This window comes from Pseudomonas bharatica (assembly GCF_048586865.1).
GTDB classification, from domain to species: domain Bacteria; phylum Pseudomonadota; class Gammaproteobacteria; order Pseudomonadales; family Pseudomonadaceae; genus Aquipseudomonas; species Aquipseudomonas bharatica.
On record NZ_JBMAWR010000003.1, the window covers coordinates 56,172 to 286,857 of the forward strand.

Below are 230,686 nucleotides of genomic sequence, written 5' to 3' on the forward strand. Positions count from 1 at the left end.
TTTTCCAATGGCGGGAAATCCAGGGTGTTGCGGTTCAGCCAGGTCAGCATCGGGTTCCGTCGCGTGTGTCGGGGCAGGGGAGGGCGCCCAGCATGACCCGAAAAAGCCCCGGCGGACAACCCGTTGCCTGGCGCGTGTGGTGCGCTTGGATGATGGCCGTCTGCCTTGTGCGCAACTTAATATCGGGGCAGTTGTCCCAACCATGCAAAAACCCCGCATAAGCCTTTGTCACAAAAGAAAATGCGTGCTCAAATTGTTGTATTGGAATTTGCTCCTGTCATGGCTCGTTCCGCCGAGTGCAATGGCGATGGATCGACAGTAATGTTAAAAGTAGTGATTTGTTGACCGGGCCCCTCGGTCAATCACGGTTGGACGCGCATCCGCGCAGGAATAGACCCGTTTTGAAGAAAAACACAGCAACACCCAGCCCCCAGCCGCTCTGGCGCCAGCAGTTGCACTACAGGCTCAAGGAAGGTGCCCTGATTGCCATGGGCGCCCTGTGCCTCTATCTGTGGATGGCATTGCTGAGCTACGACCAGGCCGACCCGGGCTTCAGCCACACCAGCAATGTCGAACAGGTGCAGAACGCTGCCGGCCGCGCGGGTGCCTTCTTCGCCGACGTCCTGTTCATGGTGCTCGGCTATTTCGCCTACATCTTCCCCTTGCTGCTGGCAATCAAGACCTGGCAGATCTTTCGCGAACGCCACCAGCCGTGGCAGTGGAGCGGCTGGTTGTTCTCGTGGCGGCTGATCGGCCTGGTGTTCCTGGTCCTTTCCGGCGCGGCCCTGGCCCATATCCATTTCCATTCTGCACCGAGCCTGCCGGCCTCGGCCGGCGGCGCACTGGGCGAGAGCCTTGGCGACCTGGCGAAGAACGCCCTGAACGTGCAGGGCAGTACCCTGATGTTCATCGCGCTGTTCCTCTTCGGCCTGACCGTATTCACCGATCTGTCGTGGTTCAAGGTGATGGACATCACCGGCAAGATCACCCTCGACCTCTTCGAACTGATCCAGGGCGCCGCCAGCCGCTGGTGGAGCGCGCGCAACGAGCGCAAGCAACTGGTCGCGCAACTGCGCGAAGTCGACGAGCAGGTCAATGAAGTGGTGGCCCCGGTGGTGCCGGACCGCCGCGAGCAGGCCAAGGCCCGCGAGCGCATCATCGAGCGTGACCAGGCGTTGGCCAGGCATGTCGCCGAGCGCGAGGAAAAGACCCCGCCGGTGATCATGCCCGCGCCGGCCAAGGCCCCCGAACCGAGCAAGCGCGTGCAGAAAGAGAAGCAGGTGCCGCTGTTCGTCGACAGCGCCGTCGAAGGCACGCTGCCGCCGATCTCGATTCTCGACCCGGCCGAGCAGAAGAAGGTCAACTACTCTCCCGAATCCCTGGCGGGTGTCGGCCAGTTGCTGGAAATCAAGCTGAAGGAGTTCGGCGTCGAGGTCTCGGTGGACTCGATCCACCCGGGCCCGGTGATCACCCGCTACGAAATCCAGCCGGCCGCCGGCGTCAAGGTCAGCCGCATCGCCAACCTGGCCAAGGACCTGGCACGCTCCCTGGCGGTGACCAGTGTGCGCGTGGTCGAGGTGATTCCCGGCAAGACCACCGTGGGCATCGAGATTCCCAACGAAGACCGGCAGATCGTGCGCTTCTCCGAAGTGCTGTCGTCGCCGCAGTACGACGAGGCCAAGTCGCCGGTTACCCTGGCCCTCGGTCATGACATCGGCGGCAAGCCGGTGATTACCGACCTGGCCAAGATGCCGCACCTGCTGGTAGCCGGTACCACCGGTTCCGGCAAGTCGGTGGGCGTGAACGCCATGATCCTGTCGATCCTGTTCAAGTCCAGCCCGCAGGACGCCAAGCTGATCATGATCGACCCGAAGATGCTCGAACTGTCGATCTACGAAGGCATCCCGCACTTGTTGTGCCCGGTGGTCACCGACATGAAGGACGCCGCCAACGCCCTGCGCTGGAGCGTCGCGGAGATGGAGCGGCGCTACAAGCTGATGGCGGCCATGGGCGTGCGCAACCTCGCGGGCTTCAACCGCAAGATCAAGGACGCCGAGGAAGCCGGCGAGCCGATCTACGACCCGATGTTCCGTCGCGAAAGCATGGACGACGTGCCGCCGACCCTGGGTACCCTGCCGACCATCGTGGTAGTGGTGGACGAGTTCGCCGACATGATGATGATCGTCGGCAAGAAGGTCGAGGAACTCATCGCCCGTATCGCCCAGAAGGCCCGGGCCGCGGGTATCCACCTGATCCTGGCCACACAGCGCCCGTCGGTGGACGTCATCACCGGCCTGATCAAGGCCAACATTCCGACGCGCATGGCGTTCCAGGTATCGAGCAAGATCGACTCGCGGACCATCATCGACCAGGGCGGTGCCGAGCAACTGCTCGGTCACGGTGACATGCTCTACATGCCGCCCGGCACCAGCCTGCCGATCCGTGTCCATGGCGCTTTCGTCTCCGACGACGAGGTGCACCGGGTGGTCGAGGCATGGAAACTGCGGGGCGCACCGGACTACAACGACGACATCCTCAATGGCGTCGAGGAAGCCGGCAGTGGCTTCGAGGGTGGCGGTGGCGGCGAGGGTGGTGAAGATGCCGAGACCGACGCGCTTTACGATGAAGCCGTGCAGTTCGTCCTGGAAAGCCGCCGTGCCTCCATCTCCGCGGTACAGCGCAAGCTGAAGATCGGCTACAACCGCGCCGCGCGGATGATCGAGGCGATGGAAATGGCCGGTGTGGTCACTCCGATGAATACCAATGGATCACGTGAAGTCATCGCGCCGGGGCAGGCGCGGGACTGATCCCTCTTCAATGGCGGTGGGCGAAGACGCCCGCCGCTTCATTCATTCAGCAACGAGGATTGCCATGCGCCTGATTCGCATGATGTTGGTTTCCGCTTTGAGCCTGTCCAGTGCCTCGGTGTTCGCCGCCGAAGCCGACGTGGCGCGCCTGAGCCAGTTGCTCGAGCGCTCGACGACCATCAGCGCCAACTTCTCTCAACTGGCACTGGATTCCAGTGGTACCCAGTTGCAGGAAACCAAGGGGCAGATGGCGGTCAAGCGCCCGGGTCTGTTCTACTGGCACACCGACGCGCCGCAGGAGCAGGTGGTGGTGTCCGACGGCAAGAACGTCACCCTGTGGGACCCGGACCTGGAGCAGGCGACCATCAAGAAGCTTGACCAGCGCCTGACCCAGACCCCGGCGCTGCTGCTGTCCGGCGATATCTCGAAGATCGGTCAGAGCTATGACATCACTTCGAAAGAGCAGGGCGAGGTGATGGACTTCGTTCTGCGTCCCAAGACCAAGGACACCCTGTTCGACTCCCTGCGCCTGTCCTTCCGCGGTGGCCTGATCAACGACATGCAGTTGATCGACAGCGTTGGCCAGCGCACCAACATCATGTTCACCGGGGTCAAGGCCAACGAGTCGATCCCGGCGAGCAAGTTCGAGTTCGTCGTGCCCAAGGGCGCGGACGTGATCAAAGAGTAAGAGGTCGCCTAGCCGTCCATGGACCTGTTTCGCAGTGAACCGGTTGCCCAGCCCCTGGCCGCGCGCATGCGCCCGGCCAGCCTGGACGAATACGTCGGCCAGCAGCACCTGCTGGCCCGTGGCAAGCCGCTGCGCGAGGCCCTGGAACAGGGCGCGCTGCATTCGATGATCTTCTGGGGCCCGCCCGGGGTCGGCAAGACCACCCTGGCGCGGCTGCTGGCGCAGTTCTGCGATGCGCACTTCGAGACGGTTTCGGCGGTACTGGCCGGGGTCAAGGAAATCCGCCAGGCGGTGGAAGTCGCCAAGCAGCAGGCGGCCCAGTACGGACGGCGGACCATCCTTTTCGTCGACGAAGTGCACCGCTTCAACAAATCCCAGCAGGATGCCTTCCTGCCCTATGTGGAAGACGGCACGCTGATCTTCATCGGTGCCACTACCGAGAACCCGTCCTTCGAGCTGAACAACGCGCTGCTCTCGCGAGCCCGGGTCTACGTACTCAAGAGCCTCGACGAAGAAGCCCTGCGCCGCCTGGTGCAGCGCGCACTCACCGAGGAGCGCGGCCTGGGCAAGCGTAACCTGAGCCTTTCCGACGAGGCTTTCAGCATGCTCCTGGCCGCTGCCGATGGCGATGGCCGGCGCATGCTCAATTTCCTCGAGAACGCCTCGGACCTGGCCGAAGACGGCGGCGAGATCGGTGCCGAGCTCCTGCAAAGCCTGCTCGGCGATACCCGTCGCCGTTTCGACAAGGGTGGCGAAGCCTTCTACGACCAGATTTCCGCGTTGCACAAATCCATCCGCGGCTCCAATCCCGACGCCGCGCTGTACTGGTTCGCGCGCATGCTCGACGGCGGTTGCGACCCGTTGTACCTGGCTCGCCGCGTGGTGCGCATGGCCAGCGAGGATATCGGCAATGCCGACCCGCGCGCCCTGAGCCTGTGCCTGTCGGCCTGGGACGTGCAGGAGCGCCTTGGCAGCCCCGAAGGTGAACTGGCGGTGGCCCAGGCCATCACCTACCTGGCCTGCGCGCCGAAGAGCAATGCCGTGTACATGGGCTTCAAGGCTGCGTTGCGCGAAGCTGCGGAACACGGTTCGCTGGAGGTCCCGCTGCACTTGCGCAACGCGCCGACCAAGCTGATGAAGCAGTTGGGCTACGGCGAGGAGTATCGCTACGCCCACGACGAGCCGGGCGCCTATGCCGCCGGTGAAGACTATTTCCCCGAAGACCTCGAGCCGCGCCAGTACTACCAGCCGGTGCCCCGCGGCCTGGAACTGAAGATCGGTGAAAAGCTCCGGCAACTGGCCGAGCTCGACCGCAACAGCCCCCGGCAACGGAGAAAACCGTGATCGCCCTTGTCGCCGCCGTCAGCGCCGGAGGGATCGCCGGTACCCTGTTGCGCTTTGCCACCGGCAATTGGGTCGCCGCCCACTGGCCTCGCCACTTTTATCTCGGTACGCTGGCCGTCAATCTGGTCGGCTGCCTGCTGATCGGCCTGCTCTACGGACTGTTCCTGCATCGGCCGTACGTGCCGGTCGAACTGCGTGGCGGCCTGATCGTCGGTTTCCTCGGCGGCCTGACCACGTTTTCATCCTTTTCACTGGATACCGTGCGCCTGCTCGAAAGCGGGCAGGCGCCGCTGGCTTTCGGTTATGCCGCAGCCAGCGTGCTGGGCGGCCTGCTCGCAACCTGGGCCGGCCTGGCGCTGACCCGAATCTGAACCAACACCACACATAACGAGAGAACGATATGCTCGATTCCAAACTGTTACGCGGCCAACTTCAGGAAGTGGCGGACCGCCTGGCCTCCCGTGGCTTCAGCCTGGATGTCGCGCGCATCGAATCCCTGGAAGAGCGCCGCAAGACGGTGCAGACCCGTACCGAGCAGTTGCAGGCCGAGCGCAACGCGCGCTCGAAGTCGATCGGCATGGCCAAGGCCAAGGGCGAGGACATCGCACCGCTGATGGCCGACGTCGAGCGCATGGCCAGCGAGCTGGCCGCCGGCAAGGTCGAACTGGACCAGATCCAGTCCGAGCTGGACCAGATCCTGCTGACCATTCCCAACCTGCCGGATGCCAGCGTTCCGCTCGGCGAGGATGAAGACGGCAACGTCGAAGTCCGTCGCTGGGGCACCCCGCGCCAGTTCGACTTCCAGATCCAGGACCACGTGGCCCTCGGCGAGCGTAACGGCTGGCTCGACTTCGAAACCGCCGCCAAGCTCTCCGGCGCGCGCTTCGCCCTGTTGCGCGGGCCGATTGCCCGCCTGCACCGCGCCCTGGCCCAGTTCATGATCAACCTGCACATCAACGAGCACGGTTACGAAGAGGCCTACACCCCGTACCTGGTCCAGGCCCCGGCGCTGCAAGGCACCGGCCAGTTGCCGAAGTTCGAGGAAGACCTGTTCAAGATCAGCCGCGAAGGCGAGGCCGATTTCTACCTGATCCCGACCGCCGAGGTGTCGCTGACCAACATCGTTGCCAACGAGATCGTCGACGCCAAGGACCTGCCGATCAAATTCGTCGCCCACACCCCGTGCTTCCGTAGCGAAGCCGGCGCGTCGGGCCGCGATACCCGCGGCATGATTCGCCAGCACCAGTTCGACAAGGTCGAGATGGTCCAGGTGGTCGAGCCGTCGAAATCCATGGAAGCCCTGGAAAGCCTCACCGCCAACGCCGAGCGCGTCCTGCAGGCGCTGGAACTGCCGTACCGCGTGCTGGCCCTGTGCACCGGCGACATGGGCTTCAGCGCCACCAAGACCTACGACCTGGAAGTCTGGGTGCCGAGCCAGGACAAGTACCGCGAGATCTCCTCGTGCTCCAACTGCGGCGACTTCCAGGCCCGCCGCATGCAGGCGCGCTGGCGCAACCCGGAAACCGGCAAGCCGGAACTGGTCCATACCCTCAACGGTTCGGGCCTGGCGGTAGGCCGGACCCTGGTCGCGGTGCTGGAGAACTACCAGCAGGCCGACGGCACCATCCGTGTACCGGAAGTCCTCAAGCCCTACATGGGCGGCATCGAGGTCATCGGCTAAATGGAATTCCTGCCGCTGTTCCACAATTTGCGCGGCAGCCAGGTCCTGGTGGTGGGTGGCGGCGAGATTGCCTTGCGCAAATCCCGCCTGCTGGCCGATGCCGGAGCACGGCTGCGCGTGGTCGCCCCGGCGATCGAAGGGCAACTGGCCGAGTTGGCCCGGCACAGTGGTGGCCAGCTTCTGGAGCGTGGCTATCAGGAACAGGACCTGGACGATTGCCAACTGGTCATCGCCGCCACCGATGACCAGGCGCTCAATGCCCAGGTTTCGGCAGATGCGCGCAAGCGCTGCGTGCCGGTCAATGTAGTGGATGCCCCCGCGCTGTGCTCGGTGATCTTCCCTGCCATCGTCGATCGTTCGCCGCTGGTGGTCGCGGTTTCCAGCGGCGGCGATGCCCCGGTGCTGGCGCGGTTGATTCGTGCCCGCCTGGAAACCTGGATCCCCGCCGCCTACGGCGAACTGGCCGGGCTGGCCGCGCGTTTCCGCGACCGGGTCAAGCAGTTGTACCCCGACGTCAACCAGCGTCGGGGTTTCTGGGAAGAGGTGTTCCAGGGCCCGATCGCCGAGCGCCAGCTGGCCGGGCAGGGCGCCGAAGCCGAGCGCCTGTTGCAGGCCAAGGTCGAGGGCAAGCCGGAGCAGACGGCGGGCGAGGTGTACCTGGTCGGTGCCGGTCCGGGTGATCCGGATCTGTTGACCTTCCGCGCCTTGCGCCTGATGCAGCAGGCTGACGTGGTGCTGTATGACCGTCTTGTCGCGCCCGCAATCATCGAAATGTGCCGGCGTGATGCCGAGCGCATTTATGTCGGCAAGCGCCGCGCTGATCATTCGGTACCCCAGGAACAGATCAACCAGCTGTTGGTGGACCTGGCTCGCCAGGGCAAGCGGGTGCTGCGGCTCAAGGGTGGAGACCCGTTCATCTTCGGGCGTGGCGGGGAAGAGATCGAGGAACTGGCGGAGCAGGGCATACCGTTCCAGGTGGTGCCCGGTATCACCGCGGCAAGCGGTTGCTCGGCCTACGCCGGAATCCCGCTGACCCACCGTGACTACGCGCAGTCGGTACGCTTCGTCACCGGTCACCTGAAGGATGGCACCAGCAACCTGCCGTGGAACGATCTGGTGGCGCCAGCGCAGACCCTGGTGTTCTACATGGGCTTGGTGGGTTTGCCGACCATCTGTTCCGAATTGATCCGCCATGGTCGCGCCGCCGACACCCCGGCAGCGCTGGTCCAGCAAGGCACTACCAAGAACCAGCGGGTGTTTACCGGCACCCTGGCCGACCTGCCGCAACTGGTGGCAGAGCATGAGGTTCATGCGCCGACCCTGGTGATCGTGGGTGAGGTGGTGCAACTGCGCGACAAGCTGGCCTGGTTCGAAGGCGCCCAGTAAAACCTTTCAGGTGGGCTCGGACCCTGTGGGAGCGGGTTCACCCGCGATTACGTTAGTGAATTCACTACTGTAATCGCGGGTGAACCCGCTCCCACATTGATTATGGTGGCCTTTAGAGCCCGGTTTTCTTCCAGATCCCCCGCCCAACCAGCCGTTCCCGATCATGCGCCTGGCCAAAGTCCTGCTTCGGCCCCTTGGGCACGATGCCGTTCGGGTTGATGGTCTTGTGACTGGCGTAATAGTGGTGCTGGATATGCTCCATATCCACTGTCTGCGCCACTCCCGGCCATTGGTACAGCTCGCGCAGCCAGTTGCTCAGGTTCGGGTAGTCGGCAATCCGCCGCAGGTTGCACTTGAAGTGCCCGTAGTACACCGCATCGAAGCGCACGATGGTGGTGAACAGGCGGATATCGGCTTCGGTCAGGTATTCCCCGGCCAGGTAACGCTGCCGATCCAGTAGCTGCTCCAAGGTATCCAGTTCGGCGAACAGCGCATCGAACGCCTCCTCATACGCCTTCTGCGACGTGGCGAAGCCCGCCCGGTAGACACCGTTGTTCACTGCCGGATAGATGCGCTCGTTCAAGGCATCGATCTTTGCCCGCAGCGGCTCCGGGTACAGGTCCAGGCGATTGCCGGTCAAGCCGTCGAAGGCGCTGTTGAAGATACGGATGATCTGCGACGACTCGTTGTTGACGATGCGCTGCTCCTGCCTGTCCCACAGCACCGGTACGGTGACGCGCCCGGTGTAGTGCGGGTCGTCGCGGGTGTAGCGCTGGTGCAGGTAGTCGAAGCCGTCGAGCTTGTCGCCGGTGGAGCCCAGGCCCTTGTCGAAGGTCCAGCCATGCTCGCCCATCAGCCAACTGACCACGGACACGTCGATCAGGCTCTCCAGGCCCTTGAGCTTGCGATAGATCAGGGTGCGGTGGGCCCAGGGGCAGGCCAGCGATACATACAGGTGATAGCGTCCGGCTTCGGCCGCTGGCAAGTCATTGCGGCGCTGCGCGTTTTCGCGCTCGAAAGCGCCGTCCTTGCTGCTTTGGTACCACTGGTCATGCCAGCGTCCGTCGATCAACAGGCCCATGGTGAAGGCTCCTTGGCAATTCGTTTTGAAATTGGAAGCCATTCTAAGGGCTCAAGTTCGAACGAATAGCGCAAAGATCCCGCCTGTTTGATCGATGGAGTCGATGGATTGTCTCAGGCCAGACGTGCAGCCCAGTATTCGCGGGCCTTGGCGAAGGCGTCGGCCTGGCTGTGCCCAAGGCCTCGCAGCGCCAGGGCCATGGTCGCGACTACCGCCATCTCGCCATAGCTGTCAGGGGACTCGCCGGACCAGACGCTCAACAGGTGCGAAGGCTCCAGGCTTGCCGGCTTCACATGCCGTTGCGCCGACATCTGCGGCCATTCCTCATCCCAGTCCGCACCCTCGGCGGTGCCGTAGAGATGGCTGGTCGCGTCCGGGTTGACCTCGATCTCGCCGCCATCGCCCTTGATCACGATGGCGCGATCGCCCAGCAAACGGCTGGCCTCGCGGTGCACCGCCTGGTAGCCGGGGTGGAAGATGCTCTGCAGGCCGCAGCGGGCGCCCAGCGGATTGAGCACCCGGGCCAGGGAGTGGATCGGCGAGCGCAGGCCGAGGGTGTTGCGCAGGTCGATCATCCGTTGCAGGCGCGGCGCCCAGTCCTGCAGCGGGAAGAAGGCCAGGTTGTGCCGGTCCAGCGCTGTCCTGACTTCGCCCCAGTTGCGGCACAAGGGGATGTCCAGCAGGCCCAGTACCTGCTCGGTATACAGGCGCCCGGCGGTGTGCGCGCCGCCGCCGTGCATCAGGATGCGCACGCCATTGCCCGCCAGGCAGCGCGTCGCCAGCAGGTACCAGGGCAGGTGGCGCTTCTTCCCGGCGTAGCTCGGCCAGTCGATGTCCACGGCGATCGCCGGGGCATCCAGGCGCGCACGCAAGGCCTCGGTAAAACCGGCCAGTTCCTCGGGGCTTTCTTCCTTGTGCCGCAGCAGCATCAGGAAGGCGCCAAGCTGGGTTTCTTCGACCTCGCCGTCGAGGAGCATGCCCATCGCCTCGCGGGCTTCCTCGCGGGTCAGGCCGCGGGCTCCGCGCTTGCCCTTGCCGAGGATGCGGACGAATTCGGCGAAAGGGTGTTCGGCCGGGGTTTCGGTAACGAGGGGACGTGGCTCGGTCATATGCAATTGGTCGGCTTGGGCAGGCCCGCCAGCTTGGCGGCAAGTTTGGCGGGAGTACCGTTGAACAGGCGGTTAAGGTGCAGGCTGTTGCCTTTGTCCGCGCCCAGCTTGAGCGCGGTGTACTTGATCAGCGGCCGGGTCGCCGGCGACAGCTCGAACTCCCGGTAGAACTGGCGCAGCAGCTCCAGCACTTCCCAGTGATCGGCACTCAGCTCGATGGACTCGCGCTCGGCCAGGGCCCGGGCGACATCCTCGGACCAGTCACCCAGTTCCACCAAGTAACCGTCCTTGTCGAGGGCGATATCACGGCCGTTGACATGCAGGATGCTCATAGCCAGCTGTTGACCTTGTCGTAGTTCAGGGACAGTTCGACGAATGCCGGATAATCCACGGCCGTGGCGACGGTGTCGGTGATGGCGCGGGCCTCGAGGTCTTCCGCAAGGGCATACAGGCGCGGGCCGAGCGTGGTCAGCCCGGCTACCGTTACGCTGCCGGGATTCAACGCGTACACCGCATCGCCACAGAGCAGCAGGCCGTCGTGCGGGCCGAGCAGGCGCAGGCAACTGGCCAGGCGGTTGTCGCCGAACGGCGAGCGGGAAATGACATGCAGGGTGCTCATCAGAGGGTTACCACCTGGTCGAAACGGTCGATCAAGGCCGCAAGGCCGGCGTCATCCAGCACCTGCACCGGCAGGCCCAGGCCATCGGGGTCCAGGCCGCGCTCGGCCAGGCTGGTGGCGGCAACGAACAGGTCCTCGACGCCGAACATCGGCAGGGCCTGAAGATTGGCTGCGAGGTTCTTCTGCTGCAGCAGCGCCGGTTGCTGGTTGGGCGCGAGCTGGAACACGCCGTCATCGAGGAACAGCATGCCCAGGGGAAGATCGAAGGCGCCGCCGGCCAGCGCGATATCCAGCGCTTCGCGCGCGGACGGGCCGCTCCACGGCGCCTGGCGGCTGATGATCAGCAGGGACTTGGCCATTTCAATCGCCTCCGAAGCAGACCAGGCGGTCCGCGCTTTGTGCGGCTTCATGCAACTGGCCGAGGCCGGACAGTTCCCACGGTACCGGCAGGTTGGCAGCCGGGCGCTGATAGCGATTGGCTTCCTCGTCGTTCAGCACACCGCGGCGCAGGGCGGCGGCGATGCACACCACCGCATCGAGCTGGTGGGCCGTGACGAACTCGCGCCAGTGCGCCGGCACGTCGTTTTCATCCTGGGGCGTGACCACGTTGGCCGAGGCGCTGTGCACACCGTCCTGGTAGAAGAACAGGCGCACGATCTCATGACCGCCGGCAAGAGCCGCCTGGGCGAACAGCAAGGCGCGGCGCGAGGAGGGCGCGTGGCCGGGGGAAAAAACCGCGATGACGAACTTCATGGCAGGCCCTGTGGGAAAAACACCCGGCATGATAAAGCAAAAAGCCCGCAGCAGGCTGCGGGCTTGTCCGATGCACGACCCGGATCAGGCCTCGCGCCTGGCCTCGGGCAGGAACCAGTTCAGCACCAGGGCACAGATGCCACCGGTGGCCACGCCCGATTCCAGCACGTTGCGCAGGGCCGAAGGCATATGGGCGAGGAACTCCGGCACCTGGGCCACGCCCAGGCCGAGGGCCAGGGACACAGCGATGATCAGCAGGGCCCGGCGGTCCAGGCTGATGCTGGCAAGGATGTTGATCCCGGAAGCGGCGACGGCGCCGAACATGACCATGGCCGCGCCGCCCAGCACCGGCTCGGGCACGGCCTGGATCACCCCGGCCACCGCCGGGAACAGGCCCAGCACGACCAGCATCAGGGCGATCCATACGCCAATATGGCGGCTGGCGATGCCGGTCAGCTGAATCACCCCATTGTTCTGCGCGAAGATCGAGCTGGGGAAGGTGTTGAACACCCCGGCCAGCAGCGAGTTGGCCCCGTTGACCAGTACCCCGCCCTTGATCCGCTGCATCCACAGCGGGCCTTCCACCGGCTGGCGCGACACCTTGCTGGTGGCGGTGACGTCGCCGATGGCCTCCAGCGAGGTGACCAGGTAGATCACCAGCATCGGAATGAACAACGACCAGGAGAAGCCCAGCCCGAAATGCAGCGGTACCGGCACCTGGAACAGCGCCGCTTCATGCATGCCGGTGAAATCCAGGCGGCCCAGGTACCCGGCCAGGGCATAGCCCACGGCGAGGGCAATGACGATGGCGCAACTGCGCATCCACACCAGCGGGATGCGGTTGAGCACCACGATGATCGCCAGCACCACGCCGGACAGCAGCAGGTTCTCGCCGTTGGCGAAGGTGCCGTTGCCCATGGCGGCGAAACCGCCGCCCATGCTGATCAGGCCGACCTTGATCAGGGTCAGGCCGATCATCAGCACGACGATGCCGGTCACCAGCGGGGTAATCAGGCGCTTGACGAACGGCAGGATGCGCGAAATGCCCATTTCCACGAACGATCCGGCGATGACCACGCCAAAGATCGCCGCCATCACCGCCTCCACCGGCGTACCCTGCTTGACCATCAGCGCACCGCCGGCGATCAGCGGGCCGACGAAGTTGAAGCTGGTGCCCTGGACGATCAGCAGCCCGGCGCCGAACGGCCCGAAGCGGCGGCACTGGACGAAGGTGGCGATGCCGGAGATTACCAGGGACATCGACACGATCAGGTTGGTATCGCGGGCGGAAACGCCCAGGGCCTGGCAGATCAGCAGGCCCGGGGTCACGATCGGCACGATGATCGCCAGCAAATGCTGGAGCGCGGCCAGCAGGCCGATCACCAGGCGCGGCCGGTCTTCCAGGCCGAGGACCAGTTCATTGGCCTGTGCCGGGCCTTGTTCGATTGAGCTCATGGAAAGGATGCCCCGGAAAAAAAGGAGCGCATTCTACGGGGGCACGAAGGTTTGCGGTAGCCTGTCTTAGGGGCGATTCGCGGAACTTGTGGGAGCGGGTTCACCCGCGATTGCGATGGTGAATTCACTACTGTAATCGCGGGTGAACCCGCTCCCACAAGGCCCGCGGTGCTGTTGCACTATTTATGCCCTCGACAAGCCGCCTCCAGCACCCGCGGCCCCGGCCCTTCCAACCCGAGCCTGTCCTCCGGGTTGCGCAACGGACAATCCTCCAGCGACAGGCAGCCACAGCCAATGCAGTCATCCAGGCTGTCGCGCAATGCTTCCAGCGTCCGTATCCGCGCATTCAGGTCTTCGCGCCAGGCCGTGGACATTTCCCCCCACTGCGCCGCCGTCAGCTTGCTGTTCGGCGGATAGCGGCCAAAGGCATTCTTGATCTCCTCCAACGGAATCCCGGTGCGCTGGGCCACCTTGATCACCGCGATGGTCCGCAGCACCAGCGCCGGAAAACGCCGTTGGTTGCCGGCATTGCGGGTACTGGCGATCAGCCCCTTGGCCTCGTAGAAGTGCAAGGTCGACACCGGCACCCCGGCGCGGCGCGCCACTTCGCCGACGCTGAGCAGGCGCGTCCCGTCCACCGCGTTTTTCCCCGCCATACCTGTTGACCTCAAGTAAAGTTGAGGTTTTATAGTCCGGCCCCGTCGTTCCTGCAAGTGCAGGAATCATCATCGATCAGCGGGGCGGAGCATGGGCAAAAGGCTGCTGTTGGGGGGAGGGGCGCTGGCGCTGGGTGTGCTGGTGTTGGTAGTGGGCATGCCACGGACACCGCCGGCGCAGGCCAGCGGTGCATGGCCGACAACCAAGGTGGCGTTGGCCAGGGTTACGTCGATGCCGGCGCCACGGCAGCGTTTCGCGGTGGGCGAGCTGGAAGCCGTGGATCAGGTGCGGCTGGCCGCCGAGAGCGCCGGCCGGGTGACGCGCATTGCCTTCGACTCGGGCCAGACGGTCAAGGCCGGGCAGTTGCTGGTCCAGCTCAATGATGCCCCGGAGCAAGCTGAGCGCCTGCGCCTGCGGGCACAGTTGCGCAATGCCGAATCATTGCTGGAGAGGACGCGCAAGCTGCGTGCCTCCAGTGTCACCACCCAGGAGCAACTGGACAACGCCAGCGCCGCTGCCGACATGGCCAGGGGCGAGTTGCAACAGGTTGAAGCGCGGATTGCGCAGAAAGCTATCGTCGCGCCATTCGCCGGCAAGCTCGGGATCCGCCGGGTGCATCAGGGCCAGTACCTCAATGCGGGCGACGCGGTTGCCAACCTGGTCGAGCCAAACCGGCTGCGGGTGAATTTCTCCCTGAACGAACAGGCGGTCGCCGAACTGAGTACCGGACAGGCCGTGCAACTGGGCATCGATGCCCTGGCGGACCGGAGCTTCCCGGCGCGGATCAGCGCCATCGACCCCATGATCAGTTCCACGCGCCTGGTCCAGGTGCAGGCCACCCTGGTCAACCCGGACAGCCAGCTGCAACCCGGCATGTACGCCCGGGTGCGTGTGGACGCCCAACAGCCGGCCAGTGTCTTGTCGCTGCCGGAAACCGCCGTCACCTACACCGCCTACGGCCAGACCGTGTTCGTCGTGCGGCAGGTCGAGGGCGGCCTGCAGGTTGCGCGGGTCGGCGTGACCACCGGCGAACGCTGGCAGGGCCGGGTGGAAATCACCTCTGGCCTGGCCGAAGGCGAGCAGGTGGTGGTTTCCGGCCAGCTCAAGCTCAGCGATGGCATGGCGGTGGAACCCGTGGCCGGCAACAGCCTGGATGAAGGAGGCCGGCCGTGAGATTCACCGACCTGTTCGTCCGCCGTCCGGTGCTGGCCTTGGTGGTCAGTGCGCTGATCACCCTGATGGGCCTGTTCGCCCTCGGCAAGTTGCCGATCCGCCAATACCCGCTGCTGGAAAGCTCGACCATCACCATCACCACCGAGTACCCCGGCGCATCTGCCGAGTTGATGCAGGGCTTCGTCACCCAGCCGATCACTCAGGCGGTGTCCTCGGTGGAGGGCATCGACTACCTGGCGTCCTCGTCGGTGCAGGGTCGCAGCACCATCACCCTGCGCATGACCCTCAACCGCGATCCGACCCAGGCCCTGACCCAAGCCATGGCCAAGGTCAACCAGGTGCGCTATCGCCTGCCGGAAAAGGCCTACGATCCGGTGGTCGAGCTGTCGGCGGGGGACTCCACCGCGGTGGCCTATGTCGGGTTCTCCAGCGAGACCCTGTCGATCCCCGAATTGAGCGATTACCTGTCGCGGGTGGTCGAGCCACAGTTCTCGGGGATCGACGGCGTGGTCAAGGTGCAGACCTTCGGCGGCCAGAACCTGGCCATGCGCCTGTGGCTGGACAGCGAGCGCATGGCCGGGCGCGGGGTCACCGCCAGCGACGTGGCCGAGGCGGTGCGGCGCAACAACTACCAGGCCACCCCGGGCCAGGTGCGCGGGCAATATGTGCTGGCGGATATCCGCGTCGACACCGACCTGACCAGCGTCGAGGCCTTTCGCGACCTGATCGTGCGCAACGACGGCCGCGACCTCGTGCGCCTGCGTGACATCGGCAGCGTCGAGCTGAGCGCGGCCATGACCCAGACCAGCGCCACCATGGACGGCAAGCCCGCGGTGCACCTGGGCCTGTTCCCCACGCCCTCGGGCAACCCGCTTGTAATCGTCGACGGCATCCGCAAGCTCCTGCCACAGATCCAGCAGACCCTGCCGCCAGGGGTGAAGGTGGCGTTGGCCTACGAGACTGCACGCTTTATCGATGCGTCGATCAAGGAAGTGCTGCACACCTTGCTCGAAGCGATGCTGATCGTGGTCGCGGTGATCTGGCTGTGCCTGGGTTCGCTGCGCAGCGTGGCGATACCGGTGCTGGCGATTCCCCTGTCGATGCTCGGCGCCGCCGCATTGATGCTGTTTTTCGGCTTCAGTCTCAACCTGCTCACCCTGCTGGCGATGGTCCTGGCCATCGGCCTGGTGGTGGACGATGCCATCGTGGTGGTGGAGAACGTCCATCGTCATATAGAAGAAGGGCAGACGCCGGTGGCTGCGGCGCTGGCGGGCGCCCGGGAGATCGCCGGGCCGGTGGTGGCCATGACCCTGACCCTGGCGGCGGTGTACGCGCCCATCGGTTTGATGGGCGGTCTCACCGGCACGCTGTTTCGTGAATTTGCCCTGACGTTGGCCGGTGCAGTGATCATCTCCGGAATCGTTGCCCTGACCTTGTCGCCGGTGATGAGCTCGTTGCTGCTCAAGCCCGGCCAGCAGGAGGGACCGATGGCCCGACTGGCGGAGAAGGTGTTCGGGGGCCTGGCCGGAGGGTATGGCCGTTTGCTGGAGCAATCGCTGGCGCGACGCTGGATCAGCGGCGGAATCGCCGTGCTGGTCTGCCTGAGCCTGCCCTGGCTGTACCTGCAGGCGCAGCGCGAGCTGGCGCCGCCGGAGGACCAGGCGGCGGTACTGGCCGCGATCAAGGCGCCACAATATGCCAGCCTGGAATACGCCGAGCATTTCAATGCCAGGCTGGACCGGGTGATGAAGGCCATCCCGGAAACCACTGATACCTGGATCATCAATGGCACCGACGGCCCGGCCAGCAGTTTCGGCGGCATCAACCTGAGTGCCTGGGGTGACCGCCAGCGTTCGGCGGCGCAGGTCCAGGCCGAACTGCAACAGGCCGTGGGCGAGGTCGAAGGCAGCAGTATCTTCGCCTTCCAGGTGGCCTCGCTGCCGGGTTCCAGTGGTGGCCTGCCGGTGCAGATGGTGCTGCGCAGCGCCCAGGACTACCCGCTGCTGTACCAGACCATGGAAGGGCTCAAGCAGCGCGCGCGGGAAAGCGGCCTGTTCGTCGTGGTGGACAGCGACCTGGACTACAACAACCCGCTGGTCAGCCTGAATGTCGACCGGGCCAAGGCCGCCAGCCTCGGCATCGGCATGCAGGCCATCGGCGATTCGCTGGCGGTGCTGGTGGGCGAGCAGTACATCAATCGCTTCGCCCTGTACGGCCGCTCCTACGACGTGATCCCGCAGAGCATCCAGGACCAGCGCCTGACCCCGCAGGCCCTGGCCCGCCAGTATGTGCGGGCGGATGACGGGCAATTGCTGCCGCTGTCCAGCGTGGTGCACATGGACATCGGCGTGGCGCCGAACCGCCTGCTGCAATTCGATCAGCAGAATGCCAGCACCTTGCAGGCGATTCCCGCGCCGGGTGTTTCCCAAGGCCAGGCGGTGGCCTTCCTCGAACAACTGGCCAGCGAGCTGCCGCCAGGCTTCAGCCATGACTGGCAATCGGAGTCGCGGCAATACGTGCAGGAAGGACTGGCGCTGATGTGGGCCTTCCTCGCCGCGTTGGTGGTGATCTACCTGGTGCTCGCCGCCCAGTACGAAAGCCTGGTGGACCCGCTGATCATCCTGGTCACCGTGCCGCTGTCGATTTGCGGTGCGCTGCTGCCGCTGGCGATGGGCTGGGCGACCCTGAACATCTACACGCAGATTGGCCTGGTGACCCTGATCGGCCTGATCAGCAAGCACGGGATCCTGATGGTGGCGTTCGCCAACGAGATCCAGGTGCGCGACAACCTGGGCCGTGGCGAGGCGATCATCCGCGCCGCGCAGGTCCGCCTGCGCCCGGTGCTGATGACCACGGCGGCGATGACCTTCGGCGTGGTACCGCTGTTGTTCGCCAGCGGGGCCGGGGCCAACAGCCGTTTCGGCCTGGGGGTGGTAATCGTCTGCGGCATGCTGGTGGGCACGCTGTTCACCCTGTTTGTGCTGCCGACCCTTTATTCATGGCTGGCCCGGGATCACCGGGTCGAAAGTGCACGCAAGCAACAGCTGGCCGATGCCCAACGCGTGCTGGGGAGCTGAGGAATGTCCATGAAGTCTTTTGGTGTGTTGGCTGGGGCGTTGATCCTGGGTGCTTGTAGTGTCGGGCCGCAGTACCGGCAGCCGGATGTGGCGCCGATCGCCTTGGTCAGTCCGCAGGCCGGGGAGTTCGCTGCGACCGGGGCGCAGTCGCAGGCGAACTGGTGGGGCTTTTTCGACGACCCGCAACTGTCGCGCCTGATCGAGCGGGCCCTGGTACAGAACAACGATGTGCGCCAGGCCCACGCCAATCTGCTGCTGGCCCGCGCCGGACTCGACGAGCAGGACCTCAAGCGCTATCCGCAGGTCACCAGCGAGGCCGGTTACCTGCGCAGTCTTGAACAGCGCGCGGTGGACGGCGCGGCGCCCCAGCGCAGCCTGGCCGAGTCGTGGCGGGCGGGGCTGGATCTGCAATGGGAACTGGACCTGTTCGGCCGCCTCGATCACCTCAGTCGTGCCGCGCAAGCGCGGGTCGAGGCGTCCCGGGCAGACCTCGAGCAGGTGCAGTTGAGCATCGCCGCGGAGGTGGCGCGAGCCTGGTTCCAGGCCCAGGGACAACGACGGCAACTGGTGCTGGCCCATGACGAGGTGCGTAGCTGGGGCGAGACGGTGCGCATGGTCGAGGCGCAGCTGGCGGCGGGCAGCGGTCTGCCCGAAGACCGGGAAAGTGCGCGGAGCAACCTGCTGCGGGCCGAGGCATCGATCGCACCCTTGAGCAGTGCTTTGCAGCGCAGCCTGTACCGGCTGGACGTGTTATGCGGACAGCGTCCTGGCCGTCTTGCGCTGGCGTTGGGTGCGGCGCCACCGCTGCCTTTGGCCCGGCAACTGCCGCTGGGCGATGTCGACCGGCTGATCCGCAAGCGCCCGGATGTGGTGCGCGCCGAGCGCTTGCTGGCGGCTCGGGTCGAGGACGTCGGCGCGGCGACGGCGGATCTTTATCCGCGCTTGAACCTGGGAGGCTTTATCGGCTTCTTCGCCTTGCGCGACGGCGATCTCGGCAGTGCCTCGCGGGCCTTCGAACTGGCCCCCGGGCTGACCTGGCCGGCGCTGGACCTGGGCAGTGTGCGGGCCCGCCTCAGGGCGGCGCAGGCGCGCTCGGAGGGCGAGGGCGCGCGCTTCGAGCAGGTGCTGCTGGTGGCGGTGGAAGAAGTGGAGGGCGCCGTGGTCGAACTGACCGAGCAGCAGCGGCATCTGCAGGAGCTGGTGAAGTCGGCCGTGCATGACGAGGCGGCGTTCGCCATCGCCAGCCGGCGTTATGACGCCGGCGGCGGGAGCTATCAGGCGGTGCTGGAGAGTCAGCGCGAGCTGTTGCGCACAAGGCAGGCGATTGCGGGGGCGGAAACGGCGTCTTATCTGAATGCGGTGGGGTTGTACAAGGCGTTGGCCTGGCGGGCCTCATCGCCGGCAACGCCGGCTCCCACAGAGATGGCGTCGAACACTGGTCCTGTGGCAGGTGAATAACCTTGTGGGAGCCGGCGTTGCCGGCGATGGGGCCCGAAAGAACAACAAAAAACCAAGCGGGTTCCCCGATGCCTCTGGCAAACTCCTGTTACACAAGGCAGCCAAGAGCCCCCTGATGATCGATATCCATAACGTCACCGCTTTCCAGCAGCATACCCGAGTCCTGGAAGGTTTCTCCCTGCATATCGGCGAAGGCGAGAAGGTCGCCATCCTCGGCCCCAACGGCGCCGGCAAGAGCACCCTGCTCAAGCTGATCACCCGCGAGCTGTACCCGGTGGAGCGCGAGGGCAGCCACCTGCGCCTGTTCGGCAGCGACACCGTCAATCTCTGGGCCCTGCGCAGCCGCATCGGTTTCGTCTCCCAGGACCTGCAGGACGACTACACCCCCTACACCCAGGCGCTGGACGTGGTGGTCTCCGGCTTCTTCGGTTCCATCGGCGCCCACGGCCATCTGCAGCCCAGCGCCGAGCAACTGGAGAACGCCCGCCAATTGCTGGCCGTGGTAGAGATGTCCGGCCATGAACAGACCATGTTCCAGCGCCTGTCCACCGGCCAGCGTCGCCGCCTGCTGCTGGCCCGTGCCCTGGTCCACCAGCCGAGTGCACTGATCCTCGACGAGCCGGCCAACGGCCTGGACATGGGCGCCAGCCTGGGCATGCTCAAGCTGATGCGGCGCTTCTGCGGTGCCGAGCACGCGATGATCATCACCACCCACCATATCGACGAGATCATTCCGGAGATCGAGCGGGTGGTCCTGCTGGACAAGGGCCGCATCGTCGCCGACGGGCCCAAGGCCGACGTGCTCACCAGCGAACGCCTGTCCGCCCTTTACCAGACCGACCTGCGCCTGACCGAGCAGGATGGCTGGTACCGTTGCTGGCACGGTTGACGGTATCTAGGGGTGTGCCGATGCATGCAGCGCCAGGCCCTGGCCGCCGGCGTATTGGGGTTTAAGGTGCCCCTGATCGTCCAGTAGCCACGCATCCATGATTTCCCGCACCACCGGCCCGGCCACCCGGCCGCCGGCCTCGCCGTTCTCGATCATCACCGCCACTACCACGCTGGGATGATCGGCAGGCGCGAAACCGACGAACAGGGCGTTGTCGCGGTGCCGCTCCAGAGTCTTGTTGCGGTTGTAGCGTTCGCCCTGCTTGATCGCCACCACCTGGGCCGTGCCGCTCTTGCCGGCGATGCGGTATTGCGCTCCGGCGGCGGCGGCGCGGGCGATGCCGCGGGGGTCGTGCATGACCATCTGCATGCCCTGGTTGACCTGGTCCCAGGCATGGCTGTCGTGCAGCACGATGTCCGGCATGGGATTGGGGTCGACCGGCGCCGTGTCGCCGACTTCGAGCGCCAGGTGCGGCCGGTGCCACTTGCCCTTGCTGGCCAGCAGGCTGGTGGCCTGGGCCAGCTGTAGCGGCGTGACCTGCATATAGCCCTGGCCGATGCCAAGGATCAGCGTTTCCCCCGGGAACCAGGCCTGGCGGCGAGTGGCGCGTTTCCATTGCTGCGAGGGCATCAGGCCCGGTGCTTCCTCGAACATGTCCAGCGAGACCTTCTCGCCGAGGCCGAAGCGGGCCATGTAGTCGTGCAGGCGATCGATGCCGAGCTTGTGCGCCAGGTCGTAGAAGTAGGTGTCGTTGGAACGCATGATCGCCGTGTACATGTCCACCCAGCCATCGCCGCTGCGGTTCCAGTTGCGGTACTTGTGGTCGTAGTTGGGCAGCTCGTAATAGCCCGGGTCGAACACGCGGCTGCCCGGGGTGGTCACGCCGCTGTCGAGGCCGGCGATGGCGACCTCCGGCTTGACCGTCGATCCGGGTGCATACAGCCCGCGCAGCACGCGGTTGAACAGTGGCCGGTCGATGGAGTCGCGCAGGGCAGCGTACTGCTTGAAGCTGATGCCCTTGACGAACAGGTTGGGGTCGAAGCTCGGGTTGCTGACCATCGCCAGCACGTCGCCGTTGCCGGGGTCGAGTACTACCACCGCGCCCCGGCGGTCGCCCAGGGCGTGCTCGGCGGCCAGCTGCAAATGCGCGTCGAGGCTGAGGGTGATGTTCTTTCCGGGGACCGGGTCCTTATGGTTGAGCACCCGCATCACCCGGCCCTGAGCGTTGGTCTCGACTTCTTCATAGCCAACCTGGCCATGCAGCTCGTTCTCGTAGAAGCGCTCGATCCCGGTCTTGCCGATCGATTGCGTACCGCGGTACTGGGTGCTGTCGAGGACCTTGGCTTCCTTCTCGTTGATCCGTCCGACATAGCCCACGGAGTGCGCGAAATGCTCGGCCAGGGGATATTCGCGGATGAACTGCGGCTCCACCTCAAGCCCCGGCAGGCGAAACTGGTTTACCGCGATAAGGGCGATCTGCTCTTCAGTCAGGCCGACCATCAGGGTGACCGGCTCGAAAGGCTTGCGGCCGCGGCGCAGGTCCTTGTCGAACTGGCGGCGGTCGTCTTCGCCGAGGTTCAGGACCTGCGCCAGGGTGTCCAGGGTCTTCGCCGAATCGCCGGCGCGCTCGCGGGTCATGGTCAGGTCGAAGCTGGGCTTGTTGTCGGCCAGGACCACGCCGTTGCGGTCATAGATCAGCCCGCGCTCGGGCGGGATGGGCAGGATATGGACGCGGTTGTTCTCCGACACGGCGGTCTGCTGGTCGTGCTGAAGCACCTGCAGGACATAGAGGCGGCCCACGAGTACGGCGACCAGGGCCAGGACCAGGATGGCGCAGGCTACCAGCCGGCGGTTGACCAGATGCTGTTCCTTTTCGTGGTCCTTGAGGGGGATCGGTTGTGGCATGGGCGTGTATCGGGCAGCGGGCCGGCGATGCTACGCGTTGCCAGGACGTCCAGGGGTGAATATGAACACTTGTTCATGTGGATTCATGAAGAGGGGTGTTGTCTGATCTGGCCTTATCGCCGGCCAGCTCCCTGTGGGAGCTGGCTTGCCAGCGATAAGGCCATCAGCAATAACCCAGGTTGGTTGTTCAGAGCAGCGAAAGCGGATAACTCACGATCACCCGATGCTCATCGAACTCATTGCTGCTGAAGTCCCGCCGCAAGGTCGAGCTGCGCCACCTCAGCGTCAGGTCGCGCAGCGCACCGCTCTGGACGGTGTAGGCCAGCTCCGTCTCGCGCCCCCACTCCTTGCCATCCTTCACGCTACCGACCTGCACCTGATCCCCACTGATATAGCGCGTCATGAACTGCAGCCCCGGCAATCCATCAACCGCGAAATCATGGTCATAGCGCACCTGCCAGGAGCGCTCATGGGCATTGTCATAGCTGGAGTTGTAGCTGTCGTTGGCCAGGCTGGTGCCCGCCGTGCCATTGACCCGCATCCAGCCGGTGTCGCCACTGACCTTTTGCAGGCCCAGGTAGAAGGTGTGCCCGCCCGTGCGCGCCGAGAGCAGCAGCGAGGCGGTGCGGTTGTCCATGTCGCCGGCCAGCGAGCGGCCGCTGTCCTTGCCGGTGAAGTAGCCCAGGTTGGCGCCCAGGGTCCAGGTGCCCATGGTCTGGCGATGGGTCAGGTTGTAGTACTGCTGCTGGTAGATGTCGCGCAGGTCCGAATGCCAAACACCGATCAGGGTCGCCTTGTCGTTGAACAGGTATTCGGCACCGACGATATCCAGGCGATCCGAGGTGGCGCCGGGGCGGCCGGACATGAACATGTCGTCCATGCTCGCGTCGTTGCGCGGGCTGTTGCCACGGAAACGCGCGCCATAGAGGGTCAGGTCGGTTATTTCCCGGGAGGTGACCTGGGCGCCCTGGAAGGTCTGGGGCAGCGAGCGGCCGTCGTCCGAGCGCAGCACCGGAAGCATCGGCGACCACTCGCCGACCTTCAGTTCGGTCGCTGAAATCCGTGCTTTCCCGGCAACCGCGAGACGCCCGAAATCATCCGCCGGACGACCGTCGTCATGCACCGGCAGCAGTTGCGTGTTGGCCGTGCCGCGACCACCGTCCAGCTTGACCGAATACAGCCCCAGCACATCCAGGCCGAAGCCTACCGTGCCCTCGGTGAACCCCGAGCGGGCATCGAGGATGAAGCTCTGGGTCCATTCCTCGGCCTTGCCTTGCGGGTACGCCGGATCGACGAAGTTGCGATTGATATAGAAGTTGCGCAGTGTCAGGCCTGCCTTGGCGTCTTCGACGAAACCGGCGGCCTGGGCAGTGCCGGCGCCGAACAGCAGGCAGGCGCAGGCCGCCGGGAGACGGCGTGGGAAGCAAAGGATATTCATTGTTGTTGTTCCTTTCTTGCGGGCGAGTAAAACCACGCAGCCGCCCGGAGGCTGCGTGGCAGAAGGTGGAAGGTCAGGCGAACAGGGCGATGATGGCCGGCACGCTGAGCACGGCGGTGTAGTACCCCATGAACTGCACGCCGATGTTGAAGCCGATGAAACGCTGCAGGAAGCCCCCCAGCAGGCCGATGGTAAGGATCACCAGCAGGCCCAGCAGGCCACCTTCCCACAGGCCGATGACCAGGATCAGGCCGACGAAGGTGGCGATTACCGCCTCGTGGCTGATGCGCCGCGACACGAACGAAGCCGCGCGGTGGGCGAAGTTCATCGAGAACGGGTAGGCGATCAGGATAGCGATCACCACCGCGAGCATGCCGAAGGCAAGGAACTCACCGGCGCTGAGCAGGTTGTGCAGGTTGTTCACCTGGCCGGTGGCGCTGTCCACGGTAAAGCGCGGCGGGGCGTTGAACAGCGGCGCGGCCGGGCCGGCGGCCACCGGGCTCAGGGGCAGGCCGAAGGCGATCAGCGGGATCAGCGCCTCGGCGATATAGGTGGACTCGGTCACCCCGTTGCGCACGCTGATCACCGAGGTCAGGCGGTGGTAGGCGTGCTTGATTCGCGCACCGACCACTTCACCAAGGATCACCGTCATCGCCACCGGGCTGAATACGAAGGTGGCGCTGGACACCGTGGCGGTGGCCAGGGTCCAGCCGGACTGGCGGCGGTCGAGGACCTTCAGCGGGTTGGGGAACCAGCCGCCCCAGCTTTTCACGTCCGGCGACAGGGAGAAAGTCCGCGGTTCGCTGCGCTTCATCCGCGCCCGTTCGGCCGGGGCAAGCATGGCGAACAAGGCGGCGATCAGCGGGCCGATGGCGATGCCGAGGAAGTAGCTGACGCTGAGCTTGACCCCATGCTGGCCGGTGAAGGTCTGCAGGGCGATGATCACCAGCACGAAGGGCAGCAGTGCCAGGACCGAGGCCCAGCGGCCGGCCGAGAACCAGGCGATGGTCGTCGCGGCGGCGAGGAACACCCAGGGCGCCGCCTGCTTGATCCCGTCGCCAAACGGTGCCAGCAGCACGGCGAACAGCACTGCCAGCGGCACGGCCACCAGTGCGGCGATCACCGCCCCGGAGATCATCTTGCGCAGGGCGATATGTGGCACGCCGAGGTTGCGCAGGAAGTTCGCCTCGCGCATCAGCGGTGTGGCCATGGTGTCGCCGGGGATACCGAGCAGGGCAGTGGGCACGGCGTGAGTCATGTGCTTGGCCACGGCGCCGGCGAGGAAGAAGGTGAAGACTCCGGCGGCAGGAACGCCGAGCAGTACCACCAGCAGGGTCAGCGGGGCCAGGGTGGTGGTCTCGTCGCTACCGGAGATCAGGCCGATGGCGGAAAACACCACGGCACCGATCACGCCCATCAGGGCGGCCATCAGGATCTGGTCGAACAGGGCTTCCATCAGGCGGTACCTCCCTTCAGGGCTGCAGGGGCGGTGACGGTGCGGGTCGGGCTGGCCGGTTCGGCTTCATCGAACAACTGCTCCAGGCCCAGCTCGCGCAGCTCGGCGCGGACTTCCGGCGGCAGCTCGGAGAGTTGGCCGATACCGCCGTATTCGCTGCGCAGCTCTTCGATCACCTGCTGGCGCCACGCCGGGTCGGCGACGTGTTCCACCACATGGCGCTTGGGCTTGAACAGGCAGGCGCTAACGCCACCGCCCAGCAGCGAGCCGAGGATGCCGAGGAGCATGGCGTAGGCGCGGGCCATCTGGGCGGACTCGACCCAGCCGGTCAGCAGGTGCTCGGCGAGGAAGAAGATGCCCAGGCTGCACGCGGCGCCGATGGCGATGGAAGCGACCAGGTGGCGGCTGTCCACGGTGTCGCCCCAGACTTCGTAGAGGTTGTCGTCAGCCATGGTCCACCTCCGTGGGGCGGGGGTGCAGGCGGCATTCAAGTGTCATCGGAATTCTCCTGCCCTTGCGGGCTTGTTGTTTTTGTTCGGGAGCCAGGATCGGGTTCAGCGGTGTTCTGCGCTCCTTGCCGCCAGGGCCCTGCCTGCGCGGGAGCGGTTGGCGATGCCCAGCTCCGCGCTGATCCAGGTGCCGACCCGGGCCACTGCGTCCAGGTCCACGCCGGTCTCGAAACCCATGCCATGCAGCAGGTAGAGCACGTCCTCGGTCGCCACGTTGCCGCTGGCGCCAGGTGAGTAGGGGCAGCCGCCGAGGCCGGCGACCGAGCTGTCGAAGGTGCGTACTCCCTGCGACAGCGCGGCGTGGACATTGGCGATGGCCATGCCCCAGGTGTCATGGAAATGCCCGGCCAGGGCTTCGACCGGCAGCTCGCGGGCGCAGTGCTCGATCAGGCGGGCGGTCTCGTCCGGGCGTCCTGCGCCGATGGTGTCGCCCAGGCTGATCTCGTAGCAGCCCAGTGCATGCAGGCGGCGCGCTACCGCTGCTACGGCGTCTGGCGCCACTGCACCGCTGAACGGGCAGCCGAGCACGCAGGATACATAGCCGCGCACCCGGACACCCGCAGCTTTGGCAGCTTGCAGCACCGGGGTGAAGCGCTCGAAGCTCTCATCGATGGAGCAATTGATGTTGTTGCGCGAAAACGCCTCGGAGGCGGCGGCGAACACCGCCACCTCCCGGCAACCGGCGCGCAGCGCGGCGTCCAAACCCTGGCCGTTGGGCACCAGGGCCGAATAGTTGACCCCGTCGTCCTCCGGCAGACGCTGGAACAGCGCCTCGCTGTCGGCCATCTGCGGTACCCAGCGCGGCGACACGAAGGCGCCGCCCTCGATATGCCGCAGGCCGGTGGCTGCTAGCTTGCCGATCAGGGCCAGGCGGGTGTCCACCGACAGATGCCGTGGCTCGTTCTGCAAACCGTCCCGCGGGCCTACCTCGAAGATCCTGACCTGCATGGTCATTCGCCGCGCTTCTGTTTCAGCAGCTCGACGGCGCGGTCGGCGCGCACGTCGTGGTCCTGCACCAGTTGCCGGGCGACCCAGTCCACCTCGTCGCCACGGGCGCCAGCCACTACGGCGATGTTGCGCGCGTGCAGGGCCATATGGCCGCGCTGGATGCCTTCGGTGGCGAGGGCGCGCATGGCCCCGAGGTTCTGCGCCAGGCCTACGGCCACGGCGATTTCCGCGAGGTCCTGGGCGGTCTTGACGCCGAGGATGCGCAGCGACAGTTGTGCCAGCGGATGGGTCTTGGTCGCGCCGCCGACCAGGCCAACCGGCATCGGCATTTCCAGGGTGCCGACCAGATGGCCGTTGCCGTCCTTTTCCCAGGTGGTCAGCGAACCGTAGTGGCCGCTGCGGCAGGCGTAGGCGTGGGCACCCGCTTCGACGGCGCGCCAGTCGTTGCCGGTGGCGACGATCAGCGGGTCGATGCCGTTCATGATGCCTTTGTTATGGGTCGCGGCGCGGTAGGGATCGACGGCGGCGAAGGAGTAGGCATCGAGAATGCCCTCGATCACCGCTTCGCCGCTGAACTCAGCGGACTTCAGTTGCTCCGGGGTGATCCGCACCTGGGCCCGGGCCAGGCGCAGGTCGGCCAGGTTGGAGAGGATGCGCAGGCGCACCTTGCCGCCGGTGATCTCCTCCATCAGCGGCGCCACGGCCTCGGCCATGGTGTTGACCGTGTTGGCGCCCATGGCGTCGCGCACATCGACGATCAGGTGGGCCACCAGCATCGGGCCGCGCGGGGTGTCGGCGAAGGTGTGCACCTCGATATCGCGGCAGCCGCCGCCGAGGCGGTTGAGCAACTGGTCCTTGCGGTTGGCCAGCTCGATGATCTCGTCCTTGCGCCGCAGCAGGCTCAGGCGCGCATTGAGCGGATCGGCGACGCCGACGATCTGTACCTGGGCGCGCATCAGCGGTGCGCTGCTGGAGGTCACGAAACCGCCGTTGGCCCGGGCCAGCTTGGCCATGTAGGAGGCGGCGGCAACGATCGAAGGCTCTTCCACCACCAGCGGCACCAGCACATCGCGGCCATTGACCTGGAAGTTGCTGGCCACGGAGAAGGGCAGTTCGAACTTGCCGATGACGTTTTCGATCATGCCGTTGGCGATCTCCATCGGCAGGGCACCGGCGTCGGCCAGCAGGGCGACGTCATCGCCGCCCAGGCCGAGCAGGCGGCCGATATGGTCGAGGCGGGCAGCGGGGGATAGATTACGGAAATCGGGCAGGCGGGAGTCGAGGCTCATGGGGGCTCCTGTGGAGTCATTGTTGTTGGGGCGACGGCTTGAGCGCGGCGCCGGCGTGGTGCTAAATGTGCAGCCACTGTGCCCTTGGATAAAGGTACAGTTTTGCCCAACAGTACCCAGACTGTACCCATGACAGCCCAGGAGCGTGCCGATGGTCCGTGTCACCCTTGCCCAGCAGGTCGCCGATTCGGTGGAGCAGCAGATCCGTGCCGGGGTGCTCAAGGCCGGTGACCGCCTGCCATCGCTGCGCGAATACATGCGCCTGCACGGGCACTCGAAGAACACCGTGATCACCGCCTACGAGATCCTTGCCTCCAAGGGCCTGGTGGAGGCGCGGCACGGGCAGGGCTTCTTCGTCGGCGTGTTGGTGCAGGCTGCCGAGGCGGACGAAACGCCGCCCTATACCCGGGCCATGGACACCATCTGGATGATGCGCCAGCAGTTCGTGCGCGAGCCGGGGGTGGCGCCGCTGGGCGAGGGTTTTGCGCCGGTGGCCTGGCTGCAGGACATGCGCCTGGACAAATTCACCCGCCAGGTGATGCGCAGCGGGGCCGGCAACCTGTTCCGCTACGGCAATCGCCTGGGCAACCCGGCGTTGCGCCAGAGCCTGGTGCGCAAGCTGGCCAGCTACGCGATCAGCGCTACGCCGCGGCAGATCGTCACCACCCATGGTGCCAACCATGCGCTGGACCTGATCATCCGCCGCTTCGTGGTGCCGGGGGATGCGGTACTGGTGGAGAACCCCGGTTACTACCCGTTGTTCGGCAAGTTACAGATGCAGGGCGCGCGGATGCTCAGTGTCCCGCGCCTGCCCGACGGGCCGGACATGGATGCCCTTGAAGCGCTGTTGCAGCGGGAGCGGCCGCGGTTGTTCTTCGTCCAGTCGGTCTGTCACAACCCCACCGGCTCGGATATCTCGCCGGCCAAGGCCCATCGCTTGCTGCAACTGGCCGAGCGGCACGACCTGTTGCTGGTGGAGGATGATGCCCTGGCCGACTTCAAGCCCAGCTCCGCGCTCAAGGTCGCGGCGCTGGACCAACTGCGCCGTTCGCTGTACATCGGCAGTTTCTCCAAGTCGGTCTCGGCGGCGTTGCGGGTGGGGTATATCGCTGGCAGCAAGGACATCATCGATGAGCTGGCGGATCTGCAGATGATGCTGCACACCAGTTGCTCGGAGCTGTGCGAACGTACGGCGGACGTGATTCTTGGCGAAGGGCATTTTCTGCGGCACCTGATGCGTTTGCAGGACCGGGTGCGCGAGGCTACCGAGGGCGGTTTGCAGGTGCTGGATGAACTGGGGGCGCAGGTGTTCTGCCGGCCGCAGCAGAGCCTGTACCTATGGGCGCGATTTCCGGGGATCGAGGATTCGGCGCAACTGACCCGGGAGGTGCAGGGCAGGGGCGTGATGCTGGCGCCAGGTGCGATCTTCCAGATGGATCAGAAGGGGGTTACGCCGTGGACGCGGTTGAATGTGGCGTATTTACGGGAGGCGGTGTTTGCGGAGTGCATTCGGGGGTGGAAGGAGCAGGTCTGAAGTACGGCACGGACCTTGTGGGAGCTGGCTTGTCGGACCGCCGAACCGCAGCGATTGCAGTAGTGAATTCACAACCGCAATTTCGCAAATCCAGGATCGTCTGTTCACAGACATGAAAAAGCCCGCCGAAGCGGGCTTTCTCGTTACATCACCTGGATCAGTCGTCCGAGCTCATGATGCCGAACAGTTGCAGCAGGCTGACGAACAGGTTGTAGATCGATACATACAGGCTGATGGTCGCCATGATGTAGTTGCGCTCGCCGCCGTGAATGATCTGGCTGGTCTGGAAGAGGATGCAGACCGACGAGAACAGTACGAAGCCAGCGCTGATCGCCAGTTGCAGGCCGCTGATCTGGAAGAAGAAGCTCGCGACCACGGCACCCAGCAGGACGAAGAAGCCGGCAGTGATGAAGCCGCTGAGGAAGCTCATGTCCTTGCGGGTGATCAGCACGTAGGCCGACAGGCCACCGAACACCAGTGCGGTCATGGCGAAGGCCGAGCTGACGACTTCGGCACCACCGGCCATGCCCAGGTAGCGGTTGAGGATCGGGCCAAGCAGGAAGCCCATGAAACCGGTCAGGGCGAAGGTGGAAACCAGGCCCCAGGCCGAGTCACGCAGCTTGGCGGTGAGGAAGAACAGGCCGTAGAACCCGATCAGTACCACGAAAATGTTCGGGTAGCCGACGCGCATCTGCTGTGCGACATAGGCCATGACGGCGCTGAAAGCCAGGGTGAGGGCCAGCAGACCATAGGTGTTGCGCAGGACCTTGCTGACTTCCTGCTGTTCGGCCTGCAGGCCGTGATTGACGGCATAATCCTGTTCGCGCATGGCGACACTCCTGTGGGGTTTGAAACGTTGAGTTGCAAAGATCATATCAGACCCTTGGAAACAGGCCATGTAGAGAGTTTGACAGCTTGTTTCATTTCGGTATGATGGCGCCCGCATGACAGAGTGGAAGCGTGGCCGAGTGGTTTAAGGCAACGGTCTTGAAAACCGTCGATGGGCAACTATCCTAGAGTTCGAATCTCTACGCTTCCGCCATATTTCTATTAAAGCCCTGATTTTTCAGGGCTTTTGCGTTTATAGGGCAGTGAACAATAGTTTTGGCAGAAAGCATATGTTCAGGCCGCTTCCTGTCCCGGGATACTCAACCGCTTCCCCAGCGCACTCAGCGCCTTCTCCACCGCCTCCATCCTGCTCATCGATACCAGATTGGAGCGTGGGACATGATGACTGGCGGCGCACGATGGTAGGTGTATACTTTGGCAAATTTTGTCAAAGACAGGCAAAACCATGAGCACCATGAACATTTCTCTGCCAGACGCTCTCAAGTCATTCGTCGATGAGCAGGTCAGCCAGCGCGGCTACAGCACCAGCAGCGAGTATGTTCGGGAACTGATTCGAAAGGATCAGGACCGTCAGCATCTGCGCGGCTTGCTTCTGGCCGGGGCAGAGTCGGTCCCGGCGGCCCCCGTGACTGACGACTACTTTGAGTCCCTGCGCGCCAGGGTTCGCAAGAGGCGTGGATGAAGGCAAAGCCAGTTATTCCGCGATCGGCTGCCATCCAGGATGCAGAGTCCGCTGTCGATTACTACCTGGAGCAGCAGGCCGAGCAAGCTGCACTTGGCTTCATTGGCGCTCTTAAAAGTGTTTATGACCACATTGGTCGTCATCCGGCTTCTGGGATGCCTCGCTATGCGCACGAGCTGGACTTGCCAGGATTGCTTCACTGGCCATTAAAGGGATATCCGTATTTGGTGTTCTATGTTGAGCGCAGCGACCACGTCGATGTCTGGCGCGTTTTACATAGCGCAAGGGATATCCCCGAATGGCTGGTAGACTGCATCGCACATTAGTTTCCTGAAAAGCAGAACCAAGATGGTCAAGCGATTAAAGAACCTTCAAAGCAGCCTAACCCCCAGACACCGCCTCTGGGCCGGAATCTCCCTGGTCGCAGCCGCACTCTCCGGCGGCGCCCTGGCCAGCTCCGAAACCAGCCTCGCCTCCCTGATCGCCCCTGCAGCCACCTTCCTCGCTCACACCATCCTCCCAGCCGCCAGCTGACGCCCCGTCAGCGCGCACAACGCCCCAATACCGTGCGTTACTAGCGCGTCCACGCCGTCTCCATCCCCCAGAACCCCCGCAAAACCCATCCTCCAACCACTTGGCACGCCTCTGGCATTACTTCCCTCCGTGCGGGAGTAGCGCGAGCTAGATTGCACCACAACCTGAAAATAGGTCGGCTAGGGTTCCGGTCCGCTTGTGCGGGCGTCTGGACCGAGAGCCGACGACCTCCAGTTCGAGGTTACACGGCGGGATAAAAGCCCGGGAGACAGACCACTCACTGCAATGAGTGTCGTGCTGCTCCCTGGTCAGTCCACCGTCAACCGCCGTCAACTGGAGTCACTTCATGCGAAAGTCCCTGCTTTCTGCCTTCCTCGCCGCCGGCCTGGCCCTGTCCGCGAGCCCCGCCTCCAACGCTGCAGCGAAGACCGATTTCGATATCTGCTGGACCATCTACGCCGGCTGGATGCCGTGGGAGTACGCCGCCGCCGAAGGCATCGTCGACAAGTGGGCGAGCAAGTACGGCATCCATATCAAGCTCACCCAGGTCAACGACTACGTCGAGTCGATCAACCAGTACACCGCCGGCCAGTTCGACGGCTGCTCGATGACCAACATGGACGCCCTGACCATCCCCGCCGCCGGCGGCGTCGACAGTACCGCGCTGATCGTCGGCGACTTCTCCAACGGCAATGACGGTGTGGTCCTGAAAGGCACCGGCAAGACGGTGAACGACCTCAAGGGCATGGACGTCAACCTGGTCGAGCTGTCCGTCTCGCATTACCTGTTGGCCCGCGCCCTGGACAGCGCCGGCCTGCGCGAGAAGGACCTGAAGGTGATCAACACCTCCGACGCCGATATCGCCGCCGCCTTCAATACCCCCGACGTGCAGGCGGTCACCACCTGGAACCCGATGCTCGAAGAAGTGCGCAGCAAGCCCGGCGTGACCCAGGTCTTCGACTCCAGCCGCATTCCCGGCGAGATCCTTGACCTGATGGTGGTCAACACCCAGACCCTCAAGGACAACCCGGCGCTGGGCAAGGCGCTGACCGGCGCCTGGTACGAGGTGATGGACCTGATCGCCGGCGACTCCCCGCAGCGCACCAAGGCCCTGGAGCATATGGCCAAGGCCTCCGGCACCGACCTCGCCGGTTTCGAGCGCCAGCTTTCCACCACCTACCTGTTCGATACGCCCAAGGCGGCGCTGACCTTCGTCAGCAGCGCGGAGCTGCCCAGAACCATGGACAAGGTCGCCAGCTTCTCCTTCGACCACGGCCTGCTGGGCGAGGGCGCCAAGGACAGCAAGGCGGTGGGCATGAGCTTTGCCAACGAGGTGATCGTCGGCAACCGCGACAACCTCAAGCTGCGTTTCGACCCGACCTACGTACGCATGGCCGTCGACGGTTCGCTGTAAGCGAGGAATGAACATGCGCCTGATCAATCGCCATCCCGATCGTCCGTCGCGGCTGCTGCTGATGCTGTTGCCGTTCGTGCTGGTACTCTGTGCCTATTTCCTCGGCTCGGCGCAGCGCCTGGCGGACAATCCCAACGACAAGCTGCTGCCCGGCGCGGCCCAGATGGGCGCGGCGGTGGAACGCATGGCGCTGGTCGAGGACAAGCGCAGCGGCAACTACCTGCTCTGGCAGGACACCGCTTCCAGCCTGCAGCGCCTTGGCGTCGGCCTGGCCATCAGCGCCGTGATCGGCCTGTGCCTGGGCATCGCCTCGGGCACCTTGCCGTTGTTCGGCGCAACGCTTTCGCCGTTGCTGGTGGTGCTGTCGATGATTCCGCCGCTGGCGATCCTGCCGATCCTGTTCATTGTCTTCGGCCTGGGCGAGCTGTCCAAGGTGATGCTGATCGTCATCGGCATCACCCCGGTCCTGGCCCGTGACCTGGAACAGCGTGCCCGCGAGATTCCCGTCGAATTGCTGATCAAGGCGCAGACCCTGGGCGCCAGTTCCTGGACCCTGATCCTGCGGGTGGTGCTGCCGCAACTGCTGCCGCGCCTGCTGATCTCCTTGCGCCTGGTGCTGGGGTCGGCCTGGCTGTTCCTGATCGCGGCGGAAGCCATCGCTTCCGAGGATGGCCTGGGCTACCGGATCTTCCTGGTCCGGCGCTACCTGGCGATGGATGTGATCCTGCCCTACGTGGTGTGGATCACCGCGCTCGCCTGGCTCACCGACTGGCTGCTCAAGGCCCTGACCCGCCGTGCGTTTCCCTGGTACGAGGGGGCACGGGCATGAGCTTTATCCAGGTAAGGAATGTCTGGCAGGAATATGACCAGCACGTGGTACTCGAAGGCCTGAACCTGAGCATTGCCGAAGGCGAGTTCTGCACCATGGTCGGTGCTTCGGGCTGCGGTAAATCCACCTTCCTGCGCCTGCTGCTGGGCCAGGAACGACCGAGCCGCGGGCAGATCCTGCTCGATGGCCAGCCTCTGGTTGCCGAGCCTGATCCGGCCCGGGGCGTGGTGTTCCAGCGTTATTCGGTGTTTCCGCACCTGAGCGTGCTGGACAACGTCGCCCTTGGCCTTGAGTTGCCCCGGGCGAAGCTGCTGGGCCGCCTGTTCGGCAGCGCCAGGCGCGAAGCCCGGGAGCAGGCCGCCGCCTTGCTGCACAAGGTCGGCCTCGGCCACGCCCTCGACAAATACGCCAGCCAGCTCTCCGGCGGCATGCAGCAGCGCCTGGCGATCGCCCAGGCGCTGATCATGAAGCCCAGGGTGCTGCTGCTCGACGAACCCTTCGGCGCCCTCGACCCGGGAATCCGCAAGGACATGCATGCCTTGCTCCTTGAGCTGTGGCGCGAAACCGGGGTGACCGTGTTCATGGTCACCCACGACCTGAGCGAAGGCTTCAGCCTCGGCAGCCGCCTGCTGGTCTTCGACAAGGTGCGCCACGACCCGCATGCGCCGGCGGCGTTCGGCTCGCGGGTCACCTACGACCTGCCGCTCAACGACAAGCGCCTCGCGGCCCGGGCCGACGCGTTGCCCGAGCTTCTTCAATCGTACGCAAGAGGTTAACCATGACCGACAACACTGTATTCGCCGAAGACTTCCTGCCCGGAGGCGGCCACCTGTCCTTCGTCCTCAAGCGCGGCCAGCAGGTGCGCTTCACCGACCTGGAAGGCGGCGCCAACGTCAGCCTGATGCTGTTCAACGCCCATGAAAAAAGCGAACGCTTGAACCTGCCGGACAGCCTCAAGTGCCAGCACACCGCCAGGCTCACCAGCGGGCATTGCCTGTATTCGGACATGGGCCGCGTCCTGGCGGCGATCACCCGCGATACCTGCGGCTGGAGCGACAGCATCGGCGGTGTGCTGAACGCCGAGGAAGTCCGGGAAAAATATGGCACCGGGCGCTATCAGGAACTGCGCAACCGCTTCCACCGCAACGGCACCGACAACCTGCTGGTGGAAATGGGCAAGTGGGGCCTGGAGCTGTCCGACCTGACCATGCCCCTCAACCTGTTCAGCCGCGTGGACGTGGGCGCCGACGGCAGCCTGCATTTCGTCGAGGACAACTCCCGGCCGGGCGATGCCATCGAACTGTATGCGCCGATGGACACCCTGTTCATCGTTACCGCCCTGCAGCACCCGATGGACCCGTCCGCGCAATACGCCCCCAGGCCGGTACAACTGACCTTTGCCCGCGCCGACGAAAGCGTCGCCGAGCACTGCCGCACCTCGCGCCCGGAAAACGAGCGCGGCTTCCTCAACACCCAACGCCTGTTCGCCTGAGGACCCGTCATGACGTCATCCCTGCAAGCCGACACCGCGATCTACCGCGCCACCATCCCGGCCGGCGAGCCCTGGCTCACCGAAGTGAAGGCCGGCCAGACCCTGCGCATTCTCGACCTGGAAGGCAACCAGGCCATCGACACCCTGTTCTACAGCGTCGCCAACCCCCGCGAGCGCTACGACGTGCAACGCACCCTGCGGCGCCAGGGCAATGTCTACCTGGGCGTTGGCAGCGTGCTGTATTCCAACCTGGGGCGGCCGATGCTGACCATCGTCGAGGACAACTGCGGCCGCCACGACACCCTCGGCGGCGCCTGCGCCCAGGAAAGCAACACCGTGCGCTACGCCCTCGACAAGCGCCATATGCACAGCTGCCGCGACAATTACCTGCGCGCCTGCTGCCACGACGGCCGCCTGGGCAAGCGCGATATCAGCCCGAACATCAACTTCTTCATGAATGTCCCGGTCACTCCCGAAGGTGGCCTGACCTTCGAGGACGGCATCTCCGCTGCCGGCAAGTACGTGCAGCTCAAGGCCGAGATGGACGTGATGGTGCTGATCTCCAACTGCCCGCAACTGAACAACCCCTGCAACGGCTACAACCCGACCCCGGCGGAGCTGCTGATATGGAACTGAAAGCCTTTTTGCACAAGGTCCGGCTGTGCTTCTTCAGCGCCTGCCAGGCCCGTTTCGGCCAGTTGAATGCCGACAGGCATCCCTGATCTGCCGTCCGGGGACGACCCCGAGACCTCCAAACAACTGCGGGACGGCCCGCACCCCTCCGGGGACGTTGTCATGTTCGAAACACTGCTGATCGCCAACCGTGGCGCCATTGCCTGTCGCATCCTGCGCACCCTGCGCGAGCTGAAGGTCCGCGGCGTCGCGGTCTACTCCGAAGCCGATCTCGCCAGCCGCCACCTCGTCGAGGCCGACCAGGCCATCAGCCTGGGGCAGGGCGCTGCGGCCGGTACCTATCTCGCCGTGGACAAGATCCTCGCCGCCGCCAAAGAGAGCGGGGCGCAGGCCATCCATCCCGGCTATGGCTTTCTCTCCGAAAACGCCGCGTTCGCCGAAGCCTGCGAGGCTGCCGGGCTGGTCTTCGTCGGCCCGACGCCGGAGCAACTGCGCCTGTTCGGCCTCAAGCACACCGCCCGTGATCTTGCCCGCCAGCAAGGCCTGCCGCTGCTGGAAGGCACCGGTCTGCTCGACAGCCTCGCCGACGCCTGGCGCGCCGCCGAAGCGGTCGGCTACCCGGTAATGCTGAAAAGCACGGCAGGCGGTGGCGGCATCGGTATGCGCGTATGCCGCTCGGCGGCGGAGCTGGAAGAGGCCTTCGAGGCGGTCAAGCGCCTGGGCCAGAACAACTTCAGCGATGCCGGGGTGTTCATCGAAAAATACATCGAGCGCGCCCGCCATCTTGAAGTGCAGGTGTTTGGCGATGGCGCCGGCGAGGTCATTGCGCTCGGCGTGCGCGACTGCTCGGTGCAGCGGCGCAACCAGAAAGTGCTGGAGGAAACCCCGGCGCCGAACCTGCCCGAAGGCATGGCCGAAGCCCTGTGCGACGCCGCGATCCGCTTGGCTCGCGCCGTGAAGTACCGCAGCGCCGGCACCGTCGAGTTCGTCTTCGACAGCGATGCGCAACGCTTCTACTTCCTTGAGGTGAACACCCGTCTCCAGGTAGAGCATGGTGTGACCGAGCAGGTCTGGGGCGTGGACCTGGTGCGCTGGATGATCGAACTGGCGGCCGGCGATCTGCCGCCGCTGCATCAGCTGGCCGCGGGCCTGGAACCCGTGGGCCATGCGGTGCAGGCGCGGTTGTATGCGGAGGATCCGGGCAAGGATTTCCAGCCCAGCCCCGGCCTGCTCACCGCCGTCGGCTTCCCCGAGGCGGACGGCAAGGCGCTGCGGATCGACACCTGGGTCAGTGCCGGCTGTGAAATCCCGCCGTACTTCGACCCGATGATCGCCAAGGTGATCGTCTGGGCCGACGACCGCGAGCAGGCGCGGGAGCAACTGCATCGTGCCCTCGGCGACAGCCAGGTCTACGGCGTCGAAACCAACCGCGACTACCTGCGCCAGATTCTCCAGGACACGCCCTTCGCCAGCGGCCAGCCCTGGACCCGCTGCCTCGAAGGCCTGGCCTACCGCGCCGCCACCGTCGAAGTGCTCGGCGGCGGCACCCAGACCAGCGTGCAGGATTACCCCGGGCGCCTGGGCTACTGGGCCGTCGGCGTGCCCCCGTCCGGCCCGATGGACAGCCGCGCCCTGCGCCTGGGCAACCAATTGCTGGGCAACCCGGAAGGTGCAGCGGGGCTGGAAGTGACCATGAGTGGTCCGACCTTGCGCTTCAATACCGATGCGGTGATCGCCGTGACCGGTGCGGTGATCCCGCTGACCCTGGACGGCCAGGCGATCGCCATGAACACCAGCGTGCTGGTCAAGGCCGGCAGTACGCTGGCCCTGGGCACCATTGCCGGTGCTGGCGCCCGGGCGTATCTGTGCGTGCGTGGCGGTATCCAGGTGCCGGAATACCTGGGTAGCCGCAGTACCTTCATGCTCGGCCAGTTCGGCGGCCATGGCGGTCGTGCGTTGCGGGCCGGGGATGTGCTGCACCTGGAGTGCTTGAGCGACAGATCGGCAGGTGCCTCGCTGCCCGGGCAAGCGGCGCTGGCCGCCACCCGGCAGGTCCGGGTTATCTATGGCCCGCATGGCGCTCCGGAATACTTCAGTGAAAACTACATCCGCACCTTCTTCGCCACCGACTGGGAAGTGCACTTCAACTCCAGCCGTACCGGCGTGCGCCTGATCGGCCCGAAACCGGAATGGGTCCGTGCCGATGGCGGCGAGGCCGGGCTGCATCCATCGAACATCCACGACAACCCCTATGCCATCGGCGCGGTGGACTTCACCGGCGACATGCCGGTGATCCTCGGCCCGGATGGCCCGAGCCTGGGCGGTTTCGTCTGCCCGGTAACGGTGATCGAGGCCGATCTCTGGCAGCTTGGCCAGCTCAAGGCGGGGGACAAGGTGCGCTTCGTTCCCGTGTCCCTGGAACAGGCACGGCGACTGGCTTGTGCAGAGCTGCTGGCCGAAACGGCCGAGCCCGTCGGCGAAGAGCAATGGCTGTCGCCCATCGTTCTTGATCTCGGCGTGGACGATACCCGCCTGGTCGCGCGGTTGGCGGGGGATACCCACCTGCTGCTGGAAATCGGCGCTGCCGAGCTGGACCTGGTCCTGCGCTTCCGTGGCCACGCCTTGATGCAGGCGCTGGAAGCCAGGGCCCTGGCTGGCGTGATCGACCTGACCCCGGGCATCCGCTCGTTGCAGGTCCATTACCAGCCGGAAAGCCTACCGCTTGGTCAGCTGCTGGAAATCGTGGCCGGTGAATGGCAGGCGGTGTGCGCCGCCAGGGACCTGCAAGTGCCGTCGCGCATCGTCCACCTGCCACTGTCCTGGGACGACCCGGCCTGCCAGCTGGCCATCGAGAAATACATGACCACCGTGCGCAAGGACGCGCCCTGGTGTCCGAGCAACCTGGAATTCATCCGCCGTATCAACGACCTGCCGAACCTCGACGAGGTGCAGCGCACGGTGTTCGACGCCAGCTACCTGGTCATGGGCCTGGGCGACGTCTATCTCGGCGCGCCGGTGGCTACGCCGCTGGACCCGCGGCATCGCCTGGTCACCACCAAGTACAACCCGGCGCGCACCTGGACCGCGGAAAACTCGGTGGGTATCGGCGGCGCCTATATGTGCGTGTACGGCATGGAAGGGCCGGGTGGTTACCAGTTCGTCGGGCGCACCTTGCAGATGTGGAACCGCTACCGCGAGGTCGCGGCCTTCGATGGCAAGCCGTGGCTGCTGCGCTTTTTCGACCAGATCCGCTTCTACCCGGTCAGTGCCGGGGAGCTGGAGCGCATTCGCCGGGACTTTCCGCTGGGGCGTTTCGATCTGGCGATCGAACCTGGCCAGTTGTGTCTGGCGGACTACCAGCAGTTCCTGGCCGAGGAAGCATCGGGCATCCAGGCGTTCCGTGACCAGCAGCAGGCGGCGTTCGCCGCCGAGCGGCAGCGCTGGATCGACAGTGGTCAAGCGCATTTCGAATCCACCGAGGCCGTGGCCGAAGCGGGCGAGGAAGCGCCGTTGCCTGCGGGGCAGATCGGTGTGGAAAGCGCTATCGCCGGCAATCTCTGGCAGGTGCAGGTCGCGGTCGGTCAGCGGGTTGCGGCAGGGGACGCGCTGGTGGTGCTGGAGTCGATGAAGATGGAGATCCCGCTGCTGGCGCCCTGTGCGGGTGTGGTACGGGAAGTGCGGGTCGAGCCGGGTTCGGCGGTGCGTGCGGGGCAACGGGTGGTGGTACTGCAAGGAGGTGAAGCATGAAGGTGAATCTGCAACTGGACGCGCTGCGCCAGGCGTATGGCGCTGGTGAACATTCTCCGCGGGACCTGATCCTGGCCCTGCGCGAGCGGGCGGCGCAGCTGAATCCGCGCTTCAACATGTTCATTCATCTGTTGAGCGCGGAAGAACTGGAACCCTATCTGGCAGCGCTGGACGGCGCTTCGCTGGAGAGCCTGCCGCTGTACGGCGTGCCCTTCGCGATCAAGGACAATATCGACCTCGCCGGCATCCCGACCACGGCGGCCTGCCCGGCATTCGCCTACGTGCCGGAGCGCTCGGCCACGGTGGTGGAGCAGTTGATCAAACTGGGCGCGGTGCCGCTGGGCAAGACCAACCTGGATCAGTTCGCCACCGGGCTCAACGGAACGCGCTCGCCTTATGGCGCCTGTATCAACAGCGTGCTGGAAAACTATCCCTCGGGTGGTTCGAGCGCCGGCTCGCCGCTGACCGTGGCGTTGGGGCTGACCAGCTTTGCCCTCGGCACCGACACCGCCGGTTCCGGCCGGGTCCCGGCAGCGCTGAACAACCTGGTTGGACTCAAGGCCAGCAAAGGGTTGATCTCCACCGCTGGCGTGGTCCCGGCCTGCCGTACCCTGGATTGCGTGACCACCTTTACGGCCACCGCCCCGGAGGCCAGCCAACTGCTGCAACTGCTGGCGGTGCAGGACCCGCATGACGAATACAGCCGGGCCAACGCCGGGTGGAACCTGGGCAGCGCCTTTGGCCGCGTGGGCAGGTTTCGCTTCGGCGTGCCACGGCAGCAAGACCTCGAATTCTTCGGTTGCCAGGAAGGCCCGGCGCTGTTCGCAGCAGCGGTGGAGCGCTTGCAGGCGCTGGGCGGCGAGGCGGTGACCCTGGATCTTTCTCCGTTCCTTGAGGCAGCCCGGTTGCTGTACGAAGGCCCGTGGGTCGCCGAGCGCTACAGCGTGGTCGGCGAGCTGGCGCGCAACCAGCCTGAAGCGGTGTTGCCGGTCATCCACGCGGTGCTGGCCAAGGCGCCGCAGGTGAGTGGCGTCGATACCTTCCGGGCCCAGTACCGTTTGCAGCAGCTCAAGGCCGAATGCGACCGGCTGCTGGCCGGGCTGGAGTGTGTGCTTACCCCGACCATCGGCCGTCCGGTGACCCTGGCCGAACTGGCCGAGGAGCCGGTGCTGCGCAATGCCGAGCTGGGTTACTACACCAACTTCATGAACCTGCTGGACTACGCGGCGGTTGCGCTGCCCAGCGGGTTCATGGGCAACGGGTTGCCGTGGGGAGTGACCCTGTTCGGTCGGGCGTTTACCGATCAGTACCTGCTCAGTCTGGCCAGTGCTTATCAAGGCCTTGAAGTGCCGGCCCGCGAGGCGCGCAATGACCGCGTTAGCGTGGTGGTCTGTGGTGCTCACCTGGAAGGACTGGCGCTCAACTGGCAGTTGCAGCAGCGCGGCGCGACGCTGGTCGAGGCAACCCGCAGCTCGCCGAACTACCGGCTGTATGCCTTGGCGGGCGGGCCGGTGCAGCGCCCGGGTATGGTGCGGGTTGCCCATGATGGTGTGGCGATTGCGCTGGAGGTCTGGCAGATGCCTAGCGCGGCGCTGGGCGCCTTTCTCGCCGAGATCCCGGCGCCGCTGGGGCTGGGCAAGGTCGAACTGGAAGATGGGCGCTGGGAGACTGGCTTCGTCTGTGATGCCTACGGGCTGGAGGGCGCGCAGGATATCAGCGAGTGGGGCGGCTGGCGCGCCTGGTTGAACTCGTAGTCAACATGCTGTAAGCGCCGCGAACCCTGAGGGCCGGCAAGGGCAATGATGTTGCCGGACCTGGCCAAATCGCTGGCAAGCCAGCTCCCACAGTGTCCGCGGTGGACTCTGATTCCAGGGTTGGCTCAAAACCTCGTGGGAGCTGGTCTTGCCAGCGATGAGGCCGGCTTGAGCAACAATGTTGTCAGGTCGGGCCCAATCGCTGGCAAGCCAGCTTCCACGGGGTTCGCGGCGCGCTCACCTAGAACGCTATCTCATAACTGACAATCACCCTATTCTCATCCACCCCATCCTGCAGATTCGACCGCGCCGTTGCATTGCGCCACCTCAGCCCGAGGTTCTTTAACGGCCCGCTCTGGATTACATAGGCCAGGTCCGTGGTGCGCTCCCATTCGTGTCCATCCTCGCCGGCAGCGCGCAATAACGCGGCCTTGCGGGTCGACACATGGCTGACATCGACGTCATCGCCCTTTACGTAGCGCAGGGTAAAGGTCAGGCCTGGAACACCCAGCGTTGCGAAGTCGAAGTCATAGCGCGCATGCCAGGCCCGTTCGTCCTGCAGGGAAAAGGTGTACGCCTGCTGCTCGCTGAACAGGTAGGTATCGGTGCCGCCAAGATAGGCATAAGCCGTATTCCCGGCGACCTTCTGGTACCCGCCGCTGAACCGGTGCCCACCCAGCTGGTAGCCGAAGTTGCTGCTGATCACCTGGTTGTCCACTTCGCCAATCCGTGCGGCCCCGGTTTCCCGTGCGGTGAAGTGGCGGATCTCGGTGAACGCCTTGCCGGGCCCCAGTGGCAGCGAGTATTTCAACCCGAGGTAGGTGCGCCGGTAGAAGTCCTCCAGCTCGCTGGCATGGGCGCTCAGGGTCAGGTCGGCAAGCGGCTGGTAATCGACGCCGCCATAGGTGTAGCTGTCACTGTGGATCGCCGTGGACCAGGCACCCACCTGGGCCATGGTGGTCAGCGCTTCCGAGTCCGCCGAGTCCCGCTGCTTGACCTTGTCGACCCGGCCGAGATGGAGGGAGAGGGCGTCAAAATCCCGGGAGATCAGTTGCCCGCCATTGAAGTACTGCGGCAGCAGCCGGCTGTTGTTCGAGGCGATCAGCGGCAGCAGCGGATTCAGCCCGCCATAGCGCAACTCGCTCTTGGCGAAGCGCAGCTTGGCGGTCACGAGCATCTTCGAATAATCATCCTCGGCCCGACCTTCGGCATTGCGCGGCAGCAATCCGGTGCCCGAGCGATCCGGGCTGGAATCCAGCTTTAGCCCGAGCATGCCGATGGCATCTACACCGAAGCCCACGGGTCCCGGAGTAAAGCCTGATTGCCAGTTGAGAATAAAGCCCTGCGCCCATTCCTCTCGTTTGGACTGGCTGGGAAACCCATCGCGGAAATCCCGGCTGAAGTAGAAGTTGCGCAGTTCCAGCTTGCCCTTGCTGTCGGCCAGAAAATCCGCCGAAGCCTGCGGGGCGAGCAGGGTGAAACCCAGGCCGGCGCCCACGGCGCAAGCCCACCAGAAGGTGCTTGTTGTCATTGTTATTTACCTGCGAGAGCGGTGCGGGCCGAGGCTCGGCCCGACGACCAGGGGTTCAGTCTTTTGCCGGGTTCTTCACGAACACCGCGATCAGCACGATGCAGCCAAGGATCAACGGCACGATGGCGAGCATGCCCATGTAGCTGATCCCGGTCAGGTCGTTGACGAAGCCGACCATGGCCGGGGAGACGATGCCGCTCAGTTGCGCGAGGGAGTTGATCGCCGCCGTGCCGGTGGCGATGCCCAGCCCGGAGAAGGTGGATTGGGGAATGGTCCAGAACACCGGGATGGCGATGAAGGTGCCGGCCGTCGCCAACACCAGTGCCAGCATCAGCGCTAGCGGATTGCCGGAGAAACCGCAGGCGAGGAGATAACCGATGGCCGAGGCGACCATGCACCAGAGCAGGTAGCTCTTGCGATCGCCGGTCTTGTCCGAGCGCCGGGTCACCACCAGCATGCCGATGCAGGCAACGATATAGGGCGAGGAACTGAGCAGCCCGACCATCAGCAGGTCATGTACCCCGGACAGCTGGATCAGGTTGGGCATCCAGAAGTTCAGGCCGTAGCTGGCGCTCTTGATCACGAAGTAGATCAGCGCGAACACGCCCACCTCCCAGGTCAGCAGCACCCGCCAGATCGAGCCGTGGCCGTTGCTGTCCGGCTTGCGGTCGGCCTTGAGGTTTTCCTTCAACTGGTGCTTCTGCTCCGGGCTCAGCCATTTGGCCGAATCGATATCCTTGTCCAGCTTCCACAGCACCGCCAGGCCGAGCAGCACGCAGGGCAGGCCGGACAACAGGAACAGCCAATGCCAGCCGGCCAGGCCAAGCAGGCCGTCCATCTTGCCCAGGATCAGCCCGGCGGCCGGCGAGCCGACCGCACCGGCCAGGGGCACGGCGAGGAACCACAGGCCGTTGATCCGCGCCAGGTAGCGCTTGGGAAACCAGCAGGCCAGGTAGAACAGGATCGCCGGGCCGAAACCGGCCTCCATCACCCCGATCAGGAACCGCAGGAAGTACAGGGTGTACTGGGTATAGGCAAACACCAGCGCGGCAGTCGCCAGCCCCCAGGAAATCATGATCCGGCAGATCCACGCCGGCGCCCCGTACTTCTTCAGGCCCCAACTGCTGGGGACTTCGAACAGCACGTAGCCGATGAAGAACATGCTTGCCGCCAGGCCATAGGCGGCATCGCTCAGGCCCAGCTCGGCCTGCATCTGGGTCTTGGCGAAGCTGATATTGATGCGGTCGAAATAGGAAAACAGGAAGCAGATGATCGCCAGCGGCATGATCCGCCAGGCCACCCGGCGGTACAGCAGCAGTTCGTCGAGGCGTGCAGAGGCGCGTGGAAGGTCCAGCGCCGTCGAGGACGTGGTCATGGTGTTCTCCATTCTTGTAATTGTGCGGAGAGTGTTTGCCGCCTTCGAGGGCGGCTTCGGGTCAGGCGATGCGGATCAGGCTCCGCTTGTGGATCTGTGCACGCTCCACATAATCATGGGCGTTGCGGTGGAAGCTGCGGATGCTTTCGTCGGTGAGTTCCCGCACCACCTTGGCCGGTACGCCGAGGATCAGCGAATTGTCGGGGTAGACCTTGCCCTCGGGGACCACGGAGCCGGCGCCGACCAGGCAATTCCTGCCGATCACCGCGCCATTGAGGATCACCGACTGGATTCCGATCAGGCTGCCGTCGCCGATCTGGCAACCGTGCAGCATCACCTGGTGGCCGATGGTCACGTCGTTGCCGACCCGCAGCGGGAAGCCTGGATCGGTATGCAGCACCGCACCTTCCTGGACATTGCTGCCGGCACCGATCTCGATCAGTTCGTTGTCGCCGCGCAGCACCGCCTGGGGCCAGACACTGGCGCCCTGGCCGAGGGCCACCTTGCCGATCACCGTGGCGTCCTCGGCCACGTACACGCTGTCGTGCAATTCCGGCCGCTGGCCGTCGTATTCGTAGATCGCCATCTTGCAGTCCTCTTCCTATTGTTCGCTGCGCAGCACGCCGGCATCGCGCAGGCGGGCGATTTCGTCGTCGCTGTAGCCGAGGCCGCGCATCACCCCGAGGGTGTCCTCGCCGATCCGCGCGATGGGGCGGCGTGGCCCCAGGCGTTCGCCATCGAGGGAAAACGGCAGCAGCGGCATTTCCGTATGGCTGCCGTCCTCGAGTTCCAGCCGGGCCAGGCCGCCGCTGTGGATCAGGTGCTCGTCGTCGAACAGCTCTTCCGGGCGCCGAATGGGCGCGAAGGGAATGCCGTTGGCTTCCAGTTGCGCTGCCAGTTGCCGGGCATCCAGGGTGGCGAAGATTTCCGCGAGATGGGCCAGCAGGCGCGGGCGTTGCAGGACCCGGTCGTTGTTGCTCGCCAGGGTTGGGTCGTTCATCAGGTCGTGCTGGCCGAGCAGGGTGCACAGGGTGCGCCACTGGCCGTCGCCGGTGGCGGCGACGAACATCTGCTCGCCGCCGGCAAAGCCGAACACGTCGTAGATGGCCCAGGCGCTGATGCGATTGGGCATCGGCGCCGCCGCTTCGCCGGTGACCACGTATTGCTGCATGTGCTGGGCGGCCAGCAGCACGCAGTTCTCGTACAGTGCGCTCTGCACTTCGCGGCCCTGGCCGCTGCGCTGGCGCTCGAACAGCGCGGCGAGCACGGCGATGGCGCCGAACATGCCGCCCATGATGTCGTTGACCGAACTGCCGGCGCGCAGCGGTCGTCCCACCGGCCCGGTCATGTAGGCCAGGCCGGCCATCATCTGCACCACCTCGTCGAGGGCCAGGCGCTTGTCGTAGGGGCCGGCCAGGAAACCCTTGTGGGTAGCATAGATCAGCCGCGGATTGCGCTGTTTCAGCGCCGCGTAGCCAAAGCCGAGGGCGTCCATGCGCCCGGGCTTGAAGTTCTCGATGAACACATCGGCGCTGTCCAGCAGCTTGAGCACGGCGTCGCGGCCTTCGGGCGTCTCGACATCCACCGCCAGGCTCTGCTTGTTGCGGTTGAAGGTACGGAAGAAGCCGGCGCCGGCGCCGAGCAGTCGGCGGGTGCCGTCGCCCTTGAGCGGCTCGACCTTGATCACTTCGGCGCCGAGATCGGCGAGGATCATCCCGCAGGTGGGGCCCATGACCATATGGGACATTTCCACGACGCGAACGCCGTCGAGTGGCAACTGTTGCATGGGTTTTTCCTCAGGCAGCGGGGGCGACGAAGTGCTTCGGCAGGCCGGCGCGGGCGATGTAGCCGTACAGCGGCTCGCCGGGCAGGGCGCGGGCCAGCAGCTCGCGGCTGGCAATCAGGCCCTGCAGGTCGATGCCGGTGGCATGGCCCATGCTCTGCAGCATGAACACCAGGTCTTCGGTCACCGTATTGCCCGAGGCACCCGGGGCGAACGGGCAGCCGCCGAGGCCGGCGAGCGAGGCATCCAGCTCGGTGATGCCGTGCTGCACCGCCACCAGGCTGTTGGCCAGGGCCAGGCCGCGGGTGTCGTGGAAGTGTGCCGCTTGCAGTTTCGAACCGGCGACCTCGCGCACCGCATCGATGGTCTCGCCGACCTGGCCCGGGGTGGCGTAGCCGGTGGTGTCGCCGAGGGAAATCTGCTCGCAACCGGTTTCCAGCACGCGGCGCACCAGGGCGCACAGGTCGGCCAACGGCACTTCGCCCTGGCGGGTGCAGCCGAAGGCGGTGGACATCCCGGCGACCATGATCACGTCGTGGCGACCGCTGCTGCTGCGCAGGTCGCACATGCGTGCGAATTCCTCGACCATTTCTTCCGGCGAGCGGCGCACATTGGCCTGGCTATGGGCGGCGCTGACCGAGATCGGCGCGACGATACGGTGGGCGCCCGAGGCCAGGGCGTTCTCCGCACCGCGCAGGTTCGGCGCGAGTACGGTGACAGTCAGTCCGGGACAGGTCAGGGCATGGGCCACCACCTCGGCGGCGTCGGCCATCTGCGGCAACAGGCGGGCGGGAACGAAGGAGGCGACCTCCATATGCCGCACGCCGGCGGCGTAGGCCTGGTCGATCCAGCGTTTCTTGGCGTCGGTGGGCATGATGCTCTGCAGGCTTTGCAGACCATCGCGCAGGCCGACTTCGTTGATGATTATTCTTGTCATGGCGTCTCTCGCGGGGTGATCTGCTGCCTAAGGTAGGCAGGGGGCAGGCGAGGGAAAAGACGTCTTTGGCGGGGGTATCCATCGTGGATGGCGATGGATGCCATTTCAGATCGGAAACGTCCATTGCTCAAACCGGCCTCATCGCCGGCAACGCCGGCTCCCACAGGGTTCGGCGGTATATGCGGTCGTTGTGGGAGCCGGCGTTGCCGGCGATGAGGCCATCAGCCGCACCGCTTTAAGCCGGTATCTCCGCCAGCAGATGATTCAACAACCGCCGTGCCGAAGGCGACAGCGCTTCCTGGTCGCGCACGCAGATCACGAATTCTCCCTTGGCCCAGGCATCGGTCAGCGGAATCACCTTCAGGCCGAACATCTCCGCGTACCGGGTCACCGCTTCCCGGGGCAGGATGGTCTGCGCCAGGCCGGACTGGACCAGCCGGTAAGCCGCATCGAACGACGACACATGGGCGCGGATGCGCAATTCCCGCCCCAGTTCCTGGGCGGTGTTCTGCATGAAGCTGTTGAGGGTGGCGAACGCCGAATGGCCGATATGCTCGTAGTCCAGGGTCTCGCCGAGGGTGATGCTGCTGCGCCCGGCCAGCGGGTGCCGCTCGTTGACCACCAGTGCCAGGTGATCGCGCCGATAGGGAATGAATTCCAGCTCGCTGGTGGACACGGTCTTGCGACAGATCCCCAGGTCGGCCTGGCCCTCCAGCACGCCGCGGACCACATCGAAGCTGAAGCGCTCTTCCACGTCCACGCGGATGTTTTCGTTGGCCATCATGAACGATGACAGCGACTCGGGGAGGAACTCCATGATCGACGAAATGTTCGCCAGTACCTTCACATGCCCGCGGGCGCCCTCTGCGAATTCGCTGATTTCCCCTTGCAGCCGTTCCATGCTCAGCATCAGTTGCCGCGCATGGCGCAACAGCGCCTGGCCTGCGGGTGTCGGCGTGACGCCGCGCTTGCTGCGGTGCAGCATCGGCACGCCGAGGTCGGCCTCGATATCGGCGATGCGCTTGCTCACCGCCGAGGGCGCGATGAACTCGCGCTCGGCGGCGCGGGCGATGGTGCCTTCCTCGCAGACCGCGATGAACAGGCGCAGGGAAATCGGGTCGATGTGCCACATGAGGGGGAGGCCTTGTGCGTGGGTAGGCCGGGGCAGGATACGCAGGCCGCCAAGATCAGGGCAACCAGAACGGCAGGAGCGCTGCGGCCCCTGTGGGAGCGGGTTTACCCGCGATTGCTGCAGTGAAGTCACTATAGCAATCGCGGGTAAACCCGCTCCCACAGGGGCATGCGTCGCGGTTGCGATCGTTACATCCGATCCGCATCCACGATCGCCTGGGCAAACGCCCGTGGCGCTTCCTGCGGCAGGTTGTGCCCCACGCCGCCCTCGATCAGCCGGTACTCGTACTTCCCGGTGTAGCGCTTGGCATACGCCTCGGCCGGTGGATGCGGTGCACCGTTGGCGTCACCTTCCAGGGCAATGCTCGGCACCGTGATCGCGGGGAAGCCGGCAAGTTTCTTCTCGATCGCGTCATAGCGTGCCTCGCCCTTTTCCAGGCCCAGCCGCCAGCGGTAGTTGTACACCGACACCGCGACATGGTCCGGGTTGGCCAGGGCCGCTGCACTGCGGTCGTAGGTGGCATCGTCGAACTGCCATTGCGGCGATGCGGTCTTCCAGATCAGTTTGGCGAAGTCATGGGTGTTTTGCGCATAGCCTTCGCGACCGCGCTCGGTGGCGAAGTAGAACTGGTACCACCACTGCAGCTCGGCGGCCGGAGGCAGCGGTTTCCTGCCGACCTCCTGGCTGCCGATCAGGTAGCCGCTGACCGCGACCAATGCCTTGACTCGCTCCGGCCACAGGGCCGCGACGATATCCGCCGTCCGTGCGCCCCAGTCATAGCCGCCAAGTACAGCGCTCTTCACCTGCAGCGCATCCATGAAGGCGATCAGGTCCTCGGCCAGTGCCGCCGGCTGGCCGTTGCGCAGGGTTTTCGGCGAGAGGAAGCGGGTCTCGCCATAGCCCCGGGCGTAAGGGATCAGCACCCGGTAGCCCTGTTCGGCGAGGGCCGGGGCGACATCGACGTAGCTGTGGATGTCGTAGGGCCAGCCGTGCAGGAGGATCACCACCGGGCCGTCGGCAGGACCGACCTCGGCATAGGCGACGTCCAGCAGGCCGGCCTTGATGTGCTTGAGCGGGCCGAGGGACACATGGCTGCCGACGCTGATCGGGGCAATCTGCGGCGCAATCTGCGGTGCATTGCCCGGGGCGGCGTGCGTGGCCCCCAGCAGACCCAGTTGCAGTGCGGTGGCGGCGAAGAACGAGGTGAGGGTGTTCATGGTCATGCTCCTTCAGTGGGTGGCCTTGGCTTCGGCCAGCAGTTTTTCAATGACGTGTTCCTGGGTGGCATAGGCGCCTTCGCCGAAGTGGGTGTAGCGCACCTGGCCCGTGGCATCGATCAGGTAGTGGGCGGGCCAGTACTGGTTGGCGAACTGGCGCCAGATCGCGTAGTCGTTGTCGATCGCCACCGGGTAGGTGATGCCGAGTTTGCGTACCTGCTTGCGCACATTGGCCGGCACGCGCTCGAAGGGGTATTCCGGGGTATGCACGCCGATCACCACCAGGCCGTCCTTGCCGTAGCGGTCGGCCCACTGCTTGACGTAGGGCAGGGTGTGCTGGCAGTTGATGCAGTCGAAGGTCCAGAAATCCACCAGCACCACCTTGCCGCGCAGGGCTTCGGCGCTGAGTTCGGGGGAGTTGAGCCATTCCACGGCGCCGCCCAGCGAGGGCATCGGCCCCTTGGGCGAAAGGTCCGGCTCGGTGGCGGCCCGGGCTTTGCTTATCAGGTGGTCGAGGGCGCCTGAAACCGACTTCAGCACCTGCTGTTCGACCCGGTTGGACAGTTTCGACGAGGTGTCCGCCAGCAGGCTGCGAGTGCCGCCGCTGGCGATCCCGACTGCCGCCAGCAGCACCACCACGCCGGTACCGCGGCGCAGCCATTCGAGGCTTGGCAGGGACAGGCGCAAACGCCGGGCCAGGCCCTTGCCGGCGAAGATCAGTACGCCAAGGGAGACCGCGCTGCCCAGGCCATAGGCGAGCAGCAGCAGGCTGGTCCGGGCATTCGGCCCGGCGAGCATGGCGCCGCTCAGGATCAGGCCGAGGATCGGCCCGGCGCAAGGGGCCCAGAGCAGGCCGGTGGCGACACCGATCAGCAACGAGGCCAGCGGGCCCGAGGCCGAGGTCCTTGGCGCCAGGCGGTTGCCCAGGGCCACGAAAGGCCGGGCCAGCCAGTTGCCGAGGCGCGGTGCCAGCAGCGACACGGCGAACAGCATCAACACCGCCAGTGCCAGATAGCGCCCGGCGCTATTGGCCTTGGCCACCCAGGCGCTGCCGACCACCGCCAGGCTCGACACCGCAGCGAAGGTCAGCACCAGGCCGCCGAGGGTCAGCAGGATCGAGGCGCGGTGTTGTCCGCTACGGGCGAAGACGAAGGGCACGATGGGCAGGATGCAGGGACTGAGGACGGTCAGCAGGCCGCCCAGGAAGGCGATGATCAACATGGCGTTCTCCGGTTGCGAGGGGGAGGGCGCTGCTCCGCGGATCAGCGCTTGCCAGGCATTTCACGCCGCGCAGGTATCCGGGATGTGTCGATCCGGAGCCTTTGTTGTCGCTTTTGGTATCTGCGTACCGCTCTGATACAAAACCCTACAAAGCCTGCTGCCAGCCAGGGGACGCCTCGCTAGACTCAGCGCACCACCCGCTGAGCAAGGTCACCGCAATGGATTCCAACGCTGATCACGTGCTGATCGTCGACGACGACCGCGAAATCCGCGAACTGGTGGGCAACTACCTGAAGAAGAACGGCCTGCGTGTCACCCTGGCCGCCGATGGTCGGCAGATGCGCAGTTACCTCGAAGCCGGCCAGGTCGACCTGATCATTCTCGACATCATGCTCCCCGGCGACGACGGCCTGGTGCTCTGCCGCGAACTGCGCGCCGGCAAGCACCGCGCCACGCCGGTGCTGATGCTGACCGCACGGGACGATGAGACCGACCGCATCATCGGCCTGGAAATGGGCGCCGACGACTATCTGGTCAAACCCTTCTCGGCCCGCGAGCTGCTGGCGCGGATCAACGCCGTGCTGCGGCGCACACGGATGCTGCCGCCGAACCTGCAGGTCAGCGAGCCGGTGCGGGTGCTCGAATTCGGCACCTGGCGCCTGGACACCACGGCGCGCCATCTGCTCGACGAGCAGAACACGGTGGTCGCCCTCAGTGGTGCCGAATACCGCCTGTTGCGGGTGTTTCTCGACCATCCGCAGCGAGTGCTCAGCCGCGACCAGTTGCTCAACCTGACCCAGGGCCGCGGCGCCGACCTGTTCGACCGCTCCATCGACCTGATGGTCAGCCGCCTGCGCCAACGCCTGCTGGATGATGCGCGCCAGCCGGCCTATATCAAGACGGTGCGCAGCGAAGGCTACGTGTTCAGCTTCCCGGTGCGCCTGGTCGGGGGCGGCTCATGAAACCCTGGCCACGCAGCCTGGCCTCGCGCCTGTCGCTGATCTTCCTTGCCAGCCTGGTCCTCGCCCACGGCCTGTCCTTCGGCCTGCAGACCTTCGAGCGCTATAGCAGCGCCCGGACCCTGATGCTGAGCAATTTCGAGCAGGACATCGACACCTCGGTGGCGATTCTCGAACGCCTGCCTGCGGCGGAGCGTCCGGCCTGGCTCCAGCGTTTGCAGCGGCCTAACTACAGCTACCGGCTGGACCAGGGCGAAGCGGGCGAGGAGATGACCGATGCGCCGGCGTCGGTGCAATCGATCAAGGCTACCCTGGGCCCGCACTACACCTTGAGCTTTCGTGATATCCCCGATGTCCGCCCGCATTACCAGGCGCACCTGCGCCTGGCCGACGGGCAGCCGCTGACCATCGATGTGCGCCCGTCGATCATGCCGCTTTCGCCATGGCTGCCGGCGCTGTTGCTCGGGCAACTGGCGCTGTTGCTGATCTGCACCTGGCTGGCGGTGCGAACCGCCGTGCGTCCGCTCACGCAACTGGCCAGCGCCGTCGACAGTCTCGACCTCAACCGCCAGAACCCGCGTCTTGCGGAGCAGGGGCCGAGTGAGGTGGTACAGGCGGCAGTGGCTTTCAACGCCATGCAGGAGCGCATCGCTGCCTATGTGAAGGAGCGCGTGCAACTGCTCGCCGCCATTTCCCATGACCTGCAGACCCCGATCACGCGAATGAAGCTGCGGGTCGAGTTCATGGACGACTCGACGGACAAGGACAAGCTCAACAGCGACCTCGAGGAGATGCGGCACCTGGTCAAGGAGGGCGTGGCCTACGCCCGCAGCAGCGAGCCTTGCACCGAGGTGGCGAGCCGGATCCGGCTCAGGGCGTTCCTTGAAAGCCTGGTGTTCGATTACCGCGATACCGGGCGGCCGGTGGAGCTGCTGGAGATGGCGGATCTGCTGGTGGTCAGCCGGCCGCAGGCATTGCGTCGGCTGCTTGCCAACCTGCTCGACAATGCCCTGAAGTTCGCTGGCGAGGCGCGGGTAAGGGTGCTTGAGGACACAGGTGCCGGCCTGTCGATCCAGGTGCTCGATAGCGGGCCGGGGATCCCCGATGCCCTGCTTGGAGAGGTGACCAAGCCGTTCTATCGCCTGGAAAGCTCGCGCAGCCGGGATACCGGCGGCACCGGTCTGGGCCTGGCGATCGCGGCGCAACTGGCGCAGAGCCTGGGCGGGGCGTTGCGCTTGAGCAACCGGCAGGAGGGAGGGTTGTGCGCCGAGGTCCTGTTGCCTTCGGCTAGCGAATAGCATCGTTCTTTCCGGCTTGACGGTGGCAGGGCGCGGACTAGCTATCGGCCAGGAAGTTCCAGGTCCGGCCTGCATATTCTCAACTTTACGATGATCGGCGCCGCATCGATGCCATCATTCCGCCATGTTTGCCGGAACTCCCGGCTGTACGCTTGGTATGCCATACGACTAGTTGGTACAGGGCAACCGCTTGCTTCCAATCGCTATATAAACTGTATTTCACATTTCGAAAAAACCATTCGTTTGGAGCGTGTCGGTCCATCCGCTTGGGGTGGTCAGCTAGTTAAAGCGAGGCATTTGAGTGTTGCTCTGACGGAACATCACCCGATCAGAGGTGCCATCATTGAGCCATCAACTAGCGTCGCTCTTTGTTGATAGGGCCGAGTTGCGACGTATCGTATCTCCGAACCTGGCCTTGTCAGGGCATCACCCCCGGAATCGTTGGTCCTGACCGACCAGGCAAAAAAATATGTGATGAAGTTCGCATTTCCTTCGGCGCGGCAATCGGGTGTGAGTAGGCATATCCGACTGCAGTTTCTGGGTGTCTTCCTGGTAGTCATGAAGAGAACCTGAGGCCTCTGTTTATTTGTGCAATCAGGGGCGAGGCAAAGTTGGTTATTGTCTGATTGCGCGTTTTTTAAGTTGCCTGGATTACTTAATAGTCCAGGTCGTCCCCGCTAACATGTGCTCTATGACTTTTGCGCAGCGCTACGTATTTAGAAGTGCGCCTTTGTAGAGGGCGTCGGTGATGCGGTTTGCTGTTTAAGTCGTTATTAATGAGCTGTTGTTTTTATGCTTGGGTACGGATTGGGTAGTTCTGAGTTATTGGCTGTAACTTAACTAGTCCGGTTGATTGCTTAGCGCTCAAAATATTTGCGGTACTACCTGCGAGGTTGCGGCTCTAAGGCTCTGTCGCGCTGCAGGCCGCGCAGTTCAAGGCCTGCGCGTGCCTGGTTGTGTCTGTTTCGTTCCCTCTCGGCCACCCGTTCCGATTATTTTGCGCACTTATGAAAGTTGCACGTCGTCGCGTCAATTCGGCGGCGTCAGAAAATATCAGCAACTTGCCGTTGACCGTTATTGCTAACAGCGCTATTAATGCGCCCACTCTACCCAGACCATGCTATTGGTCGTGACTGCGATGGACTTGCGGGGGGAGTGGCAAACAACTTTGCGTGCAAGCTTCCTCGAAGCCGCTTATGTGTGCCCGACAAAAAAGATGATTGGCTGACTGTTTTTCGGCCAGGGGCACCTGTGTGCCCGAGTTATGCCAACCGGTGTTACCAAGGACTGTTCGATGCCCTGTTTCGGGGCATTGTGCTCGATTGTGCTTCAACGTTAGAGAAACAACAAAGATGCCGGATGTATCACGACGATTGAACCGCCCGTCCCGCACAACCTCCTCGCCAATAACTGACAGCAAGGTTCCCATGCTCAATTCCTCCGTACCGGCGAAGGCGCTGCTGTGCGCCCTCGGTTTTGCCGTGATGACAGCCAATGCCGCGATGGCCAGCGAAAGCGCGGCTCCGGCCGCCCAGCCCCAGGCTTCCCAGAGCCGGGTGATGGTCAAGGCCGTCGAGTTCAGTGGTAACCGCACCTTCACCAGCGAGCAGCTCAGCGCGCAGATCGCCGCCGACATCGGTCGGCCGATGAGCCTGGTCGAGATGAAGGCCCTGGCCGCCAAGATCGAGGCCTTCTACCAGGCCGCCAACTACCGCCTGGTCAAGGTGGTGGTGCCGGCCCAGGACTTTGCCAACGAGCCGGCCCTCAAGCTGGTGGTGCTGGAAGGCTGGCTGGGCAATGTCCAGGTCACCGGCGCCAAGCGCTTCACCCCGGAACAGGTGCACGACGCCCTCACCGCCGGTGGCGTGGTCGAAGGCAAGCCGTTCACCCTGGAGCAGGTCGAGCGGGCGCTGACCCACCTGAACCGCCTGTCCGGCATCGAAGTCACCTCCACCCTGCAACCGGGCGTGCAGACCGGTTCCACCGACCTGGTGGTCGATGTGAGCGAGGCGCCGCGGGTCCAGGGCGCGATGGAAATCAACAACTACGGGAGCAAGGACACCGGCGAAACCCGCCTGATGCCGAGCCTGAAGTTCGCCAACCTGACCGGCCACGGTGACGAAGCCAACGTCCTGGCCCTGACCTCGGTGGGCGACGGCGACCTGTGGTACGGCTACGTCGATTACAGCCTGCCGCTCAATGCCCGGGGCACCAAGGCCCGCGCCTACTTCTCGAAAGGTAACGTCGACGTCGGCAACACCTACCGCGTGCTGGAAATCGAGGGTGACAACCAGAGCTGGGGCCTGGGCCTGTCCCAGGACTTCGTGCGTTCCGCGCGCAGCATCGTCACCGCCGAGGCCTGGCTCGAATCCCAGGACCTGGAGCAGAGCATCCTCGGCGTGCGTACCGCCGAAGACAAGATCCGCAAACTGCGTTTCAGCCTGAACCTGGACAACTCCGACCTGTACGGCCGCACCCTGGCCACCGCCGGCCTGCACTACGGCCTTGGCGAAGCCCTCGGCGGCATGGACGACGACTCGCTGATGTCCAGCCGCGCCGCGGCCAAGGCGGACAACCGGTTCACCAAGTTCACCTTCGATATCGCCCGTCTGCAGCAGATCACCCCGCGCTTCCTGGTGATTCCGCGCATCGCCGGCCAGTACTCGCTGGATTCGCTGGTGTCGAGCGAGCAGTGGGGCATCGGTGGTTTCAACTCCGTGGTCGGGCATGCGCCCTCCACCTGGTCGGGCGACCACGGTTTCACCGCCAGCCTCGAAGGTCGCTACTCGCTGTTCAAGGACAACGACCGCTACCAGGCCACCGCGCGCCTGGACCACGGTCAGGTCTGGTTGAAGGACCCGCTGGTCGGCCAGGACGACCACCAGGACCTGACCGGTGCCGCCATCGGCCTGCTCGCGCGGCCGCTGGACAGCGTCGACCTGCGCGTCGATTTCGGAGTGCCTATCGGTGACAAGACCGAAGACAGCTCCTACGTCTACGCCCAGGCCCGCTACCACTTCTGAGCCTCGGAAACCACACCCCATTTGCACAGGTAAGTACTTATGTCCCGCAAGAAGAAAGGCACGCAGAGATTCATCAAGGCGGTTTCGGTTTCCGTGATCGGCGCCAGCAGCTCGGTAGCGCTGGCCGCCCCGAGCGGCGGTGTTGCGGTCCAGGGTGGCATCACCATCGGCAGCATGAACAACAACGAGCTGGTGATCACCCAGGCCCTGCAGAAGGGCATCATCAACTGGACCGACTTCAGCATCGACGCCGGCGAGCTGGTGCGCTTTGCCCAGCAGGCCGGTAACGATTCGATCACCCTGAACCGGGTGCTGGGCAGCCAGGTGTCGAACATCCAGGGCGCCCTGCAGGCCAACGGCAACATCTTCCTGATCAACCCCAACGGTATCGTCTTCGGCGCCGGTTCCCAGGTGGACGTGGCCGGCCTGCTGGCCACCACGTTCGATGTCAGCGACCAGAGTTTCATGAACGGTGGCCAGCTGAACTTCACCCAGGTCGCCGGCAAGGACCTGGGCAGCATCACCAACCAGGGGCAGATCACCGCCGATACCGGTGGCTTCGTCTACCTGGTGGCACCGAAGGTCGATAACTCCGGCTTCGTCATCGCCAACGTCGGCCGGGTGACCATGGCCGCAGGCGACCGCTTCACGGTCAACCTGCAAGGCAGCAACCTGATCAACTTCAGCGTCAGCGCCGATACCCTGGCCGCTGCAACCGGCAGCGACGCCACCGGCGTCAGCAACAGCGGCACCGTGTCGGCCCAGACCGTCCTGCTGCAAGGCAACTCGGCCAGCGGCCTGATGAGCTCGGTGGTCAACAACAGCGGTATCGTCGAGGCGACCGACCTGAGCATCGACGCCGGTGATATCGTCCAGGCCGGCGTGATCAAGGGCGTTGGCACGGCCGCCGCCACCACCGCCAGCCTGACCGCCGGCAAGACCATCAGCACCAGCGGCAACAGCTCGACCCGCGCCAGCACCCTGAACCTGACCGTGAAGGACGAAGGCGCATCGATCGGCTCCGAGCAAGGCGCGCTGCTGGTCGATGCCGACGTGCTCAATGCCACCTCGCAAAGCGGCAACGTGCTGGTCACCGACGTCAGTGGCGGCGTCGCCCTGGGCGAAGTCAAGGCCGGTACCCCGGCTGCCGGCGGCAGCGTGGTGATCACCGCGCAGAACGGCTCCATCACCTCGGCCGATACCAGCAAAACCAACGTCAGCGGCTACTCGGCCAAGCTGGTCGCCGACGGCGCGGTCGGCAGCGACAGCACCGCGGTCAACACCCAGGTCGGCGTACTCTCGGCCTCCACCCAGAACGGCGGCATCAACGTCAAGAACGACGGTGCGCTGATCCTCGGCGACGTGGTCGCCCGAGAGCAGATCAGCATCAACGGCCAGTCCTCGGTGTCCGGCGCGGTGGACAACAGCGGCTCGATTACCTTGAGCAACGGCAGCACCGGCACCAGGAACGTCAAGGTCCAGGCCAGCGAAGGGGTGATCCTCACCGGTACCGTCTCGGCCACCAATGGCCTGAGCGTCACGTCCGACACCGGCAGCATCCTCGCCGCGCAGGCCGGCACCTCGCTGGTTGGCCGCACCATCGACCTGTCCGCCGGTGGCGAGATCGGTGACGCCGCGCAGGCCCTGAGCACCCAAAGCAACACGCTCAACGCAGCGGCCGGCAACGGTGGCGTGTACCTGAGCGAAAGCAACGGCCTGAGCGTCGGCACCATCACCGCCGCAGGCACCGGCAACAACGTCGTGCTCAATTCCACCCAGGGCAACCTGACCGTAGGCAGCATCAGCGCTGCCGGTGCCTCGGTAACCCTGAACGCCGGCAACGGCAGCATCGTCTCCGCCAGCGGCTCGACCACCAACGTCAGCGCCAAGGACCTCACCGCATCGAGCAAATCCGGCATCGGCACCTCGGCCAAGAAGCTGGGCACCAGCGTCGATACCCTGACCGCCACCACCACGGCGGCCCAGGCCGGCGTCTACGCCAACAACGACAAGGCCCTGAGCGCGCTGTCGGTGACCACTCCGAACGGCGATACCAACGTGGCCTTCACCGGCGGTTCGCTGGTGTACAGCCGCACCCTCGGTACCCTGACCCTGAACCGTACCCAGGCGCTGGACCTCTCCTTCGCCAACACCGCCGCCGGCCTCAAGCTCAACGGCATCGATGCCGGTACCGACAGCAAGGTGTCCCTGACCGCCGCCGGTGATATCACCCAGGGCAGCGGCAGCCTGGTCGGCAAGGACGTGGTCATCGACGCTTCCGGCAGTGTCGGTGCCGATGGTTCCGCCCTGGCCACCCAGGCCAGCAGCCTGAACCTGACCAGCCGCAACGGCACCGTCAACGTCGCCAACAGCTCCAGCGACCTGACCCTGACCGCCAAGGCCAACGCCACCAACGGCGCGATCACCGCGACCCAGACCGGCAACCTCGCGGTCAACTCGGTCATTGCCAAGAAAGCCGTGCAACTCAGCGCTGGCGGCGCCGTGACCACTGCGGCCGACGCCGTGGGCACGCCGATCTCGGCGGGTTCGCTGACGGTCACCGGCGCCTCCATCGGCACCGGCAGCAAGGCCCTGTCCAGCCAGGTGGCTGGCGGCGCCGTGAACCTGACCGCCACCGGCGGCGACGTTAACTTCGCCAACAGCGGCGCCATCAGCCTGCTGGACGTGCTCGCCAGCAATGGCAAGATCGCCTTCCAGAACGCCGGCGACACCGTGGTCGGCCAACTGCAGGCCAGCGGCACCATCGACTTCAAGGTCACCGGCAACGTCACCGACGGCAACGGCAGTGCCGCCAACTTCATCACCAGCGGCCTGACCGCGGCGGTGAAATCCTTCGGTACCAGCGGCGACGCCCTGGAAATCCAGGTCGATAACCTGGTGATCGACGCCGCCAACGGCGGTATCTATGCACGCCAGAGCAACGGCAACCTGCTGTCCCTGGTCCAGGTCACCAGCGGCGGCACCGGCAGCAACATCCAGATCGACGCCGACGGCAGCATCAAGCTGGGCAACGTCGATGCTGGCGGCAACAACGTCAAGATCGCTGCCGGTGGCAGCATCGAGGACGGTCGCACCGACCGCAGCAAGGCCAACGTGGTCGCCCGCTCGCTGGATATCAGCGCGCCGAACGGCATCGGCCAGCAGGGCGACCTCGCCCTGGATGTCAGCTTCCTGTCTGCCGCCGGCGGCAACGCGGGTGTCACCGCGACCAACGCCGGCGCCGTGGCCGTGGATGCCTCTTCCTTGACCGGCAAGGGCGCCAGCGCGATCAACATCGTCGCCACCGCCATCACCATCCTCGACAACAACGGTGGCACCATCACCATGGATGGCGGCTCGCTGGTACTGAAGGCGACCTCGGGCAACATCGTCTTCCTCAACCAGAACGACACCATCTACCTGCCGGGTGGCGGCAGCATCAGCCTGATCGCCACTTCCAAGGCCAGCTCCCAGGTTCCGGGTTATGACGGCGTGATCATCGCCGGCAACCTGAAGACCGATGGCGGCAACATCACCCTGCAGGCGCAGTCGAACATCACCATCGGCATGCTCGACGCCGGCAGCACCGGCAACGTTACCGTGGCCTCGGCCGGCGGCGTGATCCTCGATGGCAACGGTAGCGCGCAGAACATTCGCGGCAACCGTGTCAGCCTGACCGCCAGCACCCCGAGCGAGCACACCGCCGAGCTGACCCGCGACACCGCCATCGCCGAATACTCGGCGCGCGATGCCGAAGCCGCGGCCAAGCTGCTGCAATTGAACATCCTGATCCAGCAACTGAAGGACTACGAGGCGCTGGTCAACTCGGCGGCCCTGCAGAACAGCCTGGCCGAGCTGACCCAGCGTCTGTCCGAGATCAATGCCAACGCCCAGGCCGCCAAGGTCGACAGCATGTCGGCCACCGCCGATGCGCTGAACACCGCGTTGAACGCCGCCACCGTGGTGCGCAACGCCGCCGCGGTGATCGCCGGTGCCGCCCAGGCCATTCCGTTCTCCGGTGACGCCGGTGCCGACGCGGCCTTCGCCGTGGTCGACCTGGTGATGTCCGCCGCATCCCTGGCGCTGGACAGCTACGAGCGCTACAGCCTGGCACCGCAGCAAGACCTGCTGGTGGAGCTGAACAACACCCTGGACGTGGCCAACGCCGCGGTCTACACCGCAGCCACCAACCTGGCGACCACCACCCAGATCCGCGACACCACCGCGACCTCCAAGGCCACCGCCGACCTTGCCGTGTTCAAGGCCAACACCGCCCGCGACGCCGCCCTCCAGGTGCGCAAGCAGGCCGTGGCCGCCTATGACCTGAACCAGCAGATCGACAGCTCCGCCGAAAAGCCGCTGGGCATCACCGCCAACCGCCTGGACATCAACAACGGCGGGGTGATCGACTCCAGCCTGTACCTGAACTCCACCGGCAGCCTGGGGCTGGGTGACATCACCGTCGCCGCCGGCGAGAAGATCGTCGCCGAAGCCACCGGTAACGTCGGCGTGGTGGGCAACGTCAACAGCGACACCTCCATCAGCCTGAAAGCCGGCCAGGCCATCCTCGGCCAGGGCGGCGTGCTGGTCACTCCGGACCTGAAAATGGTCGCCGGCAACGGCATCGGTGCCCTGCAGGCGGTCAACACCCAGGTCGACCGCGTTGCAGCGGACGCCGGCAACGGCGGCGTGGCCATCGTCAACGCCAATGGCGGCGCGCTGCTGACCATCGGTACCCAGGGCGCGGTCAAGGGCATCAGCGGTGCGGGCGACATCAGCGTCAGCACCGATGGCTCGCTGAAGATCGAGCAACTGGTGAAGGACAGCACCCACACCCATACCGTGAGCCTGACCGCCACCAACGGCGCGATCGTCGATGGCAACACCGTCGAGCGCAATGTCCAGGGCGGTACCCTGGTGGCCAGGGCCGCTGGCAATATCGACCTCGACAGCGAAGTCGATACCCTCGACGTCCAGGTCACCAACGCCGGCACTATCACCCTGCGTGAAGCCAACGGCGTGACCGCGCGCAACCTGAACACCGCCGCCGGCAATATCGACCTCAAGGCCGGTGGTGCGGTAGTGGTGGGCAGCCTCGACGCCGGTGCCGGCACTGGCACCATCGACCTGCACGCCGATGGCGCGGTGTCCGATGACCAGGACAACACCACCCTGATCGTCGCCGACACCCTGAACGTCAACGCGGCAGGCAGCGTCGGTGCGGTCGGCAGTGACAGCAACCGTCACCTGGACCTCAAGGTCAATACCGTCAATGTCACCGCTAGCGGCGAGGTCAACCTGGCCGAAGTCGACGACCTGAAGATCGGCACCCTGGAAACCGAGCAGGGCAATGTCACCGTTACCACCGGTGGCGCGCTGAACGTTGGCCGTATCAGCACCGCCAGCGACACCGTGACCCTGGTTGCCGGTGACCGCATCAGCAACGCCAGCACTGGCGACGACAGCAACATCGACGCCGGCAACCTGTCCCTGTCGGCCGTCAACGGCATCGGCACCGACAAGGCCCTGAACGTCAAGGTCGACAGGCTGGTGGCGCAAACCGCCGTCGGCGGCGTCAAGGTCAAGGACCTGGACGGCGACCTGGTCATCGGCGGCGTGGTCCCGAACCTGGGCAACCCGCAGATCTTCGGGGTCAACACCAACGGTGGCGATATCGAGGTCGGCACCACCGGCAACCTCACCGTCAACGAAGGCGTGGCCAACACTGCGGCGGGCTCCCTTACGCTGGAGGCGGGCGGCGATGTCCGGCAGAACACCAGCCTGATGACCGCCAATGGCAACCTGTCGGTCACCGCCGGCGGCGACATCGAGATGCTCTCCGGCACCTCGGCCAACTCCCTGAGCAGCGGTGACATCACCTACCACGCCGGCGGCAACGCCAGCCTGGAACGCCTGACCACCGTTACCGGCAACATCGACCTGAAGGCCGGGCAGGGCAACCTGACCCAGCACAGGCTGGTACAGACCGGCGCAGGCAATATCAGCGCCCATGCCGGCGGCAACCTGGTCACCGAGCGCGAGGTGGTGGTCAATGGCACCGGCGATATCCAGCTCACTGCCCTGGGCAGCCTGACCCAGCAGGAACTGGTGCACACCATCGACGGCGACATCCGCATCGGCGCAGAAGGTGACGTCACCTCCCTGGCGAGCACCAACGTGTCCGGGACCGGCGACATCACCTTCATCAGCCACGGCAACCTCAGCCTGCAGCAGGTCGACACAGGCAGCGGCAAGATCGACCTGAGTGCAAGCGGCAACCTGCTGCAGAACGCGGCGGTCATGACCGGGCAGGGCGATATCGTCGCCAAGGCCGGTGGCAACCTGACCACCCTGGCGCCGACCGCCGTGATCGGCAATGGCGCCATCGATTACAGCGCCGGCGGCAACCTGGACCTGCAGCAAGTCAGCACATCGGCCGGCAATATCGGCCTCAAGGCCGGCGGCAACCTGACCCAGAACCAGCTCGTGCAGACCGGGGCAGGCAACATCACCGCCCAGGCGGATGGCAACCTGACCACCCTGGCCGACACCCGGGTTTCGGGTAGCGGCAACATCGACTACAGCGCCGGCGGTAACCTCGACCTGCAGCAAGTGACCAGCGGCGGCGGCAACATCGACCTGAAGGCGCTGGTCGGCAACCTGACCCAGCAAGCGCTGGTGCAGACTGCCAGCGGCCATGTCAACGCCTCGGCCGGCCGCGACCTGATCATGAACCTCGGTGCCCAGACCCTGGTCAACGGCCAGGGCGACGTGACCTACGGTGCCGGCGGCAACCTGCTGATCGACGAAATCGTCGCTGCCAATGGCAACGCGACCCTGAGCGCCGGCAGCGGTGATATCCAGGTCCAGGGCACTGCGGCACGCAACGTTACCGCCCGTCAGCTGACCGCCAATGCCGGGACCGATATCGGTAGCAACGGCGCCCTGCGTACCGAGGTCGATAGCCTGGTGGCCAAGGCCGACAATGGTTCGATCATCGTCGACGAAGCCAACGCCGTCACCCTCGACGCGGTCACTGCGGCCAATGGCCTGGTAGCGGTCAGCGCCGGTGACATCACCGTCAAGCAACTGCAGGGCGACAGCATCTCGCTGGACTCCACCGGCAAGGTGGTCACCGCCAATGGTGGCCTGGTCAAGGGCGGCAGCCTGAACGTCACGGCCGAGACCGGGGTCAACCTGCATACCGCAGTGGACAGCGCGTCGGTACGGGTCAATGGCAGCGGCGATCTGGTGCTGACCGAAGACGACGGCATCAGCCTGACCCGCCTGGGCGCGGCTGACGGCAACGTCCGGGTCAACGCCGGTGGCGACATTGCGGTGGGCACGGTCGATGCCGGTACCCACACCGTCAGCCTGAACTCCGCCAGCGGTGCCATCGTCACCCAGGCGCAGCCGAGCTTCTTCGCTCGCCTGCTGTCCCGTGTCGCCCAGGCAACCGGGATCACCGGCGAACGCATCGAGCTCAATGCCGCCAACGGCCTGGGCAACGGTTCGCAAGGCGCCCTGCAACTGCACGGCACTACCGTCGCGGCCAGCACCACCAGCGGCGACGTCAACCTGGCGCAGAGCCAGGCCGTGACCCTGGAGCAGGTTCGTACCGGCAATGGCAATGTTTCGGTCGATGTGGCCGATGGCAATGCCACCCTGGGTTCGGTAAGCGGCACGGGCTCGGTCAACCTGACCGCCGAAAATGGCGCCCTGGTCGATGACGGCAACGCCAGCACCCGCGTCCAGGGCAATGCCCTGAACCTGACGGCGGGCAACGGCATCGCCGTGCAGACCCAGGGCAACAGCGTCAATGCCCAGGTCACTGGCAATGGCAATATCGCCATCGACGAAGCCGACGGTCTGAACCGCCTGACGGTCAACAGCGCCAATGGCGACGTCTCGGTAACTAGCCGTGGCGGCAACCTCGCTGTCGATGTGGTCAATGCCAATGGCCACGCGGTCAACCTCAATGCCGCCACCGGCGCGATCCTCGATGCCAATGGCAACGCGGTGAGCAACGTCAATGCGCAAAGCGCCAACCTGGCCGCCGCCAATGGCGTCGGCCAGGCCGGCAATGCCTTCGACGTCAACGTGCAGACCCTGGCCGGCAACGGTGGCAATGGCGGTGCCAACCTGAACAGCACCTCCACCTCGGCGCTGAACCTGGCCTCGCTGTCCACTGCCCAGGGCAACATCGCCCTGGCCACTGCCGGCGACCTCAACGTCAATGGCGCGGTGCGCAACAGCGGGGCGGGCAACATCGCCCTGAGCGGTGCCAACGTCAACCAGAATGCCAATATCAGCACCAGTGGCCGGGGCAACGTCAGCGTCACCGGTTCCGGCGACGTGGTCATGGCCACCAACAGCACCACCAGCACCGATACCGGTACCGTCAGCTACCAGGGCGGCAAGACCATCAAGGTGGCGTCGATCCAGACCGCCAACAACATGGGTGGCGGCAAGGTGGTGTTCGTCGCACCGCAGGTACTCGACAACATGCCGGGCGTGGCCAACGTGCGTGCGTGGCAGGTGTCGATCACCGCGGACAACGGCAATGCCGCGCTGATCCAGGAACTGATGGGCGACGTCAACGACTCGTCGCAGGTCGACCTGGGCAGCCGCGTCATCGGTGGCAGCCTGGCCGAAAGCCGTCGCTTCATGGAAGCGCTGCTGCAGCCGGCGATCGTGCAGCAGACCGGCGCGGAGAAAATGTTCGACGCAGGCCTGCTGACCAGCCAGCAGATCGCGCCGTACAACGGCTTCGTCGAAGGCGAGGATGGGGTGATGACCTACAACAAGTAAGTCGGCGCCTGTAACGAAGAAGGCCGCCGGGGAGACCCGGCGGCCTTTTTTACTGATTCGGTATCCAGGACCCGGGCACAAAATCGTCGTTCGCATTGCTTCCTTGTAGGAAATAGGCCATTTTGTGCCCTGATCTTTCGATCAACTTTCAGCCATTGGCCATCACGAGGTCAGCCATCCGAGCCCCGCTATATGCAATCAACGTCCCGTGAGGTCGCTTCGGCGCCGGTACTGCAGGAATTGCGTACCCATACTGCTGAACTGCACATCGCACTGGAAAAACGCCTGCCTTTCTTCGCCGATTCCCTGGATTCCCACGCTTTCCTGCAGTTGATGCAGGCCTATCACGGTTTCTATGCCCCGCTGGAAGAAGCGCTGCGCACCAGCCCGTGGTTTCCCGCCGATTTCGATCTGCAACCGCGCCTGAAATCCGCCATCCTCCAGGATGATCTGCGGGCCCTGGGCCTGTCTGCCGAGGCGATCGAGGGGCTGCCGCGTTGCCAGGACCTGCCAGCCCTTGATTCCAGGGCGGCCTGCCTGGGCGTGCTCTATGTTGTGGAAGGGGCGACCCTGGGCGGCCAGGTGCTGCGCCGGCACATCCACTCGCACCTGGGCCTGGACGCCCGAAACGGTGCGGCCTTTCTCGATGTCTATGGTGAAGATACCGGCCGCCGCTGGCGCGCCTTTCTTCATTATTTGTGCTCGCAGCCGTTGAGCGGCCACGAGCGCACCGCCACGGTGCGTGCGGCGCAGGATACATTTCGCTGTTTCGAACACTGGCTGCAAGGCCGGGAGGTACTGCTATGACCCCAGAAGAACAGGATGCCTTCGAAACGCTGTTGGCCAATTGCGCCGATGAACCCATCCGTTTTCCCGGTGCCATCCAGCCCCACGGCCTGCTGCTGACCCTGAGCGAGCCGGGGCTGGAGATCCTCCAGGTCAGCGCCAACGTCGAGACCCTGCTCGGTCGTACGCCGCAGTCGCTGCTGGGCCAGCCCGTCGAAGGCCTGCTGGGCCAGGCCCAGGCCGCCGCCTTGCAGCACAGCGTGCAACAGCCGCTGCTGTCCAATGATTCGCCACTGACCGTCGCGCTCAACGGCATGACCTTCGATGGCCTGCTGCACCGTCACGACGGTGTACTGATCTTCGAACTGGAAGTGCATGCCGGGCACTACCAGCCCGGCAGCATCGCCGGCAACCTGACCAACCTGGGCCGCATGCTCCAGCGCCTGCAGGGCGCAGCCTCCCTGCAGGCGCTGTACGAGGTCAGCGTCCGCGAGATCCAGGCCCTGACCGGCTACGACCGGGTGCTGATCTACCGCTTCGAAGAGGAAGGCCATGGCCAGGTGATCGCCGAGGCCTCCGGCCCGTCCATGGAAGTCTTCAACGGCCTGTTCTTCCCCGCCTCGGACATCCCCCGGCAGGCCCGCGAGCTGTACCGCAAGAACTGGCTGCGGATCATTCCGGATGCCGGCTACCAGGCTGTCCCGCTGGTGCCGGCGCTGCGGCCCGACACCGGCGAGCCCCTGGATCTCGGCTTTGCCAACCTGCGCAGCGTGTCGCCGATCCACTGCCAGTACATGAAGAACATGGGCGTGCTCTCGTCCATGAGCATTTCCCTGCTCAAGGACGGCGAGCTGTGGGGCCTGATCAGTTGCGGCAATCGCCGGCCGCTGCACGTGCCCCATGAACTGCGCATGGCCTGCCAGGCCATCGGCCAGGTGCTGTCGCTGCAGATCAGTGCCATGGAGGCGCTGGAAGTCAGCCGCCAGCGTGAAGACAAGATCGAAGCGCTGGGCCTGCTCAACCAGGCCATGATCGACTCGCCGCAGAATGTGTTCGACGGCCTGGCCGGCCAGCCCGAGGTGCTGATGAACCTGACCGATGCCGCCGGCATCGCGATCATCGAGGACAAGCAACTGCACCGCTATGGCAATTGCCCGGAGCCCGACGAGATCCGCGCCTTGCACAAGTGGCTGCAGCAGGGCGGCCAGGCGGTTTTCGCCAGCCACAACCTGTCTGCGGTCTATCCCCCGGCCGAGGCCTACCAGCATGTCGCCAGCGGTTTACTCGCCATGAGCCTGCCCAAGCCGGTGGATAACGGCGTGCTGTGGTTCCGCCCGGAAGTGAAAGAAACCATCAACTGGAGCGGCGACCCGAAGAAGCCGCTGGACCTGGAAAATTCCGAAGCCGGCCCGCGCCTGCGCCCGCGTGCCTCGTTCGAGATCTGGAAGGTGGAAATGGCCGGGATCTCACGCAAGTGGAGCCATGGCGACCTGTACGCTGCCAACGACCTGCGCCGCTCCGCGCTGGAAAACGACCTGGCCCGCCAGGTACGCCGTGAACAGCAGGCGGTGCGCACCCGCGACGACCTGGTGGCGGTGGTTTCCCATGACCTGCGCAATCCGATGACGGTCATTTCCATGCTCTGCGGCATGATGCAAAAGAGTTTCAGCTCCGACGGCCCGCATGCCTCGCGGCGCATTGCCACGGCCATCGAGACCATGCAGCAGGCGGCCGGGCGCATGAGCACGCTGCTGGACGACCTGCTCGATACCTCGAAGATCGACGCCGGACGCTACACCATCTCGCCCAAGACCCTGGACGTCGGCCAGATCTTCGAGGAAACCCAGGCGCTGCTCATGCCGCTGGCGCTGAACAAGAACATCAGCATCGCCTTCGAAAGCGAGCCGGAACTGAAGATCCACGCCGACCCGGAGCGGTTGTTCCAGGTGCTCTCCAACCTGGTGGGCAACGCCATCAAGTTCACCCCGCGCCTGGGCACGGTGGGCGTGCATGCGGCGGCGGGCGGCAACGAGATCGTGTTTACCGTCAAGGACGACGGCGAAGGCATCCCGGCCGAACAATTGCCCCACGTGTTCGAGCGCTACTGGACGATGAAGGAAGGCAACCCCAACGGTACCGGGCTTGGGCTGTATATCACCCAGGGCATCGTCGAAGCCCATGGCGGGCGGATCGAGGCTCGCAGTGAAGTGGGCAAGGGCACCGAGTTCAGGTTCACCATGCCGATGGGGGATTGATCCTTTCAGGACCTTGTCGCTGCAGGGGTATCTACCCCTGGTAATGACTCGGCAGATGCCCGACGACCCGCTTGAAGGTCTGCGAGAACGCACTCGGGCTCTGGTAACCATGCTCCAGCGCCACTTCCAGCACCGAGGCGCCGCTGCCCAGGCGCTGCATGGCCAGGACCATGCGCACGCGGGTGCGCCAGTCGCCGAAGCTGGTTCCCAGCTCGCGCTGGAACAGGCGGGCCAGGGTCCGGCTGCTCATGTTCAATTGCCGGGCCCAGTCCTCCAGCCCGGCTTCGCTCGCCGGACGGGCGATCACCTGGTTGCACAGGCGCTGCAGGCGCGGGTCGGCGGGCATTGCCAGATGCAGGGCGACGGCCTGCGCACCGTGCATTTCCACCAGCAGCAGCTCATGGATGCACTGCCGGCGGTATGGGTTGTCGGCTTGCGAAGGCAGGCCGCTGGCGGCCACCAGCAACTCGCGCATCAACGGCGTGACGCTGATCAACTGGCACTGCTCACCGCCCCATGGCCAGGTCGAGGCGGGCATGAACAGGGTGCGCATGCTGACCTGGCCAAGCATGCGGATCTGGTGCTCGATGCCCGGCGGCACCCACAGTGCATGGCCTGCCGGCACTACCCAGTGCGTACCTGCCGCGCCCACCAGCATGACCCCGCTGATACCGTGGATCAGCTGCGCCTGGGCATGGCAGTGGGGCAGGATCTCTTCGCCATCCTGGTGATCGAAAGCCAGTGCTTCCAGGGCCAGGGCGCAGGTCATGTGGACTCCTTGCTGGAAAGGGTGGTGGACAGGCCATTGTAGGCTGTCGAGTCGAGCGGTTATTTCTATTTATTGCACAAAAAGCCGTTGAGCAGCAGGGATCACTGGCTTTACGACTTTTTGCGCAATAAACGAAATTTTTCCGCCTTCGGTCGCCGGACGTGGAACGATCCGGGTCCGGCGCGCTTCATATTGATGGATGAACGAAACACGGCCGGGGCCTCTACAGGATGAAAATAAGCCACGGCAACCCTTTGGACGGTTGCACCACGCTTTCGCCAGGCTTTATCGACAATGGCGGCATCATGAGTGATCTATTGCAGACGCTGGATTGGCGAAGCTCGCCGCTGGGTCCTCCGCACGCCTGGTCGGCGGGGCTGCAAGCGACCATGAGCCTGATGCTCCCGGCCAAGGCGCAGATCGTGCTGTTCTGGGGGCCGCAGTACGTGGCCCTGTATAACGAAGCCTACGTGCCGACCATCGGTGCCAAGCATCCCCACGCCCTTGGCCGCCCTGCCATCGAACACTGGAGCGAGCTATGGGACGACCTCGAGCCGCTGTTGCGCGGCGTGCGCGAAACCGGCCAGACCTTCTCCGCCACCGACCGGCCGTTCTATATCGAACGCAGCGGCTTCGGCGAGACGGCCTGGTTCGATGTGTCCTATTCGGCAGTGCGCGAGAGTGACGGCAGCGTGGGCGGGGTGTTGTGCATCGTCACCGAGACCACACGGCGCGTGCAGTTCCAGCGGCGCCAGGCTTTTCTCCTGGAACTCGGCGAGGTCCTGCGCGGGCTCGACGACGCCGAGGCGATCCGCGACCATGCGACCCGCCGTTTGCAGCAGGAACTGGACGCCTCCTGCGTGTGCTTCGACGAGGACCCCGCGCGCTTTTCCGTTCCGGCCAGCCTGCAGGTGCCGGTGCTGCGGGCGGGTGAACTGCAGGCCATGCTCAGTGTGGAGTTCGCCCGGCCCCGGGTACTGTGCGAGGACGAATGCCTGCTGGTAGAGGAGTGTGCCCGGCAGACCTGGGATGCCATGAGCCATGCCCGCGCGCAACGTGACCTGCAGGCGGCCTTCGCCGAGATGAAGGCTCTGAATGAAAGCCTGGAGGAGCGGGTCGGCGCCATCCTTGCCGAGCGAGAGGCGGCCATCGTCGAGCTGCATGAAGCGCGCAAGATGGAGATGGTCGGCCAGCTCAGCGGCGGTATCGCTCACGATTTCAACAATATGCTCACGCCGATCATTGCCTCGCTGGAGTTGATCCAGCGCCGCCCCGATGACCTGCAACGCACCGCGCGCCTGACCCAGGGCGCATTGCAGGCGGCGGAGCGGGCGCGCAACCTGGTGGGGCGCCTGCTCAGCTTCGCCCGGCGCCAGACCCTGACCCCGCAGACCGTGGCGCTGGCAAGCCTGGTGGCGGAAATGCACGAGCTGATTGCCCACTCCCTGGGGCCGACCATACAGTTCGAGGTCGAGGTCGACGAATACCTGCCGACCGTGGTGGTCGATCCGCATCAACTGGAACTGGCGTTGCTCAATCTGGTGGTCAATGCCCGGGATGCCATGGAGCAGGGGGGGCGCCTGCGGATTTCCGCCGGGCCGGGCGAGCCGCCGGAGGGCGTACGCGGGCAACAGTTGTGGCTCAAGGTCAGCGACAGCGGCTGTGGCATGAGTGCCGATGTGCTGCGCCGTTGCGCCGAGCCGTTTTTCTCCACCAAGGGCGTAGGCCGCGGGACCGGGCTGGGCCTGTCCATGGTCCAAGGGCTGGCCGGGCAATCCGGTGGCGGCATGGAGGTCCGCTCCTGGCCGGGGCGTGGTACCGAGGTGACGCTTTGGCTGCCGGTGGGAACGGTGGAGCAGGAGGGGCAGGACGAGTTCGGTGACGCGGTGCCCATGGCCCGGCACCTGAACCGTGTGCTGCTGGTGGATGACGAGGAAATGGTCCGCAACGCCACGGCATTGCAACTGCGCGATCTCGGCTACAAGGTCACCGAAGCCGACGGCCCGGCCCAGGCGCGGCGCCTGATCGAGGCGGGGCTGGAGCTGGATATCCTGGTGACCGACCAGATCATGGCCGATGAAACCGGCAGCCGCTTCGCCCACGACCTGCGCCAATGGCGGGCGGACCTGCCGGTGTTGATCATCACCGGCTACGCCAACCTGCCACCCCAGGCATTGCATGAGTTCGAAGTGTTGCGCAAGCCGTTCCGGCGGCTGGAGCTGGCCAGGAGCCTGGCCCGTTTGCTGGGCAGCGGCTGATGTCCTGGCGTTTCACGCCCGGGTCAAACAATCTGAACACCTGCCGAACGCCTCCTGTCCCAACCTTTACCGACCCGAACGATAAAGGAGGCAGTACATGTCCAGCACCGTAGGCGACTTTCTCGTGGAACGGCTCAGCCAATGGGGTGTGAAGCGCATCTTCGGCTACCCCGGCGATGGCATCAACGGCGTGTTCGGGGCGCTGCGGCGCTCCGGCAAGATCGAGTTCGTGCAGTGCCGCCACGAGGAAATGGCCGCCTTCATGGCCAGCGCCCACGCCAAGTTCACCGGGGAGCTGGGGGTGTGCATCGCCACCTCGGGGCCCGGCGCATCGCACCTGGTCACCGGGCTGTACGACGCGCGCCTGGACCATATGCCGGTCCTCGCCATCTGCGGCCAGCAGGCCCGTACCGCGCTGGGCGGGCATTACCAGCAGGAAGTCGACCTGGTGTCGCTGTTCAAGGATGTGGCCGGGGCGTTCGTCCAGCAGGCGTCGGCGCCGTCCCAGGTGCGCCATCTGCTGGATCGTGCGGTGCGCACCGCAGTGGGCGAGCGCAAGGTGACGGCGTTGATCCTGCCCAACGACCTGCAGGAATTGCCTTATGAAGAGCCGGCCCGCGCCCATGGCACCCTGCATTCCGGCCTTGGCTACCGTCGGCCGCGGGTCCTGCCGCGGGAAGACGACCTGGCGGCTGCGGCGAAGCTGCTTAACGAGGGAAGCAAGGTCGCCATCCTGGTCGGCGCCGGTGCCCTGGGGGCCAGCGAGCAGGTCAGGCAACTGGCCGACAAGCTCGGTGCAGGGGTTGCCAAGGCGCTGCTGGGCAAGGCCGTCCTGTCCGATGACCTGCCCTGGGTCACCGGTTGCATCGGTCTGCTCGGCACCGAGCCGAGCCTGAAGCTGATGAACGAATGCGACACCTTGCTGATGATCGGGTCGGGCTTCCCCTATGCCGAATTCCTGCCCAAGGAAGGCCAGGCCCGGGGCGTGCAGATCGATATCGAGCCGAACATGCTCGGCCTGCGTTACCCGATGGAAATCAACCTGGTGGGCGATGCTGCCGACACCCTCGATGCGCTGCTGCCGCTGATCGAGCAGAAGGGCGAACGGCGCTGGCGCAAGAAGATCGAGGGCTGGCGCAAGGCCTGGGACAGCAAGCTGGAGAAGCGTGCGCTGAGCAAGGCCGACCCGGTCAATCCGCAGCGCGTGGTGTATGAACTATCGCCGCGCCTGCCGGACCACTCGATCGTCACCAGCGACTCCGGTTCCTGCGCCAACTGGTTCGCCCGCGACCTGCGGATCCGTCCGGGCATGCGCTGCTCGCTGTCCGGCGGGCTGGCCTCGATGGGGGCCGCGGTGCCTTACGCCATTGCCGCCAAGTTCGCCCATCCGCAGCAGGCGGTGGTGGCGCTGGTGGGAGATGGCGCGATGCAGATGAACAACCTCGCCGAGCTGATCACGGTCGCCAAGTACTGGCGCCAGTGGGGCAACGGGCGCTGGATCTGTGCCGTGTTCAATAACCAGGACCTGAACCAGGTGACCTGGGAGCAGCGGGTGATGGAGGGTGATCCGAAGTACGTGGCGAGCCAGGCGATACCGGATGTGCCGTATCACCTGTTCGCCATTTCCATTGGCTTGAAAGGTATCTGCGTCGAGCGCGAGGAAGACGTGGCCCCGGCCTGGGAGCAGGCGCTGGCCAGCGATGTGCCGGTGCTCATCGAGTTTCGCACCGACCCGGATGTTCCGCCGTTGCCGCCGCACATCAACCTCAAGCAGGCCCGGCAGTTCGCCGGGGCGCTGTTGCAGGGGGATCCGGATGGCGTAGGGGTGATCCGGCAGACGGCGAGGCAGTTGGTGAGCAGTGTCTTGCCGAAGAAGTGAGGTGAGTACGAGGGCCTCATCGCCGGCAACGCCGGCTCCCACAGGTGTGGGAGCCGGCGTTGCCGGCGATGAGGCCCTGAAAATCAACAGAGCATCATCAGACCAGGCGCTCCCGACTGAACACCCCATCCACCAATCGCAACACTTCCAGCGGATTTCCATCCCTCAGCGCCTCGGGCAACAAGGCATCCGGATAATTCTGGAAGCACACCGGCCGCAGGAAGCGCTCGATCGCCAGCGTTCCCACCGACGTTCCGCGGCTATCGGAGGTCGCCGGATAGGGCCCTCCATGGACCATGGCATCGCAGACTTCGACCCCGGTCGGGTAGCCATTGACCAGTACCCGCCCGACCTTTTCCTGCAACAGTTCACCCAGCCAGGCATGGGCCAGCAGCTCGTCCGGCTCGCCGATCAATGTCGCCGTCAGTTGCCCGCGCAGCGCCTGGATCGCTGCGCGCAGTTGCGCGGTGTCCTCGACTTCGATCACCACGGTTGCCGGCCCGAATACTTCTTCCTGCAGCAGTTCATCGCCCTCCAGCAACAATCGCACATTCGCCGCGAACAGCTGCGGCTGCGCTTGCCCGTCGCCCTGCGCGGCCCCGGCCAGATGACGCACGCCGGGATGCCCGTGCAAATGCTCCAGCCCCTTGCGATAGCTGGCCAGGGTGCCGCGATTGAGCATGGTCTGCGCCGGCTGTTCGGCCATCTGCACCTTGAGCTGCTCGACGAACGCAGTGAACTGCGCCGAGCGCAGGCCGATGATCAGTCCCGGATTGGTACAGAACTGCCCGCAGCCGAGGGTCACCGAGGCTGCCAGTTCCCGAGCGAGGGTGTCGCCGCGGGTGCGCAGCGCGTCCGGCAACAGGATCACCGGGTTGATGCTGGACATCTCGGCGAACACCGGGATCGGCTGTGGCCGTTCGGCGGCCAGGCGGCACAGGGCGTTGCCGCCGCGCAGCGAGCCGGTAAAGCCCACGGCCTGGATCGCCGCGTGCTTGACCAGCCATTCGCCAACCCCTCCGCCGTAGACCATGTTGAAGACACCGGCCGGCATGCCGGTGCGCTCCGCCGCGCGGAGGATGGCATCGGCCACCGCTTCGGCGGTGGCCATATGGCCGCTGTGGGCCTTGACCACCACCGGGCATCCCGCCGCCAGCGCCGCGGCGGTATCGCCGCCGGCGGTAGAGAAGGCCAGGGGGAAGTTGCTGGCACCGAACACGGCAACCGGGCCGATACCGATGCGCATCTGCCGCAGGTCCACGCGCGGCAGCGGCTGGCGATCGGGCAGGGCGCGGTCGATCCGCGCACCGAGGAAATCACCGCGGCGCAGCACCTTGGCGAACAGGCGCATCTGCCCGCTGGTACGTCCGCGCTCGCCCTGGATACGTGCGGCGGGCAGGGCGGTTTCGCGGCAGACCATGGCGACGAAGGCATCGTCCAGGGCGTCCAGTTCGTCGGCGATGGCATCGAGGAACTGCGCACGCCGCTCCGGCGTCAGGTTGCGATAGGCCGGGAAGGCTGCCGCAGCTGCGCGCGCCGCTGCATCGACCTCCGCCTCGGTGGCCTGGCAGAACTCGCCAGGCAGGGCTTCGCCGGTGCTGGCGTCGAGGCTCTGCAGGCGGATATCGCCCTGCGCCGAGCGCTGTCCGCCAATGTAGTTGTGACCGAGGATCATGGGTTGCTCCTAAGCGGTAAAACGGAAAATCAGGTGATGGCGCCGATCTGCCACGGCACGAACTCGTTCTGTCCGTAGCCGTGCTGCTCGCTCTTGCTGCGTTGGCCCGAGGCGATCGCCAGCATCAGGCGGTAGATGTGCTCGCCGCGTTCTTCGATGGTCATGCTGCCGTCGGCGATGCCGCCGCAATTCACGTCCATGTCTTCCTCCTGGGTTTCCCACAGGCGGGTATTGGTCGCCAGCTTGATCGACGGCGAGGGCGCGCAACCGTAGGCCGAGCCGCGCCCGGTGGTGAAGGCGATCAGGTTGGCGCCACCGGCAACCTGGCCGGTGGCGGAGATCGGGTCATAGCCGGGGGTGTCCATGAACACCAGGCCATGGGCGCGTACCGGTTCGGCGTATTGGTAGACATCCACCAGGTCACTGGAGCCGGCCTTGGCCACGGCGCCGAGGGACTTTTCCAGGATGGTGGTCAGGCCGCCGGCCTTGTTGCCGGCGGACGGGTTGTTGTTCAGCTCGGCGCCCATGCGCTGGCAGTAGGCCTCCCACCACTGGATGCGGGCGATGAGTTTCTCGCCCACGGCCTGGCTGACCGCACGACGGGTCAGCAGGTGCTCGGCACCATAGATCTCCGGGGTTTCCGAGAGGATCGCGGTGCCGCCGGCCGCCACCAGGCGGTCCACCGCATTGCCCAGCGCCGGGTTGGCGGTGATCCCGGAATAGCCATCGGAGCCGCCGCATTGCAGGCCGACGGTGAGGTGGCGGACGCTGACCGGTTCGCGCTGCACCGCATTGGCCTCGGCCAGCAGCGACTTGACCTGGGCGATGCCGCTGGCGATGGTTTTCGAGGTGCCGCCGGTGCCCTGGATGGTGAAGGTGCGCAGGGTATTGCAGCTTTCCAGGCCCTGGGCCGCGAGCAGGTCGGGGATCTGGTTGGTCTCGCAGCCCAGGCCGATCATCAGCACCGAGTGGAAATTGGCGTGCACCGCGTAGCCGCCCAGGGTGCGCTGGAGCATCGCCAGGGCCTCGCCACCCGGGTCCACGGCGCAACCGACGCCGTGGGTCAGGGCGACCACGCCATCGACATTGGGGTAGTCGGCCAGCGCCTCGGGATGGATATCGCGGCGGAAATGGTCGGCGATGGCCCGGGCCACGGTGGCCGAACAGTTCACCGACGTCAGGATGCCGATATAGTTTCGCGTGGCGACCCGGCCATCGGCGCGGACGATGCCCATGAAGCTGTCCTCGACGGGCGTCTGCACGCCCTTGGCATCGACGCCGAACGCGTAGTCGCGACTGAAGTCGCCCATGGCCAGGTTATGCACGTGGACATGCTGGCCGACGCCGATGGCCTGGCTGGCAAAGCCGATGATCTGCCCGTAGCGGCGCAGCGGCTCGCCCACGGCTATGTCCCGGGCGGCGATCTTGTGCCCGGCCGGTACCGGCTCGCGCACGCGGATGCCTTCGGGCAGTTCCAGGCCTTCGGTCAGCGGCTGGCGGGCGATCAGCACATCGTCCAGCGGGTTGAGCCGGATCACGGCCAGGGCAGCGCGTTCGCTGCCCGTTGTTGTAATCAGTTGCATGACGGTTTACCTCGGATAACAGCGCGGGCTCAGGCCAGCCCACGCTCGCGATAGTCGATCAGGCCGGAGAACAGCATCAGGCCGAAGGCCATGACCACGAAGAAAATCAGGGCCAGGAAATAGGAGCCGGTGAACTGCACGATCAGGCCGATCAGGATCGGCACGATCACCCCGACCATGTTGCCGCAGAAGTTCATGCTGCCACCCAGCACGCCGGCCTTGGACTTGCCGCCGAGAATGGCCGGCAGGCACCAGTACATGCCGCACCAGCGGATGAAGAACAGCGCCACGCAGAGCAGGGCGATCACCCGCGCGGCATCCGGGGTGTAGGCCACCAGCAGGATGCACAGGGCGGCGACCGCGGCGGAGCCGGCGAACATGCTGCGCATCACGGTGTTCGGCTGGCCGCCGTTGGTCCGCCATTTATCGGCGATCCAGCCGCCGACCAGCTCGCCGACGAAGCCGCACATGAAGATCAGGAAGGTCGCCCCGCCCATGGCCTTGATATCCAGGTTGTGGCTCTGGTGCAGGTAGCTCGGCATCCAGGTCAGCAGGCCGTAGAACACGCTGTTGTAGCAGGCATAGCCGGCGAACATGCACAGTACCGAGCGGCTTTTCAGCAGTTCCTTGAGCACCGCCTTGCGGTTGCCGCCGGTCGTGCTCGCGGCGTCGTTGGCCTGGGTGATGTAGTCCAGCTCGGCCTTGTTCACCAGCGGGTGTTCGCTGGGGTGGTTGCGGATGTACCACCAGGCCCAGACGCCGACCACCACGGTGCCGACGCCGGCAATGATGAAGGCGATGCGCCAGGAGTCGAACCAGGTGATCAGCCCGGCGATGATGATCGCCCCGAAGGCGGTGCCCAGCGGTGCGCCGCCGTCAACCAGGGTGGCACCGCGCCCGCGTTCGTTGGGTGTCAGCCAGGAGCCGTTGAGCTTGGCCCCGGCCGGCATGATCGGCGACTCGGCCACGCCCAGGCCGACCCGGGTGATCAGCAGGGTGATCCAGTTATGGGCGAAGCCGCCAAGGGCCTGGAAAGCGCCCCAGCCGACGGTGGCGACGCCGACGATATTGCGCACCTGGAAGCGGTCCAGAAGCATGCCGCTGGGAATCTGCATCAACGCGTAGGACCAGAAGAACGCGCTGAGGATCAGGCCTTCCAGGGCCGGAGTCAGTTCGAACTCGGCGGAAATCAATGGCAGGGCCACCGACAGCGAAGCGCGGTCGATGTAGTTGATCGCCGCCAGCAACAGCAGGATCAGGAAGATGCGCCAGCGCACGTTGCTCGGACGTGTGCTGTCGGCGCCGGCGAGGGCGGGCGAGGGCGCCGCCGGGAAGGGGCTGTTCTTCATGCTCATCTCACTCTTATGTTTGTTATGAAATGCCGGGTGGCGCCTCCCTGCGCCGGGTGGGTCGGGTTCAGAGGGCCTGCACGGCGCCCGGTGCCAGCGGTTCGGCGGCCTGGCCCACGGTATTGCGCAGCGGCGCGCCGAACTCGGCCAGGCTGATTTCGAACACATCGCCCGGCTCGGTCCTGACCTGGTCGGCAAAGGACAGGGTGGCGGTGCCGAAGAAATGGATATGCACGTCGCCCGGGCGCAGGAACTGCGGGTACTTGAAATGGTGGTACTCGAGGTTCTCCAGCGAGTGGCACATGTTGTCCTCGCCGCTGAGGAAAGGTTTTTCCCACAGTACCTTGTCGCCACGGCGGATCCGGCTCACGCCTTCGAGATGGCGCGGCAGTTCGCCCACCCGCAGCTCCGGGCCGTAGGCGCAATTGCGCAGTTTCGAATGGGCCAGGTACAGGTAGCTGCGGCGTTCCATCACATGGTCGGAAAACTCGTTGCCGATGGCGAAGCCCAGGCGGTATGGCTGGCCATCATCGGCGATCACGTAGAGGCCGGCCAGTTCCGGTTCCTCGCCAGCGTCTTCGGCGAAGGCCGGGCTGCGCAATGCCTGGCCGGGGCGGACCACGGTGGAGCCGTCGCCCTTGTAGAACCACTCCGGCTGGGCGCCGACGCTGCCGGCCGCCGGACGACCGCCCTCGATGCCCCACTGGAACATGCGCGCGGTATCGGTCAGGGCAGCGGCATCGTCGATCTTCTGCTGGTGCATCTTGTCCCGGGTCGAAGCGCTGCCCAGGTGGGTCAGGCCGGTGCCGCTGACCAGGCAGTGGGCCGGATCCTCGTGGTCCAGCGGCGGCAGGACCCGGCACTCGTCCAGGGCCACGGAATAACTTTCAGTAACGTCATCCAGGCCCCGGGCCAGCACCTCGGCCGTGAGGCTGCGCTGGTTGCGAATCGCGGCCAGGGCCAGTTCGCGCATATGGCTGGTTGCGCGGACCGGCTGGATCAGGTCGCCCTCGACCACGCCCACGTGGCGCCGGGCGGTTGCGGTTTCGAATTGGATCAGACGCATGGGGGCTCCATGATTGTGTGTTCTTGTGGAGGATCGCTGGGGCCACTTTAAAATTCCCGGACGATGCTGCCTAATGACAGCTATTGACCCTGTGATAACTTTTGGTGATCCCCCGTGCTGCCATCCTTGAGTTCCATGGCCTCGCGCCTGCGCCTGCGGCAACTGCGCCTGCTGATCTGTCTCGACGAACTGGGCTCGATCCACAAGGCGGCCGACGCCATGTCGATCACCCAGCCAGGAGCGACCAAGGCCCTCAACGAGATCGAATCGACCCTGGGCGCGGTGCTGTTCGAGCGTACCAGCAAGGGCCTGGAGGCCAACGACCTTGGGCGCTGCGTGGTGCGCTACGCGCGGCTGATCAGCACCGACCTGGCCCATTTGCGTGAGGAAATGCTCGGGATCATGCAGGGGCACGGCGGGCGGCTGTCGGTGGGCACCATCATGGGCGCGGTGCCGATGCTGGTCGAGGGGCTGGCACGGCTGCGCGAGGAGCAGCCGGACCTGTCGGTGACCGTGGTCGAGGACACCAGCGACCGCCTGCTCAGCCTGCTCGACCAAGGGCGCCTGGATGTGGTGATCTGCCGGACCAGCGTCAGCCGGCGGCCGGATGCCTATGACAGCCGGGTCCGGCACCAGGAGCGACTGGTGCTGGTGGCCAACCCGGAGCACGCCCTGGCCGGTAGCGAGCAGCTCGACCTGGCGCAACTGGCGGATTCGCGCTGGGTGGTGTTCCCGGTGAACATGCCGATGCGCCTGACCCTGGAGCGGGAGTTTCGCGAGGCGGGGCTGAATTTCCCGCAGTACCCGATCGAAACCTCCTCGACCTTCACCACCTTGTCCTTGTTGCGCCAGGACCCGGGCCTGCTGGCGGTGATGCCCTGGGACGTGGCGCGGGTGGCGGTGGAGCACGGGATGCTGGTGCAGTTGCCGTTGCAATTGAGATCGCGCAGCGAGCCGTACGAGGTGGTGACGCGGCGCGGGGTGGAACTGAGCGGGCCGGGGCGGGTGCTGGTGGATATCCTCATGATTGACCGTTGACCTCGGGGGCATCATCGCTGGCAAGCCAGCTCCCACAGGTTTCAGCGGCGCCGCGGATGAGCTGTGGGGCTGGCTTGCCAGCGATAGGGCCCTTGAGAACACAGCGGATGCCATGTTAAAGACTTCCCCCCGGATCCAGGACAGCCCCATGTACTATTCCACCCTCTACCCGTCCCCCGTCGGCACCCTGCAACTGGCCGCCAGCGACAGCCATCTGCTGGGCCTGTGGATGGTCGGCCAGAAGTACTTCGGCGGCAGTGCTCCCGGCACCCTTGAGCCCAACGACAACCTGCCGTTCTTCCGCGAAGTGCGCGACTGGCTCGACCAGTACTTCGCCGGCCGCCAGCCCGCCGTCGCCGACCTTCCCATGGCCCCGATCGGCAGCGATTTCCGCAAGGCCGTGTGGGCCCTGCTCTGTGAAATACCCTACGGCGGCACCACCACCTACGGCGAGATCGCCAAGGCCGTGGCCCTGCGCAGCGGCCTGGCGAGCATGTCCAGCCAGGCCGTGGGCGGGGCAGTGGGGCATAACCCGATATCCATCATCATTCCGTGCCATCGGGTGATCGGCAGCGATGGCAGCCTGACCGGCTACGCCGGGGGCATCGAAAAGAAGATCCACCTGCTGGAGCACGAAGGTGCGTTGTCCTCGCTGTTCTACACGCCGCGCCGCGGTACGGCGCTGTAGGCGGCGAAAACTGAACCCGTGGCGGCCATGCGCTGCCGAACCAAGGACCTGCAAACGATCCGTCGAGGAGGGCTTTTCATGTCAGACACCCCTTACACCCCGCCCAGGGTCTGGACCTGGGACAAGGCCAGCGGTGGCCAGTTCGCCAATATCAACCGCCCGATCGCCGGCCCGACCCACGAGCGTGAATTGCCCCGGGGCCGCCATCCGCTGCAGTTGTATTCCCTGGCCACGCCCAACGGCGTCAAGGTCGGGATCATGCTCGAAGAGCTGCTCGCCGCCGGCTTCAAGGATGCCGAGTACGACGCCTGGCTGATCCGCATCGGCGAAGGCGACCAGTTCGGCAGCGGCTTTGTCGAACTCAATCCCAACTCGAAGATCCCGGCCCTGCTGGACACCCGCCAGAACCCGCCTGTGCGCCTGTTCGAGTCGGGCTCGATCCTGCTGTACCTCGCCGACTCTTTCGGCGCCTTCATCCCCAAGGACCCGGCCAAGCGCGCCGAATGCCTGAACTGGCTGTTCTGGCAGATGAGCGGCGCCGGGTTCGTCGGCGGCGGTTTCGGGCATTTCTTCGCCTATGCGCCGGAGAAGTTCGAATACCCGATCAACCGCTACACCATGGAGGTCAAGCGCCTGCTCGACGTGCTGGACCGACAGTTGGCGGAACACCGCTATGTCGCCGGGGACGAATACAGCATTGCCGACATGGCCTGCTGGCCGTGGTTTGGCGAGATGCTGCGCAACAAGGTCTACGGCGCGGCGGAATTCCTCGATGCGCCCAGCTACACCCATGTACTGCGCTGGGCCAACGAGATCGCCGAGCGTCCGGCGGTCAAGCGCGGGGCACGGGTCAACCGGACCTGGGGCGAGGAATCGGAACGTTTGCCGGAGCGGCATGCGGCGAGTGATTTCGACTGAACTGCCGGTGGTTCCAGGGGCGTGGGCCAGGTTTTTTGGGCCTGCCCAAAGCCCTGTAGGAGCTGGCTTGCCTGCGAAGGACCGCGCTAGCGGTCCCAAAAACCGGTTTCTCAAGGTCTGCGTGCTCCACCCATATGGCAGCAAACCCGCTCATACAATGTGCGCGTTGTCCTTTCGGGCTTGCCTAATTTCATATTGAAATAAGAATGATTCGCTATTAATGTGCCCCCGTATTTCAGCCGTTCTGGCTCCGGAGGGGGTGCCATGTCGCTGCATGAAGCGGATTCCATCGTTCCTTTCGACGTGCTCTACGGCACCCACCACGGCTGGCTCAACGGTTGGCTGCGGCGTTCGGTCGGCTGTTCGCAGCAGGCCGCCGACCTGGCCCAGGATACGTTCGTGCGCTTGCTGGTGCGCAACCAGCCGGTGACCAACCGTTCGCCCCGGGCCCTGCTGGCGCGTATTGCCCGTGGCCTGGTGATCGATCACTGGCGTCGCGATGCCCTGGAACGTGCCTACCTCGAAACCCTGTCCCATCTGCCGCAAGCCTGCCACCCCTCGCCGGAAGTCCGCCATGAAGCCCTGCAGTGCCTGGAGCGCATCGCGCAGATGCTCGAAGGCCTGAAGCCGGCGGTGCGCGAAGCCTTCCTGCTGTACCAGCTCGGCGGCCTGACCTACACCCGGATCGCCGAGCAACTGGGGGTGTCCAGCCGTACCGTGGAGCGGCATGTCGCCCATGCCCTGCTGCACTGCTACCGCCTGTGCTTCGAGACGCCATCATGAGTCGCCTGCCGGAAAACGTGGTGCGTGCCGCCATCGACTGGCAGATGCGCCTGCGCGGCAACCCCGAACTGCAGGCCCCGTTCAATGAATGGTTGCGCCGCGACCCTCGTCATCAACTGGCCTGGCAACGCCTGCAGCAGATGGCCGGGATGTTCCAGGCTAGTCAGTTGCCGCGGGCCGAGCAGAGTATCCCGTTGCTCCAGCGCGCCTCGGCCGACCTCAGCCGGCGACGCATGCTGAAGATGCTCGGGCTGGTCGCTGGAGGTACCGCGCTGGCGACAGTGAGCGCGCCACCGACCTGGCATCCCGGCTATGTCACCGGCCTCGGCGAGCGCCGGCAGATCGAACTGGGCAACGGTACCCAGGTCACCCTCAACGGCGACAGCTCGGTGGACGTGCAGGGCGGTGAGCTGTTGCTGCGCTCCGGCGAGGTGCTGGTGGACGGTGCGCGTTGGCAGGCGCGCTGCCGCTTCGCCGAATGCAGCGGCCGTGAGGCCCGGGTGGCGCTGCGCGAGCGCGATGGCTACAGCGAGATCCGCGTCGATCGCGGCGAGGTGCTGGTGACGTCGCCGGTCGGCCAGCGCCGCTTGCAGGCGGGCGAGGGGCTGGGGGCGTCGGCGTCGGCGCTGACGGAGCTGGGCAAGAGCCGCCTCGATCCGTTCGCCTGGAGCCGTGGGCTGCTGGTGGTCAACGATATGCCATTGGGTGAGTTCCTCGCCGAGGCCGGGCGCTATCGACACGGCTGGCTGGGCTGCGACGAGCGAATTGCCGACCTGCGCCTGTCCGGCGTTTTCCGCCTGGATGAGCCGGCCTCGCTGCTGGACAACATCAGCCATCTGCTGCCAGTGAAAGTGGTGGAGCGCACCCGCTGGTGGGTGCGGGTAGTGCCGGCATAGCGGCCGGGCAGAATTTTTTGTCGGACTTCATGGACTCGTCCGGTTATGGGCTATCACTTCCCTTATTGGATCCCTGAATGCGCCGCCCAAGCCCTCCATCGATTCCCTCGCAGCCCCGTTTCCTGTCCCGCGCCGTGTGCCTGGCGCTGGCCCTGGGCAGCGCTGTCGCCAACTTGCCGGCCCGGGCCGAAAACCCGGTCGCCCCGGCCGTGGCTGCCGGCCCGCTGGCCCAGGCCCTGAGCAGTTTCGCCGAGCGCTCCGGGATCACCCTGTCGTTCGCCCCCGATGACGTGCGTGGCCTGAGCACTTCCGGCCTCGGCGGTGGCGGCTCATTGGAGGAGGGCCTGAACCGGCTGCTCGCGGGCAGCGGCCTGGTCGCGCGCAAGACCGCCTCCGGTTATGTGGTACTGCGCGATGGCGAAGCTGGCCTGCAGTTGGCGCCAACCAGCATCGAAAGCACCTCGGTGCAGAGCGCCTTCGCCCCGGTGCCGGGTTATTTCGCCAGCAATGCCAGCAGTGCGACCAAGAGCGACCGGCCCATCCTGGAGACCGCGCAGAGCATCAGCGTGGTCACCGCCGAGCAGATCAACGACCGCAAGGTCAACAAGGTCGAGGATGCCGTAGCCTACAGTGCCGGGGTGCGGGTCGGCAGTTCGGGCCTGGACCCGCGCTTCGACAATATCCAGGTGCGCGGCTTCGAGACCACCATCGCCGCCGACTTCCTCGATGGCCTGCGCCAGCCCGGCAGCGGCTGGCTGTCGCTGTATTCCACCGAAGCCTACGCGCTGGAGCGCATCGAAATACTCAAGGGCCCGGCCTCGGTGCTCTACGGCCAGATCAGCCCCGGCGGCATGGTCAACCGGGTCAGCAAGCGCCCGAGCCTGCTGGCCAGGAATGAAGTGCAGGTTCAGGCCGGCAGCTATGACCACCGGCAAGGCCAGTTCGATATCGGCGGTCAGCTGGACGAGGCGGGTGACGTGCTGTTCCGCAGCGTTGGCCTGTACCGCGATTCCGGCTATTCGGTCGAGCAGATGGACAACGACTCGCGCCTGCTGGCGCCGTCCCTGAGCTGGCAGATCGACCCGGACACCAGCCTGACCCTGCTGGCGCAATACCAGGAGCGGCAGACCGCCGCTTCGCCGATGATGCTCCAGGAAGGCGACCACCTGACCCATTTCTGGCAGGGCGACGAATACTTCGACAAGCTGCACCAGCGCCAGTGGACCTTCGGCTACGAGTTCGAGCACGCCTTCAACGAAACCTTCAGCCTCCAGCAGAACCTGCGCTACGGCCAGGTCAGCACCACCAACCAGTACCTGCAGCCGACCTCGATCACCGCCGGGCATATCCTCGACCGCTATGCGGTGGGCGTGTACGAGGACATGAACTCGCTGTCCACCGACACACGCCTGGTCAGCCGCTTCTCCACCGGCAACCTGCACCACACCCTGGTCAGCGGCGTCGACTATGCCTGGCTGGACACCTCGTTGCTCTACGCCATGGGCCCGGCGCCCACCCTCGATCGCTGGAACCCGGATTACCACCAGCCGGTAGCCAGGCCGACTTCGCCGCTGGCCGACCAGGATGGCCTGGAGCATCGCATGGGCGCCTACGTTCAGGACCAGATCGAGCTCGACCAGTGGCGGCTGTCCGCCGGCCTGCGCCGCGACTGGGTGCATGTACGGCGCGACGACAACCTGACCGACATCAACAGCACCACCAGCGATTCGGCCACCACCGGCCAGCTCGGCGTGCTCTATCTGTTCGATAACGGCGTGGCACCCTATGCCAGCTTCGCCACCTCGTTCCTGCCGGTCAGCGGCGTGAACGCCAGCGGCCAGCCGTACAAGCCTACCGAGGGCAAGCAGTATGAAGTCGGGGTGAAATACCAGCCGCCAGGCAGCAGCACCCTGCTCACCGCCTCGCTGTACCACCTGACCCAGAGCAACGTGCAGACCCGCGACCTGGTCAACCCGCTGAACAACCTGCAGACCGGCGAGCAGGTGTCCCGCGGGCTCGAGTTGGAAGCGGTATCGGACGTCAACGACCGCCTGCGCCTGACTGCCAGCTATGCCTTCAACGACGCGGAGGTGACCAAGGGCAACAACGGCGACCAGGGCAAGGTGCCGAAGAACGTGCCGCGCCACCTGGCCTCGCTGTGGCTGGACTACAGGCTGCCGTTCGGCTTCGGCATATCCGGCGGCGCTCGCTATACCGGCAGCACCTATGGAGATGCCGCCAACCGGGTGAAGAACGAGGGCTACACCCTGGTCGATGCCGGCGTGCACTACGACTTCGGTGGTGGACTGGACGGCGTGCGGGTGGGCGTCAATGCCCGCAACCTGTTCGACGAGCGCTTCATCAATTGCCAGGACGGCTACTGCTACCGTGGTGAAGCGCGCAGCGTGGTCACCAGCCTCAGCTATCGCTGGTAACGAGGGGAAAACATATGCTGCGTAACTGGATGATGAGCCTTGCGGTGCTGCTGTTCAGTGGTCTGGCCCGGGCTGAACCGGTGACCCTGGATGGCACCGAACAATGGACGATGCACAGTGCCGAAGGCCGCGAATACCGCATCATGGTCAGCCTGCCCGAGGGTGATGTGCCCTGGACCGGCGGCTACCCGGTGATCTACCTGCTCGACGGCAATGCCTACTTCCCGGCCTTCCATGCCGCCAAGCGTGCCCAGGACCGGCTGCGCGGGGCGGTGCTGGTGGGGATCGGCTATCCGAGCGACACCCCGCTGGATTTCGTGCGCCGCGCCTATGACCTGTCGCCGCCGGCCCCGGCCGAGCGCAACAAGCCGCCACAGGGCGGGCAGGACGTGTTTCTCGACTTCATCGAGAAGCGCCTGATGCCCAGGGTCAACGAACGCTTCAAGGTCGACCAGGACCAGCGCAGCCTGGTCGGCCACTCGTTCGGCGGGATGTTCGCCATCTACACCCTGTTCACCCGGCCCGGGCTGTTCCAGCACTACGTTGCGATCAGCCCGAGCCTGTGGTGGCAGGATCGTTTCCTGCTGGCCCATGAACGGGCCTTCACCGCCAAGGCCCATGCCGGCAAGCTGGACCTGATCCACCGCAGCCTGAGCCTGAGCGTCGGCGACCGGGAAATGCCCCAGGAGATCCAGGATGTACGCTCGCTGCAATTGCGTCTGGAAAACCTCTCGCAGTACGGACTGCGCAGCGACCTGCAGATCGAGGCGGGCGAGGATCACGCGGCGATTCCGTTCCGCGTGCCGAACCGGGTGCTGGACGAGTTGATGAGTACGCGGCGCTACTGAACCTTTCACGATTGTCATCCGCGCCTCACCTTGGCGTTAGCTGCACCTGCATAGACTGGCCAGCAACAGGACCCCTTTCCCTGGGCGTCCGAAAACGTTCGAGGTGTGTGATGCGGATGCTCAAGGTAATGGCGGTGGCGGGTTTGGTGTCGGCGCTGGCCGGGACGGCACAGGCGGCTGATGGCATGCAGCGGATCCAGGATTTCCAGGCCAGGTTCCAGGCCGAGCAGGACCGGCTGTGGGGTGACCGGGACAAGGAGCAGCAGGTGGTGAAGCAGGACAAGGCTGACAAGAAGGCGGATGGTTGAATATCACTCGTTGACTCAACGCGGACCTTGTGGGAGCGGGTTTACCCGCGATTGCTGTAGTGAAGTCACTATAGCAATCGCGGGTAAACCCGCTCCCACAGGGTCCGCGTTGCGCTTTGGATGTTGTTAGAACGGTACCGCCACGGTCAACTGGCTATACACATTGGTCCCGTTCCCGCCCACCTGATTCCCCCCGTTCGTCTCATCCTTCTTCGGCTGGTACAGGCCGATCAGCGGGCTGACGATCAGGTGCTCGTTGACCGCCCATTCGACATAGAAATCCAGCTCGCGGGCATCGAGGTTAAGGGTGTCGCGGGTCCTCAGGGTATTGAAGTCGAAATACAGCGCGCCGACGGTGAGATTTTCCAGCGGCGTGGCCTTCAGGCCGACATGGTGGATGCCGGTGTTGCTGTTGAACGGGCCGGAGTAGTTGGCGGCCACTTCACCCTGGAACCAGGTGCCGTAGCCGGTGCTCAGGCCGGTGAACAGCGAATCCCAGCCCTGGGAATAACGGGTGTAGCGGTAGGTGACCTTGGGCGACCAGGCGACATCGGCGAAGGTATAGCCTGCCTCCGCGTACCAGGCTTTTTCCGGGCCTGCGTCCTTGTCCTGCCAGGCGTATTCGAAGGCGAAGCTGGCATTCTCGATGCCGCCGTTGCCTTCGCCGCGCAGGCTGTAGACGTCCATGTTCTCGCGTTCTTTCTGGAACTCGCTGGCCCATTGGTCGACCACGTCGAGGCCATGTACCCAGGTCAGGCCCAGGGTGCCGACGTCGGCGGTGTAGTCCAGGGTGCCCGCAGCCAGTTCGGTTTCGGCCTGGGCGCGGTTGTCGGACTTCAGCCAGACCACGCTACCGTGCAGCCCGTCCTGGCCTCCGAGTTTCAGCACCGCGGTGCGGTCGAAGGCATGACGGGCCGCCAGGTAGTAGGCGCCGCCACGGTTCAGTGCACCGTCGGCCGGGCCCTTGCCAAGGTTGGGGCCGTCGTCGTTGATCAGGAAGCCGCTGCCGAGCTTGACCACCTGGCGTCCTGCGGAGAAGTCCACGCCATCCTTGCCAAAGGCCGGGAACAGATCGCCCGAGCGCCAGCCCAGGAAAGCATCCTCGATCTTGGTCGTGCGTTCGGAGCCGTCGGTATTGCCTGCCGCGTCGCCATCACCCCAGGTCGCCGAGCTGACCAGGTTGAAAGTGCCGTACAGCGTGCCGTTGCCACCCAGGCCCTGGTCGCCGCTGACGCCGTACTTGATGAAGCCTTCGCGCCAGGTCGAGCCGCCGCGGGTGCCGTCGTAGTTCTTGCGGCTGTTGAACATGCCGTACACCGCGAGCATATCGGCGTTGAGGTGAGTGTCGTCGTCGGCGTACAGCTCGTAGGCCAGGGCCGGCTGGGCCGCGGCCAGGGTGACAAGGCTCAGGCCGACGGCCCGGGCCAGTGGTAACAGGCGGTGTTGCTTGTTCATGAATGCTCCCCGGTTCTTGTTGGCAGATCAGGGGCTATTAGGGCGCCGGGTGGCGGGGCAAGTCTTGTTCGTGGCTGCCAGTGCTCTTGACCGTAATGGCCAGTTCCAAGGCTTTGGGAGCAACTGTCTTTGGGTTGGGGCTGGTGCTGGATATCGGGTGTTGATCCATTTGCCGGGGTGACTCAGGATCGCCCGAGCAAACGGATCAACACACATATCCAGCACCAGCACCAGCCCCCAAAGGCCAAAGACCCAAGCCAGCTCACCAGCGACCGATCTCAAATACCCTGCAAGGCCAGCGTCGGCACATCGACGATGGTCGATCCCCCATCGGCTGCAATCACCGCCCCGGTAATGATCGACGCCTCGCTACCGATCAGGAACTGGCACAACGCGGCGATCTCGTCCGCCGTGGCCGGGCGGCGTAGCGGCACATTGGCGGTGACCCGGGCATAGGCGGCGTCGAGGTCTTCGTTGTAACGATCCATCAACGGCTGCATCTCGGCATCGGCCATCGGCGTACGCACCCAGCCCGGACAGACGCAATTGACCCGCACCCCCTGCGGCCCGAAATCCCGCGCCAGGGAGCGATTGAGCCCCACCAGCGCATGCTTGGCGGTGGTGTAGCCGCATACACCGGGGCCTGCCGCGAGGGAGGCGATGGAGCCAAGCAGGACGATGCTGCCGCGCCGTTCGATGAGTAAGGGCAAGCAGGCACGGGCGCTGTGGAAGGCGCTGTGCAGGTTGCTGCGCATGGCCGCTTCCCAGGCCGCGTCGTCGCTGTCCAGCGCCGTCCCCAGGCCATGCCCGCCGGCACAGCAGACCAGCGCATCGAGGCCGCCGAAGCGGGCGCGGATCTGCTCGACGAAGCCGTGCCAGGTGGCGCTGTCGGCGGCATCGCCGGCCAGCACCAGGGCGTTGCTGCCGTCCGCCACCCGTTCAAGCGCCTCGCGGCGCCGGCCAACCAGCACCAACTGGTCGCCGGCCGCCGCCAGGCGCCGCGCGCAGGCTTCGCCGATGCCGCTGCCGGCACCGGTCACCAGCACGGTGCGGCTCATTTGTCGTGGACCGTGGTGTTGATCAGGCTGCAGTACGACGCCACCGGGAAGTTGCTGAACGCCTCGAAGCCGCCCTCGGCATGGCCGAAGATCTTGCCGTCGCTGCGGTGGGCGCGCAGGTCGATCATCACCAGGCCCAGGGTCGGGATGATCTTTTCACGCCAGACGAACAGGTACAGCTCGTCGGCGATCTTGTAGTAGTGGCAGCGGTCGGTGTCGCACAGGCCTTGCTCGACGCCCTTGAGGCACTGCCAGGTATAGAAGTTCTCGTTGAGGTAGATGTGCTCGTATTCCTCGGTCGGGCTGTAGCGATACAGGTTGCGGATACCCACCAGTTCGGCGGTCGGTGCATGCGGGCAGGCGCCGTCCTGCCAGGGGCGGTCAAGGGTGCCGTGGAGGAATTGCGCGTCGACGCAGGTCAGCGGCTTACCGGCCAGGGCGCGGTGGAACATGCCTTCCCGGGTTTCCTCGGCCTCCGGCATGCTGCCGATAACTGCGGTGAACGACTGGCTCAGGGTGTCGAGTACCAGGGAAACCGACCAGGTCTGGCCGTTCTCGGTCTTGAGGAAGTCCACCAGCACTATCCCCGTGCGCACCGAGGTGGCGCGGTAGGGTGCGCTGCCGCTGGAGTGACCGTCGGCGGCGTGCCAGTGCAGTTGTTCGGCGTCGAAGCGGTGTTCGATGGACCAGCCATTGGCGAAATTGAGGGTCATGCGCTGCCCGGCCAGTTCGGCCAGTTGCGGCAGGATGAAGGCTTCAGGGGCGAAACCGTCGGCCAGGGCGCCTACGGAGATCCAGTCGGTATGGGTGGTCATGGGAGGTGGCTCGTTGTTGTTGATTGGAGCCGTGATAGTGCCGGGCAGGGCGGTCGGGGGGTATCAACCGGATGGTTGAGGTGGCGGCATGGCGTTGGTAGCGGATCTACCCTGACCCCCCTATGTGTTGCGCAGTGGTCAGGTATGCCACCAGGCGGGCTGGCAGTCTTCGAAGGCGTGGTATTCGGGCTCGAGCTCCGGGGCGGTCGGGTCGTCGAAGCCGCCGACCAGCAGGGCAATCACCGGCTCGTCGTCCACTGCACCGAGGGAGCTGCCACAGCGCGGGCAGAAGGCGCGGCTGGAATAATCCGAGGAGCGGTAGAGGGCAGGGGCGCCGCCTGGGCCGGTCCATTCGACTCGGTCCCGGGGGAATTCGACCCAGAGCGCGGTGAGGGCGCCGCTGTGCTGCTGGCAGTTGCGACAGGAGCAGGTGTGGGGCTTCTCGGCGGGGCCTTGGGCGCTGTAGCGGATGAAGCCGCAGAGGCAGCCGCCTTGGTAGGTGGTGGGCATGGGCAGTCCTTTGAACATTGGCCGGTGTGAATGTAGCAGGGACCTTGTGGGAGCGGGTTTACCCGCGATTGCAGTAGTGAATTAACCATCTTCATCGCGGGTGAACCCGCTCCCACGGGGCCCGCTTAGCCCTTGCGATCCTACAGGAACAACACCCCCACCAACTCCGTCCTGTTCCTCACTCCCACCTTGCGAAACAGGTTGATCAGGTGGGTCTTAACCGTCGGCAAACCCAGCTCCAGTTGCCGCGCCAGGGTCTTGTTGCAGGCTCCGTCGCGCAGCAGCAGGGCAATCTCCCGCTCCCTTGGCGTCAACCCGGCCAGCCGGTCTGGCACAGGGGCCGGCAACTGCCGCGCCGCCATCTGCATCAAGCCGTGCAGCGGCAACAGGCGCTCCAATTCCTCGACCCTGAACGCCCCCAGGGAGCCATCGCGCAACAGGGAGATCCCGGCAGTCAGCCGCCCTTCGACCCAGGCCGTGACTTCCACCACATCCACGACCTTGTGCTGGCGCAGGAAACCCAGGTATTCGCGGCCCAGCGCCGCATCCTGATGGGCCAGGCCCTGGCGCAGCGACACCACCGGCAGGCCGATCGCCTTGCAGTTACCGGGCTTGAGCGGATCGAGGTGACGGTAATGCTCGAGGTAGTGGCGGTGCATCGGCGGTTGCATGCCGAGCAGCTGGAAATCGCAGGCCAGCAGGTCTTCGTCCACCCGATAGAACGCGGCAAGGCTGGCCGGCACTTGCTGGCTGAACGCGTGCAGGCAGTAGCGGCCGAGCTCTTCGGTCGGTTGCTGACGCAGCATGTCGGTCATGGCGTCGGTTCCTCGGAGGTGGGTTCAGGTGCGCCACGGGTACGCAACGCTAGCTGCCAGAGGCAGTACAAGCTCAGCAGCGCTGCGGCGATCGCCATGGCCCAGGGCCCGCCGATATGGCCCGCGAGCATCCCGGCGAGCAGGCCGCCGATGGCGTCGAAGCCGAAGCGGGTCGAGGTGTAGATCGATACCACCCGACCGCGCAGCGCTTCCGGGGCCTGGCCTTGCAGAAGGATATTGGTGCCGACGTTGTTGATGGTCACGCCGAAACCGAGGATCAGCATCGCCAGCAGCGACAGCGGCAGGCTGCGGCTGCTGGCGAACAGCAGCAGGCCGAGGGCACTGGCGCAGGCGGAGAACAGGATCAGGCTGCGCAGGCGATCGGTGCCCTGGTGGCCGGCCAGCAGCACGGTAGACAGCAGCGAGCCGAGCCCGGCGGCGCCCCACAGCCAGCCCAGGGTTCGCGCGTCGCCGGTGAAGATATCGTGGACGAACACCGGCAGCAGCACGGCGTAGGTGGACGCGGTCAGGTTGACCATCAGCACCCCGAGCATCAGGCTGCGCAACGACGGCGAGTGCAGCACGTAGTCGAGCCCCTCGCGGAACATGTGGCGCATGCTGCCGCTGGCCTTTTCCCCGGGCGCGAGGCGGATCAGTTGCAGGCCGAGGATCAGTCCGCCATAGGACAGTGCATTCAGGGCAAAGCACAGCGCCTCTCCGGTCAATGCCAGGAGCAGGCCGGCCAGTGGCGGGCCGATGAAGCGCGAGCAAGTGAAGAGCATGGCGTTGAGGGCCAGGGCGTTGGGCAGGTCGGCGCGGTCGTCCACCAGGCGGCTGAGCAAGGACTGGCGCAACGGTGTGTCCACCGCATTGAGGATCCCCAGGGTGGCGGCCAGGGTCACGATCAGGCCCGGGGTGATCAGCTCGAGGCCGGTCAGCACTGCCAGCAACAGGGCCTGGGCCGCGAGCAGGGCTTCGACCTTCATCAGCAGGCTGCGCTTGTCGTGGCGGTCGATCCAGGCGCCGGCGATCGGGCCTACCAGCAACTGTGGGAGCAGGGTGGCGCAGGTGGTGATGCCCAGCAGCGCTGCCGAGCCGGTCAGGCGATAGACCAGCCAGGACAGGGCCACGGTCTGCATCCAGGTGCCGAGCGTGGATACCGCATGACCGGCGAAGTACAGGCGGAAATTGCGATGATGCAGGGCCCGCAACACGGCGGGCCAGCGGTTCGGGCGGGTTTGTTGCTCAACTTTCACGTTCGCGCACGCCATGGCCGAGGGAAGAATGGGCCTGTCGGACTTTACCCGCTTGCGCGCGCGGCGTCTTGACCCAGCCTGTCGAAGGCATGCGTCTGCCTGCCAGGATCGCGACATTCCTGGCAGCGACGATCAAATGCCCGGCACCCGGGTGCAAGACGGCGCCGGCACAATCCGGTCAACTCGCTGTTTTTCACTGGCAGACGGTGGGCACTGATGTTTTTCAGGAACGATCATTGGGTGCGGGAGCTGGAGTCCTTGCTGGTGCGGGTCGGCCACGGGGAGCCTTGGGACGGGATGGACGCGCCGCACCTGCAGCGACACCCGGCCGTGCTCGCGGCCCTGCGCGACCTGGCAGTGGCGCGTCAGCAGCAGCGGCGCCAGCTCGACGAAGCACACGCCCTCGCCAGCGAGTCGCGCCAGCAGGCCGAGCAGGCCACGGAACAGGGCCAGCGTGCCGAGGCCGAGCTGGTTCGCCTGGAACAGCGTTGCAGCGACCTGGCGGCGTGTGTCGCCGACCTTGAACGACAGCTCGAGGCGCACCGCCAGCAGGCGGCGATCTGGGCGCAACTGGAATCCACCATCACCGAGGGCACCTGGGACATCAAGGTGGTCCAGGGCGATCTGCAACACCCGGACAGCCATATGCGCATCTCCAACCAGTTCCGCGCGGTGATGGGCTACGGCCCTGCGGAGCTGCCGGACGGTTGGGACGCCCAGGTCGGCATCACCCATCCCGACGACCTGCCGCAGATCATGGCGATCTTCGACCGCGAGATCCTCAAGCCCGGGGCCAGTGGCGAATACGTGTTCGAGTACCGCATGCGCCACAAGACCCGCGGCTACATCTGGTGCCGCGAGCGCGGCTGTGCGGTACGGGACGAAAGGGGCGTGCTGGTGCGTGTGATCGGCGCGGTGCGGGATATCAGCGACGAACGCAGTGCCCAGGCCAGCCACGAACAGATGCTCGCGCAGAACCAGACCACCTACGCGCAGATCGCTACGGTGGTGGGCGTGATCAAGAGCATCGCCGAGCAGACCAACCTGCTGGCACTGAATGCCGCGATCGAAGCAGCCCGGGCCGGGGAGGTCGGGCGCGGCTTTTCGGTGGTGGCGGAGGAGGTGAAGAAGCTGGCGGAGAGTACGCGGCAGGCGACCCAGCAGATACAGGCGATGCTAAGCGATCGGTAGATTGACGCAGACCCTGTGGGAGCGGGTTCACCCGCGATTAGGGTAGTGAATTCAATATCGCAATCGCGGGTGAACCCGCTCCCACAGGGTCTGCAGTATTTCTATAAATATATCTATCTGTTAATTGGTTATTTTGAACCCCGGATATTCCTTCCTATAGTGCCTCGCCTATAACTCGAAAAAGGATATTCCATGTTTCGCCGTCTTGTTCTTGCCTCGGTTCTGGTTGCGCTTTCCGGCTGTGCCAATACCCAACTTCCCGTTCATACGACCCACCCCGCAAGTTCAACGTTGCAAGGCGATCCGAGCCGGCCTGCCCAGGCCGCCTGGCAGCGTACCGAACTGTATTTCGCCCTCGGCCGCATCGACGGTGGCAAGGATCTGATCAGCGAATCCCGCTGGCGCGCGTTTCTCGATAAGGAAGTGACCCCGCGCTTCCCCGATGGCTTCAGCGTGCTGAACGCCTATGGGCAATGGCGGGATCACGGGGCGAAGGAGCCGGAGCGCCTGGACACCCGGGTGATCGTGATCCTGCATGCCGACACCGCCCAGGCCGGCAAGGATATCGAGGCGATTCGCCTGGCCTGGAAGCGGATCACCGGGGACCTGTCGGTATTGCGCCTGTCGCAGCCGGCCCACGTCTCCTTCTGAAAAAGCATCAGGGGACCGAAGTCCCCTGACTGTCAGAACCCGTAGGTCACCCGGGCATAGTAATAAGCCCCGTTGGTGCCGATCGGCGACAGCACGTCATAGGGCAAGTTACCCCCATAGTTGATCTCCGACCCGGAGCGCTCCGGATAGTTGTCGGTAAGGTTGTTGCCGCCCACGGCAATATCGAAGGTCGGGGTGAACTTGTACTGCACCTCCGCATCCAGCTGCCACACCGCACCATAGGTCTGCTCCGGCTGGCTGTCGCCGAAATCGAAGACGCGGGTGGTCTCGCCCTGGCGGGTCAGGCGGCCGAGCAGGCCCCAGTGCTGGCTGGTCCAATTGGCCGAGACGACGAAGCGGTCCTTGGGCGCGGCGTCGGTAAGGGTGTTGCGCTCCTCGACACCGACCAACGCATCGTTGCCGATACCCAGGGCGGTGAGCTGTGCAGGCGTGCCCTTGGTTTTGGTCACCTTGGTGTGGTTCCAGGTGTAGGCACCGGTCAGGGCCAGTTCGCCGTCGTAGAACGGCTGCCGATAGTTGAGCACCAGCTCCGCACCATCGGTGCGGGTATCGGCAGCGTTGGTGAAGAAGTTGACGTCATGCACCCCGGCCACGCCGAAGGTGTCGTTGATGTACTGCTCCAGGGCGTCGCTGCCGATGCGCTGGGACAGGGTGACACGGTCCTTCACGTCGATGCGGAACACGTCCAGCGAGGCATCGAAGCGCTCGCTGAGCTGGGCGGTAACGCCGAGGCTGAAGTTCTTCGAGGTTTCCGGATCGAGCTTTTCCGCACCCAGGGCGCGGGCGATCGGGTCGTTGACCGAGAGCACGCGGACATCGGTGAGGGTGCCGCCGTCGCCGAAGTTGCTGGTGGTGTGCTGGAAGCCGATCTGCGCCAGGGACGGCGCGCGGAAATTGTTCGATACCGCGCCACGCAGGGCCCATTGCTCGTTCAGGCGATAGCGCCCGCTGAGCTTGCCGGTCAGCTTGCTGCCGGCATCGTCGTAACGTTCCCAGCGCGTGGCGGCATCGACGAACAGGCGGTCGCTGAGGTCGCCGGACAGCTCGGCATAGGTGCCGAACACCTTGCGGTCCAGGTCCGCTTCTTCACTGGGGCGCAGGCCGTTGGCGCCATCGGCGCCGCTGCCGAAGTACGACGCCGGGTCGCCGGCAGTGGTCAGGTAGTTCTCGTAGCGGTATTCGCCACCCACGGCCAGCACGAAGGAGCGCTCGGCCAGGCGCAGTTCGCGGCTGAAGTCGAGGTTGGCGGTGGTCTGGCGCAGCTCGTAGTCGCCGGTGTCGAAACGGGTCGGCGAGTCGGCGCCGAGGCTGACGTTCAGGGTCCGTCGGCTGGCCGATTCGAAGCGGTTGCGGCCATGGGTCAGGCTGCTGTCGAAGTCCCAGCCATCCCCCAGCAGGCCCTTGAAACCGGCGGTGGCGGAGAGATCCTGGTTGACGCCGAGCGACTGCGGCAGGTAGCCGTTGGGGTAGAACTGCGGTTGCTCGTAGGGGTAGCGGTAGAACTGCGCGCCCGTGGAGTGGCGCTCGTTCCAGGTGCCGAAGGAGTACAGCTCGTGCTCGCCCAGGGGCAGCGAGCCGTTGAACCACAGGTTGACGTCCCGCGCCGAACCGTCGCCCATCACGTAGTTGCGCTGGCCCGGGGTGTCGGCGAAGCCGTCGAAGCCGGCTCGGTTGGTCGGGTTGCGTTCCTTGTACTCGGCACCGCCGCGCACGAAGCCGCCGTCCTCGCCCAGGCGTACGCCGCCCTTGGCCGTGGTCATGCTGTTCTGGCCATCGGTGGTGGTGCGGCCGATGGCATCCTGGTGGGTGTGGTAGGCGCCGTAGGTCGTGGAGACCTCGCCACCTTCCGGGGCGTCGTCGAGGATGATGTTGATCACCCCGGCGATGGCGTCCGAACCGTACTGCGCCCCGGCTCCGTCGCGCAGCACTTCGATGCGCTTGATTGCGCTGATGGGGATCGAGTTGAAGTCCACCGGGGCGGTGCCGCGGCCGATCTTCGACGAGTCGTTGACCAGCGCCGAGGTGTGTCGGCGCTTGCCGTTGACCAGCACCAGCACCTGGTCCGGGCTCATCCCGCGCAGTTGCGCGGCGCGGATATGGTCGGCACCGCCGGAGTTGGACTGGCGCGGCATGCTGAACGACGGCAGAAGGGTCTGCAGGGCCTGGCCCAGTTCGCCGTTGCTGGCGCCGGTGGCCTTGAGGTCGGCAGCCGTGAGCACGTCCACCGGTACCGGCGAGTCCAGCACGGTACGCGCCGTGCCGCGGGTGCCGGTGACCAGCACCGTGTCCAGGCGCCTGGCGTCTTCGCCGGTCGGCACGCTGTCTTCAGCCCGGGCGTTCAATTGAAAGAGTGCGGAGGTTATCGCAAGTGCAAGTAATGAAAGTTGGCGGTGTTGCATGGCAGCGCTCCTTGGACGGCAGGCAATAGCACCCACGACCGGCAACCTTGGAAGTTGCCGGGCAGGGCAGTACCGCAGCCGTTTTTTAGTTTTGATTGAAAGTGCGATCGAAGCGGGGAGGCGCCGCTGTATGGCAGAGGCGTTGCACGCAAGTGTTCAGGGTTCGGGTCTCAGTCCACCTTTGGAATCCACGCCGGGCTGGCAATCGCCGCGCTGTCGCCGAAGGCGGGCACCTTGCGCGCCAGGTCGCGGACGTTCTTCACATCCAGGTCAAGCAGCTGCTGGCGGCTGATCAGGGTCGGCGGCACCAGCAGGCGCCGGCCCGGGTCTTCCCCGGCGATCAGCATCGCCAGGCTGCGCACGCTGATGGCTCCGGCCACCTGCGGATTGATCGCGGCGGTAGCGGTCCAGGCGCTGTCGGGCTCCTTCATGATCTGGATATCGGCGGTGGAGATATCGGCGCTGTAGATCCTGATCTTCGCGGCGCGGCCCGCTTCGTCCACGGCGATCTTGGCGCCTTTGGCGAACTCGTCGAAGGGCGCGAAGATCACGTTGATATCCGGGTTGGCGCGCAGCACGGCACTGGCCTGGTCGGCCACCGAGTTGGCGATGGGCGGGTTGAGGGTGCCGAAACGGGCCTTTTCGACGATGCCCGGGTTGGCCGCCTTGACCTGGCGCCAGATCTCGTCGCGGCGCTCCATCGGGGTGAAGCCGCCGATATAGACGTAGCCGGCATTGAACGCCGGGCCGTTGTCCTGCAGCGCCCTGTCCAGGGCCAGTTGGGCGATGGCGTGGTGGTCCTGTTCGATCTGGGTGACCCTGGGGTTGTTCAGGTCGACATCGAAGGCCACCACCTTGATGCCCTTGGCCACGGCCTTGTCTACCGAGTCGCGCAGGGTTTCCGCCAGCCCCAGCTGGACGATGATGCCGTCGACGCCAAGGTCGATGGCCCGCTCGATCATCTCGCGCTGGCTGGCCGCCTGCTGCCGGGCGTCGAAGATGCGCAGCTTGACGTCGAGGGCGGCGGCCTGTTTTTCCACGCCTTGCAGGTAGGCCTCGGGGAAGTCGCCGGAGAACAGGTAGCCGACCAGGGCGATCTGCACCTCGCCCTTGTCGAAGGGCGCGGGGGCGCCGGGCAGGCCCTTGGCCTGGGCTTGCCAGCCCAGGCTGACGAGCAGTACTGCGGCGAGAAGGTGGCGAACGAAACGCTTGGGTGATGCGGTCATGGGTGGTCCTTGCAAGTCGAAGAAGTCAGCGGGTCTGCCGGGCGAGGCCGAAGGTGAAGACCAGGGCCAGCATCAGGACCAGGCCCTTGACGAAGTCCTGGGCGTAGTAAGGCGCGTTGAGCATGGTCAGGCCGTTGAGCAAGGTGGCGATCAGCACGGCGCCGGCCAGGGTGCCGAAGGCGTTGGCCTTCTTCGCGCCGAGCACGGCGAAGCCGATCAGCGCCGCGCCGAGGGCGTCGAGCACCAGGCCGTTGCCGGAACTGACATCGCCGCGCCCGAGCCGCGCCGCCAGGAGCAGGCCGCCGACCGAGGCGAGCAGGGCCGAAAGCACATAGGCCAGCAGCTTGTAGCGCTGCACCGGGGCACCGGCCAGGCGCGCCGCCTGTTCGTTGCCGCCGATGGCGTAGAACAGCCGGCCGATCCGCGTGCGTTCGAGAAACAGCCAGACCGCCAGGGCCAGCACGGCGGTGACCAGCACCGGGACCGGCACCATGTCCCACAAGCGGCCGCGGCCCAGGGCGAGGAACGCCGGGCTGAACACGCCCTCGGTTTCCTCGCCGCCGGGCAGGGTCATGCCCACGGCGATGGAGCGCCCGCCGGTGGGTATCAGTTGCACACCGATCACCAGGAACATGCTGCCCAGGGTGGCGAGGATGTCCGGGATGCCCATGCGTACGATCAGCCAGCCATTGAGCAGGCCGACCAGCGCGGCGCCGGCCAGGCTGATGACGATGGCAGGCAGCGGGCCCCAGTCCAGCACCACCATCACGTAGCTGGCGATCATCAGGCTCATGGCCGCCACCGCGCCGATGGACAGGTCGAGGCCACCGACGGCCATGGTCAGGGTCACGCCGAGGGCGAGCAGGGCGACGATCGACACCGACTGGAGAATGATGAACAGGTTGCTGACCTGGACGAACGCCGGTTCGACCAGGCTGAACAGCACTACGATCAGGCCCAGCAACAGCAGCAGGCCATAGTGGATCAGGGCGTCCAGCCAGCGCCGGGGCGCAGGCTGCAGAGAGCGGGATAGCGAATCAGGCACGCACGGTACTCCTTGGCGTTTGCGGTGTCGGGGGAGCGCTCCCGGCCAGTTCGGCCACCAGGGCATTGCGGCTCAGGTCGGTGCGGGAGTATTCGGCGACCACGGCGAAATCCCGCACCACCAGGATGCGGTCGGCGATCTCCAGGGCTTCGTCGATATCGGTGCAGATCACCAGGGTCGCGCGCTGGCCGGCGCCGTTGCGCAGCAACTGGCCGATCTCGCGGCGGGCGCGGATGTCGACGCCCTGGAAGGGTTCGTCGAGGATCAGCAGGCGCGCCTCCTGCAGCAGCCAGCGGCCGATCACCACCTTTTGCTGGTTGCCGCCGGAGAGGCTGGCCATTGGTGCGTCGATGCCAGCGGTCTTGATCCCCAGCTCGCTGACCTGCGTGGTGACGGCTGCGGCCTCGGCGCGGCGGTCGATAAAGCCGCCGCGGCTGAATCGCTGGAGAAAAGGCAGGGTCAGGGTCCGGCGCAGGGAAAAGCCCGGCACCAGGGAGCCAGCGGCACGGTCCTCCACGGCGAGGAATACCCCGGCATCGATCGCGTCCCGGGGCGAACGCGGCTGCCACGGCTGGCCGTCCAGGTGCAGGCTGCCGGCGGCAGGGCGGCGCAGGCCGAAGAGGGTTTCGGCGATCTCGCTCTTGCCGGCGCCGAGCAGGCCGGTCAAGGCTACCACCTGGTTTTCGTGCAGGGTCAGGTCGAAGGCCCGCGACTGCGGCAGCAGGCGCACGTCGCGCAGGCTCAGCACTTCGCGGCCCGGCAGGCGCGGCACGAAGCGCAGCGGGTCGAGTGCCACGCCGAGCATCGCCTCGATGGCCTGCGGCAACTGTTGCGCGTTGAATTCGCCGACCAGCCGGCCATCGCGCAGGACCAGTGCACGTTCGGCGATGCATTGCAGGTCCGCGAGGCGATGGGAAATATACAGGATCGCCACGCCGCGCTGGCGCAGTTGCCCGATCAGCTCGAACAGCCGCTGCGCCTCGGCCGCAGACAGTGCCGCCGTGGGTTCGTCGAGGATCAGCAGGCGCGGTTGCAGGGCCAGGGCACGGGCCAGCACCACCAGTTGGCGTTCGGCCTGGCCGAGCTGTTCGATGGGCGCGTGCAAAGGCAAATCGAGGTTCAACCCGGCCGCGATGGCTGCTGCCCGCTGGTGCAGGTCACTGCGCCGCACCCAGGGACTTGCCTGCGCCTGGCACAGCTCGTCGAGCATCAGGTTTTCCGCCACGCTCAGGCCCGGCACGATGCCGTCGTCGACATGCTGGTGCACCGCAACTATCCCCGCCCGGCGTGCTGCCAGCGGCGAGTCGAAGCGTTGCTGCGTACCCTGTACGCACAGTTCGCCGCGGTCGTGAGGCTGGCTGCCGGCGAGGATCTTCACCAGGGTGGACTTGCCCGCGCCATTGGCGCCGAGCAGTGCCACCACTTCGCCTGGGAAGAGCTGCAAGTCCACTCGGTCGAGCGCGCGCTGGGCACCGAAGTCCTTGCTCAAGGCGCGCAACTCGACCAGCGCCTGTGGAAGTTTCATAAGAACATCCTGAACTAATGAATGGTGGCGATTAAATTCACTGGTCGAGTAAAAATCAAATAGCCAGATCGTATGGAAAACGTTTTTCGGTTATATGCAATCGGTCAACTGTTTGGCAGTGAACAGTTGATCAACAAAGTGTCTTGAAGATAACAGGCTGACGTGCGGCACAAGCATAAGTACCGGCGATCCAGTTATTAAAATTCCCGTACAGGTCATGGAAATCATCGGGTTAGGGCGATCGGGAGGGCATGGCATGTCGCTTGCTATTGTGCTTGCTCAATAACCTTGAATTTTATTTTTCAATTAAGCGGCCCGCACTTTTTATTTGCCTCGGTCCCCTGCCCAATGAAAGGACGCATCATGAGTTCCACTGCCGTTAGTTACGAAACCCTGCAACAGCGCTTTGCCGAAAGTTTCCAGCGGATTGCCGAAACCGCCGTGCACCGCGAGCAGCAACGCGAACTGGCCTTCGAGGCGGTGCGCTGGCTGCGCGAGGCCGGTTTCGGGGCCTTGCGGGTGCCCCAGGCATTGGGCGGGCTGGGTGCGAGCATCCCGCAGTTGTTTCGCCTGCTGATCGAACTGGGCGCGGCGGACTCCAACCTGCCGCAGATCTTCCGCGCCCATTTCGGCTTCGTCGAAGGCCGCCTGTCCAGTCGCGACCCGGTATCCCAGGCGCATTGGCTGGGCAAGGTGGTGGACCGGCAACTGTGGGGCGCGGCCATGGCCGAGCGCAGCGGTACTACCGGCATCACGGTGGCGCTGAGCCCGCTGGAGCCCGGCAATGAACAGGCTGGCTGGCGCCTGGATGGCGAAAAGTACTACTCCACCGGCACCGTGTATGCCGACTGGATCGCCGCCGTGGCCCTGGCCGGCGATGATTTTGTCAGCGTGGCGCTGCCGGTGGCGGCCGAGGGCGTTACTGTCGTGGACGACTGGGATGGCTTCGGCCAGCGCCTGACGGGGAGCGGTACCACCCGCTTCGATGCCGTGCGCGTGCCCAACGAGCATGTGATCCGCCGCTACAAGCCTGATGAAGTGCGCGCCGAATCCTACCTGACCGCCTATTACCAACTGTTCCATCTCGCCACCCTGGCCGGGATCGCCAAGGCCGTGCTGCGCGATGCCACGGCGTTCGTGAAAGGCCGCACCCGGGCTTTCGGTTTCCCTGGGGAGGCCAGTCCCAAGGATGATCCGCTGGTGCAGCGGGTGATCGGCCGGCTGTCCAGCCTGGCGTGGTCGGCGCAGACCCAGGTGCTGGCGGCGGCCGAGCAGGTGCAGCAGGTGTTCGATGCGGAGCAGGGCGGCTATGCCGAGGAACATCATTACACCGAGGCGGAAGTGGCCGCGTTCCAGGCCCAGCAGATCATTATCGGCCAGGTGCTGGAAGCCACCACGCTGTTGTTCGAGGTTGGCGGCGCGTCTGCCACCAGCGAAACCCGGCGCTTCGACCGTCATTGGCGCAATGCCCGCACCCTGGCTTCGCACAACCCGGCGATCTACCGCGAGCGCGTGCTGGGCAACTACCACCTCAACGGCGTGACCCCGGACCAGGCCTGGCTGGCCCAGCAAAGCGCCGGCAACGGCGTGCGCGACGAGGCCAGTGCGGTATGAGCAATCGTCGTGGGGGACATATCGGCCTCGGCCTGAACGTCCTCGGCTTCGGCGCTCATCCGGGGGCATGGCGCAAGGCGGAGGCGGGGGCGACGGCCCATCTGGATATCGCCCATTACCAGAACATCGCCCGTATCGCCGAGCGTGGCTGCCTGGATGCGCTGTTTCTTGCCGACTGGTCAGCCTTGAGCGGTGATCCGGCGAGCCAGCCGGTGGGCCATCTAGACCCGGTGGTGCTGCTCAGCGCCGTGGCAGCGGTGACCCGGCGGATCGGGTTGATCGCCACGGCGGCCAGCACCTACAACGATCCTTTCGGCACCGCCCGGCGCTTCGCCTCCCTCGACCATGTCAGCCAGGGCCGCGCCGCCTGGAACCTGGTGACCAGCGCCAGCGACGAGGCCGCGCGCAACTTCAGCCTGCCCGGGGTGCCAGGCCATGCCGAACGCTATGCCCGGGCCGAGGAATTTCTCGAGGTGGTGCTCAAGCTGTGGGACAGCTGGGAGGATGGCGCGATTATCGGTGATGCGGCGGGCGGGCGTTTCGCCGATCCGGCCAAGGTCCGCGCCATCGACTTCGTCGGCGAGCATTTCGCGGTGCAGGGGCCGCTGAACGTACCGCGCTCGCCGCAGGGGCGGCCGGTGCTGGTGCAGGCCGGGTCGTCGGAGCCGGGCAAGGTCCTGGGCTCACGCTATGCCGAGGTGATCTTCACCACCCAGACCACCCTTGATGCCGGCCAGCGTTTCTATCGCGATATCAAGGCGCGCGCCGTGCGTTGGGGACGCAACCCCGACGACCTGAAGATCATGCCCGGCCTGGCCACGGTAATCGGCAGTACCGAGGCCGAGGCCCGGGCGCGCTTCGACGAGTTGAACGCCTGGCATGGCGAGCAAGGCTTGCTGGAGCGGGTGGCGGCGCGCTTCGGGCTGGCGGCCAGCGAACTGGACCCGGACGGACCGCTGCCATGGGCACGGATTGGCGAAGTGGCGGATTTCGAGCGCGGTTCCCAGGGTTTCCTTGAGGCGCAACTGAACCTGGCGCGCCAGGAAAACCTCAGCATCCGCCAGTTGTCGCGGCGCATCCTGGTCGGTCACCGCCTACTGGTCGGCACCCCGGAGCAGGTGGCCGACAGCCTGGACACCTGGTTCCAGGCCCATGCCGCCGACGGCTTCAACATCATGCCGGACGTGTTTCCGTCCGGCATCGAACACTTCGTTGACGAGGTGGTGCCGCTGCTGCAACGGCGCGGCCTGTTCCGTCATGAATACAGCGGCAGCACCCTGCGCGAGCACCTCGGGTTGCCGTTTCCGCAGAATCGATACTCACGCTAGGGATCCAGCATGCGTTACCGCCAATTGGGCAACAGTGAACTCCAGGTCAGCGTGCTTGGCCTGGGCAGCATGACCTGGGGGCATCAGAACAGCGAGGCCGAGGCGCACCAGCAGATCGAGCTGGCGCTGGCCGCCGGGGTCAACCTGATCGACACCGCCGAGATGTACCCCACGCCGACCAACGCCGAAACCTGGCGTACCACCGAGCGCTACATCGGCAACTGGCTGGCGGCCAGCGGGCGGCGCGACGAGGTGATCCTGGCGAGCAAGATCGCCGGACCGTCCAGCGAGAAGGCGCCGCAGCCGCATATTCGTGGCGGCCTCAGCCGGCATGACCGGCGCAATATCGTCGAGGCGCTGGAGGGCAGCCTGCAACGCCTGGGCACGGACTATCTGGATCTCTATCAACTGCACTGGCCGGATCGTCGCACCACCACCTTCGGCCAGCGCGAATACGCGTGGCAGGACGATCCCGAAAGCACTGCCATCGAGGAAACCCTGGCGGTGCTGGCCGAGCAGGTGCAGGCGGGCAAGGTGCGGCATATCGGCGTTTCCAATGAAACGCCGTGGGGTGTTGCCGAGTTCATCAAGCAGAGCGAACGCTTGGGTTTGCCGCGGATTGTCAGTGTGCAGAATCCCTACAGCCTGCTGAACCGTCTGTACGAGGGCGGATTGTCGGAGTTCGGTCACCGGGAAGGCATCGGCTTGCTGGCGTACTCGCCGCTGGCCTTCGGGGCGTTGACCGGCAAGTACCTGGGCGGCGCGCGACCGGCGGGTTCGCGGTTATCGTCGCTGTACCGCACCTTCAATCGCTACGACAGTCCATCGGCCCAGGCGGCCATCGCAGATTATGTGGAGATTGCCCGGGCGCATGGGCTGACCCCGGCCCAACTGGCGCTGGCGGCGGTGATCGACAAGCCGTTCGTTGCCAGTGCGCTGACCGGACAGACCAGCCTGGCGCAGTTGCGCGAGAACCTGGGGGCGCTGGATGTGGTGCTGGGTGACGAGCTGCGTGGGCAGCTTCAGGCTGTTCACCAACGGATTCCCAATCCGGCGCCCTGAGCGCAAGCCGGTCACGGGCGCTGTGGGGGGCGAACAACAGTTCCAGAGCACGACGCATACCCTGTGGGCGGGTTCACCCGCGATTGCGATGGTGAATTCATTACCGCAATCGCTGGCAAGCCAGCTCCCACAAGGTCCGCCCCGGGCACGAATGCTGCGGCTGACCCAGCACCCTGTGGGAGCTGGCTTGCCAGCGATGAGGCCATCAGCCTCACCCTGGATCCGGCGATGTACCCCACAGGGTACGCGGTGTTCAGAAGTATTGTTGTTGTCAGTTTTATTAAATCGGCACTAGCACAGTCCATCCAATATTCATTGATCCAGATCAATTATTTTAAAAACGAAGTTTTGATTAATCGTTTGTCCTTTCGCCAGTTTCCCGGCGCCGGAAAATAATCCGAATAATATCTTGCCGAGTAATGGCTAAGCGCCATATCGCGGCGTAAGCTATGCCCCGCGCCAGTCGCTCACCTCCCGGCCCCAGAGGCTCTACGCTTGGTCATGCAGCGCTTTGCTGCATGGCTTCGTAGCGCTTTGGCCGCTTTCAACAAGTTGCGTTCGGATCGACTTGATGTCCACTACCCGGAATCTTTCTGAGATCTTCGTTCATACCCTGGAACAAGCCATCGACAGTGTTGTTGTGATCGATAGCGATAACCGCGTCATCCTCTTCAACGGTGCCGCGGAAAAGTTGTGGGGTTTTCATCGCGAAGAAGTGCTCGGCAATAATGTGAGCATGTTGGTACCGGAGAATATCCGCAGCAAACATGACGGTTATGTCGATAGCAATCGCCGTACCGGGGTCAACAAGATCGTCGGCACTACCCGCGACGTGCCGATCCACAAAAAGGACGGCAGCCAGCGCTGGGGTTCGATGTCGATCTCGCGGGTCGAGACCGAGGGGCAGATTCTCTACACCGCCTTCGTCAAGGACGTGACCGAGCAGCGCAAGGAGCGCAAGCGCACCAAGCTGTTGTCGCTGGTGGCCGACCAGACCGACAACGCGATCTTCATCACCGACGGTAGCGGCAGGCTGGTGTACCTGAACAAAGGCTTCGAAAAGCTGTTCGGCTACCACCTGGAGGAGATCGCCGACTGCCAGCCGGCGCAACTGCTGGTGCCGGATCTGCCACCGCAGCGGCTGGTGGGGTTGCAGCGCGATTTGCGCGGCGGGCGCTCGTGCCAGGTCGAGGAGTTGTTGCAGGTCAAGGGCGGCGAGCGCATCTGGTGCAACGTGGCGATCAACCCGGTGGCCGGGGCCAATGGCGAACTGGCCCATACCGTGACCGTGCTCACCGATATCACCGCCTCGAAGATCCATCAGGTGCTGCAGCACTGCATTCTCGACGCCATGGTTCGGGAAATGCCCCTGGCGTCGGTGATGGACCTGCTGTGCAGCGAAATCCGGCGCATGGCGCCCGAGGTCCGCGCCGCGGTGATCCAGGTCGACGAGGACGGCGCCATGCACCCGCTGGCGGCACCGGGTTTTTCCGAGCGCTACGGGCAACTGCTGGAGGGCATGCCGATCCGCGATGGCATCGGCTCGTCCAGTGTGGCCGCCTGCCGTGGCGAAATGGTCTTTGCCCGGGACATCGCCAGCGATCCGCACTGGACACCGATCCGCGACGAGTGCAGGGCGCTGGGTATCAGCAGCGCCTGGTCGATTCCGATCAAGAGCGCCAAGGGGGCGGCGATCGGCGTCCTGGCCTTTTATTATGGCGAGCACCGCACGCCTTCGGTCCTCCACCAGCAGATCGTCGAGGTGGTCCTGCCGCTGTGTGCCGTGGCCATGGAGCGCGAGGCCAACCGCGAGAGCATTCGCCAACTGGCGTTCTACGACAGCCTGACCCGCCTGCCCAACCGCAGCCTGCTGCACGCCAATGCCGACCATGCCTTGATCGAGGCGCGGCGTACCCGGACGGCCTTGGCGGTGCTGTTCATCGATCTCGATCGCTTCAAGCAGATCAACGATTCCCTGGGGCATCCGGCGGGGGACGAACTGCTCAAGCTGGTAGCCCAGCGCCTGGGCGCCAACCGCAATAGCAACGATATCGTCGGCCGCCTGTCCGGCGACGAGTTCGTGGTGGTGCTGCCCGATTGCGACAGCGAGCGGGTCAACGACACCATCGAGGAGATCCGCCAGGCGATTTCCCAGCCGTGCCGGATCGCCGGCTCCTGTTTCTCGCCCTCGGCCAGTATCGGCGTGAGCCTGTATCCGCGCGACGGCCACGATATGAGCAGCCTGATCCACCGCGCCGACATGGCCATGTACCAGGCCAAGAGTGCCGGGCGCGGGCGGTTCAGCTTTTTCAGCCACGAGCTCGACGAACTGGCCCAGGAGCGCCAGGCCCTGGAAAGCGCGTTGCGCGAGGCGATCGCGCAGGGCTCGCTGCAACTGCATTACCAGCCCCAGGTGACCATCGAAGACGGCCAGGTCTATGGCGTCGAGGCCCTGGCCCGCTGGACCCACCCGACCTTCGGTGTGGTCTCGCCGGCGCGCTTCATCCCGCTGGCCGAGGAGTGCGGGCTGATTACCGAGCTGGGCCACTGGGCTTTGCGCGAGGCCTGCCGGCAACTGGCGGCATGGCGGCGCAAGGGCCTGAACATTCCTGCGGTGTCGGTGAACCTGTCACCGAGCAACTTCCATAACCTGGACCTGGCCGCAATGATCGGCAACGTCCTCGACCAGCACGGCCTGGCTGCCACGGACCTGACCCTCGAACTCACCGAGAACCTGCTGCTCGATACCAATCCCGGGACCATGAAGGTCCTGCATGAGCTCAATGCCCGGGGCATCCGCCTGGCCATGGACGACTTCGGTACCGGTTATTCGAGCTTGAGTTATCTGCGCAAGCTGCCGATACAGGAACTGAAGCTGGATCGCAGTTTCGTGCTGGATCTGGAAGCGGACGAAACCAGCCGGGCGCTGAGTGACGCAGTAATGCGCATCGGCGATAGCCTGCACCTGAAAGTCGTGGCCGAAGGGGTCGAGCAACACGGCCAGTACCGGATTCTGAAGGACCAGGGGTATCACGTCGTCCAGGGCTACCTGTTGTCGAAGCCGCTCCCGGCGCACGACCTGGAAGCCTGGATGATGAAGTATTGACGCATTGATCGGGCAAGCTGCTCACACTTTCGCACTCTTGGAGGTAATCCCTCATGTTTCCAGCGTATCGGCGGCTCAAGCAGGAACTGGCAGAGGCACAGGACCGGCTTTCATCCCTCGAGCAGGTCAAGGAAAGCCTCGACCGCGAGATGCTCTTTCTCAAGTTGAACTCCCAGGGCCAGGTTCTTTCGGCCAATGCCAATTTCCTCGGCGAAATGCAGTACTCCGCCGCTGCGGTGGAGGGCAAGGTCCTGTTCGGCCTGGTTCCGGAGTATGCCCAGGGCACCAACCACTTCAACCTGATGAAGCGCGCGATCCAGAGCGGCGAGCACTGGGCCGGGGCCTTGCAGCTCAAGCGCGGCAATGGCAACGAGGCTTGGTTGCGCGCCATCGTCCAGCCGATCAAGGACCGCAACGGCCAGGTCAACTACATCTCGTTGTATGCAAACGACCTGACCCGCACCATCGAGTCGTCCCGTGAGCGCGAGAACCTGATCGAGGCCCTGCAGCGTTCCACCGCCGTGGTCGAATTCGACCTGCAAGGCAATGTGCTGACCGCCAACGAGCGGTTCCTGCAGGGCATGGGTTATACGCTGGCGGCCCTCAAGGGCCAGCATCACCGGGTGTTCTGCGATCCTGCCGAAGTCGCCTCGCCGCAGTACGAGCGCTTCTGGGACAAGCTGCGCCGCGGTGAATTCATCGCCGACCGCTTCAAGCGCATCGACAGCCATGGCCAGGTGGTCTGGCTGGAGGCGACCTACAACCCGATCTCCGATGCCCATGGGCGGCTGTACAAGATCGTCAAGTTCGCCACGGTGATCACCGACCAGGTCAACCGTGAAATCGCCGTGTCCAAGGCTGCGGAAATCGCCTTCACCACCTCGCAGCACACCGACGACAGTGCCCGCCGCGGCAGCGTGGTGATCCAGGAAACCGTAGAGGTGATCCAGGGCCTGGCAGTGCAGATGGCGGCTGCCGTGGAGGGCATCGCGGCGCTGGACAAGCAGTCGCAGATCGTCGGCAGCATCGTCAAGAGCATCGGCGGCATTGCCGACCAGACCAACCTGCTGGCGCTCAACGCGGCGATCGAGGCGGCCCGGGCAGGGGAGCAGGGCCGCGGCTTCGCGGTGGTCGCCGACGAAGTGCGGCAGCTGGCGTCGCGCACCACCAAGGCCACCGAGGAAATCGTCGATGTGGTCACGCAGAACCAGAAGCTGGCCGAGGAAGCGGTGCGCATCATCGAGCAAGGCAAGGCCCGGGCCGAGCAGGGCCTGGAGCTATCGGCCCAGGCGGGCAATGTGATCGTCGAGATCCAGGACGGCGCGCAGAAGGTGGTGAACGCGGTGGGGCAGTTTACCAATCAGCTATCGGTGTGAACCTGGAGGGCCTCATCGCTGGCAAGCCAGCTCCCACAGGTTCGGCGGTGCACACGGCCCTGTGGGAGCCGGCGTTGCCAGCGATGAGGCCCTCAGCAACAACCAAGAGCTTCAACGCCTGCCGTTGAAGAACCCGGATAACTGGTGCAGCGTCTTCGCCGCCGTGAGGATCGCCGGGCGGAAATGGTCCTTGCCGATGATCCGCGCATGCTTCACCGAGCTGAACAGGTCGTAGCGGCTGGAGCCCTCGGCCATGCCTTCGGCGAGGATCTTGCAGACGATATGGCTCGGGGTCACCCCGAAACCGGAGTAGCCCTGCACATAGAAGGCATTGCGCCGACCACCGAGCGTGCCGATCTGCGGGAACAGGTTGGCGCTGGTGGCCATCGGGCCGCCCCAGGCGAGGTCGATCTTCACGTCCTTGAGGTAGGGGAAGATCTTCAGCATCAAGGCGCGGTTCCAGGCCTTGAGGTCGTTGGGGATGTGCTCGATGAAGGGCGTCGCGGCACCGAACAGCAGGCGGTTTTCGTTGGTCACCCGGTAGTAGTCGATGACCGGGCGGATATCGCTGTAGGCCCCGCGGATCGGGCTGATGCGCTGGATCAACTCGTCGGAAAGCGGCTCGGTCATCAACTGGAAGGCGTAGGTGTTGATGGTACGGCTGTGCAGTTCCGGCTCCAGCTTGTTGAGGAAGCTGTCGCAGGCCCACAGCAGCTTGGCGGCCTTCACCGACCCGCGGCCGGTGCGCACGGTGATGGTGTCGCCATAGCGCACTTCGAGGGCGGCGCTGTGTTCGAAGATGCGCACGCCGTGGCTCACCAGGGCCTGGGCTTCGCCGAGCAGCAGGTTGAGCGAATGCACGTGGCCGCCACCCATGTGCAGCAGGGCGCTGCTGTAGGCGTCGGAGCCAATGATCTGCTTGACCTCGGAACCGCCGAGGAAGCGGATTTCATCCTTGGTATTGACCTTCTTGAACTCCTGCTCCCAGTTGCGCAGGGTGCGGGCCTGCCGGGCGTTGAAACCCATGTAGCCGTAGCCATGGCGAAAGTCGGCATCGATGTTGTACCGGGCGATTCGCTCCTTGATGATCCCGGCGCCCAGCTCGCTGATTTCGAAGATCTGCTGCAGGCCTTGTTCGCCGACGCTGCTGCGGATTTTCTCGAGGTCGTGGCCGATGCCGGCCATGATCTGCCCGCCATTGCGCCCGGTGCCGCCGAAGCCCAGGTAGCGCGCTTCCAGCACCACGATATTGGTGATGCCTTTCTCGGCCAGTTCCAGGGCGGTGTTGATGCCGGAGAAACCACCGCCGATCACCACCACGTCGGCTTCGATATCGGCTTCCAGGGTGGGAAAGGCGAGGTTGTACTTCTTGGTGGCGGAGTAGTAGGTGGGCGTTTCGACGTTGATCATGGGGCGGCCTGAATAATTGGAGTTGGGCAGGGGCGACCGTGGCGCTTGTTACACTTTGCATTAAATGCCTAACGATCGGTAGGTGCTTGACTCAGGTTGCCGGGGGATTTGATCGGGGCTGCCAAGAGAAGTGGAGATCTTGCCGGAGAGGATCTTTTGGATTTGATGGCCTCATCGCCGGCAACGCCGGCTCCCACAGGGTTCTGAGCCACTGAATCCGGGCATGACACCGAACCTTGTGGGAGCCGGCGTTGCCGGCGATGAGGCCCTTGGATCTGGATTACAACCGGCCAACCGCCGCCAACTGCCCCGAAGACGCCTGCGCCGCCGGAATCGCCGAGCCATCCTGCGGGGTCACCGGGAAGATCGCATTGATCTGCCCGGTCGCCGACGAACCGAAGTAAGGCGTGACCACCTCGACCTTGCCATCGTACTTCGACCAGCCCAGGGCGCCGAGAAGCATGGCGGTGTCATGCATGAAACCTTCGCCATGGCCCTTGACCGCATATTCCGGAAGCATGGTGCAGAAGTCGTCCCACTCGGCGTTTTCCCACATTTGCACCACGCGGTGGTCGAGGGTTTCCAGGAACGGGCTCCAGACCTTGTCGGCGAATTCCGGGGCCTGGCCGTTCTGGGCGAAACGGTGCGACAGCGAACCGCTGGCGAGGAAGGCGACGGTCCCCTCGTAGTGATCCTCCACCGCCTTGCGCAGGGCCCAGCCCAGGCGCGCACTATCGTTGAGGTAATGCGAGGTGCACAGGGCGGAAACCGAGACGACCTTGAAGTGCTGGTCTTCGTTCATGTAGCGCATCGGTACCAGGGTGCCGTATTCCGGGCCGAGGCTGGTGGCGTCGTGGGCCATGGTCTCGACGCCGAGGCGGTTGGCCTCGGCGGCCATCAGCTTGCCCAGCAAGGCATTGCCCGGCACTTCGTAGTCCATGTTGGCGATGAAGTGCGGCAGCTCGTTGCTGGTGTAGGTGCCCTTGAAATGCGGGCTGCAGTTGATGTGGTAGTTGGCGTTGACCAGCCAGTGGGTGTCGAACACCACCAGGGTGTCGACCCCCAGTTCGCGGCAGCGCCGGGAAATCTCCTTGTGGCCATCGATCGCGGCCTGGCGATACCCCTGGCGTGGGCCGGGCAGCTCGGAAAGATACATGGACGGAACGTGGGTGATCTTGGCAGCCAGAGCAAGTTTGCCCATGACGGTACTCCTGGTGGCAGACGCCCTCCTGGCGGGGCGCGGCAATTATCGGGACGTTGGCACGCAGGCACCATCGGCCAGTGGCTGGCTCTTGTGGCCCGTCCCGGACTCGGGAAATGCGGGCTGCCCATTGGACACGGTCACCCGCGTCACCGCTTGCCTTCCTCTGCCAAGCACTTGACCCAGCTTGCCACGGGTGGCTGGGGGCCACCAGTGGCAGGCCGCTTATGCCCACCAATACCGGACGAAATGGAAGAAGATCGGCGCCGCAAAGCACACCGAGTCCATCCGGTCGAGCATGCCGCCGTGGCCCTCGATCATGTGGCCCCAGTCCTTGACCCCGCGGTCGCGCTTGATCGCCGACATCACCAGGCCGCCGAAGAAGCCCATGATATTCACCACCAGGGCCATCAGCGCCGCCTGCCAGGGGCTGAACGGCGTGATCCAGTACAGCGCGGCGCCGACCAGGGTGGCCAGGGCCACGCCGCCGACCAGGCCTTCCAGGGTCTTGGACGGGGAGAGCGACGGTGCGACCTTGCGCTTGCCGAACAACTTGCCGCAGACGTACTGCAACACGTCGCTGATCTGCACCACGAGGATCAGCCAGGCGATCAGCAGCAGGTTGCGCCCCTCGAAGCCGGGGATGTCCAGGGTCATCAGTGCCGGCACCGAGGACAGGCAGTAGACCGCTATCATCAGCCCCCACTGCACCTTGGACGCGCGTTCGAGAAAACGCGTGGTATCGCCGCCGAAGCTGGCCAGGATCGGCAACAACAAGAACAGGTACACCGGAATGAAGATGCTGAACAGCCCGTACCAGTCGAAGCCGATCAGCAGGTACTGCACCGGCAGCGCCACGTAGAACGCCAGCACCAGCGCCGGATAGTCGCTGCGCCGGGTCGGGGTGAGGGTGATGAATTCGCGCAATGCGTAGAACGACACCAGGTAGAACAACACGATCACCCCGGTCTTGCCGAAGATGAACGCCAGCCCGATGATCAGGACCATCACCCACCAGGCGTCGATACGTGCATTCAAGTTATCGATCACCACGTGTGGGCCGGGGCCGGCGCGCCATTTCAAGGCGCGGCCGATCAGGCTGGCAAGCAGGAGCAGGGCGCCGATGCCGGCGAACAGTGGCCAGGCGGAAGCGTGCATGTCAGACCTCCTTCGGGGCCAGGGCCAGCAGGGCATGGCTGGCGCGTTCGATAAAGGCCTGCTTGCTCTCGTCGGCCTGCAGTTGCAGCGGCTCGCCGAAGCTCAGGGTGCACAGCAGCGGCAGGGGCAGGGTGCGCCCCTTGGGCATGACCCGGTTGAGGTTGGCGATCCACACCGGTACCAGTTCGATGTCCGGTTGCGCCCGGGCCAGGTGGAACAGCCCGCTCTTGAACGGCAGCAAGGGCTCGTCGCCGAGGTTGCGCGTGCCTTCCGGGAAGAAGATCAGCGAATCACCCTGGGCCAGGGCCTCTTTCACGGGCAGCAGCGGATCGGCCTCGGGCTCGCTGCGCTGACGGTCCAGCAGCACGCCGTTGAACACCTTGCGGATCAGGAAACTGCGGATCCCGGGCTTGAGCCAGTAATCGGCCCCGGCCACCGGGCGGGTGCGGCGGCGCAGGGTTTCCGGCAAGGACGCCCAGATCAGCACGAAGTCGCCGTGGCTGCTGTGGTTGGCGAAATACAGGCGCTGGATCGGCAGCGGGCTGCAGCCCAGCCACAGGGCACGGGCCCCGGTGACCAGGCGGGCGAAGGAAGTGATGAGGAAGGCGGTGAATGTAGCGAGCATGGGTGCGTCCTTTATGCAGCCGGTGGAAGCCAGGGCAGGATCAGCAGCCCCGACAACGCCAATGACACTTGTACAGCGAAACAGATGCCTTGCCGGCGCAACAGACGCAAGGCGCCGCGACAACGGGCCAGCCAGTCGCGCTCGGCCACGCCGCGTTTCAGGCCCAGTTCGTACAGGGCCTGGTCGAGGGCCCGGGTGCGGCTGCCCAAGCGTCCGGCATCGTTGGCCAGGGCGCCGATCAATTCGGCATCCAGGGCCACGCGCAGGGCATGGTACTTCTGCGCCAGCCCAAGGATCAGCAGCAAGGCACATAGCGTGCTGGTCAGGCCGGGATGACGGGGCGCCAGCAGCAGCGGCGCCAGGCCGAAACCCAGGGCCAGCAGGCTGATGCCGTCGGACAGCCTTTCGATCTGCCGACCGCGCTCCAGCAAGCGCGCAGTCAGGGCCAGTTGCGGTTCTTCGCTCATGGACAGGCTCCCGGGTGCAAGCGTTCCAGCACGCGGCGGTGGGCCGGGTACAGCACCACGCCGGGCCGGGCCTGGCGGATCAGCGCCTCGGCCGCGTCGATATCCGCGCAGCGGCCGCTGAGTACCAGCCAGGCCGCCACCGCGCTGGCGCTGCGCGAGTAGCCCAGGGCACAGCAGACCAGCAGCGGGCCATGGGCGCGCAAGGCTTCGATGGTCGCTGCGGCCTCGCGGCACAGCGCGGCGTCCGCTACCACCAGGTCCAGGCTGGGCAGGCTGCGATAGTGCTGGCCAGGGGCGGGCGTCATCGGCAGTTCGGCACACAGATCGACTACCCCGGAGAAGGCCGTGGCCTCGCCCCGGGCGGGCAGGCGACCGAGCCAGACGCCGGCGCAGACCTCATCGGCCTGCGGGTGACGGCGGGTCCACAGGCGTGAATTGATCCAGGCTGCCGCCAGATAGGGTGCCAGCAGCCAGCGTACCGCGCAGGACAGGTTGCCATCGGCCCCTTTCTGGAAGCCGGCAGCGCCGAACACGGCGTAGTTCAGCGCCACCATCAGCAGCGCAATACCGGGCCACAACAGCCAGAGCCAGAAGCCTTTCAAGGTGAAGGCCAGCGCTGCGAGCAGTCCGGCCCCCAGGCCGTAGCGCAGGGCCAGGCCGAGACGCCGTCGCGACGATTGCAGGCGCGCCAGGCGCAATGGCAACTCGCCTTCCCGGGGCCACAGCCACAGGCACAGGAAACCGGCCAGGGCACCCGTGGGGAGGTCGATGAAATGGTGTTGCCAGGTGGTCAGTACCGACAGCCCGATCAGCGCCATCCAGGCATGCATCAGGCCACGTAGCCAGGCCCCGCGGGTATGCCGGGCGAACATCGCCCAGATGATCACCAGCAGGGCGATATGCAGGGATGGCGCCTGGTTGTAAGGCTTGTCGAAGCCCATCAGCACATCGAACAGCCAGCCGAATGCGCCAGCGAGTTCCGGGCGCTCGAAGGTGAAGCGCAGCGGCCAGAGCAGGAAGCAGGCGATGCAGATCAGCTGGGCGCTGAGCAGGCGCAGCGCGTGCAGGTCCATTTCCCGGCGATTGCGCGGGAGCAGGAAGGACAGGCCGTAGAGCAGGTCGATGGACCAGTAGGGCACGATGCTCCACGACCACAGGGGAATGTGGCGTTCCCAGTCGAAGACCAGCGTGCCGACGTCGTTGCGCCCGGCGGTGAAGCTGTTGCTCAGGCCATAGCTGAGGAAGAACAGCGGGCCGAGCAACAGCAGCCAGAGCACACCGCGCTTGATCAGCCCCGGTTCGCGCGAGACCTGCATCAACGTACCCGCCGGGCCAGGCTGACGCTGAAGATGCCCCACTCATCGATGCGCTGCTCCAGCTTGCGGAAGCCGGCGGCCTCGACCAGTTGGTCCATCTCCGCCTGGCTGCGCCGACGCATGACCCAGGGCTGACCGTCGCGATGGCTGGTCAGGGCGCGGGCGATCATCTCCAATTGCGGGTGCCACGGCTGGCCGGTGTAGACCAGGTAGCCGCCGTCTTCGACGGCATCGGCCAGGCCGCCGAGGGAGGCGCGGATCAGGTCGTTGTCGGGGAACAGCTCGTACAGCCCGGACACCACCGCCACGCTCGGCCGTGGATCGAGGGCGGCGAGGGACGCCCGGTCGAAGGCGTCGCCACGCACGAAGCGGGCGATATCGCCCAGGCCTTTCTCCTCGATCAGCGCGCTGCCCTGGCTGACGTTCAGCTCGCTGTAGTCGCGCAGCAGGATCGAATCGGGACGCTGTTCCAGCCCTTCCAGTGCTTCGAGAATGTAGCGCCCGTGGCCGGCGGCGATATCGACGATATGCACCGCCCGCCCTTGTTCACGCAGGCGGGCGATGGCCAGGCGCAGCAGTTCCTCGGCATGCAGCTTGCGCTGGCGGATGCCGCGCCAGCCGATGGCGTCGAGGTAGTTGCGGTCCACCAACTGGCCGAAGTTGCCCTTGCCGGCGGGCTGGTTACGGTAGACGTAGTCGAGGGTGCTGCCGGAATCGAAACCGGTGTCGAAGCCCAGCTTGATGCCCTCGGACAGCCCCTTGCCCAGGCGCAGCGAGGCGCGGGTGGCCTGCCAGTAGAGGTTGCGCAGCGAGTATTTCGGCAACGGCGCAGCCAGGCTCTCGGCCTCGGCGCAACTGGCGCCCTGCCTGTCGGCGTCGAGCAGGCTCGGGCGCTGCGCGGGCTGCTGGAAACACTGGCGGACGAAACGCCGGATCCGTGCCAGGGCATGGCCGCGATCGCGCTCGCCGAGGGTGTCGTGGAAGAAGCCGGGGAGGATGTGCTTTTCCTTGTGCAGGGTGCCAAGGCGCTCGAAGAAATCTTCCTGCGGCTTGCGCCGGACCACCACGTCGGCCCCGGAAATCAGCAGTTGCGTGGGGATCTGGATCGCCTGGGCGTCGGCCACCACCCGGTCTGCAGCATCGTACAGCCCAAGCAGCATGTTCACCGAGATCGGCCGGGTGATCAGCGGATCGCTGCGGTAGCTCAGCACCCGCTCCGGATCATGGGTAAGCAACTGCGGCTTGACGTAGCTGTTGACGAAGAAATTGCCGCGCCAGGCGCGCAGCGCCTTGAGACCGGGGCGGGCGAAGGGCACGTACAGCTTGATATCGAAGGCCGGCGAGGCCAGCACCAGGCAGCGCACCTTGGGCGCGTAGTCATGGGCCCAGGTCGCCACCAGCACGGCGCCGACGCTTTGGGCGAGAACGGCGATATCCGTTTCGGGAATCCCGTGCTGGTCGCCGATATGGCAAATGAAGGTCTGCACGTCGCGCACGCTGTGGGCGAAGCCCGGGCTGTCGCCGCGGGTACCCGGGGACTGGCCGTGGCCGCGGGCGTCCCAGGCGAAGAAGTCGTGGTCGGGCAGGTCCAGTTCATCTACCAGGTGAGCCATGCGGCCGCCGTGTTCATGGCCGCGATGGAACATGACCACGGCCTTCCTGGCCTGCCCCGGCTCGCGTTGCGCCGGCCAGTGGCGGTAGAACAGTTCGACGCCGTCGTGGGTGGTGAAATGCGATGAGTGCGCCTGGCGCATGGGACATATCCTTATCCAGCAGGGAATTCGCGGGTTTCTGCCAGACCTTGGCGAACCCGGTTATAGAGGGTGAACAGGCACAACAGGAGGACCACCAGCAGCACGCCGTTGACCCAGGCAGCCGGGATGGCGAAGGCCACTGCCAGGCCCAGGGCACCGAAGACGAAGGCACGGTCGCTCTTGCCCATGGGGCCGTCGTAGCGTCGCGACGCCCCGGCCAGCGGACCCATGACCCCGGCGTATTCGCTGACCAGCGCGGCCACCGCCACCAGTACCACCAGCAGCGGCCAGACCCCGGGCAGCAGGGCGAAGGGCAGGTACAGCGCGGTATCGGCAATGACGTCGCAGAGTTCGTTGAGGTAGGCGCCCAGGCGCGATTGCTGGCCGAACTCCCGGGCGAGCATGCCGTCCACGGCGTTGAGCGCCATGCGCAGCAGCATCCATAGCGGCAGCAGGGCGAACAGCCACGCATGGGAAGCGCCCCAGGCCAGCAGCACGCCGAGCAGTACGGAGACCAGGGCGGCGACGAGGGTCACCTGGTTGGCGGTGACGCCGCGCTCATGGAGGCGGCTGACACCCGGGCGCAACAGCGCCTGGAAGCGGGGTTTGAGCTGGTAGATCGATGGCACTTGAACTTCCTTGAGCAGATGCGTGACCGGGCTATCGATAAAGCGTAAGCGCGAAACTGTGCTTTTCCAGCGAAGCGCCGTACAGGGCTTCAAGCGGGAAATGTTACCCAGCGCAAATTTTCGGGTAGTATACGATTCGTCTGCGTTTCATATAGGAAATGTCCATGGGTATCGTAAAGATCTCTGAAAGCATGCATGAGAGCCTTCGCGTCGCCAGTAGTGCCCTGAGTCGCTCGATCAATGCCCAGGCCGAACACTGGATGCGCATCGGCATGCTCGCCGAGCTGCATCCCGACCTGAACCACAACGAAATCTGCCGTCTGCTGATCCAGGCCGAACAGCAGGGCGGCCTCGATATCAGGCAGGTCTGCGCCCTCGACGGCGCCTCGAACCCACGTGTCCTGGAGGCCCAGCATTGAGAAACATCACCCTGCATACCCCCGAGCAGGTCGCCCGCTCGCGCATCGCCGCCGAACTGGCCGCCGATGTGCTGGCGATGATCAAGCCGCATGTCCAGCCCGGGGTCAGCACCGATGAGCTGGACCGCATCTGCCACGACTACATCGTCAACGTGCAGAAGGCCATCCCGGCCAACGTCGGCTACCACGGTTTCCCCAAGACCCTCTGCGTCTCGGTCAACGAGGTGGTGTGCCACGGCATTCCGTCGGCACGGGTGCTCAACGAAGGTGACATCGTCAATATCGACACGGCAGTGATCAAGGACGGCTGGTATGGCGATACCAGCCGCATGTACACCGTGGGCAAGGTCAGTGCCGAAGCCCAGCGCTTGATCGACGTGACCTTCGAGGCCATGTGGGCGGGGATTCGCGTGGTGCGGCCGGGGGCGACCCTGGGCGATATCGGCCACGCCATCCAGTCGGTGGGCGAGGGCGCCGGATTCAGCGTGGTCCGCGAATACTGCGGACATGGCATCGGGCAGGTCTACCATGGCGAACCGCAGATCCTGCATTTCGGCCAGCGTGGCTATGGTATGCGCCTGAAGGAAGGGATGATCTTCACCATCGAGCCGATGCTCAACTATGGCAAGCGCCAGACCCAGACCCTGGCGGACCAGTGGACGGTGGTCACCAGGGACAATTCATTGTCGGCGCAATGGGAGCATATGGTGGTGGTGACCAATGATGGGTTCGAGGTCCTCACCACCTGGCCTGAGGACCGCCGCTAACCTTTGTAGGCGCTGGCTTGCCAGAAGTTGGGCCTGACCTGACACCATCATTGCTCAAGCTGGCCTCATCGCTGGCAAGCCAGCTCCCACAGGGTGTGTTCAGGCAACACTCCCGATGAAATTCGCCAGCTCCGGCGTTTGCGGTGCGTCGAACAGTACCTTCGGATCGCCCATCTCATGCACCTTGCCCTGGTGCATGAACACCAGCTTGTCGCCGACCTCACGGGCAAAGCGCATTTCGTGGGTGACCATCACCAGGGTCATGCCTTCCCGCGCCAGTTCGCGGACCACCGCCAGCACTTCGTTGACCAGCTCCGGGTCCAGCGCCGAGGTGATTTCATCGCACAACAGCACTTTCGGCGACATCGCCAGGGCCCGGGCGATGGCCACCCGCTGCTGCTGGCCACCGGAAAGCTGGTCGGGGAAGGCGTCGAAACGGTTGCCCAGGCCGACCCGGTCGAGCATGCGCTGCGCCAGCTCGCGGGCTTCGGCCTTGGGCGTCTTCTTCACCAGTTGCGGGGCGAGCATGACGTTCTCGCCGATGCTCAGGTGCGGGAACAGGTTGAACTGCTGGAAGATCATCCCGACCTTCTGTCGCAACGACCGCAGGTCGGCACGGGCGGCGTCGAGGTACTCGCCGTCCACCTCGATCACCCCGTCATTGATCGATTCGAGGCCGTTCAGGGTGCGCAGCAAGGTGCTCTTGCCCGAGCCGCTGCGGCCGATGATCGCCACCACCTCGCCTTGCTCGATGCTCAGGTCGACACCCTTGAGGACATGGTTGTCCCCGTAGTATTTGTGCAACGCGGACACTCTAACCAGCAGCATGCAGCCTCCTCTCCAGGTAACGCGCACCCAGGGACAATGGAAAACACAGGATGAAATAGCCCAGGGCAACCAGGCCGTAGATCAGGAAGGGTTCGAACGTGGCATTGGCCAGCATGCCGCCGGTCTTGGTCAGCTCGGTGAAACCGATGATCGAGGTCACCGCGGTGCCCTTGACCACCTGCACCGAAAAGCCGACGGTCGGCGCCACGGCGATACGCAGGGCTTGCGGCAGGATCACATGGCGCAGTTGCTCGTAGCGGTTCAGCGCCAGGCTCGAGCCGGCCTCCCATTGCCCGCGCGGGATCGACTCGACGCAGCCGCGCCAGATCTCGGCGAGGAAAGCGCTGGTGAACAGGGTCAAGGCCACTGCCGCCGCCATCCAGGCCGAGACGTCGATGCCGAACAGGGCAATGCCGAAGAACACCATGAACAGTTGCATCAGCAGTGGCGTGCCCTGGAACAGCTCGATATAGCAGCGGGCAAGCACGCGCAGGCTGGCATTTTCCGAGATTCGTGCCAGCAGCATCAGCAAACCGCCCAGGCCGCCGCAGACGAAGGCCACCAGCGACAGCAGCAGGGTCCACTGCAGGCCGACCAGCAGGTTGCGGACGATGTCCCACAAGGTGAATTCCATCAGCCTCTCCTCAGGATCAGGCGCCGGCCCAGTAGGTTGAGCACCTGGCGCACGGCGATGGCCATCAGCAGGTACACCAGGGTGGTCAGCAGGTAGGTTTCGAACGCGCGGAAGTTGCGCGACTGGATGAAGTTGGCGGCGAACGACAACTCTTCGGTCGCAATCTGCGAGCACACCGCCGAACCCAGCATGACGATCACGATCTGGCTCGACAGCGCCGGCCAGACCCGCGCCAGGGCAGGGCGCAGGATCACATGGCGGAAGGTCTCGACCCGGCTCAGGGCCAGGGCCGCCGCGGCTTCCAGCTGACCCCGCGGTATCGCCTGGATGCCGGCGCGGATGATCTCGGTGGAATAGGCGCCCAGGTTGATGATCATGGCCAGCACCGCGGCCTGCCATTCCGTCATGCGCAGGCCCAGGGCCGGGAGGCCGAAGAAGATGAAGAACAGCTGGACGATGAAGGGTGTGTTGCGGATCAGTTCCACGTACGCCGCGAATACCCAGTTGAACGGACGCAGTTGCCAGGCGCGGGCCACCGCGCCAAGGATGCCCACGGCCACGCCGGCCACGGTGCCGATCAGGGTCAGCTCGAGGGTGAACAGCGCACCCTTGAGCAGCAGGTCACCCTGGGCCAGCACTGCAGCGAAATCGAATTGATAGGCCATGCGCAAGGGCTCACTGGAAGTCGGCGGGCAGCGGTTGCTTCAGCCATTTCTCGGCGTTGGCGTTGAGGCTGCCATCGTTGCGGGCTTCGGTGAGGATCGCGTTGACCTTCTCGCGCAGCGCCGGCTGCTCCTTGCTCATGCCGACGTACACCGGCGAGTCCTTGAGCTTGACCTTGAGCACCGGCACCTTCTTCGGATTCTTCTCGGCGATCGCTGCCATCACCACGCTGCCGCTGGCAATCAGATCGACCTGGCCGGACAGGTAGGCGGCGATGGTCGAGTTGTTGTCCTCGAAGCGCTTGATGGTGGTGCCCTGCGGGGCCACGGCACTGAGCTCCATGTCCTCGATGGCGCCGCGGGTCACGCTGATGGTCTTGCCAGCCAGGGCCTCGACCTTGTCGATGCTGCTGTCTTCGGGGCCGAACACGCCGAGGTAGAAGGGCGCGTAGGGCAGGGAGAAGTCCACCACCTTCTCGCGCTCGGGGTTCTTGCCCAGGCTCGAGATCACCAGGTCGACCTTGCCGGTGGTGAGGAAGGGAATGCGGTTGGTGCTGTTGACCGGGGTCAGGGCCAGCCTCACCCCGAGCTTGTCGGCCAGCAGTTGCGCGGTGTCGATATCCAGGCCGCGTGGCTTGAGGTCCGGGCCGACCGAGCCGAACGGCGGGAAGTCCTGGGGCACGGCGACCTTGAGCACGCCGCGCTGGGTGATGTCGCCGAGCACATCGGCCTGGGCGCCGAGGGCGCTGCCGCAGAGGAGGGTGGCAAGCAGGAGTTTGCGGAAGGAAATCATGGTCGGTGCCTCGCAGCGGAAAGGTGTGTTTCCGGCTATTGCAGCCGCCGTGCCAGCCTGCGGGGAAACCATGGAAACGGGCTGGAAAGCAGGTGTTGTGCGGTATTACTGGTCTGAACAGTTGCGGGTCGTTCCGGCATCCTGTGCCCCGAGAAAAGGCAGGCGCCACGGGCCTGCGCCAGGATGGAGCGAAACTTGCGCAGCAGGTGGGAAAGGACGTAAAACAGCGCATCTTCCGTTCCGACTGGTCTGAACACATGTTCGAAACCCCCACCCGCAGCGCCGTCCCGGAGCAGGCCGTGCAGGCTATCCAGCAACTGATCCGCGAAGGCGGATTCCAGGCTGGCGATGCCCTGCCATCGCAGCGCGACCTGGCGGAGCGATTGGGTGTCAGCCGGGCGTCACTGCGCGAAGCGCTATCGTCCCTGAGCGCGCTGGGCGTGGTCAGCGTGCAGCCGGGCAAGGGCGTGTTCGTACAGGCGGCGAAGCCGCTGCCGGCTAGTGAATCACCCTGGTTCGCCTGGCCTTTCGCCGCCCAGATCGGTGCGGCGGATACCTTCCAGTTGCGCTACGTGCTGGAAGGCTTCGCCGCCGGCCAGGCCGCCAATGCCCTGACCGCCGATGACCTCGATGCCCTTGAGGTGAATGTCGAGGCCATGCGCGTGGAACTGCGGGCGGGCAATTTCGAGGCGGCGGCGCAGCTGGATTTCGCCTTCCACCGCCGTCTGCTGGAGGCCGGCGGCAACCTGGCGATGCTGCATATCGTCACCAGCAGTGAAGCGATCTTCGTCGAAAGCCAGAAACTGCCGTTCATCCGTCCCGAGCGCGCCATGGAAACCTGGCAGGAACACCGCAAGATCCTCCGCGCCCTGGCCCGGCACGCGCCCGCTGCAGCGCAGAAGGCCATGCAGGAACATATCCGCAATGCTGCAGCGCGTTGCGGGATCGTGTTTGCTGCCTAGGTTTCCAGCGCAAACCCCTCGCAATGATGCGACATTGCGCAGTTTGTGGAAGTCGCTGGAGGAGGTGAGGCTGCCATGGACCCTGTGGGAGCTGGCTTGCCAGCGATTTGGCCCTATCCGACAACATCATTGCCCAGACCGGCCTCATCGCTGGCAAGCCAGCTCCCACAGGGCCTCACGATGGTTGCAGTATCAGCTCCACCTCATGCTCCACCGGAAAATTCACCGACCGCGCAATGAAGCACTTCTGATGCGCCAGTCGATGCAGCGAGCGTGCCTGCTCCAGGTCCGTGCCGGGTGCCAGGGTCACCTTCGGTTTCAGGGTCACGGAGGTGAATTGCCCGGCACCGTTGGCTTCTTCGACCATCTCGCCTTCGGCGCGATCTTCATAGGCCTGGACCACGATCCCGGCCTCGGCGCACAGCCCCAGGTACCACAGCTTGTGGCAGGCGGAAAGCGAGGCCAGCAGCAACTCCTCCGGATTCCAGCGCGCTGGATCGCCGCGGAAGGCCGGGTCCGACGAGCCTTCGATCGCCGGCTTGCCCTCCGCCTGGAGCAGATGGTTACGGCTGTAGCCACGGTAGGACGCGGTTCCCGCGCCCTGGTTGCCGATCCAGGTAACGGTGACGGCGTAGTGGTGGTGTTTTTCGGCCATGGGCTTCGTCCTGAAAATGAGCGGAAATCCAGCCTACGCCCTGAGTGCACAATCGTGAAATCTGCAGCAGGGTCATAGGGCCATTGCAGGGTTGCAATGAGCGACCTTGAGCTTCCAAGGCTGGAGCACTCAATAATGTCGGCGTCAAATGGCGCAATGCGGCCTATCGGTCCAGCTTCGCCCGTGGCGCGGACGAGAACCGTCTGATCATTTCCTATACCTTGCCGATCTGGTAAGCCAATTCAGAGACGACACGGACCCTGTGGGAGCGGGTTTACCCGCGATTGCGGTAGTGGATTCACCATCGTAATCGCGGGTGAACCCGCTCCCACAGGGTCCGTGTCCAGCCAAGAAGATTTCCCATGACTGCCGTGACCCCCGCCATCCTCAACGACCTCGCCCCCGACGGCATCCTCCGCGCCGCGATCAACCTCGGCAACCCGGTCCTCGCCCAGCGCGGCCCGGACGGCGAGCCCCAGGGTGTTTCCGTGGCCCTGGCCAAGGCGCTGGCCGAAGAACTGGGAGTCACCCTGGAAATGCGCACCTTCGACGCTGCCGGCAAGGTCTTCGCCGCCCTCGAAGACAATGCCTGGACCGTCGCCTTCCTTGCCATCGAGCCTGTGCGCGAGGCGCAGATCCATTTCAGCGCGCCCTACGTGCTGATCGAAGGCACCTACCTGGTGAAAAAAGACGCGCCGTTCCAGCATGTGGAGCAGCTCGACCAGCCCGGTTTGCGCCTGGCGGTAGGCGAGGGCGCTGCCTACGATCTGTACCTGAGTCGCACCTTGCAGCATGCGCAACTGGCGCGGGCCGGCACTTCGGCCGGGGCCGTGGACCTGTTTATCGAGCAGAATCTCGACGCTGCGGCCGGTGTGCGCCAGCCGCTGGAGAAGGTCGCCGCCGCCGATTCCCGCTTTCGGGTGCTGAACGGTGCATTTACTGCCATTCGTCAAGCTATGGCAGTGCCGAAAAGGTGCGACAATGGCGCCGTCTTTGTAAGTGACTTTATCCAGCGTTGCTTACGTCAAGACTTCGTCCGTGCCGCTTTGCTGGCGACCGGGCAGCCTGATGTCAGTGCCCCGCGCTGACCGCTCAACCCTTTTTCCCTGATCCTGCAATCCCATTTGAGGTAGCAAGCAAGATGGCCAAGGCCGCCGATGTCGTTGTGCAATGCCTGGAAAACGAAGGTGTCGAGTATGTGTTCGGCATTCCCGGTGAGGAAAACCTCGACCTGCTGGAATCCCTGCGCAAGTCGAAGATCAAGCTGGTGCTGACCCGCCACGAACAGTCCGCCGGCTTCATGGCCGCCACCTATGGCCGCCTGACCGGCAAGACCGGCGTCAGCCTGTCGACCCTCGGTCCTGGCGCGACCAACCTGGTGACCGCTGGCGCCTATGCCTACCTCGGCGGCATGCCGATGCTGATGATCACCGGCCAGAAGCCGATCAAGAAGTCCAAGCAGGGTCGCTTCCAGATCATCGACGTGTGCGGGATGATGGACCCCATCACCAAGTACACTCACCAGTTCGCTTCGGCCGACAACATCCCTTCGCGCATGCGTGAAGCCTTCCGCCTGGCGGAAGAAGAGAAGCCAGGCGCTGTGCACCTGGAACTGCCGGAAGACATCGCCGCCGAGCAGACCGACGTGCTGCCGATCCCGCCTAGCCTGCATCGCCGTCCGCTGGCCGAGCACGTGGCCATCGAGGCTGCCATCGACAAGCTGCGCACCGCGCGCAGCCCGATCCTGGTGATCGGTGCCGGTGCCAACCGCAAGATGACCGCCAAGGTCCTGACCCAGCTGATCGAGAAGACCGGCATTCCGTTCGTCACCACCCAGCTGGGCAAGGGCGTGGTCGATGAGCGCAACCCGCGCTTCCTGGGCAACGCGGCGCTGTCCTCCGGTGACTTCGTGCACCGTGCGGTCGAAGCGGCCGACCTGATCATCAACATCGGCCACGACGTGATCGAGAAGCCGCCGTTCTTCATGGTCCGTGGCGGCACCGAGGTCATCCACATCAACTTCCGTTCTGCCGAAGTCGATGCCGTGTACTTCCCGCAGATCGAAGTGATCGGCGATATCGCCAACGCCGTATGGCAGATCGGCGAAGGCCTGGGCGACGTGTCGCACTGGGACTTCACCCGCCTGATGGCGATTCGCGAAGCCAACGAAGCGCAGATCGCCGAAGGCAAGGACGACGACCGCTTCCCGGTGTACCCGCAGCGCCTGGTCGCCGACATCCGTCGCGCCCTGCCGTCCGAAGGCATCGTTGCCCTGGACAACGGCATCTACAAGATCTGGTTCGCCCGCAACTACAAGGCGCACAAGCCCAACACCGTACTGCTCGACAACGCCCTGGCAACCATGGGCGCGGGCCTGCCGTCGGCCATGGCTTCGCACCTGGTGTACCCGGATCGTCCGGTCATCGCCGTGTGCGGCGATGGTGGCTTCATGATGAACAGCCAGGAGCTGGAAACCGCCGTGCGTCTGGGCATGCACGTCACCGTGGTGATCCTGCGCGACGACGGCTACGGCATGATCCGCTGGAAGCAGGCGAACATGGGCTTCACCGACTTCGGCCTGGACTACGGCAACCCCGACTTCGTCAAGTACGCCGAAGCCTACGGTGCCAACGGCCACCGGGTGGAAAGCGCGGCGGGCCTGCTGCCGCTGCTGGAGCACTGCATCAAGACCCCGGGCGTGCACGTGATCGACTGCCCGGTCGACTACAGCGAGAACGATCGCATCCTCAACAGCGAACTGCGTGAGCGCGCCCTGGCCGTTTAAGCTGCTTCGACGTTGAACGCGAACGCCGCTTTCCGGAGTCCGGAAAGCGGCGTTTTTCATTTCATTTAGCGGTGAAGCCGGCGAAGCGCTTGTTGAAGCCCGCCACACGGCCTTCGCTCTTGGCCTTGCGTTCCTGGCCGGTGTAGATCGGGTGGGAGGCACTGGAAACGTCGAGGGTGACGTAGGGATAGGTATTGCCGTCGCTGTGGACATAGGTCTTGTCGGTATCGACAGTGGAGCCGATCAGCCAGAAAGCATTGGCGCTGGTGTCGTGGAACAGGACAGGGCGGTAGGCGGGATGGATGCCGGGTTTCATGAGGGACTCCAGTTGATACGATATAAAGTAACGAAATGCTATTTGATATCGAATCTCATTTCAACCCTGGCTTTATGGGTGTTCTCTCGGGCGTAATCGCTGGCAAGCCAGCTCTCATAGAACAAAACATAACTCTTTGATTTGCAGGGACTTTGTGGGAGCGGGTTTACCCGCGATTGCTATGGTGAACTCACTACCGCAGTCGCGGGTGAACCCGCTCCCACAGGGTACGCGTCGTGCTTTGAAAACGGTTCTCTGCGCGACAGCGCAGCCTGAAAGGCTGGGCTGACTCCCACAGGAACACTGTGGGAGCTGGCTTGCCAGCGATGGGATCGACCCGGTATCAAGCCGGGCTGAACAGCCGGATCTCCCGAATCACGCGTGCCGCGCCTGCAACACCGGCTCGTCGGCACCTGCCGGGCGCGACACCAGTGCCGCGATCGCCGCGAGCAACGACAGCCCGCCGATAAAGCACGCCACCGGAATCCAGTCGTTGCCATCGCTCATCAGCGCGTAGCACAGGCTTGGCGAGAAGCCGGAGATGATGAAGCTCAACTGGGTCGCCAGGCCGACGCCGGTGTAGCGCACGCGGATGCTGAACATCTCGGCGTAGAACGACGGCCACAAGGCGTTCGGTGCGCTGTACAGCACGCCCTTGAGCAGTACGGTGCTGAACAGGATCAGGCCAAGGTTGCCGGTGCTGATCGACCAGAGGAACAGGAATACCCCGGCACAGCAGGCCAGCGAGCCGATGGCGAAGATGCGCTTGCGTCCGATGCGGTCGGCCAGCAGGCCGAACAGCGGCTGGCAGATCAGCGCCACGACCTGGCTGGCGGCGATGGCGCTGAGCATCGATGGACGATCGACGTTCTGGTTGTTGGTCGCCCAGGACAGCCCGAAGATCATCACCAGTGACGACACCGCACAGATCAGCGCGCAGCTGAACACGGTGAAGAACGCGCGGCGCTCCTTGTTGAACAGCTCGGCCACCGGCAGGCGCCGTGCGGCCGGCTTGCTCGCCTTGAATTCCGGGCTTTCCTCCACGCCGCGGCGGATCAGCCAGGTGATGACCACCATCACCGCACTGAGCAGGAAGGGAATCCGCCAGCCCCAGGCCAGCAGCTGTTCCTGGCTGAGCATGGACAGCGGTATGAACACCGACGTGGCGAGGATCGAGCCCATCGAAGCGCCATTGATCAGCCAGCTGGTGTAGAAGGTTTTGCTCTTGCCAGGGGCGTGCTCCATGGTCAGCAGGCTGGCACCGACCTGTTCGCCGCCGGCGGAGAAACCTTGCAGCAGGCGGCAGAACACCAGCAATGCTGGGGCCCAGGGGCCGATGCTCGCATAGGTGGGCAGCAAGCCGATGGCAAAGGTGGCCAGGCCCATCAGCAGCAGGGTCATCATCAGCACCTGCTTGCGTCCGATGCGGTCGCCCAGGTGGCCGCAGACCAGCGCACCGACGGGCCGGGCGATATAGCCCACGCCAAAGGTCGCCAGGGCCGCGAGGGTACCGGCCATCGGGTCGCCGGAGGGGAAGAACAGCGTGCTGAACACCAGTGCCGCAGCCGAGCCGTAGATGAAGAAGTCGTAGTACTCGACAACGCTGCCGAGGAAGCTGCCGAACGCAGCCCGGCGCGCCATGCGCCGGTTTTCGGGATGGGGAGTGGTCATAGCGAACCTTTCTTGTAGTTGTGGTGGTCGGGTAAGGCGGGTCTCAGTTGCCGAAGGGCGCCAGCTGGCTGCCGCCGCAGACATGAATGACTTCGGCGGTGATGAAGGCGGCGTCCTCCGAAGCCAGGAAAGCGGTGGTGCCGGCGATGTCCTGCGGGGTGGCCAGGCGCTTGAGGGGGGTGTTGTTGATCGAGCCCCGGGCCATGCGCTCGAAGCTTTCCGTATCGCGGCCATCGAGGGTGAAGGCCGACGGCAGCAGGCCCGGGGCGATGGCGTTGACGGTCACGTTGTCCGGCGCCAGTTCCCGTGCCATGGAGCGGGTCAGGCCGACCAGCCCGGCCTTGCAGGCCACATAGGCAGGCGGTCCACCGGCGACCCAGCAGCGCGAGACGATATTGATCACCCGGCCGCTGGCCTGGGTTTTCCAGTACGGCGCGACCTTCTGGCACAGCAGGGCCGGGCCGCGCAGGTTGACGGCCATCATGTGGTCCCATTGCGCCGGATCGAAATCATGCAGCGAGCCGCGATGATTGACTGCGGCATTGTTCACCACCACATCGATACGTCCGAAGGCGCCGCCGCCCACTTCCACCAGGGCAGCGATGGAGGCGGCGTCGCCCAGGTCGGCGTGCACGGCGATGGCGCGTTGTCCCTCGGCCAGCGGCAGGCTGTCGACCAGGGTTCGGGCGGCGTCCAGGTTGATATCCGCAGCGATCAGGTCGAGGCCGTCGTGGCTCAGGCGCTGGCAGATGGCGCGGCCCAGCTCGCCGGCGGCGCCGGTGACCAGGGCAACACGGCGGGGGATGTGGGGCAGGTTCATTTGCAGGGTACCTCCGGGGTGGAAACAGGGGCGACCGGCGTATCCAGGTCGAGATAGCGGCAGATCAGGTCGCGGTTGCGCAGCAGCTTGTGGGCGTCGGGCCAGGTGGTGTCGAAGTCTTCGATCGACAGCCAGTCGGCGAAACCGTGCGCGGCCAGGGTCTGCAGCATGCTGCGCAGGGGCAGCACGCCCTGGTCCGGCGGGCACCATTCCCAGCGCCAGCCCAGGTCGTCGGCCTGGGCCACCCAGGCCACGTTCTTCACCTGCACATGGGCCAGGTACTCACCCATCAGGTCGAGGGACAGGCGCACATCCTCGCGGCCTTCGATGGCCAGGTTGCCCAGGTCGTAGATGATTCCGAGGTGTTGCGCCGGGTAGTGTTCGGCGATGCGCATGGCCAGGGACGGGCTGGAGCAGATGGTGCGCTGATGCACCTCCAGCGCCAGGCGTACGCCGGCCGCTTCGGCGCGCGGCAGCAAGCGGTCGAGGAAGCGACGCATGCGCGCGCTGGCTTCGCTGTAGCGCTCGTTCTCGTAGCCCGGCGCCCACAGGCGCAGGCGGGCATTGCCGGCCAGGGCAGCGAGGTCGATCAGGCGCAAGGCCTGCTCCACATCGCCCACTGGCAGGTAGGGGCTCAGGCCAAAGATCTCCAGGCCATTGGCCTGGCATTGCTGGCGGATGCGGGCGATGGCCTGCTCGCAGGGGGGCAGCGTGCAGCGGTTGTTACTGCGTGCATCCCAGGCACGACGGGTGTCCAGGTTGTCGATATCGGCGACCCGCCATTCGACGCCCTGATAACCCAGGCGGGCGAGTTCGTCCACCAGCGCCTCGGGAGCGAGGCTGGGCAACGAGGCACTGGAAACGCCCAGGCGAGGGCGGGCTTGAGTCATGGCGAGGGAATCCTTGTTGATGATGGAGAGGATGCTAGATGAAGTTACTGGTTGATTAAATTGATATAAAAGCGCTACCTGGTTAACTTGTAGGTTGATTAACTTCCGGGGCATCCAGTGAATCTTTCCACCCTCAGCCTGCGCCACTTCCGTGTATTTCTTGCCGTGGTCAGCTCCGGCAGCCTCGCCACCGCCGCGCGCTTGCTGCATATCACCCTGTCGGCGGTTTCCAAGAGCATCAAGGAACTGGAGCAGGAGCTGGGCTCGCAACTGCTGGTGCGCGGGCGCAAGGGCGTGCAGTTGACCCGCGCCGGCGAGGCGTTCCACAAGCACGCGGCGCAGGCCATGGCCAGTTTTCGCATGGCCTTGGAGGAGGGGCAGGTGCAGCCCCAGGCGCCGCAGGTGCTGAGGGTCGGCGCCTTGCCGACGGCGGCGGGCTACATGCTGGCGCCGGTGATCGCGCAGATGCGCCAGCGTTTTCCGCAGATCCAGGTGCAGGTGCTGGCCGGTGTCTACGACTTTCTCGTCGGCAAGCTGCGCACCCATGAGCTGGACCTGATCGTCGGACGCCTGATCGGGCGCGACATGCTCGGCGTAGTCTTCGAGGCACTGTACGAAGAAGACCTGCTGCTGGTGGTGCGCAGCGGGCACCCGCTGGCGGCGCGGGAAAGGCTCATGCTGGAGGATTTGCGGCCCTATGTGCTGCTGGTTTCGCCCCAGGGCACGCTGGTGCGGATCAGCGTCGACAACTTCCTGCTGTCCAGTGGCGCGGAGGAAGGGTTTACCATCCAGGAGTCGCTGAGCGAGACGTTTTCACGGGTGTATGTGCAGGACTACGACGGGGTGTGGTTCGTCCAGCGTGGGGTGGTGGATCTGGATCTGCGGCTGGGGATCGTCAAGGCCTTGCCATTCAGCAGCACCTTGCTGCGCGCGCCGATCGGCCTCACCACGCCGACGGACCGGCCGTTGTCGGAAGCGGCGCAGGTGTTTGCGGGGTTGTTGCGGGAGTGGTGTGCCCCTCAGGTTTCAAGGTGATCTTGCGGGCCTCATCGCTGGCAACACAGGTCTTTCAGGCCTCCATGACGGGCTTCAACAAGGCCTGTGCCTCATACAGCGGCATCAGATACCGCCGCCGCATTTCCTCCAGGCTGATCCTTGAAGCATGGGTGGTGATGGTCAAGGTCGAGCGCAACACCCCATGCCGATCCACCAGCGGTACCCCCAGCACGCGCATGCCCACCTCGAATTCCTGGTCCACCTCGGCATATCCCTGGGCCGCCACACGGCGCAGTTCCTCACGCAAGGCCTGCTCATCGACACAGGTATGCGGCGTCAGCCCACGCAGTTCGACCCGGGCGAAATACGCCGCCAGTTCCTCCTCCGCCAAGGACGCCAGCCAGATTCGCCCGCCAGCGGTGCAATACAGCGGCAAGCGCGACCCGGGCCGGATCGATAGCGAGGCGATGTGGCTGTACCGGCTGCGCACGATATGCACGATCTCGTCGCCGTCGCGGGTGCCCACCGACACATGCTCCTGGGTGGTACGCGCCACCTGTTCCACCACCGGTCGCAGCATCCTTGGCAGTTGGGCCGAATCCACATAGGCCTGGCCGATGCGCAGCGCCTTGGGTGTCAGCCAGTAGTGACGACCATCGGTTTCGACGAACGCCTCATGCACCAGCGTCAGCAGGAAGCGTCGCGCCGCACTCGGGGTCAGGCCGGACAGGCGCGCCGCCTCGGGCACGCTGAGCTTTGGTTGATCGACGCTGAACAGCTGCATCAACGCCAGCCCCTTCTGCAGGCCGACGATCAGGTCACGGGCATGGATCTCGGGCTGGGCCATGGCCTGGCGCTCCGTTGATTTGCTGAAAGACTGCGATTATCGCAGCGATACAGCGAATAACAACCGAAACGACGATCTGCGCCATTGGCCCTGGCGGCGTCGAACCGCACCCTTGCAGCACAACAACACCGATCCTTTGGAGGTCAGCATGCTGCACGGCTCCACCGAACTGGTGGCGATCGTTGGGTCGCCCATAACCCAGGTCAAATCTCCGGAAAACTTCAACCGCTGGTTCCAGGCCAACCGCCAGGACCTGGCGATGTTGCCCATCGATATCCGCGAAGACGCCCTCGACGCCTTTATCGACACCCTGCGCGGATGGCGGAACCTGCGCGGCGTGGTGGTCACCGTGCCCTACAAGCAGGTGCTGGCCGGGCGTCTCGATGAAGTGAGCGAGCGGGCGGCGGCGCTGGGCACGGTAAACGTGATCCGCCGCCAGGCCGATGGCCGCCTGCTGGGCGATAACGTCGACGGCGAGGGCTTTCTCAATGCGGCCTGCCTCAACGGTTTCCAGGCCCGGGGCAAGCGTGCCCTGGTGATCGGTGCCGGCGGCGTAGGCAGCGCCATCGCCTGGTCGCTGTGCCAGGCCGGGGTCGCCTCGCTGGTGCTTGCCGATGCCAGCGCCGCCCGGTGTGAACGCCTTGCCGGGTTGCTGGGCAAGGCCTTCGCCGAGGTGCGCCTCGAGATCGGCTACGAATCGCTGGAACGCTTCGACCTGCTGGTCAACGCCACCCCGGCAGGCATGGGCGGCACCGGTGAGTTGCCGCTGCCTGCGGCGCTGCTGGAAGGCCTGCGTGCCAGCACCCTGGTTGCCGATGTGGTCACTTCGCCGGAGATCACCCCCTTGCTTGCCGCCGCCCGCGAACGCGGCTGCGCGATCCAGACCGGTGCACAGATGGCCTTCGCCCAGCTTGGCAACCTCGGTCATTTCATGGGCGTCACGCCCCTGCAGTTGTGAGGGTCGGCACGATGAACACAGCAACCCGCTTTCCGCCAGAGGGCGACGCGCAGTTCGACCTGATCGTGCTGGGCAGTGGCGCGGCCGGCTTCGCTGCGGCAGCCACCGCCGCACGCAAGGGCCTCAAGGTACTGATGGTGGAAAAGGCCGGGCAGTTCGGCGGCACCTCGGCGATCTCGGGGGGCGCGGTGTGGATACATGGCACCGACCAGGCCCGTGCCGCCGGGGCCGAGGACAGCCCCGAAGCCATGCGCCGCTACCTGCACAAGACCATCGGCCCGGGCTACAACGCCGAACTGGTAGAGGCCTATATCGAGCAGGGGCGGCAAGCGCTGCACTGGCTGGAGGCCAATACCGAGCTCAAGTACGCCCTGCGTCCACTGTCGCCGGATTACTACCCGGACGAGGAGGGCGCCACCGATCGCGGGCGGGCACTCGAGATTCTGGAGTACGACGGGCGTCGCCTCGGCGCGCATTTCAACGACCTGAAGATGCCGCCGGCGGGGATGCTGCTGTTCGGCGCGATGATGGTCAATCGCGTGGATATCCAGCACTTCCTCAGCTTCCGGCGCTCGCCGCGTTCGTTGCTGCATTGCCTGAAACTGATGGGACGCTATGCCATCGACCGTATCAGCCATCCTCGTGGTACCCGGCTGACCACGGGCAACGCGCTGATCGCCAGGCTGGCGACCAGTGCCTTCGAGCATGGCGTGACCCTGTGGCTGGACAGCCGTACCGAGGAACTGATCGTCGAGAACGGCGTCGTGGTGGGCGCTGTTATCACCCGCGACGGTCGCCAGCATCGCGTGCTGTCCCGTGGCGGCGTGGTCTGCGCCACCGGTGGTTTCGCCGCCGCGCCGCAAGCGGCGGCGCAGCGCCCGGATACCGGTAGTGCGCACCTGAGCATGTCGCCGCCGACCAACACCGGCGACGGCCTGCACCTGGCCCAGGCGACCGGCGCGGTACTGGGGCAGGGACTGGCGGCCAACTTCTTCTGGGCGCCTGTCTCCGAAGTCACCCACAAGAACGGCGAGCGCGAACGCTTTCCCCACCTGGTCACCGACCGCGCCAAGCCAGGGGTGATCGCGGTCAACCGCAAGGGCGAGCGTTTCGTCAACGAGTCCGACTCCTATCACCATTTCGTCCAGCGCATGTTCGCCACGGGCAGCACGCCATGCTGGCTGGTCTGCGATGCCCAGGCCCTGGACAAGTACGGCCTGGGCCTGGCCCGGCCCAAGCCGGTGGACAACCAGGCGCTGATCGACGCCGGCTACCTGCTGCGTGCCGACAGTGCCGAGCAACTGGCGGCACGGGTCGGTATCGATCCGCAAGGCTTGCGCCGCACCCTTGACAGCTACAACCACGATGCCCGCGACGGCCTGGACCGTGCCTTCGGCAAGGGCGGCAATAGCTACAACCGCTACATGGGCGATCCCGGACACCAGCCGAACCCGTGCAACGCGCCGTTGCTAAAGGCGCCCTGGTACGCGATCCGCCTGCACACCGGTGACCTCGGCTCGGCCCGTGGCCTGGTCACCGACGGTCGGGCACGGGTACTGGATGCCAGCGGCATGCCGATCCCCGGCCTGTATGCCGCTGGCAACGACATGAATTCGCTGATGGATGGCACCTACCCGGGGCCGGGCATCACCCTTGGCCCCGGCCTGACCTTCGGCTGGCTCGCTGCCTGCGATGCCGCCGAACGGCTGGCCCACACCCCTTCGCTCACCCTGGAGAAATGACCATGTACTACGAACTGCGCACCTACACCCTGAGCCCGACCCGCATGGCCGACTGGCTGGCGCTGTACCAGAGCGATGCCCTGGCGGTGCAGACCGAGCACCTCGGCCAGTTGGTGGGTTTCTTCACCACCGAATTCGGCGAGGCCAACCAGGTGGTGCATATCTGGGCCTATGAAAGCCTCGACGATCGCAGCGCACGTCGCGCGAGGATGGCCGCCGATCCGCGCTGGGCCGAGTTCGGACGCAAGAACAAGGAACTGGGCGCCGTGCTGAAACTGGAGTCGCGGCTGCTGCGGCCCACCGGCTTTTCGCCGCTTAAATGAGTTCGCAACCGATGCAGACGCTGGAATGCGATGTCCTGGTGATCGGCTCGGGAGCCTCGGGACTGGCGGCGGCGGTGACTGCGGCCAGTCATGGCCTGAGCGTGATCGTCGCGGAGAAAAGCCGCTGGCTGGGCGGCACCAGCGCCTGGTCCGGTGGCTGGTTGTGGGTGCCGCGCAATCCGCTGGGGCGGGTCGAGACCGACGATGCGCCGGAGCGGTATCTGCTGGCCCAGGTGCATGGATCCTCGTTGAGCGAGCAGCAGCGGGTGTACCTGCAGCGCGGGGCGGAGATGGTCGAGTTCTTCCACAACCATACCGCGGTGCAGTTCTACCCGGGCAGTGCCATGCCGGATATGCGTGATGGCGAGGGCTCGGCTTCAGGTGGCCGTTCGCTGTGCGCGCAGCCCTTCGACGGTCGCCGACTGGGGCGGTGGATCGAGCATCTGCGGCCACCGCTGGATATCGTCAGCCTGTTCGGCATGGGCATCGCCGGCGGTGCCGACATGGGCGCGTTCTTCAATGTTCGGCGTTCGTTCAAGGCCGCTTGGCATGTGGGCACGCGCCTCGGGCGACATGGCCTGGACCTGCTGCGTTACCGGCGCGGCATGCACCTGGTCAATGGCAATGCCCTGGTGGCGCGGCTGTTGCACAGTGCGCTGGACCGCAAGGTGCAGTTGCTGACGCAAAGCCCGGTGCTGGGCCTGCTGCGCGACGGCGAGCGGGTGAGCGGGGCGCAACTGGACGGTCGCCGCGTGCTCGCCGGGCGCGGGGTGGTGCTCGCCTGTGGCGGCTTCGCCCATGATCCGCAGCGCCTGGCACAACGTATCGAACATCGACATCACTGCGCCGCGCCACTGGACAACAGCGGGGATGGCCTGCGGCTTGGGGAAAGCGTGGGCGGCCTGGTTGGTGACGATCTTGCCCACGACGCGGCATGGGCACCGGTTTCGCTGGTACCTCGGCGCAACGGGCCGCCAGGGCGATTTCCTCACTTGGTGGATCGCGGCAAACCGGGCTTCATCGCGGTGGGCGCGGATGCCCGGCGATTTACCAACGAGGCCGACTGTTATCACGACTTCATGAACCACCTGTTCGCGCGCACGCCGCCAGGGCAGGAGCCCGAGGCCTGGATGATCTGCGACCACCAGGCGCAGCGCCGCTTCGGTATCGGCTGGGCCAAGCCGTGGCCGTTTCCGCTGGGGTATTACCGGCGTTGCGGCTATCTGTGCGAGGGACGGGATGCGCGGGAGCTGGCCGCGCGCTGCGGGCTGGATCCGCTGCAATTGCAGGCAACCATCGAGCGTTTCAACCGACATGCGCGGCTGGGGCATGACCCGGATTTCGGGCGAGGGCAGTCGGCGTACAACCGGGCCTCGGGAGACCCCTCGAACAGTCCGAATCCGTCGTTACGGCCATTGCACGGGCGCCTGTATGCGGTAAGGCTGGTGGCGGGCAGCCTCGGCACCTTCGCCGGGCTGAAGACCGATGCGGCGGCGCGGGTGCTGGACCGGAACGGGCAAGTGATTCCGGGACTGCACGCGGTGGGCAACGACATGAACAGCATCATGGGCGGCTATTACCCCAGTGGCGGGATCACCCTGGGGCCGGGGATGGTGTTCGGGTATCTGGCGGGGTTGGCGCTGGCTTCCTGATTCTCTGGTGATGCTGAGGGCCTCTCGCTGGCAACGCCAGCTCCCACAAATTTCGCGGCGCACACCATCCCTGTAGGAGCTGGCGTTGCCAGCGAGAGGCCCTGAAGACCGACCGGGAAGGCTGGGATAAACTATGCCCCCCAGTCGCAGACGGACCCCTGCAATGCTCCAGGACGGACTCGCCCACCTTGCCACTTACCTCGTGCACATCACCCCCGGCCTGATCCTCTGCCTGCTGTGGTTCGCGCTTACCCCGAAAGCCCAGGCCGGGCTGCGCATCGCCATCCTGCTGCTGACCTTCATCCTCCTGCGCGATGCCATGACGCCCACCGGTCTGTGGGCGCTGGACGGCCAGGTGCGCATCGGCTTCATCGACAATCCGCTGATGCTCGCTGCGCTGGGGCTGATGTCGTTGGGATTGATCGCGGTCTTGCAGCAACTGGCGCCGGAGCTGCTGGCATTGGTCGTCTGGCGCAAGGGCCATTTCGCCACGGGGCTGGCCCTTGGGCTGTTGGCTGGCTGTGCCATCGGTCTTCCGCTGCGCCTGTACCAAGGCGGCGGGTTCAGCGGTTTCAACCTCTGGCTCGGTGGCTTGCTGCTGCTTGCCTATGGCGGCAATGCGCTGGAGGAAGTGCTGTTCCGCGGGGTGTTGCAGGGCTATCTGGAGCAGCATGGCTCGGCGCTGCGGGCGGCCCTGGGTAGTGCGCTGGCCTTTGCCGCCTGTCATGTGTTTCTCGCGTTCACCGTCACCCAGGCGGGCTGGCCGGTGTTGGTGTTCACGCTGCTGGAGGGTGTGGCCTGCGCCTTGATCAGGCTGCGCTATGGTGTGATTCCGGCAATCGCTGCCCATGGCACGGTGATCCTGCTGATCGCACAGCCTTTCTAAAGGCAAGCCCGCAACCACCCCATGAACGACCGGGTCAATGGACTCTTCTCACTGTCCTGATGCACCAGGCAAACCCAACTGACACCCGCTACCCGCCGCTCGCTCAGCGGTTGCAGCAAGCCTTTCTCCAGCGCCCGCGCGGCCAGCAGCTGGCTGACCAGCGCCACCCCATGCCCCTCGCACGCTGCATCCAGCAACAAGCCCGGATCGGAAAAATTCAGCCCGTGGGTGCGTTGCCCGACATCCTCGCCGCCCTGCACCGACCAGCGACTCCAGTCCATCTCCCGTTCGCCGTGCAGGGTGGTGCGCTGTGCCGCCGGCTGGTCGATCAGCCCGGGGTGGCAGGCCGGGTAGAGCCGATCTTCCAGCAAAACTTCGTAGCTGCATCCGGCCTGCTGCTCCAGGTCGTCCCGCAGGCACAGGTCCACCGTCTGGCTGGACATGTCCGGTGTTTCGTAGGTGGTGAACAGCCACAGGTCCACCTGCGGATGCAGCCGATGGAAATCCCCCAGGCGCGGCAGCAGCCAGTGCCGGGCGAACGCCGGGGTGGTGTTGACCACCAGTTGGTTGGGCTTGCGGTATTGGTCGAGGCGGCGAATCCCTACCGACAACTGTTGCAGCATGGCCTGGGTGGTGCTGTGCAGGTCGTGCCCGGCATCGGTGAGGCTGACGCTGCGCCCGCTGCGATGGAACAGCGGCTGCTCGAGAAAGGTTTCCAGGCTGCGGATCTGCTGGCTGATGGCCGATTGGGTCAGGTGCAGTTCCTCCGCCGCCTGGTGAAAGCTGCCCAGGCGTGCGGCGGCTTCGAAGCCGCGCAGGGCGTTCAGGGGTGGCCAGTGTTTGAGCATGATTGATAAGTCCTGCTAATCAGTTGTCGGCTAAATCCATCGTTTGTTGTCGCTCGGGTTGCGCCATAGCATGACATCCATTCCGCAGCAGCGGATTTCAATCATAAAAAATACTTAACTGAAGGTGGATTGAGCATGATGTGCAACGGCGATCGAAGCAGTGGTTGGACGATGCCCGCAGAGTGGGCGCCCCATGCCGCGACCTGGATGGTCTGGCCGCATAACCGGGCCTTGTGGGAGAGCACCTGGAGCGTGCGCCTGGAGCAGGTGCAGGAAGACTTCGCCCGGGTCGCCAATGCCATCGCCCGCTTCGAACCGGTGAAACTGGTGGTCGCCCCCGGCGCCCGGGCCCGCGCCGCCGGGTTGTGCGGGACGAATGTCGAGTTGATCGAGCAGCCGGTGGACGACAGCTGGTGCCGCGATTCCGGGCCGACCTTCATCTGCCACCCGCAGCACGGCCTGGCTGGCGTCAGCTGGCGCTTCAACGCCTGGGGCGGCAAGTCGGCCCATGGCCTGGACGAAGGCCTGGCCCGGCGTGTGCTCAACGGCATGGGCCTGGACTGCTTTGGCACCTGGCTGGCCAACGAAGGCGGGGCCATCCATGTCGATGGCGAAGGCACCCTGGTCACGACCGAGTCGGTGCTGCTCAACCCCAACCGCAACCCGGGGCTGGACAAGGCCGACGCCGAGGAACTGTTTGCCCGCCTGCTCGGCGTGCAGAAAACCATCTGGCTGCCGGGTGACCCGAAGTACGTCACCGGCGATATGACCGACGGCCATGTCGATGGCGTTTGCGCTTTCGCCCGCCCCGGCGTGCTGCTGGTGGATGCGACCCATGACCGCGATTCGGTATACGCCGAAGTGGTGCGGGAAAACCGTCGTGCCCTATCCCTGGCACGGGATGCCCAAGGGCGCAGCTTCGAACTGATCGACCTGTACGAAGCCAGCGCCGCCGTGGACCCGGAGGCCGAGGTGTTCTGCGCCTCGTACACCAATTTCTACATCGCCAACGGCGCGATCATCATGCCGGCCTACGGCATCGAGGCCGATCGTGAAGCGGCGCGAGTGCTGGCCGGGGCCTTCCCCGACCGTGAAGTGGTGCCGGTGCGCATCGAGCATCTGGCCCATGGCGGCGGTGGCGTGCACTGCATCACCCAGCAACAACCGGCCTGGCCATTGAAGAGGGAAGCAGCATGACCTTTCTCACCGTTGCCACCACCCAGATGCCGTGCACCTGGGACCTGAACGACAACCTCGACCGTGCCGAACAACTGGTACGCGACGCCGCCGCCCAGGGTGCCCAGGTAATCCTCTTGCAGGAGCTGTTCGCTACTCCGTATTTCTGCATCGAGCAGGACCACAAGCATCTCGCCCTGGCCGAGGAATATGCCCACAGCCGGGTGCTCCAGCGTTTCGCTGCGCTGGCCCGGGAACTGGGCGTGGTGCTGCCGCTGAGCTGGTACGAGAAAGCCGGCAATGCTTTCTTCAATTCCCTTAGCGTGGCCGACGCCGATGGCCGCCTGCTCGGCGTCTACCGCAAGACCCATATCCCCAACGCCGTCGGCTACCAGGAGAAGGAATACTTCAGCCCCGGCGATACCGGCTTCCGCGTCTGGGACACCGCCTTCGGCCGCCTTGGCATCGGCATCTGCTGGGACCAGTGGTTCCCGGAAACCGCGCGCAGCCTGGCGCTGATGGGCGCCGAGCTGCTGCTGTTCCCTACGGCGATCGGTTCCGAACCGGGTGCTGCCGCCTTCGACTCCCGCGATCACTGGCAGATGACCATGCGCGGGCATGCCGCGGCCAACCTGCTGCCGGTGGTGGCCGCCAACCGCATCGGTCGCGAGGTGGCGACCGGTGATCCCGGGCTGCACATGGATTTCTACGGTTCGTCCTTCATCAGCGACCACAAGGGCAAGCTGCTGGCCGAGGCCGACCGCGAAACACCCGGCGTGCTGATGCGCACCCTTGACCTCGCGGCCATGCGCGAAGAGCGCCTGACCTGGGGCATCTTCCGCGACCGCCGGCCTGAAATGTACGGCACCCTGCTCAGCCTCGACGGTGGTTCGACCAGCGTCTGGCGTCCTGCCCGGGAGGTGTGAGATGAAAAGTCTGCTTAGCGTGATCGGCCTGTCCCTGTGCCTCGGTACGGTCCAGGCCGACGACCAGGACAAGCTGCTGCGCCTGTACAACTGGTCCGATTATTTCGCCGAGGACACCCTGGCACGTTTCACTGCCGAAACCGGGATCAAGGTGATCTACGACGTGATGGACAGCAGCGAGGTGCTGGAGGCCAAGCTGATGACCTCCGGCAGCGGCTACGACCTGATCTTCCCCGGCGACACCGTGGCCGAGCGCCTGATGCGTGCCGGCAGCCTGCAAAAGCTCGACCCGGCGAAGATCGAGGCGCTGGCGGATATCGAGCCGGGCCTGCGTCGGTTGCGCGAGCACTACCCGCACTCGGCAGCGGCCACGGTGCCCTATACCTGGGGCAGCATCGGCCTGACCTGGAATGACGAGATGATCCGCAAGCGCCTGCCCGACGCCCCGGTCAACAGCCTCGACCTGCTGTTCAAGCCAGAGTACGCGGCCAGATTCGCCGACTGCGGGATCTCGGTGATCGATTCGCCGGACGAAGTGCTGGCGGTGGTGCTCAACTACCTCGGCCGCGAGCCGCGCAGCGCCAGGCTGGAAGACCTGGCCGCCGCCAGCGAGCTGCTGATGAAAGTGCGTCCCTATATCCGCAAGTTCCAGTCGCAGCCGGTCACCGACCTGGTCAACGGCAACCTGTGCCTGTCCCTCGGCTACAGCGGCGACATGACCCAGGCCCAGCGCGCCGCCGACGCTGCCGGCAAGCCGGCCAGCTTCCAGTACCGCATCCCCCGCGAGGGCACCACGGTATGGATGGACAACATGGCGATCCCGGTGGACGCCCGGCACCCGGAGTACGCCTACGCCTTCATCAACTTCGTCATGCGACCGCAGAACATGGCGGCGATCAGCACGTTCACCGGTTACCCGACGTCGAGCGCCAAGGCGCGGTCGCAGGTTGACCCGAAGATGCGCGACAACCCGGATATCTACCCTGATGAAAGCGCCTTCGCCCGCCTGATTCCCGGCAAGGACATCCCGCAGTCGGACATGCGTGCGCGGATGCGTGCGTGGACCAGGTTCAAGACCGCCCGTTGACGGCGCTACTGCAAGGGCACGTAGATATCCGTCTGCCACTGCTCCAGCGGGGTTTGCGGGAACACGCTAAGGTAGTGGAAGAACAGCGGCTGGTCGCGCAGCTCCTCACCGCTGCCCGGCAGCCAGTCACGGTAGACCGGGTAGATGGTTTCGCCGATATGGTCCGGCGAGCCGTGATGGCGGACCACCGCGTAGCGGCCACCGGCGATACGCAACTCGCCGACGCCGGTGTCGTTGGGCTTGATCGCTTCATTGATCTCGCCACAGACGGCGAAGCGGAATTCCTCGGGCGGCGTGGTATCCGGGTTGTTGAAGGGGATACCGAAGGTGCGGCTCGATGCCACCGGCGACTGGCCGCTGTGCATCCGCCAGTCGATGAAGCGGCGCACGGTGTCCTGGACCAGGCCGGGCGGGCCCAGGTGTTCCAGGGCGGCGACGCGGACTTCGGCGAACTCGACGATCTTCACTTGCATGCTGATGTTCCTCGAAAAGTGGGGGATGGCGAACACCGCATTCCACACCTGCCATTCCGGGTTCTGGCGAAAGGCGCTGGGGCTGGTCCCGAAATCCCGGCGGAAGGCCCGGCTGAAAGCCTCCGGGCTGTCGAACCCGGCATCCAGCGCCGCTTCCAGCACCGAATACTCCGCCTGACCTGCCAAGCGCCGGGCCGCGCGGCGCAGGCGCATCAGTTGCACATAGCGGGCAACCGGCACGCCGACGAAAGCGCTGAACTGGCGATGGAAATGGTAGGTCGAGAAGTGCGCCACCTGGCTCAGGGCCTTCACGGACAGATCGCCTTCGAGGTTGGCATCGATGTAGGCGAGGACGGCGCTGAAGCGGGCGGTGTAGGAGGTGGACATGTGGGTACCGGGTGGTGTGGCTTGCGATGGGCACAGGTTCGGGGATTTCGAGAAGGGCAGCCTAGCCGGATTTGCTGTTGTCAGTGAGGGTCCTGTCGCTGCATGGGTATCTACACATCTTTAGCGCAGATAGATCTATCTCTCCATGCCGATAGATGCATAGATACCCGTGCCTATCGCTGGCAAGCCAGCTCCCACAGGTATCACTTGTGGGGGCGGCTCAGTTGTCGTACATGACCATTTCAAGTGTGATCCCCGATGGCTTGCCATCCTGGCCGAGCAGCAGATAGGCCAACAACAGCACAGCCGGTTCGAGCACATCCGTCGACTCGCGTCCACTGCGAAACAATAGCTTCATCCTCGATAGCAAGGTCTCTTCGACATCGGGGACAACCCATTGCCGGCCATGATGATCGACAATCTGGATGGTATTGCCATCGATGCCGAGGAGCTTGAACGCGATCCGGCTGGCACCGGGACGATGCGGCAGCCAGTATTCTGCCTTTTCGAGCAATGACGCACCTCTATCGATACCTTGCTCCAGCGCCGTTTGCAGCTGGCTGGTGGTGATCATATGTTCGCCATGCTGGGCCAGATGAACGATGAGGTTCTTCAGCAACGCCTCGACCTGGTCTGCGGTCGGCGGCTCGCCATCGAGGTGATGAGCCAGGATGCAGGCGCTCAGGAACTTGCTGCCAGTGCCCTCGTATCCCCAGCTATAGGTGCCATGGTTACGGAACAGATCCCGCCGCGTATCCAGAAGGTAGCTTTCGTGGTGCTTGAGGTTACGGCAGAGCACTACCTTCACCCCGTCGAGCTCCTTGAGGTGATACTCGAAGTCCGGCGTCTCGTCGAAGTGTCGGCTGGCGCCGAAATGGGTGGCGAACACGTCCTGGATGAAGGCCCTGTTGCGCTCGCGTTCCGTGTGCTTCATGCACTCCTGGATCGTGTTCAGGATGTCCCTGCCAGGCCGGTTAAGGTAGTTCGTGTACGCACGTTTGCCGGTCAGTTTGAATGCATAGTATTCACCGCATCGGGTTTCCTGCAGTGCACCGACGATATCGCTGGCGGTAAAGAAGTAATGTGCGTGCTGGCCGCTGCTGTCGTCGGTATGGATGAGGCAGAAGAAGTCCGTCCTTGGCTCCGTCTTGTCCAGCACGTAGCTTTTATGAATCCTTACTTGGTTCTGGCCTTCGAAGAACTTGGCCTGCACGATTCCAAACGCCTGGATCCTCCTGGAATTGCGCCTCAGTTCCTCTAGGGAGTCGAACGCGGTCTGGACCAGGAAGTCCGCACCATCGACATCCACCGAGCGTCGCAATACCCAGAATCGGTCGAGCAGTATCGCTTCCGTTCTGCTTTCACCTTTCTTGCCATTTCCATCCTGTTTCCCCAATCCCACACGCACTGCTCCTTTCGCTTGTGCAAATACCGGACTGCCAGCGTCACCGGGCGTCCAAAGCGGCCACCATACCGAGAGATGCAGTTTGTGGCGACTGACTATAAGGCTTGGAGCTCGTCCTACCAGTTCGCATGGTCCTTTGAATGGCCCTTGCATGCCCCACGATTGGACCTTTAACGGCTATCACCACGGGCTTATCCTCCTTTGCTTTTGCACATTCGAGTATTCCATGGACTCCCTCTGGCTCATCATCATCTTCGGCGCCATCCTCGCCGGCTTCGTCCAGGGCCTGTCCGGCTCCAACTTCGGCCTGGTGGCCATGGCCGTGTGGGCCTGGGCCGTACCGCCGGGATTGACCGGGCCGCTGGTGGTCTGCGGCTCGCTCACCGGCCAGTTGCTCGCTGCCCGCACCCTGCGCCGTGGCCTGAAGCGCGAACACCTGCTGCCGATGGTGATCGGTGGCCTGCTCGGCGTTCCCGTGGGCGTACTGCTGCTGCACCAGATCGACCCGCTGCTGTTCCGCTTGCTGGTAGGCGTCGTCCTCGCCCTGTGGTGCCCGCTGATGCTGTTCTCCTCCCGCCTGCCACGGGTTCGCAGCGGCGGTGCCGGGGCAGACGCGCTGGTCGGCATGGTTGGCGGCGTGATGGGCGGCCTCGGCGGCCTGACCGGCCCGGCCACGGCGCTGTGGGCGGTGCTCAAGGGCTGGGACCGGGATACCCAGCGTTCGGTGATCCAGGGCTTCAACCTGGCCATGCAGTTACTGACCATGCTCACCTACCTGGTGGCCGGCACCATTACCGCCGAAGCCCTGGGCCTGTTCCCGCTGGTGATTCTCGCCGTACTGCTGCCGACCCTGCTTGGGGTGCGCCTGTACCGGCATATCAGCGATATCGCGTTTCGGCGCGTGGTGCTGGGGCTGTTGGGAATGGCCGGTGTCCTGCTGATCGTCCAGTCCCTTGCGCAACTCCTCTAGGCCACCGGCACACCCAGCCCGACCTTGATATTGCTCATCGATACCAGAGTCTTGAAGCGCTTGACGTTGTTGCTTTCGAAGAACAGCGTCCGTGTCAGTTCGGTGTATTGCTCCATGTTCTTCACCGCCATGATCAGCACGAAGTCGCATTCCCCGGCCACGTAATAGCACTGCTGGACCTGCGGGCAGGCGAGGAAGGTGCGCTTCATGGCGTCGAGCAGGTCGAGGCGTTCGTTCTCGACTTCCACCTCGGTGATCACTGTCAGGCCATAACCGACCGCCACCGGGTCGACCAACGAGACGGTCTTGCGTACCACACCATCGGCATTGAGCTTCTTCAGACGACGATTGACCGCGGCCGGGGAGAGATTTACCCGGGCGCCGAGGTCCTGCTGCGAGGTGGTGGCGTCCTGCTGTACGGCATCGAGCAGGGCGAGGTCGAACGGGTCCAGACTCATGACGGCGGATTTCCTCAATGAAGGCGAATACGGAATAAAAATTCATTTCCTGGGCCAAAATCAAGAAATTACTCCATCACATTGAAATAGCATTTATCTCATTGACGAACACCCCACGGAGTACCTGGATGAACCTTCAACTCGACGGCGCGCTGCTGCTGGAGCAGATCCGCATCCTCGGCGAACTGGGTGCCGACCCGGTGCAGGGCGGGCGTACCCGCATTGCCCTGACCGATGTCGAGAAGGCTGGCCGCGACCAGGTGGTGGCCTGGATGAAGGCGCTGGATCTGGAAGTGCGCATCGACCGCATCGGCAATATCTTCGGCACCTTGCCGGTCGCCTCCGGCGAGGATCTGGCGCCACTGATGATGGGATCGCATATCGACACCGTGACCAATGCCGGCGCCCTCGACGGTTGCTACGGCGTGCTCGCCGGTCTCGCGGTGATCCGCGCCTATCGCGACGCCGGGGTGCTGCCGTCGCGGCCGATCACCGTGGGTGCCTTCACCAACGAGGAGGGCGTGCGCTATCAGCCGGACATGATGGGTTCGCTGGTGTATGCCGGCGGCCTGGAGGTGCAGGTGGCGCTGGATACCCTTGGCACCGACGGCACCCGCCTGGGCGACGAGCTGGCGCGCATCGGCTATGCCGGCGACCTGCAACCCGGCGCCATCGTGCCGCATGAATACATTGAGCTGCATATCGAGCAGGGCCCGATCCTCGAGGCCGAGGGCATCCAGATCGGCGTGGTGGAAAACCTCCAGGGCATTTCATGGCAGCAGGTGACGGTGCAGGGCAATGCCAACCATGCCGGCACCACGCCGACCCGCCTGCGCCATGACGCCGGCTACGTGGCCTGCGCCGCTGTGGCCGAGGCTCGCGCCATCGCTCGCGACGCCGGCAGCACCCTGGCCACCACCGGCTGCATTGCCTTCGAGCCCAATGTGATCAACGTAATTCCGCGCCGGGCGGTGTTCACCGTCGACCTGCGCGACCCCGACGAAGCCCGCCTGCAACAGGCCGAACAGCGTTTCGCCGACTTCCTCGAGCGGATCGCCGCAGAGGAGGGCGTGAAGATTTCCAGCGAGCGCCTGGTGCGTTTCGAACCGGTGATCTTCGACGCCACCCTGGCCGACCAGATCGAAGCCAGTGCCGTGCGCCTGGGCCTGAGCCACCGGCGCATGACCTCCGGTGCCGGCCACGACGCGCAGATGATCGCCCGTATCGCCCCGGCGGCGATGATCTTCGTGCCCAGCCGTGGCGGTATCAGCCACAACCCCCGCGAGCACACCGATGACGCGCAACTGCTGATGGGCGCCGAAGTCCTGCTGGACGTGGTCGCCCGCCGACTCGCCTGACCCCTTTGCCAACGCCAACGCCGATGCCCCACGCCATCGGTGACGGCACCCCTTTGCCTGATGGAGACCGCAATGCTGCTAGCCAACCGCAACGCCCGCCGTATCCCGTACCCCGAAGACCTGCGCGAGATCATGAGCATCGCCAAGGCTGGTCAGAGCCGCGATTGGCTTGCGCACTGGGCCGGGCTCAACCGTGGCGCCACGCCGCTGTACAGCCTGCCGGACCTGGCCGCCGAGCTGGGCGTAGGCCAGTTGCTGGTCAAGGACGAGTCGCGACGCTCGCCACTGGGCAGCTTCAAGGCCCTGGGCGCGCCGATTGCCCTGGTGCGCCTGATCCTGCGGCGCTTCCCCGAGCACAATTTCAATGTCCGGGCCTTGCTCGCTGGCGAGTACGCCGAAGCCCTGGCCGGCTTCACCGTGATCAGCGCCACCGACGGCAACCACGGCCGCGCCCTGGCGGCTGCGGCACAGACCCTTGGCTGCCGTTGTGTGATCGTGCTGCACGCCAATGTCAGCGTCGAACGGGAAGAGGCGATCGCCGCCTATGACGCCGAGATCGTGCGCGTCAGCGGCAACTACGACGAGTCGGTGGAGGAGGCTGCGGCCCTGGCCTTGCGCAATGGCTGGCTGGTGGTGTCCGACACCTCCTATGACGGCTACGAGGAGATTCCCCGGGACGTGATGCAGGGCTACGGCACCATCGCGGCGGAGATCGTCGAGGCCTATGACCAAGGCTTTACCCATGTCTTCCTGCAGGGTGGGGTCGGTGGCCTGGCGGCCGGGATCGCCAGTTACCTGTGGGAGTTGCAGGGTGTACAGCGGCCGACCTTGGTCATGGTCGAGCCGGCCCAGGCCGACTGCCTGTACCAGAGCGCCCTGGCCGGGCGCCCGGCGAATGCCAGCGGCTCGGTGGACTCGGTGATGGCGGGGCTGGCCTGCGGTGAAACCTCGCCGCTGGCGTGGAAGTTCCTGGAGAACAGCGTCGATTTCTTCATGACCCTGCATGACGACGAGGCGCTGCTGGCGATGCGGCGCCTGGCTGCCGGCAGCGAGCGGGATATTCCGCTGGCGTCCGGCGAGTCTGCGGTGGCCGGGCTGGCGGCCTTGCAGCGCCTGGCGAAGGCGCCGCAACAGGCTGCCGAGCTGGGGCTGGACAAGGATTCCCGCGTGCTGCTGATCAGCACCGAAGGCGCCACGGCGCCGGGTGTGTATGCCGAGCTGGTGGGCGAGTCCGCCGAGTCGGTCCTGGCCCGCCAGCGCGAGTGGCTGGCCCGCGCCTGAATCCGGCGCGGTCCCTGTGGGAGCTGGCTTGCCAGCGATAGGGCCCTATCTGGCAACAAAGGTGCCCTTGCCGGCCTCATTGCTGGCAAGCCAGCTCCCACAGGGATCTCTGCCAGCCTCAAGGGCTGGTCAGTGCACCTGCTCCGCCGTCATTTTCCCCCAGGCCGACAGCACCGTGGCCAGGATGATCAACGCCGCACCCGCCACCATCCGCAGCGACGGCTGTTCACCGAACAGCCACCAGGCACAGGCGATCGCATACACCGGCTCCAGCGCGATGATCATCCCCGCGCTGCGCGCCTCCAGCCCTTCCAGGCTCTTGACGAACAGGTATTGGGACAGCCCGGTGCAGAAGATCCCGAGGAGCGCCAGGTACAGCCAGTCGCTGTGACTCAGTCCCTGCACCAGCAAGGTGTCGAAGGCGAACGGCGCGACCAGTACGGCCACCGTGAGGTTCTGCCAGAACGCCACCTGCACCGCATTCATTCCTTGCAGGCCGCGGCGGTTGATGATCGCCAGCAGGGCGAAGGACAGGCCCGAGCCCAGGCCCCAGAGCAAGCCGACCGTACCCTGGTCAAGCAGGTCGAAGGACGGCACCACCAGCACCAGGCCGAGGCTGACCAGCAGCAACAGCAGGCCTTCGGCAGCACGAATGCGCTCCCGGAACACCAACAGGTCGAGGATCGCGATAAAGGCCGGGAAGCTGGCGAAACCGAGGGTCGCCACGGCCACGCCACCAACCTTGATGGCAATGAAGAAACTCACCCAGTGCGAGGTCAGCATCACCCCGCTCAGGGCCATGACCGCGAACTTGCGCGTGTTCAGGCGATGGAACACGCCACGTTTCTGCAGTTGCGCCACCGCACCCAGGGCGAGCACGGCAAAGGCCGCGCGACCGAAGGTGATGACCGAGGCGGACGAGTGGATAAGGGCGCCGAGAATGCCGGTCAGGCCGAACAGCACGGCGGCGATATGGGCCACGATCAGCGCATTGCGGTGACCGAGGGTGGAACCATGGGTTGAAACGTTCGAAGCGAGCATGGGCAGTAGAAAAGTCTGTGCATGTGTTCGCACGCGAGCGCTCTGCGGCGGTCGTGCGGACGGGTTTTTGGGTAGTTGGATTGGGTGGCCGCCTGGTCGAAATCCAGGAACCGTCGGCGCCGCAGCGTTGTAGTGGCCTGCACGGGCCGTGCTGCTCGTTCGCCGTACTGCGAAAGGAAACGGGGGTGGCCACCGCCTGCGTGGGGCGGTGGCCGGGTCGGGTACCGAACTCCGTCAGAACAGCACCCGGTTTTCAGCTCACGAAGCGTCGATCCAGATGGTTTTCAGCTCCGTGTACTGATCATGGGCCCAGATCGACTTGTCGCGACCGCCAAATCCGGACTCCTTGTAGCCTCCGAACGGCGTCGAGGCATCGCCTTCGCCGAAGCAGTTGACCGTGACCACGCCAGCGCGGATTTCCCGCGACAGGCGCAGGGCATTGCGCAGGCTGCCGGTGTAGGCCGAAGCCGCCAGGCCGTAGATGGTGTCGTTGGCCAGTTCGATGGCTTCATCGAGGGTTTCGAAGGTGGTCACGCTCAGTACCGGGCCGAAGATTTCCTCGACGAACAGGCGGCTGTCGCGGGCCACGCCATCGATGATGGTCGGCTGCACGAACACGCCGTCCTGGGTCTCGCCACCCAGGGCCACGGCGAGTTTCTGCTCGGCGGCGTACTCCAGGTAGGAACGGACCTTCTCGAAGTGCGCCTTGCTGACCATGGCACCGAGACGGTTGTCCGGGTCCAGCGGATCGCCGAGTTTCCAGTCCTTGACGTGCTTGGAGATCAGGCTCAGCAGCTCGTCCTTCACATCCTTGTGCACGATCAGGCGCGACGACGCGGAGCAGTTCTCGCCCATGTTCCAGAAGGCACCGGCGGTGACGAACTGGGCCACGGAGTCGAGGTCCTCGCAGTCGTTCATGACCACGGCCGGGTTCTTGCCACCCAGCTCCAGGACCACACGCTTGAGGTTGGACTCGGAGGCGTACTTGAGGAACAGGCGACCGGTGTCCGTAGAACCGGTGAAGCTGACCATGGCTACGTCCATATGCCGACCGATGGCTTCGCCGGCCTCACGGCCGCCGCCAGGTACGATATTGAACACGCCGGCCGGGATGCCGGCCTCGTGGGCCAGTTCGGCCACGCGCAGGGCGGTGAGGGTGGTTTCCTTGGCCGGCTTGACCACGATGGAGCAACCGGCGGCCAGGGACGGGCCGATCTTCCAGGCCAGCATCAGCAGCGGGAAGTTCCACGGCAGGACCAGGCCGACAACACCGATCGCCTCGCGTACGACCATGGTCACCGCAGCGGAACCGGTCGGGGCGGTGGCGTCGTAGATCTTGTCGATCAGCTCGGCGTGCCAGCGCAGGGTGTGGATGGTCTCCGGTACGTCGACGTTCTGGCATTCGCTGACCGGCTTGCCGCTGTCCAGGGCTTCCAGTACCGCCAGTTCATGGGCGTTGTCTTCCAGCAACCGGGCGAATTTCAGCAGGACCTTTTTCCGCGCGCCCGGGGTCAGCGCGCTCCAGCGACCGTCTTCGAAGGCCGCCTTGGCGGCGGCGACGGCGACGTTGACGTCCTGCACATCACAGGCCGCCACTTCAGCGAGCTTCTCGCCGGTGGCCGGGTTGGTGGTGACGAAGGTGCGTCCGCTGATCGCGTCGCGGAATTCGCCGTCGATGAAGGCCTGGTTGCGCGGCTGCAGCTTGGCGGCCAGGGCCTGGTATTCGGCTTTGCTCAGCAGTTCGGCCATGTCATTTGCCCTCGACGATTGCGGCGATGTTGCGCTTCAGGGTGGCGACCACATTGCTCAGCTCGGCCTGCTCGACAGCGTCCAGGCCTTGCAGCGGTGCGCGCACGCCACCGGTGCTCAGGCCGTTGAGGCTGACGCCATGCTTGATCGACTGGACGAACTTGCCGCCTTCGAGGAAGTCCATCAGCGGCATCATCTCCGCCATGATGCGTCGGCCTTTGTTGAAGTCCTTCTCGATCACGCAGGCTTCGTACAAGGCCACGTGCTCGTGCGGGATGAAGTTGGAGCCGGCGCAGACCCAGCTCTGTGCACCCCAGGCGAAGAATTCCAGGGCCTGGTCGTCCCAGCCACAGGACAGGGAGATGTGCGGGTACTTTGTGGCCAGGCGGTGCAGCTGGTTCATGTCGCCCGAGCTTTCCTTGATGGCGACGATGTTCTTCACATCGGCCACGGCATCGAAGAACTCAGGGCCCATGCTCACGCTCATGCGGCCCGGGTAGTTGTAGAGCATGATCGGCAGGTCGGCTGCTGCGTCCACGGCTTTGACGTGCACGGCGATTTCCTGCTGGGTCGGCAACGCGTAGGGCGGGGTGCCAACCAGCAGCGCGTCAGCCTTGATTTCCCTGGCATGCTTGGCGAAGGCCACCGAGTCTTCGGTACGGATCGCGCCGGTCCCGATGATCAGCGGCAGGCGGCCGTTGATCACGTCCTTGGCCTGGGCGGCCAGGTCGATGCGCTCCTGGGCGGTGTGGGCGTAGTACTCGCCGGTCGAGCCGCCGATGATGATGCCGTGGATCTTCGATTCCACCAGGTAGTCGAGGACGGCTGCGAAGCCGGCCTTGTCGATGCTGCCGTCGGCGTTCAGCGGGGTCACGGCGGGGGTGTAGATACCAGCGAATTTCATGCTTTTCTCTCCAGTGGGACGCAAGGAATGTCAGACCGCGCTCAGTTCAGCGAGGCGGCTTGTTGCAGAGTCAGGGAACGGGTTTCCGGGGCCAGGGCCCAGGCGAAGAGCAAACCGATCAGGGTCACGATGGCGGCGGCGTACATGGTCTGGGCGATGCCCAGGGATTGCAGCGACATCGGCACCAGCCAGGTGCCGACCGCAGCGCCGATCCGCGACAGCGAGGTGCCGATGCCGACCGCGACGGCGCGTATCTCGGTAGGGAACAGCTCGTTCGGGTACACCAGTTGCAGCACTTGTGCGCCGCCGATGAACAGGGCGTAGGCACCGAACAGCACCAGGACCAGCATTGGCGAGCCGTCGTGCAGGGCCGCCAGGCCGAGCAGGGCCAGGCCGGACCAGAGGAAGCTGTGGACCAGCATGCTGCGCCGGCCCATGCTGTTGATCAGACGGGTGGCGATGATGCAGCCGACCACGAACAGCAGGGTGATCGCCACCGAGCCGAAGGACGCCCAGTCACCTTTGAGGTGCAGCGCTTCGAGGACCTTCGGGGCGAAGGAGTACACGGCGAACACCGGGATCACCGAGCACGACCAGAACATGCTGACGAATAGCATGCGTTTGCCGTAGCCCGAGTGCAGCAGGCTGAGCAGCGAGGCTTTCTGTTCCTTTGGCTGTTCCGGCAGGTTCTTCAGCGAGAAGGCCTTGCCGTAGACCTGCCTGATGATCGTCTCGGCTTCTGCCGCACGCCCCTTGTTCAGCAGCCAGCGGGGCGACTCCGGTGTGCCCATGCGCAGGCCGAAGAGGATCGCGCCGATCACCACGGGGCTGGCCAGCACCAGGCGCCAGGCATTTTCGTCGCCGGACGCGAGGAGGAAGTGGCCGACGATATAGGCGAAGGCGGCACCGGCGAACCACAGGATGGTCAGGGTGGCCAGGCGCGGGCCGCGGTATTTCTTCGGCAGGAATTCCACCAGCAACGCGGTGGCCACCGGGTATTCGATGCCGACCGCGACACCGATCAAAAAGCGCAGGGCGAACAGCATGGGCCCGGACTCGACCCAGAACTGGGCGAGGGAACCTAGGATGAACAGGGTAGGGCCGACGAAGAAGATGCGCTTGCGCCCGAAGTGATCGGTCAGCGCGCCGCCGAGGAAGCCGCCGAAGAAGATGCCGATCAGCGCCGAGGCGGCGATCATGCCCTGCCAGAAGGCGGTCAGGCCCAGGCCTGCGGACATCTGCACCATGGCCACGCCAATGATGCTGAGCACATAGCCGTCGACGAATGAGCCGCCGCCGGAACGGGCGGTGAGCAACTGGTGGAAGCGATTGAGGGGTACGTCTTCAACGGATTGATTGGAAGTTGTCATTATTGTTTCCTGTACTATCGAACCTGTTTTCCGGCCGAGCAGGTCCGCGGCGCTGAACAGGAACTTCAGTCCGGGGATTGGCGCCTGGCCGGCGCGACACTTTGCTACTTCTTTACTCCAACTTGCCGGGCGATCTTTGGCACCGCTGCGCGGTCCTTCGCGGCGGTTCGGCGTCCCGACAAGCCACGCTCCTACAAGAGCAAGGGCTTAGCTTTCCTTGCCGGCGCGCATCTGGCCCCAGGTCAGGTTGGCGTTGACGCCAATCGACAGGAACGGCTGCGGCGGGTTGGCATTTGGGCCGGGGGACTTCAGGAGGAAGTCGATCAGGTCGTTCTTCTCGCCCGCCAGCCAGTCCGCCAGCAACTTGCCGGTGGCAGTGCCGCGGGTCACGCCCAGGCCGTTGCAGCACAGTGCGCCATAGACATTCGGCGCCAACTGGCCGAAAAAGCTCTCGTGGTTGCGCGACATGGCCAGAGCGCCGCCCCAGGTGTATTCGATACCCACGTCCGGCAGCATCGGGAAGCGCCGGGCGAACGACGCCCTGTGCCGGGCGACGTAGCGCTGCAGGTACTTGGGATTGGCGCGGCCGTCCGGGTTGAAGCTGAAGCTGTTGCGGATCAGCAGACGGTTGTCCGGGGTGCGCCGCACCGTGGTGCCGAACGGGTCCGCCGGAATCACGCCCCAGTAGGGCTTGCCGCCCAGGCGCGCCTGTTCCTGTTCGGTCATCGGCCGGGTCAGGCTGGCGTAGGTGAAGATCGGCAGCATGGCGCCCTTGAGGAAGCCGAAGTGACCGCCGAAGGCATTGTTGGCCAACACCAGCTTGTCGGCGCTGATGCTGCCGCGTGCATGGCGCAGCACGGTCTTGCTGCCGTACTCGACGTCGAGGATCGGAGTGTTTTCATAGAGCGTGACGTTGGCCGGCAGGCTTTGCGCCAGGCCCTTGACCATGGCCGATGGCTGGATCAGCGCGGTGCCGGGGGTGAACAGCGCCTTGCGGTAGAAGTGCGTGCCGATGTGCTCGGGCAGGTCCGCGCCTTCGATTACTTCGAAGGGCTGGCCGAGCTTTTCCAGGCCGCGACGGTAGGCGTCGAGCACGGCGATACCGCGATCTTCCACGGCGGCCTGGTACTTGCCGCAGAACTTCATCTGCGCATCGATGCTGTGTTCGGCGACCAGGTTCGCGAGATAGTTCTGGCCGGTAAGGTTCAGGCGCAGGCAGGTCCTGGCGATACCGATGTCGCCGATATAGTCCTCGGCGCCGATATCGTGTGGCAGGTCGATGGCGAAGCCGGCGTTGCGGCCAGCGGTGCCGAAGCCGACTTCCTGGGCTTCGACCAGGAGAATCTGTTCATCGGGGAAGTTCAGCGCGAGCTGGCGTGCGGCGGCGAGGCCGACGTAGCCAGCGCCCAGCACCACCCAGCGCGCATGGCTGGTGCCCGAATGGGCGGGCCGCGGCGTGCGCTTCGGGCTCAGGTGATACCAACCGCACGAACTGTCGTCGGCTGGCAACGAGGTTACTTTTGTCATTTCAGGGACCTGGCTGTTCTTGTTTGATCCGGTGTTGCCACCCAGGCTGAAATGACCAGCGAAACCTCGCTAGATCTTCATGCTCCGGGGCCTTTCAAAGCGCGAGCGATACCTCCATGCCTTCCGGTGCGGCGTATTCCGCCATGCGCCGGCGCGACAGTTCCATATGCTCGCGAATCAGTTGTCCCGCTGCCTCGGCGTCATGGCGGGCAATGGCCTCGATGATCTGGTCGTGCTGGTCGCAGGCCAGTTCGAGGTCCTTCTGCATGTCCACGGTGGTCGGGTGGCGGTAGAAAATCTTGCCCAGTCGCGCATGGTCGATCAGTACACGGCGCAGGCTCGGCATCAGGTAATCGTTGCGCGCCATCTTGCCGATCTCGAGATGGAACTCGTCGTTGTAGATGACGCGGTTTTCCACGTGCTGTTCCTGGATCGCCTGGCGGAACAGGGCCTGGATCCGGCGCAGCTCTTCGATTTCGCTCACGGTGGCGCGGGTCGCTGCCAGTTGCGTGGTGGCGATGTACACCAGCGGTGCGGCAAGGAAGAACGCCCGCAATGACTCATGACTCATGGCCGCGACCCGTGGGGCGCGGTTGGCTTCCAGCTCGATGTAGCCTTCGGCGGCGATCTGGCGCAGCAGTTCGCGCACTGGCGGCCGGGACAGACCGAATTCATCGCACAACGCCAGTTCATCCACCACCGCTCCGGGCGCCAGCTCCATGCTCAGGATGCGCCGGCGCAGCGCTTCGGCGAGAAGCGCCTTGCGATCCGGGGAGGCATCGGCAGGGGTGGAGGAGACAGCCGCGGTGGCTTTCATGGGAGCCTTTTTTGTACTCATCAGGTTGTGTCTACAATTTGTATAACGACTATAGGGGAGGATTAGACAATGTGTCTACAGATATTTCGATGAGCGGTTTCCCTGCTTATCTGGGTATCTGTGACAGGGTCTGACCCCGGTTTTGTGCTGTGCTTTCGGGCCTCTCGATGGCAAGCCAGCTCCCACAGGTACGGTGTACGCCGGTCCTCGTGGGAGCTGGCTTGCCAGCGATGAGGCCATGACAGGCGATCCGAGTGCCAGGTCTCTATGGCATCCACGAGACACACTCTTATCAAATCCCGCCACCGCCATATCCACCCGCGACAGCTTTTTCCTTGGCTCTACTAGCCTGAGAGCCCTGAAAACACTGGGGAAAATAGCATTTTTTATGAATTCTTTTTGAATTCCATGGGTATACACAAAGAATACAATTCCGTTGACCGTCTCTTGAGCCCGTGCGAATCTCGCCCCAAGGCCAGTGTTCGCGGGGGCTTTAGCTCTTTGCCAGGCCTTGTCGGGCGCCAGAAAACCCCCGCCAGAAAGTTGTGCAAGAAAACCAAGAACAAGCAACGGACGTGGCAATGCGTCCGGCCAGCACCACAACCCAGGAGACGACAACAATGAAACTCTTCCGCAAAGCGCTCTGTACCCTCGCCATGGTCGGTCTTACGGTGTTCCAGGCCCAGGCCGAGGAAAAGACCATCACCATGGGCACCCTGTCGTGGGAAGACCTTACCCCGATCACCACCGTCACCAGGAAAGTCCTCGAGGACGCCGGCTACACCGTCAAGGTGACCAACTTTTCCGAATGGGGCATCGCCTACGCCGCCCTGGGCAAGGGGGACATCCAGTTGCTGGCCTCGCAGATCGACTACGCCGCCCAGGACTACTGGAAGAAGAACAAGAACCGCCTGGAAAAGATCTCTCCGGTTTCCCACGGCCTCTACCAGGCCATCGCCGTACCGAAGTACGTGACCATCGACTCGCTGGAAGAGCTCAATGCCAACGCCGACAAGTTCGGCAACAAGATCGTCGGCATCGAGCCGGGTTCGGGCCTGATGAGCGATGCGGCCAAGGCCGTGACCGACTACGGCCTCAAGCTCAACCTCCTGGAAGGCAGTACCGCCGCCATGACCGCTGCCCTCAAGTCCGCCGTGGATCGCAAGGAGTGGATCGCGGTGACCACCTGGGAACCGTCGTGGATGAGCCAGAAGTTCGACGTGAAGTTCCTCAAGGACCCGAAAGGCTCCTTCGCCCCGCCACAGGGCTACTACTGGATCGGCCAGAAGGGCTTCTCCGCCGCCTACCCGCAAGCGCGTGAGCTGATCGCCGGGGTTTACCTGCCGCTGGCCGACATCACCGCTATCAACGGCGAAATGAAGGATGGCAAGACGGTGGAACAGGCCGTGCAGGACTGGGCCACGAAAAACGCCGACCTCGTGAACCGCTGGGAAAACATCAAAAAATACTGATTTCGAAGTCCCGCGTTGTTCGGGGCCGTACCCGGGCAACGCCTTTACCACTGCCGAACTGAACGTAATAAAAAAGCCAACCAGATTCCTGGTTCGACGGGTGCGAGATGAACACAGCAAGCGAAGTAGCTGAAGACGTATTGGTAGAGTGCCAATCGGTCTGGAAGATTTTTGGCAAGAACGCCGATACCGCCATGCGTGCTTATAAAGAGCGTGGTTTGTCGAAGAAACAGATTCTTCAGGACCATGGCTGTGTTGTCGGCGTCTCGAACGTCAGCCTCAAGGTCAGACGGGGTGAGATCTACTGCATCATGGGTTTGTCCGGCAGCGGCAAGTCGACCCTGATCCGTATGTTCAACCGCCTGATCGATCCGACCTCCGGGCAGATCCTGATCAAGGGCAAGGATCTTGCCAGCCTCGATAAGGCGGCCTTGCGCGAAACCCGCGCGCGGCACATCGGCATGGTATTCCAGAGCGTGGCTTTGCTACCGCATCGCACGGTGCTGGAAAACGCCGCCTTCGGCCTGGAGGTGCGCGGCATCTCGAAAGCCGAACGGCACAAGGTGGCCGGGCAGGCCTTGGCGAAAGTAGGTTTGAGCGACTGGGCGCAACGCTACCCGGACGAACTGTCCGGTGGCATGCAGCAGCGCGTCGGCCTGGCCCGGGCCATCACTTCGGACCCGGAAGTGATCCTGATGGATGAACCCTTCAGCGCCCTCGACCCGCTGATCCGTCGCCAGTTGCAGGACGAGTTTCGCCAACTGACCAAGTCCCTCGGCAAGTCCGCCGTGTTCATTACCCACGACCTGGAAGAGGCCATCCGCATCGGCGACCGCATCGCCATCATGAAGGACGGGGTGATCATCCAGGAGGGTACCGCCGAAGACATCGTGCTCAACCCCGCCGATGACTATGTGGCGGAGTTCGTCGCCGGGATTTCCCGTTTGCACCTGGTCAAGGCGCATTCGATCATGTCGCCGGCCGCGGCGCATCCGTATCTCAGCCCCGGCCTTCTGCCGAGTGCCGGTCCGCACGCCGACCTCGATGCCCTGATCAACCTGATGATCAGCTCCGGCGGCGATGCCTTGACGGTGGCGGAGGGCGGCCAGGTCCTCGGCGTGATCACCCAGCAGGACCTGCTGCGTGGCGTGCAGGGTGCGCCGGCCGCAGAACATGACGCTGCGCAGCCGGAGCACGCACTATGAGCCCCGGGGAGTTCGCTGCAGCCTTCGACGAGGTCGTCGATGCCCGGCTGGAGTGGCTATCGGACAACGGCGCCTGGTTTTTCGACGGCCTCAACGATGTGCTGCACGCCGGTTACCAGGCGATCTACGGCGGCCTGACCCTGCTGCCGTTCTGGGTGCTGATCCTGGCCTTCGGCGCGCTCGGCTGGCGCCTGACCGCCAGCTGGCGCTTCGCCCTCGGGGCCATGCTCGGGCTGCTGCTATGCGTGGCCATGGGCCTGTGGCCACAGACCATGAGCACCCTGGCGCTGGTATTGTCGGCGACCAGCATGGCCCTGATCATCGGCATCCCGCTGGGCGTCGCGGCCGGCCTGATGCCGTCCCTGGACCGGGTCAGCGAACCGGTGCTGGACCTGATCCAGACCTTGCCGCCCTATATCTATCTGCTACCAGCCATTGCCTTGCTCGGCTACGGCCCGGGCACAGCGCTGCTGGCCACCTTCATCGTTGCCATACCGCCGGTGGTGCGCCTGACCTCGCTGGGCATCCGCATGACGCCCAGGGTCTTCATCGAACTGGGCCAGGCCAGCGGTACCACGGGGTGGCAGCAGTTCTTCAAGATCCGCCTGCCGTTTGCCCTGCCGAGCATCATGGCCGGGGTCAACCAGGGCCTGATGATGGCCTTCGGCATGGTGGTGATCGCCGGTATCGTCGGTTCCGGAGGACTGGGTGAAGTGATCTACGGCGCGATCCGCACCCTGGATATCGCCATGTCGATCAACGCCGCCATCGCCATCGTCATTCTTACCCTGATCCTTGACCGCATGGCCCAGAGCGCCAGCCGTCCCGGCCGGAGGGCTGCCCATGAATCCTGATATCACGTTCTCTCCAGGCGCCTGGCTGGCACCATCGGTGGACTGGCTCAACGCCAACCTGCACGGCCTGTTCGCCCTGATCAGCCGCTTTATCGAAACCGTCCTCGGCGGTATCGAAGGCGTGCTGCTGGCGATCCCGCCCTACGGCATGATCGCCCTGGTGGCGGTGGCGGCGTTCTTCCTGGTCAACCTGCGGGCGGCGATCCTGGCTGTGGTAATGCTTGGCTTCTGCCTGATCTCCGGGTTCTGGGTGGCGTCGATGCAGACCATCGCCCTGGTGACGGTAGCCGTGCTGATCTCGGTGACGGTGGCGTTCCCGATCGGCGTCGCGGCCTCGCGGATCAAGCGCCTGGACGCGGTGCTCAGCCCGCTCCTCAACGTCATGCAGACCGTGCCGCCGTGGGTCTACCTGATTCCAGCGGTGATGGTCTTCAGCCTGGGCAAGGTCCCGGCGATCCTCGCCACCATCATCTATGGCATCCCGCCGATGCTGCGCCTGACCACCCTGGCGTTCAACCAGGTGCCCCGTGACCTGCTGGAACTGGGCAAGGCCATGGGCGCGCCGCCCCGGGCGATCCTGCTGAAGATCGAGTTGCCCACGGCCATGCCGACGCTGTTGGTGGGCTTGAACCAGTGCATCCTGCTGTCCCTGGCCATGGTGGTGCTGGCCGGGCTGGTGGGGGCGGGCGGGCTTGGTGCGGAAGTGACCCGCGGCCTGACCCGGATGGAAATGGGCCTCGGCCTGCGTGCGGGCCTGGCCATCGTTGCCGTGGCCCTGTTGCTGGACCGTCTCTCTCGTGGAGCCTTGCAAGGCCGCAGGAATCAGGCAGCAACATAAATCAGAAATTCCGAAGGAAAGTTGGACACCGCCGCGCCGGCGTGCATCATTCGACGATGCATGCCGGCGTAGCGGTTTCAGCGCCTCGGATTCCCAGAACACTATCGGAAGACACCAACGTGGTCGAAAGAAGGCATTTCAGCGATGCCATGCAGGGCTCGAACCTGCGCTTCACCGGCGAAAAGCAGGCGCCGGGCGGGCAGGGCAGGGTCGGTTTCATCCTGCTCGAACATTTCTCCTTGCCGGCCTTCACCCAAGCCCTGGATACGGTGGTCACTGCCAACCTGATCCAGGCGGCGTCCTTTACCTACCGTACCTTCACCCTGGATGGCGGCTCGCGGGTCAGCGACCTGGGGCTGGTGATCTGCCCGGATGCGCCACTCGATGCCGCTGCGCTGGACGACCTTGACCTGCTGGTGGTGTGCGGCGGCTTGCGCACCGTGTTGCGGCCGATCCCGGAGCTCAACCAGATCCTGCACAAGGCGGCGGAAAAGCATGTGGCCCTGGGCGCGTTGTGGAATGGCGCCTGGTTCCTCGGCCAGGCCGGGCTGCTGGATGGCTACCGTTGCGCCGTGCACCCGGAGCACCGTGGCGCGGTGGCGGAAATCGCCAAGGACAGCCAGGTCACCAGCGAAAGCTACATGGTCGACCGCGACCGCCTGACCGCTGCCAGTCCGTCGGGCGGTTTCCATCTGGTGCTGGAGTGGATCAACAGCCGCTGCGGGCGCGGGCTGGTGGATGCGGTGGTGGATATCCTCGCCTTCGAGGAATCGCGCTATCGCCGGGCCCGTCCGACCCTGCACGAGAAGATGAGCGAGCCTTTGCGCGAAGCCATCAACCTGATGAGCGCGAACATCGAGGAACCCTTGAGCCAGGATCAACTGGCCCACTATGTGGGACGTTCCAAGCGGCAGATCGGGCGCTTGTTCATGAGCCAGCTCGGTACCACCCCGGTGCGCTATTACCTGGAACTGCGCATCACCGAAAGCCGGCGCCTGTTGCAGCATTCCGACCTGCAACTGATCGACGTGGCGCTGGCCTGCGGTTTCGTCTCACCGAGCCATTTCAGCAAGTGCTACACCTCGTTCTATGGCTATGGGCCGTCGAAGGAGATTCGCTATGGCCTGGTGAAGGGCGGGAAGGCGAAGAAGGCCGAGTGATGTGTGGTGACTGAGCCGGCCTCATCGCTGGCAAGCCAGCTCCCACAGGGTACGCGGTGTCAGCGATGAGGTCCTGAAGAACACCTGGAACTCTAGGGCCTGCCTAATCAGCCGATCACGGCCTGCAACACCACCTCCAGCGGATGCCGCAGCTTGCGGTCGGCCATGCGCTTGACCTGGCTGCGGCACGAATAGCCGGTCGCCAGCGGCTCGCCGTCCTTGTCCAGCTTGCCCGCCCAGGACTGTTCGAAGATGGTCTTCGAGGTCTCCTGGTTGCGCGCCTCATGCCCGTAGGTGCCGGACATGCCGCAGCAGCCGGTGGCCTCGGTCACCAGCTTCAGGCCCAGGCGCGAGAACACTTGCTCCCATTGCCTGGTACTGGCCGGCACGTTGGTTTTCTCGGTGCAGTGCGCCAGCAGGCGGAAGCTGCCGCCCTTGCCGGTGCCTTGCTCCGGCAGCACATCCATCAACCATTCCTGCGGCAACAGCACGTTCGGGCTGCCCTCCAGGCCCGGCACCTTCTGGTATTCCTGGCGATAGACCAGGGTCATCGCCGGATCCAGCCCCACCAGCGGCACGCCGCAGTCGGCCAGGGCCTTGAGCTGGGTGCCGTTGCGCACTGCTGCCTTGGCGAAGGCGCCGAGGAAGCCCTGCACATGCAACGGCTTGCCGTTGGCGCTGTACGGGGCGAGGAAGATCTTGTGCCCCAGGCGATGCGCCAGGTCGATGAAGGCCGCCAGCAGCGGCGTTTCGAAGTAGCGGGTGAAGGCATCCTGGACCAGCACGATGCTGCGCTCGCGCTGCGCCGGGGTCAGTTCGCGCAGTGCCGGCACGCTGGCGGCACGTACGCCGCAGCGTTTCAGCGTGGCCTGGAAGTTGAAACGGCTGATCAGCGGGCTGTCGATCATGCCGATACGGTCCGCCAGCAGACCACTGACGAACTTCGACCCCATCACCGCGTTGTACAGCCCAGGCGCATGGGCCAGGTACGGGATGGTGAATTCCAGCGAACCGATCAGGTAGTCGCGCAGCGGGCGCTGGTAGCGGTTGTGGTACAGCTCGAGGAAGCGCGAACGGAAGTCCGGCACGTTGACCTTGATCGGGCACTGCCCGGCGCAGGATTTGCACGCCAGGCAGCCGGCCATGGCGTCGTAGACTTCATGGGAGAAGTCGGCCTGGCCCTGCTGCTGTGCGCGCACATTGCGCAGGCGCCCGGGCAGGCCCTTGAGCCAGGAAACCCTGTTCGGCGCGAGCACATCGATGTTCGCCGCTCCCTGCAGGCGCAGCCATTCGCGGATCAGCGAGGCGCGGCCCTTGGGCGAGTGCTGGCGCTGGCGGGTGGCTTTCCACGACGGGCACATGGCGTCGTCGGGGTCGTAGTTGTAGCAGGCGCCGTTGCCGTTGCAGTGCACGGCGCTGCCGAAGCTCTGCCACACGCGCTCGTCGATCTGCCGGTCATGCTCGCCGCGCAGCGGCGCTTCGTTGACCTTGATCAGGCCTTCGGCACTGTCCGGCGGGGTGCAGATCTTGCCCGGGTTGAGCTGGTTGTGCGGGTCGAATGCGCCCTTAAGGCGTTGCAGCGCCGGGTACAGTTCGCCGAAATAGGCCGGTACGTACTCCGAACGCAGGCCCTTGCCGTGCTCGCCCCAGAGCAGGCCGCCATAACGCTGGGTGAGGGCGGCGACCGCGTCGGAGATCGGCTTGACCAGCGCGGCCTGGGCCGGGTCCTTCATGTCCAGCGCCGGGCGCACGTGCAGCACGCCGGCATCGACATGGCCGAACATGCCGTAGGTCAGGCCATGGCCGTCGAGCAGGGCGCGGAACTCGGCGATATAGTCGGCCAATTGCTCCGGTGGTACCGCGGTGTCTTCGACGAACGGCTGCGGACGCACTTCGCCCTCGACGTTGCCGAGCAGGCCCACCGAGCGCTTGCGCATGGTGTAGACCTTGGTTACCGCCGCCGAACCTTCGGCCAGGGTGTGGCCCAGGCGCTCGACACTGGTGTCCTGTTGCAGGTGCTCGATGAAGGCTGCGACCCGGGCGTTGACCTCGTCCGGCTGGTCGCCGCAGAACTCCACCAGGTTGATGCCCAGGGTCGGCTTGGCCGGGTCGGCCGGGAAGTATTCGGCGACGCTGTGCCAGACGATGTCCTGCATCGCCAGCATCAGCACCCGCGAGTCCACCGTCTCGATCGACAGCGGCTTGTGCGCCATCAGCGCATTGGCGTCGCGCAGGGCGTCCATGAAGCTGGTGTAGCGCACGTTGACCAGCACCGCGTACTTCGGGATCGGCAGCACGTTGAGCTTGGCTTCCACCACATAGCCCAGCGAGCCTTCGGCGCCGCACAGCACGCTGTTGAGGTTGAAGCGACCGTCGTCGTCGCGCAGGTGGGCCAGGTCGTAGCCGGTCAGGCAGCGGTTGAGCTTGGGGAAGGTGCTTTCGATCAGATCGCCCTGGGTTTCCTGGATCTCCCGGGCCATGCGGTACACCTCGCCGACCCGGCCGGGCAGGGCGCAGGCGGCGTCGAGGGTGGCGTCATCCACCGGCAGGCTGTGCAGGCGCTCGCCGCCGAGCAGCACGCTGTGCAGTTCCAGCACGTGGTCGCGGGTCTTGCCGTAGGTGCAACTGCCCTGGCCGCTGGCATCGGTATTGATCATGCCGCCGATGGTGGCGCGGTTGGAGGTGGACAGCTCCGGCGCGAAGAACAGCCCGTGGGGCTTGAGCGCGGCATTGAGCTGGTCCTTGACCACCCCGGCCTGGACCCGCACCCAGCGCTCCTCGACGTTGATTTCGAGGATCTGGTTCATATGCCGCGACAGATCGACGACGATGCCGTCGGTCAGCGACTGGCCGTTGGTCCCGGTGCCGCCGCCGCGCGGGGTCAGCTTGACCTGGCGAAAGCGCGGTTCGGCCATCAGCGCGGCGACCTTCGCCACGTCATCGGCATCCAGCGGGAACACCGCGGCCTGGGGCAGGCGCTGGTAGATCGAGTTGTCGGTGGCAAGCACGGTGCGGGTGCCGTAGTCGGTGCTGAACTGGCCGCGGAAACCGCTGGCGCGCAGGGCATCGAGGAAGGCGGCGTAGTCGGTGGCGGGAGCGCTCACCGGCAATTGGGCGATCATCAAGGGATGGCCTCGTTTATATGGGCTAATCATGGATACCTGAGCGCAGGGTATGGTCTTGGCTCGCCCAGGTAGTGGATGATGCAATGATTCCGCAGTGTCGCGTCGGACACAAACGGATAATGGCGCAGCCTTTGATGAGTTTTATGAATGAATTACCGCAACCTAGCCCCCTCGATGTCGCTGCTGCTGGCCTTCGAGGCCGCCGCCCGGCATGAAAGCTACACCCGCGCCGCCGAGGAACTGTCCCTGACCCAGAGCGCGGTCAGCCGCCAGGTGCAGACCCTGGAGCAGCAACTGGGCGTGCTGCTGTTCCGCCGCGAGGGGCGTACGGTCAAGCTCACCGAGGTGGGCCGCCTGTACCAGCGCGAAATCAGCGAGGCCCTGGGGCGCATTCGCAGTGCCACCCTGCATGCGATCGCCCACCAGGACGGCGGCGGCAGCCTGCGCCTGGCGACCTTGCCGACCTTCGGTTCGAAATGGCTGCTTCCGCGGCTGCACGAGTTCTACCGCCGCCATCCCGAGGTGCTGGTGCATATCAACTCGCGGATCGAGCCGGTGGACTTCGCCACCAGCGGTATCGATGCGGCGATCGTCGTCGCCACCGGCGACCAGCCGGGCCTGGTCTGTCACCGCCTGCATGCCGAGGAACTGGTGGTGATCCTGTCGCCGGCCCTGGCGGCCTCGCGCGCCGAATGGACGCCCCGGGACATCAGCCGGCAGACCCTGCTCAGCGTCGCCAACAATCCCAACGCCTGGGGCGACTGGTTCACCCACCATGGCGTCGCCCACCAGGCCATGCGCCTGGGCCCGAGCTTCGAACTGACTTCCCACCTGATCCAGGCGGTGCGGGCGGACATCGGCATCGGCCTGGTGCCGCGGATCCTGATCAGCGATGAACTGGCCGAGGGCACCCTGGTCAGCCCGGTGCTGCCCTATGCCAGTGCCCGCGGCTACTACCTGGTGTACCCGCCGAGAAACCGCGCGTTGCCGGCGCTGGAGGCGTTTCGGGGATGGTTGCTCGACGAGTCGGACCTGCGTTCGGCCAATGAATGATGCACCCAGGCGCGGGGTATCTCCTGATCTTCGTGCTGAAGTACCATGTCGCACTTTATGGAATGCCGGAAAGGCGCCCGCCTTGACAGCCCCGGACTGCCTGCAATCATCAATCAGGCATCGTCATCCGGGTTGAATGTTCAAAGGTTGCTGGGCCAGTTCGCTGCGGCGAAATGGGCAAGAGAAACTGCAAGGGCCTTCTTATGTTGAAACGCGTCGAGATAAACAACTTTGGCCCTTTGCCAAATGAAGTATTCAAATTTGCCGCCGGTCTTAATGTGATCGTTGGCGAAAACGGTTGTGGCAAGAGCCAGCTGTTGAAATTGCTTTACAGCCTTCTGAAGGTTCAGGCAGATACCAAGGGGCTGACCAAGTCCGCATTGCAGAAGAACTGTGCCGATAAACTCGTGGGCGTCTTTCGACCTGATACGCTCGGTCGGCTTACCAAACGACGCCAGGGCAAGGGCAAATGCGAAGTATCGCTGATCATGCAGGATGAGGAAGAGAACCTTGCGATCAGCTTTTCCAGTCAGTCCAGCAGTTCCGTTCAGGTTGATGTCCATCCGGAAAATGGTCTTGAAAAATCCCCGGTCTACCTGCCGACCAGAGAACTGGTCACGCTGTGCCCGTGGTTTTTGCCGCTGTACGACAACTACCATCTGGAATTCGAAGAAAGCTGGCGCGACACGGTGTCCCTGCTGGGCAGTCCGACCTTGAAGGGGCCGCGGGAAAAGAAAGTCGCCGCGTTGGTCAAGCCGCTGGAAGAGATCATGGGTGGCAAGGTCGTCGTTGATCCTGCCAACGGCCGCTTCTATCTCCAGGTTCCGGGCGAGGGCAAGATGGAGATGCCCCTGGTCGCTGAAGGGCTGCGCAAGATCGCCATGCTGGCACGGCTGATCAGTACGGGCGTGTTGCTGGAGCAAGGCTATCTTTTCTGGGACGAACCCGAAACCAACCTTAATCCCAAGCTGATCAAGGTCATCGCTGCCTGCATCCTGAATCTGTGTCAGCAAGGCATCCAGGTATTCGTTGCCAGTCATTCACTGTTTCTTTTGCGCGAACTTGAGATGCTCTCGGAACAACCGGAGTTCAAGAAGGTGAAACAACGCTACTTCTCGCTGAAGGCAGGAGAAGAAGGCATCGAGCTGGAACAGGGGAACTCGACGGATGATTTGCAGACGCTGGTTCTTCTGGATGAAGAGTTGAAGCAGTCCGATCGCTTCATGGCATTGGGGGACTGACATGACTGTTCTTCAAGAGGGACGTTTGAGGTTCAGTTTCCCGGCGGGCACCCTCGCCAGCAAGTATGACGACTGGGCGCACTATCGGCAGCAATTCAATAGCGCTTTCGGCGGTACCAAGGCGGTGGATCTGCTGGTTGCCGACGGCGAGGTCAGTTGGTTGATCGAGGTCAAGGACTATCGTCTCCATTCCAGAACCAAGCCTGTCGATCTGGCGGAGGAAGTTGCCCTGAAGGTTCGCGATACCCTTGCAGGTCTGGTGTCCGCCAAGTTCCAGAACCATGATCGCAATGCACGCGTGGTGGCACGAAAGGTGTTGGCCGGCAAGCGTCTGCGTATAGTGCTGCATCTGGAACAACCTGCCAGGCATACCAGGCTCCGCCCTCGCGCCATAGATCCGGCTGCGGTGAAAAAGAAGCTGCAGGGCCTTTTGAAAGCGCTCGATGCCCACCCCGCAGTTGTCGACCAACATAGTTTGAAGGCCGATATGCGCTGGAACGTCACGGGTTAGATCGTTGCATTGAAGAACCGTATTGCTGAGGGCACTACGGTTTTTTTAATGGCCGTCAATTCACCACCTCCAGCACCATCGGCAAATACAGATTCCCGATCACCAGCAACGGCCGCCGATCCTCCTCCAGCGATGAATACAGGGTCAGCGAGAACACCCACTCGCCGCCCTCGCGCTGTGGATTGGCCAGGTTGCGCCAGGTATCGACCGCCGTTTGCAGGTTGCCCGCGGTGCTGCTGTCGAGCGTCTGGTTGGGATACAGGTACACCGGCGTTTCCCCGACCAGGCCGTGGTTCGGGTCCAGCGGATCGGTGGCCAGTTCATAGGCATAGGCGACCCCGGCGGTGATGCTGAGCCCGCCATCCTGCGCGGCGCTGCCGAACAGGGTGTCGAACGCTGCCTGCAAGGCTGCGCTGACCGTGGTCGGCGCGCTCGCCAGCGGTACCCGCTGGTCCCAGCTGTTGAGCGGCGTGGCGATGCTGGCGGCCTCGACCCGGTCGGTCTGGAACACGAATGCCGGGTTGGTCGCGGGCCCGTCGGCCCCCAGCAGCTTCTGGTTGCGCTGGACCAGGATCGAGCCGGTCGCGTTCTGCCAGCGGGCTACGTTGAGCCCGGCGAAGACCAGGCTGAACGTCGGCCACGAGGCTGCCACGTGGGCATCAGCCGGTACCTGGTAGCGCGATTCGCTGGCCGAGATGCTTTCGCGCTCCAGCGCCACCATCAGGCCCGCCGCCGTCAATGCCCATACCTGCGGCCATTGCCCGTCCGGGCCGACCCCAGCGCTCAGCGCCGTCAGGCCGAGGCTGGCCACTTCACGGCTGCCCAGCGGTCCGTCGCGATCGGTGACCCGCGCCTGGAAACCGAAGGCGTCGGTGACCGGCGCCTGCAGCCGGGCATCCGCCACGCTGTCGACCAGGCGCACGTTCCAGCTGGTGGCAACGGCCGCGGCCAGGTCGCGCAGGGTGTTCGCCGCATTGCTCTGTACCGGGGTCAGCGCGCCGCTGTCGGGCAGGTCGCCGAGGATCTCCCAGAGGTTGTCGGCCACGGCGATATAGCGCGCCAGTTGCACGAACAGGTCCGCATCGCTGGCGGCCATGCGCAGGGTCTGGTCGGGCCTCAGGTTATAGCTCAGGGTGAGGCTGACATCGTCCTGCTCGGCATGTTCGTGGGAGTAGGTGAAGCGGTGATCCCACAGCGCCAGGTTGCCCAGGCTCACGTCGCTGTCCGCGCGCAGGGTACTCAGCGCCCGGCGGCTGCGCAGGCGCTGGCGCAGTTCGGCGTCCAGCGCGGTAGCGCTGGCACGTTGCTCGATGATGACCGGCAGCGCCGGGAAATCCCGCAGCGGGATCGGCACCGAGACTTCGCCCAGGTCGACGCTGACTGCCGTTGGCAGATTGCTGCCGCCCAGTGGCGGGACGAAGGTCAGCCACTGCGAGGCGGCGTAGCCGTCGGGCAGGCCGGCGCTGGTGATATTGCGCTCCAGGTCGGTGATGCCGAAGGCCATGTCGGCGGTCACCGCACGGTGGCTGGCCGGATCGGATTCGGTCAGCAGCAGGGTGATGAACGGCGAGAAGTCGGTCAGCCAGCATTTGCCCGCGCTCATGCTCCAGGAGCGTTCCTCGCCACCGCGGGTAACCTCGATGCCGCCGTACAGGTCTGCCGGCAGCAAGGTGGTGCCGGGATCCTGCCAGGCCGAGGTCACCTCGCGGTTCAGCTGTACCAGGGTCGAGGCGCTCCAGGCCCGGGACAGGCTGATGCCTAGTTGCTGTTGCAGGGTGATGGCCGCTGCGGCCTGCCCGGCGGCGGCCTGCGGGTCGCTGATTTCCAGCACCGGCTGCAGCCCTTCGGGAATGGCCCCGGCCAGTTGGCGCTTGACCGCCACCAGGTCGCCGAGGGTCTGGCGGGTGTCCGGGGTGCGGTACAGCGCGGCGACGTTGGCGGCGCCGAGGATGCGGTCGATGTCCGAGAGGAAGCGCCCGGCCCAGGGCTCTACGTCTATGCCCTGGAAGTCATGCTGGCTGCTGGCTTCGGACAGGGTGCCATCCGCCTTGAGCGCCTGCAGTGCCACGCCCTGGCGACTGACCAGGCTCTTGTACAGCGGTGTCAGGGCAAAGTAGCGCGGCTGTGGCCCCGCTGCGCCGGGGACGCTGGTCGCTCCGGCGATGCTCAGGGCGCTGATGCCCGCGTCGCCGAAGTTCACCGCCCACAGGTCGCGGCTGTCCTCCAGGGCGCGGCCGGTGGCGATGCGCAACTCGGGCAGGGCCGCGCGCATGGCGGCGATAAAGGCGTTGAAGGCCAGGCCGCCACCCTGGTCCTGCGCCGCCGGCACCTGGGGCGCCGGGATCGGGCTGCTGCTGCGGGACACGCCGCCATCGTTGTTGGCCGCGAAGTCCGGGTTGATCAGCGCCGCTGGGCGACTCAGGGTCAGGCTCACATTGAGCGGGAAGGCCGGCCCCGGATAGGGCCCGGTGGCGCCGATCGGCAGGCGGACAAGGGCACCGGCCGGCGGCACCAGCGCCGGGGCGTCGGCAGCGAACAGCGGTTTGTCGGCGTTCGCCGGGGTTTCCACGATGTCCTGGGCGCTGACCTGCACCCCTGCCTCGGCAAAGCGCACGATCAGGCTGTTCAGGCAGTCGTTGGCCCGGGTCTCGACGCTGGCCTGGCCGTGTGGCGCGGTCAGGGTCACGCCGCTGGCGATCAGCTGCGGCGTACCGACGTTGGCCAGGGCGAAGGCCCCGGCACTGACGCCGAGCAGCCCGGCAATCGCCGACGGCGCGGTGGCCGTGGCGAACTGCGCCGCCGGGCAGACCAGCAGGGCACCGGTGTTCAGCGCCTGGGTGTCGTCGCCCATGCCCTCCAGCAGGTCCGCGAGGGTGGCCGCAGGTGCTTGCTGCTGCAACTGGCCGAGGGTCGTGGCGAGGCTCTGGCCGCCAGTGGCAGTGGTCAGGCTGTACGACTGGCCGCCGACGCTAATGTCCAGGGTTACGCCACCGGCCAGCACCACCGGCATCTCCAGGTTGGCCGTGGCCAGTTCCAGCGTGCTTTGGGCAAAGCGCGGGGCGATGCTGTCGAGGCTGTCGCCGTGCTGGATCGAATAGGGCACCCGTACCTGCGCCATGTCGGCTGGCCAACTGACCCTGCCCGGCAGGGCGAAGGCGCCGTCGCCGGGCACGGCGAGGTCCGGGTTGGCACCCAGCAGCAGTTCCGCCGGGCAGGCATGGGCATCGGCGAACTGGTGCAGGGTCTGTGCGCCATCGGCGCTGATCCCGGCGCCGCCGTTGAAATCGCCCAGGTAGAGCAGGGCGCCCATCTCGAACAGATTGACCGTACTGGTGTTCAGCGCCGCCAGGGCCGCCTGGTCCAGGCCGCTGCCGTTATGCGCCAGGCTGTCGTCGCTGCCTGCAACCCAGGCCGTGCTGGAAATCAGCTGGCTGGCCTGGAAGATCGCCGGCAGTGCCGGGTGGCTTTGTCCCAGGTCGTTGACGCTGATATTCACCCCGAGGCCGGCGAAGGCCATGCATACCTGTTGCAGCGAGCGGACCGGCGTCGGCGCATCGGCCTCGGTCACTGTGACCGACACCATTTCCGCCTCGGACACCGCCACCGAGAAGGTGATGCCCGGGGTCAGGATGGTCAGGCTGGCGTTATCCCCGGCCAGCAGGCCCGGCAGGGTGCCGAGGGCATTGGCCAGGGCCGCCAGGCTGGCGCTGCCGTCGCCGGTATCGCGGGTGAGCGGCGGCGAGACCTTGAGCACCGCGCCGCTGCGCAGTGGCAGGTCGCCGTTCTGCGGTGCGGCGAGCAGGGCTTCGGCGCTGATGCTCGGCCAGCCGTCGGGGCGGACCATGGCGGTGATGCTCTGCGCCGTGTCGTTCTCGGCGAACAGGGCATAGGCCGGGACCTTGAGCCGGGCGTCGACACCGAACAGCGCCTGCATCGGCACTTGCGCGTTGGCCAGGGCCATTTCCGCGTAGCGCAGGCTGTAGTCCTCGGCCAGGGAGGCGAGGGTGGCTCCTGCCGGGGCACGGGCGGCGCCCAGTTGCGCGGCACTGGCGCTGAACGCCTGGGACGCGGCGGCGAAGCGCCACAACGGCGCTTGCTCGATGCCGTGGGCGGCGCTGGTATCAAGGCTGGTTTCCACCGCCGCGTCCAGCGGCTGACCGAGCTGGTAATAGGCCTTGGCATAGGCTTCGGCCTGGCGCCCGGCGCTTTGCGCGGCGGCATCGCCGGGTTGGCTGGGCGACGGCATCACCGTGGCCGGGCGGGCTTCCAGGCTGATGCTCAGGGTGACCCCGGCTCCACTGGCCGAGACGGTCCAGGCGCTGACCATGGCCGGCCAGTCGCCGACCCCCAGCAGCGGGTCGGTGTAGCCGCTGGGCAGGCTGACCTGGCCCTGGCCGGCAGGATTGGCCCCGGTCTGGTTGCCGAGGATGTCCTGGAAGTTCAGCACCACGGCCGCCGCAGGCAGGCTCTCGGCCCAGCCGAAGCCGCGGTAGGGATCGTCGTCCGGGTTTGGCAGACCGGGCACGCGGGGCAGTGGCGACGGCGTGGCGAAGCGGTACAGCGGTAGAATCTGCTCGTACAGCCAGTACGGATCGGCTTCCTCGGCCAGGCGCTGGTCACGCAGCACGCCACGGCGCACCAGGCGCTGGCGCTTCCAGGCGGGCGGCGCGTCCTTCTCCACCGGCGTGGGTGGTGCGGGCATACCCGAGGCCGGCATGGCGAAGGGCGCGCCCGCGCTCGCGGGAATCTGCGTGCCGAGCAGGCTGAACAACCGGCGGGCCTGCAGTTCGGCGCTGTTCCCGGCGTCTTCCGCTGGCGCTTCCAGGGTCAGGTTGAAGCCGACGCTGCCGGCCGGTACCAGGGCCTGCAGGATCATGTCTTCTTCGTTGTGGTCCTCGGCATACAGGGTGCCGATGGTCGCATCCAGCCCCGGCGCCACCAGGGCGCAGGTATTGAACGGCAGCAGGCTGCGGCCTTGTGCTGCGGCGCCTTGCTGGGTGCCGGCGATCACCAGCAGGTCGATGCTGGCCACGCCATTGGCGTCCACGGCGCTGGCCGGCAGGCCCTTGTCCAGGCCGAGGGTGTAGCCGGTGCCGCCGACCACGCTGCCTTCCCAGAGCAGGGTGACAAAGCGTTCCAGTTCGTCGAGCGAGGCGGCCGGTGCCGGATTGCCGTCCCGGGCCAGGCTGTTGACCCGGCCAAGCCTGAGGTCGGGCGCGTGCGGCACGCTTTCCGTGGACAGGTTGGCCTGGATCAGCCAGGTTTGCGCCGGGGTGCTGTCGAGCACGCTGACCCCGGCGGCATTGCCGGCATTCGGTGCCGGCAGGGCCAGCACCCTGACCACCGTGCCGCTGCCTTCTCCGGCCGCCAGCCAGGCGCGCAGGGCCAGCAGGGTCGGGCGCTCGGCCTCGTCCACCCCTTGCAGGGCGAACAGGGTCAGGGCGTCGTTGATCTGCTTGATCGCCACCGGGATGCGGCAGGCCCAGGTGGCATTTGCCACGACCAGGGCATCGCGACCGGCGCTGGCCCCTTCGGCGGTGGTCAGCAGGTCGTAGGCCACGCTGGAACCGGCCAGGGCCTTGGCCCGCAGGTCTGCCGGCAGCGGCCAGAGGGTCGGCTGGGCGCCCACGGGTGGCGCGTCCATGCCCGGAATGGGCAGGGCCACCGGGGTTTGCAGCTCGATGCGCTGGGTCAGGCCGTAGGCTCTCGGCGAAAGGCCGGCCAGGGGCATGGCCGCAGGCGACTTGACCACCGGCAGGGTGAGACTGGCGGCCGGCCCCATAGCGATGATCTGCGCGTTGCTGTAGCGGTAGTTCAGGCTTTGCACCACGTCGGTGGGCACGGCCATGCCGGCGGGGATATCACTGCGCGCGAGGAAGCGGCTGTTCACCTGTGCATTCGCACCCGAGGTGGTGCTGTCCACCAGGCTGATCCAGCTGCACTGGGCGGTCAGGGTCATGTCCAGCGCCGGTTCATCGGCCTTGTCCGGCGCGGTGTCCACCACCAGGTCGAATTGCTGGCCGGTAAGGTCGTAGAGCGGGGTGGGTTGCTGCGGGTCGGCGATGGCATGGCCCTGGGCGTCGGTCACCGGTTTCGGTGCACGCAGGCCGGCCATCAGCGAGCGCGAGCCCTGGTTGACGATGCGCGGCAGCGCTGCACTACCGAGTAGTTGCGCGAGCAACTGGTCCACGCGGATCACCGGCACCTGGGTCACGCTCAGCACGGTATCGATGGCGTACAGGCCGGCCAGGTTCTCCAGGCGCACGGCGGCATCGGCGATTGCCAGGCCATAGGTGTCGGCCAGCAGGGTGAAGCTCAGGGCCTCGCCCTCAATGGCCTTGGCCACGGCATTCGGCACCGGCACCAGGGCCAGGGGCGCCAGGAAGGTGGCCGGTCCGGCCCAGGCCATGATGTCGGCCCAGGCGTAGTTCCAGGTACCTACCGCCGGGTCGTCGCTGGCCGTCCAGCTGACATCCAGCAGCAGGCGCCGGGCCAGGGCATCGAGGCTTTCCCCGGCGCGGGCGTACAGGCCGGTGGTGGCCGGCAGCCCGTAGGTGTTGGCGGCAGGGCTGGTTACGGCAGCGAGGAAGGATTGCCAGTCCGCGGCCTCTGCCGGCGACAGCTGGGGATAGACCTGGACCAGGGCCAGGGTCGCGGCGATCCGGTCGAGGGTGTCGCCGGGTTGGGTGCTGTAGTCGCTGGTCGGCTGCACGGCGTTGAAGCCTTGCGGCACCTTGAGCACCTGCCCTGGCGGCAATTCCTGGCTGTTGACCGTGAGATCGTCGCGGGTCAGCCGGGCGATCAGTTCGGCGTTGCCATCGAATACCGCCTGGGCGTACCAGTCGGCCGGCAGCAGTCGTGGCTGGCGATAGCGTACATAGGCGGTAGCGGCGGCAAGCAGCTGGCTGGACGGGCCATTGCTCCAGGTTCGCGGCGGCAGGTCGAACGGCGCTGCCGGATCGAGCAGTTCGCTGGATTGGCCCAGGCCGGCGCCGTCGGCCTCGAACAGTTGGCTGCTGCCGTCGAGGTTGAACAGGCTGGCGATCGCATCCAGGGTTTCGCCGCTGGCGGCCTGGTGCAGCAGGGTACCCAGGTCGACGCTGTCGAGGGCGAAGGCCTGGCTGGCGTTGTCCTCGGCCAGCACCTGCGGGGCGATCCCGAGCTTCACCGGCACACGGCTGCCCACCGCCGCGGTGTCCAGCTGGCGTTGCAGACCGGGATTGAGGAACAGCAGCTCGGCGCTGCTGGCGCCCAGGGCCAGGGCCACGCTTTCCACGGTATCCCCGGCGCGTACTGGATAGTCGATGGTGGCGCTGGCAAAGGTGGCCGCCAGTTGCGCCAGGGACTGGCCCTTGCCGCTGCCATCGTCGTCGACGCCAAGCGTGGTACTGGCCAGCAGGTCCCCGGCTTCCTGCACCGCAGCCTTGGCCAGCATCAGGCAGTAGTCGCGGAAAATGAAGGTCGGGAACGACTCGTAGCTGGCCGGGTCGTCCACGGCCGGGCGCGGCCCGCTGGCGCCGCCCACCGGCAGGTACTGGCCCATGTAGCGGGCCAGGTCCCACTCGTACCAGGGCCCGACCGGATTGACCTCGGCGAAATTCAGCGTGCCACCCGGCGTACCGCTGCGGGTCAGGCCCGGTGGCAGCGGTGCGACCATGCCGCCGACCTCGGTCACTGCGCCCGGGTCGGCGCCCAGCAACAGGTGCAGGTTGGTGGCGAACAGGGTGTCCAGGTTGCTCCAGGCAAACGCGGCGTCGGCGCTTTGCGGATCGTCGAGAACCGCAGCCAGCAGGGCCAGTTGGCCGGCGGTCAGGCTATCGGTTGCGCTGCGCGGGCCATCGGGAATGGCGTACAGCGCATAGAGCAGCACGGTGCGCACCCACAGGTCCGGGGTCAGGCTGGCGGTGTCCTCGGCGCTGGCGGCCAGGGCGTGGTGCGACGCCGAGCGCCGGGCTTCGGCGCGGGCGTTGGGAGCCAGCGGATCGACCCCGGAATTGGCGCAGAGGATGAAGGCGGCCCGGTAGTTCGGCGACGGGTCTGCCTCGGCCGGGCCGTTCCAGGACACCGGCAGCTCGCCGATGGAAATACTTGGCAGCAGGTACAGCAGAGCGCTGCGTGGCTGGCCGTCCGGCCACTGGCTGCGGCTCGGGTTCCAGTCCCAGTCGCTGTCTTCGATCTGCGCCAGGGCATTGGCCAGGCGCTTGCGCTGCACGACCTGGTACAGGTGCTGGGCGCCGAGCACTTGCAGGCGTTGCGTGCGATTGCGCCGCGCCCGCGGGCCCTGGCCGCCGGACAGGCTGCCGGCGCGGCCCGGCGCGGCCAGCAGGCGAGCGTCCTGGAAACCCTTGGGATCGCCGCCCGGTGCGACGATCCAGGGCGTCTGCTGCACCGAGCCGAGGGTGAAGGACAGTTCCAGGGACACATGGAAGCTGAAGGAAATCTTGATGAACAGGATCTTCACCTTGGCCTCGGCACGCACCGAAACCTTGAGGTCGAACTGCGTCGGCCGGTAGCACTCGAACAGCGCGCTGACCTGGGCATAGGCTTCCAGGCTGACCGACACCTTGATCACCTTGAAATCCACGTAGCCGTAGACCTTGCCGTGCAGCGCGGCGATGCCCAGCGCGCGGAAATACTGGGCCGATGGCAGCCCGGCGCTGGACGGATTGAACCAGCCAAGCACGCCCTGGAAGATCACCTGCACCTCGACATAGGCCCCGCCGCCGAGGATCCCGGCACGGATCTCCTTGCCCACCCCCACCGCCAGGCCGATGCCCAGTTCCAGCACCGGCGAGAAGGTGCCGTTGCTGATGCGCGGCACCTGGCTCGAGGTGACGCCATCGAGCAGGCCGAAATACACCCCGCCGCGGCCGATGAACACGTAGGCCTGGACCGAGAACGAGCGGCTGAAGTCCTGGTTGTAGGGGAAGCCCAGGTCCACCTTGAAGTTGCCGTTGGTGTAGACCTCGATCACCACCGTGCCGAGGGTCAGCGACGCGATGCCGATCTGGAAGGTCCGGAAGGCATCGGGCAGGCGCAGTTCGACGCGGAACATGCCGACGTCATCGGAAATCTTCTTGTACAGGATCTCGAAGCGCAGCCCGGCGAGGCTGCCGGCCTTCTCGCCATTGAGGCCCACCGACAGGCCATAGAGGATCGGGTCGTTGAACAGGAAACCGAGGTCCAGGGTATTGCCCATCAGGCCGATGTCCAGGCCGATCAGCCATTGGCTGTCGGCGGAGAAGGCGATGCCGCTGCCGCCGGTGGTGGGCAGGTTGTTCGGGTTCTCCACCGGCTGCATGAACTGCTTGAGCAGGGCCAGGTTGCCGGCCACGGTATCCACCGGGTTCTGCAGGCGTATGCGCTGGCCGATGCCGAGGTAGCGCAGTTCCACCAGGGCCGAGCCGGTGCCGGGTACCGCTGGCGGCGGGTCATTGACCACGTCCCAGGCCAGCGCATCGTCGCCGGTAAAGGATTTGCCCAGCAGCGAGCCTTCGAGGATCAGCTCGACCTTGCCGGCCCCGGCGCGGGTGTAGCGCACGCCGATCGCCGAGAGGCTGCCGAAGCCGAGGTCGACCTTGGCCTTGTAGACGAACTCGACCACATTGTTGGTCGGGTCGAGGGTGAAGACGAAGCTGGACAGCTCGATGCGCTTGAGCACGTCCCACGGCGCGTCCAGGGTGAAGCCCAGGGTCGGCGCGGCCAGGTTGACCAGGTATTCGAGCATGTCGCCCAGGGTGGTGCCGCCCAGTTGTACCGAGACCACCTGGTGCCGTGGATTGCTGGTGCTGTCCTTGTCGCCGCGCCAGGCGGTGATGGCCTGGACCCAGATCGTATCGACGTACACCTTGAGCAGGTAGGTCGGTTCCTCGACACCCACGTCCATGCCCACTTCGACGCCGATGCGGTTGATCGAGAACTCGCCGCTCAGGCGGCCGGAGGCGGGCTTGTCCGCCGCGGCGCTGCCATCCCGGGCGATATCGATGCTGGCGGCCGCCGAGATCTTCAGTTCGGTGCCGAACAGCGTCGGGGTCCAGCGCATGGAAATGGTGCCGCCCAGCTCGTAGGATTTGTCGCCGGTGGAGAACCTGACGTCTAGGCGATCCACCATCAGCACCGGTACCGAGCCGGAGGCCTTGCCCAGGCCGAGGAACTGCGCGACAAGGTCGGTGAGGTTGATGCTGGTGCCCTGGTAGAGATGACCCTCGAAAACCCAGCCCCGTGGCGTCGCCGGATCCTGTACCGGGTAGCTGGCCGCCAGCATCAGGCGCGGGCTTTCATAGTCGTCGGCCGCCGCATCCGGGTAGAAGGAGAAGATCCCCGACAGGCCGCCACCGACCTGGCCGTTCTGCACAGCGATCCAGAAATCGACCTGTTGCAGGACCAGCTCGATCACCACCAGGTCCACGCTCCAACCCTGGCGCAGGTCCGGCAGGCCGGTTGCAGGGTCGAGGAACACCACGGTGGTGCTGGCGTTGTAGGTCTGGTTCAGCGGATCGGCGAAGAATCCCAATGCCGACACCACCGCGCTGCTCAGGCCTCCTGCGCTGGGGCCGGGGGCACCGAAGTAATAGGTGAAGGCCTGGCCGATGGGAATGTAGTCGCCCGCGCGCATGTTGCCCTGGATGAACAGGTCGGGCAGCGCCACGGCAATATCCACATCGACCTTGTCTTGTGGGGCCTGGCCGCCGAAGCGCAACGAGCCGCTGATCGAACCGGAAACGCTGCTGACGCTTTTCCCCGCGCTGTCCTTGCTCCAGCCCCAGGTCCAGCGGGTGCCGACATTGTGCAGGGTGACGAAGGGCACCGGTGGCGTCCATTGCTGGTCCGAACCGATGGACACCACAAGGAAGTTCAGGGTCGGCAGCACGCCGTTGTCGGGGGCGCTGAAGTACAGCTCCACGGAGCGGAACCTGAAGGTTTCCAGCAGCGGGAAATTGTCCGGCAGAGGCAGTGCCGGCAGGCCGAAGATGGTGGTCAATTGCGCCATGCCGCGCACCACCGAGGCGTGCGCGGGGTCGAAGGTCGCAGTCATGTGCCACTGCGGGCCGGAGGTGAGGATCTGCGTGGTGACCGTGGCCACCAGGGCGTCGGATCCGCTGCCGAGGATGACCGTACCGGTCAGGTTGGCGACCGAGAAATCGCTGCGATCCCAGATCGCTTCATCGAGATCGTCGCGCACCAGCAGCTCCATGCCCAGCTCGCGCAGGCTCAGGCCAGCCGGGCCGCCCAGGGTTCCGCCGTTGGCGGCGATGGGCACATTGGCCGAACTGGCGGTCACGGCGCGCAGGGTCATGACTGCAATGCCGGTCCAGCTTGCGGGCATCGTCAGGGTGCCGCTCAAGGCCAGCGGCCAGGGTGCCAGCAGGTCGGCGAAACGCTCGAACACGGGTGACTCAAGAAGGGCGCCGGAGAGCGTAAGACTGCTGTCCGGAATGCTGTCGGCACGGAACACCGGGGTGTTCAGCCCCAGCGTCAAGAGAAAGGAGGGGCCCCAAAGGACCGCGCTGTCCTCGTTCTGCACCCGTTCGCTGTCGGGCAGGCTGGCCGGATTGAAAAAGCCTGCGAAGGTCCAGCCCGGTTCGGTCAGCGCCATGGACAACTGGAATATCCCGTCGCTCCCGTCCTGCTCGGTGTACAGCAGCGTCAGCCAGGCGGCGAAGCGCATGCCCTGGGGATCACCGGGCTGCCCGTAGCGCCCGTTGCCGTTGAGTGTCACCCGGTCCAGGCCCTGGCTGATGGTAGCGGCGCTGACCACATAGCTGCCGGACAAGCCGAAGCGTTGCAGAACGCCACGCAGCCCCGGCAGGCCGGGGTCGGCCGATACCGCCCAGAGATCGATGGTCTGCGCCGCAGTGATGGCGGCCTTGAGAATCGCGTAGGTCGAGGATAGGGACATTTATCGGCGACCTCCGCTGCGCGAGCCCGGGGTCCCGAGCCTTGGTGCAAGACGCTGGGCGTGGGCCGGGGCGCGGGCCTTGCCGGGCGCCGCTGGTTGCGCTTGCACGCGGGCGGTCGGCTGCGGCGCGACGGTCTGCGCTGGCGATGCGGCCTCGGGCAGCCCTTCGCGATGAACGAAGCTGAACGACTCCAGCAGTTGCGCGGGCGTGAGCTTTTCCAGCGACTTGTCCTTGGGCAGTCGGTTGCTGGATACCCCGCGAAAGTCGATCAGAAACCCGATGCTCTGGGGCAACAGGGTGTAGATCCAGTTCATGCCCGGGGCGAAGGCGAACTTGTCACTGTAGGGGGGCGTGCCGAATGCCGTGAACGGGGCATAGGCGACCATCGGTGACGACACCACCGAGCTGTCGTAATAGCGCGTCGAGTAGAGGTTCTGGGTGGTCAGGAAGGTGCGCATGCCGATCTGGTTATAGTTCGTGGCGTCCAGTGCATAGTCGATGTAGGCGGTGGTGAAGTGGCGGTCGTTGCCGACCAGCGGGTCGCTCCACCAGGTCTTGCTGGTGTCGGCGTAACGCAGGAACAACTGGCTGGTTTCCAGGGACGGGTGTCCGTAGTTGCTGCCGGTATCGGCGCTGGCAACCACTGTCTTGCCCGACATCAGCTGGGCGTAGGTCGCCACCACCCTGCGGGCTTCCTCGCTGATCGGCTTGGTTTTCGACGGCAGGCCGAAGGTGGTCTTGCGGCTGCCATGGTGCGGCAGCAACGTCATGTAGACGTTCTGCCCGGTACCGGTGACCAGGCAGTTGATGTACTGGAAGGTCGGAAAGGTGGCATCGCCGCCGATGATGGCGGTGGTCATCTGGCCACCTGCTTCTACGCCCACCACCAGCACCAGGCTCTTGGAATTGGCCTGGTCGCCGTTGGGCTTGTCGGAGATCTTGTCCTCCGAGGTTCCGACTGCCTCGCCATTGAAGGGGGCGTTGGCAGCGACCAGAAACACCAGGTAATCGTCACCGCCCCAGAGCTTGCCGACGCCGCCGGTGGTCAGGACACTGCTTGCACCGACCGGGAAGCCCTTGACGTCCTCGTCGGGGTTGGCGGTCCGGGCCTTGATCAGGGTGAGCAGGTTCTCGCTTTTCTTGCTGACCGTGGCGGTGTCGGCGTACCAGCTGTAGCGGCCGCCGTAGCGGCAAAGCCCGATGGTCATGTCCGGAAGCAGGCGCAGCAGGCCCTGCAAAGGATCCTTGCCGCTCTCGCTGCCGAAGAACATGTTGATATGGTCGCCATCCTTGTGGGAGATGAACACGGCGTCGATCCGGCCGTTGGGCGACTCCCGCAGCAGCGCCATTTTCTTCAGGAATTCGAGCGTGGACGGGCCTGCGACATCGCGTTTACCCAGCGAGCCCAGGTCGAACAGGGCCAGTGCGGTGACCCCGCCGTCGGCGTCATAGACGACGAAAAGCGTCGACATGCCTTGCCCGACGTCCAGGGAGTAGAGGCGAAAATGGCTGCTCATCGGGGTCGTCCTTGAGTCCTGTTCAGATAACCGGCGGCGTACGCCGCCCGGAACGTGCGAGGCGCTTGCTATCCGGCGTGCGCCGTGCCACCTGGCGCGGTGCCGGGGTCGCCAGCAACGCCTGTTGCTGTTTCTTCTTGTCCTCGTCCTTGAGATACGCCGCATACCAGCCCAGCGAGGTCTTCGGGCTGCCGGGCGCGCCGAACAGCATCAGGTCGGCATTGCCCGGCGGGAAGCTCCAGGCCAGCACCGAGAGGGCGAAGCGGCGCATGCGCAGCAGGTAGTTGAGGCGGTTGTCGCTGTCGCGCCAGGTTTCGAAAAGGAAGTTGCGAAAGCCCAGCTTGAGCACGCCTTGCAAGGGCAGGCTGCCGTTGAGGGCGTTGGACATGCCCAGCTTGATCCCGAGGTACACCGGCGGCTCGCCGGCCACCGGCTCCGGGCCCCAGGCGGCGAGCAGGGTGATCTTCAGGCCGATGGCGCCGCTGAGGGCGCCGAGGGTGCCCATGTCCAGGGCCAGGCTCAGGCCGAACCAGGGCGCGGCCAGCGGCTGCTGGTCCAGCGGTGCGCCGATCGAGTTGAAGCCGAGGCTTTCCGGGGTGGCCCCTTGCGGCGGCTGGCCGGCCGGGGCCAGGTCGGGGGCGGCGACCAGGCCTTCGAGACGCAGCGGGAAGTTCTCCACCAGCGACGCCGGCCGCGCCAGCGAGGCGCCGGGGCCGGTGTCGAAACTCACGCCGGCCTCGCCCGAGGTGAAGTGCTGCGCGGACGGATCCTCCATGGCGAAGGACATCGCCACCACCAGGCCCTGGAAGCTCAGGTAGCCATTGACCAGGTCGCCGGCGCCATAGCCGAACAGGTCGAACCCGGGGATCTCGACGAAGCCGAGGCGCCCGGACAACACGAAATTGGCCGTGAGCAGGCCGTCCACCGGAGCAGCGGCGGTTTCCAGGCGACAGTCGCGGATATCGATGGAGGACAGCGCCGCGCCATTGCTCTGGAACACGTTGTCACCGAGCAGGCTGAACGAGTAGCTGGGCTGGCCGCCGATACGCTGGTAGCTGCCGGTAAGGATGAGGTTGTTGCCGCGGGCGCGATCGACCTTGGCCAGCCACGAGGCGAACAGGCGGTTGACCATCAGCTCGGCTTCGGCGGAGAAGTCCACCACCCGTGCGTTGTCGAAGCGCACGCGCATGGACAGGGTCTTGTAGCCGAAAGGGATGGTGGTGGAGGCCACCAGGTCGTCCGGGTCGTTGTAGTCGATCAGGCCGAATGCCGCGGTCTGGCCCAGATCGATGACACCGTCGCGCGGCGTGTAGGGCGTCAGCGAGAAGCCGATGTGGTGGGCGTAGAAGCGTGAGCGATCGACCCCGGCGGCCATGAAGCGCAGGGCCGAGGGCATGTCCTGGAAGTCGATCGGCGCATTGAGGAACAGCACGCCGTTCCACTGCGGGTTGTCCAGCACCTCATGGTAGAACAGCACCAGCGGGTCGGCGTCGCCGATGTCGGGGTCGAGCACGGCCAGGCGCGCCTTGGCGATCACCGCATCGAGGGCGGCCCGGGTCGGTGCCAGGCTTCCGTCCGGGGCCTGCGCCACTTCCGGCCAGGACCAGGCGCCGGTGTCGGCCGCCAGCTCGGTGATGGCCCGGCCGCAGTATTTGAACAGCATCAGGGTCGGCGTCAGGGCATCGCTGCGCCAACTGCGCGGTGAAAGCTGGAAGGTCCAGCCTTCGATGTCGGCGCGCAGCAGGCCTGCGGCTGCCTGGGCCTGGGCCAGGTAATCGCCGGCGCTGGCTGCGACTGCCGCATCGAAGGCGGCTTCGTTGGGGAACTCCGGGTAGCCGAGGGCCTTCAGCGCCGTGTCGATCGCCTGGGCCTGGGCGGCCGGCACTCCGGCGGCGAGCAGGCGCGGAATGGCGTTGGCGGCGGTCAACTGGTAGGCCACCGAGCTGCCCTGGTCCATGAAGGTCTCGACATCGGCCACCACCATGAACAGTTGGTTGGATTGCAGGGCCCCCTGGAACGGCGGCTTGACCTCGGTGAGGATCAGTTGCCCGGTATCCGATTGCGGCATGTTGGCGAACAGCACCCCGGCCCAGGCGGATTGCGCCTGGTCGAGCACGGCGATCAGGCCGCTGGGGGTAACGCCCAGCGGTGGGGTATCCGCGGCGTTGGCCTGGACACCCAGGCGCAGCCGGCCGGTGGGGGCCATGCGCGGTGTGTCCGGTGGCGGCAGGCCGATCAGGGTGCGCCGGGTAGGCGCCAGGGCGGCATCCTCCAGGCGCGCGGCCTGGTCGATGGCGCTGGCGGCGATGCGCCCGTACACACCCATGGGCCATACCGTTGGCGGGCTCTGCTGGCTGGCCTGCAGGGTCGGCAAGGTGGCGGCATTCATGTTCAGGTAGGCCAGGAAGCCCGCCACCGGTACCCGCGCCGCATTGAACAGCGGCGAGCGCGGTGGTTGTGCTTCGTAGCTGCGGCCATTGCCGCCATCGGAGAGCACGGTGGCCCAGGCGGTGGTGCCGATAGCGTTCAGGGTGCTGCCGCCGGCATCCTCGACAGCGGGCGGCAGGTAAGCCGCACCATTGGCCTGGAACAGCAGCAGCGAGGTGCCATCTTGCGGCAGCACTACGCTCTCGGTGCCGGAAACACCGAGGATCAGGCGGGTGTTGCCGTCGCCACTGCGCGCCTGCTGGGGCGTGCCGAGGTCGAACAGGCCATCCGGCGCCAGGTGCCAGACCAGGCTGGCGCTGGCGGCATCGGGTGCGTCGAACAGCGGGGTGCGGCCGAAGCTCAGGCGTGCCCCCGGCAGGTCGCCGCTGCCGGCGCGGGGCGTGGCCTGGGTGGCATGCCCGGTATTGCTGAGCTGGGCAAAGCCGAGGGTCGGCGCCTGGTCCGCGGCGGTGACGAAGGCCAGCGCACTGCGCTGCGGCAACTCCGGGTTCAGTGGATCGAAGGCCAGGGCCAGGTCGAAGGGCGTGGCATCCAGTTGGCGGAACAGCGGCATGTCGATGATGCTGACTTCGCCCACCGGGCTGTCGGCATCGGCCTCGCCGTAGCGCAGCATGACGCCGAGGCGCTGCATGTCGTCGGCGTCGTCGCTGCTGCCATTGCCGACACGGATGCCGAAGGTCAGGCAGCCGAGCTGCGCGCCGGCCAGGGGCAGCGGGCACTGCGTCTCGATCGGCGCATAGATCCCGCCAGGGGCATTGAAGGCCAGGCCGTTGGCGGCGAACAGCAGGCTGTCGCCGCCTGCCTCGACCAGGGTCGCACCGCGTACGGTCACGGCGTAATCGCCGAGGGTGAAGGCCGAGTCGCGGACCACGCGCCAGGTCCCGGCCGGTTCGCCGGCGCTGGCGGGCAGGGCGTCGATGCCGCGGGTCTGCCATTGGCTGGCCGGGTCCGCCGGGTTGCTGATCCACAGCAGGCGCAGCCAGCCCCTGGGCGACAGGCGCGGCCACAGGGCACGCAGGTCGCTGACGAAACTCGCCGGATCGGCCGGCGCACTGCCGAGGAACAGGTAGGCGCCGCCCAGGTCGGCCCAGGTCTGCGCCAGGCTGGCGCTGGCGCCAAGGTCGCTGCCGGGGCTGGCCAGATAGCCTGCCCAATACGCCTCCAGCCCGCTTTCGGCGAGGGTGGAAAGGCGGTACAGGCCCGCCGTGACTTGCTCGAACACCGGTACGCTCATGACGGCTCCCTGTCGCGAGGCGGTGAAGGGTCAGGGCTGGCGGGTGGTGACGCTGTCACCCGGCAGCAGCGGCACGGACAGTTGCGTCCAGCCCGGGCCGTAATTGCCCAGCCCGCTCCAGTCCAGGCGCAGCGGCCAGGCCGTGGTGCCCAGTGGCGCGTTTGCCGCCAGCACCGCCGCGCCCAGTCCACGCAGCAGCTGCACGCCCTGCACCGGCAGCGATGCAGGCACCGGCATGCGTCCGGCCTGGGCCAGCAGGTTGGCCACGGTGGTGCCGACCGGGACCACCAGCGGCGTGCCATCGAGGGTCACCCGCAGGCACGCCCTGGGCACCACGCGGCCGCGGAAATAGGCGACCGGCACGCTACCGCCCGGCACATTGCCGGCACTGCTGAGGGCGGTGAAGCTGGGGGCGGCGGCGAGGGTGAAGTTGTTGGTCGTGGTGGTTACCGCCGGGTCGCTGGCACTGGCCAGTGCCGAGGGCGAGAACAGGCGGTAGAACGGTGTGACGAAGGCCGGGAAGTACAGGTCGGCGGCATCGGCGACCCCGCCCATCTGCTGGGTGGTGTCATGGGACGGGGGCGGGTTGACCGACAGCGCGCCGCCGCTGACCAGCTGGCCGATGAACGAGTCCCAGCCGGTGCTGATACCGCCGGAACTGTCGACGAACTGTCCCACCGGGTAGTCCACGGTCGGTCCGGTCACGTAGCCGTTGCTCCATTTCAGATCCGAAGTCGATTGGGAAATGGTCTGGAACGGGCTGGCGGCGACCCGCAGGATCATTCCCGGGCGCAGGTCCACCGAGCCGAGCGTGGCGCCGGTATCGGGCGACGGGAACGACAGGCCGAAGGCGTAGTACAGCGACTCCTCGAAGGTCTGCGGCATGGCCCGGGCCAGGGCGTCCTGTACGGCGATGATGCCCCAGGCCGCCGCGCCGGCACTTTCCAGGGCCTGGAGGAAGGCCACGTAGGCCTTGAGCAGGCCGCTGCGGATGGGCTGGGTGTCGAAGGTCCAGGGCGAATCGGTGCCACTGGAGGCGATCGCCAGGCTGTAGGGGTAGGTGCTGCCCGAGGCGGCCGACAGGGTGAACGGGCCATTGCTGATGGGCAGGTTGGCGAGGCTGCCGGTCTTGCCGATCTGCGGCAGGTACAGGGTCAGCGCGGTGGCGGGTGCGGTGCCGCTGAGGGCGGTGCTCAGGGCCGCCGCCGGAATCAGGTGCGGGAAGCTGGTCGAGGCGGCCTGTGCCGAGGGAATGAAGGCGCTGCGGTACAGGGTCGTGGCCTGGCTGGCCGGGCCGATATTGGCGATGCCGAGCACCGGCTGGTTGGCCTGGACCACCACGCTCAGGTCCGCCGCCGGGTTGGCCGGGGTGTAGGCCCAGCTTTGTTCGAGCGCCCCGGCGCTGGAGGTGAAGGCCTGGTCCACCGAGGTCGTCCCGTCCACGGTTTTCAGCACCGACACCCGATAGCTCTGGCCGTCGCTCACGACGCTCCAGCGGGCGCTGAGGGTGGCGCCGTCGTACTCCACCCGCACATCCCGCACCGGCGTCGTGGCCAGGGCGAACGCTGCACTGGCCGGGCCGACCAGGGTGCAGCCATCGACCACTCCGGCGCTGCGCAGGGTGACCAGGGCCGGATTGCCACCGCTGGCCAGTTGCGCCGGAGTGAGGGTGGTGCTGGTGCCGGTCAGGTCCAGGTGCTGGCCGCCGGGCAGGCTCAGGCGGTAGCCGGGAGCGCCGCTCAGCGCGGCCCAGCTCAGGGTGCCGCTGCCACTCACCGCATCGGTATCCCAGCCGCTGATCTGCGGGATGCCCAGCGGGACACCGAGGGCGCTGGTACTGGTGTTGCGCACCACGCCCCTGGCGGGTGCCAGGCCGACGCTCAGCGCCGCACCGGCGGCGTTGACCGGCAGGGCCAGGCGCGCGGTATTGCCATTGACCGCGAAGGTGCTGCTGACAGTGCCGTCGAGCAGCAGGCTGACCGTGGTCAGCTCCGGGCTGGTCAGCGAGGCCGGCGCTTGCCAGGTGATATCGAGACTGCCGCCATCGGCGCTGACCACCAGGCTGGTGAAGCTGGCGCTGCCGGTGATCAGCGGCAGCAGTTCGCCCTCGGCCCCGACGCCATCGCCGGCGTTGTTGGCGATGATCTGCGCCACCCAGGCCTGGGCAGTGTCCAGTGGTGCACCCAAGGGGATGCTGCCCGAGGTGGCCCCGGCGTTGCTGACCGTGGCGGAAAAGCTCTGTCCGCTGGACAGCGACAGGGCCTGCAGGGTGTAACCGGTTACCGCCGGGTTGTAGGGGATCACCCAGTCGAGCTTCAGGGCGCTGCCGTTGTAGTCCGCTGCCGTCAGCACGGGGCGGGTCGAGACGATGGCGGCGAGGGGGCTGACCAGGCCGGCGCCGCTGGCGGTCAACGCCGTCACCGAGAGCTGGAAGCTGGCGCTGTCGGCCAGGGGCGCTGGCAGGGCGAGGGTGGCGTTGTTGGCGTTGGCCCCCGGCACTTCGACGCTGTAGCGGGTGCCACTGGCCGCATCGCTGGCGCTCAGGCGGTAGCCGACGATCTGGCTGGCACCGCTGCCGGTCCAGCGCGCGATGATGCGATTGCCGTCGCGGTACAGGTTGGTCTTGCCCAGCACCGGACGGACCATCGAAGCGGGCGGGAAGCTCGCGGCGGCAGAACGCGCGCTGGCACTGCTGGCACCGACCGCAGCGACGTACACCACCCATTCCGAGTTGTCGCCCAGGCCGCCGCCGAGCTGGGCGTTATCCACCACTGCCGAACGGGTCCCGGTACCACTGACGGCAATGTTGTAGGTAGTGCCGATGCTCTGTGACACAACCACGATCTCGTAGCCGGCGGCCGCCTGCCACGAAGGTTGCCAGGTCACCTGCAGCGCATGGCCGTCGTACAGCGCCTCGTCCAGGGTCGGCGCCAGCGTTGGCAGCAGCACCGCTGCGCTGTTCTGCCCGGAACTGCTGCCCCACTGCGCCTGGACCACCACCTGCCAGGCGACATCGGTATTCAGCGGCTGGCTCAGGGGCAGGTTGCCGATCCCGGTGTTCTGGCCCTGGAAAACCTGGCTTTGGTGGGCGATCACCGGCTCGCCGCCACCCAGCCAGGCAAGCTGGATGATATAGCCGGTGACCCCGGTATCGCTCGACGGGGTCCAGATTACCCGCACACTATTGCCGTCGTAGATGGCGGACTGGATAACCGGGTCGGTGCTGTTTTGCGCTTGTGCGTGGGCGGCCATGCGAGCCTCCGGAAGAAGGGCTGGGAAGAGAAAGCCGGACAAGAGGGGCGTCGGGGGATGCGCGCGGACGCATCCCCGCTGGCGTCACGGGTCGGGGCTGTTGTCGAAGTCCTGCAGCCATTCCTTGGGCAGGCTGGCGCGGATTTCGGCGCGGCTGCGCAGCGGCGTGCGTTCGCCCACCGAGGCCAGCGACTGCTGCATGTTGGCGTCGCCGGTGAGCAGGCCGCCGGCGTAGTAGGTGCCGGAGGTCGGGTAGGGCTGGGTCAGCAGGTTGTGCACCTTGCCCTTGTAGTCTTCCAGGGTCAGCAAGGTGACCCGGGCCTTGCCCTCCAGGCTGGCCAGTTCGTCGCCGACCCGCAGGTAGCGGGCCTGCAGGGGCAGGCCGTTGGCAAGGATCATCGGGTGGGTGCGGGTCACCAGGAGGTCATGGCCGGCATCGGTCTTGATGCGGATCATCGGATGGGGCTCGGTGCCCTGGGTGGTGCCGCGTACCTCGCTGGTCTTGCCGTCGGCACTCTTCACCGACTCGCCGCTCTTGCCGGTGAAGGCCTCGACCGGGCGCTTGCTGCCGTCGGCCAGGGTGATCTCGGTGCCCTCGGCCAGGCAGCCCTGCATGATGTACAGCGGCGGAATGATGTTGACCCCCGGCGTACCCAGGTAGGTGCGGTCACTGGTGAAGTTCAGGGTGCCGAACGGTGGTTCCTGGCCCTGGCTGCCGTTGAGCGCGACATAGGCGGTGACCCACAGGTTGGCGGCGGTGCCGTCGTAGTAGTTGATGCAGTTGCCGGTGTTGGGGAAGGCCGAGGCCGGGTAGTTCCACGAGATGGTCTGGCCATTGGCCGTCCAGTATTGCTGTTCGAGCACCGTGCCTTGCTGGAAGTACACGTTGCAGCCGCCGCCGGCGGGGTTCTGGATATAGATCGAGGTGACCCCGGCCGGTGGCGAGACCACGGTGTTGGCGAAGGTCGCCGAGCCCGACAGCGGGAAGACGAAATTGGTCGGGTGCGCGGTGGAGTTCCAGTAATCGCATTCCTGCTGGCTGCCGCGGTACCAGCACAGCTTGATCGGCGTGGTGTTGGCCTTGGTGTTGGTGCAACTGGTCTCGTAGCTGCCGGTGCAGTTGCCGCTGGCGTTGCGTACGCAGTAGTTGGGCTGGTTGAGGCAGGCGCTGGTGGGGTTCAGGGTGTCCTGAAAGGTCTGCACGTAGACCACCGGCGGATCGGTCGGGCCGGCGTTGGCCGGGTAGTAGTAGAACAGGCCCTTGGCCTGGGTGGTCGGGTTGCCGTCGGCGGCCGGCACCTGGCCTTCGACCTGCACGCGGAAATCCGTACCCTGGCTGAACTGGCTGCCGGACTTGGTGGCGTAGACCTTGCCGGTCTCGACTTCGTACAGCTCCATGACGATGGAGGTCGAGGTGGTGCCGCCCGCCACCGAGGAAATGCCCGTGGCCTGGTAGCCCGGCTGGGTGGCCGAGAGGGTTGCCCGGGCCTTGGCCGGGTTGCTGCCGGTGCCGTTGTCCTGGGAGAAGGTGGCGATGAAGTTGAGGTTCTGGATACCGTCGCTGGCGGCGGCATTGACGGCCAGCGCCCGGTTGGGGCGGGTAGCGTTTTTCTGCAGCGCGGCAGTGGCGATGTCGCGGCCGTTTTCCAGGGTGCGGAACAGTTGCGGTGAATTCTCCGGGGTTTTTCCGGCGCGCTTGAAGGTTTCCGTGATGTAGCGGTAATGCAGCGGATTGGCCAGGTCGAGGCGGTGCGGGATGCCCGGTTTTACCTCGGCGTCGAGGGCCTTCATGTCGGCCTGGGCCTCGGCCAGCAGCGCCTGGGGAGCGGCGCGGGCCGGGGTGATCGCCACGGCGGCGAGCACGGCCAGCATGAGAAAAGCGTGACGCACAGCTCGAACGAAATCGCGAGTCGCCATGGTGATCTTCCCTGAGTGGTGGCTGGCGGCTCACTGGCAGCGGGTGCCAATTCCTTGTGAGCGCCGGGTGCTCGAACCATAGTTGCGGGGTGGGTAAACTGCAAATGATTATTTCAGCGTTTTTTACCCGGCCAAATAGCGTTGCGTACTGAGCAAGTGCCCGGAAATGCGGGTTGTCGATGAGTTTAGTGACTGATCGGTCAGATTCCGAATGGTGCATTTCGGCCGCTTTTCCACGCCAGCATGCCCGTCAACCTTCCAGCGCGCGCCGTACCTTCTCCAGCAACTCGCTGATCTGGAACGGCTTGAACAGCATGTCCATCCCCGGTGCGAGGAAGGCCTGGCGGTTCAAGGCGGTTTGCGCATAACCGGTCATGAACAGCACCGGCAACCCTGCCCGCCAACCGCGCGCCACGTCCGCCAGTTCCCGCCCGCTCATGCGCGGCAGGCCGACATCGGTCAGCAGCAGGTCGATGGAGGCGTCGCGCTGCAGATGCTCCAGGGCCAGTTCGATGCTTTCCACCGTGGTGCAGCGATAGCCCGCGTCCAGCAGCACCTCGCTGACGAACAGGCGCACCGAGGCCATGTCCTCGACGATCAGGATATGTTCGCCCTGGCCCTGGGGATCGACACTGCCCTGCGGCTCCGGCGCCAGGTCCGGTACGTCGCTGCCGGCCGGCAGCAGCAGGGTCACTTCGGTGCCACGGCCGATGACGCTGCGGATATGCGCATCGCCGCCGGACTGGCGGGCGAAACCGTAGATGGTCGATAGCCCCAACCCGGTGCCCTGGCCCAGCGGCTTGGTGGTGAAGAAGGGTTCGAAGACCTTGTCGACCACGCTGTGGTCGATGCCGATGCCGTCGTCGCGCACCGACAGCGAGACATAGGCGCCGTCCTGCATTTTCGGATTGCCACGTGAATAGGCGGCGTAGGTGCTGATCCAGATATGCCCGCCCTGGGGCAGGGCATCGCGGGCGTTGATCGCCAGGTTGAGCACCGCGCTTTCCAGTTGCACCGGGTCGACCAGGGCGATGGCCGGCTGGTTGGTCAGTTCCAGCGTGAGCACGATGCGTTCGCCGATGGTGCGGATCAGCAGTTCTTCCAGCGAACGCACATGCTCGTTGATGTCCACCGGCCGGGTGTCCAGCGGTTGCTGGCGGGCGAAGGCGAGCAGGCGGTGGGTCAGGGCGGCGGCGCTGGTGGCCGAGTTGAGCGCCGCCTCGGCGTAGATCTGCAGCTTGGGCGACGCTTGGGCGCCGGCCTGCTTGCGAATCAATTCGAGGCTGGTGATGATCCCGGTGAGCATGTTGTTGAAGTCGTGGGCGATGCCGCCGGTGAGCTTGCCCAGGGCATCCATTTTCTGCGCCTGGAGCAACTGCTCCTCGGTGCGTGCCCGTTCGGCGACTTCCTTGGCCAGCTGGATATTGGCATCGTCCAACTGGGCCCGGTGCGAGCGTTCGCGGTGGCGGTGTTCGGTGACGTCCTCGACGAACACCAGGCTGGAGCCGGGCGCACGGTACGGCGATATCTGCCACTCGGTCTCGCGCAGTTCGCCCTTGACCCGCATGTTCAGGGTGCCTTTCCAGCGCTCGCCTTCGGCCAGGCGCAGGCGCAGTTCACCGACCACCGAGGCGTCGTTGTCCTCCAGCGCCGCATCCAGGGTCTGCGGGGCCTTGGTGCCCTCAAGCAACTGGGTGAAGGCGTGGTTGCACTCATGGATGTTGAGGCTGGCATCGAGCACGGCGATGGGCGCCGAGACATTGGCGAAGATCTCGCGAAAGCGCGCCTCGCTTTCACGCAGGGCGTTTTCCGTGTCGCGCACCCGCAGCAGGGTGCGCAGGGTGGCGAGCAGCACGTCGGGATCGATCGGGTGGATCAGGTAGGCATCGGCGCCGGCGTCGAGGCCGGTGATGATGTCGCCGGTCTGGATCGACGCCGCCGACACGTGGATCACCGGCAGCAGCGCGGTGCGCGGGTCGGCGCGCAGGCTGCGGACGATATCGAAGCCGCTCATGTCCGGCAGGTTGACGTCGAGGATCAGCGCATCCAGGCGCTCCTTCTCGATCAGCGCCAGGCCTTCGCCCCCGGTACCGGCCTCCAGCACCGTGTAGCCCTGGCGATCGAGGCGGCGGCGCAGGGCGTAGCGGGTGGCGCTGTTGTCATCGACGATCAGCAGGCGCAGGTTACGTTTCATCGACGGCCTCCGTGGCCATGGCCAGCGGGATGATAACGAAGAAGGTCGAGCCGACCCCGGGTTCGCTGCACAGCCCGACCTGGCCGCCGAGCAGCGCGGCGAAGCGCTTGCACAGCGACAGGCCGAGGCCGGTGCCGCGCAGGCGTTTCTGCAGGGGCGAATCGACCTGGGAGAAGTCCTCGAACAGGGCACCGTGCAGTTCCGGGGAGATGCCGATGCCGGTGTCGCTGACCGCGAAGCGGATGCGGTCGCTGCCTTCCAGGCTGGCCGAGACCCGTACTTCACCGCTGGTGGTGAACTTCAGCGAGTTGGAAATGAAGTTGCGCAGGATCTGCGCGAGCTTCTTGTCGTCGGTGTAGAGCCGCGGCAGGCCGGTGGGCTCTTCGAAGATCAAGTCGACAGTGGTGCTGTTGACGATCGGCCGGAACATGCCGCGCAGGGCAGAGAACAGGTCGAGCATGTCGAACCAGCCCGGCGATATGGTGATGCGCCCGGCTTCGATCTTGGCCAGGTCGAGCAGGTCGTCGACCATGTCGCTGAGTTCGCGGGTGGCCGTGCTGACGAAGGCCACCTGCTTGTGCTGCTCGGGGCTCAGCGGGCCGTCCAGCTCGTCGGCGAGCAGGCTGGTGATGCTCAGGATCGAGCCCAGCGGGGTGCGGAACTCGTGGCTCATGTAGGAGAGAAAACGGCTTTTCAGGTCCGAGGCCTGGCGCAGTTGTTCGGCCTGGGTGTCCAGCTCGGAGTACAGGGCCAGCACGCCCTGGTTGGTTTCGTCGAGTTCGGCACGCAAGGCATCGGCCTCGCCCTGCAGGCGCTCGAACAGCGCGCGCTGTTCGGCATTGAGGTTGGACAGGTCAGTCATCGACGGTCTCCAGGGCCACCACCAGAACGGTCACGTCGTCGCGACCACGGTTGAAATCACGGTGCAGCACGGTGGCGATCACCGCCGGGTGGCGCTGCAGCAGGCCGGGGTAATCGCGCAGGTTCCAGCGTGATTGCAGGCCGTCGCTGTGCAGGATCAGCAGGCTGCCGGTTACGCCAGCGTAGTCGAAGGTCTGCACCTTGCGGTACTGGGCGCCGACGATGCCTGGATGGGAGGTCAGGCCGCGGTTTTTCTCCGAGCCGACCAGGCTGGCGGCGATATTGCCGATGCCGGTGAAGTGCAGGTCGTCCCGTACCCCGTCGAACTGGGCGATGCCCACGGCGCCGCCACGGCTGTGGAGCATGGCTTCGTGCATGTCGGCAACCAGGCGCTCGGGGTCGGCGAAAGGCGTGCGGGCAAAGGCGGCGCGGCCGGCGAGGGCGGCCTGCTCGGCCTCGCTGCCATGGCCGAGGCCGTCCAGCACCAGGGCGCTGATCTGCGCGCCGCGCACCACCAATTGCCAGGTATCGCCGCAGGCCGGGTCGTCGAGCAGCGAATGATGGCTGACGCCGAAGCGCAGGTCGCGCTTGCGCTTGCCCGGGCCGCCGTTGCGGTAGAAGCGCGCCAGCAGCACGGTGCCGCGTTGGTCCGCATACATATCGAAGACATCGGCCTGGCGCTCCACCGCGCCCAGGCCGATGCCCTGGGTACCCCGGGTGGAATAGCCATCGGTCAGGCAGGTGTAGCGATCGAAGCCGCCGCCACGATCCACGGCCAGCACCTCGATGCCGGCGCCTTCGGGATGGGGCAGCGCGCGCAGGTGCAACTCGCCGCGGGCGGCATGCTTCAACAGGTTGCTGGCCAGCTCGGTGGTCACCAGGGCGACACGCCCGGCATCGCTTTCGTCCAGCCCTTGCTGCGTTGCCAGCTTCTGCGCGGTGCGCCGGGCATGTCCGATCTGGGAATCTTCTTCGATCGCCACCACCAGGGTCGGCGATCCTTCAACGCTCAAGTCCATCGGGTGATCGTCACGCAGGTGCCCTCGCCGGGCGCGGTTTGCAGGTCGAATTCGTCCACCAGGCGCCGGGCCCCGGTGAGACCCAGGCCGAGGCCGCCGCCGGAGGTCCAGCCGTCGGTCAGGGCCAGGCGCACGTCGGGGATCCCCGGGCCCTGGTCGCGGAAGCTCAGGCGCAGGCCGACGCGACCGATATCTTCCAGCACCTGCCAGTCCATATCGCCGCCACCGCCGTAGACCACGGTGTTGCGTGCCAGTTCGCTGACCGCGGTGACCAGCTTGGTCTGGTCGATCAGGCGCATGCCGCATTCGGTGGCCAGCTTGCGCGCGGTCTGCCGGGCCAGGACCACGTCCTGTTCCAGGCGTACCGGTTGGGTACCGCTGCTGCGCAGGTTCATGAGCGTTCCACCCGGTCGCGAAGTTTCTGCATGCCGCGCTCCACGTTCAGCGCCGTGCTGACCCCCGGCAGGGTCATGCCCAGTTCGACCAGGGTGATCGCCACCGAGGGCTGCATGCCCACCAGTACGGTCTGCGCGTCCATGATCCGCGAAAGTCCGGAAATGGTGCCGATCATCCGGCCGATGAAGGAATCGACCATGTCCAGCGCCGAGATGTCGATCAGCACGCCCTTGGCCGAGGTGCGGCTGATGCGTTCGGCCAGGTCTTCCTGGAGGTTGAGGGCGAGCTGGTCATGCATGTCGACCTGGATGGTCACCAGCAGGTACTCGCCCATTTGCAGTATCGGGATACGTTCCATGGGCTCAGCCCGCTTTCACGGTGCTGACGCCAAGGCGCGACAAGGCCAGCTTGAGGGCGTCGGCCAGGTTGGCCTTGGTGGTCACCCCTTGCAGGTCGAGGCCGAGGTGGACGATGGTCTGGGCGATCTGCGGACGCACCCCGCTGATGATGCAATCGGCGCCCATCAGGCGGATGGCGGTCACGGTCTTGAGCAGGTGCTGGGCGACCAGGGTGTCCACGGTGGGTACGCCGGTGATATCGACGATGGCGATTTCCGCGCCGGTATCGACGATGCGTTGCAACAGCGACTCCATCACCACCTGGGTGCGCTGGGAGTCAAGGGTGCCAATCATTGGCAGGGCAAGGATGCCGTCCCACAGCTTGACCACCGGCGTCGAGAGTTCCAGCAGCTCTTCCTGCTGGCGCTTGATCACCGCTTCGCGCGAGCGCTGGAAGGTGCGGATGGTATGCATGCCCAGGGCATCGAGCAGTTCCGAGACCACCCAAAGCTGTTCGGCCAGGGTCGCCGGTTCGTCGCTGAAATGCTTTTGCAGAAGCGCGAACAGCGGGCCCTTCAAGGTGAAGATGAACGAGGCCGTCTGTTGCGAGTCATGGCCGAGCAGGGCGCGGCTGTTGGAGAGTTTTTCGAGGAACAGGCGGATCTCGTCCCAGCCGGCTGTGCCGATGTTCTCCCCGGTCCTGCTTTGCAGGCTGCTGATCAGCAGCTGCAGGAATTCCTGGGTTTGTTGCTGCAGCTCCTGTTCCTTCAGGTTGCGGGTGGTGCCTTTATCCTCGAGGTCCCGGGTCCACTCGGCGAGCAACTGGGTGCGCTGCGCCTGGATCGCTTCTAGCGTGCTGGAACTGAGTGCTGCCATGTGAGTGTCGCTCCTGGGATGGGGCCGGTTCTGTTGGATGAACTGCCGGCTTGTGGACAGTAGCACTGCCCTTGGAAAAATGTTTGGCGGATTGCCAGTATGCGGCGGATTGGAACTCCGATCCTTGCGCTGCGCAAATGGTTCCGTAGGGAGGGAGGGGATTTTGTCCACATTTTGGCGGCTGCCCGAAAAACCTGTGGGAGCTGGCTTGCCAGCGATGGGTCCGGCACTGGCAGAGCCGTTGTCAGATCTGGCCAAATCGCTGGCAAGCCAGCTCCCACAGGGGCTTTGCAGCGCTGCTAATAATTGTGGATGCGCCCGGCGCGAACGGTCAGTGGCCAGGTCACCCGCCGCCGGGTCGTTGCATCACCCCATTCCTCGCCCAGCGCCTGGGCCAGGACATCCACCGGGTTGATCCCCTGTGCCTGCTGCGCTGCCTTCACCGCCGACCAGGTGTTCAGGTAGCCGACCAGTTGCGCCAGGGTCCAGTGCATCTCGATCACTTGCGGCGGTATTTCGATCGGGGCGAAGGGAAACGGCAGCTCGCGGTAGCCGCTTTCCACATGGCGCCGCTCCGGCGGCCAATAGGGGTCGAGGGTCTGGTAGTAGAACGTCTGCAGATGACGATCCAGTTCACCCTCCAGATGCAGTACGCCGTAGGTGATCAGGGCGATGGCCGCTTGGGGGCGGGCGATGCGCCGGGCTTCGGCGTAGAACTTGTCGAGGTCCAGCCAGTGGGCGGCCTGGGCCACGGTCACCAGGTCAACGCTGGCGTCAGGCAGGCCGCTGTCTTCGGCCAGGGCGGTGCGGTAGATCACGCCCTCGCGTGGTTCGGCGTCGGCGATCTGCGCGGCGCTGGCATCGGTGGCTACCACTTCGTCGAAACGTTCGGCCAGCAGCACCGACAACTGCCCGGTGCCGCAGCCGCAGTCCAGCACCCGGCCGGTGCCGGGGCTGATGCTGGTCAGCTCATCGATCAGCTCCAGCGGGTAGCCCGGACGGTAGGCCGCATAGCCGGCCGAGCCGCTGGAGAAATGATCCTTGAATGTCGCGCTTGTCATGAAACCGGCCTCTGTCTTTCTTTTTGGATATGCCGATCCTAGCGAGTGGTTCCCTTGCCGAACATTCGACCTTTTTCTGCCCCGCTGCCGATAAAGACGATCAGCGGTCCTTCACCGCCCGCACATGCTTGACCAGCAGCCTCTCCAGTTGCTCCCACAGCGCCGGATCGGTGCTGAACGCCACGTTGAACCGCATCCAGCCGGTGGCCTGGCTGTCGACCATGAACAACTGCCCGGGGCCGAGCATGATGCCCTGGTCCAGGGCATCGTCGAGCAGCGCGGCGCTGTCCGGGATGGCCGGATGGCGGGTCCAGATGTACATGCCTTCGTCGCTGTCGATGAAGCGCTCGAAGCCCAGCCGCGCCAGTTGCCGGCCCACCTCCTGGTGCGCCTCGGCCAGGCGCTGGCGCAGGCGCTTGAGGTGCTTGCGCCAGCGGCCGTCGGTGATCGCGGCATAGACCACGCGCTCCATCACCTGGGAGGTGGTCAGGCCCGAGCGCATCTTCAGTTGCAGCAATTGCTGCATCAGCTCCGGGTTGGCCAGCATGTAGCCGACCCGCACGTTGGGCGAGATGCTCTTGGAGTAGCTGCCGACATAGACCACCTGTTGCAGCTGGTCGAGGCTGGTCAGGCAGGGCAGGGGCTCCTCGATCATGTCGGCGTAGAGGTTGTTCTCCACCAGGCGGAAGTCGTGCTGGGTCGCCAGTTGCAGCAGGCGGTGCAGTTGCACCAGCGGGGTACGGGTGCAGGTCGGGCTGTGCAGGTGCGGCTGGGTGAAGAACACGCTTGGCCGGTACTGCTCGAGCAGCCGTTGCAGGTGATCCAGGTCGTAGCCGTTGGGCGTGCGCGGCACGCCCACCAGGGTCGCGCCCTGGAAGCGCAGGATGCTCATCAGGTTGGGGTAGCCCGGGTCGTCCACCAGCACCACGTCGCCCGGGCGCACCAGGGTGCGTACCGCCAGGTCCAGGGCCTGGCTGGCACCGTGGGTGAGCATCAGCTGGTTTGGCGGCACCACGATGCGCAGGTCCTGCTGCAGGTTCTGCGCGGTCAGGGTGCGCAGTTCGGCCAGGCCCATAGGGTCGCCGTAGCCGCTCAGTTCCAGCACGCTGCTGGCAACCTGGCGCAGCCCGCGGCGCAGGCCGTCCTCGAACATCCAGTCATTGGGCAGCCAGCCACAGCCGGGCTTGAACGCCAGTTGGCGGCTTTCGAAGATCTGTTGCAGGTACCACTCGGAATTGAACGCCGGCTTGGCCGTGTCCGGTTCGCTGGCCTGGGCCTCCAGCAGGTCGCCGGCGGCGCGGTTGACGAAGAAGCCGGCGGTGCCACGGCTGACCAGCAGGCCCTGGGCCACCAGGCGGTCGTAGGCTTCCACCACGGTGAAGGTACTCACCGAGTATTTCGCGGCGAAGGCGCGGATCGACGGCACCTTGGCGCCTGGCTTGAGGGTCTGGTTCTCGATCGCGTCGCGCAGTCCGTTGATGATCTGGTTGACCAGGGGAGGCGAGGCGTCGGGGCGGAGTTCGAACATGGGAAAACGGTGCCTTCGGGTGAGCGTAACGCCGGCCGCGCATGCGCTGTATTGCATTGGCGACCTGTACAGTGCTGTGACAATCAGTGGGCACTGTGCATGGCTCTTGAGGCCGGACATTTTTACATTAGGTATCAGTTACCGCTAGATCAAAGCCGTGAAGCTTCATGAACAACCGCTCGTCGAACCACAAATTCCCGAGGCGGGGCTCAGTCTCCGCGTCTCTCTCGCTGTCGTCGTGCCCGCAAGGCCGGTGCGCAGTGTCTTCGCAGTAACTTTCCAGGCTTAGCGGACGAGCCTGGGCACGACAACACACTGCCAGCACATAGCCGTTCGTCGGCTCGGGCAGCGTCGTGCACGTCGAATCAGAGCAGCTGATGCAACAAGGGGTGCGACCTCAGGCCGCACTCCTGTCGAGTTTCCTTGCATAAAAAAAACACGGGGTAGACCACTGATGGACGCAACATCCACATCGACTTCGGCAGCGAAGTCGGAGCACGAGAGCAAGCTGGCGGCTTCGCTCAAATCGCGCCACCTGACCATGATGTCGATCGCCGGGGTGATCGGCGGGGCATTGTTCGTCGGTTCCGGCAGCGTGATCCACAGCGCCGGCCCGGCCGCCGTCCTGGCCTACCTGGCCGGCGGCATCCTGGTGGTGCTGATCATGCGCATGCTCGGTGAAATGGCGACGTCCTCGCCGGACACCGGCTCGTTCTCCACCTATGCCGAACGTGCCATCGGGCGCTGGGCGGGCTTCACCATCGGCTGGCTGTACTGGGGCTACTGGGTGATCCTGATGGCCTGGGAAGCCTATGTCGCCGGCAAGATCCTGCATGGCTGGTTCCCTTCGGTGAGCATCAACGAATTCGTGTTGATGGCCACCCTGGCGCTGATCTGCGTGAACTTCTTCAATGTCAAGCACTACGGCGAGTTCGAGTTCTGGTTCGCCCTGATCAAGGTGGTGGCCATCGTCTGCTTCCTGGTGGTGTGCACCGCGGCGGTGATGAACCTGTGGCCGACCGGTGAAGTCAGCGGCATGGCCAACCTCACTGCCCACGGCGGCTTCATGCCCAACGGCATCGAGTCCGTGGTGGTGGCGATGCTCGGTGCGATGTTTGCTTTCCTCGGTGCGGAAATCGTGACCATCGCCGCATCGGAGTCCAAGGATCCGGCCGGTCAGATCGTCAAGGCCACCAACTCGGTGGTGTGGCGCGTCTGCCTGTTCTACATCGGCTCGATCTTCCTGATCGTCTGCCTGGTACCGTGGAACGACCCGCTGATGGGCACCTCGGGCTACGGCTCGTACCGCCGCACCCTGGAACTGCTGGGTATCCCGGGCGCCGAGTTCATGATGAACTTCGTGGTCCTGACCTCGGTCAGCAGCTGCCTGATCTCGGCCCACTACACCGCGTCGCGCATGCTGTTCTCCCTGGCCACCCGTGGCGACGCGCCGAAGATCTTCAAGATGACCCGCGCCGGCACCGGCGTACCGGTCTTCGCCATCATCGGCTCGTGCTCGATCGCGATCATCTGTGCCCTGATCAACTTCAACGAAGCCCTGCGTCCGAAGGATGTGCTGGACACCCTGATGAACACCACCGGCATGATCGCCATGCTCGTCTACCTGGTGATTGCCTGCTCGCAACTGAAGATGCGCCGCAAGCTGGAAGCCGAAGGCAAGCAGATCCGCCTGAAGATGTGGCTGTTCCCGTGGCTGACCTACCTGAGCATCGTGTTCATCGTCGGCTGCCTGGTGACCATGGCCTTCGTCGAGGAGTATCAGGTGCTGGTGGTTTCCACCGGTGTCGCGGCGATCGTCGTGGCGCTGATCGGTGTGATCGTGCACCAGCGCGCGCTGAAGCAGGCTGCTGCCTGATCGCATAGGAGCGAGGCGCAGATGCCGGCTCTGCGCAGGATTGGGAGCGTGGCTTGTCGGGCCGCCGAACCGCCGCGAAGGTGTGGGTATCTACACATCTTTTGAGGTAAGAAGGCCCGTCAGTCGATCGCATCAGGGCTGGCAGGTGCTTGTCATGACTTTTCCGGCGTCCTTGAGATCGAGCGCCGCCCGCGCGGCGCTCGATCTCAAGGGCGCTGAAGATCTCCCGGCGTGCGCCTAGCGGCCATAACGCGGTTCTAAGACGGACACCTCGCAGCCATCACTCAGGGACCGCTAGCGCGGTCCTTCGCGGCGGTTCGGTGCTCCGACAAGCCACGCGCCTACGAACTGCGGAACTGTTCGCCAGAGGTGTTGCCTGATATTGCCGAGAGTGATTTTCATTCGAACTCCCCGCCGGATTTTGTCTAAGCTCTCAAGCGATTTTTTCTGCGAAAAGGAACGTGCCCGATGAAAAAGTGGATTGCTCTGTCAGTAGCCCTGTGCGCCAGCGCCGCGGTGCAGGCCGCCGACTCGATCAAGGTCGAACTCAAGGAAGCCACCGCCCAGGGCGAAGGCAAGAGCGTCGGCTTCGTCACCATCACCGAAAGCCCGTACGGCGCGGTGTTCACCCCTGAACTGACCGGCGTGGCGCCGGGCGTGCATGGGTTCCACGTGCATGCCAACCCCAGCTGCGCGCCGACCGAGGCCGATGGCAAGCCGGTACCGGCCGGTGGCGCCGGTGGTCACTGGGATCCGAAGAACACCGGCAAGCACAGCTTCCCGTGGGAGGATGACGGCCATCTCGGCGACCTGCCGGCCCTGATCGTCACCGCCGATGGCAAGGCTTCGCAGCCGCTGCTGGCACCGAAGATCAAGACGCTGGACGAGCTGAAGGGGCATGCGCTGATGATTCATGCCGGTGGGGACAACCACTCGGATCATCCGGCACCGCTGGGTGGCGGGGCGGCTCGGTTTGCTTGTGGGGTGATCAAATAAGCCTCGTGTAGACATGAAAATCCCGGTCATCTGGCCGGGATTTTTGTTGGTTTTGCGCGCCTCATCGCTGGCAAGCCAGCTCCCACACGGACCGCGTGCACCGCCGAACCTGCGGGAGCTGGCTTGCCAGCGATGAGGCCCTGGAGGACACCCGAGCATCAGGCTACTGCCAACCTCCGCCCAGGCACCGCCTCCAGCAATTCCCGGGTATAGCTGGCCTGCGGCTGCCCCAGCACCCGACCTGCCTCCCCTTGCTCCACCACCTGTCCCTGTTTCAGTACCACCACCTGGTGCGCCAGGCTGGCGACCACCGCCAGGTCATGGGACACCAGCACGTAAGCCACGCCCAGTTCCGCCTGCAATTCCCGCAGCAGGTCGAGGATCTGCGCCTGCACCGAGACATCCAGCGCCGACACCGGCTCGTCGAGCAGCAACAGGTCGGGCTTCAAGGCCAGTGCCCGGGCAATGGCCACGCGCTGGCGCTGGCCGCCGGACAGCTCGCGGGGCAGGCGGTCCAGGTAGCTGGCCGGCAACTGCACCTGCTCCATCAGGCGCCGCGCCGCCTGTTCCAGCTCGCGACCCTTGAGCCGGCCGAAGGACACCAGTGGCTCGACCACGCTTTGGTAGATGCTGAACTTCGGGTCCAGCGCGGCGAACGGATTCTGCTGCACCAGTTGCATGCGCTGGCGCAGCGGCCTGAAGGCCTTCCAGCTCAAGCCGCCGATATCCTGCCCGGCAAAACGCACACGGCCCGAGCTGGGTTGCTCCAGCCCGAGCGCAATCCGCAGGCTGGTGCTCTTGCCCGAACCCGACTCGCCGACGATGGCCAGCGTCTGCCCCGGGTAGACCTCCAGGCTCAGGTCCTGCAGTGCCTGGAAGTGCTGCCCGTGCGGTAGCTGGAAGCGCTTGCCGACCCCTTCGAACTCCAGTAGCGGCTGTGCGCCGAGGGTTGAAACCGGCACCGGCCGTGGCGTTTCACCAAAGGCCGGCGCGGCGGCCAGTAGATCGCGGGTGTAGCTGTGGCCGGGCGCTGAAAGCACCTGGCTCGCGACGCCGCTTTCCACCAACTCGCCCTGGCGCATCACCAGTACCCGGTCTGCACGATCCGCCGCCACACCCAGGTCATGGGTGATGATCACCAAGGCGATGCCGCGGGCTTTCACCAGTTGCTCCAGGTGATCGAGGATGCGCTTCTGCACCGTGACATCCAGGGCGCTGGTGGGCTCGTCGGCGATGATCAGCCGGGGCTCGCCGGCCAGGGCGATGGCGATCAGCACGCGCTGGCGCATGCCGCCAGACAGTTCATGAGGATACTGGGCCGCGCGCAGGGCCGGGTTGTCGAGTCCGACCTGTTCGAGCAGTTCCAGCACATCCGCATCCAGGCCCGGATAGCGTTTGCCATGGCGCAGGATCAGGCTCTCGGCGATCTGCTTGCCGATGCTCAGGGTCGGGTTGAGGCTGACCATCGGGTCCTGCGGCACCAACCCGACCACCCGGCCGCGCAGTTGCTGTTTGCTGCGCTCACTGGCGTGGCTGATGTCGTGATCGGTAACCTTCAGCACCCCGCCATCGATCCGTGCCGTCGCCGGCAACAGGCCGAGCAGGGCACTGGCGATGGTGGTTTTGCCCGAACCGGACTCACCGACGATGGCCAGGGTTTCCCCTGGGTCCAGATGAAAGCTCACGCCGCGCACCGCCTCGGTAACGCGGCCGGCACTGTGGTAACTGACCCGCAGGTCCTGCACATCGATCAGGCGGCTCATCGCTGGATCTCCTCGAAAGTGCGGGCGATATGGTTGAGGCTGAACACCACCAGCACCAGGAACAGCCCCGGCAGCAGCGACACCCAGGGCGCGGTGATGAGGAAGTGGCGACCGTTGGCGATCAGCGTGCCCCATTCGGCGGCGGGCGGTGCGGCGCCGAAGCCGAGGAAGCTGAGGCCGGCGGTGGCGAGGATCGCCGCGCCGATATCCAGGGTCGCGAGCACCGCCACCGGTCCCCAGGCATTGGGCAGCACATGGCGCAGCAAGGTCCGGCCCCAGCTTGCGCCGCCCAGGCGCGCGGCCTCGACGTAGGGCAGGGTCTTGATCCGCAGCACCTCGGCGCGGGTGGTGCGGGCGAAGCCGGGAATGATGCCGACGCCCACGGCGATCGCCACCGGAATGGTGCCGAAGCCGATCGCGGTGACGATGGCCAGCGCGAGCAGCAGGCCGGGCAGGGCCAGCAGTACATCCACCAGGCGCATGATCAGCGCGTCCACGCGCCCGCCGATAAAGCCCGAGACGATACCTAGGCCCAGGCCGCTGACCAGCGCCAGCCCGACCGCGAGCAGCGCCGCCTCCACCGACAGGCGCGCGCCATACAGCACCCGTGTGTACAGGTCGCGCCCCAGCTCGTCGGTGCCGAACCAGTGCGCGGCACTCGGTGGCAGCAGTTTGGCCGAGGGCTGCGTGGCGTAGGGATCGACCTGGGTGAACAGGCCGGGCCAGAGCGCGGCCGCCAGGGTAAACAGCACCAGGACCAGGGCCACGACGAAGCCCGGCCGGCGCAGCAGCGGCCCGGCCTGGTCCAGCAAGCGTTGCAGGCGCCGCCGCGGGCGCCACTGGGAGGCCTCGCCGGCCACGGGGATCAGGCGTTGCAATACGGTCATCTCAGCTCACCTTGGGCGCATGGGTAATGCGCGGATCGAGGATGGGGTAGAGCAGGTCCACCAGCAGGTTGACCAGCACGAAGGCGGCCGCGGACACCGTCACCACCGCCAGTACCAGCGGGATGTCCTGGCGCAGCACCGCCTCCTGCACCAGCCGGCCAACGCCGTTGCGGGCGAAGATGGTCTCCACCAGCACGGCACCGGACACCGTGTTGCCCACCTGCAGGCCGATCAGCGTCAGCAGCGGCAGGGCGGCATTGCGCAGGCCGTGGCGGGCCTGCACCTGGGCGCGGCTGAGGCCCTTGGCGTAGGCGGTAACGATGTAGGGCTCGCGCCAGACATCCTGGAAGCCGCGTTGCAGCACCTGGGCGTAGACCGCCGCGCTGGGAATGGCCAGGGTTACCGCTGGCAGTACCAGGCTGTCGAAGCCGGTGCTGCCAGTGGCCGGGAACCAGCCCAGGCCGAAGGCGAAGATCTGGATCAGCAGCAGGCCCATCCAGAACACCGGCACGGAAAAGCCCAGCGCCGGCAGGCGCGACAGTGCGGTCTTCAAGGGTTGCCAGCGCACGTAGGCGGCCAGGTACGCCAGGCCCACGCCGCCGATCAGCGACAGGACGATGGCGAACCCGGCCAGGGCCAGGGTCTGCGGCAGGCGTTCGGCGAGGATCGCGGTGACCGGGCGGTTCAGGGTCAGTGATTGGCCCAGGTCGCCTTGCAATACGCCGAGCAGCAGGTTGATGTAGCGCTCCAGCAAGCCCTGGTCCAGCCCGTAATAGGCCTTGGCTTTCGCCAGTTGCTCCGGCGACAGCGCATCGATCTCCATGCCCGAGGCGCTGAGCATGATGCTCAGCGGATCACCCGGCAGCAGGTAGAGGATGAAGTAGGTGATGCTGTACGCCCCCCACAGCACCAGGGCGGCCTGGGCAATGCGGCCGAGCAGGTAGCGGCTCATGGCTTGACCTCGATGTCGTTGAGGAAGGCAAAGCCCTCGGCGCTCCAGCGGAAGTTCTGCACGCGCTTGGAGGTGGCCGCCTGCCACACCCGCTCGTACACCGGGATTGCCGAGCCCTGGTCGATCAGCAGGTCCTGCAGCTGGCCGTAGGCGTCGGCGCGCTGTTGCGGTGCGGTGGCGGTGAGGCCGGCGTCGAACAGGTTCTGCGCCACGGGCAGCACGTTCGGTGCGTAGGTGTTGGTGGCCAGGGTCGAGCTGTTGGCGCTGCGCGGGTCGAGGATGGTCTGCAGGATGATCGGGTCGGCCCGGGTCATGTAGGTGTAGGTCAGGTCATAGTTGCCGGCGGCGTTGTTCGCGGCCCACTCGGCGGTGGTCTGCACCTTGAGCTTGAGTTCGATGCCGAGCTTGCGCAGTTGGTCCTGGATCAGCACGTCGCCGGGGGTTTCCTTGCCGGCCAGGTTGTACAGCAGGACCAGGCGCTTGCCGTCCTTGTAGCGGTAGTTGTCCTGGCCCAGGGTCCAGCCGGCCTCGTCCAGCAGCCGGGCCGCGCCTTGCGGGTCGTAGGCCAGCTTGTCGCCCTGGCTGCGGAAGTACGGGGTGGTCACATCGTAGACGCCGTCCACCACCGGGAAGGCTTCGTTGTAGACGGTGCTGGCGTAGCTCTTGCGGTCGATGGCCTTTTGCAGGGCCAGGCGTACCTTCTGGTCGGCGAGGATGCGGTTGTCGCGGGTATTGGGGTAGAGGTTCCAGGCCGGGCCCGGCAGCGAGCGGCTCTGGATGGTCGCGTCGTTGCGCTGGAACAGCTGCAGGTCGACCTCGGAGAACGGCACCCGCGGCCAGAGGATATCCACCTTGCCCTGCAGGAACAGGCCGTTGCGCACGCTTTCCTCGGGCACATAGCTGACCTCGATGGCCGACAGGTGCGCGTCGCCCTTGTTCTGCACGTTGGCCGAGGCCCAGGCGTAGCCTTCGCGACGGACCAGGCGCAGGCCGCTTTCCGGGGTGTAGTGGTCGATCTTGAACGGGCCGGTGCCGATCACCGCGCCCAGGGAGCGTTCCTTGGCGGTCTTGCGGTACGACTCGGGGGCCAGGATCGACAGGTTGGTGGTGGAGGTGGCCTGCAGGAAGCCCGCGTTGGGTTTGCTCAGCACCAGCTTGATGCTGTACGGGTCGAGGATCTCGGCGTGGTCGTAGCCGGCCAGGTAGGTGGCACCGAAGGTGCTCGGCAGCTCGGCGGCGAAGGCCTTGTTGCTGTCGAAGGCGGTCTTGACCGCCTGTGCGTCGAATGCCTCGCCGTTGCTGAAGGTTACGCCTTTACGCAGGTAGAAGGTGTACTCCCGGGCATCCGGGCTGATCTCCCAGCGTTCGGCCAGCCACGGAATGATCTGCCCGGTCTGCGGGTCCTGGTCGGTCAGGGCCTCGACCACGTTGCGCAGCACCACCCGGTGTTCCAGCCAGTAGACCTGGAACGGATCGATGCTGACCAGTTGGGTGTTGTCGTTGAAAAAGGCGATCTTCAGGGTGCTCGCCGCCTTGGCGTCCGGTTGCGAAGGCGAGCAGCCGGACAGTCCCAGGGCAAGCAGGATGGCCGCGCTGGCCAGGGTTCGTTGCAGTCTCATGGGCGATTCCTCGTTCCGTTGTCGGAGCAGGGCCGCGCCGCATCCCGGCGGCGCGGCCGGGTGGGTCAGAAGTCGTAGGCGATCTTGCTGTACCAATAGCCACCACCAGGGTGGAATGGCGGGTTGCCGTAGGGTGCCAGGCCAAGCGGGCTGTACACCGCATGCTTGTCCGGGCGCACGTCGAACAGGTTGGTGGCGCCGATGCTGACGGTCAGCTGGTCGAAGAAGGTGTAGGCCACGTCCAGGTCGGTGATCCACTTGGCACCGAAGCTGCGATCGCCGCTGGGGTTGACTGCAAGGGTCTTGACGCTGCCGTAGCGGGTGGTCTGCAGGTTGACCGCAAGGTTGTCGACCTTCCAGTTGGCGCCGAGGATCCACTTGGTTTCCGGGCTGGCCACGGTCAGGTCGCCCTCGCGGTCGCGGCCCACCAGGGTCACCCCGGAGCCGGCCAGCGACGCCGGTGTGTCGCGCACGTCCTCGATGCTGGTCTTGTTCCAGTTGAACGCCAGGCTCCAGCGCACGTCGCCCCAGGCGCCGAAGTCGGTGCTGTGGTCGGCGACGATGTCCAGGCCCTTGGTGCGGGTGTCGTAGGCGTTGGTGTAGTAGTTGACCCAGGTGCCCGGGGCCACGCCCTGGCTTTGCAGGATCGAGGTGATCACCCCGTTGCCCTGGTCGTAGATGTTGCTGGTCAGGGTGATGCGGTCGTCGATGTCGATCAGGTAGGCGTCGGCGGTGATGCTGGTGCGCGGTGCCGGTTGCCAGGTCACGCCCAGGCCCAGGTTGCGCGATTTCTCCGGCTTGAGCTTGTCACCGCCGAGGGCGGCGGCCAGGCTGCTGTCGGACGGGGTCAGGCGGGTCACTGCCGGAACCACGTTGCCATTGACGTCGGTGGCGACGCGGTTGTCGGCCACGGTGTAGCCGATCTGGGTCAGGGACGGCGCGCGGAAGCCGGTACCCACGGTGCCACGCACGGCCCATTGGTCGGTCAGCTCGTAGCGCGAGTTGAGCTTGAGGCCGAAGGTATTGCCGGAATCGTCGTCGTAGTGCTCGACGCGCCCGGCGAGGTCGAGGAACCAGCGCTCGGTGAGATCGAAGCCCAGGTCGAGGTAGGCCGCGTAGTTGTTGCGGATCAGGCTGACTTCGTCTTCCTGGCGCAGGGTCACCGCGGCCTGGGCGCCGGAGGCGGCGGGGTAGCTGCCGGTGATGTATGCCTCGGGGTCGCCGGCGAAGGTGCTGAAGCGCTCCCAGCGGTGTTCCAGGCCGGCCGACACCTGCACCGGCGAGGTCAGGCCGAACAGGCTGTCGTAGCGGCGGGTCAGGTCGAAGTTGTTGACCCACTGTTCGAAGCGGAAGGTCGCCAGGTTGTCGAAGCTGGTCGGGCTGGCGGTGCCCAGGGACGGGTTGATGTTGAAGTCGCTGGAGTGGTGGATATTGTTGCGCCCGTAGGTGGTGCTCAGGTCCCAGTGCCAGTCGGCGCGTTCGCCCTTGCCGCCGAAGAGGAACTGGTAGTCGCGGTCCTTGATGTTGTTCAGCGGGTAGTAGCCGTCGGGGAACAGCTCGGGCACCGCGGCGGTGCCGGTGGGCAGGCGGAAATAGTTGTAGGCCTCGGCATCGCGTTCGCCGTAGGTGGCGTAGGAATACAGGGTCAGGGCGTCCAGCGGCAGTTCGGCGTTGTAGGCGACGTTAAAGGCCTTGATCTCGGGGTCACCGTTCTTGATCGCTACGCGGTCCCAGGCTGCTTCCTTCACCGGGTCGCGGAAGGCCCTCACGCTACTGTCGGCCTTGCCGTTCCAGGCGGCATCACCGCGTTTGCGCGCATCGGCGGAGAGGTGCAGGAAGCCGCTTTCACCCAGCTTGAAGCCCTGGTCACCGGCCACCTTGATGGTTTCGCCCTGGCCGGAGTAGAGCTTGCCGTAGCTGCTCTCGACATGCCCGCCGGAGGCGCTGGTCTTGAGGATGATGTTGATCACCCCGGCCACTGCATCGGAGCCGTACTGGGCGGCGGCGCTGTCCTTGAGCACTTCGATGTGATCCACGGCGCTGACCGGGATCAGGTCGATATCCACCGCGTTGGCGCCGCTGTTGTCGATGTTGCCGCGCTGGCCCACCGCGCCGTTGTGCCGGCGCTTGCCGTTGACCAGCACCAGGGTGTAGGCCGGGCCCAGGCTGCGGTTGCTCAGGGGCCGGGTCACCGAGTTGTAGCCGGCGATATTGGTGCCGAAGTTGAATGACGGCAGCAGGCGCGAAATGGCTTCGGAGAGTTCGGCGCGGCCGGTCTTGAGCAGTTGCTCGCTGTTGATCACATCGATCGGTGCCGGGCTGTCGGCCACCGTGCGTTCCTGGCCGCGGATGCCGGTGGAGATCACGGTCACGGTGTCCAGGTGGGTATCGTTGCTGGCGGCTACGACCTGGGGTGCGAGTCCGGCCAGGAGCAGGGCGGTGGTCAGGGTGCTGAAGGGGAAATGCTGGGGCATGCGGGCTTGGTCCATCGAAGCTGGCACTGGCCCTGGGTGTGGGTGCAGGTGGATCGCCTGGGGAGTGGTGAAGGGGTGACGAGATCGTCTGGGGTTGATCTTATTTTTATAAGAAACTGATTGGAAATTCTTTTTTGGAATATAAATATTATTCTTTTTTTGAATTATAAATAATCATAAATATGCAAAAAACGATTGTTAATGAGCTGCAAAAAATCCCTGTGGGAGCTGGCAAGCCAGCTCCCACAGGGATTGTTGTCAGGGGTTGGATAGGTGGTGTGTCAGATCACGAAGAACCCATGGGTCCCATCCCGTCCCAACTGCTCCACCAGGCCGAACTCCCAGTCCAGGTACCCTTGCATCGCCTCGCGCGGGTTATCCGTGCCTTCATAGGGCCGGCGATAACGGTCGCTGCGCGGTACCGCCAGGCTGGTTTCGCCATGCTCCAGCGGTCGGCCTTCGGCGATCCAGCGTCCGGTGCCGCCTTCGAGCAGGAATACCGGCTTGCGCGTCAGCGCCTGCAGGTCAACGGCGGCGAAGCGCGCCAGCAGGCTGCTGCCGCAGGTCACCACGTAGCGCTCGGCCACCGGCAGTTTTTCCAGGGCCTGGGCCAGCTGTGCACGAATCGCCCAATGCGCGCCGGGGATATGCCGCTGCACATAGTTGGCGCTGGTGGTGAAGTCCAGCAGTACGGTGTCGCCAGCGTCCAGCCATTGCTGCAGTTCACCGCCCTGGATCGACGGTGGCTGCGGCAGTTCCGGCAATGGCGCCTGCCAGTCACCGGTCTCGCTGAAATCGCTCTTGCGCAGACCGTCCAGGACTGCCACCTCCCAGCCCATCTGCGCCAGCCAGGAAGCGCTCATGTTGGCGCGCACGCCATCATCGTCAACCAGCGCGATACGCGCGCCGCGCACGCTGGCGTTGTGGTCGGTTTCCTGGACCAGTTGACCGCCCGGCGTGGAACGGCTGCCGGGCAGGTGGCCGCGGGCGTATTCCTCGGGGGTGCGCACGTCGAACAGGTAGGTGGTGCGATGAGCCTCTGCCTGCCACGCCGCCAGGGTGTCCCTGGAAATGCGTGCCACCCCGGCCTTGTCCGCTACCGCGCGGGCCCGGCGTGCGGCGGAGGCGCGCGTCTCGTCGCCGACCTCGGCGAAGCGTTGCGATTGCCCATGGGCCAGTTGCTGCCCGGCCAGGGTCCAGCCGATGGTGCCGTTGCGCAAGGCCGAGACCGGGTTGGGAATGCCGGCGTTGACCAGCGACTGGGTGCCGATGATGCTGCGGGTGCGGCCGGCGCAGTTGACGATGACGCGGGTGTTCGGGTCCGGCGCCAGTTCGGCCACGCGCAACACCAGTTCCGCCCCCGGCACGCTGATGCCACCGGGAATGCTCATGGTCTGGTATTCATCGAAACGGCGGGCATCGAGCACCACCACATCGGCGTTTTCATCGAGCAACTGCTGGACCTCTTCGGCGGCCAGCGACGGCGTATGACGCTTGGCTTCTACCAGCTCGCCAAAGGCCTTGCTCGGCACATTGACGTCGCGAAACAGCTCGCCGCCGGCCTCGCGCCAGCCTGCCAGGCCGCCTTCGAGCAAGGCCACGTTGCTGTAGCCCAGCTCGCGCAGGCGCTCGGCGGCCAGCGCGGCAAGGCCTTCGCCATCGTCGTAGACCGTCACCTGGGTATCGCGACGCGGCACCCGTGCATAGATCTCGATTTCCAGTTTCGACAGGGGAATATTGGCCGCGAAAAGCGGGTGCTCCAGGGCGAAGGGCGCTTCTTCGCGCACATCGATCAGGGCCAGTTCGTCCTTGGCCAGCAGGTGCTGGCGCAGCTCGGCGTAGGAGCGGGTAGTCGCGGTGCTCATGGGGCAGGGTTCTCTTTGGACAGGTCCCAGATATTGGGCAGGCGGGTGTTGGAATAACCGGAGATAAAGGGTTTCTCGCTGCCGTCGGCGAGGTACACGGCACGTTTTACCGCGCCGATGTTGGCGCCATACACGTGGATGCTGATGGACACCTGGTCGTCGTGGGCATTGCGCACTTCATGGATATCGCCAATACGTGGCGACACCGCTTCGACCTGCCCGGGCTCCAGGCGCACGGCGTCGCCCGCCGGAATCAGCGCGCCGCTTTCGGTACGGGCGAAGCCCTGGGAATACTCGGCGCCGCGCAGCATGCCGATCAGGCCCCAGACCCGGTGATCGTGGATCGGCGTGCGCTGCCCCGGGCCCCAGACGAAACTCACCACCGAAAAGCGCTGGCGTGAATCGGCGTGCAGGAGGAACTGCTGGTAACGCTCGGGGCTGGGTTGGGCCAGCTCCGGGGGCAGCCAGTCGTCATGGGCTACCAATTGCTGCAACAGGTTCTGCCCGCGATCGAGGATGGCGGCTTCTTCGTGTTCCTGCTCCAGCAGTTCGGCCAGGTCGCCGATGAACCGGCGCAGGCGGTCGAGACGTAGGGGATGGGTCATTTTTCAAGGCTCAGGCTGCGGTTTCAAGGAACCCTAGCAACGGCAGGATCATTCTCAAAATTCGAATTCCGCATAAGCTAATATGCGAAACAAGAATTTTAAAGATAAAAGATTATTCTTTATTTTTTGTATTAGCTTATGCCGGAAAAGAATTTCACAGCGGACGGTGCTGCCGTTAGCTTATAAGCGATCGTTTTGAACATCCCCGTTCCTATAACCGTCCGCCTTCAGGGAGATCCAGCATGAGCGTGCAATTCATCGGCATGATCGGCCATCGGCTGTCATCGGAAACCATCGACGCCAGCGGCCCGATCTTCGACAAGGCGTACATCACCCGTTTCGCCCAGGTGCATGAAGAGGCGGGTTTCGACCGTGTCCTGGTGGGCTATTGGTCCGATCAGCCGGACGGCTTCCTGGTCACCGCCCTGGCCGGGCTGGCGACGTCCAGGATCCACTTCCTGCTTGCCCACCGCCCGGGCTTCGTCGCCCCGACCCTGGCCGCACGCAAGCTGGCGACCCTTGAGCACCTGCTCGACGGGCGCCTGGCCCTGCATGTGATCAGCGGCGGCAACGACGTCGAGCAGCGCAAGGACGGCGACTACCTCGAGCACGACCAGCGCTACGCCCGCACCGACGAGTTCCTCGAGGTGGTGCGCAAGGTCTGGACCGAGGAACGTCCATTCGACCATGCGGGCACCTACTACCAGGCAGAAAAGGCCTTCTCGGCGATCAAGCCCCTGCAGAAACCCCACTTGCCGGTGTATTTCGGCGGCTCCTCGGCGGCCGCGCTGCAGGTCGCCGGCAAACATGCCGATGTCTTCGCCCTGTGGGGCGAGTCGCTGGAGCAGACCCGCGAGACCATCGCCGCGGTGCGTGCCGAGGCGGCTCGCCACGGTCGCGAGATCGAGTTCAGCGTGTCGTTCCGGCCGATCATCGCCGCCACCGAGGAGGCCGCCTGGGCCAAGGCCGAAAGCATTCTTGGCACGGCGCGCCAGCGTATCGAGCGCTCCGGCCCGGTGATCGCCAACAAGCCGCAGAGCGTCGGCGCCCAGCGCCTGCTCGACACCGTGGCCAAGGGCGAGCGGGTCGATGAGCGGCTATGGACCGGGATCGCCGGGCTGGTCGGCGGCGGGCACAACTCCACTGCGCTGGTGGGCACCCCCGAGCAGGTGGCCGATGCCTTGCTGGCCTACTACGACCTGGGCGTGAAGACCTTCCTGATCCGTGGCTTCGACCCGGTGGTCGATGCCGAGGACTATGGCCGCGAATTGCTGCCGCTGACCCGGGCCAAGGTCGCTGCTCGACTGGCCTGATCCACTCCATTCAGCCCCCACGAGACCGCACGCGCGGATCGTCAACCACAGTGCCGGACACTGGCACCTGGAGAGACCCGTGCGTACCCGACTGATTCCCGATGCCCGCGAATTGCTGGCCGGCCTGCTGTTTCTCGGCTTCGGCCTGGCCGGCCTGTTGATCGGCCGCGACTACGCCAGCGGCACTGCCATGCGCATGGGCGCCGGTTATTTCCCCTGGTTGGTCAGCCTGGCGCTGTGTGTCCTGGGGGCGGTCCTGCTGGTACGCGGCCTGGCATCGTCGCGGGAACGGGTGGCGCTGGGCGAGCTGTTCCAGGCCCGGCCCGGGCTGTCCATAGGCGGCAGCGTGGTGGCCTTCGCCCTGTTGCTGCCAAGCCTGGGCCTGGCCCTATCAACCTTGCTCATGACCCTGCTCAGCGGCCTGGCCCGGCGCCGCGCCCACCTTGGCGAACTGACCGTGCTCGGTTGCGTGCTGGGGCTGTTCAGTGTGGCGGTGTTTGCCTGGGGCCTGGGCCTCAACCTGCCGGCCTGGCCGGTCTGAGGGCGCGCCATGGAACTGCTCGATCACCTGACGATCGGCCTGCAAGCGGCCTTTACCCTGAACAACCTGCTGTACTGCTTCGTCGGCGTCACCCTCGGCACCCTGGTCGGCGTCCTGCCGGGGCTGGGGCCGGTGGCGACCATCGCCATGCTGCTGCCGATCACCTACGGCCTGACCCCGTCGGCGGCGTTGATCATGCTCTCCGGTATCTACTACGGCGCCCAGTATGGAGGTTCGACCACCGCGATCCTGGTCAACCTGCCCGGCGAGTCCTCCTCGGTGGTGACCTGCCTCGACGGCCATGCCATGGCGCGCAAGGGCAGGGCGGGAGCGGCGCTGGCCATCGCGGCGATCGGTTCGTTCGTTGCCGGCAGCCTGGCGATCCTGCTGCTGGCCGCCGCTGCCACGCCATTGGCGGAGGCCGCCTTGAAATTCGGCCCGGCGGAATATTTTTCGCTGATGCTGCTGGGCTTGGTGGCGGCCATCGTCCTGGCCCAGGGCGACGTACTCAAGGCCATCGCCATGACCTTGCTCGGGCTGCTGCTCGGGCTGGTCGGCACCGATGTGAATTCCGGGGTCGAGCGCTTCACCTTCGGCATTCCCGAGTTGAGCGACGGCATCAGCTTCGTGGTGATCTCGATGGGCATCTTCGGTATCGCCGAGATCATCGCCAACCTCGAGCGCGATCACGGCGGCAAGGCCCAGGTGGCCCGGGTCGGCAGTCTGATGCCGTCGCGGGACGACTATCGACGCAGCTGGAAACCGATCCTGCGCGGCACCGGGCTCGGTTCGCTGTTGGGCATCTTGCCCGGCGGCGGGGCGATGCTCGGTTCCTTCGCCTCGTACATGATCGAGAAGCGCCTGGCCAGGGAGCCGGAGCGCTTCGGCCAGGGCGCCATCGAAGGGGTTGCCGGGCCCGAGTCGGCCAACAATGCCGGGGCGCAGACGTCCTTCATCCCCATGCTGGTGCTGGGCCTGCCGTCCAACGCGGTGATGGCGCTGATGGCCGGGGCGATGATGATCCACGGTATCGTCCCCGGCCCCCAGGTGATCGACGAGCGCCCCGAGCTGTTCTGGGGCCTGATCGTCAGCATGTGGCTGGGCAACCTGTTGCTGCTGGTGCTCAACCTGCCGTTGGTGGGCATCTGGGTGCGCCTGCTGGCGGTGCCGTACCGCCTGCTGTACCCGTCGATCCTGCTGTTCTGCTGCATTGGCGTGTACAGCGTCAACAACAGCCTGTTCGACGTGCTGCTGACCGTGGCCTTCGGCTTGCTCGGCTACCTGTTGATCAAGCTGCGCTGCGAGCCGGCACCGCTGCTGCTGGGCTACCTGCTCGGCCCGCTGATGGAAGAGAACCTGCGCCGGGCGATGCTGCTGTCCCGTGGCGATCCCACGGTGTTCTTCACTCGGCCCTTGAGCCTGACCCTGCTGATCGTCACCGCATTGGTGGTGCTGTTGATGTGCTCGCCACGCTTGCGTGCCACCCGCCAGGTGGCCTTCAGCGAAGAGTGACTTTCTTCTCCCCCTCGTCCAGGAATTGCTCCATGAAACTTGCCCGCTCCGTCACCTTCGCCCTGGCCGCCCTGGCCCTGGGCATCACCGGCCTGGCCCAGGCCGACAATTACCCGAGTCGACCGCTGACCCTGGTGGTGCCATTCCCGCCCGGTGGTGCGGCGGACACCATCGGCCGTTACTACGCCGAGCAGCTTTCCACATCGCTGGGCCAGCCGGTGGTGGTGGACAACAAGCCCGGCGCCGGCACGGCGATCGCCGCCGAAGCGGTGGCCAAGGCCAAGCCCGATGGCTACACCCTGTCCCTGGCCACGGCCGGACAACTGGCCATCCTGCCGAACCTGCAAAAGGACCTGCGCTACGACCCGGTCAAGGACTTCGTGCCGGTGGCGGTGGTGGCCTCGGTGCCGAACGTGGTGGCGGTGCAGGCGTCGAGCAAGATCGACTCGCTGCCGGCGCTGATCGCCGAGGCCAAGGCCAGGCCGGGGGCGTTGAGCTACTCGTCGTGCGGCAATGGCACGCTTTGCCATCTCTCCGGCGAGCTGCTCAAGCACCTGTCCGGCACCGACCTGCTGCATGTGCCCTACAAAGGCAGCGCTCCGGCAGTGACCGGCCTGCTCGGCGGCGAAGTGGACGTGGCGGTGGACACCCTCACCGTCCTCGCCCCGCAGATCCAGGCCGGCAAGCTCAAGGGCCTGGTGCTCAGCAGCGCCGAGCGCTCGCCGCTGCTGCCCGGCGTGCCCAGCGCCACCGAAGCCGGGTTGCCGGGGTTCGTCGCCTCGGGCTGGTTCGGCATCGTATTGCCCAGGGGCGCGGCGCCGGAACTGGTGGAAAAGTTGAGCGGGGCCATTGGCGTCATTGCCAGGTCACCGCAAACCGCCGAGCGCTTCGCCCAGAACGGCATCAGCGTCGAGCAAGGCACGCCTGCCGGATTCGCCGAATTGATCGCCGAGGATGGCAAGCGCTGGGGCGAGGTGATCGAGGCGGGGAAAATCACCCTGGAATGATGGAGCGGTAAATGCCCTTGCAGGCTGCGCTGTTGCGCAGAGAACAGTTTTCAAAGCACGACGCGTACCCTGTGGGAGCGGGTTCACCCGCGATAGCGGTATTGAGTTCACCATAGCAATCGCGGGTGAACCCGCTCCCACAGGGTCCTTGTAAATCAAAGAGTTATGTTTTTGTTCTAAGAGAGCTGGCCAGCCAGCTCCCATAGGGATCACCTGAAATCATCTGTCAGGCCATCTCCACCTTCACCGGCTGCGCCCTTGTCTTGCACAGCAGCACCAGCCGCGAGCCGCTGTAGCGGCTCTGGCGAAACAGCTTCCAGCGCCCGAACAGCCCGTATACGTGCATTACCCGGCCTTGCTCCTGGTAACCCATGCGCAGGTGCAGCTTGAGGGCCGGCACGTTGTGGGTTTCCACCACATCCACCACCCGGCTGCAGCCACGTGCCTGCATGGCTTGCCACAGGCCGACCTGGGCATCCACCGAGAGCCGGGTGCCGAAATAGGCGGGGATCATTTCCCCGCCGAATTCGAAGAAGTCCCCCGGCGCCACCGGGAAGGTGCAGCCGTAGTAATGACGGTCGTGATAGTCGCGGGTACTGGCCCAGATAAAGGCCACCGCGTCGCCCGCGTCATCCAGGTACATGTGCCCGACATGCCCTTCGCGGGCCAGTTCGCGCATGGTCCCGACGCGATCGCCGAAATGGCGCGCGAAGGCATCGGCATTGGCTTCGGTGATGGTCTCCAGGCGCACCGGCGGGTGGTCCTTGAGGCTGTGCGGGCCGACCGGCGTCGCCAGGTCGCGTTCCATCCACAGCAGCTCCCAGTGGAAAAATATGTGGCGGCGCCACAGGGTGAGGAGGGTGCGGCGCAGTCCCTTGCGCTGGAGTCGGGCGATCAGGACGTGCATAGGGCCTCCGCAACAGGCTGCTTCATGAAGTGAAGTTTTTTCAGGTATAGCGCAGCGGCGTTGGGCTCCGTCAAAAAGCCATCACGGTAGTTGTTTCAATATGTGTATCAGTGGCTTCTTTCGCTCTATTCCGATGCTTTCAGCGGCGATGAATAATTTTCCGCAGCGGCGCAGAAAACTGGCGGAATTCTGGCGCCTGGTTTTGGCGTCCAAGACAAAAGCCTGTGCCAGGCGTTTGCGACAGGGGGTTGGCTAACGTAGACTCCGGCCATCATTCCTACAAAGACCGTAAGGCACATCCGACCCTCAGGGTCATGGATGCCTTCGTCACGTCCGCGATTCAGCCTTTCCAGGAGCCTTTCCCCGCGCATGATCAGCCCCACAGAAACCCGCAGCGGCAGCTGGCTCAGTGTCTTCGCCCTGGCCCTCGGCGCCTTTATCTTCAACACCACCGAGTTCGTCCCGGTGGCGTTGCTCAGCGATATCGGGCGCAGTTTCGATATGCCGGCGTCCCAGGTCGGATTGATGCTCACGGTCTATGCCTGGGTGGTGTCGCTGACGTCGCTGCCGATGATGCTACTGACCCGCAATATCGAGCGCCGCCGCTTGCTGGGCCTGCTGTTCGTGCTGTTCAGCGTCAGCCATGTGCTGTCGAGCATGGCCACCAGCTTCGGCATGCTGCTGGTCAGCCGGGTCGGCATCGCCCTGGCCCATGCGGTGTTCTGGTCGATCACCGCGTCGCTGGCGGTGCGCGTGGCGCCGCCGGGCAAGCAGGCCAAGGCCCTGGGGTTGCTGGCGACCGGCACCACCCTGGCAATGGTCCTCGGCATCCCGCTCGGTCGGGTGGTGGGTGAAGCGCTGGGCTGGCGCACCACCTTCCTCGGGATCGCCGTGGTCTCGGTGGCGACGCTGCTGTGGCTGCTGCGTTCGCTGCCGTTGCTGCCAAGCCAGAACTCCGGCTCGCTGCGCAGTCTGCCGATCCTGCTCAAGCGTCCCGCGTTGATGTCGGTGTACGCCCTGGTGGTGCTGGTGATCACCGCGCAGTTCACCGGCTACAGCTATATCGAGCCGTTCGCCCGGGACGTGGCGGCGCTGAGCAGCGAGATGACCACCATCCTGTTGCTGGTGTTCGGTGGTGCGGGGATCTTCGGCTCGTTCCTGTTCAGCCATTTCAGTGAAGGTTTCCCCCGCGGTTTCCTGATCGCCGCCATCGCCGCGCTGGCCGTTTCCCTGTCGTTGCTGCTGCCGCTGGCCGGGGTGCCGTGGTTGCTCTGCGCCCTGTGCGCGTTGTGGGGCATGGCGATCATGTGCTTCAGCCTGGCCTTGCAGTCCAAGGTGCTGCAACTGGCGTCGGATGCAACGGACGTGGCCATGGCCATGTTCTCCGGCCTGTACAACGTCGGTATCGGCGGTGGGGCGCTGCTGGGCAGCATCGTGGTGAGCCAGGTCGGCCTGGCCTGGATCGGTGGCGTCGGCGGTTCGCTGGCCGTGGCCGGCTTGGTCCTGTGCCTGTACGCCACCTGGCGGTTCTTCGGGGGTCAGCAGGGTCTCAGCGAGCGCTCGGTGAAGTAGCGCTCCAGCGCGGCGGTGGAAGAAGACGCCTCGGCCAGCGCCACATAGCTGTCGGGGCGGATCAGGTAGAACGCGTTGCGCGCCAGCCCGGCGGCTTCATGGGCCGGGCTCCAGGCGAACACCTGCAAGGGGATCTGCCGCGCCGCGCACCAGCCGGTCAGGTCCTTGCCGGCAAGCCCATAGACATGCACCTGCCAGCCGGGCCGTGCCAGTTCGGCGAAGTTGTCTGCCGTCTCATCATGGGCCCAGGGCAGCCGATCGCCGCCATGCACGTGCCCGGCCGTGCCGAAACTCAGGGGCATCAGGCGGTAATTGAGGCCGATCTGCGACAGCGTGCGGAACATGAAGCTGCGCACCTTGCCCATCGCCATCAGCCGCGACAGCAGCACCGGTGCCAGGCGTGTGCGCAGCAGATTGGCGATACGGCCATTGGCGCTGACGAAGTTGAAGACCTGGTCGGTAGTGGCGACCAGGCGTTCGGCAAACGCCTTGCGCTCGATCTCGAAGCTGTCGAGCAGTTCGTCGGTGGCCTTGCCGTGCAGTACGCTGGCGAGCTTCCAGGCCAGGTTGATGGCGTCGCCGATCCCGGTGTTCATGCCCTGGCCGCCGGCCGGGCTGTGCACGTGGGCGGCGTCGCCGAGCAGGAAGGCGCGGTGGCGACGGAACTGCTGGGCCACGCGGTGGTGCACACGGTAGGTGGAGAACCAGTTGACCTGTTCGACCTGGAGCTGCATGTGCTCGATGGCGCGGCTGCTGACATCCTCGAAGGTGAGGTTTTCCGCATGTTCGGCACGTTCGTCGCGCACCGTGCCGATCAGCCGTGCGCGGCCCGCGCCGGCCAGCGGGAAGACCGCGACGAAGTCCGCCTCGTCGAGGTCCACGTGCAGTTCGCCGTCCAGCGCCGGCCCCGAGGCCTGCACGTCGGCAACATAGAACACCTGCTGGTAGGTGCCGCCGGGGAAGCCGATGCCGAGGGCCTTGCGCACCGCCGAACGGGCGCCGTCGCAGCCGGCCAGGTAAGGCACGCGACAGTCTTCTTCGTGGCCATCGGGCAGGCGCAGGCGGGCCACGGCCTGCTCTTCGTCCTGGTTCAGTTCGAGCAGTTCGGTGTTCCACTGCACCTCGACGCCGAAGCCTTGCAGGCGCTCGATCAGCAGCTTCTCGTGTTCGTCCTGCGGGTAGATTTCCAGGAAGGGGTAGGGCGTCAGGCCAGCGCCGATATTTTGCAAGGACAGCTTCGCCGCCTTTTGCCCCCTGACCCACAGATTGGCCGCCGGCACCTGATGGCCGCGCTCGACCACCGTGTCGGCCAGGTCCAGCTGGCGATACAGTTCCAGGGTGCGCGCCTGGACCGCCAGGGCACGGGAGGTGGTGCCGGGGCCGGTCGCCTTGTCGACGATGCGCACCTTGACGCCCAGCCTGCTCAACCACAGGGCAAGCACCAAGCCCGTGGGGCCGGCGCCGATGATCAGGACTTCTGTGTCATTCATGCCACGCTCTCCTGGTGATTGTCAGGAGAGTGTAGAGGTGGGCGTCAGTCTTCGCCGAAGCTGACGAGGAGGAACGCTTGCACCGTTGTCAGGATTTCTCGCGACAGTGCGTCATCCGCGCAGGCCCGGGACAGGCCAAGGGCGCCGACCATGGCGCTGAAGGCGACCATGGCCTGCTTGCGCTTTTCCTCATCGTCACCGCCGAGCAGGCGGGCGATACCCTTGATGTTGGCGCGCAGCTTGTTGGTGTACAGCTCGCGGGCCTCGCCCTCGACCCGACCGATATCGCTGACCAGCGCACCGACCGCGCACCCGGTGCCGACGCCGTCGCGGTGCTCGGGGCTCAGGTATTCGCTGACCAGGGTGGGGAAATTCGCCCGGTGGCTACGTTGCGGGTCTTCCGAGCGCTTGAACGCCGCGTCCAGTGCCTCTGCCACCAATTGGTCGCGGGAGTCGAAATGCTTGTAGAAGCCGCCATGGGTCAGTCCGGCTTCCTTCATAAGGTTGGCAATGCTCAGGCCGTCGAGGCCCAGCTCGCAGAAACGCTCGGCGGCGATGGCGACGATACGTTCGTGGGTGCTCTGCTTGCTGGCTTGGGAATGGCCCATGGTGGCGGTCTCCTGCGTGATCCGGGGGCGGATGATAGCACCGCCCCCGGGCTGCGGCTTACCAGGTCTCCCCGAATGGTCGCACTTCGCTCAGGAAGCTCCAGGCGCTGCGGGGTTGCTGGATCAGATGGCCGACCTCGCCGGCGATATCGTCCGGCTGGATAAAGAACGCGTCCGGTTTGGTCGGGTGCATCTTGCGGGTCCATTCCACATCGATCACCGCGTCGATCACCAGGTAGGCCACATGCACGCCCTTGGGGCCCAGGTCACGGGCGATCGACTCGCTGAGAATGCGCTGCGCCGCCTTGGTTGGCGCAAAGGCGGCGAAATGGCCCTTGCCGCGCAAGGCCGAGGTATTGCCGGTGACGATGATCGCGCCCTGGCCCTTTTCCACCATTGCCGGCGACAGCGTGCGAGCCAACTGCAGCAAGGCCATGACATTGGTCTGGAAGTTGGCTTCGAGGGCCTGCGGATCGATTTCGCGGAAATTGCCGAAGGTGGCGCCGACGGCGTTATGCACCAGCACGTCGGCGTCGCCCAGCTCGGCCTGGATCTGCTCCAGCGTGCGCTGCAGTTGCGCGCTATCGCTGACGTCCACCGGGAAAGCATGGGTGTCCGCCAGTTCGCCCTGCAGGGCGGCGAGGCGGTCGGCGTTGCGCGCCAGCATGGCCACGCGGTAGCCGTCGGCCACCAGGCGACGAACGATGGAGGCGCCGGTACCCGGGCCGACGCCGGTGACGATGGCAAGTTTCTTGGTGGTCATGGTTCAGGCTCCTTTGGATTGGGCAATGGCGGCGCGGACGAAATCGAGGCGGTCGTTGCCGAAGAACATGTCGTCATCGCAGAAAAAGGTCGGCACGCCAAAAACGCCGCGCTCGATGGCCAGCGCGTTATTGGCGGCCAGGCGCTCGCGCACGTGCGGGCTGTCGGCGAGCTGCCAGAGGTCGGCATCCAGCTCCAGGTTACGCAGGAAAGCCTCCCGGCCTTGCGTGCTGGCCAGGTCGTCGCTGCCGGCCCAGACCGCCGCGAACAGGGCAGGGTGCAGGGTTTCGAACACCCCGGCCTGCTGGGCGGCGACGGCAAGGCGCACCAGCAGGGCGTTATCCAGCCGGCCTTCTCGCATGGCCTGGAACAAGGCGCGATTGGGGGCGAAAGGCACCTGGTAAAGGGCTGCCCAACGGGCCGCGTCGATGCCGGAATAACGGGCTTTCGGCGGACAGGCGGGCGAGGGCTGGTTACCGATCTGCTTCATCACGAAGAGGATATCGACCGGCAGGTACTCGACCGGATGGTCGAGGCCGGGCAGGCGTGTGTTGGCGAGATAGGCGTAGGGACTGGTGTAGTCGAAGACGGATTGGAGATTCATGGATCCCGGTCCTGTGGCGGGTGGTTGGTCGAGGTGTTGCTGGTGTGGATGTTATTCATCATCCATTGTGGATGTCAAATGACATCCTTGTGATCGAACGCATCACTTCAGGACAGCATCGCGCTCATGTGGGAGCGGGTTCACCCGCGATTACGATGGGGGATTCACTAACGTCATCGCGGGTGAACCCGCTCCCACAAGGTCCCTGAAAATCAAAGAGTTATGTCTTGTTCCATGAGCGGTGCACCAGCACATCTCCCCGCCGTCAGGACACCAGGAAAGCCTGTGTAGCCTCATTGGTCCGACGTGCGTACTCGACGATCCAGTCCCGGAACACCATATGCGGACGGGACCTTTCCAGTGCTGCGTCATGCACCAGGTACTCGACATGGCCGGTATTGACGATGTCGTCGATCGGCCGCACCAGGACCCCACTGGCGAAATCCGCCAAGGGCGCCACGTAGGCCCACATCAGCATCACCCCTTGCCCGGCGTAGGCTGCACGACAAGCGAGGTCGTAGTTGGAGACCGAGAGGGTGTAGTCGATACCCCGGGTCTGGCAGCCGGCGCGGGTGAACCAGTCCGGCCAACCCTTGACCGTGCGCAGGTGGCGGACTTCGAAATCGATCAGCTTTTCCCGGGAAAGGTCGGCGATGCTGGTGAAGGTCCGGCCTTTGAGGTAGGCGGGCGTACAGGCCGGAAAGATCACTTCCTCGAACAGGCCGATGCACACCTGACCGCCGCATTGGCCCTGGTCGTAGAGGATGGTGAAGTCGCTGTCATTGTTGCGGATGGCGGCGTAGTCTTCACCATCGACCGCAATGACCCGCACCCGGATATCCGGATTGCGGTCCTTGAACTCGGCAATCCCCGGTAAAAGCCAGAAGCTGGCGATGGCCATGCTGGCGCTGATGGTGACCGTCGGACTCCGGTCGTTCTCGATGGTCTCTACCGTCCTGCGCAGCTCTGTCAGGCTGCGCTCTATGCCGTCAAGCAGGGTCCGGCCCGCCTTGGTCAGTTCCAGGGTCTTGTGCGTGCGGGTAAACAGCTGCACCCCCATGCTCTGTTCAAGGTGCTTGATCTGCCGGCTCACGGCGCTCTGCGACAGGTTGATCTCTTCGGCAGCCCGGGTGAAGCTCAGGTGCCGGGCTGCCGCCTCGAAGGCTTCGAGATTCTGCAGCGGTGGAAGACGTTTTCTTGAATTGACCATGTCCTACCTTGTCTAGTACTCGGTCCTCCCTACCCAGCGCTCCCTGGCCAGATACGCCTTGACTCCAAGATCGAGGAAGGGCCTGGGCGGCAGCGTTTGTGGTTCACCCAGCTCGCGCATGTCGGGGATCAGCGGGTTGTCCACCCCGCAGGCCAGGTCGGCCAGGGTCACGCCGGCTATGGTCTGCTTGGCGATACCGACGCCATTGCAACCGACGGCGGCGTAGACGTTGTGATCGATCTTGCCCCAACGCGGCGCTCCATTGCGAGTGATAGAGAAAAAGCCCATCCAGAAATGCTCCAGCACCACGTCCTGCAGTTCTGGAAAACGTAGCAGGAATACCTGCCGATGCTGCGCCCTGACGCGCTCGCGGGTTCGTTCGTCAACCTGCAGGCGTGGCGTGAAGTCGAAATGCTGGCGAATCAGGATGCGATGGTCGCGGGTGTAGCGCAGGGTGGCGCCGCTCACGGCGTTGGCGGGCGTTACGCCCCATTCATCGATATCGCCTATCCGTCGGCGCTGCTCAGCGGTCAACGGGCGGGTCAGGCTGCCATAGGACGCGACGTTGAACAGCTGCCTGCCGAAGGCAGGGAGTTGCGAGGCGCTACCGTTGTTGGCGAGCATCAGCCGGTGCGCCCGGACCGAGCCCTGGGCGGTGTCGGCGGTGATCGTCGTGGCGCATTCCAGGCGGGTGACCGCACTGTTTTCAAACAGGCTGACATTTTCCGGCAAGGTATCGGCCAGGCCACGGGTCAGGGCTGCCGGGTTGAGCAGTACGCAGCCCGGGGTATAGATCCCGGCATGAAAGAACGAGGTCCCCAGCCGGCTGGCAAGTTGCGCCTTTTCCAGCCATTCATAGGGCTCGCCCAGAATCTGCAGTTCCCGGGCATGCTGGCGCAGCAGGGTTTCGGCCAGGCGCGGGGCGGCGGTGCAGTGGTATTTGCCTTTCTCGCTCCAGTCGCACTGGATGCCCTGCGAACGGACGATTTCCGCCAGGTGAGCGATGCCGGCTTTCATCAAGCGTTTGTAGTTCACGGCCTTTTCCAGCTCGGCAGTGGAGCTGCCGACGTTATGCGGCACGTCGATGGCAAAGCCGGAATTGCGTCCCGAGGCGTTATCCCCGGCTTCGCCGGCTTCAAGGATCACGATCCGCTCATCGGGGCGGTTGTGGGCCAGGCGCCTGGCCGTGGCCAGCCCGGCGTAGCCGGCACCGATAACCAGCCAATCGGCTTCCAGCCGCTGGCGAAGGGGTGGATGGGGCTGGCGCGCAGGCAGGATTGCCGACCAGCCATTGGTGCGGTCGTCGTGGGGTTTGAGTCTGATGTCCATGTGTGCAGTGTCCATGCTGATCATGCGCCTGGCGGAGTTATCACGTAGAACACCTTCGCCTGGCTGCCGAAGTACTTGACCGTGGTGTTCTTCGGTATGCGCAAGGTGGTTTGCGGCCCACCTTCGAAGCGCTCTCCCGACTCCAGCTGGAAGCCGAAGTGACCTTCGAGAACGATCAGTACCTCGTCGTAATCCAGGGTCTTGTAGGGCGACTCGTCGCCGTCCCATCGCGCGAAGCCTGCCAGCAGGGGCCCTGCGTCGGCGGGAGGAATCGACCAGCCCATCTCGACCCTGGCGTTGCCGGACTGCGGTCTGGCGCGGTAGTGCACCTGTTCGGCGGTGACTTGCAATGGCTGGATCATCGTACTTCCCTCTGCATGTGGCGGGCGCAAGCCCAGTAGTGATAGCTCGCCCAGAAACCGGTGAAGGCGCAGCCGAGCAACACGTAGCGCAGCGACTCGGCGGGGTTGGCAAGGTGCGGGGCGATCCAGTCCGACAACAGCCCCACCAGTTGTGGTGCGATGGCGAGGTTGGCGATGTTCGCGGTGAACAGCAGGATCGCCGAGCCCTTCGCGCGCATCCCGGCGGGGTAGAGGTTTTGCAGCAGGCCGATGGAGGGGCCGATGTAGATGTAGGTAATGGGTACGAACAACCACAGCAGGACATGGGTGATGCCGAGGTCCGGCGTCAGGAACAGGGCGACGGAACACAGCGTCCCGAACAGGGTGGTCCAGGCGACGAACTCCGGTTGCCGGGACATTGGCCTGCTGCGCAATAACAGCATCACCAGTACGGTAATCACCATCATTGCCGTGCCGGCGACCCCATGGATAGGCCCGAGCAGCGAGCCTGCCTCGCCTACGGACAAGCCATGGCTGCGCACCAGGAAGGAGGTGGCCCACCACAGGATGCCCCAGCCCCAGAAGGTGATCACGGTGGCACCCGCGATCAGGTGAAACAGTGCACGCCGTTGCACGCTGTAGGCGAGCGTTGCCTTGTAGCCGTTACCTTGGGCCTGCACGGGTTGCTGGTCATCCTGGACGCGTTTCGGCTCGCGGATGCACAGCCAGGCCAGCAGGGCGAACGGCAACCCGCAAAGACCGAACACCAGCAGCGTGGTGCGCCAGCCATGGGCATCGTTCAGGTAGCCCGCGCCTGAAGCCCCCAGCCAGGCCCCGACGCTGGCGCCGATGCCGTACACCGAGAGCGCGAAGGCACGCAGCCTGGGGCGAAACTTGTCGGCGATGATCGAATGGCTCGGCGGCGTGCCGCCGGCTTCCCCGACACCGACGCCGATTCGTGCCAGCAGCAGTTGCCAGAACCCCGTGCTCAGGCCGCACAGCACGGTCATGGCCGACCAGACCGCCACTGCCGCGCCGACCATGCGCTTGCGGTTGGCCCGGTCGGCCAGGGCACCGAGTGGCAATCCGGCGACAACGTAAAAGATCGCCAGCGAAGTGCCGGTAAGGAACCCGACCGATGCGTCGCTGAGCTGGAATTCGTTCTTGATCGGTTCGATCAGGGTGGAGAGCACATAGCGGTCGGCGATATTGATCGCATAGATCGCCGTGAGGATGAACAAGGTGGTCCAGGCGCCCGGGCTGGCGGCAATGGATGAGCTATCGGGGTACAGGGTGGCGCTGAGGCTGTTCGACTGCATTGACATGGATGACCTCCAGCCGCTGGCGGGCGCGCCTGGGCAGCGCCGACAGCTTGTTATTGTTCTGCTTGGATGGACTGCCCGGCAGGGCCGTGTACGCGAGCCAACATACCTTTCGCTGGAAATTGGCAAAAACGCATATTTCTTCTGGGTTGCATGCGTGGGATGCATGCACGGTGGGAAAGGACAGGACTGGGCTTGTAGGAGCGAGGCTTGCCCGCGTAGGCATGGGTATCTACACATCTTTTGAGGTGAGAGGGCCTGCCAGTAGATCGCATCAGGGCTGACAGGTGCTTGTCATGACTTTTTTGGCGCCCTTGAGATCGAGCGCCGCGCGGGCGGCGCTCGATCTGGAGGGCGCTGAAGATCTACCGGCATGCATCTGGTGGCCATGACGCCGTTCTCTGGCAGGCACCTCGCCACCGCCACTGCTCAGAAAAGATGTGTAGATACCCATGCCGCGAAGGGCCGCAAGGCGGCCCCCAAAAACCATCCAGCACAAGCTTGAGCGTGGACGCTTTCCCTGGTTCGGTGCCTCTTGGCCCCAGTGTGTCTGATGCTCGGCGTGATAGGGCTTGGGGCCGCGTTGCAGCCCTTTACGACGGTTCGGCGGTCCGACAAGCCACGCTCAAACCCTGCCAACCTGCATTTTCCCCAATAGGGACGCCACGCAGTAAAGGTGCGGATTTACTGAACTGCCGCGATTGGCCTCAACGCGACATAAGACCCAAGTCCCGAGTCTGCCGGGCAAATCCGGGAACCCTGGGTTTCGTGGGTGAATCTGATCAGGCGTCCTCAGTCCCCAACCCCAACCCTGACTCTGCCTTCCTCTTCAACAACGACTCCACCAACGCCTGGCAGATCTCCAGCGAATGCTGGGTCGCCCAGGCCAGGCTCTGCATCGGTTTGCTGGCCGATTCGCAGACCTGGTAGTTGGTTTCATAGGCCGAGGCCAGGGACAGGGTGAGGTGGACCAGCACATCTTCCATCCGGGCGCCCTCGCATACGGCGAACAGGGGCGGGTGGGTGCCGTTGCAGGTGGCGAAGTGGGTGTGGGCGCTGACGGGGGTATTGGCGGGTGGATCGGGAACGGGCTTGCTCATTGCGTATCTCCTCGGTTGATCGGATACGCCACACCGTCGTGACCAAACGATGGGTGGCGACTGTGACACAGGTTGGTCAACCGGGAACCGAGGCAAACCCGGCGCGCTGAAAAGCGCCCTGCGCACAGCCGCCATAAAGCAGCAGCCACGAAAAAGCGCCCGCCAAAACGGATGGGCGCCTGCGCGCTTCGGATTTGCCAGGTGACCAAACCTGATCGCTGATATGCAGCGACCGAGGCAGCCTAGGCACTGATTTCCAGGAGCGCAATGACAAAGACGGCGCGGAAGTATGCTTGGGAAATTGCCTACAAGAAAGTCGGAAGGGGCAGGGGTTTGTAGCGCTATGCGACAGCCGGGAAGTTGCTAAACGAGCCGGGATCGGGTGCATGGGTATCTACGCATCTCTGGCTGATGGCCGATGCGGCTCAGGAGCGTGGCTTGTCGGACCGCCGAACCGCCGCGAAGGGCCGCATCGGGTTTCGGATTCAAGGCGTCTTGTAGATCGCATTAATCCAGACAGTCCGGTGTGGCAGGTTTTGGGACCGCCTTGCGGTCCATCGCAGGCAAGCCAGCTCCTACCCGGACCGAGTCGACTAGAAGACGTCGCGCAACCCTGTAAATACCTGAACCAAACCAAAGGTGCCGATAACCACAGCGGAAACTGCAGAGATGCCCCGCATGAATGAAACAGACATTTTCTTACGTAACACCGCCGTAAGCCCGCTCAAGCATAGCCACCAGGCAGCAGAACCCAAAAACACCCCGCAGAGCATTGGAAGCGTGGCAAACCACAGTGCTCTGCCTTCCTGTGGGTGCTCGACGGACAGCGGGCCCGGCGTTACTCATTGATGACGGGAAAAGGGTACGTGTCCGCCCGATTGTGCTGAATGCGCTTTCCAAGGAATATTCATCCTTTACCTAAGGAATTAAGGCATATGGACGATATCGACTGGAAAATCCTCGGCCGCCTCCAAAGCAACGGCCGTATGACCTACACCGAACTCGCCCGCCACGTGCATCTCTCGGTGCCAGCCGTCACCGAACGCGTCAAGCGCCTGGAGGAGGGCGTGATCGAGGGCTACGCAGCGCGAGTCAACCCGGTAGCAGCGGGTTACCAGGTCAGCGCAATGTTGGCCATGACGGTCCCCCAACCTGCCAAAGCCAAATTCCTCAAGCTCCTGCAGTCGATCCCGGAAGTCCTGGAGTGCCACCACATCACCGGCGCCGACTCCTACATCTTCCGCGTAGTCGCCGCCAGCATGAGCGACCTCGAGCGGCTGATCGAAAAGATCAACCTCTACGGAGAAACGCGAACCTCAATCGTGATGTCCACCCCGATCCCTCCAAGAGCGCTTGAACGACCCGTTCGACCGGCCTGACCGTTGTACCCTCAGCGCCGTGCAGAAAGCTGCTGCGGCGCCAGAAACGCGTCGTGGAAGTAATTGCGGAAGGCGTGCATCGCCGGGGTGAATTCCCGCTCGCGATGCCAGGCCAGGCCGACGCTCATGGGGGTGACCTTGTCGACGATGGTCACGGTTTCGATACGCTTGCCCTCCAGCGACCAGGGGCGGTGCACCAGGTCGGAGAGGATCGCTACGCCGCTGCCGTTGGCTACCATGCTGCGCACCGCTTCGACGGAACTGGTGCGAACCCGCACGTTGGGCTGCTGGTGGGCATGTTCCCAGTAGCGCATGGCGCTTTGTTCGGCTTCGTCGACGGTCAGCAGGATGAAGGGCTCGCGGGTGACATCGGCCAGGCTCACGGCCGAGCGTTCGCACAGCGGATGGTGGCTGGGCAGCCATAGCCGGCGTTCGGAGTTGAACAGGGTTTCCGAGACGATGTCCGGGTGGGTGAGGTTCGAGGTGAGCACCACCGCCATGTCGAATTCGCTTTCCAGCAAGCCTTGCTCGATGGCCTGGCGCTCCCGTTCGTGCACGTCGATGGTCACGTCCGGGTACCAGTGTTCCAGGCGTTGCAGGTGGTGCGGCAGGAAGTAGCCGAGCACCGTGTAGCTGGCCGCGACGCGCAACAGGCCGCTGGCGCGGACATCCGGCAGCGGACTGTTGAGGGCGTCGTCGACGCTGCGCAGGATCACGTAGGCCCGGTTGAGAAAGTGCCGCCCGGCATCGGTCAGGCTCATGCCCTGGGCCGAGCGCTGGAACAGCAGCGTGCCGAGCAGGCTCTCCAGTTCCTTGATCGCGGTGGTCACTGCCGACTGGGAAATGTTCAGGTGAATCGCCGCCTGGGATATCTGCCCGATCTCCGCCGTGGCGACGAAATAGCGAACCTGGCGCAGGGTCAGTGACATGCAAGCTCCATGTGATGGGGTATCTGTTTTTCAGAAGATACACCCTCTGATAATAGATCTTCCCAAGGGGGTGGCTGGAATCTAACGTGGTCTGCATGAAGTCACAAGCGTCAGGAGCACGTGCATGCAGGCAGTAGATTTTAACTCGGACATGGGCGAAGGCTTCGGTCCGTGGACCATCGGCGACGGGGTCGACAACGAGCTGATGGGCTTCATCAGTTCGGCGAACATCGCCACCGGCTTCCATGCCGGCGACCCCGGCACCATGCGTCGCACGGTCGAACAGGCCAGGCGCCTGGGCGTGGCCGTCGGTGCCCATCCGGGTTTTCGCGACCTGGTCGGGTTCGGTCGCCGCCATATCAATGCGCCGGCCCAGGAGCTGGTGGACGACATGCTCTACCAGCTCGGCGCCCTGCGTGAGCTTGCCCGGGTTCAGGGCGTGGCCCTGCAGCACATCAAGCCTCATGGGGCGCTGTACATGCACCTGGCCCGGGACGAGGAAACGGCGCGTTTGCTGGTGGAAAACCTGCAGCGCCTGGAGCCCGAACTGCTGCTGTATTGCATGCCCGGTTCGGTGATCTGGCGTATTGCCACGGAACTCGGCCAACCGGTGATCCGCGAGTTCTACGCCGACCGCGAATACGACCTCAGCGGCTCCATCGTCTTCACCCGCAATGTGCGTGGCTACGACCCGGCTCAGGTTGCTGCGCGGGTGCTGCGTGCCTGCCAGGAAGGGGTGGTGCGCACGGTAGAAGGCGAAGACCTGCCGATCACCTTCGACTCCATCTGTTTGCACAGCGATACACCCGGCGCCCTGGCGCTGGTCGAGGCCACCCGCAAAGCGCTCGATGGCGCGGGGATCAAGGTGCGTGCACCGCGATAACGCAAGCGAAGACACCTGGCACGCAGACGCCAGGGTTTACCCGAGACACCCATTTTTGGCCTGCCTTTCTACAAGTATTCCAAGAGGAACAGACATGGCGCAGCACCCAGTCATCACCCCGTTGCCGGGGACTTTCTACCGCAAGGCCACCCCGGACTCGCCGAACTACGTCGAGGCCGGTGCCGAAGTCAGTGCCGACACGGTGATCGGCCTGATCGAGGTCATGAAGCAGTTTTCCGAACTGACCGCCGGTGTGGCAGGGCGCCTGGACGCGTTCCTGGTCGAGGACGGTGATCCGGTGGAGCCGGGTCAGGTTATCGCCACACTCGAAGACGCGTGAGGGCATGAGCATGACTCAAGGCATTGGTAAATTGCTGATCGCCAACCGTGGCGAGATCGCCGTGCGCATCATCCGTGCCGCGAAAGGCCTGGGGATTCCAACCGTGGCGGCGTGCAGCGAAGCAGACGTCGATTCCCTGGCCGCGCGCCTGGCCGACGAAGTGCACATCCTCGGCCCGGCCCGCGCCGACAAGAGCTACCTCAATGTCGAGGCCTTGCTCGGTGCCCTGAAGGCCACCGGAGCCAACGCGGTCCATCCCGGCTACGGCTTTCTTTCGGAAAACGCCGAGTTCGCCGAAGCGGTATTGGCCGCCGGGGCGATCTTCGTCGGCCCGTCCCCCGAGACCATCCGGCGCATGGGCGACAAGGCCGAAGCCCGGCGCACCGCGCAAGCAGCAGGCGTGCCGGTGGTGCCCGGTTCCCCCGGTGAACTGTTCGATGTGGAGTCGGCGCTCAAGGCCGCCGAATCGGTCGGTTTCCCGCTGTTGATCAAGGCCTCGGCTGGCGGCGGCGGGCGCGGCATTCGCCTGGCGGAAAACCCGCAACAGTTGAGCGAAGAATTCCCTCGTTCCCAGCGCGAAGCCCAGGCCGCCTTCGGCAATGGCGCGCTGTATCTGGAGCGCTTTATCGGCAAGGCCCGGCACATCGAAGTGCAGGTGCTGGGCGACGGCACGCATGCGGTGCACCTGTTCGAGCGCGAGTGTTCTTTGCAACGCCGTCGCCAGAAGATCTTCGAAGAGGCACCGTCGCCGGTCCTCGATGCGCAGCAGCGCGAGGCCCTGTGCGCGAGCGCCGTGCGCCTGACCGAGGCGCTGGGCTATCAGGGCGCCGGCACCCTTGAATACCTGTACGACGACGCCACCGGCGAGTTTTTCTTCATCGAGATGAACACGCGGATCCAGGTAGAACATCCGGTCAGCGAACTGGTCACCGGCATCGATCTGGTCCAGGCCATGTTGCGCATTGCGGGTGGCGAGCCACTGGGGCTTCAGCAAAGCGATATCAGGCTCAACGGCGCAGCCCTGCAGATGCGCCTGAACGCCGAAGACCCGGCGCGGAATTTCTTCCCCAGCCCGGGGCTTGTGCAAGCGCTGAACTGGCCGCAAGGCGAGGGCGTGCGGGTCGACAGTCATCTGTATGAAGGCTACCGCGTGCCGCCGTACTATGACTCGCTGCTGGCCAAGCTGATCGTCCATGGCCGTGATCGCAGCGAAGCCCTGGCCCGTGCGCGATGGGCGGTAGAGCAGACCACGCTCACCGGCATGGCCAGCACCTTGTCCTTGCATGGTGAACTGCTGGAGCAACCCTGGTTGCACAGCGCCGACTTCCACACCGGCACCCTGGAAACCTGGCTGGCCGAGCGCCGCAGCGGAGGTGAAGCATGAGCAGTCCGATTCGCTACAGCTTTGGCGCCGACGAACATCTGTTTGCCGAGGTCAGCGACAGCATGTCCCTTGAAGCCTTCTTCAAGGGCATGGCGGTGACCCGTGCGGTGGAGCGCCTGGCCCTCGATGGCGTGCTCGACGTGTGCCTGGCCAACGCCTCGTTCCAGATCCGTTTCGATCCGGATCGCATCGCGCCGGCCGATCTGCTTGAGGCGGTGAAGGGCGCCGAGGCCGAGGCCGTGGCCGAGCGCACCCTGCACACGCGGATCATCGAGATTCCGGTGCTCTACAACGATCCCTGGACCCACGAAACCCTGATGCGTTTTCGTGACCGCCACCAGGACCCGAGCGCCACGGACCTGGAGTACGCTGCGCGCATCAACGGCCTGGCCGACGTCGAGGCGTTCATCGCTGCCCACAGTGGCGCGCCGTGGTTCGTGTCGATGGTGGGCTTCGTCGCGGGCCTGCCGTTCATGTTCCAGATGGTCGAGCGCGAACGCCAGCTGCAGGTGCCCAAGTACCTGCGGCCGCGTACCGACACGCCGAAATTGACCCTCGGCCATGGCGGCTGCTTCGGTTGCATCTACTCGGTGCGTGGCGCCGGTGGCTACCAGATGTTCGGCGTCACCCCGGCACCGATCTACGACCCGCAGCAGCGCCTGGCGTACCTGAAGGAGCACATGGTGTTCTTCCGTCCCGGCGACATCGT

At 65.3% G+C, this 230,686-nt stretch carries 179 protein-coding genes, 1 tRNA gene, 4 pseudogenes and 1 riboswitch (2 of these 185 only partly in view); of the genes and pseudogenes, 85 read left to right on the forward strand and 99 right to left on the reverse strand.

The window, feature by feature from the left end; translation table 11 throughout:
• On the reverse strand, window positions 1-50 hold the 5' end (the start) of the coding sequence (gene aat, locus ACKLLE_RS05290; protein WP_064303267.1) for a leucyl/phenylalanyl-tRNA--protein transferase. 646 nt of this gene lie to the left of the window's left edge; the window shows 50 of its 696 coding nt (coding positions 1-50); its start codon is at window positions 48-50; the stop codon falls past the left edge of the window.
• Window positions 51-401: 351 nt separating this feature from the next.
• On the opposite strand from aat, the gene ftsK reads away from it, so the two are divergent.
• The 6 genes from ftsK (at window position 402) to cysG (ending at window position 7,906) form a co-directional block, all read left to right on the forward strand.
• Window positions 402-2,807, forward strand: coding sequence for a DNA translocase FtsK (ftsK, locus tag ACKLLE_RS05295; protein ID WP_064303268.1), 2,406 nt, complete (start codon window positions 402-404; stop codon window positions 2,805-2,807).
• Window positions 2,808-2,871: 64 nt separating this feature from the next.
• Window positions 2,872-3,495, forward strand: coding sequence for an outer membrane lipoprotein periplasmic chaperone LolA (gene lolA, locus ACKLLE_RS05300; RefSeq protein WP_064303269.1), 624 nt, complete (start codon window positions 2,872-2,874; stop codon window positions 3,493-3,495).
• Window positions 3,496-3,513: 18 nt separating this feature from the next.
• Complete coding sequence (locus ACKLLE_RS05305; protein ID WP_009397605.1) at window positions 3,514-4,839, forward strand: replication-associated recombination protein A; 1,326 nt, start codon at window positions 3,514-3,516, stop codon at window positions 4,837-4,839.
• Window positions 4,836-5,210, forward strand: a complete 375-nt coding sequence (gene crcB, locus ACKLLE_RS05310) for a fluoride efflux transporter CrcB (protein ID WP_009397604.1) — start codon at window positions 4,836-4,838, stop codon at window positions 5,208-5,210. The genes ACKLLE_RS05305 and crcB overlap by 4 nt, the downstream gene beginning before the upstream one ends.
• 29 nt (window positions 5,211-5,239) lie before the next feature.
• The gene (gene serS, locus ACKLLE_RS05315) at window positions 5,240-6,520 is read left to right on the forward strand and encodes a serine--tRNA ligase (RefSeq protein WP_009397603.1); all 1,281 of its coding nucleotides are present in this window, start codon (window positions 5,240-5,242) and stop codon (window positions 6,518-6,520) included.
• A complete protein-coding gene (gene cysG, locus ACKLLE_RS05320) occupies window positions 6,521-7,906 on the forward strand; it encodes a siroheme synthase CysG (RefSeq protein ID WP_009397602.1) in 1,386 nt (461 codons plus the stop codon).
• Window positions 7,907-8,018: 112 nt separating this feature from the next.
• On the opposite strand, the gene ACKLLE_RS05325 is transcribed toward cysG, so the two are convergent.
• The 8 genes from ACKLLE_RS05325 to soxR form a co-directional block, all read right to left on the reverse strand.
• Window positions 8,019-8,987 (reverse strand): glutathione S-transferase family protein, encoded by a 969-nt coding sequence (locus tag ACKLLE_RS05325; RefSeq protein ID WP_420057082.1) that lies wholly within the window; start codon window positions 8,985-8,987, stop codon window positions 8,019-8,021.
• Between the two features lie 113 nt (window positions 8,988-9,100).
• Window positions 9,101-10,096, reverse strand: a complete 996-nt coding sequence (locus ACKLLE_RS05330) for a glycosyl transferase family protein (protein ID WP_420057083.1) — start codon at window positions 10,094-10,096, stop codon at window positions 9,101-9,103.
• Window positions 10,093-10,428, reverse strand: coding sequence for a TusE/DsrC/DsvC family sulfur relay protein (locus ACKLLE_RS05335; RefSeq protein WP_420057084.1), 336 nt, complete (start codon window positions 10,426-10,428; stop codon window positions 10,093-10,095). Before ACKLLE_RS05335 ends, ACKLLE_RS05330 begins: the two co-directional genes overlap by 4 nt.
• On the reverse strand, window positions 10,425-10,715 hold the full coding sequence (tusB, locus tag ACKLLE_RS05340; RefSeq protein ID WP_279897299.1) for a sulfurtransferase complex subunit TusB: 291 nt from the start codon (window positions 10,713-10,715) through the stop codon (window positions 10,425-10,427). The genes ACKLLE_RS05335 and tusB overlap by 4 nt, the downstream gene beginning before the upstream one ends.
• Complete coding sequence (gene tusC, locus ACKLLE_RS05345) at window positions 10,715-11,074, reverse strand: sulfurtransferase complex subunit TusC (protein ID WP_420057085.1); 360 nt, start codon at window positions 11,072-11,074, stop codon at window positions 10,715-10,717. Before tusC ends, tusB begins: the two co-directional genes overlap by 1 nt.
• Before the next feature lies 1 nt (window position 11,075).
• On the reverse strand, window positions 11,076-11,468 hold the full coding sequence (tusD, locus tag ACKLLE_RS05350) for a sulfurtransferase complex subunit TusD (protein WP_009397593.1): 393 nt from the start codon (window positions 11,466-11,468) through the stop codon (window positions 11,076-11,078).
• Window positions 11,469-11,552: 84 nt separating this feature from the next.
• On the reverse strand, window positions 11,553-12,923 hold the full coding sequence (locus ACKLLE_RS05355; protein WP_064303276.1) for a nucleobase:cation symporter-2 family protein: 1,371 nt from the start codon (window positions 12,921-12,923) through the stop codon (window positions 11,553-11,555).
• Window positions 12,924-13,102: 179 nt separating this feature from the next.
• Window positions 13,103-13,579, reverse strand: coding sequence for a redox-sensitive transcriptional activator SoxR (gene soxR, locus ACKLLE_RS05360; protein WP_420057086.1), 477 nt, complete (start codon window positions 13,577-13,579; stop codon window positions 13,103-13,105).
• Window positions 13,580-13,670: 91 nt separating this feature from the next.
• Between soxR and ACKLLE_RS05365 the strand changes: the two genes are divergently transcribed.
• The 4 genes from ACKLLE_RS05365 to ACKLLE_RS05380 all read left to right on the forward strand — a co-directional run bounded on the left by ACKLLE_RS05365 (window position 13,671) and on the right by ACKLLE_RS05380 (window position 20,177).
• Window positions 13,671-14,753: an efflux RND transporter periplasmic adaptor subunit gene (locus ACKLLE_RS05365; protein ID WP_420057087.1), complete on the forward strand. Its 1,083-nt coding sequence runs from the start codon at window positions 13,671-13,673 to the stop codon at window positions 14,751-14,753.
• Window positions 14,750-17,830 carry a MexW/MexI family multidrug efflux RND transporter permease subunit gene (locus ACKLLE_RS05370; protein ID WP_420057088.1) on the forward strand — a complete coding sequence of 1,027 codons (3,081 nt, stop codon included), beginning with the start codon at window positions 14,750-14,752 and terminating at the stop codon, window positions 17,828-17,830. The genes ACKLLE_RS05365 and ACKLLE_RS05370 overlap by 4 nt, the downstream gene beginning before the upstream one ends.
• 9 nt (window positions 17,831-17,839) lie before the next feature.
• Window positions 17,840-19,288, forward strand: coding sequence for an efflux transporter outer membrane subunit (locus tag ACKLLE_RS05375; RefSeq protein ID WP_420057089.1), 1,449 nt, complete (start codon window positions 17,840-17,842; stop codon window positions 19,286-19,288).
• Window positions 19,289-19,403: 115 nt separating this feature from the next.
• Window positions 19,404-20,177 (forward strand): ABC transporter ATP-binding protein, encoded by a 774-nt coding sequence (locus ACKLLE_RS05380; RefSeq protein ID WP_420057090.1) that lies wholly within the window; start codon window positions 19,404-19,406, stop codon window positions 20,175-20,177.
• A 6-nt stretch (window positions 20,178-20,183) separates the two neighbouring features.
• Here the strand turns inward: ACKLLE_RS05380 and mrdA are convergent, their stop codons facing one another.
• From mrdA to ACKLLE_RS05410, 6 genes are all read right to left on the reverse strand, one after another.
• Entirely contained in the window at window positions 20,184-22,082 is a 1,899-nt protein-coding gene (gene mrdA / locus ACKLLE_RS05385; RefSeq protein ID WP_064303282.1) for a penicillin-binding protein 2, read from the reverse strand.
• Between the two features lie 187 nt (window positions 22,083-22,269).
• Window positions 22,270-23,520 (reverse strand): OprD family porin, encoded by a 1,251-nt coding sequence (locus ACKLLE_RS05390; RefSeq protein WP_420057091.1) that lies wholly within the window; start codon window positions 23,518-23,520, stop codon window positions 22,270-22,272.
• Between the two features lie 73 nt (window positions 23,521-23,593).
• The gene (locus ACKLLE_RS05395) at window positions 23,594-24,976 is read right to left on the reverse strand and encodes a tripartite tricarboxylate transporter permease (protein ID WP_009397576.1); all 1,383 of its coding nucleotides are present in this window, start codon (window positions 24,974-24,976) and stop codon (window positions 23,594-23,596) included.
• Complete coding sequence (locus ACKLLE_RS05400; protein WP_420057092.1) at window positions 24,976-25,428, reverse strand: hypothetical protein; 453 nt, start codon at window positions 25,426-25,428, stop codon at window positions 24,976-24,978. The genes ACKLLE_RS05395 and ACKLLE_RS05400 overlap by 1 nt, the downstream gene beginning before the upstream one ends.
• Before the next feature lie 102 nt (window positions 25,429-25,530).
• Window positions 25,531-26,439, reverse strand: a complete 909-nt coding sequence (locus tag ACKLLE_RS05405; protein WP_009397572.1) for a hydroxymethylglutaryl-CoA lyase — start codon at window positions 26,437-26,439, stop codon at window positions 25,531-25,533.
• A complete protein-coding gene (locus ACKLLE_RS05410; RefSeq protein WP_420057093.1) occupies window positions 26,436-27,722 on the reverse strand; it encodes a hydroxymethylglutaryl-CoA reductase, degradative in 1,287 nt (428 codons plus the stop codon). Before ACKLLE_RS05410 ends, ACKLLE_RS05405 begins: the two co-directional genes overlap by 4 nt.
• 151 nt (window positions 27,723-27,873) lie before the next feature.
• On the opposite strand from ACKLLE_RS05410, the gene ACKLLE_RS05415 reads away from it, so the two are divergent.
• Complete coding sequence (locus tag ACKLLE_RS05415; protein ID WP_420057094.1) at window positions 27,874-29,256, forward strand: aminotransferase-like domain-containing protein; 1,383 nt, start codon at window positions 27,874-27,876, stop codon at window positions 29,254-29,256.
• Between the two features lie 157 nt (window positions 29,257-29,413).
• Here ACKLLE_RS05415 and ACKLLE_RS05420 read toward each other — a convergent pair whose 3' ends face one another.
• Window positions 29,414-30,085 (reverse strand): Bax inhibitor-1/YccA family protein, encoded by a 672-nt coding sequence (locus ACKLLE_RS05420; RefSeq protein WP_064302873.1) that lies wholly within the window; start codon window positions 30,083-30,085, stop codon window positions 29,414-29,416.
• 125 nt (window positions 30,086-30,210) lie between these two features.
• Here ACKLLE_RS05420 and ACKLLE_RS05425 point away from each other — a divergent pair.
• The 10 genes from ACKLLE_RS05425 (at window position 30,211) to atzF (ending at window position 41,190) form a co-directional block, all read left to right on the forward strand.
• A tRNA-Ser gene (locus tag ACKLLE_RS05425) sits at window positions 30,211-30,298 on the forward strand.
• Between the two features lie 252 nt (window positions 30,299-30,550).
• Entirely contained in the window at window positions 30,551-30,787 is a 237-nt protein-coding gene (locus tag ACKLLE_RS05430) for a type II toxin-antitoxin system ParD family antitoxin (protein WP_420057095.1), read from the forward strand.
• The gene (locus ACKLLE_RS05435) at window positions 30,784-31,113 is read left to right on the forward strand and encodes a type II toxin-antitoxin system RelE/ParE family toxin (protein WP_081263155.1); all 330 of its coding nucleotides are present in this window, start codon (window positions 30,784-30,786) and stop codon (window positions 31,111-31,113) included. Before ACKLLE_RS05430 ends, ACKLLE_RS05435 begins: the two co-directional genes overlap by 4 nt.
• Window positions 31,114-31,489: 376 nt before the next feature.
• Window positions 31,490-31,591, forward strand: a riboswitch (guanidine-I (ykkC/yxkD leader).
• A 76-nt stretch (window positions 31,592-31,667) separates the two neighbouring features.
• Window positions 31,668-32,735: a putative urea ABC transporter substrate-binding protein gene (locus ACKLLE_RS05440; RefSeq protein WP_420057096.1), complete on the forward strand. Its 1,068-nt coding sequence runs from the start codon at window positions 31,668-31,670 to the stop codon at window positions 32,733-32,735.
• Between the two features lie 13 nt (window positions 32,736-32,748).
• On the forward strand, window positions 32,749-33,564 hold the full coding sequence (locus ACKLLE_RS05445) for an ABC transporter permease (RefSeq protein ID WP_064302869.1): 816 nt from the start codon (window positions 32,749-32,751) through the stop codon (window positions 33,562-33,564).
• Entirely contained in the window at window positions 33,561-34,340 is a 780-nt protein-coding gene (locus tag ACKLLE_RS05450; RefSeq protein ID WP_009398841.1) for an ABC transporter ATP-binding protein, read from the forward strand. Before ACKLLE_RS05445 ends, ACKLLE_RS05450 begins: the two co-directional genes overlap by 4 nt.
• A 2-nt stretch (window positions 34,341-34,342) precedes the next feature.
• A complete protein-coding gene (locus tag ACKLLE_RS05455) occupies window positions 34,343-35,056 on the forward strand; it encodes an urea amidolyase associated protein UAAP1 (RefSeq protein WP_420057097.1) in 714 nt (237 codons plus the stop codon).
• A 9-nt stretch (window positions 35,057-35,065) separates the two neighbouring features.
• Entirely contained in the window at window positions 35,066-35,692 is a 627-nt protein-coding gene (locus tag ACKLLE_RS05460; RefSeq protein WP_075805094.1) for an urea amidolyase associated protein UAAP2, read from the forward strand.
• A 159-nt stretch (window positions 35,693-35,851) separates the two neighbouring features.
• Entirely contained in the window at window positions 35,852-39,436 is a 3,585-nt protein-coding gene (uca, locus tag ACKLLE_RS05465; RefSeq protein ID WP_420057098.1) for an urea carboxylase, read from the forward strand.
• A complete protein-coding gene (gene atzF, locus ACKLLE_RS05470; protein WP_420057099.1) occupies window positions 39,433-41,190 on the forward strand; it encodes an allophanate hydrolase in 1,758 nt (585 codons plus the stop codon). The genes uca and atzF overlap by 4 nt, the downstream gene beginning before the upstream one ends.
• Window positions 41,191-41,431: 241 nt before the next feature.
• Here atzF and ACKLLE_RS05475 read toward each other — a convergent pair whose 3' ends face one another.
• The 8 genes from ACKLLE_RS05475 to ACKLLE_RS05510 all read right to left on the reverse strand — a co-directional run bounded on the left by ACKLLE_RS05475 (window position 41,432) and on the right by ACKLLE_RS05510 (window position 50,386).
• Window positions 41,432-42,721 carry an OprD family porin gene (locus tag ACKLLE_RS05475; RefSeq protein WP_420057100.1) on the reverse strand — a complete coding sequence of 430 codons (1,290 nt, stop codon included), beginning with the start codon at window positions 42,719-42,721 and terminating at the stop codon, window positions 41,432-41,434.
• A 55-nt stretch (window positions 42,722-42,776) separates the two neighbouring features.
• Window positions 42,777-44,096, reverse strand: coding sequence for an MFS transporter (locus tag ACKLLE_RS05480; protein ID WP_064302863.1), 1,320 nt, complete (start codon window positions 44,094-44,096; stop codon window positions 42,777-42,779).
• 61 nt (window positions 44,097-44,157) lie between these two features.
• Window positions 44,158-44,682: a gamma carbonic anhydrase family protein gene (locus ACKLLE_RS05485; RefSeq protein WP_420057102.1), complete on the reverse strand. Its 525-nt coding sequence runs from the start codon at window positions 44,680-44,682 to the stop codon at window positions 44,158-44,160.
• A 15-nt stretch (window positions 44,683-44,697) separates the two neighbouring features.
• Window positions 44,698-45,882, reverse strand: coding sequence for a CaiB/BaiF CoA transferase family protein (locus tag ACKLLE_RS05490; protein WP_420057103.1), 1,185 nt, complete (start codon window positions 45,880-45,882; stop codon window positions 44,698-44,700).
• A gap of 10 nt (window positions 45,883-45,892) precedes the next feature.
• Window positions 45,893-46,816: a hydroxymethylglutaryl-CoA lyase gene (locus ACKLLE_RS05495; protein ID WP_064302860.1), complete on the reverse strand. Its 924-nt coding sequence runs from the start codon at window positions 46,814-46,816 to the stop codon at window positions 45,893-45,895.
• Window positions 46,817-47,051: 235 nt separating this feature from the next.
• A complete protein-coding gene (locus ACKLLE_RS05500) occupies window positions 47,052-47,948 on the reverse strand; it encodes a LysR family transcriptional regulator (RefSeq protein ID WP_420057104.1) in 897 nt (298 codons plus the stop codon).
• 188 nt (window positions 47,949-48,136) lie between these two features.
• A complete protein-coding gene (locus tag ACKLLE_RS05505) occupies window positions 48,137-49,165 on the reverse strand; it encodes an alpha/beta fold hydrolase (RefSeq protein WP_420057106.1) in 1,029 nt (342 codons plus the stop codon).
• Between the two features lie 12 nt (window positions 49,166-49,177).
• Window positions 49,178-50,386 (reverse strand): cytochrome c biogenesis protein DipZ, encoded by a 1,209-nt coding sequence (locus tag ACKLLE_RS05510; RefSeq protein ID WP_420057107.1) that lies wholly within the window; start codon window positions 50,384-50,386, stop codon window positions 49,178-49,180.
• A 218-nt stretch (window positions 50,387-50,604) separates the two neighbouring features.
• Between ACKLLE_RS05510 and ACKLLE_RS05515 the strand changes: the two genes are divergently transcribed.
• The 6 genes from ACKLLE_RS05515 to ACKLLE_RS05540 all read left to right on the forward strand — a co-directional run bounded on the left by ACKLLE_RS05515 (window position 50,605) and on the right by ACKLLE_RS05540 (window position 67,518).
• Window positions 50,605-51,348: a response regulator gene (locus ACKLLE_RS05515; RefSeq protein ID WP_064302856.1), complete on the forward strand. Its 744-nt coding sequence runs from the start codon at window positions 50,605-50,607 to the stop codon at window positions 51,346-51,348.
• Window positions 51,345-52,643 carry an ATP-binding protein gene (locus tag ACKLLE_RS05520; RefSeq protein WP_420057109.1) on the forward strand — a complete coding sequence of 433 codons (1,299 nt, stop codon included), beginning with the start codon at window positions 51,345-51,347 and terminating at the stop codon, window positions 52,641-52,643. Before ACKLLE_RS05515 ends, ACKLLE_RS05520 begins: the two co-directional genes overlap by 4 nt.
• 1,427 nt (window positions 52,644-54,070) lie before the next feature.
• Complete coding sequence (locus tag ACKLLE_RS05525; protein WP_420057111.1) at window positions 54,071-55,666, forward strand: ShlB/FhaC/HecB family hemolysin secretion/activation protein; 1,596 nt, start codon at window positions 54,071-54,073, stop codon at window positions 55,664-55,666.
• Between the two features lie 39 nt (window positions 55,667-55,705).
• Window positions 55,706-64,477 (forward strand): beta strand repeat-containing protein, encoded by an 8,772-nt coding sequence (locus tag ACKLLE_RS05530; protein ID WP_420057112.1) that lies wholly within the window; start codon window positions 55,706-55,708, stop codon window positions 64,475-64,477.
• A gap of 192 nt (window positions 64,478-64,669) precedes the next feature.
• Entirely contained in the window at window positions 64,670-65,284 is a 615-nt protein-coding gene (locus ACKLLE_RS05535) for a biliverdin-producing heme oxygenase (protein WP_420057113.1), read from the forward strand.
• Complete coding sequence (locus ACKLLE_RS05540; RefSeq protein WP_420057115.1) at window positions 65,281-67,518, forward strand: ATP-binding protein; 2,238 nt, start codon at window positions 65,281-65,283, stop codon at window positions 67,516-67,518. Before ACKLLE_RS05535 ends, ACKLLE_RS05540 begins: the two co-directional genes overlap by 4 nt.
• Before the next feature lie 31 nt (window positions 67,519-67,549).
• On the opposite strand, the gene ACKLLE_RS05545 is transcribed toward ACKLLE_RS05540, so the two are convergent.
• On the reverse strand, window positions 67,550-68,287 hold the full coding sequence (locus ACKLLE_RS05545) for an AraC family transcriptional regulator (protein WP_420057116.1): 738 nt from the start codon (window positions 68,285-68,287) through the stop codon (window positions 67,550-67,552).
• 305 nt (window positions 68,288-68,592) lie between these two features.
• Here ACKLLE_RS05545 and ACKLLE_RS05550 point away from each other — a divergent pair, with 305 nt between their 5' ends.
• Both ACKLLE_RS05550 and ACKLLE_RS05555 read left to right on the forward strand, forming a co-directional pair.
• Window positions 68,593-70,545, forward strand: coding sequence for an ATP-binding protein (locus tag ACKLLE_RS05550; protein ID WP_420057117.1), 1,953 nt, complete (start codon window positions 68,593-68,595; stop codon window positions 70,543-70,545).
• A 97-nt stretch (window positions 70,546-70,642) separates the two neighbouring features.
• Window positions 70,643-72,424, forward strand: a complete 1,782-nt coding sequence (locus ACKLLE_RS05555) for a thiamine pyrophosphate-requiring protein (protein ID WP_420057118.1) — start codon at window positions 70,643-70,645, stop codon at window positions 72,422-72,424.
• Between the two features lie 97 nt (window positions 72,425-72,521).
• Here the strand turns inward: ACKLLE_RS05555 and ACKLLE_RS05560 are convergent, their stop codons facing one another.
• From ACKLLE_RS05560 to araD1, 4 genes are all read right to left on the reverse strand, one after another.
• Window positions 72,522-74,099 carry an aldehyde dehydrogenase (NADP(+)) gene (locus ACKLLE_RS05560; protein ID WP_420057119.1) on the reverse strand — a complete coding sequence of 526 codons (1,578 nt, stop codon included), beginning with the start codon at window positions 74,097-74,099 and terminating at the stop codon, window positions 72,522-72,524.
• Window positions 74,100-74,128: 29 nt separating this feature from the next.
• Entirely contained in the window at window positions 74,129-75,682 is a 1,554-nt protein-coding gene (locus tag ACKLLE_RS05565) for a UxaA family hydrolase (protein ID WP_009398886.1), read from the reverse strand.
• Between the two features lie 29 nt (window positions 75,683-75,711).
• On the reverse strand, window positions 75,712-77,031 hold the full coding sequence (locus tag ACKLLE_RS05570; protein ID WP_420057120.1) for an MFS transporter: 1,320 nt from the start codon (window positions 77,029-77,031) through the stop codon (window positions 75,712-75,714).
• Window positions 77,032-77,098: 67 nt separating this feature from the next.
• The gene (gene araD1 / locus ACKLLE_RS05575) at window positions 77,099-78,097 is read right to left on the reverse strand and encodes an AraD1 family protein (protein WP_420057121.1); all 999 of its coding nucleotides are present in this window, start codon (window positions 78,095-78,097) and stop codon (window positions 77,099-77,101) included.
• A gap of 114 nt (window positions 78,098-78,211) precedes the next feature.
• On the opposite strand from araD1, the gene ACKLLE_RS05580 reads away from it, so the two are divergent.
• The 8 genes from ACKLLE_RS05580 to ACKLLE_RS05615 all read left to right on the forward strand — a co-directional run bounded on the left by ACKLLE_RS05580 (window position 78,212) and on the right by ACKLLE_RS05615 (window position 86,011).
• Window positions 78,212-79,135, forward strand: a complete 924-nt coding sequence (locus ACKLLE_RS05580; RefSeq protein ID WP_420057123.1) for a LysR family transcriptional regulator — start codon at window positions 78,212-78,214, stop codon at window positions 79,133-79,135.
• A 148-nt stretch (window positions 79,136-79,283) separates the two neighbouring features.
• Window positions 79,284-79,823, forward strand: a complete 540-nt coding sequence (locus ACKLLE_RS05585) for a methylated-DNA--[protein]-cysteine S-methyltransferase (RefSeq protein WP_420057125.1) — start codon at window positions 79,284-79,286, stop codon at window positions 79,821-79,823.
• Window positions 79,824-79,901: 78 nt separating this feature from the next.
• On the forward strand, window positions 79,902-80,741 hold the full coding sequence (gene yghU, locus ACKLLE_RS05590; RefSeq protein WP_420057126.1) for a glutathione-dependent disulfide-bond oxidoreductase: 840 nt from the start codon (window positions 79,902-79,904) through the stop codon (window positions 80,739-80,741).
• A gap of 264 nt (window positions 80,742-81,005) precedes the next feature.
• Complete coding sequence (locus ACKLLE_RS05595; RefSeq protein WP_420057127.1) at window positions 81,006-81,524, forward strand: sigma-70 family RNA polymerase sigma factor; 519 nt, start codon at window positions 81,006-81,008, stop codon at window positions 81,522-81,524.
• Entirely contained in the window at window positions 81,521-82,420 is a 900-nt protein-coding gene (locus ACKLLE_RS05600; protein WP_420057128.1) for a DUF4880 domain-containing protein, read from the forward strand. Before ACKLLE_RS05595 ends, ACKLLE_RS05600 begins: the two co-directional genes overlap by 4 nt.
• A 77-nt stretch (window positions 82,421-82,497) precedes the next feature.
• Window positions 82,498-84,855: a TonB-dependent siderophore receptor gene (locus tag ACKLLE_RS05605; protein WP_420057130.1), complete on the forward strand. Its 2,358-nt coding sequence runs from the start codon at window positions 82,498-82,500 to the stop codon at window positions 84,853-84,855.
• A 14-nt stretch (window positions 84,856-84,869) separates the two neighbouring features.
• Window positions 84,870-85,703, forward strand: a complete 834-nt coding sequence (locus ACKLLE_RS05610) for an alpha/beta hydrolase (RefSeq protein ID WP_420057131.1) — start codon at window positions 84,870-84,872, stop codon at window positions 85,701-85,703.
• A gap of 116 nt (window positions 85,704-85,819) precedes the next feature.
• A complete protein-coding gene (locus tag ACKLLE_RS05615) occupies window positions 85,820-86,011 on the forward strand; it encodes a hypothetical protein (RefSeq protein ID WP_009407329.1) in 192 nt (63 codons plus the stop codon).
• A 126-nt stretch (window positions 86,012-86,137) separates the two neighbouring features.
• Here the strand turns inward: ACKLLE_RS05615 and ACKLLE_RS05620 are convergent, their stop codons facing one another.
• The 6 genes from ACKLLE_RS05620 to ACKLLE_RS05645 all read right to left on the reverse strand — a co-directional run bounded on the left by ACKLLE_RS05620 (window position 86,138) and on the right by ACKLLE_RS05645 (window position 91,920).
• Window positions 86,138-87,466, reverse strand: coding sequence for an alginate export family protein (locus ACKLLE_RS05620; protein WP_420057133.1), 1,329 nt, complete (start codon window positions 87,464-87,466; stop codon window positions 86,138-86,140).
• 278 nt (window positions 87,467-87,744) lie between these two features.
• Window positions 87,745-88,524, reverse strand: coding sequence for an SDR family NAD(P)-dependent oxidoreductase (locus ACKLLE_RS05625; protein ID WP_420057134.1), 780 nt, complete (start codon window positions 88,522-88,524; stop codon window positions 87,745-87,747).
• Window positions 88,521-89,339: a molybdenum cofactor biosynthesis F family protein gene (locus ACKLLE_RS05630; protein WP_420057135.1), complete on the reverse strand. Its 819-nt coding sequence runs from the start codon at window positions 89,337-89,339 to the stop codon at window positions 88,521-88,523. Before ACKLLE_RS05630 ends, ACKLLE_RS05625 begins: the two co-directional genes overlap by 4 nt.
• 138 nt (window positions 89,340-89,477) lie before the next feature.
• Entirely contained in the window at window positions 89,478-89,849 is a 372-nt protein-coding gene (locus ACKLLE_RS05635; RefSeq protein ID WP_420057136.1) for a GFA family protein, read from the reverse strand.
• 140 nt (window positions 89,850-89,989) lie between these two features.
• On the reverse strand, window positions 89,990-90,664 hold the full coding sequence (locus tag ACKLLE_RS05640; protein WP_420057137.1) for a helix-turn-helix transcriptional regulator: 675 nt from the start codon (window positions 90,662-90,664) through the stop codon (window positions 89,990-89,992).
• The gene (locus ACKLLE_RS05645) at window positions 90,661-91,920 is read right to left on the reverse strand and encodes an MFS transporter (RefSeq protein WP_420057138.1); all 1,260 of its coding nucleotides are present in this window, start codon (window positions 91,918-91,920) and stop codon (window positions 90,661-90,663) included. The genes ACKLLE_RS05640 and ACKLLE_RS05645 overlap by 4 nt, the downstream gene beginning before the upstream one ends.
• A gap of 645 nt (window positions 91,921-92,565) precedes the next feature.
• Here ACKLLE_RS05645 and ACKLLE_RS05650 point away from each other — a divergent pair.
• The 3 genes and pseudogenes from ACKLLE_RS05650 to ACKLLE_RS05660 form a co-directional block, all read left to right on the forward strand.
• Window positions 92,566-92,823, forward strand: a pseudogene (locus ACKLLE_RS05650) (PAS domain-containing protein); the annotation flags it as partial.
• A 33-nt stretch (window positions 92,824-92,856) separates the two neighbouring features.
• A pseudogene (locus ACKLLE_RS05655) lies at window positions 92,857-93,099 on the forward strand (methyl-accepting chemotaxis protein); the annotation flags it as partial.
• Between the two features lie 204 nt (window positions 93,100-93,303).
• The gene (locus ACKLLE_RS05660; RefSeq protein WP_420057139.1) at window positions 93,304-93,762 is read left to right on the forward strand and encodes a DUF3574 domain-containing protein; all 459 of its coding nucleotides are present in this window, start codon (window positions 93,304-93,306) and stop codon (window positions 93,760-93,762) included.
• A gap of 32 nt (window positions 93,763-93,794) precedes the next feature.
• On the opposite strand, the gene ACKLLE_RS05665 is transcribed toward ACKLLE_RS05660, so the two are convergent.
• From ACKLLE_RS05665 to ACKLLE_RS05680, 4 genes are all read right to left on the reverse strand, one after another.
• A complete protein-coding gene (locus tag ACKLLE_RS05665; RefSeq protein WP_420057140.1) occupies window positions 93,795-96,182 on the reverse strand; it encodes a TonB-dependent receptor plug domain-containing protein in 2,388 nt (795 codons plus the stop codon).
• A gap of 170 nt (window positions 96,183-96,352) precedes the next feature.
• Window positions 96,353-97,408 (reverse strand): substrate-binding domain-containing protein, encoded by a 1,056-nt coding sequence (locus ACKLLE_RS05670; RefSeq protein WP_420057141.1) that lies wholly within the window; start codon window positions 97,406-97,408, stop codon window positions 96,353-96,355.
• 25 nt (window positions 97,409-97,433) lie between these two features.
• A complete protein-coding gene (locus ACKLLE_RS05675; RefSeq protein ID WP_420057143.1) occupies window positions 97,434-98,453 on the reverse strand; it encodes an ABC transporter permease in 1,020 nt (339 codons plus the stop codon).
• Complete coding sequence (locus ACKLLE_RS05680) at window positions 98,446-99,978, reverse strand: sugar ABC transporter ATP-binding protein (protein ID WP_420057144.1); 1,533 nt, start codon at window positions 99,976-99,978, stop codon at window positions 98,446-98,448. The genes ACKLLE_RS05675 and ACKLLE_RS05680 overlap by 8 nt, the downstream gene beginning before the upstream one ends.
• A 363-nt stretch (window positions 99,979-100,341) precedes the next feature.
• Between ACKLLE_RS05680 and ACKLLE_RS05685 the strand changes: the two genes are divergently transcribed.
• The 7 genes and pseudogenes from ACKLLE_RS05685 (at window position 100,342) to ACKLLE_RS05715 (ending at window position 108,464) form a co-directional block, all read left to right on the forward strand.
• Complete coding sequence (locus ACKLLE_RS05685) at window positions 100,342-101,592, forward strand: acyl-CoA dehydrogenase family protein (RefSeq protein WP_420057145.1); 1,251 nt, start codon at window positions 100,342-100,344, stop codon at window positions 101,590-101,592.
• Window positions 101,589-102,920 carry an LLM class flavin-dependent oxidoreductase gene (locus ACKLLE_RS05690; RefSeq protein WP_420057147.1) on the forward strand — a complete coding sequence of 444 codons (1,332 nt, stop codon included), beginning with the start codon at window positions 101,589-101,591 and terminating at the stop codon, window positions 102,918-102,920. The genes ACKLLE_RS05685 and ACKLLE_RS05690 overlap by 4 nt, the downstream gene beginning before the upstream one ends.
• A 9-nt stretch (window positions 102,921-102,929) precedes the next feature.
• Window positions 102,930-103,982, forward strand: a complete 1,053-nt coding sequence (locus tag ACKLLE_RS05695; RefSeq protein WP_420057148.1) for an NADP(H)-dependent aldo-keto reductase — start codon at window positions 102,930-102,932, stop codon at window positions 103,980-103,982.
• A 63-nt stretch (window positions 103,983-104,045) separates the two neighbouring features.
• Entirely contained in the window at window positions 104,046-104,378 is a 333-nt protein-coding gene (locus ACKLLE_RS05700) for a hypothetical protein (protein ID WP_420057149.1), read from the forward strand.
• Window positions 104,379-104,553: 175 nt separating this feature from the next.
• Window positions 104,554-107,088: an EAL domain-containing protein gene (locus ACKLLE_RS05705; protein WP_420057150.1), complete on the forward strand. Its 2,535-nt coding sequence runs from the start codon at window positions 104,554-104,556 to the stop codon at window positions 107,086-107,088.
• A gap of 149 nt (window positions 107,089-107,237) precedes the next feature.
• Window positions 107,238-107,918 (forward strand): annotated as a pseudogene (locus ACKLLE_RS05710) (PAS domain-containing protein); the annotation flags it as partial.
• Between the two features lie 135 nt (window positions 107,919-108,053).
• Window positions 108,054-108,464, forward strand: coding sequence for a methyl-accepting chemotaxis protein (locus ACKLLE_RS05715; protein WP_376699756.1), 411 nt, complete (start codon window positions 108,054-108,056; stop codon window positions 108,462-108,464).
• A gap of 111 nt (window positions 108,465-108,575) precedes the next feature.
• Here the strand turns inward: ACKLLE_RS05715 and ACKLLE_RS05720 are convergent, their stop codons facing one another.
• From ACKLLE_RS05720 to ACKLLE_RS05755, 8 genes are all read right to left on the reverse strand, one after another.
• The gene (locus ACKLLE_RS05720; protein ID WP_420057151.1) at window positions 108,576-109,874 is read right to left on the reverse strand and encodes an NAD(P)/FAD-dependent oxidoreductase; all 1,299 of its coding nucleotides are present in this window, start codon (window positions 109,872-109,874) and stop codon (window positions 108,576-108,578) included.
• Between the two features lie 280 nt (window positions 109,875-110,154).
• Entirely contained in the window at window positions 110,155-111,075 is a 921-nt protein-coding gene (gene hpaD / locus ACKLLE_RS05725) for a 3,4-dihydroxyphenylacetate 2,3-dioxygenase (RefSeq protein WP_009401618.1), read from the reverse strand.
• 225 nt (window positions 111,076-111,300) lie between these two features.
• Complete coding sequence (locus ACKLLE_RS05730) at window positions 111,301-112,233, reverse strand: phosphatidate cytidylyltransferase (protein WP_420057152.1); 933 nt, start codon at window positions 112,231-112,233, stop codon at window positions 111,301-111,303.
• 1 nt (window position 112,234) lies between these two features.
• Window positions 112,235-112,858: a lysophospholipid acyltransferase family protein gene (locus ACKLLE_RS05735; RefSeq protein ID WP_064302817.1), complete on the reverse strand. Its 624-nt coding sequence runs from the start codon at window positions 112,856-112,858 to the stop codon at window positions 112,235-112,237.
• Window positions 112,859-112,869: 11 nt separating this feature from the next.
• Window positions 112,870-113,325, reverse strand: a complete 456-nt coding sequence (locus ACKLLE_RS05740; RefSeq protein ID WP_009401614.1) for a hypothetical protein — start codon at window positions 113,323-113,325, stop codon at window positions 112,870-112,872.
• Window positions 113,322-114,641: a phosphatase PAP2/dual specificity phosphatase family protein gene (locus tag ACKLLE_RS05745; RefSeq protein ID WP_420057153.1), complete on the reverse strand. Its 1,320-nt coding sequence runs from the start codon at window positions 114,639-114,641 to the stop codon at window positions 113,322-113,324. Before ACKLLE_RS05745 ends, ACKLLE_RS05740 begins: the two co-directional genes overlap by 4 nt.
• Window positions 114,641-116,395 (reverse strand): bifunctional alpha/beta hydrolase/class I SAM-dependent methyltransferase, encoded by a 1,755-nt coding sequence (locus ACKLLE_RS05750; RefSeq protein ID WP_420057154.1) that lies wholly within the window; start codon window positions 116,393-116,395, stop codon window positions 114,641-114,643. The genes ACKLLE_RS05745 and ACKLLE_RS05750 overlap by 1 nt, the downstream gene beginning before the upstream one ends.
• Before the next feature lie 11 nt (window positions 116,396-116,406).
• Window positions 116,407-117,024, reverse strand: coding sequence for a CDP-alcohol phosphatidyltransferase family protein (locus ACKLLE_RS05755; protein ID WP_081263153.1), 618 nt, complete (start codon window positions 117,022-117,024; stop codon window positions 116,407-116,409).
• 164 nt (window positions 117,025-117,188) lie between these two features.
• On the opposite strand from ACKLLE_RS05755, the gene ACKLLE_RS05760 reads away from it, so the two are divergent.
• A complete protein-coding gene (locus ACKLLE_RS05760) occupies window positions 117,189-117,443 on the forward strand; it encodes a ParD-like family protein (RefSeq protein ID WP_064302814.1) in 255 nt (84 codons plus the stop codon).
• The gene (gene map / locus ACKLLE_RS05765; protein ID WP_420057156.1) at window positions 117,440-118,210 is read left to right on the forward strand and encodes a type I methionyl aminopeptidase; all 771 of its coding nucleotides are present in this window, start codon (window positions 117,440-117,442) and stop codon (window positions 118,208-118,210) included. The genes ACKLLE_RS05760 and map overlap by 4 nt, the downstream gene beginning before the upstream one ends.
• Window positions 118,211-118,309: 99 nt before the next feature.
• Here the strand turns inward: map and ACKLLE_RS05770 are convergent, their stop codons facing one another.
• Genes ACKLLE_RS05770 through ACKLLE_RS05785 form a run of 4 tightly spaced genes read right to left on the reverse strand, consistent with a single transcriptional unit; the run spans window position 118,310 to window position 121,127 of the window.
• Complete coding sequence (locus ACKLLE_RS05770; protein ID WP_420057157.1) at window positions 118,310-119,038, reverse strand: amino acid ABC transporter ATP-binding protein; 729 nt, start codon at window positions 119,036-119,038, stop codon at window positions 118,310-118,312.
• The gene (locus ACKLLE_RS05775) at window positions 119,025-119,675 is read right to left on the reverse strand and encodes an amino acid ABC transporter permease (protein WP_420057313.1); all 651 of its coding nucleotides are present in this window, start codon (window positions 119,673-119,675) and stop codon (window positions 119,025-119,027) included. The genes ACKLLE_RS05770 and ACKLLE_RS05775 overlap by 14 nt, the downstream gene beginning before the upstream one ends.
• Window positions 119,672-120,337 carry an amino acid ABC transporter permease gene (locus ACKLLE_RS05780; RefSeq protein ID WP_420057159.1) on the reverse strand — a complete coding sequence of 222 codons (666 nt, stop codon included), beginning with the start codon at window positions 120,335-120,337 and terminating at the stop codon, window positions 119,672-119,674. Before ACKLLE_RS05780 ends, ACKLLE_RS05775 begins: the two co-directional genes overlap by 4 nt.
• Before the next feature lie 10 nt (window positions 120,338-120,347).
• Window positions 120,348-121,127, reverse strand: a complete 780-nt coding sequence (locus ACKLLE_RS05785; RefSeq protein WP_420057160.1) for a transporter substrate-binding domain-containing protein — start codon at window positions 121,125-121,127, stop codon at window positions 120,348-120,350.
• Between the two features lie 257 nt (window positions 121,128-121,384).
• On the opposite strand from ACKLLE_RS05785, the gene ACKLLE_RS05790 reads away from it, so the two are divergent.
• Window positions 121,385-122,089, forward strand: coding sequence for a FadR/GntR family transcriptional regulator (locus tag ACKLLE_RS05790; RefSeq protein WP_064302809.1), 705 nt, complete (start codon window positions 121,385-121,387; stop codon window positions 122,087-122,089).
• Between the two features lie 175 nt (window positions 122,090-122,264).
• Here ACKLLE_RS05790 and ACKLLE_RS05795 read toward each other — a convergent pair whose 3' ends face one another.
• A complete protein-coding gene (locus ACKLLE_RS05795; RefSeq protein WP_420057162.1) occupies window positions 122,265-122,744 on the reverse strand; it encodes an OsmC family protein in 480 nt (159 codons plus the stop codon).
• Window positions 122,745-122,860: 116 nt separating this feature from the next.
• Between ACKLLE_RS05795 and ACKLLE_RS05800 the strand changes: the two are divergent.
• From ACKLLE_RS05800 to ACKLLE_RS05810, 3 genes and pseudogenes are all read left to right on the forward strand, one after another.
• A pseudogene (locus ACKLLE_RS05800) lies at window positions 122,861-122,980 on the forward strand (OprD family outer membrane porin); the annotation flags it as partial.
• Window positions 122,981-123,106: 126 nt separating this feature from the next.
• The gene (locus ACKLLE_RS05805) at window positions 123,107-123,832 is read left to right on the forward strand and encodes a transporter substrate-binding domain-containing protein (RefSeq protein ID WP_420057163.1); all 726 of its coding nucleotides are present in this window, start codon (window positions 123,107-123,109) and stop codon (window positions 123,830-123,832) included.
• A gap of 53 nt (window positions 123,833-123,885) precedes the next feature.
• The gene (locus tag ACKLLE_RS05810) at window positions 123,886-125,529 is read left to right on the forward strand and encodes an acetolactate synthase large subunit (protein ID WP_009401593.1); all 1,644 of its coding nucleotides are present in this window, start codon (window positions 123,886-123,888) and stop codon (window positions 125,527-125,529) included.
• A gap of 61 nt (window positions 125,530-125,590) precedes the next feature.
• Here the strand turns inward: ACKLLE_RS05810 and ACKLLE_RS05815 are convergent, their stop codons facing one another.
• The 4 genes from ACKLLE_RS05815 to ACKLLE_RS05830 all read right to left on the reverse strand — a co-directional run bounded on the left by ACKLLE_RS05815 (window position 125,591) and on the right by ACKLLE_RS05830 (window position 129,226).
• Complete coding sequence (locus tag ACKLLE_RS05815) at window positions 125,591-125,845, reverse strand: type B 50S ribosomal protein L31 (RefSeq protein ID WP_420057164.1); 255 nt, start codon at window positions 125,843-125,845, stop codon at window positions 125,591-125,593.
• Window positions 125,846-126,220: 375 nt separating this feature from the next.
• Window positions 126,221-127,516 carry an MFS transporter gene (locus tag ACKLLE_RS05820; protein WP_064302801.1) on the reverse strand — a complete coding sequence of 432 codons (1,296 nt, stop codon included), beginning with the start codon at window positions 127,514-127,516 and terminating at the stop codon, window positions 126,221-126,223.
• Window positions 127,517-127,559: 43 nt separating this feature from the next.
• Window positions 127,560-128,336: an SDR family NAD(P)-dependent oxidoreductase gene (locus tag ACKLLE_RS05825; RefSeq protein WP_420057165.1), complete on the reverse strand. Its 777-nt coding sequence runs from the start codon at window positions 128,334-128,336 to the stop codon at window positions 127,560-127,562.
• Entirely contained in the window at window positions 128,333-129,226 is an 894-nt protein-coding gene (locus ACKLLE_RS05830; RefSeq protein ID WP_420057166.1) for a sugar phosphate isomerase/epimerase family protein, read from the reverse strand. The genes ACKLLE_RS05825 and ACKLLE_RS05830 overlap by 4 nt, the downstream gene beginning before the upstream one ends.
• A gap of 117 nt (window positions 129,227-129,343) precedes the next feature.
• Here ACKLLE_RS05830 and ACKLLE_RS05835 point away from each other — a divergent pair, with 117 nt between their 5' ends.
• Window positions 129,344-130,261: a LysR substrate-binding domain-containing protein gene (locus ACKLLE_RS05835; protein WP_420057167.1), complete on the forward strand. Its 918-nt coding sequence runs from the start codon at window positions 129,344-129,346 to the stop codon at window positions 130,259-130,261.
• A gap of 34 nt (window positions 130,262-130,295) precedes the next feature.
• Here ACKLLE_RS05835 and ACKLLE_RS05840 read toward each other — a convergent pair whose 3' ends face one another.
• The gene (locus ACKLLE_RS05840) at window positions 130,296-131,069 is read right to left on the reverse strand and encodes an IclR family transcriptional regulator domain-containing protein (protein ID WP_009401587.1); all 774 of its coding nucleotides are present in this window, start codon (window positions 131,067-131,069) and stop codon (window positions 130,296-130,298) included.
• A gap of 148 nt (window positions 131,070-131,217) precedes the next feature.
• On the opposite strand from ACKLLE_RS05840, the gene ACKLLE_RS05845 reads away from it, so the two are divergent.
• The 5 genes from ACKLLE_RS05845 (at window position 131,218) to ACKLLE_RS05865 (ending at window position 136,630) form a co-directional block, all read left to right on the forward strand.
• Complete coding sequence (locus ACKLLE_RS05845) at window positions 131,218-132,027, forward strand: shikimate dehydrogenase family protein (protein ID WP_420057168.1); 810 nt, start codon at window positions 131,218-131,220, stop codon at window positions 132,025-132,027.
• A gap of 11 nt (window positions 132,028-132,038) precedes the next feature.
• Window positions 132,039-133,769 carry an FAD-dependent oxidoreductase gene (locus ACKLLE_RS05850; protein ID WP_420057169.1) on the forward strand — a complete coding sequence of 577 codons (1,731 nt, stop codon included), beginning with the start codon at window positions 132,039-132,041 and terminating at the stop codon, window positions 133,767-133,769.
• Between the two features lie 2 nt (window positions 133,770-133,771).
• Complete coding sequence (locus tag ACKLLE_RS05855) at window positions 133,772-134,092, forward strand: NIPSNAP family protein (protein WP_037060827.1); 321 nt, start codon at window positions 133,772-133,774, stop codon at window positions 134,090-134,092.
• An 11-nt stretch (window positions 134,093-134,103) separates the two neighbouring features.
• Entirely contained in the window at window positions 134,104-135,744 is a 1,641-nt protein-coding gene (locus ACKLLE_RS05860) for an FAD-dependent oxidoreductase (protein ID WP_064302794.1), read from the forward strand.
• Window positions 135,745-135,907: 163 nt separating this feature from the next.
• Window positions 135,908-136,630 (forward strand): CPBP family intramembrane glutamic endopeptidase, encoded by a 723-nt coding sequence (locus tag ACKLLE_RS05865; protein WP_420057171.1) that lies wholly within the window; start codon window positions 135,908-135,910, stop codon window positions 136,628-136,630.
• Here the strand turns inward: ACKLLE_RS05865 and ACKLLE_RS05870 are convergent.
• Window positions 136,627-137,478 carry a LysR substrate-binding domain-containing protein gene (locus ACKLLE_RS05870; RefSeq protein ID WP_420057173.1) on the reverse strand — a complete coding sequence of 284 codons (852 nt, stop codon included), beginning with the start codon at window positions 137,476-137,478 and terminating at the stop codon, window positions 136,627-136,629. The genes ACKLLE_RS05865 and ACKLLE_RS05870 overlap by 4 nt on opposite strands.
• A 135-nt stretch (window positions 137,479-137,613) precedes the next feature.
• Between ACKLLE_RS05870 and ACKLLE_RS05875 the strand changes: the two genes are divergently transcribed.
• The 3 genes from ACKLLE_RS05875 to ACKLLE_RS05885 are packed head-to-tail and all read left to right on the forward strand — an operon-like array spanning window position 137,614 to window position 140,667.
• Window positions 137,614-138,675, forward strand: coding sequence for an agmatine deiminase family protein (locus tag ACKLLE_RS05875; RefSeq protein ID WP_420057174.1), 1,062 nt, complete (start codon window positions 137,614-137,616; stop codon window positions 138,673-138,675).
• Complete coding sequence (gene aguB / locus ACKLLE_RS05880) at window positions 138,672-139,580, forward strand: N-carbamoylputrescine amidase (protein ID WP_420057175.1); 909 nt, start codon at window positions 138,672-138,674, stop codon at window positions 139,578-139,580. Before ACKLLE_RS05875 ends, aguB begins: the two co-directional genes overlap by 4 nt.
• Before the next feature lies 1 nt (window position 139,581).
• Window positions 139,582-140,667 carry an extracellular solute-binding protein gene (locus tag ACKLLE_RS05885; protein WP_420057176.1) on the forward strand — a complete coding sequence of 362 codons (1,086 nt, stop codon included), beginning with the start codon at window positions 139,582-139,584 and terminating at the stop codon, window positions 140,665-140,667.
• Between the two features lie 5 nt (window positions 140,668-140,672).
• Here ACKLLE_RS05885 and ACKLLE_RS05890 read toward each other — a convergent pair whose 3' ends face one another.
• Together ACKLLE_RS05890 and ACKLLE_RS05895 are read right to left on the reverse strand one after the other, a co-directional pair.
• Window positions 140,673-141,527, reverse strand: coding sequence for an AraC family transcriptional regulator (locus ACKLLE_RS05890; protein ID WP_420057177.1), 855 nt, complete (start codon window positions 141,525-141,527; stop codon window positions 140,673-140,675).
• Between the two features lie 220 nt (window positions 141,528-141,747).
• Window positions 141,748-142,929: a DUF6166 domain-containing protein gene (locus ACKLLE_RS05895; RefSeq protein ID WP_420057178.1), complete on the reverse strand. Its 1,182-nt coding sequence runs from the start codon at window positions 142,927-142,929 to the stop codon at window positions 141,748-141,750.
• 229 nt (window positions 142,930-143,158) lie between these two features.
• On the opposite strand from ACKLLE_RS05895, the gene ACKLLE_RS05900 reads away from it, so the two are divergent.
• Window positions 143,159-143,902, forward strand: a complete 744-nt coding sequence (locus ACKLLE_RS05900) for a sulfite exporter TauE/SafE family protein (protein ID WP_420057180.1) — start codon at window positions 143,159-143,161, stop codon at window positions 143,900-143,902.
• Here the strand turns inward: ACKLLE_RS05900 and ACKLLE_RS05905 are convergent.
• Window positions 143,899-144,360, reverse strand: coding sequence for an Lrp/AsnC family transcriptional regulator (locus ACKLLE_RS05905; RefSeq protein ID WP_064304436.1), 462 nt, complete (start codon window positions 144,358-144,360; stop codon window positions 143,899-143,901). The two genes, ACKLLE_RS05900 and ACKLLE_RS05905, sit on opposite strands and share 4 nt — an antisense overlap.
• A gap of 128 nt (window positions 144,361-144,488) precedes the next feature.
• Between ACKLLE_RS05905 and ACKLLE_RS05910 the strand changes: the two genes are divergently transcribed.
• Complete coding sequence (locus ACKLLE_RS05910) at window positions 144,489-145,718, forward strand: Zn-dependent hydrolase (protein WP_420057182.1); 1,230 nt, start codon at window positions 144,489-144,491, stop codon at window positions 145,716-145,718.
• A 72-nt stretch (window positions 145,719-145,790) separates the two neighbouring features.
• Entirely contained in the window at window positions 145,791-146,999 is a 1,209-nt protein-coding gene (locus ACKLLE_RS05915) for a diaminopropionate ammonia-lyase (RefSeq protein ID WP_420057184.1), read from the forward strand.
• Window positions 147,000-147,128: 129 nt separating this feature from the next.
• On the opposite strand, the gene ACKLLE_RS05920 is transcribed toward ACKLLE_RS05915, so the two are convergent.
• The 6 genes from ACKLLE_RS05920 to ACKLLE_RS05945 form a co-directional block, all read right to left on the reverse strand.
• Window positions 147,129-148,040, reverse strand: coding sequence for a DMT family transporter (locus ACKLLE_RS05920; RefSeq protein WP_420057185.1), 912 nt, complete (start codon window positions 148,038-148,040; stop codon window positions 147,129-147,131).
• Between the two features lie 258 nt (window positions 148,041-148,298).
• Window positions 148,299-149,789: an aldehyde dehydrogenase gene (locus ACKLLE_RS05925; RefSeq protein ID WP_420057187.1), complete on the reverse strand. Its 1,491-nt coding sequence runs from the start codon at window positions 149,787-149,789 to the stop codon at window positions 148,299-148,301.
• A gap of 1 nt (window position 149,790) precedes the next feature.
• A complete protein-coding gene (locus ACKLLE_RS05930; RefSeq protein ID WP_420057189.1) occupies window positions 149,791-150,693 on the reverse strand; it encodes a dihydrodipicolinate synthase family protein in 903 nt (300 codons plus the stop codon).
• 41 nt (window positions 150,694-150,734) lie between these two features.
• Entirely contained in the window at window positions 150,735-152,063 is a 1,329-nt protein-coding gene (locus ACKLLE_RS05935; RefSeq protein WP_420057190.1) for an MFS transporter, read from the reverse strand.
• A 207-nt stretch (window positions 152,064-152,270) separates the two neighbouring features.
• Entirely contained in the window at window positions 152,271-153,590 is a 1,320-nt protein-coding gene (locus ACKLLE_RS05940) for an NAD(P)/FAD-dependent oxidoreductase (protein ID WP_420057192.1), read from the reverse strand.
• Between the two features lie 94 nt (window positions 153,591-153,684).
• Window positions 153,685-154,407, reverse strand: a complete 723-nt coding sequence (locus ACKLLE_RS05945) for a GntR family transcriptional regulator (RefSeq protein WP_420057194.1) — start codon at window positions 154,405-154,407, stop codon at window positions 153,685-153,687.
• 620 nt (window positions 154,408-155,027) lie between these two features.
• On the opposite strand from ACKLLE_RS05945, the gene ACKLLE_RS05950 reads away from it, so the two are divergent.
• The 5 genes from ACKLLE_RS05950 to ACKLLE_RS05970 all read left to right on the forward strand — a co-directional run bounded on the left by ACKLLE_RS05950 (window position 155,028) and on the right by ACKLLE_RS05970 (window position 159,936).
• Complete coding sequence (locus ACKLLE_RS05950; protein WP_064304444.1) at window positions 155,028-155,879, forward strand: glycine betaine ABC transporter substrate-binding protein; 852 nt, start codon at window positions 155,028-155,030, stop codon at window positions 155,877-155,879.
• A 107-nt stretch (window positions 155,880-155,986) separates the two neighbouring features.
• Window positions 155,987-157,084, forward strand: a complete 1,098-nt coding sequence (locus ACKLLE_RS05955) for a quaternary amine ABC transporter ATP-binding protein (RefSeq protein ID WP_420057195.1) — start codon at window positions 155,987-155,989, stop codon at window positions 157,082-157,084.
• Window positions 157,081-157,938 carry an ABC transporter permease gene (locus ACKLLE_RS05960; protein WP_420057196.1) on the forward strand — a complete coding sequence of 286 codons (858 nt, stop codon included), beginning with the start codon at window positions 157,081-157,083 and terminating at the stop codon, window positions 157,936-157,938. Before ACKLLE_RS05955 ends, ACKLLE_RS05960 begins: the two co-directional genes overlap by 4 nt.
• Window positions 157,928-158,776 carry an ABC transporter permease gene (locus ACKLLE_RS05965; RefSeq protein WP_420057198.1) on the forward strand — a complete coding sequence of 283 codons (849 nt, stop codon included), beginning with the start codon at window positions 157,928-157,930 and terminating at the stop codon, window positions 158,774-158,776. Before ACKLLE_RS05960 ends, ACKLLE_RS05965 begins: the two co-directional genes overlap by 11 nt.
• Window positions 158,777-158,925: 149 nt before the next feature.
• The gene (locus ACKLLE_RS05970) at window positions 158,926-159,936 is read left to right on the forward strand and encodes a GlxA family transcriptional regulator (protein WP_279900189.1); all 1,011 of its coding nucleotides are present in this window, start codon (window positions 158,926-158,928) and stop codon (window positions 159,934-159,936) included.
• A 107-nt stretch (window positions 159,937-160,043) separates the two neighbouring features.
• Here the strand turns inward: ACKLLE_RS05970 and ydiJ are convergent, their stop codons facing one another.
• Window positions 160,044-163,058: a D-2-hydroxyglutarate dehydrogenase YdiJ gene (gene ydiJ, locus ACKLLE_RS05975; RefSeq protein ID WP_420057199.1), complete on the reverse strand. Its 3,015-nt coding sequence runs from the start codon at window positions 163,056-163,058 to the stop codon at window positions 160,044-160,046.
• A 150-nt stretch (window positions 163,059-163,208) separates the two neighbouring features.
• On the opposite strand from ydiJ, the gene ACKLLE_RS05980 reads away from it, so the two are divergent.
• The 3 genes from ACKLLE_RS05980 (at window position 163,209) to ACKLLE_RS05990 (ending at window position 165,866) form a co-directional block, all read left to right on the forward strand.
• A complete protein-coding gene (locus tag ACKLLE_RS05980) occupies window positions 163,209-164,114 on the forward strand; it encodes a LysR substrate-binding domain-containing protein (RefSeq protein ID WP_420057200.1) in 906 nt (301 codons plus the stop codon).
• A 203-nt stretch (window positions 164,115-164,317) separates the two neighbouring features.
• Entirely contained in the window at window positions 164,318-165,355 is a 1,038-nt protein-coding gene (locus ACKLLE_RS05985) for an AAA family ATPase (RefSeq protein WP_064303452.1), read from the forward strand.
• A 1-nt stretch (window position 165,356) separates the two neighbouring features.
• Window positions 165,357-165,866, forward strand: a complete 510-nt coding sequence (locus tag ACKLLE_RS05990; protein WP_420057201.1) for a hypothetical protein — start codon at window positions 165,357-165,359, stop codon at window positions 165,864-165,866.
• Between the two features lie 55 nt (window positions 165,867-165,921).
• On the opposite strand, the gene ACKLLE_RS05995 is transcribed toward ACKLLE_RS05990, so the two are convergent.
• The 13 genes from ACKLLE_RS05995 to ACKLLE_RS06055 form a co-directional block, all read right to left on the reverse strand.
• Complete coding sequence (locus tag ACKLLE_RS05995; RefSeq protein WP_420057203.1) at window positions 165,922-177,765, reverse strand: hypothetical protein; 11,844 nt, start codon at window positions 177,763-177,765, stop codon at window positions 165,922-165,924.
• Entirely contained in the window at window positions 177,766-179,283 is a 1,518-nt protein-coding gene (locus ACKLLE_RS06000) for a ComEC/Rec2 family competence protein (RefSeq protein ID WP_420057204.1), read from the reverse strand.
• A gap of 22 nt (window positions 179,284-179,305) precedes the next feature.
• Entirely contained in the window at window positions 179,306-182,965 is a 3,660-nt protein-coding gene (locus ACKLLE_RS06005; RefSeq protein WP_420057206.1) for a hemagglutinin protein, read from the reverse strand.
• A gap of 30 nt (window positions 182,966-182,995) precedes the next feature.
• A complete protein-coding gene (locus tag ACKLLE_RS06010) occupies window positions 182,996-186,217 on the reverse strand; it encodes a hypothetical protein (RefSeq protein WP_420057207.1) in 3,222 nt (1,073 codons plus the stop codon).
• 84 nt (window positions 186,218-186,301) lie between these two features.
• The gene (locus ACKLLE_RS06015) at window positions 186,302-188,134 is read right to left on the reverse strand and encodes a Hint domain-containing protein (RefSeq protein WP_420057209.1); all 1,833 of its coding nucleotides are present in this window, start codon (window positions 188,132-188,134) and stop codon (window positions 186,302-186,304) included.
• Between the two features lie 250 nt (window positions 188,135-188,384).
• Window positions 188,385-190,328, reverse strand: a complete 1,944-nt coding sequence (locus tag ACKLLE_RS06020; protein WP_420057210.1) for a response regulator — start codon at window positions 190,326-190,328, stop codon at window positions 188,385-188,387.
• Window positions 190,318-191,190, reverse strand: a complete 873-nt coding sequence (locus ACKLLE_RS06025) for a sensor histidine kinase (protein WP_064303460.1) — start codon at window positions 191,188-191,190, stop codon at window positions 190,318-190,320. The genes ACKLLE_RS06020 and ACKLLE_RS06025 overlap by 11 nt, the downstream gene beginning before the upstream one ends.
• Entirely contained in the window at window positions 191,183-192,208 is a 1,026-nt protein-coding gene (locus tag ACKLLE_RS06030) for an ATP-binding protein (RefSeq protein ID WP_420057211.1), read from the reverse strand. Before ACKLLE_RS06030 ends, ACKLLE_RS06025 begins: the two co-directional genes overlap by 8 nt.
• Window positions 192,199-192,603 (reverse strand): anti-sigma regulatory factor, encoded by a 405-nt coding sequence (locus ACKLLE_RS06035; RefSeq protein WP_009401528.1) that lies wholly within the window; start codon window positions 192,601-192,603, stop codon window positions 192,199-192,201. Before ACKLLE_RS06035 ends, ACKLLE_RS06030 begins: the two co-directional genes overlap by 10 nt.
• Entirely contained in the window at window positions 192,600-192,962 is a 363-nt protein-coding gene (locus ACKLLE_RS06040) for an STAS domain-containing protein (RefSeq protein ID WP_009401527.1), read from the reverse strand. The genes ACKLLE_RS06035 and ACKLLE_RS06040 overlap by 4 nt, the downstream gene beginning before the upstream one ends.
• A 4-nt stretch (window positions 192,963-192,966) precedes the next feature.
• Window positions 192,967-193,818 (reverse strand): STAS domain-containing protein, encoded by an 852-nt coding sequence (locus ACKLLE_RS06045; RefSeq protein WP_064303461.1) that lies wholly within the window; start codon window positions 193,816-193,818, stop codon window positions 192,967-192,969.
• A 299-nt stretch (window positions 193,819-194,117) separates the two neighbouring features.
• Complete coding sequence (locus ACKLLE_RS06050; protein ID WP_420057212.1) at window positions 194,118-194,879, reverse strand: class I SAM-dependent methyltransferase; 762 nt, start codon at window positions 194,877-194,879, stop codon at window positions 194,118-194,120.
• A gap of 100 nt (window positions 194,880-194,979) precedes the next feature.
• Window positions 194,980-196,407: an aminotransferase-like domain-containing protein gene (locus tag ACKLLE_RS06055; protein WP_420057213.1), complete on the reverse strand. Its 1,428-nt coding sequence runs from the start codon at window positions 196,405-196,407 to the stop codon at window positions 194,980-194,982.
• A 454-nt stretch (window positions 196,408-196,861) separates the two neighbouring features.
• Here ACKLLE_RS06055 and ACKLLE_RS06060 point away from each other — a divergent pair, with 454 nt between their 5' ends.
• Window positions 196,862-198,283: an amino acid permease gene (locus tag ACKLLE_RS06060; RefSeq protein WP_009401519.1), complete on the forward strand. Its 1,422-nt coding sequence runs from the start codon at window positions 196,862-196,864 to the stop codon at window positions 198,281-198,283.
• A gap of 468 nt (window positions 198,284-198,751) precedes the next feature.
• The gene (sodC, locus tag ACKLLE_RS06065) at window positions 198,752-199,279 is read left to right on the forward strand and encodes a superoxide dismutase [Cu-Zn] SodC (protein WP_420057214.1); all 528 of its coding nucleotides are present in this window, start codon (window positions 198,752-198,754) and stop codon (window positions 199,277-199,279) included.
• A gap of 158 nt (window positions 199,280-199,437) precedes the next feature.
• Here sodC and ACKLLE_RS06070 read toward each other — a convergent pair whose 3' ends face one another.
• The 7 genes from ACKLLE_RS06070 to ACKLLE_RS06100 all read right to left on the reverse strand — a co-directional run bounded on the left by ACKLLE_RS06070 (window position 199,438) and on the right by ACKLLE_RS06100 (window position 209,444).
• Entirely contained in the window at window positions 199,438-201,042 is a 1,605-nt protein-coding gene (locus ACKLLE_RS06070) for a dipeptide ABC transporter ATP-binding protein (RefSeq protein ID WP_064303465.1), read from the reverse strand.
• Window positions 201,039-201,929, reverse strand: coding sequence for an ABC transporter permease (locus tag ACKLLE_RS06075; RefSeq protein WP_009401264.1), 891 nt, complete (start codon window positions 201,927-201,929; stop codon window positions 201,039-201,041). The genes ACKLLE_RS06070 and ACKLLE_RS06075 overlap by 4 nt, the downstream gene beginning before the upstream one ends.
• A gap of 1 nt (window position 201,930) precedes the next feature.
• Window positions 201,931-202,881, reverse strand: a complete 951-nt coding sequence (locus ACKLLE_RS06080; protein WP_064303466.1) for an ABC transporter permease — start codon at window positions 202,879-202,881, stop codon at window positions 201,931-201,933.
• Entirely contained in the window at window positions 202,878-204,500 is a 1,623-nt protein-coding gene (locus tag ACKLLE_RS06085; RefSeq protein WP_420057216.1) for an ABC transporter substrate-binding protein, read from the reverse strand. Before ACKLLE_RS06085 ends, ACKLLE_RS06080 begins: the two co-directional genes overlap by 4 nt.
• Before the next feature lie 65 nt (window positions 204,501-204,565).
• Window positions 204,566-206,974, reverse strand: a complete 2,409-nt coding sequence (locus ACKLLE_RS06090) for a TonB-dependent receptor plug domain-containing protein (protein WP_420057218.1) — start codon at window positions 206,972-206,974, stop codon at window positions 204,566-204,568.
• Window positions 206,975-207,255: 281 nt separating this feature from the next.
• Window positions 207,256-208,839, reverse strand: coding sequence for a rhodanese-related sulfurtransferase (locus ACKLLE_RS06095; RefSeq protein ID WP_420057219.1), 1,584 nt, complete (start codon window positions 208,837-208,839; stop codon window positions 207,256-207,258).
• On the reverse strand, window positions 208,836-209,444 hold the full coding sequence (locus tag ACKLLE_RS06100) for a cysteine dioxygenase family protein (RefSeq protein ID WP_009401386.1): 609 nt from the start codon (window positions 209,442-209,444) through the stop codon (window positions 208,836-208,838). Before ACKLLE_RS06100 ends, ACKLLE_RS06095 begins: the two co-directional genes overlap by 4 nt.
• A 242-nt stretch (window positions 209,445-209,686) precedes the next feature.
• On the opposite strand from ACKLLE_RS06100, the gene ACKLLE_RS06105 reads away from it, so the two are divergent.
• The 4 genes from ACKLLE_RS06105 to ACKLLE_RS06120 all read left to right on the forward strand — a co-directional run bounded on the left by ACKLLE_RS06105 (window position 209,687) and on the right by ACKLLE_RS06120 (window position 213,817).
• Window positions 209,687-210,757: an LLM class flavin-dependent oxidoreductase gene (locus tag ACKLLE_RS06105; RefSeq protein WP_064303471.1), complete on the forward strand. Its 1,071-nt coding sequence runs from the start codon at window positions 209,687-209,689 to the stop codon at window positions 210,755-210,757.
• A gap of 79 nt (window positions 210,758-210,836) precedes the next feature.
• On the forward strand, window positions 210,837-211,298 hold the full coding sequence (locus ACKLLE_RS06110; RefSeq protein ID WP_009401390.1) for a tripartite tricarboxylate transporter TctB family protein: 462 nt from the start codon (window positions 210,837-210,839) through the stop codon (window positions 211,296-211,298).
• A 9-nt stretch (window positions 211,299-211,307) separates the two neighbouring features.
• Window positions 211,308-212,810 (forward strand): tripartite tricarboxylate transporter permease, encoded by a 1,503-nt coding sequence (locus tag ACKLLE_RS06115; RefSeq protein WP_420057220.1) that lies wholly within the window; start codon window positions 211,308-211,310, stop codon window positions 212,808-212,810.
• A 32-nt stretch (window positions 212,811-212,842) separates the two neighbouring features.
• On the forward strand, window positions 212,843-213,817 hold the full coding sequence (locus ACKLLE_RS06120) for a Bug family tripartite tricarboxylate transporter substrate binding protein (RefSeq protein ID WP_420057221.1): 975 nt from the start codon (window positions 212,843-212,845) through the stop codon (window positions 213,815-213,817).
• 226 nt (window positions 213,818-214,043) lie between these two features.
• Here the strand turns inward: ACKLLE_RS06120 and ACKLLE_RS06125 are convergent, their stop codons facing one another.
• Window positions 214,044-214,724, reverse strand: coding sequence for a GNAT family N-acetyltransferase (locus ACKLLE_RS06125; protein WP_420057223.1), 681 nt, complete (start codon window positions 214,722-214,724; stop codon window positions 214,044-214,046).
• A 369-nt stretch (window positions 214,725-215,093) separates the two neighbouring features.
• Here ACKLLE_RS06125 and ACKLLE_RS06130 point away from each other — a divergent pair, with 369 nt between their 5' ends.
• Window positions 215,094-216,296 carry a sugar transporter gene (locus ACKLLE_RS06130; protein WP_420057224.1) on the forward strand — a complete coding sequence of 401 codons (1,203 nt, stop codon included), beginning with the start codon at window positions 215,094-215,096 and terminating at the stop codon, window positions 216,294-216,296.
• Here the strand turns inward: ACKLLE_RS06130 and ACKLLE_RS06135 are convergent.
• The 9 genes from ACKLLE_RS06135 to ACKLLE_RS06175 form a co-directional block, all read right to left on the reverse strand.
• Window positions 216,263-217,786: an FAD-dependent monooxygenase gene (locus tag ACKLLE_RS06135; protein ID WP_420057225.1), complete on the reverse strand. Its 1,524-nt coding sequence runs from the start codon at window positions 217,784-217,786 to the stop codon at window positions 216,263-216,265. The genes ACKLLE_RS06130 and ACKLLE_RS06135 overlap by 34 nt on opposite strands.
• A 44-nt stretch (window positions 217,787-217,830) precedes the next feature.
• A complete protein-coding gene (locus tag ACKLLE_RS06140; protein WP_420057226.1) occupies window positions 217,831-218,394 on the reverse strand; it encodes a TetR/AcrR family transcriptional regulator in 564 nt (187 codons plus the stop codon).
• 58 nt (window positions 218,395-218,452) lie between these two features.
• On the reverse strand, window positions 218,453-219,157 hold the full coding sequence (locus ACKLLE_RS06145; protein ID WP_064303477.1) for an SDR family NAD(P)-dependent oxidoreductase: 705 nt from the start codon (window positions 219,155-219,157) through the stop codon (window positions 218,453-218,455).
• 3 nt (window positions 219,158-219,160) lie between these two features.
• Complete coding sequence (locus ACKLLE_RS06150; RefSeq protein WP_064303478.1) at window positions 219,161-219,760, reverse strand: 2-hydroxychromene-2-carboxylate isomerase; 600 nt, start codon at window positions 219,758-219,760, stop codon at window positions 219,161-219,163.
• A gap of 265 nt (window positions 219,761-220,025) precedes the next feature.
• Window positions 220,026-220,970, reverse strand: coding sequence for a LysR substrate-binding domain-containing protein (locus ACKLLE_RS06155; RefSeq protein WP_420057227.1), 945 nt, complete (start codon window positions 220,968-220,970; stop codon window positions 220,026-220,028).
• A 12-nt stretch (window positions 220,971-220,982) separates the two neighbouring features.
• Window positions 220,983-222,299, reverse strand: a complete 1,317-nt coding sequence (locus ACKLLE_RS06160; RefSeq protein ID WP_420057228.1) for an NAD(P)/FAD-dependent oxidoreductase — start codon at window positions 222,297-222,299, stop codon at window positions 220,983-220,985.
• Between the two features lie 20 nt (window positions 222,300-222,319).
• Window positions 222,320-222,661 (reverse strand): hypothetical protein, encoded by a 342-nt coding sequence (locus ACKLLE_RS06165; RefSeq protein ID WP_420057229.1) that lies wholly within the window; start codon window positions 222,659-222,661, stop codon window positions 222,320-222,322.
• Entirely contained in the window at window positions 222,658-223,965 is a 1,308-nt protein-coding gene (locus tag ACKLLE_RS06170; RefSeq protein WP_420057230.1) for a spinster family MFS transporter, read from the reverse strand. The genes ACKLLE_RS06165 and ACKLLE_RS06170 overlap by 4 nt, the downstream gene beginning before the upstream one ends.
• A gap of 779 nt (window positions 223,966-224,744) precedes the next feature.
• Window positions 224,745-225,062 (reverse strand): hypothetical protein, encoded by a 318-nt coding sequence (locus ACKLLE_RS06175; protein ID WP_420057231.1) that lies wholly within the window; start codon window positions 225,060-225,062, stop codon window positions 224,745-224,747.
• 935 nt (window positions 225,063-225,997) lie between these two features.
• Between ACKLLE_RS06175 and ACKLLE_RS06180 the strand changes: the two genes are divergently transcribed.
• Window positions 225,998-226,441: an Lrp/AsnC family transcriptional regulator gene (locus ACKLLE_RS06180; RefSeq protein WP_420057233.1), complete on the forward strand. Its 444-nt coding sequence runs from the start codon at window positions 225,998-226,000 to the stop codon at window positions 226,439-226,441.
• 11 nt (window positions 226,442-226,452) lie between these two features.
• On the opposite strand, the gene ACKLLE_RS06185 is transcribed toward ACKLLE_RS06180, so the two are convergent.
• Window positions 226,453-227,370 carry a LysR family transcriptional regulator gene (locus ACKLLE_RS06185; protein WP_420057234.1) on the reverse strand — a complete coding sequence of 306 codons (918 nt, stop codon included), beginning with the start codon at window positions 227,368-227,370 and terminating at the stop codon, window positions 226,453-226,455.
• A 124-nt stretch (window positions 227,371-227,494) separates the two neighbouring features.
• On the opposite strand from ACKLLE_RS06185, the gene ACKLLE_RS06190 reads away from it, so the two are divergent.
• The 4 genes from ACKLLE_RS06190 to ACKLLE_RS06205 all read left to right on the forward strand — a co-directional run.
• Window positions 227,495-228,253 carry a 5-oxoprolinase subunit PxpA gene (locus ACKLLE_RS06190; protein WP_420057235.1) on the forward strand — a complete coding sequence of 253 codons (759 nt, stop codon included), beginning with the start codon at window positions 227,495-227,497 and terminating at the stop codon, window positions 228,251-228,253.
• 94 nt (window positions 228,254-228,347) lie between these two features.
• Window positions 228,348-228,593, forward strand: coding sequence for an acetyl-CoA carboxylase (locus ACKLLE_RS06195; protein ID WP_009401419.1), 246 nt, complete (start codon window positions 228,348-228,350; stop codon window positions 228,591-228,593).
• A 10-nt stretch (window positions 228,594-228,603) separates the two neighbouring features.
• Window positions 228,604-229,977 carry an acetyl-CoA carboxylase biotin carboxylase subunit gene (locus ACKLLE_RS06200; RefSeq protein ID WP_420057314.1) on the forward strand — a complete coding sequence of 458 codons (1,374 nt, stop codon included), beginning with the start codon at window positions 228,604-228,606 and terminating at the stop codon, window positions 229,975-229,977.
• Window positions 229,974-230,686: the 5' portion of a 5-oxoprolinase subunit B family protein gene (locus tag ACKLLE_RS06205; RefSeq protein ID WP_420057237.1), read on the forward strand. The gene runs 160 nt beyond the window's last position; only the first 713 of its 873 coding nucleotides appear in the window; the start codon lies at window positions 229,974-229,976; its stop codon lies beyond the right edge, outside the window. The genes ACKLLE_RS06200 and ACKLLE_RS06205 overlap by 4 nt, the downstream gene beginning before the upstream one ends.

Bases quoted from the DNA above. Each gene is read 5' to 3' on its own strand.
- ACKLLE_RS06120 (WP_420057221.1), top strand. From the start codon at position 212,843: ATGAAACTTGCCCGCTCCGTCACCTTCGCCCTGGCCGCCCTGGCCCTG.
- tusC (WP_420057085.1), bottom strand. From the start codon at position 11,074: ATGGCCAAGTCCCTGCTGATCATCAGCCGCCAGGCGCCGTGGAGCGGC.
- ACKLLE_RS06075 (WP_009401264.1), bottom strand. From the start codon at position 201,929: ATGACCGTATTGCAACGCCTGATCCCCGTGGCCGGCGAGGCCTCCCAG.
- ACKLLE_RS05815 (WP_420057164.1), bottom strand. From the start codon at position 125,845: ATGAAACCCGGCATCCATCCCGCCTACCGCCCTGTCCTGTTCCACGAC.
- ACKLLE_RS05730 (WP_420057152.1), bottom strand. From the start codon at position 112,233: ATGCACGCTTCCGCCTGGCCACTGTTCGCCGGCATCGGCGCCCTGCTC.
- ACKLLE_RS06000 (WP_420057204.1), bottom strand. From the start codon at position 179,283: ATGAGCAGCCATTTTCGCCTCTACTCCCTGGACGTCGGGCAAGGCATG.
- ACKLLE_RS06070 (WP_064303465.1), bottom strand. From the start codon at position 201,042: ATGAGCCGCCTGATCGATGTGCAGGACCTGCGGGTCAGTTACCACAGT.
- ACKLLE_RS06050 (WP_420057212.1), bottom strand. From the start codon at position 194,879: ATGACAAGCGCGACATTCAAGGATCATTTCTCCAGCGGCTCGGCCGGC.
- ACKLLE_RS06100 (WP_009401386.1), bottom strand. From the start codon at position 209,444: ATGACCCATCCCCTACGTCTCGACCGCCTGCGCCGGTTCATCGGCGAC.
- ydiJ (WP_420057199.1), bottom strand. From the start codon at position 163,058: ATGATCGCCCAATTGCCGGTGAGCGCTCCCGCCACCGACTACGCCGCC.
- ACKLLE_RS05950 (WP_064304444.1), top strand. From the start codon at position 155,028: ATGAAACTCTTCCGCAAAGCGCTCTGTACCCTCGCCATGGTCGGTCTT.
- ACKLLE_RS05905 (WP_064304436.1), bottom strand. From the start codon at position 144,360: ATGAGTCTGGACCCGTTCGACCTCGCCCTGCTCGATGCCGTACAGCAG.
- ACKLLE_RS05610 (WP_420057131.1), top strand. From the start codon at position 84,870: ATGCTGCGTAACTGGATGATGAGCCTTGCGGTGCTGCTGTTCAGTGGT.
- ACKLLE_RS05455 (WP_420057097.1), top strand. From the start codon at position 34,343: ATGACCGACAACACTGTATTCGCCGAAGACTTCCTGCCCGGAGGCGGC.
- ACKLLE_RS05620 (WP_420057133.1), bottom strand. From the start codon at position 87,466: ATGAACAAGCAACACCGCCTGTTACCACTGGCCCGGGCCGTCGGCCTG.
- ACKLLE_RS05690 (WP_420057147.1), top strand. From the start codon at position 101,589: ATGAGCAATCGTCGTGGGGGACATATCGGCCTCGGCCTGAACGTCCTC.
- araD1 (WP_420057121.1), bottom strand. From the start codon at position 78,097: ATGCGTCTGATCCAATTCGAAACCGCAACCGCCCGGCGCCACGTGGGC.
- ACKLLE_RS06130 (WP_420057224.1), top strand. From the start codon at position 215,094: ATGATCAGCCCCACAGAAACCCGCAGCGGCAGCTGGCTCAGTGTCTTC.
- ACKLLE_RS06150 (WP_064303478.1), bottom strand. From the start codon at position 219,760: ATGAATCTCCAATCCGTCTTCGACTACACCAGTCCCTACGCCTATCTC.
- ACKLLE_RS06115 (WP_420057220.1), top strand. From the start codon at position 211,308: ATGGAACTGCTCGATCACCTGACGATCGGCCTGCAAGCGGCCTTTACC.
- ACKLLE_RS05915 (WP_420057184.1), top strand. From the start codon at position 145,791: ATGCTGCTAGCCAACCGCAACGCCCGCCGTATCCCGTACCCCGAAGAC.
- ACKLLE_RS05510 (WP_420057107.1), bottom strand. From the start codon at position 50,386: ATGTTGATCATCGCCTTCCTGGGCGGCCTGCTGACCGTCCTCAGTCCC.
- ACKLLE_RS05925 (WP_420057187.1), bottom strand. From the start codon at position 149,789: ATGGCCGAACTGCTGAGCAAAGCCGAATACCAGGCCCTGGCCGCCAAG.
- ACKLLE_RS05640 (WP_420057137.1), bottom strand. From the start codon at position 90,664: ATGACCGACATGCTGCGTCAGCAACCGACCGAAGAGCTCGGCCGCTAC.
- ACKLLE_RS05855 (WP_037060827.1), top strand. From the start codon at position 133,772: ATGTACTACGAACTGCGCACCTACACCCTGAGCCCGACCCGCATGGCC.
- ACKLLE_RS05585 (WP_420057125.1), top strand. From the start codon at position 79,284: ATGTACTATTCCACCCTCTACCCGTCCCCCGTCGGCACCCTGCAACTG.
- ACKLLE_RS05740 (WP_009401614.1), bottom strand. From the start codon at position 113,325: ATGAGCGAAGAACCGCAACTGGCCCTGACTGCGCGCTTGCTGGAGCGC.
- lolA (WP_064303269.1), top strand. From the start codon at position 2,872: ATGCGCCTGATTCGCATGATGTTGGTTTCCGCTTTGAGCCTGTCCAGT.
- ACKLLE_RS06045 (WP_064303461.1), bottom strand. From the start codon at position 193,818: ATGGCAGCACTCAGTTCCAGCACGCTAGAAGCGATCCAGGCGCAGCGC.
- ACKLLE_RS06135 (WP_420057225.1), bottom strand. From the start codon at position 217,786: ATGAATGACACAGAAGTCCTGATCATCGGCGCCGGCCCCACGGGCTTG.
- ACKLLE_RS05440 (WP_420057096.1), top strand. From the start codon at position 31,668: ATGCGAAAGTCCCTGCTTTCTGCCTTCCTCGCCGCCGGCCTGGCCCTG.
- ACKLLE_RS05450 (WP_009398841.1), top strand. From the start codon at position 33,561: ATGAGCTTTATCCAGGTAAGGAATGTCTGGCAGGAATATGACCAGCAC.
- ACKLLE_RS06060 (WP_009401519.1), top strand. From the start codon at position 196,862: ATGGACGCAACATCCACATCGACTTCGGCAGCGAAGTCGGAGCACGAG.
- ACKLLE_RS05670 (WP_420057141.1), bottom strand. From the start codon at position 97,408: ATGACCGCATCACCCAAGCGTTTCGTTCGCCACCTTCTCGCCGCAGTA.
- ACKLLE_RS06090 (WP_420057218.1), bottom strand. From the start codon at position 206,974: ATGCCCCAGCATTTCCCCTTCAGCACCCTGACCACCGCCCTGCTCCTG.
- ACKLLE_RS05500 (WP_420057104.1), bottom strand. From the start codon at position 47,948: ATGTGGCACATCGACCCGATTTCCCTGCGCCTGTTCATCGCGGTCTGC.
- yghU (WP_420057126.1), top strand. From the start codon at position 79,902: ATGTCAGACACCCCTTACACCCCGCCCAGGGTCTGGACCTGGGACAAG.
- ACKLLE_RS05545 (WP_420057116.1), bottom strand. From the start codon at position 68,287: ATGACCTGCGCCCTGGCCCTGGAAGCACTGGCTTTCGATCACCAGGAT.
- ACKLLE_RS05525 (WP_420057111.1), top strand. From the start codon at position 54,071: ATGCTCAATTCCTCCGTACCGGCGAAGGCGCTGCTGTGCGCCCTCGGT.
- ACKLLE_RS05445 (WP_064302869.1), top strand. From the start codon at position 32,749: ATGCGCCTGATCAATCGCCATCCCGATCGTCCGTCGCGGCTGCTGCTG.
- ACKLLE_RS05485 (WP_420057102.1), bottom strand. From the start codon at position 44,682: ATGGCGATCTACGAATACGACGGCCAGCGGCCGGAATTGCACGACAGC.
- ACKLLE_RS06195 (WP_009401419.1), top strand. From the start codon at position 228,348: ATGGCGCAGCACCCAGTCATCACCCCGTTGCCGGGGACTTTCTACCGC.
- ACKLLE_RS05890 (WP_420057177.1), bottom strand. From the start codon at position 141,527: ATGTCCACCTCCTACACCGCCCGCTTCAGCGCCGTCCTCGCCTACATC.
- ACKLLE_RS05930 (WP_420057189.1), bottom strand. From the start codon at position 150,693: ATGAAATTCGCTGGTATCTACACCCCCGCCGTGACCCCGCTGAACGCC.
- ACKLLE_RS05985 (WP_064303452.1), top strand. From the start codon at position 164,318: ATGTTGAAACGCGTCGAGATAAACAACTTTGGCCCTTTGCCAAATGAA.
- ACKLLE_RS05980 (WP_420057200.1), top strand. From the start codon at position 163,209: ATGAATTACCGCAACCTAGCCCCCTCGATGTCGCTGCTGCTGGCCTTC.
- ACKLLE_RS06055 (WP_420057213.1), bottom strand. From the start codon at position 196,407: ATGTTCGAACTCCGCCCCGACGCCTCGCCTCCCCTGGTCAACCAGATC.
- ACKLLE_RS05995 (WP_420057203.1), bottom strand. From the start codon at position 177,765: ATGTCCCTATCCTCGACCTACGCGATTCTCAAGGCCGCCATCACTGCG.
- ACKLLE_RS05825 (WP_420057165.1), bottom strand. From the start codon at position 128,336: ATGAACCTGCCCCACATCCCCCGCCGTGTTGCCCTGGTCACCGGCGCC.
- ACKLLE_RS06180 (WP_420057233.1), top strand. From the start codon at position 225,998: ATGGACGATATCGACTGGAAAATCCTCGGCCGCCTCCAAAGCAACGGC.
- hpaD (WP_009401618.1), bottom strand. From the start codon at position 111,075: ATGGGCAAACTTGCTCTGGCTGCCAAGATCACCCACGTTCCGTCCATG.
- ACKLLE_RS05435 (WP_081263155.1), top strand. From the start codon at position 30,784: ATGAAGGCAAAGCCAGTTATTCCGCGATCGGCTGCCATCCAGGATGCA.
- ACKLLE_RS05430 (WP_420057095.1), top strand. From the start codon at position 30,551: ATGAGCACCATGAACATTTCTCTGCCAGACGCTCTCAAGTCATTCGTC.
- ACKLLE_RS06185 (WP_420057234.1), bottom strand. From the start codon at position 227,370: ATGTCACTGACCCTGCGCCAGGTTCGCTATTTCGTCGCCACGGCGGAG.
- ACKLLE_RS05570 (WP_420057120.1), bottom strand. From the start codon at position 77,031: ATGAAGAACAGCCCCTTCCCGGCGGCGCCCTCGCCCGCCCTCGCCGGC.
- sodC (WP_420057214.1), top strand. From the start codon at position 198,752: ATGAAAAAGTGGATTGCTCTGTCAGTAGCCCTGTGCGCCAGCGCCGCG.
- ACKLLE_RS06015 (WP_420057209.1), bottom strand. From the start codon at position 188,134: ATGGCGACTCGCGATTTCGTTCGAGCTGTGCGTCACGCTTTTCTCATG.
- ACKLLE_RS05735 (WP_064302817.1), bottom strand. From the start codon at position 112,858: ATGCTCGCTACATTCACCGCCTTCCTCATCACTTCCTTCGCCCGCCTG.
- ACKLLE_RS05910 (WP_420057182.1), top strand. From the start codon at position 144,489: ATGAACCTTCAACTCGACGGCGCGCTGCTGCTGGAGCAGATCCGCATC.
- ACKLLE_RS05900 (WP_420057180.1), top strand. From the start codon at position 143,159: ATGGACTCCCTCTGGCTCATCATCATCTTCGGCGCCATCCTCGCCGGC.
- ACKLLE_RS05705 (WP_420057150.1), top strand. From the start codon at position 104,554: ATGTCCACTACCCGGAATCTTTCTGAGATCTTCGTTCATACCCTGGAA.
- ACKLLE_RS05490 (WP_420057103.1), bottom strand. From the start codon at position 45,882: ATGCAACAGTTGCCACTCGACGGCGTTCGCGTCGTGGAAATGTCCCAT.
- cysG (WP_009397602.1), top strand. From the start codon at position 6,521: ATGGAATTCCTGCCGCTGTTCCACAATTTGCGCGGCAGCCAGGTCCTG.
- ACKLLE_RS05845 (WP_420057168.1), top strand. From the start codon at position 131,218: ATGCTGCACGGCTCCACCGAACTGGTGGCGATCGTTGGGTCGCCCATA.
- ACKLLE_RS05410 (WP_420057093.1), bottom strand. From the start codon at position 27,722: ATGAGCCTCGACTCCCGCCTGCCCGATTTCCGTAATCTATCCCCCGCT.
- ACKLLE_RS05635 (WP_420057136.1), bottom strand. From the start codon at position 89,849: ATGCCCACCACCTACCAAGGCGGCTGCCTCTGCGGCTTCATCCGCTAC.
- ACKLLE_RS05860 (WP_064302794.1), top strand. From the start codon at position 134,104: ATGCAGACGCTGGAATGCGATGTCCTGGTGATCGGCTCGGGAGCCTCG.
- ACKLLE_RS05830 (WP_420057166.1), bottom strand. From the start codon at position 129,226: ATGACTCAAGCCCGCCCTCGCCTGGGCGTTTCCAGTGCCTCGTTGCCC.
- ACKLLE_RS05605 (WP_420057130.1), top strand. From the start codon at position 82,498: ATGCGCCGCCCAAGCCCTCCATCGATTCCCTCGCAGCCCCGTTTCCTG.
- ACKLLE_RS05685 (WP_420057145.1), top strand. From the start codon at position 100,342: ATGAGTTCCACTGCCGTTAGTTACGAAACCCTGCAACAGCGCTTTGCC.
- ACKLLE_RS06190 (WP_420057235.1), top strand. From the start codon at position 227,495: ATGCAGGCAGTAGATTTTAACTCGGACATGGGCGAAGGCTTCGGTCCG.
- ACKLLE_RS06175 (WP_420057231.1), bottom strand. From the start codon at position 225,062: ATGAGCAAGCCCGTTCCCGATCCACCCGCCAATACCCCCGTCAGCGCC.
- ACKLLE_RS05420 (WP_064302873.1), bottom strand. From the start codon at position 30,085: ATGCGCGAACAGGATTATGCCGTCAATCACGGCCTGCAGGCCGAACAG.
- ACKLLE_RS05840 (WP_009401587.1), bottom strand. From the start codon at position 131,069: ATGGCCCAGCCCGAGATCCATGCCCGTGACCTGATCGTCGGCCTGCAG.
- ACKLLE_RS05335 (WP_420057084.1), bottom strand. From the start codon at position 10,428: ATGAGCATCCTGCATGTCAACGGCCGTGATATCGCCCTCGACAAGGAC.
- ACKLLE_RS06125 (WP_420057223.1), bottom strand. From the start codon at position 214,724: ATGCACGTCCTGATCGCCCGACTCCAGCGCAAGGGACTGCGCCGCACC.
- ACKLLE_RS05355 (WP_064303276.1), bottom strand. From the start codon at position 12,923: ATGAGCTCAATCGAACAAGGCCCGGCACAGGCCAATGAACTGGTCCTC.
- ACKLLE_RS06145 (WP_064303477.1), bottom strand. From the start codon at position 219,157: ATGACCACCAAGAAACTTGCCATCGTCACCGGCGTCGGCCCGGGTACC.
- ACKLLE_RS05600 (WP_420057128.1), top strand. From the start codon at position 81,521: ATGAGTCGCCTGCCGGAAAACGTGGTGCGTGCCGCCATCGACTGGCAG.
- aguB (WP_420057175.1), top strand. From the start codon at position 138,672: ATGACCTTTCTCACCGTTGCCACCACCCAGATGCCGTGCACCTGGGAC.
- ACKLLE_RS06040 (WP_009401527.1), bottom strand. From the start codon at position 192,962: ATGGAACGTATCCCGATACTGCAAATGGGCGAGTACCTGCTGGTGACC.
- ACKLLE_RS06155 (WP_420057227.1), bottom strand. From the start codon at position 220,970: ATGGTCAATTCAAGAAAACGTCTTCCACCGCTGCAGAATCTCGAAGCC.
- ACKLLE_RS05325 (WP_420057082.1), bottom strand. From the start codon at position 8,987: ATGGGCCTGTTGATCGACGGACGCTGGCATGACCAGTGGTACCAAAGC.
- ACKLLE_RS05680 (WP_420057144.1), bottom strand. From the start codon at position 99,978: ATGAAACTTCCACAGGCGCTGGTCGAGTTGCGCGCCTTGAGCAAGGAC.
- ACKLLE_RS06035 (WP_009401528.1), bottom strand. From the start codon at position 192,603: ATGAACCTGCGCAGCAGCGGTACCCAACCGGTACGCCTGGAACAGGAC.
- ACKLLE_RS05535 (WP_420057113.1), top strand. From the start codon at position 64,670: ATGCAATCAACGTCCCGTGAGGTCGCTTCGGCGCCGGTACTGCAGGAA.
- ACKLLE_RS05380 (WP_420057090.1), top strand. From the start codon at position 19,404: ATGATCGATATCCATAACGTCACCGCTTTCCAGCAGCATACCCGAGTC.
- ACKLLE_RS05305 (WP_009397605.1), top strand. From the start codon at position 3,514: ATGGACCTGTTTCGCAGTGAACCGGTTGCCCAGCCCCTGGCCGCGCGC.
- ACKLLE_RS05540 (WP_420057115.1), top strand. From the start codon at position 65,281: ATGACCCCAGAAGAACAGGATGCCTTCGAAACGCTGTTGGCCAATTGC.
- ACKLLE_RS06105 (WP_064303471.1), top strand. From the start codon at position 209,687: ATGAGCGTGCAATTCATCGGCATGATCGGCCATCGGCTGTCATCGGAA.
- tusD (WP_009397593.1), bottom strand. From the start codon at position 11,468: ATGAAGTTCGTCATCGCGGTTTTTTCCCCCGGCCACGCGCCCTCCTCG.
- ACKLLE_RS06005 (WP_420057206.1), bottom strand. From the start codon at position 182,965: ATGAGCGTACCGGTGTTCGAGCAAGTCACGGCGGGCCTGTACCGCCTT.
- ACKLLE_RS06025 (WP_064303460.1), bottom strand. From the start codon at position 191,190: ATGACTGACCTGTCCAACCTCAATGCCGAACAGCGCGCGCTGTTCGAG.
- ACKLLE_RS05760 (WP_064302814.1), top strand. From the start codon at position 117,189: ATGGGTATCGTAAAGATCTCTGAAAGCATGCATGAGAGCCTTCGCGTC.
- soxR (WP_420057086.1), bottom strand. From the start codon at position 13,579: ATGGCGGGGAAAAACGCGGTGGACGGGACGCGCCTGCTCAGCGTCGGC.
- ACKLLE_RS05395 (WP_009397576.1), bottom strand. From the start codon at position 24,976: ATGGAAGCCCTGTTCGACCAGATCCTGATGGCCGCCCTGATGGGCGTG.
- ACKLLE_RS05660 (WP_420057139.1), top strand. From the start codon at position 93,304: ATGTTTCGCCGTCTTGTTCTTGCCTCGGTTCTGGTTGCGCTTTCCGGC.
- ACKLLE_RS06010 (WP_420057207.1), bottom strand. From the start codon at position 186,217: ATGGCCGCCCACGCACAAGCGCAAAACAGCACCGACCCGGTTATCCAG.
- ACKLLE_RS05870 (WP_420057173.1), bottom strand. From the start codon at position 137,478: ATGCTCAAACACTGGCCACCCCTGAACGCCCTGCGCGGCTTCGAAGCC.
- ACKLLE_RS05785 (WP_420057160.1), bottom strand. From the start codon at position 121,127: ATGATTTCCTTCCGCAAACTCCTGCTTGCCACCCTCCTCTGCGGCAGC.
- mrdA (WP_064303282.1), bottom strand. From the start codon at position 22,082: ATGCCACAACCGATCCCCCTCAAGGACCACGAAAAGGAACAGCATCTG.
- ACKLLE_RS05770 (WP_420057157.1), bottom strand. From the start codon at position 119,038: ATGCTGCTGGTTAGAGTGTCCGCGTTGCACAAATACTACGGGGACAAC.
- ACKLLE_RS05875 (WP_420057174.1), top strand. From the start codon at position 137,614: ATGATGTGCAACGGCGATCGAAGCAGTGGTTGGACGATGCCCGCAGAG.
- ACKLLE_RS05390 (WP_420057091.1), bottom strand. From the start codon at position 23,520: ATGAATATCCTTTGCTTCCCACGCCGTCTCCCGGCGGCCTGCGCCTGC.
- ACKLLE_RS06080 (WP_064303466.1), bottom strand. From the start codon at position 202,881: ATGAGCCGCTACCTGCTCGGCCGCATTGCCCAGGCCGCCCTGGTGCTG.
- ACKLLE_RS06030 (WP_420057211.1), bottom strand. From the start codon at position 192,208: ATGGACTTGAGCGTTGAAGGATCGCCGACCCTGGTGGTGGCGATCGAA.
- ACKLLE_RS05745 (WP_420057153.1), bottom strand. From the start codon at position 114,641: ATGCAGGTCTCGCGCGAACCGGGGCTGATCAAGCGCGGTGTGCTCTGG.
- ACKLLE_RS05595 (WP_420057127.1), top strand. From the start codon at position 81,006: ATGTCGCTGCATGAAGCGGATTCCATCGTTCCTTTCGACGTGCTCTAC.
- ACKLLE_RS05460 (WP_075805094.1), top strand. From the start codon at position 35,066: ATGACGTCATCCCTGCAAGCCGACACCGCGATCTACCGCGCCACCATC.
- ACKLLE_RS05715 (WP_376699756.1), top strand. From the start codon at position 108,054: ATGGCGGCTGCCGTGGAGGGCATCGCGGCGCTGGACAAGCAGTCGCAG.
- ACKLLE_RS05795 (WP_420057162.1), bottom strand. From the start codon at position 122,744: ATGGCCGAAAAACACCACCACTACGCCGTCACCGTTACCTGGATCGGC.
- ACKLLE_RS05750 (WP_420057154.1), bottom strand. From the start codon at position 116,395: ATGCGCCAGGCGCACTCATCGCATTTCACCACCCACGACGGCGTCGAA.
- ACKLLE_RS05810 (WP_009401593.1), top strand. From the start codon at position 123,886: ATGGCCAAGGCCGCCGATGTCGTTGTGCAATGCCTGGAAAACGAAGGT.
- ACKLLE_RS05625 (WP_420057134.1), bottom strand. From the start codon at position 88,524: ATGAGCCGCACCGTGCTGGTGACCGGTGCCGGCAGCGGCATCGGCGAA.
- ACKLLE_RS05955 (WP_420057195.1), top strand. From the start codon at position 155,987: ATGAACACAGCAAGCGAAGTAGCTGAAGACGTATTGGTAGAGTGCCAA.
- ACKLLE_RS05495 (WP_064302860.1), bottom strand. From the start codon at position 46,816: ATGACAAGAATAATCATCAACGAAGTCGGCCTGCGCGATGGTCTGCAA.
- ACKLLE_RS06140 (WP_420057226.1), bottom strand. From the start codon at position 218,394: ATGGGCCATTCCCAAGCCAGCAAGCAGAGCACCCACGAACGTATCGTC.
- ACKLLE_RS05400 (WP_420057092.1), bottom strand. From the start codon at position 25,428: ATGGCTGACGACAACCTCTACGAAGTCTGGGGCGACACCGTGGACAGC.
- ACKLLE_RS05940 (WP_420057192.1), bottom strand. From the start codon at position 153,590: ATGACAAAAGTAACCTCGTTGCCAGCCGACGACAGTTCGTGCGGTTGG.
- ACKLLE_RS05965 (WP_420057198.1), top strand. From the start codon at position 157,928: ATGAATCCTGATATCACGTTCTCTCCAGGCGCCTGGCTGGCACCATCG.
- atzF (WP_420057099.1), top strand. From the start codon at position 39,433: ATGAAGGTGAATCTGCAACTGGACGCGCTGCGCCAGGCGTATGGCGCT.
- ACKLLE_RS05850 (WP_420057169.1), top strand. From the start codon at position 132,039: ATGAACACAGCAACCCGCTTTCCGCCAGAGGGCGACGCGCAGTTCGAC.
- ACKLLE_RS05555 (WP_420057118.1), top strand. From the start codon at position 70,643: ATGTCCAGCACCGTAGGCGACTTTCTCGTGGAACGGCTCAGCCAATGG.
- ACKLLE_RS05885 (WP_420057176.1), top strand. From the start codon at position 139,582: ATGAAAAGTCTGCTTAGCGTGATCGGCCTGTCCCTGTGCCTCGGTACG.
- ACKLLE_RS05695 (WP_420057148.1), top strand. From the start codon at position 102,930: ATGCGTTACCGCCAATTGGGCAACAGTGAACTCCAGGTCAGCGTGCTT.
- ACKLLE_RS05630 (WP_420057135.1), bottom strand. From the start codon at position 89,339: ATGACCACCCATACCGACTGGATCTCCGTAGGCGCCCTGGCCGACGGT.
- ACKLLE_RS05365 (WP_420057087.1), top strand. From the start codon at position 13,671: ATGGGCAAAAGGCTGCTGTTGGGGGGAGGGGCGCTGGCGCTGGGTGTG.
- ACKLLE_RS05405 (WP_009397572.1), bottom strand. From the start codon at position 26,439: ATGACCATGCAGGTCAGGATCTTCGAGGTAGGCCCGCGGGACGGTTTG.
- ACKLLE_RS06085 (WP_420057216.1), bottom strand. From the start codon at position 204,500: ATGAGACTGCAACGAACCCTGGCCAGCGCGGCCATCCTGCTTGCCCTG.
- ACKLLE_RS05990 (WP_420057201.1), top strand. From the start codon at position 165,357: ATGACTGTTCTTCAAGAGGGACGTTTGAGGTTCAGTTTCCCGGCGGGC.
- ACKLLE_RS05480 (WP_064302863.1), bottom strand. From the start codon at position 44,096: ATGACCACGTCCTCGACGGCGCTGGACCTTCCACGCGCCTCTGCACGC.
- ACKLLE_RS05560 (WP_420057119.1), bottom strand. From the start codon at position 74,099: ATGATCCTCGGTCACAACTACATTGGCGGACAGCGCTCGGCGCAGGGC.
- tusB (WP_279897299.1), bottom strand. From the start codon at position 10,715: ATGAGCACCCTGCATGTCATTTCCCGCTCGCCGTTCGGCGACAACCGC.
- ACKLLE_RS05330 (WP_420057083.1), bottom strand. From the start codon at position 10,096: ATGACCGAGCCACGTCCCCTCGTTACCGAAACCCCGGCCGAACACCCT.
- uca (WP_420057098.1), top strand. From the start codon at position 35,852: ATGTTCGAAACACTGCTGATCGCCAACCGTGGCGCCATTGCCTGTCGC.
- ACKLLE_RS05530 (WP_420057112.1), top strand. From the start codon at position 55,706: ATGTCCCGCAAGAAGAAAGGCACGCAGAGATTCATCAAGGCGGTTTCG.
- ACKLLE_RS05565 (WP_009398886.1), bottom strand. From the start codon at position 75,682: ATGCAACTGATTACAACAACGGGCAGCGAACGCGCTGCCCTGGCCGTG.
- ACKLLE_RS05805 (WP_420057163.1), top strand. From the start codon at position 123,107: ATGACTGCCGTGACCCCCGCCATCCTCAACGACCTCGCCCCCGACGGC.
- ACKLLE_RS06020 (WP_420057210.1), bottom strand. From the start codon at position 190,328: ATGAAACGTAACCTGCGCCTGCTGATCGTCGATGACAACAGCGCCACC.
- ACKLLE_RS06165 (WP_420057229.1), bottom strand. From the start codon at position 222,661: ATGATCCAGCCATTGCAAGTCACCGCCGAACAGGTGCACTACCGCGCC.
- ACKLLE_RS06095 (WP_420057219.1), bottom strand. From the start codon at position 208,839: ATGAGCACCGCGACTACCCGCTCCTACGCCGAGCTGCGCCAGCACCTG.
- ACKLLE_RS05505 (WP_420057106.1), bottom strand. From the start codon at position 49,165: ATGAACACCCTCACCTCGTTCTTCGCCGCCACCGCACTGCAACTGGGT.
- ACKLLE_RS05960 (WP_420057196.1), top strand. From the start codon at position 157,081: ATGAGCCCCGGGGAGTTCGCTGCAGCCTTCGACGAGGTCGTCGATGCC.
- ACKLLE_RS05780 (WP_420057159.1), bottom strand. From the start codon at position 120,337: ATGGCCTATCAATTCGATTTCGCTGCAGTGCTGGCCCAGGGTGACCTG.
- ACKLLE_RS05720 (WP_420057151.1), bottom strand. From the start codon at position 109,874: ATGATCAACGTCGAAACGCCCACCTACTACTCCGCCACCAAGAAGTAC.
- ACKLLE_RS05550 (WP_420057117.1), top strand. From the start codon at position 68,593: ATGAGTGATCTATTGCAGACGCTGGATTGGCGAAGCTCGCCGCTGGGT.
- ACKLLE_RS05520 (WP_420057109.1), top strand. From the start codon at position 51,345: ATGAAACCCTGGCCACGCAGCCTGGCCTCGCGCCTGTCGCTGATCTTC.
- ACKLLE_RS06170 (WP_420057230.1), bottom strand. From the start codon at position 223,965: ATGTCAATGCAGTCGAACAGCCTCAGCGCCACCCTGTACCCCGATAGC.
- ACKLLE_RS05865 (WP_420057171.1), top strand. From the start codon at position 135,908: ATGCTCCAGGACGGACTCGCCCACCTTGCCACTTACCTCGTGCACATC.
- ACKLLE_RS05515 (WP_064302856.1), top strand. From the start codon at position 50,605: ATGGATTCCAACGCTGATCACGTGCTGATCGTCGACGACGACCGCGAA.
- ACKLLE_RS05375 (WP_420057089.1), top strand. From the start codon at position 17,840: ATGAAGTCTTTTGGTGTGTTGGCTGGGGCGTTGATCCTGGGTGCTTGT.
- ACKLLE_RS05920 (WP_420057185.1), bottom strand. From the start codon at position 148,040: ATGCTCGCTTCGAACGTTTCAACCCATGGTTCCACCCTCGGTCACCGC.
- ACKLLE_RS05820 (WP_064302801.1), bottom strand. From the start codon at position 127,516: ATGACCACTCCCCATCCCGAAAACCGGCGCATGGCGCGCCGGGCTGCG.
- ACKLLE_RS05665 (WP_420057140.1), bottom strand. From the start codon at position 96,182: ATGCAACACCGCCAACTTTCATTACTTGCACTTGCGATAACCTCCGCA.
- ACKLLE_RS05415 (WP_420057094.1), top strand. From the start codon at position 27,874: ATGGTCCGTGTCACCCTTGCCCAGCAGGTCGCCGATTCGGTGGAGCAG.
- ACKLLE_RS06160 (WP_420057228.1), bottom strand. From the start codon at position 222,299: ATGGACATCAGACTCAAACCCCACGACGACCGCACCAATGGCTGGTCG.
- ACKLLE_RS05935 (WP_420057190.1), bottom strand. From the start codon at position 152,063: ATGACAACTTCCAATCAATCCGTTGAAGACGTACCCCTCAATCGCTTC.
- ACKLLE_RS05970 (WP_279900189.1), top strand. From the start codon at position 158,926: ATGCAGGGCTCGAACCTGCGCTTCACCGGCGAAAAGCAGGCGCCGGGC.
- serS (WP_009397603.1), top strand. From the start codon at position 5,240: ATGCTCGATTCCAAACTGTTACGCGGCCAACTTCAGGAAGTGGCGGAC.
- ACKLLE_RS05790 (WP_064302809.1), top strand. From the start codon at position 121,385: ATGTTCGAAACCCCCACCCGCAGCGCCGTCCCGGAGCAGGCCGTGCAG.
- ACKLLE_RS05475 (WP_420057100.1), bottom strand. From the start codon at position 42,721: ATGACAACAAGCACCTTCTGGTGGGCTTGCGCCGTGGGCGCCGGCCTG.
- ACKLLE_RS05945 (WP_420057194.1), bottom strand. From the start codon at position 154,407: ATGAAAGCCACCGCGGCTGTCTCCTCCACCCCTGCCGATGCCTCCCCG.
- ACKLLE_RS05615 (WP_009407329.1), top strand. From the start codon at position 85,820: ATGCTCAAGGTAATGGCGGTGGCGGGTTTGGTGTCGGCGCTGGCCGGG.
- ACKLLE_RS06200 (WP_420057314.1), top strand. From the start codon at position 228,604: ATGACTCAAGGCATTGGTAAATTGCTGATCGCCAACCGTGGCGAGATC.